A 230,686-nucleotide genomic window follows, 5' to 3' on the forward strand; every position below is an offset into this window, starting at 1 on the left:
TAATGATAAATTTGGAATTAAAAGTACTGAAGCAGATAGCATTTACAAAGAATCATTGCTATTTCTGCAAAATAAAAAGAACAGCGAAATTGATATTCCCGAAGTTAGAAATATAAAGGGACTTATCCGAAAAGGAGAAGCACAGTCTACTTGTTATTTTGTTGGAATTCCGGATAGTCAGATTCATTTTATGGAACTTCCGTTTTATGAAACCGGTACAATAGAGAAAAAACCATTAGGAGAAGAGGATATTCAAATCACTATAGATTTGATTGAGAAAATAAAACCCCATCAAATATATGCTGCAGGAGATTTGGCAGATCCCCACGGGACTCACAAAGTGTGTCTGGATGCCGTTTTTGAAGCTGTAACTCGTTTGAAAACAAAAGATTTTATGAAAGATTGCTGGGTTTGGCTGTACAGAGGCGCATGGCAGGAATGGGGAATCGATGAAATTGAAATGGCTGTACCAATGGGACCGGATCAGGTTATGGAAAAGAGAAAAGGGATTTTTAAACACCAGTCTCAAAAAGACGGAGTCGTTTTTCAGGGTTCAGACAGCAGGGAATTTTGGCAAAGAGCAGAAGATAGAAACAAAGAAACTGCAGATTTGTATCATGAACTTGGATTAGCCCATTATGCAGCAATGGAAGCTTTCGTTAGATGGATTTATTAATAAGACTTTTATTATATATTGTTAAAGAAAAAACCTTCGGAATCCCTTGTTTTACTAGTGTTAACAAAAAAATCCATATTTATGAATAACCTGTCCATTTGTTAACAATTCTTTAAAACTAATTTCGTCTAAACTATTTAACCAATTAACTAAATACTGAGTATGGAAAAATTAAAACTTTTATTGTTAGCCTTCTTTTTAGGTCTTTCAATTAATTCATGGGCACAAAAAACTGAAGTGTCCGGTGTAATATTAGATGATAAGAATTTACCTCTGCCCGCAGCTAATATTCTTGAAAAAGGTACTACTCGTAGTGTAGTAACAGATTTTGATGGTAAATTCAAAATGTCTGTTTCAAATCCTAATGCTGTACTGGTTGTATCCTTTCTTGGATTTACAGATCAGACTGTTAAATTAGACGGAACCAAAACAAACTTAACAATTAAATTAGCTTCGGCTATGAACGCTCTGGAGCAGGTTGTAGTGGTAGGTTACGGAAAAGGATCCCGTAAAAATTTAACCACTTCTGTAACTTCCATTAAAGCAGAAGAACTAAACAAAGGAGCTATTAGTGATGTGGGACAATTACTGCAGGGTAAAGTTTCAGGTCTTAACATCTCTTCCAGTGGCGATCCTACAAGAACTGCTTCTGTGGTTTTGCGTGGAGCGTCTACTTTAAATAGTTCACAAGGGCCATTTTATGTTATTGACGGTGTTCCCGGAGTTGATATTTCGGTTATTTCACCAGATGATATCGCAACTATTGATGTATTAAAAGATGCTGCTGCAACTGCAATTTATGGTAACCGTGCTGCTAATGGGGTTATTATGGTTACGACTAAAAAAGGAAGTAAAGACAGAACTCAAATTGCTTACAACGGGTACGTTGGCTGGGAAGAAGTTTCTAATCAGCTGGATATGATGAATGCAACTCAATTGAGAGCATTTACAACAAAAAATAATTTGAACTTTACTCCTGAAAATGACAAAGGTGCTAATACAAACTGGCAGAAAGAAATTTTGAGAGCTGGAAAAGCAAAGTCAAGCAGTCATAACTTATCTATGAGTGGTGGCGGAAAGAATGGTAGTTATACTGCGAGCTTAACCTCTCTTAATAAAGAAGGTGTTCTTTTAAAAAGTGATTTTTCTCGTGTAATCGCCCGTTTATCTGTTGAGCAATTTGCTTTTGATGATAAAGTTAAATTTGGTTTAAACGTAACGAATTCTAACAGTAAATATGTAAATGTTCCACAGCGAAACACTGTCCTTTTACAATCCATAAGTCATCTTCCTGTTTCTCCGGTAAGAAATGAGGATGGAACTTTTTTCGAAAATTTTGTCAGCACGGGATATTTTAATCCGGTTGCCTTAATTGAGCATGGAACTGATGAAACTGAAACGAATAATCTTGTTGGTAACCTTACAGCAGAAGTAAAACTTCCTTTTGGATTTACCTATAACTTAAACATTGCGCATCAAAAACTAACTACTTCGCATGGGGAGTTTTATGATAGCTATTATTCGAAATACAATAGTGCCAATTTCTACAATAATCCAGATCCGCCTTTAACAAAATCATTAATTAATTTTGGTGTTAACGGTTCAGCATTAAGAAATTCTTATGAAAATACGAATAATATTATTGAGAGTTTCTTAACCTGGGATAAAACTTTGGGTGTTCACAAAATCAAAGCTGTTTTAGGATATTCCTGGCAGGAAAATACATTGGGAGACGGATTTCAGGCTACAGCAACCAATTTCCCTGTAGATAATGTAGGATATAATAACCTTGCTTTGAGTAATTACACTTCTGTAAATGGTTATGTTGTGAATTTTGGAGACAGCAGAGCGTATCAAAAAACGCGTTTAATAGGTGAATTTGCCCGTTTAAATTATAACTATCAGGATAAATACCTTTTACAGGGAACTATCAGAAGAGACGGAGGTTCTGTATTTGGTGCAAATAACCGCTGGGGATATTTCCCTTCTGTAGGAGCAGCATGGAGAGTTGATAAAGAAAATTTTATGAAAAACCAGCAAATTTTCAGTGACTTAAAATTCCGTGGAAGTTACGGAGTTACAGGAAATTCTTCAGGATTTAATGCTTACACAGCACAATTTATTTCAGGAAGTTTAGGTACTTTCTATTACAACGGACAACAAATTGGAGCATACGGACCTAATCAGGCAGCAAACCCGGATTTGAAATGGGAAAAAACTGCTACTGCAAATATTGGTGTTGATTTTGGTTTGTTTAACGGAAAAATTACGGGTTCTGTTGATTTATACGACAAGAAAACAACTGACATGATTTTTAATTATGCTGTAAATCCGGTTCTTGTACCAGTAGGTACAATTGTAGCAAACGGAGGAACAATGTCTAATAAAGGTATTGAGGTGAGTTTAGGAGCAACTCCTGTTAAGACAGCCAATTTTACATGGTCAACTAATTTGAATTTAGCAAGTAATAAAAATGAGATTGTTAAACTGACAAATCCATTCTTTATTGGAGGTGATTCTATCCGTAGAGTACAGCCTGATGGAGGCGGACAAACCGGAAGTACATTACAGATTTTTAAAGAAGGAAAGCCTCTTGGTCAGTTCTTCACTCTTAAATATGCAGGGAAAAATGCTGCAGGTGTTTCTCAATATGTTGCTAAAGACGGTAGTTTAACAACAACTCCTGCAATTGGTACAGATTATCACTATGCAGGAAGTGCACAGCCAAAAGTATTATTAGGCTGGGGAAATAATTTTCAATACAAAAAATTTGATTTGAGTATTTTCTTCAGAGGTGTATTTGGTAATAAAATTTTCAATGCTACCCGTGCCGACTTATTCAGGCCAAGTACCGCAATGACAAATAACATTTTAGTTGATGCAGCAAATGAATCGCCTACCGATCTTAACTCATACAAATATTCGACACGTTTTATAGAAGACGGAAGCTATATTAGATTAGACAATATGACTTTAGGCTATAATTTTGGCAAAGTGAGCAAATTTATCCAAAGTGTGCGTGTGTATCAAACCATAAATAATCTGTTTGTAATCACCAAATATTCAGGAATTGATCCGGAAGTAGAACAGGGAGGAACAGCTCCTGGTGTAGATTCGAATAACTTCTATCCAAAAACCAGAACATTTATGTTTGGCTTAAACGTGATATTCTAAAAATTAAATTGTAAAAATTATGAAAAATATATTCAAATATTTAGGTCTTCCAGTACTTATGGTTGGTTTATTCTGGTCTTGTGAAGATCTGGATGTGCCTATTACCACACAGCTTACGCCAGATGTGTTTCCTCAAAATTCAACACAATATATTCAAACAGCAGGTCCTGTTTATGCAGCTTTTAGAGGTGATTTTGCATTTTCCTGGTGGTGGTCACAGTCTTTGACTACTGATGAAGCTATTTTGCCTGCACGTGGGGGAAACTGGTTTGATAATAGAGGATATGCCTGTCAGCATTATCATGACTGGACACCCGATAACGGAGTTGGGCCTTGGGGCTGGGCAGAAGGTGTTATCGGAACCAGCAATCAGGCCATTTCAATTTTAAATACAGCAATGCCAGCAGGTGCCGAAAAATCAACAATGATTTCTGAATTAAAAACGATGCGTGCTATTAGTTATTTTATGTTAATGGATAGTTATGGAGGTGTACCATTAGATACTGTATATGGAGATTTTAGTTCGAAAGCCAGATCTACCAGAACTGAAGTTTTCAATTTCATCGAAAGCGAATTAAAAAAGGCTATTCCTAATTTGAATGCTGCTTCGGGAATAACAGTTTATGGCAGACCAAACAAGCAAACGGCAAATGCAATGCTTGCTAAATTATATCTGAATGCAGAGGTTTATACAGGAACGCAACGTTACAATGATTGTATTGCGGCCAGTGATCAGGTAATAAGTTCAGGATTATATGCTGTTGAACCAAGAGCGACATATCTTCAGATGTTTTATCCAAATAATGGTCCACAAATGAAAGAATTCATTTTTGCTGTACCTTTCGATCCTGTAGCTACAACAGTCGGTTATAATGGTCAGATGTATCATGCCCGTTATGATGTGCCAAGATCTGAAAGAGCCAAGTTTGGACTTCCTTTTACACCTAGTGCTCCGAGAAGTACATTACCTGAATTTTATGCAAATTTTAATGATGCAAATGACATTCGTAACAAGCAATGGTTAACAGGTTTACAATTTTTAAATGATGGCGTTACTCCGGTAAGAGTTACTACAACAAAAAAAGGATATGATCAATTTTATACTGGTGCAGATGGTGGGGCTGCTTACACCTATCAGGTAGACTTGACACCAAATATTGTGCTGCGTCAGAATCCTGCTTTGTTTGACTGTGGTAATGATGAAATTGCATGGAACATGGGGTACAGAAATATCAAATTTTATCCCGATGCTACTTCAACGAGCCGTAATCAAAACAATGACGTTCCATTTTTACGTTATTCAGATGTGCTTTTGATGAAAGCTGAAGCAATCCTTCGCGGAGGAAATGAAACCATGGGACATACAGCCCTTTCATTAGTTAATATGGTTCGTTCCAATCGTACTACTTCTGCAGCATGGACTAGTGTAACATTAGAACAGCTTTATCAGGAAAGATGTCGTGAATTGGCCTGGGAGGCATGGCATAGAAATGACATGATCCGATATGGTAAATATGAAGGATCATGGGGTTTCAAAACCAATGCGGAAACTTACCGTCGTCTTTTCCCGATTCCAACTTATGCAAGAGTTTTAAATCCGGCTCTAACTCAGAATGACGGATATCCTAATTAAAAAATAATACCAAAAACAATTTTTTTTAATTCCCAAAAGGAGAAGAAGATTAAAAAATTCTTCTCCTTTTTATCAAGAAGACTTTACATGATCATGAAATTAAAAATATCCTGAAGAAAAGGATATGATTTATCATGCGTTCTAAATTTAGGCTTCACCTATTTAATAGTAATGTATTACTTGTTAAAACATTTTTTTTTTAAACTGTTTGATGAACTACAATATCAGATTTGTTCATAATAAACAGACTCCAATACATTTTAATCAATGGTACTTAACAGAATCAATATAACCGGACGCATTGTAACAAGTTTGATACTTATTTTTTTAGTGTCGTGCAAAGTAGAAAAAGACGCTTCTTTAAGAAATAAAGAAGTAACAGATCTGGTTTATCCTTTGCTTGATACCGAAAATTCAAGATGGTTTTTCTTTTCATCTGCAAGCCGTCCATTTGGGATGGTGAATTTAAATCCGGATACCGAAATTAAAGGTGACTGGGGTGGCGGCTACAAATACACTACAGATACTGTAAAAGGTTTTAGTCATGTACACGAATGGCAAATGTCAGGGCTTTCAGTAATGCCTGTAACGATTACAAAGGGAAATAGCGAAAATATCTTTTCAGATTTTTATTCTAAATTTAGTCATGAATCTGAAAAAATATTTCCGGGTTATCATTCCTTGTTACTGGACAGGTATCAAATAAAAGCAGAACTGACCAGTACAAAAAGAGTTGGTTTTCATAAATATACGTTTTCAGATTCTGCTCAAAAAGCAATCCTTTTCAATCTGAACACGATTTTAGGACCGTGTGAAAATACTAACGGGACACTTGAAAAAAATAACGATTACGAACTTTCAGGATCGTTAGTTTTAAGCACCAATTTTAGACGTCCAAAACCCTTAAAAGTATATTTTAAAATAAAATTTAATCAGCCTCTTACTTCAATAAAACGTAATGAAGCAACAGGAAATTATCTGGTTAGTTTTGGCAAAGCCGAAGAAAAAATATTGATGAAAGCCGGTATTTCCTATACTTCGGTTGAAAATGCAGAAAACAATCTGAAGCAGGAATTACCACACTGGGATTTTGATAAAGTGGTTTCCGATTCCAAAGCGGAATGGGATAATCTATTAGGCAGAATTGAAGTTGAAGGCGGAACAGAAAAAGATCAGAGAAGATTCTATACAGATCTCTGGCATGCTTTGCAAGGAAGAAAAATGATTAATGATGCTAATGGGGCTTATCCTGATAACTCTGGAGAAAAATTCAGAATCGGGCAATTACCTTTAGATTCTAACGGAAAACCAAAATTCAATCATTATAATTCAGATGCTTTTTGGGGTGCACAATGGACTATAAATACACTTTGGGGACTTGTATATCCTGAAATTATGGATGAATTTGTACATTCTTTAATGCAATACTATAATGATAGCGGAATGATTCCGCGTGGTCCTTCAGGAGGTAATGATACTTATGTAATGACTGGCGCATCGGCTACACCTTTTATTGTAAGTGCCATTCAGAAAGGATTAGTAAAAGAAAATCTCGAAGAAATTTATACAGCACTCAAGAAAAACCATATGATTAATGGCATCATGGGAAAGGCCGGATATGAACACAATACAGATATAGGTGGCGGTTTAAAATATTATTTAGAAAAAGGATATGTTCCGTATCCACTTCCCGATGGAGATTTTGGAAGTCATCAGGACGGAGCCAGCCAGACTTTAGAATATGCTTACCAGGACTGGACTCTGGCACAATTGGCAAAAAAGTTGTATCACGACGAAGATTATAACTATTTTATTAACCGGTCTAAAAACTATCAAAATGTGTTTGATAAAACGACAGGCTGGATGCGCCCTAAAGATGCTAAAGGAAAATGGCGGGAAAATTATGATCCGTATCAGTATGAAAACGGTTTTATAGAATCAAACGGAGCGCAATCAACCTGGTTTGTACCGCATGATATTGATGGCTTAGCTGAATTGATGGGAGGTAAGGAAAAAGCGGTTGAAAAACTAAATAAGCAATTTGAAACTGCAAAGGATTTGAAATACACTTCAGGAAATTCTCATGATGCCGAACTGCACCCGGAATTCAGCCGTATTCCAATCAATTTTGGAAACCAGCCATCGATGCAGACTTCTAATATTTTCAGCTTATTGGGAAGACCGGATCTGACACAATACTGGACCAGAGATGTAGTAAAAGAAACTTTTAGCGGATTATCTCCCGCTACCGGTTACAATGGAGATGAAGATCAGGGATTAATGGGAAGCCTGAATGTCTTACTTAAAATTGGTTTATTCCAAATGAATGGAGGTACAGATAAAGAGGCCGAATATCAGATAGGAAGTCCAATTTTTACTAAAGTATCCATTCAACTAAATCCTAAATATTATCAGGGTAAAAATTTTATAATTGAAGCCCATAATAACAGTGCCGAAAACATTTATATAAAGGAAATTAAATACAATAATACACCAGTAGAAAATTTTAGTATTCCTCATAGTGCTGTTACAAATGGAGGAAAATTGATTTTAGAAATGTCTAATAAAGCAAAGAAATAATGGCAATGAAAATATCTAAAACTATCATTTTTTTAGGAATATCATTATTCACTTCAGTAAATTATGCCCAGACGGTTTACAATTACGTCGATCCGATGATTGGTTCTGAAGGTGTTGGCCGGGTTTTTATTGGCCCTTCGTGTCCATACGGAATGGTTAAACCAAGTCCGGATTGTACGATAAGTCCGAACAGTGGCTGGCTTCCTTTGCCTAAAGAAGTTACAGGTTTTAGTCAGGTTCATGTGAGCGGAACAGGTGGCGGTCCTAAATACGGGAACATTCAGATTATGCCTTTTTCCGGAACTTTAGATAAATTGGATCAGACTTCCTACAGGGTTCATGAAAATGTAAAATTGGGTTATTATGAAACGGTTTTTAAAGAAAATCAGATTAAAACTGAAATCACAACAGCCGAAAAAGTTTCATTTTACAGAATTACGTATCCAAAAAATGTAACGAAAGATTTAAAGATTGATCCGGGATTTTTTCTGGGTGAACAGCCCGAACCTGACGGAAGAGAAGCCCAGCAATTTGTAGGTTCTCAAATCGAAATTGTTTCAGACACAGAAGTTAGGGGATACAGCAGAATTAGAGGCGGATGGAATAACGGTCGTGCTTACACGGTTTACTTTTGGGCGACTTTTGATCAGCCTATTGCAAAATATGTTACCTGGAAAGACGGTAAATTTTACAGCGATCAAAAAGCTCAGTTTGATTCAGGCAAAAAGACAGCTGCTTTAGTTTCTTTTGGAGCAGCCGGAAAACAGGAACTCAATGTAAAAATTGGGATCTCATTTTTAAGCGAATTAAAAGCAAAAAACAATATCGAAGTCGAAATTCCACATTGGAATTTCAATACAGTTTTAACATCCTTAGAAAATAAATGGGAACAGCTATTAAACCGTATTCAGCTTTCTCCTGACACTTCTGCGGATTATAAAAAAATGTTTTATACCGGTTTGTACCACACGATGATCATGCCTGTTGACCGAACCGGAGAAAACCCTTTGTGGACCAATAACGAACCCTATTATGATGATTTTTATTGTATTTGGGATACTTTCAGAAGTTCGAGTCCATTAATTACGCTTATCGATCCGAAACGCCAGATAGAAATTGTCAATGCGATGCTGAACATTTACAAAAGAGAAGGCTATTTACCGGAAGGCAGAAGCGGTAATGATAATGGCCGTACGCAGGGTGGTTCTAATGCTGAAACAGTCATTGCAGATGCTTTTGTAAAAAACTTAAAAGGAATAGATTATGAATTGGCATTAAAAGCAATGCTTAAAGATGCTACGATACCGCCCGGAGGAAATGAAGAGCGAGAAGGAAGGGGCGGTTTATTGGATTATCTACACTTAGGTTATGTACCATTTGGTACAGATCGTGCCGGAAACCGTACGATGGATTATGCCTACAATGATTATAATATTGCGACAGTTGCGAAAGGTTTAAATCATACCGAAATCTACAATAAGTATATTAAACAGGCTGATAACTGGCAAAATTTATGGCGTTCCGATTATGAAAATAATGGGGCAAAAGGATTTATTATGCCAAAAGATGCTTCCGGAAACTGGCTGGACGAAGTTGTATTTGGGGAATCAAAAATTCAGAAACCAACCTATAAATATACTCCTGTAATTACAGAATCTCCATGGTATGTCTGCCATTGGTGCGTATTTTTTTATGAAGGAACTTCCTGGGAATATTCGTTAAGTGTTCCGCATGATCTTCCTGAAGTTATTCGAAGATCGGGTGGTGAAATGGCTTTTAAAAACAGGCTGGATACTTTTTTTGATACTAAATTATACGATGTTTCGAACGAACCTTCTTTTTTAGCGCCTACAATGTATCACTGGATTGGAAAACCGTATTTGAGCAGTGACAGAATCAGAACGATTATAAAAGAGAATTTCAATACGTCACATGAAGGTCTGCCTGGTAATGACGACTCAGGAGCTATGTCTTCCTGGCTGGCTTTTCACATGATGGGATTGTATCCAAATGCCGGCCAGCCTTATTATTTACTGAATACACCGTTAGTTAAGGAAATCACTTTACAGTTGGAAGAAGGGAAAACCTTTAAAATCTCGGCCAAAAAGATGACCGAAAAAAATAAATACATTAAATCCGCTTTTTTAAATGGCCAACCCTACAACAAAGCCTGGATTTCGCACGAAGATATTGTTAAAGGAGGAGAGTTGATTTTTGAAATGGATTCAAAACCGTCAGTCTGGGGAACAACTATTTTACCACCTAAAAAATAAGCATGATGAAAAATACGATTCTTACCATTCTTTTTTGTGGAATATTTCAGATGATGTCAGCACAAAATTTTGTTCCAACAATTAAAAACAAGACTGAATTACATTATATCTGCAAATTGCACGGTCAGACCAGAACATTAACACTGACTTCTAAAATAACGCCCGATGCGCTTATCTTCAATTTGGATACAAGAGATGTAAACAGCAATATTATAACTAAGTCGGAAGCCTTGAAAAATGGTAATGCTTTAAGTTATAATCAGGGAGAATACGCTCCGGTTTTAAATTTAAAACCGAACGAGACTTTTTTCATGATTTCGCAATCGGCTTATCAGGATTTAATAAAAAACAACAGATTCATTTATAACAATACGACTTATGTTTTAGATCAGAATGCAGATCAAAACAGTATTATAATCGATGGAAAAGCAGTAGATGTGCTGCACGTAATCGCGCGTATTGATGAAACTGAAATGTGGATTGTAAAAAATCCTGAGTTTCCTTTAATCTGTAAAATAAGCAAAAATCCGTTGGGAATAAACTGGACATTGGTGAAAATTGTGCAGAAATAATCCAGCAGAATAATTTTTGAGTACCACAAAAAGGGAGCACGAATCTAATTTATACTATAAAAATGGAAAAAAAATATGCTATCGGAATGGATATAGGAGGAACACATATTACTTCTGCCGTTATTGATGTCACAGATATGAAAGTATTGGATGCTTCTGTCCATAAGGAAAGTTTTAATTCGAATTTACCTGTAAATCAGGTTATGGATTTTTGGGAAAAATCCATTCGACGTTCTTTGCAAAATTCAGCAATAAAAAAGATAAACGGAATTGCTGTCTGCATGCCCGGACCTTTTGATTATGAAAAAGGAATTTCAATGATTAAAGGTCAGGCAAAATATGAAAATTTTTATGGATTAAATGTTAGTAATCTAATCAGGGAAAGACTTAGTCTGCCTGATGATTTCAATGTTTTTTTCGAAAATGATGCAACTTGTTTTGGTAAAGGTGAAGTTTATAAAGAGAAGCAGAATCTTTCTAAAAGGGTAATGGCCGTGACATTAGGAACAGGGTTAGGATCGTGTTTTGTTGATAAAGGAATATCAGTCAGTTCTGGAAATCTGGTGCCTGCAGATGGTGAAATATGGAATTTGCCCTTTAAAAATGGTATAGCAGAAGATTATGTGTCTCTAAGAGGGCTTTTGTCCAAGTATTTTAATTTAAGTAAAGTTCAATTAGATAATGGTTTGGAACTCTATAATCTTGCAATAGCCGGAGAAGAAAAAGCACTGAAAGCTTTTAAAGAACTGGGAGAGGATTTAGCAGAAATAGTGATTCCATTGTTTAAAAATTTTTCGGTGGAACATTTTATAATTGGAGGAAAAATTGCAAATGCAAGTGCCCTGTTCCTGCCGGCTTTTAATGAAAAAATTAAGCAAGCAAATTGTAAAATCAGTATTCAGATTTCTGCTGATAATGAAAATGCCGCATTGTTAGGAGCAGCCAGTAGTATCTATGCATTATGATTAATGTCTAAGTTGAATCAGCAAAATAAGTACTATGAAAAAGCAGATTACCCGTGGAGAATTTCTTAGATTATCAGGTTTAACGTTAGCAGGAGCTTTGGTCACTGATATGGTTTTTGCAAATGATCTGTTTACAAATAATCTGGCTGCCAAAATAGATACTGAATTAATTAAAAAGCTCATTTTAAGCAATGATGCTAAAGTTAAGAGCATATTAAACAAAACTGCGGTTGATTTGAATGCCAAATTAAGTAGTTTTCGCGGTATAGCAGGTTCTATAACTTCAATGACAGCTTCAGTGTGCAATTCCGAATCTGAATTTTATAAATCTAAAATTGTAGCAGAAAAACTGAATGGTGCTATAGATGTTTTACTGAATGAGCAATATGCTGACGGAACATTGGATGCAGGCGGAAACAGACAATCGCCTCCTGATACTGCTTTTATTTTAGAATATATCTGCCCGGCAGCAGCAATTTTAAAAGAAAACAAACAAAAAGATTTAGAAGGACTAAAAGACAAACTGAAAAAGTTTATCCTAAATGCAGGTGAGGCGATGGTTACAGGAGGTGTTCACACCCCAAACCACAGATGGGTGATTTGTGCTGCTTTGGCGAATATAAATTCATTGTATCCGGATACAAAATATGTAAAAAGAATTGATGAATGGCTGGCTGAAGGCATCTATATGAATGAAGACGGACATTATGCGGAACGAAGCGGCATTTATTCTGCAGTGATTGACAAAGCCCTGATTACGATGTCCAGATTGCTAAACAGACCAAAGTTACTTGACATTGTTCATAAAAACTTAACGACTTATTTTTATTATACTGAACCCAACGGTGATCTGGTTACAGTTGATTCAAAAAGACAGGATCAGTTTATGGATTTAAAAGTGACGAACTTCTATCTCCAGTATCGTTACATGGCAATCCGTTCAAAAAATCCAATATTTGTACATATGACAAACCTGATTGAAAATCTTCCAAATTTTGAGACAGATATTTTGTCAGGTTCATTAGGTCATTTTATGGAAAACACAGAACTTCAAAAACAGGTTCCGGCTGATGGAACAGTAGCCAATGATTTTGAGAAGTTTTTTGCAGTTTCAAATCTGGCAAGAATCAGACGGGGCAAAACTTCGATAACCTTATTTGGAGGAAACGACCATCCCGTGATGATTGTTTCAGGAAGGTCTTCGAATCCTAATTTTTTAATGTACAGAAAAGGAGATGCCATATTAAAATACATGCGGTTATCAACATCATTTTTCAGAATGGGTTATTTCAGCAGTGAAGGGATTCTAAAAGAAGGAAATAAATACATTTTAAAAGAAACCAAAGAAGCCGATTATTACCAGCCTCTTGCCAAAGAATTTCAGAAATCCGATGGTGATTATAAATTATCCGAATCACCGGACGGACGTTTTTGGAATAAAATGGATTTTGATTCGCGAACAAAAAGCAACGTAAAAACACAAACGACAGTAATTGAAATCACAGAAAACAATGGCTCACTCAGTTTAGATTTCAAAGTTGATGGTCCGCCAAATGTTGAAGTAACAATTGAAATGTGTTTTAAAGAAGGTAGTAGTATCAGCGGTGCGGTTATGGATGATAAAAAAAACTATTTTCTAAAATCCGGACAGGGAGAATTAACAGCCGGAGCAGATACGATACAATTTGGTCCCGGAAAATGTGAACATTTAAATATAGAAAATCTGGACAGTGAAGAGTATACGTATCATCAGGGAAGTCTGCGTACTGCGGGAGAGCATGTTTATATCACGGGATATACGCCCTTTCGTCATCAAATGATAATTTCTTAATATTATAAAAAATGTAGCGGTATTATTAAAAGGTTGTTTTATTTTTACGGAAATTAAATTAATCTTATAAATAATTGAAATTATGAAATTATCATTTATTGCCACTTTGCTGTTTGGTTTTACTTGTTTGGCACAAAATAATACAGACACCAGTTTGTATATGAAGTCCGATAAAATAACGTATTTGACAGATATAGGTTCAGAATCAGGTGATTTGTATAAAACAATCGGGCATCACGGTCCTGCAATCGAAAACGAGTGGATGGCATTAAGAATCTATTTTAGTGATAAAGTGGCTATTGATGTTTATAATAAAGCAAAAGCAGGTTTAGAGCTAAGAAAAGCAAATTGGTATCCAACTCCGGAACAGCAAAAAGAAGGATGGGGAGCTGATTATTATAAAGTTGCAGCAACAAGCGGTTTAGGTGGTGTAAAGCTTTGGGATGGTGAAAAAGTGGTGCCATTGAATCCTGTTACAAATCGTTTGGCCCGTGTTGGAAAAACAGATACAACTTCATGGATGGAAATGATTTCAAGAGGAGTACCATACAAAGGAAAAAAAGTAGATATTTTAGTTCGCGTTACGGTATTTTCAGGGAAAAGAGAAGCTAAAGTAGAAGCAGTAAGTTTAAACGGAGCAAAGGTGCAGTTTGTTACCGGAGTGAATTATTTTAAAGATTTCCAAACTAAAAAAGGAGCTAACTATATCGCCGTATGGGGAAAACATCCCGAAGATGTAGCAGCAGAGATTGTTGAAGTTGGTGCTGCCATTATGTACAATCCTAAAGATTATGTAAAAACTGATGACGATGGAACGCAATATTTGTTAATTTCTAAACCGACAAAATACTTAGAAACAAAAATTATATCCTCTTGTGCAAGAGAAACAGAATTAAATACTTTGGATAAGTTGGAAGCTTATATCAAATAATATAAATATAACCCGTTGGGTAGTTTTATTCAACGGGTTATTATTTGAAATTTGCTTCGATAGCCGATAGTTTTAGTTGACTGTATTTTGCCTGAACTGTAAATAAGAATAACATGTTAAAAACTAAACTATACATAACGGCTGTATTAATAAGTCTTTTTGCATTGATTTTTGACTGCAATGCGCAAAAGTCAAATCGATTACAAAAAGATTTTCCAATCACCAGCTATGGTGCAATAGCAGATGGAAAAACAATAAATACCATTGCGATCCAAAAAGCAATTGATGCCACTTTTAAAAATAAAGGAGGCCGTGTAGTTTTTTCCAAAGGTACCTTTTTATCAGGAAGCATTATTCTTAAAAGCAATGTTTCCCTATACTTCGAAGAAGGAGCTCTATTGCTGGGAAGCACAAATCCAAAAGATTATCCCAATATGACTTTTGAAGGAAGACCCGATTCTCCCAAAAAAGACGATAACTCCCAAATGGCTTTGATAATCGCTCATAAAGCCAATAACATTTCACTTAAAGGAAAAGGAATTATTGATGGTCAGGGACTAAAACTGGCTTTAAATATTGACAGTCTGCATCATGCAGGTATTGCTGTAGATCCCAAATACAGCCTTCGCCGAAACAGACCAAACGAAACCATGAGACCAAAATTATTTCGTTTTTCACAATGTGAAAATATTGCAATTGAAGGATTAACAGCAGGAGAAGCTTCTTGTTGGGGATTATCTTTCGAATTATGCAACAAACTTGTTTTAGATAATCTCAAAATAGTAAACCGCTCGTACTGGAACAATGATGGAATAGATATTACAGACTGTAAAAATGTAAAAGTAACCAACTGCGATATCAACACTGCCGATGATGGAATCTGTTTAAAATCATACTACCCCGGATTTTATAATGATTCGGTTTATATTGCCAATTGTACCATCAGATCCAGTGCCTCAGCCATAAAATTTGGAACTGCTTCTTTCGGTGGGTTTAAAAATGTGGTTATTAAAGATATAAAGGTGTACGATACTTTTCGTTCAGCCATTGCTATAGAATCTGTTGATGGCGCTTTTATAGAAAACATCGAAGTTTCAAATATAAATGCCGTAAATACAGGCAATGCCATTTTTATCCGTTTAGGAAACCGAAGCGGTGATAAACCCGGAAATATAAAAAATGTTAGCCTGAAAAATATAAAAGTACAAGTGCCTTTTGGCCGGCCTGACAGTAATTATGACCTGAGAGGCCCTGAAGTTGATTTTTTCCACAACCCTTTTCCTTCTTCAATTGTGGGATTAAAAGGGTATGCTGTTGAAAATGTAACTTTAGAAAATATCGAAATCAATTATCCCGGAAGGGCTTCAAAAGGAATGGCCTATATTCCGTTAAACAGACTAAATCAGGTTCCGGAAGCTGCTCAGGATTATCCCGAATTTTCTATGTTTGGCGAACTTCCTGCTTATGGTTTTTATGTGAGGCACGTCAACGGAATAAATTTTAAAAACATCAAATTGACACTTACTGATTCAGACTTTAGACCTGCATTTGTATTTGATGATGTTCAGAATTTAAAGATGGAAACGATAGATTTTCCTAAAGAAAAGGAAAAACAGCTTATCTTTAAGGATGTAAATTCATCAACAATAGATAGCCCATTATTAATAGATAAAACAGAAATTAAGTAAAATTATATGTTACGAATATCTGGGCTCATATTACTATTACTTTTTTTATCTGCCTGTAAGTCAATACAAACTGACAAAAGTAATGCAGTACAAATCGCTTTTATTGCCGATGCTCATTTACAGGATATTTTTGCGAAATTTGAAGACAATAATTACCAGGGAATTCCAAATCCGGTAACCGGTGAATATGCGAACATCAGGACTATGAATTCGCAATTGCATTCAACCCGAATATTCAATGAGAATTATTTTGCCTTTTTAGAAGCTTTAAATGACATTGCGAAAAGAGGGATCAAACAAGTCGTTCTTCCGGGAGATTTTAGCGATGATGGACAGCCTGTTCATGTTCGCGGATTAAGAAAAATATTGGATAAATATTCCAAAGAAAAAGGTATGTCATTTTTCGTAACCACCGGGAATCATGACGCTGTTAAACCTTTTGCACAAGAAGCACTTAAAACTGATTTTTTAGGAAAAGACGGAAAAGAACAGATTATCAGCAGTTCTAAAACCAATTTTAAACTGAAAGAAAACCAATTAGAACCTATTATCACAGCTGATATTAAAAATTGGGGCTACAAAGAAACTTTGCAGGAGATGTCAGGCTTTGGATTCTTTCCACAAAAAAACTATTTATATTGGGAAACACCTTTTTCAGATTACAATTATGAAAATTACAATTTTGAACAAGCCTTAGCAGAATCTGTTTTAGAAAAAAGAACCTATAAAGTTAAAAACACCACTTTATTTCTTCCTGATGCGAGTTATCTCGTTGAACCGATTAAAGGAGTCTGGCTTTTAGCAATAGATGCGAATGCCTATGTTCCGAATGAAAAATTATCAGGTTTACCAAATGATCCGCATGATTTTTCGGGAGCAAGTATTGGCTATAATAATGTACTGATTTACAAAAAACATCTGATAGAGTGGGTTAGGAAAATTTCGGCGGAAGCCAGGCAAAGAGGCAAAATTTTGATTGCTTTTAGCCATTATCCCATGATTGATTTTAACGACGATGCCTCACCGGAATTAAAATCACTTTTTGGAGCGAATAAAATGCAATTGCAAAGAGTTCCCAATGAAGAAGTCGCACAACAATTTGCAGATGCAGGTATTCAGATTCATTTTGGCGGACACATGCACATCAACGATACAGGAGTACGAACAACTTCGAAAGGAAATACGTTATTTAATATTCAGACACCTTCATTAGCTGCCTATATGCCGGCTTATAAAATATTGACTATCCATTCAAACGAGGAACTTGAAGTGGAAACTATTGTAGTTGGAAAGGTTGCAAAATTCAATAGTTTATTTTCTTTTTACAATCAGGAATACGAATATTTAAAAAACAGTAAAAGTCCTGAAATATGGAACAAGGATATTTTAAAATCTACAGATTACAAGTATTTTACAGAATGGCATTTAAAGGAATTAGTGAGATTAAGATTTTTGCCTGAAGATTTTCCTGCTGAATTTTCAACATCACTTTTAAAACTCTCAGGAACAGATTTATCGTATATAAATAAAAATAATGACGAAGTTGATAAAATAATTGCTGTGAATTCTTTAACCAAAAAGGATTTTGAATCCTGGACAGGTTTTAATATGATATTTGATTTTTACCGGTTAAAAAATGCTGATGAATTAGCGATTCCTGAAATTGGTGTCAACCGATTGAAACAATATAAAATAGTTTGTGAGCAATTAGAAAAATCAGATAATGAAAAACTGGCTTTATGGGCTAAAATATTTCTAAAAACAATGAATAGCAGACCTTCAAATCATTTTAAGATTAGCTTAAAAACGAATCAGATCGCGCGAATAAATCCTTAAATTTTCCTAACTTTAATTTAGCCAAAAAACCACAATTACATTTTATGAAACAAAATCCTATTATACTATTCCTTTGCTTAATTACTTTTTACTATTCTCATTCGCAGAATATAAAATTTACGCATTATAATGATAATAATGGTTTATCACACAACTCTGTGAGGCATATAGTTCAGGATAAAAAAGGCTTTCTGTGGTTTGGGACTTTTTTTGGATTGAATCGTTTTGACGGCTATCAGTTCAAAAACTACATGAGTTCGTCACCAGGCAATAATAAATTATATAACGATGATATTACAGCATTAGAATTAGATGAAGCTTCGAACCATTTATGGATAGGAACCAGAAAAGGCCTGACACTATTTAAAATGGATACGCATACTTTTGTGACTTTTTTGCCTAAAAAAAATGATTCAAATAGTTTGCCTGAGGGAGAGATCAGATCAGTATATGTAGATAAATTCAAAAGAGTATGGGTAGGTACTAAAAATCAGGGAGTCTTTATGTTTTTTTTAAAAGAAAACAGATTCGAAAAGATTCCAATTAAAGGTTTTGACTATGTAAAAGAAATTTTTGAAGACAAAAAAGGAAATATATGGGTAGGGAGTTATGATAAAGGGTCTGTTGCCAAAATAACACTGGATAACAAAGGAACAATTGTAAAAATGAATAATTATACACTCTCTGTTCCTTATTCTAATGAAAAAAATCCGTACATCAATTTTATTTATGAAGATGCTAAAGCCGATATTTTTGTGGGAACACGAAGAGGGCTCTACAAATTAGATAAAAAAAACGATCAGTTTGTAAATTTGTATATTGAAAACAAAGACATCAGAGGTAATCTGGGACCTTACTTCTTATCTGTCGCCAAGGCACCTGATGGTAAATACTGGGTAGGAACTTTAGGAGGTTTGCTGGTCTGCAAGCAATTGGAAGATATTCAAAAGGGCGATTATAAGTGGTATTATTCCGTACTCTCAGATGACACTTCTATCGTTGATAATTTAGTTTCGGCTTTGTACTTCGACCGCGCAGGAGTTTTATGGATTGGAACTGAAGACGGTCTGGATAAATTCGATCCTTACGAAAATCAATTTGTGCTCAATAAAGACATTTCACGTTACATTGGCAATCAGGCACCACGTATCAGGGGATTTTCTAAAACATACGACGGAAAAGTAATTGTTGCTACCAGTCATAACGGGCTTTTCATTTCAAATGCAAAAGGGTTTATACCTCTGTACAATAAATCAATCGATATATCCAGTATTTATTCTGAAGACGGTAAAACTTTTTATTGCGGTCTTTGGGATGGCAGAATGCTGGTGTATAACTACGGCACCAATTCATCAAAAGAAATCAATCTGGGGTTTGACACATCCCCAATTTTTGCTTTCAATAAAATAGGAAATCAATCCCTTATGATAGGTTCGTTTGGAGAAGGCGCTGTTATCTTAAACACTCAAACTTTACAAGTACAGACTTCCACAGGTAAACTACTTCCGGGCTTTCAAATTAATGCCATAGAAAAAGATATCCAAAATAATGTCTGGTTTGCTACTGAAACAGGTGTTGTGAAATATAATTCAGCTACAGGTAAAATAGAAACGTACAAATCACTTTCAAAAAAAGAAAACGGCATTCCTAATGAAGACAATGTGAGCGACATTATGATTGACAAAAAGGGTAAGATATGGGCCTCTACACGTTTTGGTTTATGCTTGTACAACCCTAAAAAGAACACTTTTGCAACCATCAAAAACTTCAAAGAAATCTCAGGTACATGGATCACAGATATGTTGTCAGACGTAAACGGAAATTTATGGCTAAATATCAATAATAACAGTATTGCCTGGGTAAAATCTGATTTAAAAGATATCAATATTTATCATGTAAACAGTGGCAACAGGCTGGATGTTTTTAGTTCAAGCGGTTTTTTTAACTTCAATAATTCTACTATTTTTCTGGGAGGTAAAAACGGTATTATTTCTTTTTCTCCACAAACAATGAAGAGAAACAATTGGTCGCCGGAACCTGTTATCAGCGAATTTAAAATTCAGAATGAAGAAGTGTTTCCTGAAATGGAGATTAACGGAGATGTTCCACTTTCAAAAGAGCTTAATTATGGTAAAAAAGTAGAACTCAATTATAAAAACCGAAATTTTTCACTTCAGTTCTCAACACCTTCGTTTGCAAATGAAAAGCTCAATAAATTTCAATATATGCTGGAAGGATTTGACAAACACTGGATTACCGCCAATAGTAACTCCAGAACTGTCCAGTACACCAATCTTTTTCCGGGCAACTATGTTTTTAAAATAAAATCAAGCAACAGCGACGGGCATTGGAGCAAAGTGGTTTCCTACCAGATTAAAATTCTTCCGCCTTTCTGGCTGACCCCAATTTCATTTTTACTTTTTTTTATTGTACTGGTGTTTATTTTCTATTTTATAAGAAAGGAAATTAAAAACCGCATCCGTTTAAAACAGGAATTGCTTACTGAAAAAGTAAACAGGGAACACGATATCAAACTGAACAACGAAAAACTCCGATTTTTCACCAATATTTCACATGAGTTAAGAACACCGCTAACCCTTATTTTAGGTCCTGCAAAACAATTACTGGACGAAAACAGCAACGCCACCGATTATGAAAAAAGCAGATACAACCTTATTTATCAAAATGCCAGCAGACTGTTAAATCTGGTAAATCAGGTTCTTGATTTTAGAAAAGCACAATCGGGGGAATTAAAACTTAAGGTTTCAAAAACAGATATTCTAAGCTATTCGAAAAACATTTTTGATTCATTCAAAGAAATGGCTTTTAATAAAAAAATCAAGCTGAATTTTATTACAGAGGCAGAATCAATCGAGGGTTGGATAGACAATGATAAATATGATAAAATCCTTTATAATTTGTTATCCAATGCTTTAAAATTTACCAATAAATACGGAAATGTAGACTTATTTATCAGGTTAAAAAACAATACAGAGGAAATCCTAATTATTGAAGTGATAGATGATGGTATCGGAATTCCGCCGAAAAGCCAGGAAAAAATCTTCAAACGATTTTATCAGGCTACTAACAGTAAAGCACATAATACAGGATCAGGTATCGGTTTGTCTTTGGTAAAATCATTAGTAGCCCTTCACAAAGGGTTGATAACAGTAGAAAGTGCGCTCGGAAAAGGAAGTACTTTCAGGGTCGAAATTCCAATTGATCGTGTTTCTTATGAAACTAAGGAAGTGTTTGAATATGCTTTGAAAAATGATAATCTAAGTATGCTGATTCCTGAAAAAACAGCTAAAAAAACGATTCAGAATACTGAGTTAAAGCAAAAAATTCTGGTTATTGAAGACAACACAGAACTTAGAAAGTACCTTGTAGATTTTCTCTCTGATTATTATAAAGTTTATGATGCCGAAAACGGAGAAGAAGGTCTTAAAATTTGCCGACAAATTAAACCAATTTTATGTGTTGCAGACGTGATGATGCCTGTAATGGATGGACTCGAATTTTGTAAAGAACTAAAAAATGATGAGTTTATCAGCCACATCCCGGTTGTACTCTTAACGGCATTGGGAGAAAATGTAGACAAAGTTAAAGGATATGAAATTGGCGCAGATGGTTATTTGGTGAAACCTTTCGAACCGACATTATTAAAATCCGTTATTGAAAATGTTATCAAATCACGATTAGATCTGAAAGTAAAATTTTCCGGTGAAGTAGAAAGTAAAGTAAGTCTTTTGACGCATTCTCCTATTGATGAAGAATTCATGGAAAGAATTACAACTCTGATTAACGATAACCTGAGCGAAGAAGATTTGTCAACAGAATTTCTATGTGATAAACTGGGAGTAAGTTCTTCTAAATTGTACAGAAAAATAAAAGAACTGACCGATCTGGCTCCAAATGAATTTATCAGAACCATTCGTTTAAAAAAATCGGCTGAACTTTTAAAAACCAAAAAATACAATGTTTCTGAAGTTACTAACTTAGTCGGATTTAATGATCCGTTGTATTTCAGCAGATGTTTCAAAAAGCAATTTGGTTTTCCACCGAGTAAGCTTATCAACTAGAATAAATTTCACAAATCTCAATATTACAAATCCCAAATTCCAAATCTGTGAGCGATTGGAGTTTGGGATTTGTTTTTAAGCATCCCCAGCATTAGAATTTTGAATTTCAGTATTGAATTTATTTTACATTTTATTGATGTAAATTTCATACAAAATTAAATTCTATCCATGTTTTTGATGTATTAATCCATTTTGATCTCTATATGTAATTCTATTTTTGTCTTATAACTTTTTAATTTAAATCTTATGAAAAAGCATATAGATACTGATAATCCGTTGCATAATTTAGACGAATGGGAAGATGATTTGAAACTACGTTATCCGGATCCGTCCGAACCGGTAAAAGAAAAAGAAGAATTTAGAAATTATGTAGATTCTGAAAGAGTAGAAACAGTTAAAGAATTTTACAGAATAAACCATACCTATCAAACCTACGATTTTGTATGCAGTAAAGAGCAGGAGTTTTTGCAGTTCAATAAAAAACAAATGTCCATTTGGGAAGCAGTTGATTTCCTGAATACCCTTGTAGACGACAGTGACCCGGATATTGACTTAGATCAGACACAGCATTTATTACAAACTTCAGAGGCGATCAGGGCAGATGGCCATCCGGATTGGTTTGTACTAACAGGTTTTATTCACGATTTAGGCAAAATTTTATGTTTGTTTGGAGAACCGCAGTGGGCTGTAGTGGGAGATACTTTCCCGGTTGGTTGTGCATATTCAGATAAAATTGTTTATCCTGAATTTTTCAAAGATAATCCTGATTATACAGATGAGAGATTCAATACTAAATTAGGTGTTTACACTGAAAATTGCGGACTTGAAAAAGTAAAAATGAGCTGGGGACATGATGAATATTTATATCAGATCATGAAGGATTATTTACCGGATCCGGCTTTGTATATGATTCGTTATCACTCATTTTATTCTCAGCACAAAGAGAATGCTTATGATCATTTAATGAATGAAAAAGATATTGAAATGTTTGACTGGGTAAGAAAATTTAATCCGTATGATTTATATACAAAAGCGCCTGTTAAACCAGATGTGAAAGCATTATTGCCATATTATAAAGAATTGGTAGCTAAATATCTGCCTGAAAAATTGAATTTCTAATTGAGATTTATTATTTCTTAAAATTTGTAATTCTTTCCTTTTTCAGGAAGATTTAAAATAGAATAAATGCAAAAAATCAAAACGAAAATATTTTTATTTGGTCTGTTAGTAATTTTTGTTTCAGGTGCTGTAGGACAGGAAAATAAAGACAGGAATGACTGGGAGAATCCGCAGGTATTTCAGATTAACAGAGAAACGGCACGAGCGTCTTTTCTCCCTTATGCAGACGAAGCATCTGCAATAAGCGATCAATATGAAAACTCGCCATGGTACTTTTCTCTGAATGGTAAATGGAAATTTTCCTGGTCCCCAACACCCGATCAAAGACCAAAAGACTTTTATAAAACAGATTTTAGCACTTTGAACTGGAACGAACTTCAGGTGCCTTCCAACTGGGAACTGAACGGCTACGGAATTCCAATCTATACCAATATTACGTATCCATTTGAAAGAAATCCGCCTTTTATCAATCATGCTGATAATCCGGTGGGATCGTACAAAAAAGATTTTATCTTGCCTGAAAACTGGAAAAACAGACATGTTTATCTTCATTTTGAAGCAGGAACTTCTGCCATGTATATTTGGGTAAACGGAGAAAAAGTAGGCTATACAGAAGATACAAAAAGTCCTGCAGAATTTGATATTTCGAAATATCTAAAACCCGGAAAAAATGATTTAGCCGTAGAAGTATACCGCTGGAGCGACGGATCATATCTGGAAGACCAGGATTTTTGGAGGCTTTCGGGCATTGACAGAAATGTTTATTTGTACAGTACTGATAACATTCGAATTTCTGATTTTTTTGCAAAACCTGATTTAGATACCAATTATAAAAACGGAAGTTTAAGTGTTGATGTGAGTTTAAAAAACCTATCCTCTTTAACAGTAAACAATCAAAAATTAATTGCTAAACTGGTAGATGCCTCTGGCAAAACTGTTTTTTCAAAAGAATTAAATGTAAATATTGAAGGAAATAAAACTCAAAAAGTCAATTTGGCTCAAAATGTTTCCAGTCCAAAATTATGGAGCAGTGAGGCACCTAATTTGTACACCTTAGTACTGACGCTGAAAAATGAAAAAGGAAGTATTGTCGAAACAACATCTACACAAATTGGTTTTAGAAAAGTAGAATTAAAAGGAGGACAATTATTGGTAAACGGAGTAAGATTAATGGTTCGCGGTGTCAATATCCATGAGCATAATCCGGTTACAGGGCATTATCAGGATGAAGCTACCATGATGAAAGATATTAAGATGATGAAACAGCTGAACATCAATTCGGTTCGCTGCAGTCATTATCCGAATAACATTTTATGGGTTAAACTCTGTAATAAGTATGGCTTATATCTAGTGGATGAAGCGAATATAGAAAGTCACGGAATGGGTGTAGAGGGACAGCCTCTAATTTGGATGAATCCAAAAACGAATCCGGGTCATCTTCCTGAATGGCATGCCGCTCACATGGACAGAATTTACAATTTGGTCGAAAGAGACAAAAATGCACCTTCGGTAATCATTTGGTCATTAGGTAATGAAAGTGCCAACGGGCCTGTATTTCATGATGCTTACAAATGGATAAAAAACAGAGATAAAACTCGTTTGGTTCAGTTTGAGCAGGCAAAAGAAAACGAAAACACCGATATCGTTTGTCCGATGTACCCAACAATTGAATACATGAAGGAATATGCAGCGCGTAAAGAAGTTGCCCGCCCGTACATTATGTGTGAGTATGCGCATGCAATGGGAAACAGTACCGGTAATTTTCAGGAATATTGGGATATCATTCGCGGAAGCAAAAATATGCAGGGTGGTTTTATCTGGGATTGGGTAGATCAGGGATTTAAAATGAAGGATGAAATCGGACGTGAATATTGGGCTTATGGCGGTGATATGGGCGGTCAAAATTATACAAATGATGAAAATGGCTGCAATGACGGATTACTCTGGCCGGATCGTACACCGCATCCCGGTGCATTTGAGGTCAAAAAAGTCTATCAGGATATTTTGTTTGAAGCCGTTGACATTAAAAACGGAATAATTGAAATTATAAATGATTTCGGATTCACAAATTTGAATAAATACCACTTTGAATATCAAATTTTAGAAAACGGAAAAAGCACCAAAGAAGGTACGATTGATGTTAACCTGAATCCGAAATCAAAAAAACAGTTTAAAATTGATTTGCCTAAGTTACCATCAAAAGAAGGTGTTGAATATTTGCTGAATGTTTTTGCATACACGAAAACCGGTTCTGAATTGCTGCCTCAAAATTTTGAAATTGCAAAAGAACAATTTGTTATAGAAAGTGATAATTATTTCCCGAAAGCAGGTGTAAATTCTTCATCAAAAATTCAGGATGATAAAAATGAATTTGTCTTAACAGCTGCAAATGTTGTAGTTAAAATAAGTAAAACAACCGGATTGATTTCAAATTATACTTTAAACGGAGAAGAATATTTTAAGCAATATCCCGAGCCAAACTTCTGGAGAGCTCCAACGGATAATGATTTTGGAAACAAAATGAATATAAAAGCCAATGTTTGGCAATCAGCTGGAAAAAATACTTCGGTTGGGAATATTCAGATTGAGGAAGGAAACGGAAAAAAATATGTAGTGGCAAAACTGAAATTAAATGACGTTTTTTCAGATTACACAATTAAATACGCTTTGAGCAATGACGGCGCTTTGGAGATTCAGTCTTCTTATAAAAAAGGAAATAATCCGGTGCCCGAAATGCCACGTTTCGGAATGATTTTTACACTTAAAAATAATTTTGATAACCTTACTTATTATGGGAGAGGACCTTTGGAAAATTATTCTGATCGAAATACGGCGTCATTAAAAGGAATTTATCAAAGCAAAGTAGCAGATCAATATGTACCCTACTCACGCCCACAGGAAAACGGATATAAAACAGATGTTCGCTGGTTTGAACTTTTAAATAATGAAGGTAATGGTTTTGAAATAAAAGGATTGCAGCCTTTAGGAATGAGTACATTACACAATTATCCCGCCGATTTTGATCCGGGATTGACTAAGAAGAACATGCATACAACTGATATTACATCGAGAAAAGAGGTTGTAGTTTGTGTTGACTTAACCCAACGGGGATTAGGAGGAGATAATAGTTGGGGATTACCGCCACATGAACAATATCGACTGACGCAAACCGAATATAGCTACGGATTTGTGATAAAACCAATAGAAAGAAATTAAAACTAAAACGGCAAAACCCTGTTGCCGATTTATAATTGAGAACACATTACTAAATTAAAATGTTGATTTTTAAAACGTCAACAGATTAAATACGCCTTAAAATCAATATCAAAATGAGTAAAACAGCTATAAATGGAAGATTAATTTCCTTAGATGCTCTAAGAGGGTTTGTCATGTTTTGGATTATGAGCGGTGAACATATTATTCACGCTCTCGCCAAGGCAGCTCCAATTCCGATTTTCGTCTGGATGTCATCACAATTGCATCATCCGGAATGGGACGGTATTACTTTTTATGATATGATTTTTCCAATATTCCTGTTTGTAGCAGGAGTTTCAATGCCGTATTCTTTTGAAAAGAAAATGTATAACGCAGGCGTAAATACACCAAGGGAATTGCCATCCGAAGAAAAAAGAAAAATATACCGTTCCATGCTCAAAAGAACCTGCATATTAGTAGTGCTGGGATTTATAGTAAACGGATTATTGAAATTTGACGGCTTCGATCAGACTCGTTTTGCAAGTGTATTAGGACGCATTGGGCTTGCCTGGTTTTTTGCCGGTCTGATTTATCTGAATTTTGATTTAAAGAAACAAGTATACTGGTTCGTTGGTATTTTGATTGGTTATTATTTGGTCATGCGGTTTATTCCGGTTCCGGGTTTTGGCGCAGGAATTTTAACTAAAGAAGGTTCATTTGAAGGCTATCTCGATAGATTATTTCTTCCAGGAAGACTTCATAGTAAAGTATATGACCCCGAAGGTTTACTCTCTACAATACCAGCAATTGCTACAGCCTTATTAGGAGTTTTTTTAGGAACCTTTTTAAAGTCAGAACATCCTTATTATTCTATTAAGAACAAATTGATTATAATGACTGGTTCAGCCATTATATTAATTATTGTCGGGCTTTTATGGGATTTTGATTTTCCAATTAATAAACATTTATGGACAAGTTCTTTCGTCTGTTTCGTTGGCGGTTTCAGTATTTTGTTTTTTATCTTTTTTTACGTGCTAATCGATTTATTTGGCTATCAAAAATGGGCATTTCCATTACTGCTGATTGGTTCAAATTCAATCTTAATTTATATGGCATCCGAAGGCCTTGTCAATTTTAAGCATACTGCAGAATATGTGTTTGGTGGACTTATCAAATTTACACCACTTGTCTGGCAGCCAGTATTTACAACTATATCAGTAACATTTGTGCAGCTTATTTTATTATATTTTTTATATAAGAAAAAATGGTTTTTAAAAGTCTAAACCAAGTCATTACCAAAAACTAACAACCACCAACTATCAACCAAAAAAACATTATGAATACATTACAAAGCGCAGATTACATTGTTTTTCTTATTTATTTTGTAATTGTCACTTCTTACGGGATGTACATTTACAGAAGCAAGAAAAACGCAACGACCAGTTCCAATGATTATTTTTTGGCAGAAGGCTCCCTTACCTGGTGGGCCATTGGAGCTTCATTAATTGCCTCTAATATTTCGGCAGAACATTTTATAGGTATGAGCGGTTCCGGATTTGCCATCGGACTGGCGATTGCTTCTTACGAATGGATGTCGGCTGCGACATTGATTGTAGTCGCTATGTTTATTTTGCCGGTTTATCTTAAAAACAAGATATTTACAATGCCGCAGTTTTTGGCAAAACGTTACAACGGAACAGTAAGTACCATAATGGCCATAATCTGGCTGCTAATTTATGTGTTTGTAAATCTGACGTCTATTATTTATTTAGGTGCTTTGGCCATTTCATCAATCGCCCCGGTTAGTTTTCAGTTTTGTGTGATTGGCTTGAGTGTTTTCTCAGTTATTGTAACTTTAGGAGGAATGAAAGTCATAGGCTATACGGATATGTTTCAGGTTATAGTCCTTATTTTGGGAGGTTTGGTCACTACTTATTTATCTTTAACTTTATTATCAGAACAGTTTGGATTTGGAAAAGACATCCTAAAAGGACTTTCCGTTATAGCTGATGAAGCACCGGGACATTTGCATATGATATTGGACAAATCAAATCCACACTATGCTGAATTACCCGGAATGTCGGTATTAGTAGGCGGAATGCTTATCAATAATCTGGCGTATTGGGGTTGTAACCAATATATAGTGCAAAGAGCTCTGGGAGCCGATTTAAAAACAGCCCGCAAAGGAATTTTATTTGCCGCTTTCTTAAAATTATTAGTGCCAATTATTGCCGTTTTACCAGGTATTGCCATGTATGTAATGCATCAAAACGGAATGTTTCAGCAGGAAATGGTAGATGCTGCCGGGGTTTTAAAACCGGATCATGCTTATCCTACTTTGATGAATTTATTGCCAGCAGGGTTAAAAGGAGTAGCTCTTGCAGCACTAACAGCAGCAATTGTAGCTTCACTGGCAGGTAAAGCCAATAGTATTTCGACTATTTTTTCTTTAGATATTTATAAAAAATATTTTAACAGAGACGCAACAGAAAAAAAACTGGTACTTACCGGAAGAGGTTGTGTAATTGTTTGTATGATAATTGCGGCTGTTGTGGCACCACAATTAAAATCATTAGATCAGGCGTATCAGTTTATACAGGAATATGTTGGTTTCTTTTCACCGGGAGTTCTCGCAATTTTTTTATTGGGAATGTTCTGGAAGAAAACAACACCTGCAGCAGGACTTGCCGGAGCATTATTAACAGTGCCCATTGCCGCAGTATTAAAGTTCTTGCCAATGTGGACCAACGGTGCTTTTCCGGATTATCCTTTTTTGGACAGAATGACCATTTCTTTCTTTGCAATAGTAATTTTAATGGTAGCCATCAGTCTTTTAAACCCTTCGACAGAAGAACAACAGCAATCGCACAGCATTGAAGTAGACAAATCAATGTTTAAAGTATCATCAGAGTTTATTATTGGCTCCTTTATCATTAGCGGGATATTAGTGGCATTATATACTGTTTTCTGGTAAAACTGAATTTAAGCTTTAAATGTTTTTAATAAAAAATAAAATGATAAAGAAATCTATAATTACCGTAATCGTTTTTTGTATTTCACTGACTTCAATAGCACAAAAAATATATGATGTGAAAAAATATGGGGCAAAAGGTGATGGAAAAACCAACGATGCTGTTGCCATTCAAAAAGCCATTGATGCCTGTAGTAAAACAGGAGGTCAGGTAGTAATACCGGCTCCGTTTACATTTTTGGCCGGACCTTTTAATGTAAAATCGAATGTAGATTTGCATATTGAAGGAGGTGCTAAAATTTTGGCAAGCCCTGATGAAAAATTATATACAGAAAGTGCTTTTCGCGAAAACAAAGGAGAAGGAACGATTTGGATTGGTGGTAAAAACATCGAAAACTTTACCATTAGCGGAAGCGGTAAAATTGACGGAAACGGAATCTCTTTTATGGGTGCCGAAGAAGAAGATGCTTATATATTGAAGCCTTTTAATGTGTTAGATCCGCGTCCTCATGTTTTGACCATTATTGGAGGAAAGAATATCAGAATAAAAGATGTTCATATCGGAAATTCGGCTTATTGGACAGTTCATTTAGTGGGTTGTAATGACGTAGTTATTAGTGGCATTACGTTATTAAACAGCTTGAAAGTCCGCAACAGCGACGGTATTGATTTAGATCATTCAAAAAATGTCCGAATCAGCGATTGCTACATAGAAAGCGGTGATGATTGTATTTGCCTGAAAAACAGAAGAGAGTTTGAAGAATTCGGAGCCTGCGAAAACATAACGGTTACCAATTGCACGATGACCAGCAGCAGTTGTGCTATCAAAATTGGTTCAGAAAATATGGATGCCATCAGACAGGTCGTTTTTAATAATTGTATTATTAAAAAAAGCAATCGTGGCGTAGGGATTCAAAACAGGGATGAAGGAACGGTGAGTGATGTTATTTTTTCGAATATGATTATCGAAGGCCAGCTAACAACTGATACGTGGTGGGGGAAAGCAGAACCCATTTATGTAACAGCTTACAGTCGTGCAAGCGGAAATCATAAAGATGCCAACTGGCGTTTTCCAAAAGGAGCAGTCGAAGGCAAAGTAGGGGCAATCAGTAATATTTATTTTACCAATATTCAGTGTTTTGGAGAGAATGGAGTGTATGTTAGCGGAGAAACAAAGGACAAAATTCAAAATATCGTTTTTGAAGGTGTAAATGTATCCATTGATAAAACATCGAATTTTCCGGGAGGAATTTATGATCGTCGCCCTTCTAAAATGGATGGTTTTGTAAAAGGCAGTACGTCCGGATTTTATTTTGATACAGCCGAAAATATAAAAGTTCAAAATTGTTCTGTAAACTGGGGTAAAAACAAACCGGATTATTTTAAATATGCAGTTGAAAGCAAAAATGTTGATGTTTTGAAAGTGACCAATTTAGATGGAGAAGCTGCTTTTCCGGATAAATATGAAGCTGTTAAGAAATAAGGATACAAAATTAAAAATAAGTGTTCGGAATAGTTTGGATTAATCAAATAACATAAGTTTTACGCTTAGTTTGTCATTCCGACGAAGGAGGAATCTCCATTAGAAGCTCAACAAAGATTAGAGCTTAAGATTGCAGAGTTACTTGCGGAGATTCCTCCTTCGTCGGAATGACATAACTCTGAAGGCAATACATTATCTAAAAATCAAATCTTTAATTTTTCTGAACAATTGTTTTTTTAAATCGATTAAGTCTAAAATATTATAAAACTTTAAATAAATTAGCAAAACTAAATTATCAACCATCATAGAAATGAAAAACAATATAATTACAAAGATAATTATCGGCAGCTTGCTGTTCAATGGTATCTGTGCACAAGCTCAAAAAACAATTTTAGAAGTTGATGTTGCCAAAACTATTACGAAAATTCAGCCAACGATGTTCGGGTTGTTTTTTGAAGATATCAATTTTGCTGCAGACGGTGGATTGTATGCCGAAATGATTAAAAACAGATCATTTGAATTTGAAAAACCTCTGATGGGATGGGAGCAGCCGAATACCAAAAGGTCTTCTTTAAATATGAATTCGGGTACAGCAACTCCTATAAAAGTATCAGAAAATGAAACAAATCCAATTTTTTGCCGCGTTCTTGTAAATGATGACAAAGGATATGCTATCATAAATGAAGGTTTTAGAGGAATGGGAGTCAAAAAAGGGGCAAAATACAATCTTTCTTTAAAGGCCGCCAATCATAACGGTGCTATCAAAAAAATAATTATTCAGCTTATTGATAAAGACAAAAAAGTAATTGGTGAAACCAGTATTGTTCCAACAACAAATGAATGGGAATACTATTCTGCACAATTTACCGCTACTCAGACTGAGGCTAAAGCCAAACTAAAAATAACTTTTGAAGGAACCGGTACAATTGATCTGGATATGATTTCATTGTTTCCGGATGATACCTGGAAAAACAGAAAGAACGGCTTACGAAAAGATCTTGTACAGCTTTTATATGATATGAAGCCTGGATTTTTGCGTTTTCCGGGTGGCTGTATCGTAGAAGGAAGAACTTTGGCAGATCGCTATCAATGGAAAAAATCGGTTGGAGATGTTGAAGACAGAAGAACAATGATGAACCGCTGGAATGTGGAATTCAGCCACAAACAGACTCCGGATTATTTTCAAAGTTTTGGACTTGGATTTTATGAGTATTTCCAACTTTCAGAGGATATTGGTGCAACTCCATTACCTATCTTAAGTTGTGGAATGGCTTGTCAGTACAACACAGGCGAGTTGGCTCCGATGGAAGAACTGGATCCTTATATTAAGGACGCTTTAGATCTAATTGAGTTTGCCAATGGTTCAGAAGAGACTACCTGGGGAATACTTCGCTCAGATATGGGGCATCCAAAACCGTTTAACCTAAAATACATTGGGGTTGGTAACGAGCAGTGGGGGCCGGATTACATCGAAAGATATAAAGTTTTTGAAAAAGCGATAAAAGCCAAATATCCGGATATCATTATTGTTTCAGGAAGCGGACCTTCTCCGGATGGAGAGCATTTTGATTTTGCTATGCAGGAACTTAAAAGCCTGAATGCCGAACTAATAGACGAGCATTATTATAAAAGTCCACAATGGTTCAGGGAAAATGCAGCCCGCTATGACAATTACGATCGAAAAGGGCCAAAAATATTTGCTGGGGAATATGCTGCACAAAGTGTTTCGGGAGCCAATCCGAATAACAGAAATAACTGGGAATGTGCCTTTTCTGAAGCAGCATTTATGACAGGTTTGGAAAGAAACGCTGAAGTAGTCAACATGACTTCTTATGCTCCGCTAATGGCTCATGAAGAGGCATGGCAGTGGACGCCGGATATGATTTGGTTTAATAATTTAGAAGCCTATGGTTCTGCCAATTATTATGTTCAAAAACTATTTTCTACCAATAAAGGAACAGATCTTCTGGCAATTACCAAAGAAGGAAAACCATTAACTGGGCAGAACAACTTGTATGCATCTGTTGTAAAAGATGTAAATACAAAAGAGGTAATTATAAAACTGGTGAATACAGCAGCAACTCCACAAGAAGTTACAGTGGATTTAAAAGGAAGCAAACTATTATCTAAAGGAACTATCACTACACTTTCAAGTCCAAATTTACAGGATGAAAACACTTTTGGTGACCCAAAAAAGATAAGTCCAACAGAAAAAAAATATAATTTTAAAGGAGATAAAGCATCAGTCAATTTGCCAGCTTATTCGGTAATTGTTCTAAAGTTAAAATTAAAATAATTCATTTTAAAATACTATTTACCAGATATTTATATGTATTTAAATATCTGGTATTTTATTTAATAGAATACTCTTGTTGTTTTAATGGAAGAGTTACTATAAATTCTGTTCCATTATCTATTTTACTTTTGGCAGTTATTGTACCGTTATGTCTTTTTACTATTTTTCTGCAAAGAGCTAAGCCAAGTCCATTTCCTTCATACTGATCTTTAGAGTGTAGTCTTTCAAAAGTATTGAATATTCTTTCTGCAAAGGCTTCGTCAAATCCTATTCCATTATCTTTTATTATAATTTGAACCGAATCTAAACCATCAACTTGTAATAAAGTACTGGAGATTTCTACCCTTGGTGGCTGATTGGGTTTCGAGAATTTGAATGCATTATGAATCAGGTTGTAAAAAAGCTGATTGATTAGAATTGGAGCTCCGTCTATTACAGGTAGCTCATAAGTAATCAGAATTGCATCTTTTTCATTTATAATCAGTTCCAGGTCTGTTTTTATATTTTCTATAACATCATTAAGATTAATCTTTTCAAATGGCTGTTTGTTTTTATCCATAGTTGAATAGGTTAAAATCCCTTCAATTATATTTTGCATTCTTTCAGCAGACTGATTAATTTTATTCTGGTGTTTGATCGTAGTTTCACTAAAATTTGCTTCTTTCTCATTTTTAATAAGACTATTGAAAAATTTAATTTTCCTAACAGGTTCTTTTAAGTCATGGCTGACTACATTTGCAAAATGCAATAAATCATCATTTGAACGACGTAATTCTACAGTATTTTGTTCAACCTGCTTCTTTAATTCTTCCTGAAATTGCTTATGTTCATGAATATCAAGTATACTTCCTATTATCTTTATCGGAACTTCCTTTTCATCACGAATTATTTTTCCGCTTACCTTAATCCATTTTGAGCAATTTTCATTTACTATTCGGGTCTCATACGAGATAAGTCCTGTATTTTTTGATTCATTAATTGCCTTTTCCCGAACCAGTAAATCATCCGGATGAAGTTTTAGTAGTAATTCATCTATCGCTGGTGTATCTTCACTGCACATGATAGTATTAAAATTATCACATGTTTTGATTTCGTTCGTAATCAAATCGATCTCATAAGTTCCTATTCCGGATGATTGAACAGCGATTCGCAGTCTTTCTTCCACAGATTGAATTTGTTGTTTGGCAAGGTACAAATCAGTCACATCAGCGCCAGTATTCATCACACCATAAACTTTTCCTTCCGTATCAAACAAAGGGATGAAGCTGTAATTAAAATAATAAGACTGCATAGCGCCGTTAATGAGCAAATCTACTTTTTTGTTTTCCCCATGAAAGGGCACTCCTGTAGAAAGGACAGTAGCTGCCTGATCAAAAAAATTATCGTTTTTAATTTCAGGAAGAACATCAAGATAGTCCTTACCCAATACATCTTCGCCCTTTCCCCATGTTTTTATCATAGCATTATTCGCTAATACAATTTTTAATTTGCTACCTGTATATACTGCTATTGGCAAAGGTGTATTATCTATTATATCCTTTAAGATTGTGATGTTTGAATACATGACGATATGTTAATTTTTACGAAGTTATTCTTTAAAAAAATGATTCTGTTATATTAAGCTGATAAAGTGTTTCATAATTATTACAACTATAAGTTTATAATTTATTTATAATAATTAAACAATTCTTAAAGCCTTTAATTTATTTATATATTGTAATATAATTAATTAGGTTTATTTATGTAAAAATATTCATATTTATTTTGTTTAATAAAATATTCTTTAAGTTAAACAAAAAAATATATTTAGCAATATATTAATTAACATATTTAGAAGTGTTTGCAAACCAGATATCCTGTCAGAAGTAAAACATTTTTTTTACATTTGTCTGGAGAGGTAATAATGATTTAACTCTTTAAAATAAAAATAATAGTTTCAATTAATGAGTGGAAATTCAACTTCTTTAGTATCTTCAGCTTTTCTTAGTGATTTAAAAAATCAAACTTCAGATTCCCACAGAAAATTAGAAAGCCTGACAATATCAGCATCAATCTTGTCTCCCGACATGAAAATATTAGATTACATTCATTATTTGAGCCTGATGTACGATGTCCATAAAAACACTGAAAGTGTTATTTTTCCATTATTATCAGAAATTATAACTGATTTAGATAAAAGAAGAAAAAGTCATCTCATCGAAGAAGATTTAGATTTTCTTCAATACAATAAAACAGATTCAAATAATGTTTTTAGTACTAAGGAAATTACAATACCTTTTGCACTAGGAATATTATATGTTATAGAAGGTTCCAGCCTTGGAGGAAGATTTATATTGAAAAATGTTTCAAAAATCCCGGGCCTTGACAATGGTCATGGAACTCTCTATTTTCAGGGTTATGGAGATACAACAGGAACTTTTTGGAAAAACTTCCTTGGCTTCTTGTCAGAATATGAAGAGAATCATAATTGTGGAAATGCAATCATAGAAGGAGCAATTTATGCTTTTAATAGTATTTACAATCATTTTAGGAGTATATCAGAGTAATGAAGATTAAAGATATTGTTAATCGTGATCTTGTCACATTAACCAACTGTGAGCACGAACCTATACATATACCAGGTAAAATTCAGCCTCATGGTTTTTTGATTGGTATCACTTCTGAAGGAAAAATAGATTTTTGTACCGCAAATATTTCCTGGTATGTCAGTGTAAATCACACAGAAGCATTGGGAAAAAAAATTACTGATGTTTTTGGAGCAAATGCAGAAAAGCAAATATTTGAGTATATTAATAAAGATGAAAATCAGGATGTTTTTCCTCTTGAAATTGATTTGCTTGGTAAATTTTTTCAAATCAGCATCCACAAAAGCTTTGATATTTATGTTTTAGAAGCAGAATTTCAATTTGCAGGTAAAGAAAAACTGGCAGATGTCTACACACAGACTATTCAGTTTGTGACACAAATGAACAACACGACCTCCCTAAAAGATTTATGTGCTTTGGTTGCAGAAGGAACTCGTAAAATAACAGGTTATGACCGTGTAATGATTTATCGTTTTGATGAGCAATATAATGGTGAAGTTTATGCAGAAAATTGCAGAGAAGATCTCGAAACTTTTTTAGGGCTCCACTATCCACATACGGATATTCCGGCACAGGCGAGGGAGTTATATATGAGGAATCAGCTAAGGCTCATTGTTGATGTAGATTATATGCCGGTTCCAATTTATACAATTGATGATCAGGAAAATAAAACCCTTGATCTTAGTCTGTCCATATTGAGGAGTTCTTCTCCAATTCATGTAGAATATTTGAAAAATATAGGTGTTGGAGCAACACTCACTATTTCACTCATTCATAATGAACGCTTATGGGGGCTAATCGCATGTCATCATTATTCAAGCAAAAATATTTCGCCTGAAATGAGACTCGCTGCAAAGCTTCAGGGGCAATTTATAACTTCGCAGATAGATATAAGACAGTCAAATGATGAAAATGTAAATGCTCAGCAAACGGTTTTGGCACTTGAACAATTATCTGGTATGCAGTTTCCTCTTTTGCAGGAATCAATTCAAACTATAGTTGATGCCCCACAATTATTAAGTATTTGTAATGCAACGGGGGTTTCTGTTGTTGCAAAAGGGAAAATTTATAAAAATGGTTTAGTCCCTACTGATGAGCAAATTGAAAATTTGATAATACAATTTGATGACAAGATATCTGATAAATTATTTACTACCAATAAATTAAGTGATCACTTTAATGGTATAGGAAAATGTTCCAGCTTTGCCGGTATAATTTACCATCCTTTAGGTAATTCTGATTATATAATCTGGTATAGGCCCGAAACAATATCCGAAATCAATTGGGCCGGTAATCCAGAAAAAGCGATAATAAAAGATAGTACAGGGCTTCATCCACGAAACTCTTTTGAAATATGGAAACAGATTATAAAAAATCAAAGCAGCCTTTGGAAACAATATGAAATCAATGGAGCTGTACAATATGCCCATACGCTTCATAATCAGTTAATGATGATCACACTAAGTGAAGAAGAAGAAAAATACCGCAGTCAAAGTGAAATATTAAAGGAGACAAATTCTGAACTTGAAAACCTGAACTGGATTAGTACGCATGATTTGCAGGAACCTCTCCGTAAAATCCAATTATTTATTTCCAAAATGCTGACCGAACCACATGTTGTTGAGATGGATTCGATTTTTAATTCTTTACTAAGAGTATCAAAATCAGCCGACAGAATGAGAACTTTGCTAGATGACATTCTTAAGTTTTCGCGAATAAAATATACAAGGGAAAATTTAGAAAAAATAGATTTAAATCAAACTATAAATACAGTATTAACAGAAATGGAGGAAACTATTTCTGAATACAACGCTATAATTGAATACGAAAGGCTTCCGGAAGTTCATGCAGTCAACTTTTTGATGCAGCAATTATTTTCTAACATTATGCAGAATTCTTTAAAATTTGCTTCCCCGAAAAGAACACCTCATATTAAAATAACGGCATCAAAAGAACCGGAATTAGTAACACATTCACATAAAATATATTGCCACTGGATTTGTTTTTCAGATAATGGAATTGGCTTTGAACAACAATATGCACAAACAATTTTTAAAGTTTTTGGCAGATTACACAATCAGGAAGAATATAAAGGTTCCGGAGTTGGTCTTGCATTATGTAAAAAGATTATGCAGACTGTTGGGGGTACAATTTATGCTACAGGTAAACCAGGAGAGGGGACAGATATAAAAATTTATTTTCCATGTGACCCTCTCGATACACTTTTATAATCATATTAAATTTTATTCAAATAAAGACTCATTTCAAATCAGTATTCTGGTTTCGATATTCCCCAGGAGTTAGACTTACAATTTGTTTAAACGTTTTAGAAAAGTGTGGCAGATTAGCAAAACCTGTATCCATAGCAATTTCTAAAAATGTTTTATTTGTAGTTGCAATAAGATATTGTGCTCTTTCAATCTTTTTTTTGTGGATGTAATTTAAAGGTCTTTCTCCGGTATGAAGCAGGAATTGTTTAGAAAAATAATCCTTATTCTGATTTACTCTTTTAGCTAACTCGACCACTGTAAGATTCTCATCTAAATGCAGCTGTACATAACTCATCGTATCTAATATCTTAGAAGATGTAATCTGTGGATAATTAGATATGAAACTGGCTGAATTCAGGAATTTTGAAATTAACTGAAAAAGGATTCCCTGATTTTCAAACTTCTGATGTATTTTCATTTTGTCATTAAGAGCACGATATTCTTTATAATAAGCTTCTTTTTCATACACTTTAGGATTGTCAGATCGGTTGATTCCTCTTCCGGGATTATTCTGCAGCATTTTTTTTATAAGAGCGACATCTATTTCATCCGCTTCAAGTTTCATGATATTTCTATTGTTGCTAAATAAAGAAATACCATCAGGAGATTCTTCAAAAAACTGAATAAAAAACTGACTCAGGTATTCTTCGCAATTCAGGTTGCATATCGTAAAACTCGGAATCAGATATAGATAACCGGACTCCAAAATTAATTTTCCCCTATTGTCGGATACAGAGCCAACTCCTGCATCTATATAATACAAACGATAATAAGGACTGATAATATTGTTGTAATTCCATTTATTATTAAGTTTTACATAGTCAATATGTAATATCGAGAAATTATATTTTAGAATATTGACAGACATAAAAAGTAAATTTCAATAATAACCGTTTTTGAATAATAGAAAAGCGTTTTTGTGTAAAAAATTAGAATCACTAATCTGTTACTTTTGTAAATGTAATTGTTTTAAATAAAGTACTAAAATTAAGAATAATATAATTTTTATAGTAAATTTTTGTTCAATTAATTTTAAATTATCTATAAGAGTATAGGGTAAGAATTATTATTTTTTAATTTTATAAATACCTTAAAACGGAAATATATAAATATTTATCCAAAACATTTAAGTATGAATAGAAGAAATGCTTTAAAACTTGGTGCCACAGCACTCGCCGGACTTTATTTATCACCTTTATTAGGAAAATCATATATACTTGATTCATCCATATCAAAAGGTCCTTTTGAGCCAAATTGGGATTCTCTTGCAAAATATGTAGTTCCGGATTGGTTCCGGGATGCTAAATTTGGAATGTGGGCGCACTGGGGACCGCAGTGTGAGCCTGAAGCCGGAGACTGGTACGGAAGGGGAATGTATGAAGAAGGTTCACGACAGTATAAGTTTCATATTGAGAAATACGGGCATCCTTCAAAATTTGGATTTAAGGATGTAATCAATGTCTGGAAAGCTGACAACTGGAATCCGGAAGAGTTAGTCAATTTATATAAAACTGCCGGAGCTAAATATTTCATGGCAATGGCAAATCATCATGATAATTTAGATTTGTATGACAGCAAGTATCAGCCAAATTGGAATTCAACTAAAGTTGGTCCCAAAAAAGATATTATTGCCGGTTGGGAAAAAGCTGCCCGTAAAGCGGGATTGCCTTTTGCTGTTAGTGTTCATGCTGCCCATGCCTGGAATTGGTTTGACACTTCGCAGGGAGCTGATAAAAATGGACCTTTGGCAGGAGTCCCTTATGATGGAAAACTGACTAAAGCAGATGGTAAAGGAACCTGGTGGGATGGTTTAGATCCTCAGGAATTATATGCGCAAAATCATCCATTAAGTGCAAAACCCTCGAATAATTCATCTGTGCACAGCCAATGGGACTGGGCAGATGGAGCGTCTGTACCATCCACGGATTATTCAGAAAAATTTCATGACAGAACTATTGATCTAATTGATAAGTACAATCCGGATATGATTTATTTTGATGATACGGCATTACCACTTTGGCCAATTAGCAATGCAGGACTACGTATTGCAGCACATTTATACAATAAAAGTTTAAAGAAAAACAAAAAAGTTCAGGCCGTAATTACTGGTAAAATATTAACAGAATCCCAACGAAAAGCAATAGTTTGGGATATAGAAAAAGGACAGAGCAATAGTATAGAACCTTTGCCATGGCAGACAGATACCTGTATTGGCAATTGGCATTATGACCGCCGGGTTTACAACGACAAGCGTTACAAATCTGCAAAAACGGTTATCCATACTCTTATAGATGTTGTGAGTAAAAACGGAAATTTAATGCTCAATATTCCGGTTCGCGGAGACGGAAGTATTGATGAACTAGAACGAGAAATTGTAAAGGAAATTGGCGTTTGGATGAAACTAAACAGTAAAAGTATTTACGGAACCCGACCATGGAAAATATTTGGAGAAGGCCCACAGCAAGAAAGTGCCGGAGCATTGACTGCCCAGGGTTTCAATGAAGGAAAAGGAAAACCATATACTTCAGAAGATATTCGTTTTGCACAAAAAGACAAAACACTTTATGCTACTGTAATGGGCTGGCCAGAAAATGGTGTTGCTTTAATAAAAAGTTTAGGAAAATCCAGTCCGCATCGTACAGAGAAAATAAAACAGATAAGATTAGTGAGTACAGGAGAAAAACTGAACTTTAAACAAACGGAACATGGCTTGGAAGTGTATTTTCCTAATCAAAAACCACAGGCTTCTTATGCAAATGCTTTAGAAATCATTTAAAATATAAAATATGGTTTCAAAAAAACTATACTATGCCTGCGATTTAGTTGATAACCCAAAACTAATAGAGCAGTACAAAAGATATCATTCAAAAGAAAATGTATGGCCTGAAATTACCAAAAGCATTAAGGATTCGGGCATTTTGGATATGGAAATTTATATAATTTCGAACAGGCTGTTTATGATTATAGAAGTTGACGAAACGTTTTCTTCCGAACGTAAACAAAAGATGGATGCAGAAAATCCGAAAGTTCAGGAATGGGAAAAATTGATGTGGGAATTTCAACAAGCACTTCCAATTGCAAAAAAAGGGGAGAAGTGGTTGCCTATGAAACAAATCTTTAAACTGTAGTTTAATATAATACTAAGATTATTAACCTTCAAAGTCATTTGATTTTGGAGGTTTTTTAGTTTAATGAATGGAATAATCATAATACAGCTTTAGTTAATTTGATACAATTTAGAACAATCAGCTAAAATATTTTGTTATAGAAAATAACTAATTTTGATTGTAGTTAAATTTCAGTTTCAAAAAACAATACAAAAATCAAAATGGTAAACGAGAGAGTGATGGAGAAGTTGGGAATTTTGGCTGATGCTGCAAAATATGATGTATCTTGTTCGTCTGCATTAAGTAAACGTGAGAACAAAAACAAAGGACTCGGCAATGCTAAAGGTTATGGTATTTGTCACGCCTACACTGAAGACGGCCGTTGTGTATCACTGTTGAAAATTTTGCTTACCAATCATTGTATTTTTGACTGTGCCTATTGTGTGAGCAGAAAAAGCAATGATATTAAACGAGCCGCTTTTACTGTGCAGGAAGTGGTTGACCTTACAATAGGTTTTTACCGTAGAAACTATATTGAAGGTTTATTTTTAAGTTCAGGTATTTTTGATAATGCTGATTATACCATGGAACGCTTGGTCAGAATTGCCAAAAAATTACGATTGGAGCATAATTTTAATGGATACATACATTTGAAGGCGATTCCCGGAGCCAGTGATGAATTGCTGAAAGAAGCCGGACTATATGCAGATCGTTTAAGCGTAAATGTCGAAATGCCAACAGAACAAAGTCTTAAATTACTGGCACCTGATAAAAATCATGTCGATGTGATCAACCCAATGAAATATCTTAAAAACGAAATTATTGGCTATAAAGAAGAAAAGAAATTAAATTATAAGGCACCACTTTTTGCTCCGGCAGGACAGAGCACGCAAATGGTAATTGGTGCAACACAAGAAAGTGATCTTGAAATTTTAGGAATGGCTGATTATTTTTATCAGCAGATGAATATGAAACGAGTGTACTATTCAGGTTATGTTCCAATTAGTTATGATAATCGTCTTCCTGCTATTGGTACGCCAGTTCCTATGATACGCGAAAACCGCTTATATCAGGCGGATTGGCTTGTTCGCTACTACGGATTTAATGTAAATGAAATCGTAGGTTTTAATCAGCCCAACCTCGATCTTGATATTGATCCCAAACTTGGATGGGCTTTGCGTAACCTGAACCAATTTCCGGTTGACATCAATACTGCCGATTTAGAACTTATAAAACGTATTCCCGGAATTGGATATTTAAGTGCCACAAAAATTGTTGCCTCAAGAAAGTTTAAAAAATTAATGCCTGATGATTTGCAAAAAATGGGAATTGCTTATTCGCGTGCCAAATATTTTCTGGCTTTTGCAACACCATTTCAACTTCAAAAGGATTTAACTTCGGTACAAATCAAAGATCATATTTTAAATTCTCAAAAAAGTAAATACAAAAACGATTTTTCTAATCAGCTTGCTTTATTTTAATTGAAATGACAGAAGTGATTTATGATGCTACTTATGAAGGCTGGCTTACGGCAGTATTTGAAATTTATGAATATAAATATGCTGATATTGTTTTTGCAAAAAAGGAAACTTCGGGTACTTTACTTTTTGCAAATACTCATTTGGCTGTAACAGATGTTGCAAAAGCAAAACGCGTTTTAGATGGATTAAAGAAACGCCTTTCGGCAGAAGGAATTTCAAATTTGTATAATGCATTTTTATCTGAAGAGCCACAGATAGAAGAAACAATGCTTCAATTCGCCAGGTATGTGTTGGCTAATTCAAAAAATGTAGAAGAAGATTTTAGTAATGATGCTATTCGGAATCTTAGGAAGGCAGCACGTCTAACCGGAAAAGAGTCACATCGTATGGAAGCATTTGTTCGCTTTAAATTGACGAAAGACAAATTGTATTATGCCATCATTGAACCGGACTGTGATGTTTTGCCTCTCATAGAAAACCATTTTAAAAAACGTTATGCAGATCAGTACTGGTTGATCTATGATGTAAAACGCAAATATGGGATTTATTATGACCTCGAAAAAGTTTCAGTAGTAGAGCTACAGTTTAATCCTGAGTCTCTTTCAACCAAACATTTAACCGAAATATGTGATGAGAACGAAGAGTTTTTTCAGAATCTTTGGAGACACTATTTTAAAAGTGTCAATATTGAATCGCGAAAAAATATGAAGCTTCACATACAACACATGCCTAAACGCTATTGGAAACATTTGATAGAAAAAATTCCGAATGCGAACAATTAAAATGAATAACACGAAAAATCTTGTAATTTAAATGCGATTGTTTTTTGTTATTTTATAATAAAAAACAATAAATAATTCTTATTAAAAATGACTTCCATAAACTCAATTAGAGCTTGTTTTTAAAAATAAGCATATTCTGATTCCAATTTCAAAAAATAATTTCTTAAATCAGCTTATTTGCATTTTAGCTATTTTTTTGCCCCAAAAAAAAAAAAAAAACACCATTCATCGAATGGTGTTTTAATTTTAAAGAATCAATTTAAATTCTCTATTTACTTTTCTTTAAAGCATCAATCAATTCAACCATATCAACTACCGCATAAGTAGAAGAATAATCAGAAACTGCATAAGGCAATATAAGACTGTTGTTATGAATAATAGCACCACAGGAATACACAACATTAGGAACATAACCTTCTCGTTCGTCTTCTAATGGCGAAAGCAAAGGCTCTGTAAGTCTTCCAATTTCTTTAGACGGGTCATCAAGATCAAATAAAGAAGCACCAATACAGTAACGTCGCATTGTACCTACACCATGGGTAATGACAAGCCATCCTTCCTCTGTCCAAAGTGGTGATCCACAGTTTCCTATTTGTGTAAATTCCCAAGTATAACGGGGTTCCTGAAGAAGAACAGGGGTATTCCATTGTGTAACTCTGTCAGAATACATGATGTAATTGTTAACACCATCTATTCTCGCAAGCATAGCGTATTTGCCTTTGATTTTTCTTGGAAATAAAGCCAGATTTTTATTTTGAGCACCTGCACCATGTAAAGGCATTACTCTGAAGGTATAAAAATCTTCGGTAGAGATAAGTTTAGGTAATATAGTATGCCCATTATATGCGGTATAAGTAGCCATAACACGAGAAGAACCGTCGTCATCTGTAAAGCGGACAAAACGGGCATCTTCAATTCCGCGGCTTTCAGAATCAGATATTGGAAATATAACACGCTCAGTGAGATCAGAATCATGTTTAAATTCCACATCATAAAATGATTTTGCCAGCCAGATTATTTCGTTCAGTGCTGTTCTTCTTTCTTCACGAATTGATGGATCGCTTAAGGCAGTGTTTACCGTATTTTTTAGAACCGCATATTCAAATTCATCCGGTAAATCCTGCATAATTTGTGTTATGTATTTGTCCTGAGTATGCATTTCGGATAACTTCAATAAAAACCGTTCTTTATTAAAAAAACTTTTGTGTATAATTTCAGCCTTATCAATATTGTGTCCAATTTTCATAACCTGAAGATTATTATCCCTGTCCAGAATTCCTCTTCTGAAAACTATTGATGAAATATGCCCTTCACCTGTTGCACGAAAAGAAATAATAACACGTTTTTCACCAGCTTCTAAGCCAGTCTGATCAAAATCTTCTATAATAGACGGATTAAAAATAGCTGCAGATTCAATAGCATATTCCATTGTGCAATAAGAACCTATTAACATCTTCCGATCAAGTGATAAAGTTTCATAATCAATCTGCAGGGCTTCAATATTATCTCTTACTTTTTCGCAGTGTCGCAAAAATATGGCAGAAATATTTCGATGACGTCTGGCAAATTCACGAAGTGTTTGTTCTAAAGTTTCCAATACTTGTTTATCATTCAGCGTCATTATACGAGTAACCATTTGTTTGGTTCGCTCATCACCATTTATAAAATATCGTGCAACAACTCTTTTTGAATCAGGGGTAAATTTTATACTCTTTCGGATAACAGATACACGCATAGTTTAATTTTTTGAATAGAGAAAATTATTTTTTTACTTTATTGAAGTTAGCGAATATGTTAATAAAAACCCCTTATTTTTTGTTAAAAATTGTTTTTAAATATTTTTTTTAAAAAGAGTTTTATCTAATTATTACGTTAAAAAAAAAGAAAAATACAGTTTAAATACTTGAAAAATAAGCTTTTGAAATCTGTAGAACGAAACATCTTTTGAAATTTTGCTTCCTTGTTATTAGTAATTTAGTATTTACAGTTAAACAAATAGGATATATTATAAATTAAAGTATAGTATAGTATAGTATAGTATAGTATAGTATTATAGTATAGCTAACTTTATTTAGCCCTATCTTTATACAGGGATAAAAAAAATGTATTGATGAAAATTCTCCATCAATACATTTCATAGAATTAATATTTTTTAAATAATAAAGTAAGTTATTTTTCCAGTAATATCGTCTTACCGGTTAGATTGAATCGTCCTTTTTGATTGTCTTCGGATTCGTCTGGTTGTTTACCTCCAACTGAGATAGTGAACCATCCCGGTTCTATTACACGCTGACCTTTTTTATTTATTAAGGAAAGCTGCCTTGGAGTAATTGTAAAACTTACCGTTTTTGTTTCTCCTTTTTTCAGATTAATGCGCTCAAATCCTTCTAATTGTACTATCGGACGTGGAGTAGAGGCTTTTTCATCTTTTAAGTATAACTCGACTACTTCGTCGCCATCACGATCACCAGTATTGGTTACATCAACAGATATTTTAAAATCTTTTTCAGCGTTGATACTATTCGGAATTTGAATATTGTTGTATTTAAATTTGGTATAACTTAAGCCAAATCCAAACGGATACAGTGGTTTTTTATCAAAATAACGATAGGTGCGGCCTTTCATATCATAGCTCTCAAAAGCCGGAAGCTGATCTACAGATTTATAGTAAGTTACAGGAAGTCGACCGGCAGGATTATAATCCCCGAAAAGTACATCGGCAATTGCATTACCGCCTTGCTGGCCGGGATAACCGGCAGTTAAAATGGCAGTGATATTATCATTAGCCCAGTTTATCGAAAGCGCACTACCATTTATTAAAACTAAAACAACTGGTTTTCCGGTTGCCTTCATTGCTTTCATTAATTCCTCTTGATTAGACGGTAAGTTAAGACTGGTACGATCTCCACCTTCAAAACCATCGGCTTCTACTTTCATTTCTTCACCTTCCAGGCGTTCATTTAATCCCAAAACCAACACCACTGCATCGGCCTCATTAGCAACCTGAATAGCTTCTTTTAATGCATCTTCCTGTGGTTCAGACCATAAAAGCTGTGCGATTGCATCCCCATAGAAATTTTGGTATTTAACCTCTATTTTATATTTTTTTCCGGCTTCCAATTCAATTTTCTGAGCACGAATTCGCGGATGATGATTGTTTTTTCCACCAGATGTTTTTCCTGTTTCGATTTCAATGGTCATAAAAGGTTTAGACCATTCAGAAATGTTATAAGTTCCGGTTTTTGGTGCCACAATATAACCAGTCCATCTTACGCTGTAATTCCCCATTTTCATACGGGGATCAGGAGTATTCATATCCCAATGAAAATCGATATTGTCATCAATATGGGTAAAAAGTGGTTTTCCTTCCCATTTACTATTATCAAAATATTCTGCGGTTAAACCTTGCATTCCACTTTCATTTTGTAGATAAACAGAGGGAATAATTTTCATCTCAGGAACGCCTTTAGCCAGATCAGTACCTTTTGCATATGATACTTTAGCATTAGGTTCCAGTTTATTTTGAATACCTTTTAATACTGTAATTGGATTGCTTGGAATACCGCTGTAATTTCCCCATAGCGACTGTATATCATTGGCATTTGGACCTATAACAGCAACCGTTTTAATGTTTTTTGAAAGAGGAAGTGTCTGATTTTGGTTTTTTAAAAGAACAATACTTTTTTGAGAAGCGACACGAGAAAGCCAGTCATGGGCAGGATTATTGTTTACTGAATAAGGAATTTGAGCATAAGGTACAATCTCTTCAGGATCGAACATCCCTAATTTAAAACGGCCTGTAAACAAACGTTTTAATGTTAGATCAATATCAGCTTCAGTAAGCAATTTACGCTCAAGAGCTTCTTTTAATGATTTATAACAACTTCCACACTCCAAATCCAAACCTTGTTTTACTGCTAGTGCTGAAGCAGAAGCGGCATCATTTGTAATTTTATGGTATTTCCAAATATCTGTTACAGCACCACAGTCTGACACAATATAACCTTTAAATCCCCAATCATTTCGAAGAATATTAAAAAGAAACGGACTGGCACTTGCAGATTCTCCTCTAAAACGGTTATAAGCTCCCATTACCGAATAGACATGGCTTTCTTTCACCAAAGTACGAAAAGCAGGAAGATACGTTTCATAAAGATCTATATCACTCGCTTCAGCATTGAATTGATGACGGGAAGGCTCAGGCCCTGAATGAACTGCGAAATGTTTAGCAGTAGCAATTACTTTCAGGTATTTTTCATTAGTGCCCTGAAGGCCGTTCACATATTGAAGTCCTAATTGTCCTGTTAGAAAAGGATCTTCTCCATAAGTTTCATGTCCACGTCCCCAACGCGGATCCCTGAAAATATTAATGTTTGGAGACCAAAAAGTGAGCCCCTGGTACATTCCGTGCTGCCCTCGTCTTAAATATTCATGATGTTTAGCACGAGCTTCATCAGAAATAGCACTCGCAACATCAAAAACTAACTGACGATCCCAGGAGGATGCAATTGAAATAGATTGTGGAAAAACGGTTGCATATCCAGCACGGGCAACACCGTGAAGGGATTCGTTCCACCAATTGTATTCCGGTATGCCCAGACGTTCGACAGCAGGTGAGGAATCCATCAATTGGCTGATTTTTTCATCAATAGTCATTCTGGATACAAGATCATTAACACGTTGTTCTGTGGTTAAATTTGGATTTTTGAACGCGAAATTTTCCTGTGCAAAAGTGTTTAATGCCAGAAAGTTTAGCATAAACACGAGACGATATATTTTTCTCATAGAATTTTCCTGAAAATATTTTGGTTTATAGTTAGTATAGATAATTAAGTTTTTAAAATTCAAAGTTTTGGATAAGTATTATTTATCTTTTCACAAAATTAGATTTTTATATTTTTCGGATTGGGATAAATTACTATTTTAAGTATGTTATAAAGCTTGTCATTCCATTTTTTTAATCTTATCTGATACATGAAACAGGTACAAATCACTATTTAAGGGGTGGTATTTGACTACTGACAGGGGGTATTTTAGGTTCGGAAAAGAATTTTGATATTTTTGTGCTTTAAGTAATAGAATAATAATGTTGAAACGAAACGTAATTGTAGTTTTATTTTGTTTGATAAGCACTCTGTGTTTGTCTCAGCCATCGGGTACTTTAACTCATTTTTCTCATGATCTGAAGTTAAGTCAGTCACGTATTCTTGATATACAGCAGGACAAAAAGGGATTTATCTGGCTGGGTACCTTTAATGGACTGATTCGCTATGATGGAATTACTTTTAAGAAATTTAAAGCAGGACAAAACGATTCGATAAATTTATTTTCTAACAGGGTTTCTAAATTTAAATTCGATAAAAACGGACGCATCTGGATTCAGTCTGAAAAAAAAGATATTTATTATTTTGATACACGTAAACTAACTTTTCATTATCCAGCTAACGGAAAAAATGTTTCGGCTAATGATAATGCCTTTGAAAAATTTAAAGTAATGCCTTCTGGCAGAGTATGGCTGTTTCCTGAAAAGAAAGATCAACTGATTATTTTTGAAACAAACAAGAAGACCCAAAAAATCGCTTTAGACCCTTCTAAACACTGTGGCAAAGTTCATGATGTTTTTGAAGATACTTTAGGAACAACCTGGATTTTGACAGACAAAGGTATTTGCAGGTTAAAAAAAAGGAGCGTAGTACCAGAATATTTTTTTATAAATATGAAAGGGCATTCCGGAAAATCATATTCATTTATTTCTTTCATGGAAACCAAAGAGGATATCTGGTTTGGAGGAGCACGCGGGAAACTTACTCGTTTTACTAAAAAATCAAGTACTTTTTTTGATTTCGAGTTAGGGATTAACGATGATATTGTTGGGGAAGAACTGGTAGATGAAAGCAAAGTATTATTAGTAACCAACGGGAATGGCTTTTATTTTTATGATACAAAAACAGGCAAACTGGATACTTATAACAGCAAAACACTGGCTGGATTTCCTGATAAAAACGTTAACTATCTAGGTTCTACGCGTTCACGACAGTTATGGTTTGAAGGATCCGGAGCAGGTGTGTATCAATTTGATTTGGTTACCCGAAAATTAAAACACATGAAAGCTGAGTCAGTTGATCCTGCTACAGCCGGTATCGAACGAAAAAGTTTTCTGCTTAATTCGCCTGATGGAAGTGTATGGATTCAGTCGCATAGCGAACCATTTGCCTATTGGGATGAGAAAAATAATAGATTATCTTCTGTCATTCGATCTATTAAGGAATCCAAAGAAACAGTGTCCGACGTAATGCATACGGCAATGTTTGACAAATTAGGAAATCTTTGGTTTTGTTCCTTTAAACAGGGGTTGGACCTGATTACTTTTAGCAACAGTAATTTTTCAGCACTAAATCTGGGTGCATCAAACAACGGACATAAACATAACATTCGTAGTTTAATGACGGATAAAAGGGGTAATATCTGGGCTGCCAGCCGTACTGAAAAAATTACAGTTTTTGACTCCAAAAAAAAGAAAATAGGGATTATGGGTTCAGATGGGAGATTGTCTGAATCAGGTCCGGGATGGGGAGCAGACATTTACAGCATGATGCAGGATACCAAAGGCAGAGTGTGGATTGGCACACGTGGAAACGGATTATTTTGCCTAACTCAGACGGGAACTTCTTTTAACTATAAAGTAACACATTATAAATATGATGAAAATAATAAATACAGCATAAGTTCAAATGATATTTATAAAATTTTTCAGGCATCATCCGGTCAGATTTATATAGCTACCTGGGGTGGAGGAATCAGTCTCATCCGCCAATCAAATAATGAATTGCGTTTTATTAGCCATAGAAACGAACTAAAAAATTTCCCCATAACAACTGCTGATAAGGTTCGTTCTATAGTTGAAAATAAAAAGCATGAATTGTTTTTTATTTCATCCCATAAATTATTTTCTTTTTCAGGAGAAAATAAACCGGCAGAGAAATTACAGTTTAAAGAATATCCGCAGGTTTCCGGCAATGATATTTTAGATGTCCTGATAACACATGATAATAAGGTAGCACTTGCAACCAACGGAAATGGCTTAATTTTGATTGAAACAGATAAAGATGAAAAATTAAATGTAAAATCAGTAGGAAACGAGACTATTGCATTTCCTTTGGAAGGAGCGGGAGGGATACAGGAGGATAAATCAGGGAAAATTTGGCTAATGGGTGATAATCAGGTGGTTCGGTTTGATCCAAAAAAGAATACTGCTGAAACATTTCCGGAGTTGAAATCTCTTATTGGATCCGAAATCTTTTCAGAAGCTACAAAATGTCAGCTTCCGAACGGTGAAATCCTGTTGGGTTACTCCAATGGTGTCATTTATTTTAAACCTGAAGGCATTACACCTTTCAAATTCAACCCCTATTTATCAATATCCGAGTTTTTAGTAAATAATAAAGAACTACATGAAATAAATCCGGACACTCCTATAAATCCGGATTTGCTCACAGAAGTTACACTTCAACATGACCAGAATTTTTTCAGGATTCAGTTTTCAGCCTTAGACTATCTTAAAAATGAAGGTATTGTCTATCGCTACAAACTGGAAGGAATTGATAAGGAATGGAACTATCATAAAGGAGGACAGTCAATTAATTATACCAATTTGGGAAGAGGTACTTATACGCTTTTGGTATCTTCTACAAATGGCCACAATTTATGGGCAGATAATCAGAGGAAAATTAAAATTACAATTCGACCTTCTATTTGGGGAACTAATTTGGCTTACATAATTTATCTGCTATTAGCAATTGGGTTGTTTATCCTGATCAACCGAGCGATTTTAACCATCTTAAAATTGCGTAATGATGTAAAGCTGCAAAAGCAAATGGGCGAATTGAAACTGAAATTTTTTACTGATATTTCGCATGAAATCAGGACTCCTCTTACCATGATTACAGCGCCTTTAGAGATGATGCTTTCAGATGATGAAATAAAAGACTCGGTGAAAGGACAACTTCGGGTTATTGAAAAAAACAGTAATAAGCTGTTGAATCTGGTAAATCAAATTTTGGATTTAAGAAGAATTCAGGACAGAAAACTGGTGGTGAGTGAAATAAATTTAGGTGAGTTTGCGACTAAAATGTGTGGGAATTTCAGTGAAATGAGCCTGCAGCGTAATATTGATCTAAAATTAAATGTGAATGCTTTAACTCCATTTGTGTGGGCTGATCCCGATAGTCTTGATAAAATTTTGGTGAACCTGCTTTCAAATGCTTTTAAATATTGTAATAAAGGAGATACGATTGAGGTACTTGTTGAAGAATCTGAAAAACATGTTTGTCTAAAGGTGGCAGATAACGGTCCGGGTATTAATCCACTGCTTCAAAAAAGATTATTTATTCGTTTTTCAAACTATAATGAAAATCCGCATAATCCAAGCACTGGAATTGGTCTTTCTATTGTGAAAGATCTTACAGACAAACATGGTGCAGATATATCAGTTGAAAGTACACCAGGGAAAGGAAGCTGTTTTCAGATTAACTTTTTAAAAGGATATAAACACTTCACAAATGATGTTGATATTTTACTTGAGGAAACCGAGGATACTATATTGAATGACAATGTGATGATTGAAATTGATCCCGATTCAATACAATTTGAAGAAGAAGTTAGAGAAATGCCGGTAGGATTAGTTGTAGAAGATGATCCTGAATTGAGAACATTTATTGTTTCTGTTTTAGAAAAAGAATATACTATTTATACGGCTGAAAACGGATCTGAAGGCTATTTAAAAGCGAAAGAATTATCTCCTGACTTTATTATCAGCGATATTATGATGCCGGAAATGGATGGTATTGAAATGCTTAAATCAATTCGGGAGAGTTTTGCAATCAGTCATGTTCCGGTAATTTTACTTAGTGCAAAATCATCCATAGAAAGTAAACTGGAAGGAATGGAATATGGGGCAGATGATTATATTACCAAACCTTTTAATGTGAGTTTTTTAAAAGCAAGGGTAAAAAATGTTTTGGAACAGCGTATGCGTCTTCAACGTTTGTATTCGACAGGTAATATTGCAGAAATTTCAGAGGAGGAGCCATTACAAATTTCCAATAAGGATAATAAATTCATGGTTCAGGTTATTAATCTCGTAAAAGAAAATATGTCTAATTCAGACTTTTCAGTGGACGAATTAGGAAAATTAATGAACATGTCTCGTGCCAGTTTCTTTAATAAACTTAAAAATATAACCGGCGTTTCACCTGTTGTATTCATTCGTGATATGAGATTAAACGAAGCTGCGGAACTCATTAAAAACGAAGACTTGTTAATAAAGGAGATTTGTTTTGAAGTAGGTTTTAACGACCTGAAATATTTTGGAAAGTGTTTCAGAGCAAAATTTAATCATACACCAGCTGAATATAGACGCCAGTATCGCTAATAAAAATTTCAAAATCGAAGACAACTGTCATCCTGAGCGAAGTCGAAGGCTCGTTTAATTCTATTTTTGTTTGTGCTAACTTATAGGAGCGGAGCTTCGACTCCGCTCAGCCTGACATGAACACAGATTTTGTAACTAATACAACTGTCACCCTGAGCGGAGTCGAAGGCTAGTTTAGTACTATTTTTTCGGAATATAGTTTTCATGAGTTGTTTCATTTAAACATTTTGAAAGTTTTTTCAATTCTTCCCATTTATCATTTATTATAGCTTCTTTCTTTTTTCTACTCCATCCTTTTACTTGTTTTTCAAACGAGATAGCTTGATTTACTTCATTGAATTCAGTACAAAAACACTAATTCTAATGGATGCTTATCAAAAGTTTTATTTAATCCTAAATTATGTTCGTTTAACCTTCGCACTATATTATTTGTCATTCCGGTATAATAGTTATTGTCAGAACATATTAAGATGTATACATAATACTGCTTCATTTAAAAGAGTTTTTTTAAAATTATTGACTTAGTTAAAGTAAGAAAAATAGCTAATTGTATTTCTTTTATTGATCAAAACCTATGTGTGCCAATTTTAATGGGCTTCGACTCCGCTCAGCCTGACAGCGAGACAAACTTTTTTATTTAAATCGAGTATAATTCCTTAGCCGAGTCGAAGGCTTAACAACGCAAAATGGCTTCGAATCCGCTAAGCCTGAAAATAGTATGTAAGCTTTCATTAAATAAATATGTTTTTATTTCTTTCTATTTTTTTACACTCTGTAAAAAATATCTTAATTAATTATCAAATTACCAGTTAAAACCACCTGAATTAGCGATTTCACCCTCCTTGAAAAGCAATATTTACACCTGTTTAAGATTCACTATATCTAGTTTTGCTCCATAAACCAAAAGTTTTTAACTATTTCTTAACTAACTATTAAAACCAAGCTTATGAAACAAACTCACATTTTTAATCTATTATGTATGGCTGTACAAAAAGTCTCTTGTACACACCATAAGGTAAACAGTTTTCATTTTTAAATTATATGAATATGAAAAACCTGAAGAACCTTATACTAGGAACAGGATTACTTCTTTTTCTGATAACTTCCTGCTCCAGTGATGAAATGAAATATGAACCTTCAGTTGTGAAAGATTATGCGCTTCAATTGAATGGAAATCCATGGAATATCAATGTAGGTATTTCAACAAGACCTATTTTTATTTATAAAGAAAACGGTGATTATTTTGGCAACTACAGTTCGCTTTATCGTTTTGCTCTTGAGAAAGGAAGCTACAAATTTATCGCAACTGATATTCCGGCAGAAATGGTTCCGTTACCGGTTAATCTGAATGATTTTGTTGTTCCGCAATCAATTAATGCAGATCAAAAGGTAAATCTATCAGCTCCTGTTCCATATCAGACTCCGTTTGAAGAACAACTTACTCTAAACATTCTTACCAGAACGGGCACATTGCGTTTAAAGTCAAAAGACATTGTAGCGGATCCAAGCTATGCTGTTATAAAAACTACAGTTTCTGTAAAACGCAACGGATATAAAGTTTCTGATGAAACATTTATAAAAGGAGATATGACGGTTTCCAGATCTAAGAAAACGACCACAGGAGGAATTAACTACTTAGACGATTTTATTGTATTTCAGACAGATGAAGCAGCAAATAATGTTACTATTCGTATAGAGTTTATGACTGCCGATCTGGTTGTGGTAAAAACAAAAGAAATTGAAGGCTCTTTTCCAATTTTAGGAAACGGGGTTACTAACATCGATTTTAATCTAAATGATGCGGATACACCAATCATTAAAGATTATGTAGTAACTATTAATGGAGTTGTACAGACAAAATAAAGAAAATCCAATGATGAACAGATTTAAAAGCAAATCTAAATCAAAATAAATATAGTAGTTATGATGATAAAAAAACATATCATGAGCACGTTAATCGTCTTGTTCTTTGCGATTGGCAGTTATGCTCAGGAAACTGTGACGGGAGTGGTGAGAGATAAAATGGGCTCTATTCCCGGCGCAACAATTATTGTAAAGAATGAAAAATCAAATACCACCAGTGATTTTGACGGAAAATTTTCCATCAAAGTAAACAATCCGAAAACAGCTGTTTTGGTTGTTAAGTTTATTGGTATGGAAGATATTAGTGTCCCTTTAAATGGACGTACTTCCGGAGTTAACATCGAGATGAAAGAATCGACCAGTGAATTGAATGAGGTAGTCGTAATTGGTTACGGTACACAAAAACGTGCAAACCTGACAGGTGCTGTTTCCAGTATAAAAGGGACAGTATTAGAAAAAGTTCCAACCAGTTCTGTAGCGGAAGCCTTGGTGGGTAGATTACCGGGTGTTCAGATTACTTCAGCTGATGGTTCTCCGGGTTCTGAAATCATGATACGGGTTCGTGGAGGAGGTTCTATTACTCAGGACAATGCACCTTTAATCCTGGTTGATGGGTTTGAAGTTGCTACATTAAATGATATTCCGCCAACAGATGTAGAATCGGTAGAAGTATTAAAAGATGCAGCATCAACAGCTATATATGGTGCGCGTGGTGCTAACGGGGTTATTTTAGTAACTACCAAAAATCCCAAAGTGGGCAGGGTTTCTGTAAATATAAACAGTTATATACAAATGAAAACCTTAGCAAACCGTCTGGATGTAATGGATCCGTATGAATTTGTTATGATGCAGTATGAGAAAGAAAGAGAGAAAACCTCAAATCCGACGGCTTTTTACAATCGTTACGGGCAGGCCAATGAAATGTATATTTACAAAGGAGATAAAGGAGTAGACTGGCAGGACGAAATTTTTGGTACAAACCCAATTACCAAATACCTTGACTTTAGTATAAATGGAGGGAATGAAAAAACCAAGTTTAAGTTTGCAGTAACCAATCAGGATCAGCCAGGGATATTAGTAGGAAGCGGTTTAAAGCAAACTAATATGAACCTGACACTTAATACAAAACTGTCTGATAAATTTACTTTTGAATTCCAGTCTCGTTTTATAAATCAGGAAATTGATGGAAATGGTACTGAAGGAGTTAATTTGCTTGATGCGTTACGTCAGGCACCAACACTTGGTTTGCAGGATTATATGACATTACCGGAAGATGATACTTATTTTGATCCGGAAGATTATTTACCTGTTACACGTTTCAATCCAATACAGGAAGCTGAAAGAAATTATCGTGATCGTACTAAACGTACATTTAATACAGTTGGGGCATTAACCTGGAATATAATGAAAGGTTTAAGTTTTCGCAGTTCCTTCGGTTTTGAATACCAGTATGAAGAAGACGGTCGTTTTTGGGGGCTTAAAACAAGCAGAGCAAACGAGAATGGAGGGTTGCCTGTAGTGGGGTGGCAAATGACTCAGAGCCCTCGGACACAATTGAATAATGTGCTTAATTATAACTTCAAAATCAATACAGTTCATGATTTTCAGGTTATGGCAGGTCAGGAAATGAAGGATCAGAGAAGTGCTAGTAAGACGTATTACACAGGCTATTTTCCTGAAAATATAACAGCAGAGAAAGCATTAGATAATCTTGCCTTGGGAAAAGGTTTTAATAACTCGTCAAAAGAAGGTTCTCCTAATAAAATTTCATCCTTCTTTGGTCGTGTAAATTATGGTTATGATGACAGGTATCTTGCAACATTTACGATCCGTGCGGATGGTTCGACCAAGTTTGGTCCTGAAAATCGCTGGGGATTCTTTCCGGCAGGAGCATTTGCCTGGAGAATATCAAATGAAAAATTCTTAAAAGAGAGTACAACCGTTTCAAATTTGAAATTACGTTTGAGTTACGGAGTTTCGGGTAATGACCGAATTGATGGCGATTTGTACGCAAAATATTATGGTGTTTCACAAGACAGATCTGTAGGTTGGGATGAGCAAAGTCATTACTACTATAACTTTTATAATCCTACTGGAAAGAATATCACATATTTAAACAATCCTAATGTAAAATGGGAAACAACTTACACAGCCAATATAGGTGTTGATTTCGGATTTTTTAAAGAACGTCTTACCGGTAATATCGAATTTTACCAAAATACGGTAAAAGATTTGTTAGTGCCTTCTGATATTCCGGGGTCTTCAGGTTTTAGTAAAATCATGACCAATGTGGGGCAGACATCTAACAAAGGAGTCGAATTTGCAATTAATGCTAATGTCATTCAGCAAAAAGATTTTCAACTGAATTTAAATTTCAATATTGGATATAACAAGAACAGAATTGACGCGCTTTCAACCGGAGAGAATGAATGGATTCTTAGTTCAGCATGGGCAGGTACGCAATTGTTAAATGATGATGATTACCGTGCTTATGTAGGCGGTACAAAAGGTTTGATTTACGGTTTTGTTAATGATGGCTTTTATACCATGGATGATTTCGAGTCATTTGATGCAGGTACTAAAACATGGAAATTAAAAGAAGGTGTTGCGAATTCAAAAAACTTGTCAGGTGATCCGCGTCCGGGAAATGCTAAATTTAAAAAGCTGACACCTGTTGACCCTTCAGATTCAAATACGTATGTAATTGGTGCAAACGACAGAAAAGTTATTGGTGATACAAACCCAAAATATTCAGGAGGTTTTGGACTAAATGCAGTTTGGAAAAATTTTGATTTCAATACTTTCTTCAATTTTGTATCCGGGTTTGATGTTTTCAACGCAAACAAGGTCATGTTGAGTTCAATGTATCAAAACAACCAAAACAACTTAGGAATGGAAGTAGGACTGGAAAACCGTTGGAGAAACTTTGATGATATGGGGAACGATCTCCGTTATTCACCGGCACTTTTAGCCGATTTCAATAAAAATGCAACGATGTGGAACCCAACATCAATTGGTCGTCCTATTGCTTCGTCTTATGCTGTTGAAGATGGTTCTTTTTTACGATTAAGTACACTTTCTATAGGATATACAATTCCGATAGATATCACAAAGAAATTAATATTTAACAAAGTCCGCTTGTATGTAACTGGTACTAATTTGTACGTGTGGACCAATTATTCAGGCTATGATCCGGAAGTTAATCTGTCAACTGGATTAACACCTAACATTGATAACAATGCGTATCCACGAACAAGGAATTACACTTTTGGAGCTCAGTTATCCTTTTAATTAAATAAAAATTTAAAATCATGAATAAAAAGATATTATTGAGTGCACTATTTAGTTTCGCTCTGTGTTTTACAGCCTGCGATGATTATCTGGACGTACATCCGGCAACCGGATTTACAGAAGCTGAAGTTTTTAGTTCTGAAAGTGAAGTACAATCGGCACTTGCAGGGGTATATACACTTATGCTGACAGACGATGCATATTCTAATCGTCTTGCCTTTGTTTTTAATCCAAATACAGATGTAGAGATGGCAGCGGTGAATACTACTGCGGTTAATGTTAACGGTTCTGACATTGCATGTTATGAGCCTAAACCGTATTGGACAACGCTGAATTCTACATGGAATACCATGTACAAGATTATCAATAACGCTAATGATGTTATTGCAGGAATTGAAGGTTCTGATCTTTATAAAACAGCCAGCAAAACTGAACCTTCAAAAATTACGCAGATGTACGGAGAGGCTAAAACAATCCGTGCCATGATATATTTAGATATGATCCGAATTTGGGGGGATGTTATTTTTCGTACAAAATCATCAACCGGTGATGAGGATTTTAGAGTAGGAGTTACTGACAGAAATAAAATTCTCGAATTTTTAATAGACGATTTAAAATCGGTAGAGCCATTAATGCAATATGCAAGTGTAGTAGAGTATGGTACAGAGCGTGCCACAAGAAGTTTTAACCAGGGTTTGATTGGTTTACTTGCCCTAACCCGTGGGGGATGGACTTTACGCCCGGATAGCGATCCGTCTAGTATTGGACACATGGTCCGTGGAGAAAATCATGAATTGTATTACGATATTGCCATCCAGTATTTAGGAAAAGTAATTAATGAAGGGCAGCATGACCTGAAATTAAGCTACCGTGATTTTTGGATTACCCAGAACAAGCTGGTAACTCCGGATAATGATGATGTAATGTTTTCATTACCATTATTAAAATCTGTTTCAGGTGAATATGGTTATGCTATTGGTATTCCAATTGTAGAAGGAAGTCACAATTATGGAAGCGCTTCCGGAAGTCTTAATTTAGCAGGAACCTATTTGTTCTCGTTTGACAGTAAAGATTTGAGACGTGATATTACCTGTGCACCTTATTCGTATGATGCAACTTTGAAACAGGTAATTCGTCTGGATTTAGCTAAACTGGCTGTTGGAAAATGGTCAAAACTTTATGGAGACCCACAAGGAAGTACAAGTCAGAAAGGAACCGGTGTCAACTATTCATGGATGCGATTTGCAGATGTACTATTGATGTATGCAGAAGCTGTAAACGAACGATTTGGTCCTCGTCAGGATGCTCAGGAAGCTTTAAAAAGAGTACGCCGCAGAGCATTCAGTCCGGCGGACTGGGCCACAAAAGTAGATAGCTATGTTTCTTCAAAATCAAATCCGGATCTGTTTTTTCAGGCAATTATGGATGAACGTGCCTGGGAACTTGGTGGAGAAAGCAAGCGTAAATTTGACTTAGCCCGCTGGAATAAATACAGCGAGGTAATTTATAATCAATACAACAAATTTGTGAACTGGGGTAAAGTAGCCAATGGCGCTTATGTTCCGGGTGTAGACAATGTCCCGGGAAGTGTGTATTGGAAAGAGATTCCGAATCCGGACGCTAATAACCCAAGTAAAACAATTTTAGATATCAAAGGAATTGATCCGGTTTTACAAGCAAAACCTGCAGGTTATACAGAAACGGTTTTTGCAACAAAATGGTATGCCTTAAATAACGATACTCAGGCTTATGAGCCAAACAACGATGTGAAGTGGAGTTTTAGAGGTTTCATAAATTTCAATAACGCTTCAAGTGTGTCTCCTACTGCTCCATTACGTTATTTATGCCCTTATCCGGCTAAAGTGATTTCGGATCATCGCGGGGCTATTCAGAATTATTATGGTTTTAACTATTAAATTGAATTACATATGAAAAATTCAAAAAGAGCTATTTATATTTTATCATTCCTCAGCATGATTTTGCTTGGAGGAATGTTAAACTCCTGCCAGCAGGACGAATTTGCTTACGCAAAGGTCGGAGATTTGTTTCAGCCTAAGTTTGTACTGACTGCACCTGTAGTTAAAAGTAATTCTATTGCAGTAGTATGGTACAAAGTAAACGATGCTGTTTCCTATACGGTAGAATTGCATTTGGATAATTACTACTCCAGTCTGTTCAAGTCGTATACGATTACAGATACACAAATTTTAATGGATGATATTCCGTATAAAACGCAGTTCTATATTAGGGTTCGTGCGAATAGCGATAACCCTCAGTTTAATTCGCAATGGGCCTATACAAATGCTTTAACAGAAGAGCGTCCGACGTATGCCCATATATTACAGCCTGTTGAGAAGGTAAATATTACTGAAACTGAAGTTACTGTAAGCTGGACAGTAGATGCGGCAAACCCAGTAGACAGTATTTCTGTTGCACCGGCACAGTCTAAGGAAATTCCGGCTGTAGGACGTAAATTGACACCGTCAGAAATAAGTCTTGGGCAGGCTAAAATTGAAGGTCTTGAAAAAAGTACAGCCTACAATGTAAATGTTTACGACAATAATAAGCCACGTGTTTATGACAGACCATACAATCAGGTTAGTTTTCGTTCGGCAGGACCATCACCAGGACAGATTTTGGTTATGAAAGGGGATGATTTAGATGCATTGTTGAAAAAAAACAATACTGACGCAACAATTCCGGAAGGAACAGAATACTTCCTGGAAGCAGGTTCGTTATTTAAGATTACGCCATTTACGATTTCAAAAGGTTTTAAACTTACTGGTGGTACACAGGGAGCTAAGCCTCAAATTGAGATGAACGGAAACTGGAATATTACCGAAGGATCATTTTTAACCTCATTAGCGTTTGAAAACATTCGTTTTTATCAGACAATTGATGCCAGTTACTTCTTCAACAGTGGAACTTCATGGACAATTGGAGAAGTTTCAATCTACAACTGTGATTTCAATAATTTTAAACGCGGTTTCTGGAGACATCAGGGAAGCGGAAAATACAAAGAAGTAGGAAATTTTGAAATGACATATTGTACTTTGGATGAAGTAGGAGGTCATTCCGGAACCTATGGTACCTTTGTTCTCGGTTCTGCCGGAGCAGACAATTTTAAAAGAGCAGTTTTCAACAATTGTACTTTCATGAGAGACTATTATGGCACAACCAATAATGCATACAACTTTAAAAATCTGTTCGATTATGGTACGTCTACTTATCCAATTTATTTAGAATACAGCAACATAACGATTTATGATTATGCTTATAATCGTTCCTTAATTAATATGCCGGCAGCCGTAGGATCTACGTTAGTTTTCAAAAATGTATTATTAGCATCTGCTTGTGGTAAAATAATTCAGGCAATTGCCGCAGGTAGTACAGCTACATATAGCAATAATTACACTACTACAAATTATTTGCTGGGACCTGCGAGTATTCAGGGTACCGCATTAGGAATAAGTGCATTAGACTTATTCGTGAATCCAAAAGCAGGTGATTTAACAATTAAAGATGCCAATTCCCCTATCGTTACCAACAAGGTAGGAGATACCAGATGGCTTCCTAAATAAATATTGTTGGTTAATTGTTTAGTTAAAAAAGGAGTATCCTAACCCCGGATACTCCTTTTCCTACCATGTTTTTTCTACCACTGACGCCTCAGACAATTTAGTCTGGAGATAATCAGTACCAATTATTATATGAATGTTTTTAGTAAAAACATGTTGATTAAATACTTTTTAAAATGAAATTAAAACAATTATTGCTGTCCCTAAGTTTGACAGTTTGTACAATGGGAGCGAATGCTCAGGTTTGGAATGCCGATTTAGGAAACGGAAAGTACAAGAACCCAATTTTACATGTTGACTACTCCGATCCGGATGTATGTGCAGGTAAAGATGGGTATTATATGACCGCTTCAAGCTTTAACAGTTCTCCGGGACTTCCAATTCTGCATTCAAATGACCTCGTCAACTGGGAAATAATTGGATATGCATTACAAAATCAGTTTCCTTTAGAACATTATCGAACCGTTAGGCATGGCGATGGGGTTTGGGCTCCTTCAATCCGTTATTATAATGGTGAATATTATATTTATTGGGGCGATCCTGACTTTGGAATCTATATGGTTAAAACCAAAGACCCTGCTGGTACTTGGGACGAGCCAGTATTAGTAAAAGAAGCAAAAGGAATTATTGATACCTGCCCGTTTTGGGATGAAGACGGAAAAGCCTATCTGTCTTATGCTTTTGCAGGCAGTCGCGCCAATGTAAAGACTGTTTTAATGATATCCGAAATGAACCCGGATGGTACTAAACTAATCGGAAATCCGTCAATGGTTTTTGACGGACATAATGGTCACACTACCGTCGAAGGATCCAAAATGTACAAGCGTGACGGTTACTATTGGGTTATGGCTCCTGCCGGGGGTGTAAAACCGGGCTGGCAACTAGCTATGCGTTCTAAAAACGTTTGGGGACCTTATGAATCTAAAATTGTTTTGCATCAGGGTAATACCGCTATGAACGGACCGCATCAGGGAGGATATATTGAAACGCCAAACGGAGACGGATGGTTCATCCATTTTCAGGATCGTTGGGCTTATGGACGTATCGTAAACCTGCAACCTGTTACGTGGAAAAACGGCTGGCCAATTATGGGAAAAGACACCAATAATGATGGTATTGGAGAACCGGTTATGGAATGGACAAAACCTAATGTAGGGAAAAATTATCCTGCAACACCTCAAGTTTGTTCTGATGAATTTAATGGTCACCAATTTGGATTGCAGTGGCAATGGCAGGCAAATCAAAATCCGGCAAAACACTGGGGCTGGTCATCGGCTAATCTTGGGTTTATGCGTTTGAACTGTATTCCTCGTGATGAAAACGTCAAAACGCTGTGGATGATGCCTAATCTCCTATTGCAAAAATTTCCTGCTCCGGATTTCACCGCTACGGCAAAACTTACTTTTGAAGTAAATCCAGAGGCAAAAGAATGCGGAACTGGTCTTGTCATTTTTGGTGAAGATTATGCATACATCGCTATCGAGCAGGATGCTGCAGGTAAACTGAAACTGGTTCAGCGTTTAATAAAAAATGCCCGCACATCAAAAGATGTTGAAACCGAAGCAGCCTCAGTTGCTATCGATCAAAAAGCGGTTTATTTAAGAGCTAAGGTTGAAATGGTACAAAACAAAGAACCTTTTGATTCAAAAGTTACTTTTTATTACAGTACAGATGGAAAAACTTTCAAAGCTTTTGGAAAACCTTTCAAACCTGCTGCCGGACGCTGGGTAGGAGCAAAAATTGGATTGTTTGCAACAGGAACAAAATCCGTTAATGACAGCAGTTATGCAGATTATGATTGGTTTAGAGTAGAAGAAAATAAGTAATATAAAAATAAAAAGTTGTCAGGCTGAGCGGAGTAGAAGCCCTTTCCGTTTAAAACTCTTCGACTTAGTTTATCCTGAGCGAAGCCGAATGGGCTCAGGATGACATTGATTTCTAAAAGTATAAATATACTTTACTCAAATAAAATATGATACGTAAAATCAAATATTGTGTTCTCTCTTTGGTAGTTTTCCATTTGGTTTCATTTGCACAATCAAAACCAAAGGACAATCAAATTTCTCCAATTGAGTGGGCGAAGAAAATGGCAGATTCTGACCAGAAACGGGTTCCAAATCCGGTATTCCTGGATGGGGTAAAATATCCCAAATGGAATTACACCAACGGTCTGGTAGCACTTGCTAATCAGGAATTGTATTATTATACCAAAGAACAAAAATACTGGGAGTACGGCCTGAGTTATGCCGATCAGCTGATTGATAAAGACGGTAAAATTCTGGGTGGTTACGAACTCGAAAAGTACAGTCTGGATTTAATAAACTCCGGAAAAATACTTTTTGAAATTTATAAAAAAACAAAGGAAGAACGATACAAAACAGCCATGGATGTACTCCACAAACAGTTGGAGGGTCATCCAAGAAACTCTGATGGTGGCTATTGGCACAAAAAAAGTTATCCATGGCAGATGTGGCTGGATGGCGTTTATATGGCAGACCCCTTTTCTGCTCAATATGGAGCGGTTTTTAATGTTCCGAAAGCTATTGATGATGCTATTTTGCAGGCAGAACTAATTCAAAAACACACTTTCGATTCAAAAACCGGACTGAATTTTCATGGTTATGACGAAAAGAAGGAACAGTTCTGGGCCAATAAAGAAACAGGACGTTCCTCACATATATGGGGACGTGCGCAAGGCTGGTATTGTATGGCTTTGGTAGATATTTTAGATTTTGTCCCGGCTAATCATCCTAAGCGAAAAGAGTTGATAAAGATTGTCCAAAAAGTATTCACAGCAGTTCTCAAAGCTCAGGAAAAAGATTCAGGAGTCTGGTGGCAGGTAATGGATCAGCCTGAAAGAAAAGGCAATTATCTTGAATCTACCTGCTCGACTATGTTTGTTTATTCTTTTGCGAAAGCCTATAGAAAAGGATATGTAGGAACTAAGTTTCTAAAGTCTGCCAGAATCGGTTTTAACGGAATTCTGAAGCAATTCATAAAAGATAATCCGGATGGAACAATTTCTATTGCAAAATGCTGTGCCGTTGCAGGATTAGGAGGGAAAAATCCCCAGGACCGTGATGGATCATTCGAATATTATATTTCAGAACCTATCAGAGATGATGATGCGAAAGCTGTTGGTCCGTTTATTATGGCGGGTGTCGAATTGCAAATGATTTTGGATAATAAATAGTTTTAAAACAATTAATTATGATAAAAAATAAAATCCTGATTTTAGGAGTTCTGTTCTCTGCTATTTTTAGCAGTAACACTACCATGGCTCAAAATGCTAAAACACAAAGCAATTTATCAGAGAATAATCTTCCTTTCAATATGCCAAAAGTACAGATCCCGGTATTTAAGGCAGATACTTTGAATATTGCAGATTTTGGAGCTGTACCAAATTCTGAAAAATTAGCTACAAAAGCAATTAATGAAGCCATCAAAAAATGTTCCGGGTCGGGCGGGGGAGTAGTCGTTATTCCTTCCGGTATGTGGACAACCGGTCCTATTTATATGAAAAGCAATGTGAATCTGCATGCAAAAAATGGTGCTTATATTTTGTTTACAAGCGATTTAGACCAATACCAATTGATTCAATCCTATTTTGAAGGTAATAAGGTTATGCGATGTGAATCTCCTATTATGGGAGTTGACTTAGAAAATGTCGCTATTACCGGAGAAGGAATATTTGATGGAAATGGCTCAAAATGGAGACCTGTGAAAATCAGTAAGATGAGTGAAGGGCAATGGAAAGAACTCGTGAATTCAGGCGGAGTACTTTCTAAAGACCGTAAAACATGGTACCCTTCAGAAGAGGCTCTTGTCGGAAATGAACAAAAAGAAAAGCTTCCGAAAACACCAACGGTTGAAAACATGAAACCTTACAAACAGGCGCTTCGTCCGGTAATGGTAAGCTTTGTGAATTGCAAAAAACTGCTGCTGGACGGTGTCACTTTTCAGAATTCACCTGCGTGGAATGTGAATCCGCTGATGTGTGAAAACGTGACTTTAAGCAATCTGAACATTCGAAATCCATGGTATTCCCAAAACGGTGACGGACTTGATCTCGAATCCTGCCGAATCGGTACGGTAACCAATTGTCGTTTTGATGTTGGGGATGATGCAATCTGCATAAAATCAGGAAAAGATGAAGAAGGACGCAAACGCGGCAAACCAACAGAATTATTTGTCATTACCAACTGTGTCGTTTATCACGCTCATGGCGGATTTGTAATTGGCAGTGAAATGTCTGGCGGGGTACGAAATTTATTTGTCAAAAATCTAACATTTATTGGCACTGATTGTGGATTGCGTTTCAAATCAACCCGCGGTCGTGGAGGTGTGGTCGAAAATATTTGGGTAGAAGATATCAGAATGACTAATATTCCAACAGAAGCTATTCGTTTCGAGATGTTTTATTTCGATAAATCGGCGACTGAAGACCCTATAACAGGTGAAATGGTGGTGCAAAAGATTCCTGTAGCAGAGACAACACCTGTTTTCAAAAATATGTATTTCAACAATATTTATGTAGACGGAGCTAAACAGGCAGTAAAGATTATGGGAATCCCTGAAATGCCTGTAGAAAACATACAATTCAAAAATATGATTCTCAGATCAGATGCGGGAATTCAGCTAAATTATGCTTCGAATATTCAATTTGATAATGTGGATTTAAAACTCACAAAATCCGGTACCGCAACGAGACTTTTCAGCAGCCAGAATATCAATTTCAAAAAATTTGGCACCACCGGAGAAAATCAGGTGTTTTTAGTGGGCGGAAATTCAACTAAAGATATAAATGTCAATATGTACAACAGAAAATTAAGTGCAAAAGACCTAAAAGTCATGGAATCAATTAAAAATCAGGTTAAAATAATTGATTAATCCTTAGTGATTAGCTCTAAAGTTTAGGAGTATTATAAAATATTAAAGATATCATTTCGAGTGCTTTTGTGTAGAGACAAAAAATGTATCGAAAACTGTTTTGATAGTTTACTGCTTTCGATACAATCCCGTCTTTGGGCGGGATTACTCGAACTGATGAAAATGTATCATCAAATTAATCAAAATCTAATGAATTAAATTACGAATACATCTTTCTCCGAGATTAAAATTGGAGCAGGAAAATAAGTTACTAACTAAAAACCAAACCACAAATGAAAAAACAATACTTTATGTTCTTGTTACTGCTGCTATTTTCAGTAATGGGATTTTCGCAAACAATTCAAAAAATTGAAGCAGAAGCTTTTAATGAAGCTTCGGGAGCAAAAGCAGAAAATAATGCGGCACTTTCCGGAGGCAAAAATGTTGGATATATTAAAAATAATACCTGGATAAAATTCGCCGGACATGTATTTAATCAATACGATACTAGTTTTAATATTTTAGCAGCAGGAGCGACCGGAGGAACGATTGAGTTACGATTGGACTCTGCTGCCGGAACTTTAATAGGAACTGTCACAATAAGCGGATCAACTGGATTTAGCGATTACAAAAAGTTTTCGACTGGAATTACACCAACAACCGGTACACATGATTTATATCTGGTTTTTAAGCATCCAACAAATACTGGTTATCTGTTTAATTTAGATTATTTAGAAAAAGTAACGACTATTCCGGGTGCTATTACTTATACTCTGGCAACTAACGTGAGTCCTGCGGCATCGGGTACAGTTTCTTTGAATCCCGGGGGAGTTAATTTTGTTGATGGAACGGCAATTACAGTAACCGCAAATAAAAACTTTGGTTATAATTTTGTTAGATGGACAGATGGCAACGGAAATCCTGTTTCAACAGCAAATCCATATACTTTTACGATCACTTCAAATGCAACTCTTGTTGCAGAATATGCAGCAGTGAATACGTATACCTTAAACGTAAATGTTGCAGGAGCATTTGGCTTAGGCGAATATACGGTTTCTCCTGCCGGTAAAGATGGTGCATTCTCTGTTTACGAAACAGGAACAAATGTTACCATTACAGCGGTTGAAAATGATATTATTAAATTCAATAACTGGTCAGACGGATCAACAGCTTTAAGTACTTCGGTAACAATGACTGAAAACAAATCTGTTACTGGTACTTATGATAATGCAACATTTATCGCGGGCTGGACATTTAAAAACGATCAGTATGCGAATCCAAGAATTGCCGAATTATATTCGAAAGTTGAAAACAAACCTGAGTTATCTGCTTATAATGTAACAGATAATGTTTTTGCCCCAAATGTGAGATTGCAAAACAGAGGTGGAAAAAATGGTTTCTGTGTTTGGAATACCGTTAGAGGCGATTTTTTCTATTTTATGACCTCTTTTTCAACAGTAGGATATAAAAATATTAATGTTTCATCAGGGCTTATTGGTTACTATTATGGCTGTGACGAATGGACTTTTCAATATTCACTTGATGGTGTAAACTTTCAGAATATCTCCGCTTTAACTACAATAAATACAGGTTCGGTTACGCCAATCGGAGGAATATTGCCGCTTGAAGCAGAAGGAAAAGAAAAAATATATCTGAGATGGTTTCCAAATGTGAACGGACCAAAACACGGAAGTGCAACTGATGTAACAGCAACAGTTTTGTCTAATGTGATGGTCAAAGCAGAAGAAGTTTTAGTTTCGGATGCAATTGCTCCGGTACTTTTGTCTTCGCTTCCTGCAAATGCTTCAACTACGGTTGGCGCCAGCGGAAATATTATTCTTAATTATGATGAAAAAGTGAAGTTAGGTACAGGATTGGCAACACTTAACGGTAAAAATTTAACTGCGGAATTTGTAAATAAAACAGTAAAATTCAGCTATTTCGGATTAGACTATAATACACAATATACTTTCACATTGCCTGCAGGATTCGTGACTGATCTTTCAGGCAATAATGCACCAGCGGTTAACCTTTCTTTCAAAACAATGGAAAAACCAATTCCTGCTAAACGTGCTTTCGATTTAATTGTTGATGCGAATGCAACGTCAGATCAGGTTACTTCAGGTAAATATGTAAAAACAATTGCCGAAGCATTTACGAAAGCACCTTCTAATTCATCAACAAGATTTTTGGTGCTAATTACTAACGGTACTTATAATCTTGGTGGCGATGGTACAAATCCACAGGGAATCGTACTGCAGCTTCCTTCAGGAAAAAATAATGTATCCTTGATTGCCCAGTCAAAAGACAAAGTGATTCTTCAGGGAAATCCGGGTCAGGGAATTAAAAATCCTGTTCTTTCAATTGAAGCCAATGACTTATATATGGAAAACATAATAATTGAGCATAAAGACGGAGTGGTTAATTCTGGTCAGAAACCTGCACTTAACCCTGCCGGAGACAGAAATGTTTATAACGGAATCAAGCTTCGAAGCAAACAGGATACTCAGGTTACAGGCGGAAACAGAAGTTTTTACTACAAATCGACAATCGAAGGTGATGTAGATTTTATTTGTGGAGGAGGAACACACTGGTTTGAAGAGTGCAAACTTGTTTCTGTTGCAAGTGGTTATTTAGTTGCTCCAAATCACACTGCTGATGTTCAGTATGGCTATATTTTCAATAATAATACGATTACAGCTGCTACAAGTTATTATTTAGGACGTCCGTGGCAAAATGCTCCAAGGGCAGTTTATCTGAATACCACAATGGTAAACGAACCGAATACATTAGGCTGGGCAAGCATGGGAACATTACCGGCACTTTTTGCAGAATACAATAGTGTAAATGGAAGTGGAGTAGCGGTTAATACAGCCAACAGAACCAATGTGTTTTCAGTAAGTGGTGTTAATCAGACAGGAAATTATAATCCAATTTTAACCAAAGCACAAGCAGATCAATATACCATAGAGAATGTTTTGAGCGGAACAGACAAATGGGATCCTCGTTTGGTAGTAGAACAAATTGCAGCACCTTCGAATCTTACTTTTACAGGAAACAATACCCTGAAATGGGACAATAACCAGTATGCGATTTGTTATGTTGTGAGCAAAGACGGCAAGATAATCGACATTACAACAAATGCAGCTTATGTGGATAATGCTGCAGCTGCGGGGACTCATGAATACACGGTACAAGCAGTGAATGAATATGGCGGATTGAGTGTTGTGAGTGCTATTAGCGCAACGTTGGGATTAGGAAATGTAAACGAATCTAATGCGATAACTGCTTATCCAATACCAACAAAAGATATTGTAAACCTCACATTACCGGAAGGAATTGGAAGTTTAAATTATGAAGTTTATTCTGTTCAGGGACAAAAAGTCAAAAAAGGCGTGTTGGAAAGCAATACATCCCGTTCCATAGATATAAGCATGTTAAATCCTGGGCTTTACATTATCAGTATGAAAAATGCAGCAGGAGCAGTTTATAAAATAAAAGTGATTAAAAACTAAAACGCTAAAGATGAACAAACAATTATATAGTACGCTATTGCTGATGTTATTTTCGGTAATAGGATTTTCGCAAACCACCCAACGGCTTGAAGCTGAAAATTATAGTACCTCCAGTGGAGTATCTATTGAAACGAATGCTGCTCTCTCCGGAGGTAAAAATATCGGAAATTGTAAAAATGGAAACTGGATTAGATTTGCCGGACATGTCTTTAATCAATATGATACCCGTTTTGATATCGCTGCAGCCAGCAGAACGCAAACCGGATCACCAACTGTTGGAACTTTGGCCGGTACTGTTGAAATAAGAACAGATGCAGTTAATGGGACTTTAATTGGTACAGCCAATATTAACACGACTTCAACTGGGAATTGGACAACCTATCAAATTGTTTCTGTTGCAATAGCGCAGACAACTGGTACACACGATTTGTATTTTGTATTTAAACCTGTCACCGGAAATACGTATGTAGGTAATTTTGATTATTTTGAAAAAGTGACTGATAACTCCAATGTTGCCATCCATACTTTGACAACCGGTACAAACCCAGCCTCTGCCGGAAGTATTTCTTCTGCTCAGCCAGGAACTCAGTTTGTTGATGGAACGTCAATTACACTTACAGCAACTCCTAACTTTGGATATAATTTTGCGCGTTGGGTAGATGGTAATGGAAATCCAATTGCAACGGCTAACCCGGTTACATTTAATATCACTTCAAATACCACTTATGTGGCAGAATTTAAAGTAGCTAATACGCCCACAATATCTTATGTAAACTCAATTGGAGCTACGAGTTTGACAGGCTTAACTCCAATTGCTTATACAGAAGGAACTTCCATAACCTTGCCAGTTCCATCAGTCATTGGTTACACTTTCTACGGATGGTCAACATCGCCAACAGTACCCAACACAATTAAAAAAATTGAATCAACGGCTACTGGTAATCAGATATTTTATGCTTTTTGGGGTGCGGCAGGAACAAACAGTAAAGATACTCCCGCGTTTCCCGGAGCAGAAGGGTATGGTAAATATGTGACTGGTGGCCGTGGCGGAAAATTGATTTATGTAACGAATTTAAACGACTCAGGAGCAGGTTCACTAAGAGATGCCATTAATCAGTCAGGTCCAAGAATTGTTGTTTTTAAAGTATCAGGTACGATTAAGCTCGAAAGTGAATTAAATATCACGGATAATATTACAATTGCAGGACAAACAGCTCCGGGCGGAGGAATCACCCTGAGAGATTATAATGTTAAGGTAAGAGGAAACAATATTATTGTTCGCTATTTACGTTTTAGAATGGGAGATGAAAAAAATGTAGAGAATGATGCATTGGGAGGACGTTTCCAAAAAGATATTATAGTAGATCACTGCTCCATGAGCTGGTCAACAGACGAATGTGTTTCTTTTTATCAGAATGAAAATTTTACGCTTCAGTGGTGTATTATTTCCGAAAGTCTTCGAAATTCTGTTCACGGTAAGGGAGCTCACGGTTACGGTGGAGTATGGGGAGGAAGAAACGCTTCATTCCACCATAATTTATTAGCTCATCATGATAGCCGTAATCCAAGGTTAGGAGAATATGCAAACGATCCTTTTGCTTTAACCGATTTAGTAGATATACGTAATAATGTGATATACAACTGGGGAGGTAATAGCTGTTACGGTGGAGATGCCATGAATGTTAATCTGATAAATAATTACTGGAAACCGGGTCCTGGAAGTTCTAATTCTACAAAAGAACGTATTTTGTCAACAGGAAGAAGCCTTGATACAACATCGCCATTGTATGGGATCTGGGGGAAATATTATGTAGACGGAAATTATGTAAACAACTCGACGAGAGCTACTCAGGACAACTGGACGTTCGGTGTATTTAATCAGTTTCACGGCAGCCAGTTACCGGTAAGTGAAGCTAACAAAGACGAATTAAAAATTGAAACGCCACATGCATCTGGAGAAATCACAACGCATACAGCAGTAAAAGCGTATGAACTGGTGTTAGACCATGCGGGAGCAAATTTGTTCAGGGATGCAGTTGATTTAAGAGCTGTTAATGATACAAGATCCGGTACGGCATCTATCATGAATGGTGGTAACGGAAGCACAAACGGATACATTGATACCCAAATCGCTGCGGGTGGATGGCCAGTACTGCCAACTGAAACAGCGCCCGTTGATACTGACGGAGACGGTATGCCGGATACATGGGAAACAGAAAAAGGCCTAAATCCTTCTGTTGCCACAGATGGTAATCTAAAAACACTTGATGCAGGATATACCAATATTGAAGTTTACATCAATAGTATTGTAAAACAAATAACAGACAGTCAAAATGGAACTTTGGGTGTAAATGAGTATTCGAAAAAAAATGATTTATTTTATGTTTATCCAACCGTTGGTAAAAATAAAATAACCTTGAAATCTATTGTAGATTACGATACTGTAGCAATTATAAATCTTGCCGGACTCGTTGTAAAGAAAGTTGAAACAACCAGTACCGAAACCACTTTTTCAGTTAGTGATCTGACTGATGGAATTTACATTGTTAAAAGCCAAAAGACAGGAATGACAACAAAAATAATTGTCAAATAAATTTTGAAAAGGGGACAAAGTTTCAAACTTCAGTCCCCTTTTTTAAGAATATTTCAAGACCTTTATAGACTTTCAATAGTTATTAAAGTAAAACCTTTTAGCAATAATCGCCCCAATACCTTACCCAATTATACAATTAAGTTTATGAGTAACACCCAAAAAAAGTTGAGATTTCTACCAGCAGTTTTGCTTATTTTTTTCTCTGTCACGACATTATTGGCACAAAAAAGAATGGTACAGGATATATCCAATAATGACTGGCAGCTATGGCTGGATCCAATGGCACAATGGCAAAATGATGTTTTATATGCACCACCCGCTAATATTAGAGCGTTGCCTGTAAATTCGCCAACAGGAGGATGGCAGGCAATTGAAAAAGGAGAACGCAAAACCGTGCATCTTCCGGCCACAGTAGAAGAGTTTCACTGGGGGTGGAATAAAAATCCTTTTGGGGTTTCGGGGAATTATTTAGGAATTTCATGGTTTTCAACTGCAGTTAATGTGCCATCATCCATGAAAGGAAAACGAATTATACTGCATTTCGAAAGTGTCCGTTTCAGGGCAGAGGTATTTGTAAATCAAAAATTAGCAGGTTACGATTTAATTAACGGAACTCCTTTTGACGTTGATATAACCGATTATGTAACAACCGGAAAATCAAATAAAATAGATGTTAGAATTACGGATCCAAACGGGAATTTCGATTGGAGAGACAGTTCAAATTATATGTGGGGCGATTATCGTACCAATCCAACACACGGTTTTGGTGGAATTACCGGAAAAGTAAGTATTGTTGCTACTGACAATGTTTTTGTAAATGATATTTTCATCAAAAATAAGCCGGCAATCAATGAAATTGATGCTGAGATTTCATTAACCAATACTGCTTCAGAAGATTTTAGAGGAAACGTTTTATTACAAGTAAACGAAAGAAAATCAGGTAAATCTGTTTGGGAAAAAAGTTTTTCGATTGAGGCTGTTAAAGGAGATAATGCATCTCAGTCATTTACAATTAAAGTAGATAACGCAAAATTTTGGGATGTTGATAATCCGAATTTGTATGTGCTGAAAGCTTCGCTTAAAAAAGACAAAGAAGTAAAAGATATTGTAGAGAAAAAGTTTGGTTTCCGCTGGTTTGAAGTGAAAGAAATTGACGGCGACAAACAATTTTACCTGAACAACAAACGTATTGTAATAAGAACAGCAATATCCTGGGGTTTTTGGCCAGTAAACGGAATTGCACCAAGCGATGAACTGGCAAAAAAACAAATTACAGATGCTAAAGCCATAGGTTTGAATATGCTTAATTTTCATCGTACTATTGGTCAGACAAATGTTCTGGATTATGCTGATGAAATGGGATTATTATATTTTCAGGAACCAGGGGGAAATCAATTTCCGGCCAATCAATTCAATCCTAAAACAGCATCAGAAAAGGAACAAGCTGATTTCTATTTTGCAGCACGAGATGAAAAGTTCTTCAGAATGATCAAGCGTGACAGAAGTCATCCTTCATTGGTTATCTATAATATGCACAATGAAAGAGGAGCAGAGCCACAGAAAAAAGACAGCTTACAGATGCTGGCCGGACACAAACTGGATCCAACCAGAATAATGACGTACAATTCGAGTAATGGAGCAATAAAAATGGGACCAGATCCGCGTTTTAAACTGCATTTGTTGCCTTATGACAATCAATTTTATAATTATGGATGGTTCGACCAACATCATGCCGGAGGACCTGGTGTGTATCATGATAACTTATACAGCAATCCAAAAAAGTATGCAAAATACACAGACAATAAAGCAGAAATCGTTTATTATGGTGAAGAAGGAGCAATAGGAACGCCTCCAAGATTACAGTTAATCAGAGATGAAATTCTTAAAAAAGGTAAGGAAATAGGCTGGGAAAGTGACGATTATTTGAAATGGTACGATGCTTATGATGACTTCCTGAAGAAAAATGATTTCCAAAAATCGTTTCCTAATGTAGACAGTCTTACCCGAAAAATGGGTAATGTATCTTTTTATTATCAGGGAAGAACGATTGAAAATGTGCGAATCAATAATACGATAGATGGTTATGCTGTAAACGGCTGGGAAAGTATGAAGCTTGAAAACCATTCCGGAATTGTAGACAATTACAGAAACCTCAAAGGAGATCCCGATCTGATTGCCCGTTATAACAAGCCTTTGTACATAGCTGTAAAACTAACCAATAAAGTTTTGTCTGTTAAAGATTCAACTACTGTTGATTTTTTTATCGTGAACGAAAAAGACATTAAAGGAGCATTTGACCTAAAAGTTAAAGCAGTAAACGACAAAAAAGAAACGGTCTGGACAAAAACAATTCCTGTAAAAGTAAGCGGAGGAATTCAATACGGAGAATTACTGTCTTCTAAAAATACTTTTGTACCACAAACAGAAGGTTACACTAAAATTACGGCCGATTTGGTATCCAAAGAAAATGTTGTGATTGCCACAGGTAGTGATGAATTATTTGCCGTAAAACTGAACAAAGCTAAAATAACGTCTAATCTTGTAGTGGCTGACACTACCGGAATCCTTGCAAAATATTTCGATTCTGAAAAGATAGCCTACAAAGACTATAAAAAAGGAGAGCCATCAGGAAATTGTCTTGTTATTGGAGCTTTCAAACCACAGCAGACAGGAAATCCATTGGTAACCGATTTATTGGAATGGGTAAATAACGGAAACACTGTGGTTATCGTCAATGACATAGACATCTGGGCAACTTATTTTGCCAAAAAAGAAGCCGCTGATTACAGAGGTTTTAAGACATTAGGAACATCCTGGTACGGCGGAAATTTTTTTGTAAAAGAAACCAAATGGTTTGAAGGTCTGCCACAATCCTGTGTATTTAACTGGGAATACCAATGTTTTGCTACCTATAACAAAAACAGAATCGGATTGAGAATGTTCAATGGCGAAACCATAGTAGGATGCGTCTCTGATCATAAACAGGAAGTATATTCTGCTTTAACCGTTATGCCTCACGGACGCGGAAAAATCATTTTCTGTGCACTGGATATTTTCAGCTGTATCAAAGAAAATGAAGTAGTCAGAAAAGCAGAAGGAGACGGTGAAAATGCGGCTATGAAAACATTTAACGTGTCGTCCAAAAATAAAGCTAACATCTTAGGGCAGCAGCTTTTACTTAATTTGTTGAAATAAACGGAATATTATTTTTTAGGAGCAGGAATCATAAAGCTTTTTTAGCAGCATGGTTCCTGCTCTTCATTTTATCTTTTCTTTTTTAAAGGAAAAAAGAAAAGGATGACACTACGATCAGGGCTAAAAAATGAAATTATAATTTAAAAATAAAAACTAAGGAATTTGTTTTAATGGCAGAATAATTTTAAAAGTACTGCCTATTCCATATTTGCTCTCAACACAAATTTCGCCCTGGTGTATGCTTATAAATTCAGTACAGAGTAATAATCCGAGACCGCTGCCTGTTTCATTTTCTGTTCCTCTTTGGATAACTTTTCTATTAATTTTAAATAATTTTTCTTTTATACCATCCGGAATCCCAATTCCGTTATCAATTACAGATATTTCTGCATTTTGATCCTTTTTCAATAGCTTTACTTCAATTTTACCATTTTTACCAGTAAACTTAATAGCATTGCTTAATAAATTTCGTAAAACAGTATCAATCATATTTTTATCGGCTTCAACTTCTATAAGATCGGCCGGTTCAAACAAAAGATCTATATTTTTGCTTAATGCTGTATTTTTATTCAGATCAATATTTTCTTCAATCAATACATTCAGCAATATTTTTTTTGGACTGAATGTAATCATTCCGGTTTGCACTCGCGACCATTCCAACAGGTTTTCGAGTAATTTGTAGCTGTTTTTATTGGATTGATACAGCATTTCTGAAATGTCCCTGATTTCTTCCCGACTGTGTTTTTCTATATCTTCAGCCAATAATTCTGAAAGGGAAACAGCTGATCCTAATGGTCCTCTCAAATCATGTGATATAATAGAAAAAAATTGATTTTTGTCGTCCAGAAGTTTCTGAATTTTCTGGTCTTGTTTTTCTTTTACCAATAGCAAAAAACCAACAATCCCAACAAGGGACAATAGAAATAAACCAATACTATAAAAACTATCGAGAGTATTATAAGAAAAAAAGAGATTCTGTGGATCCATGTACCTGTAAATGGCACGTATTACAATCAGAATTTCAAATCCAATATAGCAAACCACATAGAAAGTCCTGAAAAAATTTTGTCCTTTTTCATTAAAATAATGAATTATAGGGGGTAAAAAAATAGCAAATAGCGCTATAGAAGCTATTAAAACCCGGGTATTGATTGTACTTCCAAGTAAAGTTCCTATGTTGAAAACTAATATAGCAACGATAGTTATTCCTATTTGCAGTCTGTAGCTTTTCTTTGGATTTATTTTAAGAACCGATAACATGGCTATTGTTTCGTAACAGCAGGCACAAAAAACAAGCGAATTAGCGATGTTGATTGAAATAAAATCGTCAATGATATTTCTTAAAATGATCAGTATCCATGCAATGGTCAATAGTAGTTTCCCTAAACCAAACCATTTCAATATTTTTCTGTTATCAATCGTAGCATAGGAAAATGAATAACTGAAAATAAGAATGCAGGTAAAAAAATTGCCCCAAAAATAAAGTAAAAAAATTGTTTTTGGATCTACAGGTACAAGTACGGGCATTATTTGATTGGGGCTTATTAAAAATAGAAAGGGCAAATATACAAATTAAGCTAATAATAATTTGTAGAAATCACTGATTATGAAAGCTTTTAAGTCCTCTATGAAAACGAGTATTCAAATAAGGCTCTTAATTATGGAAAATTTGTACTTTTTTAAAAGATTTCTTTTTAGGGATAATTTTTAAACCTAATAACCTCCAAAAACTTTTTTTATTAATCCCCTTTTTATTAAAATAAAAAATATCGGGTATGGGTTGAGTTACTGTCTGGTCCTCACATTCGGCTTTGTATTTTATCATATCATAAAACAGACACTCCTTTTTGTTAGAAAATATTACACGACCATTATCCCATCTCATTTTATCATTCATGGTTCTATGGAAATAAGATTCAAAAAGAACCTTAATTCTCCCTTCTTTCTGAGCTTTACAGACTACATGAGTCATGCTTCTGTGGTTTGGAAAGTCAAAAACTGACACGCCGGGTGTTTGCAATTCATCATATAAAGAATTACACTCATCAAAACCTGTCCATTCCGGGGAAGAAAATACTTTTTGATAATCCGGACTTTCCATAAATAAAGTCCTCATGAAATAATTATTGCGGTACAAGCAAAATGTTCCAGTTATGAAGTTTTTATGTGAATTTATAAGATCGTAATTATTTAAAATATCAGGAGTAATAAACCCTCTTATATTCCCATAAACCATGTCAATGTCTCCATGTCCCCAAAAATCATATTTTTCAAAAATATCCTCATACAAAAATCCATAAGCAGGCTTGAAATCACATAATTTATAAGGTTTATCGAAATTCAATTCAAAACCGAATTTTTTAGCTGCCAAAGTTTTGAATTCATCTAATGGCTGGTGCACTATAATAACATTTGATGGTTTATTTGGAATTTCTTGTGTGTTACCGGTTACAATTATAAAATCTATCGTTGGATTAGCAATACACGATTTGATGAAATAGGGAAAATACCAAGGGTAATCTCCGTGCCAACAGGTAATTAAAGCTATAGAATGCTGTATATTCATTGTGTTAATCTATTTATTTAATTGTAGTATTCAATAAGAGAAATTGTAATAAGCTCTGTAATTATTGCGATTTGGGAGCTAAAGTAAGTTGTATTTTTGGAATTTTCAGTATTAAGATTAATGTTTATTACTAATAATAAATTACCGATAACTTCTATTCGTTTTCTAAAAGTTCCTTTATAAAAATAGATACTCATTCAAAGTCTTTTTTAGAAGATGGCATTTTTTAGATTTAGTTTATTTTTTAACAAAAAATTAACCATTATAATAATGGAACGATCGTTCCGTTATTATACCTTTGTACCATAATAATTAAATAATCAATAATTTAAAACAGAATAAAAATGAAAAACTTAGAAAACAAAGTAGCTATCGTAACAGGTGGAAACAGCGGAATAGGGTATGCAACAGCAGCCGAATTAGCAGCAAAAGGTGCGAAAGTAATTATAACAGGCAGAAATAAAGAAGCTTTACTTAAAGCGGAAACAGAATTAAATGTTGTCGGAATTGTTGCAGATCAATCAGATTTAAAATCAATTGACAACCTGATTGAAGAGGTAAAAACACAATTTGGCAAAATTGATATAGTATTTTTAAATGCAGGAATTGCTTCTTTTGCCCCATTAGAATCAGCTTCAGAAGAGCATTATGACAGCATCATGAATGTGAATGTAAAAGGGGTTTACTTTACTGTTCAAAAATTACTGCCAATTTTAAATGATGGAGGTTCTATTATTTTCAATACGTCGATAAATGCTCACGTTGGTATGCAAAACTCTAGTGTTTATGCCGCAAGTAAAGCTGCTGTTTTGTCTTTAAACCGTGTTTTTGCTTCTGAACTGGCATCTAGAAAGATTAGGGTAAATGCAGTTTCACCAGGTCCTGTTGCAACTCCGCTGTATGGTAAATTAGGTTTAGAAAAAGAAGAAGTAGAAGGTTTTGGAACTGTGCTAGGAGAAAAGATTTTACTGAAACGTTTCGGACAGGCTTCAGAAATTGCAAAAACTGTTGGATTTTTAGCTTCTGATGATGCTTCTTTTATTACAGGAACAGAAATTGTCATTGATGGCGGACTTACAGTAAATCAGGTAGTATAATTTTTTTGACTAATTCAGGAATGATTGTTCCGTATTTTATATCTTTGTATAAGAATTTTTAAATTTTATTATAATGGCCAGAACGAAAGAATTTAATGAAGATCAGGCTTTGGATAAAGCCATAGAGATTTTTTGGCACAAGGGGTATAACGGAACGTCTGCTCAGGATTTAGTAAGCCATTTAAGTCTAAGCCGTTCGAGCCTGTATGATACATTTGGAGACAAGCAAAAGCTATTTGTAAAATCGCTGTTACGTTATCAGAAAAAGGCACAAGACCAAATTATAAAGCTTTTTGAGGAATCCGAAAATATCAGGCAAACTTTAAAGGATATTTTTAAACAGGCAGTATTGGAAAGTTTAGAAGATCGCATTACAAAAGGTTGCTTTATGGTAAACTCGTCTGTTGAATTAGCTATGCATGATGAAGAAATTGCAAAGATTGTAAAAAATAATGGGCAGATTATGGAAGAAGTTTTTACGAAAGCAATCCAAAAAGGGCAGAATTTGAAGCAAATTTCAGATAAAACCGATGCCAGGGCATTGGCCAGATTCATTTTCAATAACTATTCCGGAATTCGTGTTTTGGCGCGATCAGGAGAAAGAGACAAACAAGTTTATGATGATATTGTAAAGTCGATATTTTCAGCATTATAAATAATTTAAGAACATTAAAACAGCCTCAATTATGAAAATAATTGGGGCTGTTGGTTTATAAGCTGTTTCATTCTGAATCGCAATGAGGACAACTAGTATTCAAAAGCGCTTCAAATGATTAAACTTCAGATTAGTAACTACATAAAAGCATTAATTTTAAATTATTTGTAAATATAAAGTGTAGTTAGAAAAAAAATGTCGTTTTTTGTAAGTGTGTTTTATACAATTATAAATAATTTTACTAAAAAACACATAAGAGCGGGGGAATAGCGCTATATCTTGACATCTTAAATTATTTTCATCAATAGACTTAAGGTCAAAATAAAACTATTTCACAATATATCTTTACGACTAACCATAAAACCAACCCAACCATGCGAAAAGTATTAAAGTATTGTATTACTGTTCTTTTGCTCCAATCATTTACAACATCAATTTATGCGCAAAGTCCTGAAATTAAAGTAGACCTTAAGCAGGAAATTGCAGATATGAAACCTGTATGGGCCTGGTTTGGTTATGATGAGCCTAATTATACTTACATGAAAGACGGCAAAAAACTCCTTAGCGAAATTGCTGCACTAAGTAAGGTTCCGGTTTATGTACGTACGCATAGTCTGCTCGTAACTGGTGATGGAGTTGCGGCATTAAAATGGGGTTCTACTAATGCTTATACAGAAGACAGTAATGGAAATCCTATATACAACTGGAGAATTGTGGACAGTATTTTTGATACTTATGTTTCCCGGGGAATGAAACCTTTGGCACAAATAGGGTTCATGCCCGAAGCATTGTCTACACATCCTGTTCCATACAGACATTACTGGAAACCCGGTGATCCTTACACTGATATTATTACCGGATGGGCTTATCCGCCGAAAGATTATGATAAATGGAGAAATCTGGTTTATGAATGGGTTAAACATTCGGTTGAACGTTATGGACAAAAAGAAGTAGAAAGCTGGTATTGGGAAGTTTGGAATGAACCAAACGGACATTACTGGAAAGGTACACGTGAAGAATTTTTTAAGATGTATGATTATGCAGCAGACGGATTAAAAAAAGCACTCCCAACTGCAAAAATTGGAGGTATAAATATTGCAGGCACAAGAGGTAAGGGAGCTCAGGAGTGGACAAATGATTTTATTAAACATTGTATCAGTGGTTTCAATTATGCTACAGGCAAAACAGGTTCACCCATGGATGCCATTCTTTTTCATGCAAAAGGTTCTCCTAAACTAGTTGACGGAGCAGTTCGGATGGATATGGCGCCCCAATTAAATGATATCCAGACCGGATTTAAGCTTACGATGTCATATCCGGAAACAAAAGATCTTCCGATTATCATAGGTGAGTCGGATCCGGAAGGCTGTGCAGCTTGTGGAATGGCTACTAATCCTGAAAATGCTTACCGAAATGGTACCATGTACTCCAGTTATACAGCGGCATCTTTTGCACGAAAATATATTTTAGCAGATCAGACAAAAGCCAATTTTCTGGGAGCAGTATCCTGGTCTTTCGAATTTGAAGATCAGCCATGGTTTTATGGTTTCCGTGATCTTGCAACGAATGGAGTTGACAAGCCTGTATTGAACGTTTTCAGAATGTTTGGAATGATGTCCGGGAAACGTTTAAACGTGACAAGTAATCGTATGTACCCAATAGAAGAAGTCCTAAAATCAAGTATCCGTGGTGATCAGTCAGACATTGGAGCACTGGCAAGCAAAGATGCAAAGTCTGCCGCAGTAATGATATGGAATTATCATGATGCTGATAAAACGGGTCCAATGGAAATCGTAAATGTTGCTATTGAAAATATTCCCTCTAAAAAAGTTACGCTTACTATTTATTTAATTGACAAGGAAAACAGCAATTCATATGAAGTCTGGAAAAAAATGGGCTCACCCAAAAATCCAACACAACAACAGATCGATACTCTTGAAAAATCCGGTAAACTAAAATCTATATCCACCAGGAAAATAAAAATTACAGACGGTAAAACAGCCGTACAAGTACAAATGGAACGTCAGGCTGTAGCTTTAATAAAGCTTGATTTGTAATATAAAACACCTGTTGTTTTATAGAATTATCTTAAAGAAAAAAGTAAGGTAATTTACTTTAAACAATAGAATTAAAACATTTTACAGATTACAAATTACATTTTACAACTTACAAAGAAATAAGCATGAAATTAATTAGAATTTTCGTTTTGGCAATAATGGCTGTAATCAATCCATTTCAAGGCAATTCACAATCCATTACATTTAATAATCCAATTGCAGAACAGAGAGCTGATCCGTGGGTACATAAAACAGATACAGGTGAATATTATTTAATTGCCACAGTTCCCGAATATGACCGAATAGTAATACGAAAAGCCACCAGCATAAACGGTTTAAAAGAAGCAAAAGACAAAGAAGTCTGGCATAAACATGAAAAAGGGGTGATGGGCAGCCATATCTGGGCTCCTGAATTGCACAGGATAGACGGAAAATGGTATATCTATTTCGCTGCAGGTGAGTCTGAAAATATCTGGAATATCAGGATTTGGGTGCTGTCTAATCCTTCAGTGAATCCTATGGAAGGCAAATGGACAGAAGAAGGGCAGTTGAAAACGCAAAAAGAATCATTTTCATTAGACGCTACAACTTTTGAACATAAAGGCAAAAGATATCTTATTTGGGCACAAAATGTAAGAGGAGGAAACCACGGTACAGCTTTGGTTTTATCCGAAATGAAAAATCCGACAACCCTAACAGGTCCTGAAGTGATTTTAACAGAACCTGAATTTAGCTGGGAAAGAGAAAAATATAACGTAAACGAAGGTCCTGCCGTAATAAAAAAGAACGGAAAAATATTTGTAACGTATTCTGCCAGTGCAACAAACCACAATTATTGCATGGGTTTGTTATGGATCAATGAAAATACGGATTTGCTTGACATTGCAAATTGGCAAAAATCTCCCGGTCCTGTTTTTTATACGAATGAAGAACTGAAAAGATACGGCCCCGGTCACAATTCATTTACCACCAGCGAAGACGGAAAATCAACAATAATGATTTATCATGCAAGAGATTATAAAGAAATTCAGGGGCATGAATTATCCGATAAAAATCGCGCAACAAGAGCAAGAGTTGTAGAATTTACAAAAAGTGGTTTTCCTGATTTTATGCAGAATAAAAATGATTAATATTATTTGTACTATAATAATCTAAAAGAATATTCATGAAACGTATTAAACTCTTTTTTTATCTGGCTTTAATTATGCCTGTAACTTTTTTGGCACAAACAAAAGCAACTATAATTATCGAAAATAACTCGAATATAGACCGAAAAAAAACCGTTGTAACAGTAAACTGGAAAAACATTTTAGAGCGTTATCCTAAAATTGATACTTCAAATTTTGTGGTAATCAATTCAAAAACTAAAAAGCAGGTTGCTTATCAATTAGAGCATCAAAATTCTTCTTCTATTCAAAATGTATTGGTTCAGGTTGATGTTAAAGCAAAATCTAAACTGACTCTCTATATACAAGAGGGAAAACCTGAAATATTTACTGTAAAAACCTACGCCAGATATGTTCCGGAACGCAAGGATGATTTTGCATGGGAAAACGATCAGATTGCTTTTCGTACTTACGGCAAAGCGATTGAGGGCTCAAACGAAGATGCCTACGGTTTTGACGTATGGGTAAAACGTACTAATAAAATGATTATTAACGAACGATATAAGTTAGCAGATTACCATACGGATCACGGGGATGGTTTGGATTATTATCAGGTAGGACATACATTAGGTGCAGGAAATATGGCACCCTATGTAAAAGATACCATTCGTTATTCAGCCAATTATCACCAGTGGAAAGTACTCGATAACGGCCCGTTACGCTCCACCTTTCAATTGATTTATGATGAATGGAATGCAGGAGGAATAAAAGTCAATGCTGTAAAAACAATATCATTGGATGCAGGTTCTCAGCTCAGCAGGATAGAAAACATTTATAGTTATGATGACGACAAATCAATGTCGCTGCCTGTTGTGGTAGGAATCAGCAAAAGGCCAGCAGCGGGAAATATTTTACTGAATGAACAACAGGGAATTATGGGGTATTGGGAGCCCACTTTTGAAAAAAACGGTACAACCGCTATAGGTTCTATATTGACAACACCAACAACGAATATGTGGATCGATAAGACCCAGCTATTAGCAAAAACAACAATCAAAAGCACCGAACCTGTTGTTTATTATACCGGAGCAGCCTGGGATAAAGCCGGAAAAATCACTGATGCAAAAAAATGGTTTCAATACCTGGAAAATTTTTCTCTGGAAATAAAAAATCCGCTGCTAGTTAGCATAAAATGATAATATTCAAATCCTGTGAAGATTTTTACACGATTTAAAAAGCACATTTATAAGTTAGGAACAATTGAATTGTATATAATACAAAAACAATATTTTAATATAAAAAACAACTCTTTTAAGAAATCAATTCTCATATTCATCTATTTTTATGGTATAAGATTCTTTTAAGATATATTTGCAACATGAGCTCAAAAAGGATTACCATATACGATTTAGCAAAAGAACTTAAACTTTCTGTATCCTACGTTTCCAAAGCCCTGAACAACAAACCGGGGGTAAAAGAAGAGGTAAGGCAAACTGTTTTAAAAAAAGCTGCCGAACTTAATTTCAAACACAATACACAAGCAGCAAACTTAAGACGTGGTTCATCCCGAACCCTTGGAGTAATTGTGCCTCAGATTAATCAAAATTTCTTTTCAGAAGCCATTTCCGGGATAGAAAAAGCATGTGCCGAAAACAAACATAACCTGATTATTTGCCAGTCACATGAAAAATCTGATGTGGAAGAAAAAGCAATCAATACACTGATTCACCAAAACGTTGACTGCATTTTAATTTCCCTTTCAAAAGAAACACAGTCTGCAAAAGTTTTAGAACAGGTTTCAGAGCATAAAATCAATCTAATTCAATTTGACCGTTGTGATGAAAGTTTCCCTGGTCACAGAGTTATAAATGACAATAAGGAGGCAACTTATAAAGCAGCAAAAAGCATGATTGACGAAGGCTATCAGCGTCTTGCGTTTATTGGCGGCCCTTTGCACATGGATTTATACATGAATCGAAAGGAAGGTTTTATCAAAGCAATTAAAGAAGCTGAAATGCATGTTCCGGATCATTTTATTGTAGACGATAATATTAGTAAAGAAAATGCATTTCAGACAGCTATGAAACTTCTGGAATTACCTGAACCACCGGATGCTTTTCTTGCTATTTCAGATTTACAGGCTTTAGGAATTATATTAGCTATCAACCAGTCAGGATTAAAAATCCCGGAAGATGTTGGTGTTTTTGGATATGCTAATGAGCCTTTTACAGAGATTGTTACACCTTCAGTTTCAACCGTAGATCAAAACAGTGAGAAAGTAGGATACGAGGCAGCAATGCTATACTTTGACCATATTTTAAACAAGGAAAGTAGTGAAATTATCACTAAAATAATTGAATCCGACCTTATTATCAGAACTAGTTCAAGAAGAAACAATCCACATAATCTGCAGTAATTCTATAGTAGCAAATTTAGTTATCTGAGAAAATGCCTATTTGCTGTAAATGTCTTTCTGTTTGGTATTTATTAAAGTTATCCCATTTTGGAGGAAAACTCGTTTTTTGACCATACATCGAATCCAGGCAAACATTTTTCTCTTTGTATTTCTCATGTAAAACAGCCAGAATTTTAAAGAAAAATACATCCAGCATGACAATTGCTTCAAATTCGGATTTTAGCATATCATAATTAGAATCGGATGGATTCAATAATTGCAGTAAATCTAAAACTTCATTCTTTTCCTCTTCATTAATTTCAGTAGCATAGCCCATTTTTAAAGTTTTAAAAACCAAATTATTCCAAACTTTGCTGTCATGTCCCCATTGAACATCAGGCAAATTTAAAGAATGCTCACAGATTAGAATAATTGAAAAAAGAACATCATTTAAGTACTCAGCCGGAAATTCATCAAAACTTCTGAATTCAAAACCGCTTTGGTACATTTTTTCCTGATTAAAATCCAGTCCTACTTCTGAAAGCATTTCATATTCCATGTCAGCTTCGATCTGATCACGCCACCAAATGTTTTCTTCTTTATCAAATTTCAACAGCTTTCTAAATTCATCTACATTATAAGTTAGGATTTTACCTTTTGGCATTGCCTTGTTATAGGTTCCTACCCCTATGTATCGTGACATGGCATTTCGCATAGAACCCAGGGTAAAGTTTTTATCTAAACTATATTTGTCGCTTATCACGCCCATAATATCAGGGCTTCCAAGGGTTGCTATAAAAAAAGATTCAAACCATTGCAGCAAATAAATGGCATTGGCGTGTGTTTTTTCAAATTCATTATAATCTACAATTCTGCTGTCTTCAGTCAATGACGGTAAGGTAATGTGAAAATGATACGTTCCGTTATTAAACAAAACGAGATTCTCCTGATTAGTCATAAACATATTAAGACCATTGTTATAATCAGGAAAGTTTAATTTACCGTTTAGAACAGACGATTCATTAATTTTATCCAGAAATAATTTTTTTGTAGCTTTTAGTTCTTTACAAGAATCAGCTATTGTTCTGTTTTCAAAATATTTCGTTACAAATTCGATAGAATCTCCGTCAAAATGTACAGAGCCCATTGTTTTATTCCTTTGCGTAATCATGCTCTGAATATTGTACGGCTGATCTTCAAGAAAAAGTTCCATAATAGATTTTCCAAGATATTCAGGATTTTCAAGCGGTTGTGCGATCACCTCACCATTTTCTGTATCCAATAACGGTTTTACAGTCGATAGTGTTTTGTGCTGGTAATTAATATCCAGTTTTTCCAGCGAATGACTATTCATCATTCTGCTTACTTTATAGTTTTCATTCAAAACAAAAGCTTTTTTCAAAATAGGAGCGAGGCTTTCCGGTTTATAGCATTTTCTATAATCGATACTATATTTCTCAAAACCAATTTTTTCTTGTATAAATTCACCAGAAACTATTAGGGATTCTTCAAATTGCATGTAGGTTTCGTTTTCTAATCCTATTCCCCAATAATATTTTTTTGTCTGATTGTCTTTCATTTATACTATTTTCTTTTTTATGGTTAATTATAATTTATAAAGTCATTATTTTTTATTAAGAAATACAAACCTAATCTGTTCAAAATTAGAGGCAAAAAATCTTTTAACGGATAAAGCATCATTTTGCATCCATTAAAAAAGTTTCATTTACTTTTAAAATTTTAGGAATGTATTTTAATCTTAGAAAATTTGCACTTATATCGACCGAAAGATTGATAAAAAATAAAATTTTATAATGGGGTTATAAAATTAGTATTTTGCAATTAATTGCTTTTATATCAATAATTTATGATGATGAATAGCCTGATTACAACATTTTGCTATTCCTGTATTTTCCAGACTGCAAAAGTAGATTATTATTATGTTATTTCCTAAGGGTTAACACGCTGAAAATCAATTATTTTTTTAACCATTTAAAGAATCCGGTGAATTACTTTGTTTAGTCATGGTAATAAAACACATAGGAGGAGTACAATTCATCGTTCCACCAGTCTTTTCTAACTTCTGAAAAATAATTATAATTCAGTTTTCCTGCCTGAGATTGTAGTGGATATACTACTATGCCATTCTCGCGATAGGCTTTATGAACATCCGTTTCAGGAACAACAGGAACAATATGACCTGAGAGGCCTTTTATTTTTCTTTTGGCACAAATTATTCCAATTCCGCCATTAATATTCACTTTATTCTGAATTTCATCAGCCGAATGCATTCTTTCCCAGCCAAAACTCGCTCCCCATTCTAAAAACCAATCGTGTATGGCACTTGAGTAAATGCGGTCGACAGTTTGCTCAAAAACAGCTTCTATTTCCTGTCCCTTTAAAACTTTTTCAAGAGATTCAGCTGTCCACCAAACTGTCGGAAGATATACTTGTGAGAAATAGCAATAATCATAAGAGTACACATTACAATAAGTATCTTCTACTGTTCTTTGATACCTGATATTAGCTTCAACATTCAGTTTATCAATAATTTGACCAATACTTTCTTTTTTACTGCCAGCATTCTTCAAATCTCTATATGGGATAGTGGAATCGTCAATTGGTTTTTCCTTCATTTCCGCAGAATCTAAACGAGATTCCGAATCGGGTAATAAATCAGCTTTCCTAATTTTACTATTCGGTATAGGATTATCAACCAAAGTTAATGATGCTGGTGGTACGGTGTGATTTTCCATCTTGACTACTTATAAAATGAATTGACTTGATAATGCATGAATTTCGCATTCACATAACGACTTTGTCAACCAGATGGCAAATATAAGGATTTAAACTTCTTAAGAAGTTTCACAGGAAGTCAAATTAAGAAAACAGCACCGATTAATTGGGAGGTTATACTACAGGATTTAGCTTTGAGAGTTGACATCTATAATTCTTTGCACACTGATGATAAAAGCTTCTGTGTCTTTTATTTCTTGTTTAATTGACATGCTGTAATCAGCTAATTTAAAACGTTCTATCATATCTTTTTTTAGATATTTTATCATAGAATCAATACTTCTGGTATCATTTTCGCGCTGCCTTTTTAGCTCACGCTGCTTGCTTTGCAGATAATCTAAAGTCTTTTTTAATCTTTGAACATTTGCTTTTTCCAATCTTAATTGTTTTAAAATTATTAAACAAGGGTAGTTTGAATTATAACAAATTAGATTCCTTTTACCCTACGACAGCTTAATTAATTAACAGAATTTTTAAACATATCATTTCGCAATATGAGATTTTGATTTTAGCGATATTTCATTTAATTAGAATAATAAATTATATAATTCCCACGACTGTCTTCTTAAAACCTTTTCCTAATAATAGCCTTCCAAATCCCAAACTTTACCTGAATTACATTATGTTAAACATTGATTATAAGTGTTTTGATACATTATTCTGTAATAACTAAAAATAATTATGTAAGTATTTTACTCTGTTAAGACTTAAATTTGATATAGTTTAGTATTAATAAAAATAGGATTTTATGAAAACACTTATCAAAACCAAAATTGCCTTGTTAGTTCTTGTAGCCGGATTGTCATTCTCATGTAAAAAAACAGATACTGTCCCGGCTGATGCAGCTTACGACTCAACCGCAGTAACCGTTGATTCTACAGCAATAGATACGACAAATATCCCACAAGACACCACTACGGTAATAACGGACACGACAACTGTTCCAAAACAGTAAACACATTAAAGAGAATAGATTTAGATCTATTTATTGATTCATTCATTACTTTACACATTAGTTATTGATTCACAAGCCTGCAGTAATTTATTATTGCAGGTTTTTTAAATTAAAATAGTGGAAGAATCTAAGTGTTATTTTATTTTATCAATCTCAATCCATACAGGAGCATGATCACTGGTTTTTTCCCAGCCACGAACATGGCGGTCTACACCACCTGCTTTTAGTTTTTTAGCCACTTGGGAACTCAAAAGAAAATGATCAATCCGAAGACCTGCATTTCTTTCGTAAGCCTTTCTGAAATAATCCCAAAAAGTGTAGATTTTTTCATTTGGATACAATAAACGAATAGCATCTGTCCATCCCTGCGAAACTAAATCTTTAAAAGCTTTGCGGACTTCGATTCTGAATAGGGCATCATTTACCCATTTTTCAGGTTTATATACATCCAGTTCTGTAGGCATGACGTTAAAATCACCTATCAATAGTGCAGGTGTTTTCAAGCTAAGTAAAGTTTCAGCCCGGGCAGAAAGTCTTGCAAACCATTTTAGTTTGTATTCGAATTTAGGTCCCGGTAACGGATTACCATTGGGTAGGTAAAGGCAGGCGATTACAATTCCGTCAATTAAGGCTTCTATATAACGGCTTTGAAGATCATCCTCGTCTCCGGGAAGTGTACGGGTAATTTCCTCAATTTCCATGTTGCGGGCGAGGATTGCAACTCCATTCCATTGTTTTTGCCCGTGCCATATAGCATTATAACCAGCATCCTCGATTGCTTTTTGTGGAAATTTATCCTGTGGCGCTTTCAGTTCCTGGAGGCACACAATATCCGGCGCAGCTTCTTCAAGCCACTTAAGCAGGACATTTAATCGGCCGTTAATTCCGTTTACATTATAGGTAGCTATTTTCATTTGGAACTTTTCTTCTTCCAATTGAATTTGTTTCGGTTTTTATCTCAGAACAATTTAAGCTTGAAGTAGCAGTATCAGGCAGATCATCCCAATGTCCCCAATCTCCTCTGTAGGCTTTACGATATATAAAATCGATATTATCGGCTAAACAAATCTGGCTGTGTAGAGAATCTGTGCTGTAGGCTGTACTGTTGTAAGTGTTTGATTTTTCCATGATTTGAGTTTTTTAGATAAAGCACAAAAATACAGCCTTTGGCTCTTTTTCGAATTATATAAAAATCCGAAAGTGTTATGTAATTTACATGTTTGCAATTAAATAAGCATTGATTATCTATAAACCCTGTATAAAGTCAGCTTCATCAAAAGACATGGATATATTCTTAACAGTAGTCTGTTGGTGTCGTTTATTAAAAACTTTTCCCGGATATTTAGTTGCGTATGTCTTTATAAGCTGCATAATATAATGATTGCTCTTATAAGGCGTTACATATTCTTTTATTTCAGAAGGTTCTGTAAATACAATGTCTGATGCAATATAACCCATACCATAAAAATGTCCGTTTTCAATCCAGATATAGCTTCGTTCATCTGCAGATCTGCCTTTGTCGATAATGGCAAAACTGGATCTGTTGCCTAAAAGAAAATCAATGGCATTTTCAACTCTTTCATTGTGAATCACGACTTCGGGCAAAGCTGTAAAATCATGGGTTGGAAAATTTTCTCCGGCTGTGGTAATGCCATATCTGCAAAACCGGTTATCAATTTCAAACTGTTGCTTAAGACTAATGAGCGTACTTATTCCTTCATGAACCGTATTAAAATATTCGATGCAGGTCTGAAACTTATTTAGCTTTCCGGTTACTAAATATTTATAACCGCTGCGGGCTTCATACTGATACAGTCCATATTTAGGTTCAAAACGTTTTAAAGCCCTGTTATACATTGGCCAGAGTTTTTTTATTTCAGTACATTCCAATAGCAGGGCCATAAGTTCTGTAGCACATATTTCAAAAGATATGGAGTAAATATCCCGTAGAAAATTTTGCCGCTGCGATGTTATTTTATGACCACTGAAATGCGAAGCGACACGCTTTTTTAAGTTGATTGCTTTTCCGACATAAATTACCTTGTTCAACTGATTATAAAAATAATATACTCCAGGTTTTTCCGGCAAAGCATCAAAATCTTCAGGAGGCAGGTTAGGAGGCAAGCGCTGGTCCTGCGCTGTATTTTTGACCATTTTTTGCAGATGACCTCCGGAATCCCATTCTAACAATCGGGAAAATAGTATGGCTGTGGCATCTGCATCGCCACCGGCACGATGCTGGTTTTCTAACGGAATATCCAATGACTGGCAAAGTTTCCCAAGGCTGTACGATGCAAATCCGGGTCTAATTTTTCTGGCGGCACGAACCGTACACAGTTTTCTCGCTGTCCACTTAAATCCTGATTTTTCAAGTTCATGCCGAACAAAAGAATAATCAAAATTGACATTATGGGCAACGAAAATACGATCTGTAAGCATTTCCAAAACTTTTTCCGAAATATCATCAAAGATTGGGGCATCACGTACCATTTCATTGTTAATACCTGTAAGCGCAAAAATAGGAGCAGGGATTTCTTTTTGAGGATTAACCAGTGTCTCAAACCGATCAATCACGCTTTTGCCATCATGGATAATAATCGCAATTTCCGTAATACGGCTGCCGCTGGCATTTCCGCCTGTGGTTTCAATATCTACTATGGCATATTCGGTCTCTTTCATCTTCTATCTTCATTAGAATCTTATTATTACTTCTTTCCGATAAATGCAAAATTAAAAGAGATCAGGATATTTTTGTTCTTGCTATAGTTCTAAATTGTAACAAAAATTATTTTTTATACATTTTAATCTTTGATATTTGAATAGTGTAAGTATTACGACAATTTCTGTAAAATTAAATCAGAGTGTAGGGCTAAATTTGAAAATACTTAAAAATTAATTATTATGAAAACTGCAGAAAAAAATACTACAGCTACAAAAGCTAAGACTACAGCAGCAGATAAAAAAACTACTGCACCAAAAAGCAAAACAGCAACACCTAAAACAAACGCAGCAGGAGTTGTAAAAGCAAAAACATCTGCTGCCGAAGGACTTAGAGAATTGTTTATAGATTCGCTTAAGGATATTTACTGGGCAGAGAAAGCATTGATCAAAGCATTGCCTAAAATGGCAAAAAATGCTACTTCTGAAAACCTGGTTAAGGCAATTAAGGATCATTTAGCCGTAACAGAAGAGCAAAAAGAAAGACTTGAAAAAGTGTTTTCATTAATAGGTGAAAAGGCTGTTGCCAAAAAATGCGATGCCATGGAAGGTCTTATCAAAGAAGGAGAAAGTATTATGGAAGAAACAGAAAAAGGCCCTGTGCGTGACGCCGGAATCATAGCTGCATCTCAAAAAATCGAGCATTATGAAATTGCTTCTTATGGAACATTGGCTGCTTTCGCTGTTACTTTAGGTGAAGATGACGCAGTTCTTTTACTGGAAAAAACACTGGCAGAAGAAAAAGAAGCTGATACGCTACTGACTGACGCTGCTTACAACAGCATCAATTTTGAGGCTGCCGAAGAAGAGGAGGAGTAAGTAAATACGAACTCAAGATTATATTAGTAAACCTGTATTGTTATTATGATACAGGTTTTTTTATCTCTTTATTTAACAGCTCAATGCCTGTTGCTTTTCAAATAATACCCCAAATGGCATCTGAATTAATTGTCTCTCTATGGAAAATCTCTATGATTATTATAAAAAAAAGCCTTCGCCATATAAAATTGGGAAGGCTTTTTTATCGTTTTTAATTAGTCCGAGTTTTAAAAAATTAACGGATTCAATCATAGCAACTAATCTATTTTGTAGCCGTCATCAGCGAAAGTTTCGGGTTCAGTGATTTCTTCCTGATCGTAATTTTCGTCTTCTTCATTCTCTGTTGGATCTTCTTCTTCCGGATTATTTTCTTCAGAATCATCTTCAAATTCGTCAAGATCAAGTGCGTTTGAGAATTCTGTATCCAGATTTTCGTTTTCTGTAGGTTCAGAAGTTTCCTCTTCGCTCAAAAGATTTTCTTCTTCAGTGTTTTCCTTTTGGTACTGATCAACATAGCTTTGATTTTCGGGATTCTCGGGGTTGAAATTATCATCGTCCTGATTGTAATTTCTTTCGTTATCTGTTATCATAATAGTATTTTTAAGAGTTAATTGTTTACGATGCTTGCTTTTCAGTTTATTAGCTTTCTTAAAGTTAAGCACAAGACCCAGGGGCATCATTCATTTTGATGTTAATAATTTGAAATAAATTAGCTGTTGGTAGCAGCACTTCCGGAACTTCCTGCGCCTCCTGAATTATTATTGCCATCTTCTTCTTCATAACGGTTCGGATCGGTCCCATCCTCATCACGCTGGTCGTCCCAGTCTCCGGTGTTGGCTTCTTCACGCTCATCATTGTTTTGTTCCTGAGCAAGCTGTGCGTGATACGGGCATTTTGCTAATTCTTCGCTGGTGTAGTTATTTGAATTTTCCATGATATAAATTTTTAAGTTATTAATATTCTTAAAATTAAGTTTATAGCACGACTCTTTCTTATAACAACTGCTGCATTTCTTATTAAATTATCATATATCATTTAAAGTTTGAGATTCGAAATTTCATATTTTATAACATCAGCGCAGTTACGGTAACCCATAAAGTTTCATAATTCAAATTGATATTTATTTATCTTTATAAAATAAAAGTATAAGCAATGACCATTCAGCAGTTAAAATATATTGTAGCTTTAGACGAAGAACGCCACTTTGCACGGGCAGCAGAAGTGTGTATGGTTACACAGCCCGGGCTTACGATTCAGTTGAAAAATCTCGAAGAAGAAATTGGAATCAAGATTTTTGACCGAAATAAAGTGCCACTAACACCTACAATTTTAGGAACCGAGATTATCAATAAAGCAAAAAAAATCCTGCGCCAAGCCGATGAAATCAGGGATTTTGTGGTAAACGAAAAAAACCTGCTGGAAGGGGAGTTGAAGCTGGGTATTATTTCGACTTTATCACCTTATTTAATTCCGTTGTTTATCAAGGCAATGAAAGAAGCGACGCCAAATGTCCGTTTCATCATTCGCGAATCCAATACGGGACAGCTGATGAAAGATCTGGAAACAGGAACCATTGATGTCGCCATTATGGCAACACCTACCGGAAATGCCAATTTAATCGAACATCCTGTTTTTAAGGAACCTTTTGTAGCTTACCTGAATGAAGGGCATCCCATGGCAAAAGAAGACTTTTATGAATTACAGCCGACTGATAAAACAGAATTGCTCTTGCTGCACCACGAGTTTTGCTACAATGCACAGCTTTTGGATATCTGCGGATTAAAAACCTCAGACAAAATAAAAGAACAGTTTACCTACGACATCAGCTCTATCGAAACCTTAAAAAACCTGGTGCGTGCCCAATTGGGATTTGCTATAATTCCGCAGCTTTCCGTTTTAAACGAAACCGAATCAGGACTTTTTAAACCCTTTAAAGAACCCATTCCGGTACGCGAAATCAGCCTGGTGGTTTCAGATTCGTTCTCAAAAAAATTGTTACTCGAAAAAATGAACGAAGCCATATGGAATTGCCTTCCGGAGTCTCTCAAAAAAAACTTCAGCTACCGAAAAATCCGCTGGAACGATTCGCCTTATTTTGTAAAAGAAGTGAGTAAATATATGTAATACAAATGCCTGACATTACTGTCAGGCATTTTGATTTTTTTTTAAACACATAGAATCATAGCTATAACCCTTTGAACGACAAGGAAAAGTTATGTATTTAGTTTATAATTCATAATTCATAACTCATAATTCATAACTCATAATTCATAACTCATAATTCATAACTCATAATTCATAACTCATAATTCATAATTTATAATTTCTTAGAAGCTTCAATAATCACATTAGCCACTTTTACCGGTTGTGAGATAAAAACCACGTGGCTTCCTTTTATTTCTGTAATTTTTGTATTAGAACGTTTGTACATGTTACGCTGAATATCCGGTGTAATACTTTTATCTTCAGTGGCTACAATTCCGTACGAAGGTTTGTCTCTCCACGCAGCTTTTGTAACAGGTGTTAAAAATCCTTTAGCGTGAAAAGCACCTTGTGAAGCATACATAAAATCAGCTTGTTCTTTACTCAAATCCCCTGCAAAACCAGCGTGAAATTTAGCCTTATCATAATAAGCAATTCCTTTGTCATCCGGAGCCAATACACCATTTTCAGGAGCAGGAGGAGCGGTTTGCAGCCATTGAACAGAATTTTCGCCATTATCAGGTTGTAAAGCCGCTACATAAACCAAAGCCGCTACTTTAGGATGATTTCCGGCTTCTGTAATGACAGTGCCGCCCCAGGAATGTCCCACCAAAATAGTTGGTCCGTCTTGTCTGTCAAGTGCTAAGTTGGTCGCTGCAACATCATCTTCCAAAGAACTTAACGGATTTTGAACGATAGTTACATGATACCCTTTTTTACTCAAAACTTCATAAAGCCCTTTCCACCCCGAACCGTCTGCGAAAGCGCCGTGAACCAATACCACATTTTTAATTTGTACAGCAGCAGCAGCTTTAGCCTGTGCACTGGCATTTACACTTGTAAACAGTAAACTTAAGATCAAAGCGGCGAACACGAAATAAGATTTCAATTGTTCTTTTATAGATAGTGTTTTCATAATTTTAGATTTTTTAAATTAATATTGATATTGATTTTTGAAATTGATATTGACTTTTGATATTGACTTTTGATATTGAAATTTAATTCAACGTAACAGTTAAGCTAATTTCAGTATTAAGCAATTTAGAAATAGGACAAATTTCCTTTGCTTTCTGTGCTGCCTGCTGAAAATCTTCTGCAGAAATCCCGGGTACTTTTCCGGTTAGTTCCAATTGAATCAAAGTGATGGTTCCGTCTTCGAAAGTAACTTTGGCTACCGTATCCAAATCTTCAGGAACAAAACCGGCTTCAGAAAGTAGAAAGCTCAATTGCATCGTAAAACAGCCGGAATGTGCCGCTGCGATTAATTCTTCAGGATTCGTTCCTACACCCTGGTCAAAACGGGTTTTAAAAGATAATTGTGCTTCGTTTAGGGTGGTGCTTTGTGTACTGATAGTTCCTTTTCCGTCCATTCCAGTACCTTTCCAGTTTGCGTTTGCTCTTCTTGTAAATTTCATGATTGCTATTTTTAAAGTTGTTATTTAATTTTCAAATCAGTTGTTTGATTTTGATGAAGCAAAGGTATAGGGAAGGTGCTTATAAATCAAATTAATAATTTTTCAGTGTTATTAAATTATTTTATAATAATTGATTTTCAAGAGCTTAATAAGGATATTAACCGTTACAAATATTTAATTCTTTTCTAATAACTCAAAAAATAGAGGCAATCGACTTAGTGATAAATGCTTTATTTTTGCAGTAAACAGATTAAATAATCACCGCTTATTCGCAGTAACACCTCTTACTATGCACGAAAAATTAAGGCAACATATAGAAAAAATAGTACCACTTACAGATGATGAGTTTGCGTTTATAAGTGCACATTTTACCACTAAAAAATTTAAGAAACACCAATTTATGATACAGGAAGGCGATACAGTCAGGTATTGTTATTTTGTAATTTCCGGGCTTTTAAAACTCGTTCATACCGATAAGGGAGGAAAACCACACATTGTTTCTTTTGCCATGGAAGATTGGTGGGAAAGTGATTATTACGCCTTTTTTACGCAGACCGAAGCCACATTGTCCTTAGAATGTTTAGAAGACACGGAAGTGTTGTGCTGTACCCTCGAAGATTATAATAAACTTTGCAACGGCCTCCAAAAAATGCAGCGCTTCTTTCTCGAAAAAGCCAATTTTGGTTTCCTGGGTTCACAACGCCGAATCATTTCATGGCTTACTTCCAACTCCAAAGAGCGTTACGAACAGCTGATCAAACAATATCCATCCCTAATGCAGCGCGTTCCCAAAAGTTTAATTGCTTCTTATCTGGGTGTGTCGCGCGAAACGTTAAGCCGTTTATCCGCTTAGTGTGATATAGCTCACTTTATATTCGTGATGTATGTCAAGTCCGGATTTAGGGATAATCAGGAACTTTGCTTTGCAAATTTAAAATAGCAGTTATGAAAAAAATCACGACGATTTTAGCTGTCATAGTATTCACAATAGTGTCTGGAACGGCACAAAATAAAAACGCAAAGCAAATGGAAAAACACATCACAAATCCGTGGAAATGGCAGGACGAACGCAGTTATGTTCAGGCTGTCGAAGTAAAACAGCCGGCAGGAACCTTATATGTTTCGGGTCAGGCTGCTGTCAACGCTGACGGAACATCAAGCACCGAAGACATGAAATCTCAAATCATTTTAGCGCTCCAAAATCTGGAAACGGTCGTTACCCAGGCAGGTTACGAACCCAATGGAATTGTCAGACTCACTATTTATACAACTTCTTCAGCGGAGTTTTGGCCTCATTTTTCGCTTTTTCAGGATTGGATTGCCAAACACGGCATTAAACAAGCCACCACTTTAATGGAAGTTAAAAGTCTTTTTGAAACGCTAAAAATCGAATTTGAAGCTACCGTTGTAAAGTGATTTAATTTAGCAGCAATAGTATTGGGGGATATCTTAAAACAGAAGTTTTGGATATCCCTTTTTTTGTTGTCGTGAAAAAAACTGTTTGTCTTATCATATTTTAATTAAAACTTAGTTTAAAGTCGGAGACGTTTGCCAGCGGTAAGAAAGTAACTTGATGGAGCAGGGGAGTATCAACGATAAACTTTCATAAAAAATTTTACAAGCCATGCCAATACCAACTTCTTTTCACCTAAACAAAAAATTGATTTATCTGTTTACACTTTGTACTTTTGCCGTTATGAATGACAATTTTGTAAATGAATACTTTGGTATCGGCATCCACAATGGTAAAACGCCTGAAAATTTGGGTGTTTTGTGGCGATCGGCTCAAAATTTAGGCGCTACTTTTATATTTACCATAGGCAATCGATATGCCAAACAAGCCTGTGATACCCATAATGCGGTAAAAGCAATTCCGTATTTTCACTATGATACTTTTGAAGCTTTTTTCGAAAACTTACCCAAAGGAGCCCGATTGGTGGGTGTTGAATTAAATGAAAAGGCCTCCGATTTAGAAACCTTTGAACATCCAAGACGCTGTGTGTACTTATTAGGTGCAGAAGATCATGGTTTGCCTTTGAAAACAATGAAAAAATGCCATCATTTAGTGAAATTCAAATCTATAAAAAGCTTAAACGTAGCGGTGGCAGGAACGATTGTGATGTATGACAGGAATTTGGCTAAGCCGAGGTCTTAAAATACAAGCTTTGAGATTGCTATTTTTTTATTTGCTGAATATTTTTTTCAATATATTTCAAATAGATTGCGTCGTCACTTTTACTACTCCAATCTTCATTTATTAAATCCCAATCATTTTGAAAAATCTCTTGGATTAATGGTGAAATTTGAAAATATTTTATTTCCTTTTTCCCCCCCCAAGACATCATGATATGATATTTGGATAAAACTTCTTACGTTAACACCTCCATAATCTATAAGATTTTGACGAGTTATAAATTCATCTTGAAAGCTATTGACGTTGTCGAATTCATATATTAGACCTTCGTTTTCACCACTCAATTTACCGTTTGGATTAAGATACTCTATCACTGGAATACTTAGTTCTTCACGATTTTTTTTAGTTATGCTAAGAAATGAAATCTGTTTTTCAATTTCAAAATCTGATATTTTACTATTGTTATTAAAAACAAGCCATTTGGTTACTTGATTGGATTTTGTTGAATCAATAAATAATTGTGTCCTTTGAATCTCTATTCTTGGAGTATTTTCAGATTCCATTATTTCCATTTGTCTTTTGGAAATGTTATTTGCTTGAAAGGAAACAAAAATACTTGTTATAGTTAATACAGTAGCCGCTAAAACTTCAAAAAATATTTTGTTTCGTTTTAGGAAACCACGCAGTTTGATTATTTTACTTTTCATAGTTTGATTTAGAAATTGTATAAATGACATTTTTGACTTCAATCATTTAAAATTCGATCAAAATCTTTGTATTTTTTTTACTATTATTTTAATAATGATATCGAGTTATTATAACCTTTTACAAAACACATTCAAAAACCCCAATAACTTTCAAATACTCTAATTCATCATCTTTTAATTCAATTTCATAATATTCGGAATTAAAAGATAAAGGTTTTAAAGTAATTGTTTGATGATTCCATTGGTCGTTCTCAGTATTTTTTGTACTGTGATATTCTTTTACAGTATAGCCAGCACCAAAATCAGCATCTTGAATATTCATACTTTCTACTAATACGATCTTTCCATTTCTTGAGCCACCAGAATCTTTTTTAAACAAACAATATGAACCGTTTGGGATTATTTTATTCATGGATTCACCTTCAATTTTGCATACAAAATATCCTTCTTTTACCGCAATATTAAAAGGTAATTCAATCCATTCAAAATCAGAGTGTATTTGTAAATCACTGAAATTACCTGCGGCAGCAGTAATGTCAACTAACGGAACAGAATTTACATAAGGTTTTACTTCTTCAAATGGTATCATTCTAAAAGGAATTTCAGGTTGAAAAGTTTCAATATTTCCCTTTAAATAATTTCTTAGACCTTCATTGCAAGCATAAATAAACGTTCCTTTGATTCCTCTATACATTATTGTTTTATAGATATTGATAATATAAAGTCTTAAATCTTCTATATCATCTATTCCATTTTTTCCGTATTGATCGAAATACATACCTCGATCAATAACTATTTTTCCAGTATTTTTATCGTAATCAATTTCTCTACCAAATATAACTCCTGTATAATTCAAATCATATCCCTGAATAGTATGAATAGAACCTACTTCCTTAAAAGCATTAGGCGAATTAACCCAATCTTTTTCAGTCTTGTTCCATTGAAATTTTAAACCATTAATTTCAATATCAATAGCTTTTTTATTTTTTTTCGAAACCCATGGCCATGAATATCCAGCTATCAATCTGCTTAGACCATACAGAGTCTCCCTTTTACCGAGTTCGTCATATAAATCATTTAATGAATCAAAATTCATTAATTCGTAATCTCCGATTTTAAAAAATTCATTGGTTTTTCTTTTTGTATGAAGCAATTCATCTACGAAAGAAATGTAATTATTTCCTCCTTTAACTCTCATTTGCGAAGTCAATTCAAGTTTTAGAGTTCTTTCATCATTCAAAAGACTGTCAAAGTGACTTTGATCAATGTCGGACGGTTTTACGGATTGCGCCGAATCATAGAAGAAAATTTGGTTTTTACTATTAGCGAATATCCAATCTAATTCATTCCCGCTATCATCTAATCCTAATTTTTGATTGTTCTTTCTAAAAGTCCCTAGCCAGCCAATATTTTTGTATTGTCTCAATCTATGAGCTTCGTCTACAATCAATAAATCATACTTTTCTTTTAGATTAAATGTTTGAGATGGACTAATAATCATTTTTTGATTCAAACCAGGGATTTTTTTGAAAACATTTCTCAAAGATACTCTCAACGAAGTCATTGCAATGACTAATCCGATTTTAGCATTTGGATATTTTGATTGAAAAGCCCTTATGTAGTTTATTTCCCTTAATTCATCATCATTGTATTCTTCCAGACCTGATTCTGAAACATCAGAATGCAACAATTTTATTAAGTAAGTAGCAAGTATAGTTTTACCCGTTCCAGCACTTCCTTTGATAAAAATTCGATTAGATTCCTTTACGCATAAACCATTTAGAATTTCAAGTACTGAATTGTACTGGTCTTCATTTAAAGCTTTGTATGGTGAATATTTAAAAAGTTCAGAATTTTCAATTTCTGCAAGAGATTTGCTTACAATTTTCTTTTCAATAAGTTTATTCCATATTTCTTTGAAAAGATCTTTGTATAAATCTTGTTGGTAGTAGTTGTGGTTGATTAATCCATAATTTCCATTTTGAAGTTGATAAGTACCTTCAGAAGTTATGTATTGTATCAAATTAGATTCAATATCTAAAGTAGCAGATTTATTGAATTTGTCACTTCCAATAATCGAAATTTTATTTAGAACACTAGACTTATTTGGATTACTAAGATGATTTTTAATTCTACTGTATGCGTTTGTAGATTCACCCACATAAGCAATACGTTGTGTCTCATTTTGAATAAAATAAACTAATGGCCATTGGTTTTTTACCCAAGGATTTTGTTCTATTTTAGATAAGGAATTTTTATTAAAATCATATTGCTCAGAAACTTCAATAGACAGTCCAAATGATAAACTCATAGTTCGTTATATTTCTTAGCTGTTCCTTTTGCCTTATCAATAGGATATTTTAAAGCATTCTTTTTAATCTTCTCTGAGAGAATATCAAAAACATCTAAGTTATGTTTTTCAGCGAGCAAAAAAGTAAAGGAAAGGATGTCAGCAATTTCTTCTTTTAAACGGTCTTTATTGATGTTTTCAACTTCATCATCTTTTTTCCATAAAAAAAGCTCATTTAATTCAGATGCTTCAAGTGAAATAGCCAAAGCTAAATTTTTTGAGTCATGAAATTGTTCCCAATCCCTATCATTTCTAAATTGAATTAATTCTTGAATGATTTTATTGTACTTATCCATAACATTTGTTTTGTATCAAATTAATTAAAAAACATTCATTAATCAAAGGATTACCAATTGTTATTTTTTCTAAAACTTCTAAGGATCTGCGTTTAAAACTATTAAATTATTCAGAGATTATTTTTAAAACAAAAAATCATTCGTTTTAGCTTATAGTTATTTCTCTAATTCTGTCAGTTAAGAATTTCTCTGTGAATCCTGTATTCCAATTATCATAATTTTGTAACAGTTGAATAATATCATTGTCTACAAGAGGGATAATTAAGCCTCTATCATCTCGATAAGTATCTTTACATCTATCCATAAATAACTGGAAATCATCAATATGTCGACAAATAATAAATCCAACTTTTCCTCTATTTACCGAAAAACGACCGCTAATTTGATCTAATTCAGGATTTACTATATCTCGACTGTAATTTTTACATTCAATAAATATAAATGGACATGATATTTTAAAGTTTTCCGATAATCGATAAAAAATTCCACTTTCTGCTGCATTGTCAAAAGTAATATCTATTCGTTTTCTTCCGTTGTGAATTTCTTTTTCTTTTATTGGATTTATTAAATGAGGATAAAAGATTAATTCCAAAATCCCAATAATGATATTATGAAAATCTGAAGCACACTTATTTCCAGAAGGAATTGATTGAAGTTTAATTATTAAATCTTGTCTAATTTTGGTAATATCAATATCGGTGATTTCAATATTTGTTAGAGAATTAATGTTAGTTTTATCTTTGAATTGCTCTAAAACCTCTGGATGCTCAAGGGTAAAACGTCGTAGAAAATTTTTTGATTGAGGATTGAATTCTTTAATGCTTTTTTTTGTAACAAAATGAGCTCCGCTATTTTTTCTTTGAACCAAGGCAGTATTTAATCTTAAGTTCTCATTTTGAAGATATTCTAAAACAAAATGATTGTAATATTTATCAGGAGTATAGCCTTTGCAAAATGACACTATTCCTTTTGGTACTAGCAAAATTTTATGCTCCTCTATTACAAGCATTTCTGTATGTTCAATTTCCCATTCATTTGATCTTCTATTCCAGAAATATCCAGATGAAACGCTTGGCAATAATGGAATATTATGAAGTTTGCATTGGTTTTGGGTATAGATAATTAAATGATTAGTAATTATATTAGTGGTCATATCTGATAATTTATCTTTTCCAAAATTATCGACGAATAAAATATTATCTTCAATATCTTGAATTAATCCTGTTTGAATAGCTCTACTTTTTAACAAGCTATCATAAATTTTATCAGTATCTTGATTCCCGACCCCGCGCCCTCTTGGATTGCCAATAGACATTCCTAAACAAGTCGAGTTTGGCTCATGGAGATGGTCGAATAGTTCTTTAGCTTCATCTTCATTTCCGCCTCTAATTAGGTCAATTACTCTTTGAAAAAAACTTCTTAATGTTAGGGTAGCGTCAATTGACCAATTATCTTGTTTTTTACCTAAAAAGAATGGATCTAAAAAGAGAGGTAGATCTTCATTAGTATCTATATCAACAAAATCAAGTTCAGCTTGAGATTTATTTAGGTTGTAAATTTTGCTTATTTTCATAATTTAGGATGCTTTTTTATCTTTTTTCAATCAAAGCCTGATACATTATAAAACGTAAATATTCAGTTGTTTCAATGTCTTCATTAGCTAATAATTCAATCTTTTTAAAGACATTCAAAAGTTCGATTATATTTGAAACAGTATTATTCGTTAATTCCCTTAAGATTTCCGTTTTATATCTTTTTATTTCTTCACTTTTTGCTTTTTCAACTTTTCTTTTTATTAAAAATTTTATTTGTTCAGGATTTTTTATCTCTGATATTTTTGAAATATCATCGAACAATTCTTTATGAACTTTTTCAGAATTTTTGATATTATCTAATTCTTCAATAGCCGTTTTTGGAACTTGATTGTGTTTAATAGATAAAATTTTTGATTTTATTTCATGAGGTTTTATAAATAATTCTTTTTCGAGGTTTTTATAGGTAAAAATTATTGAGCACACTCCTGAAAACTTTAATGCTTCCCTTTTTATTTCATCATTGGATATTTCGATAATATTTTTTACTGACCCAACTTTTTTTAAGATAGTCACTTCTGAGCTTTCAAAAAACATTCTAATAAAAGATTCATTATACTCACATAGTTTTAAATCATATGTAACTTCTCCCTTCTTCATTTCATTGTGAAGAGTAACCAAGCCAACGAGGATAGCAATATTATTATCATAATTATGATAATTACTTAATGAAATTATAGCACGCAAATAAAAAACATCTTCTGTCCTATCATGTAATATTCTGTACCTCTTAGTTGTTTGATGTATGCTTTTTAGCAAGTTAAGATTAGTAGTTACAATATCTTTATAACCTTTACTAATTAATTTTGATGCATACTTATCCATTTGGAAAAGACCAGAAAAAAAATCTCTTTGTGCGGAATAAATTGGTGTTGTGGAAATTTCGTTTAATTTCAAGTGTCTTGTCCTGAAATAGCTATACACAATTCACGAGTGTATGGAACACAAGAAACAGGAAGTTTATGCTCCCCGGGATCGTAAGCAAAGTCATTATGACAAAAGATTGATTTTAAGAGTTGTAAAGGAAGTGGAAGCAGGTCTTCCGCGCAATGAAGCCAACCGTATTTACGAATTAGGCAAAAGTTGCCTTTATAATTGGATGCGTAAATATGGTTCTATGGACTATCAGCAAAACGTTAAACGAAAAAGCTATACTAACCTGCAAAAGCGTACTATTGTAACAGCCATAGAGCAAGGCCGGATGAGTATAAAAGAGGCGCAAACTGCCTATGGTGTAAAAAATGAAAAAATAATCCGGAACTGGCTGGCTCAATACAAAGCGGAAAAAGTCGAACTTTGTATTATAACCGAACCAGTAATGGCTAAAAAAACCAAACCATTCATCACTGCACAAGCTGAAGCTCTACAAAAAGCATTAGAAGAAGCAGAACTGAAAATCAAGGCACTCAACACGCTAATTGATGTAGCCGAGGAGCAGCTTAAAATTGACATCAGAAAAAAGTCTGGTGCCAGGCAGTCCTGAAAATGAAACATGACTATTCCAGATTAGGGATAGGTGTGTTATGCAGACTGTTTGGCAAAACAAGACATGCGTACTATGACGCTTTATGGCGAAAAGAAAACAGCCTGGTCAGGGAAGATATAATTCTTCAGCAAGTCATTGCAGTGCGTAATGATCTGCCAAGGATTGGCACCCGCAAACTGCACTATCTTCTACAATCCTCATTGGAATCACACAAGATAAAAATAGGCAGGGATTATCTTTTTGATCTGCTTTCAGAGCATAAATTATTGGTGAGACAACGTAAAAGGAAGGCAGTCACAACCAACTCAAGACATTGGATGCGTAAGTACAGCAATTTAATAAGGGACATGTCTGTAATAAGGCCTGAACAGGTTTGGGTAAGTGATATCACTTATATAAGACTAATAAACCAATGGGGTTATTTAAGTTTAATTACCGATGCTTATTCCCGAAAGATTATAGGATATTGTTTTCGTAATGACCTGATGGCAGAAGGATGTATTGAAGCATTAGAAATGGCTTTAAAGAATAGGATGTATCATGAACCAATTATTCACCATTCAGATAGAGGTTCTCAATATTGCTCTCACCAGTATGTGAATCTGTTGCATAAAAATGCTATTGGAATCAGCATGACTGAAAATGGGGATCCTTATGAAAATGCTTTGGCGGAACGCGTAAACGGAATCATCAAGACTGAGTTCAATCTTCATGGTAGCCAGTTGGGTTTTGAACAAACCTATAATCAAATAAAGAAAAGTATTAAAGTTTATAATGAAATCAGACCACATTCAAGTTGTGATTACCTAACCCCAAATCAAGCTCATTTGCAATCAGAGAACTTGAAGAAGCGATGGAAGAATTATAATAAAAAATTTAGCCATGAAAAAACAGCTGTATAGTAAGTTTAGGATTAAGAATTATATTTGTATAGCTATAACAGGATTTATTTAATAATCTGTATAGTTATTTTAGGACGACACAGTATAGTTATTTTAGGACGGCACACATGTTAGGCAAAGGCATAGATAAAGCATGGATAGTGTATGAATAGTGCATGAAATAAAACACCAAAAATTTTAAAAGATATCGTAAGAAGTAAGGGAATGATTTTAAAAAATATTAAATACATCTTATAAAAAAATTGCCCATAGCCCCGATAAAGGCGGTATCTCCCGATTTAGAAAAACAAGGCTTTTTGCCGTAGTTTTTTCTTGATCGGGAATATAGCGGACAGCAGGAACAGCTTCTAATAAAAAACAGTCATGTCTTTTGCAATGTTTTTAGAATTTCTTTGTAAATGTCGATGCTTACATGCTATGTTTTAGTATGATGTATTTTTCATTTTTAAAGTATTCTCACCGATATTGTAAGCATATAATGCTGATGGTACAAAAGAGAAACGTAAATCACCAATTTCTTTGACTCCCTCTTTATCTATAGAGGTAACCAGTGTGCTTTTAAAATCATTAGCCTTACAAAATTGGATAAGGCTGTTTAACTCTTGCGGTTTGTCAAAATATCGATTACTCCATTTAATTTCGATTGCCCATAGCGGCTTAAATTTTCTATCGTCCAACAACACTAAATCCACTTCTCCTTCTTTTTTATCTTTCCATCTTGCATAGGTTAGATCTAGATTCTCTCTATGCATCCATTGAGATAAAATAGCCGTTTCTACCATATTTCCCATTTCGCTGTCTGTTTCAGAAATTGGCGAGAACAAAGCTGTTATTAGTGAAGGATTGGTTAAATATACTTTAAAACTTGTTACTCTCTTTAATCGTTTTGCATTAATATCTACTTTGTTCAATACTTTAATTAAAAAGGCTGACTCTAAATATTCCAGGTATTTCTTTAAGGTATCCTTAATAATTCCACTTTCCTTAGACATTGTTTCATATGAAAATTCATTACCTGTATTATAGGCTATGTAAGTGAAGAAGCGATTCAGTTCCTGAACATCTTTAATGCCGTAAAGACTTGGTAAATCTCTTAAAAGCACCTTGTCAACTATATCATTTTTGACATATCTTCCCATATCGCTTTGTATTTTTTCAGACAAAACAACCTCAGGGTAACCTCCAAAATTAAGGTAATTAATGAATTCTCTATTTAATGCTTTTATGTCATGTGTTACTGCATATGGTATTTTGAGATTTGCATAATCTATTTCACCTTTCAGTATCAAATGATTCATGTTTTTTAAATGAATATATTCCTGAAAAGTAAGTGGTGGTAACATAAAGTCAGTAAATCTTCCTGCTCCACTTTCTGTACTGTGCCACCTTAAGGCAGCTGCGGCAGAGCCGGAGACTATAAATTTTGTATCAGGATATGAATCTACTAATACTTTTAAATGCCTTTCCCAATCTTTTAAGTACTGTACTTCATCAAAAAAAACATAACAACCTTCTAAGTTTTGTAATTTAACAGCATCTTTACATAACAGTAATATATCTTCTAAACTTAAATTAAGATAAAGAGGATTGTCTATACCAACAAAAAATATTTTTTGCGGATTAACTTCGTCTTTAATTAATTGATCTATAGAATGAAACATCATTACAGTTTTACCAACACGTCGGGGTCCCATTAAGACAACAGCTCTACGTATATCTTTTTCTTTGACAAAAGGATAAAACAAGTCAAAATAAAGCCTTTTCTGCATATCCTGATAAGCTGAATGGACTTCTTTAGACACCCACCACGGATTTTCGTAATGTAGCCTTTCGATAATTTTCTCAGTCGGAATAATACTTGAAATTTTCATAAATACTCTTATTTCTGTAAAAATAGCAAAAATAAGCATAATTAAAACTATCTATTTTCTATTTTTTGCCTTAAATAAGAAAAAAAGATCAGCTTTGAAGTCTTATTAGATGTATAAACATTCTCATGTTATTAAAAAAGATGGCTATTTTAATACTCAATCTGCCGTTGAGTAAGCTGTTCGGAAATCCCGAATAACCACATTTTTGATTAATTCTCCCTAATTCAAAATGTTTTTGAACCCAGACTTCACAGCCCTGATCAAAGCGGCATCTCCCGATTTAGAAAAACAAGGCTTTTGCCGTAGTTTTTTCTTGATCGGGAATATAACGGACAGCAGGACACGAGCGATAGCGACTGACGAAGTAAACAGCTCCTAATAAAAAAACGAGACTCTCTCTAAAAGAAAAAATCTCGTTCACCTATTATTATTTTTTAATCTGAAATAATACTCAGAATCGTGTTTGGGATTTCGGCGAAAGCTTCGAAAGAGTAGGGCTTTATGAGATACCCTTTTACGCCCAGTACATCGCATTTTTGTTTGTATGACGGGTTTATGCTCGTGGAATAGACAAAGCAGGGGATACTTTTAAGTTTGTTGTGCTTTAAAATTTCCTGTAGCGCCTCAATGCCGTTGAGTATGGGCATGTTGATATCTGTCAGGATTACATCGGGGGTTTCGTTTGCAGTATCTTTTAGGAAATTCAGCAGTTCTTCGCCATTGGCTACGAGGCTTACTTTTCCAAACTCCGGATTGTTGTTGAAAGTTTCGAAGATTACGTCTGCATCATCATTATCGTCTTCGGCAATTATGATATGTAGCTTTTTTTGAGGCATTCTTAAATTGGAAAATAAATAGTAAATGTTGTCCCTTCATTCAGTTTACTTTCGACTGTGATATTTCCGGAATGGTTTTCCATAATCTTTTTGCAGATCGCCAGGCCTATGCCGTTTCCTGAATATTCGTTCCGGGCATGCAGGCGCTGAAAGATTGTAAAAATTTTGAGAAGATGGCTCGTCTCCATTCCAATACCGTTGTCTTTGATCTGAATCTTTACAAATTTACTATTTTGATTCGGTATTTCAACATCTAAATTATCAGTCTGATCAATTTCAATAACCGGAGGGCAATTTGGCTTACAATATTTAATGGCGTTTGATATCAGATTAGAGAAAAGCTGGCGCATCTGAACCCTGGAAGCTTTTATAACAGGCAGGTCTCCAACTCTTATATCGGCTTTTTTGTCGTTGATAATTACTTCAAGGTCTTCTTTAACTTCAGAAATGACCGTTGTTAAATCAATTTCTGTATGTTCTTCTTTCACGGTATGCGAAGAATATTTAACCAAATCATCTACAAGGGAATTAAGGCGTAAAACCGATAATTTAATCACACCCATTGATTTAGCATCAATTTCTGTTAAGTTACTTCCGTCTATTTTACTGTTGTGCATGAGGATTTTTCGCAGCGGTTCTTTTAAATCGTGCGATATAACGTGTATGAATTCCTCGAGGTTGCTGTTGATTCTGTTAAGTTCTTTAATTTTTACTTCCAGTTCCTCCTGATGTTTTATTAAAGCTTCTTCGTATTTTTTCTTTTCGGTCAGGTCGACAACCACAATACCAATAGCATCAACAGAGGGTTCAAGATCTGTGAGAGAGATATAGGCCGGAAATGTAGCAGGGGTGTCATTGGTTTTAAAAAGAATTTCATGTGTGCTAAGACCATATTTTAAGGCATCAATGAGTGTCGTAAATTGGGATGAATTGTCAAAATACCCTTGTATGTAGTTGCCAATTATTTTTTCTGATGGGATGTTGACCAATTTCGAAAAATACTCATTACAATAAAGGATAAGTCCATTTTTAGAAATACTCAGGGCACCCTGCCTGAATTTTTCAATAAGCAGCCTATAAGTGTAATCTGCTGTTTCAAGAGAATAAAGCTGTGAAATTCCATCTTTGTTGACCACAAGGGCATCAACGTCTCCTTCTCTTATAGCTTCAATAATACTGTTTGATTCATCAAGTTTTTCCTTTAATGATTCAATTTCTGCTAATAAGGAGTCTATATTTTTATCGTCTACTATCAAATTCTATTCACTTAAATTAAGTATTTTCAATACCTTTTCCTGATCTGATAAATCACCGATAATGATTCGTCTTGGGGCAGGATATGTTTTTATTAAAGTGGGTATCGCTACAATCTGGTGTGCAACAGCCTGTTCTGTATCCCGGCTAATATCTATGATGTCCAGTTCATAGTTACCCTGAAGATGTTTGTCGCATATTCTGCGTAAATTTTCAATTGCATGTCCTGATTTAACAGACATACCCGAAACAAAAAGTATGAACTTATGTTTGGCTGTACTATTTTCATCAGCTGAATTATCCATTTTTTAAGCTTTTAAGGGTTTGATATTAAGCCCTACAAGTACTCTTTCCTCATTAGAAAGATCGCCAATGATCTTGCGAATGGGTTCTGGAAATTTTCTTACCAATGTAGGCACCGCCAAAATTTGATCACCCTCAGCCAATTGTGGATTCTTAAGCAAATCGATAATTTCGATGCTGTATTTCCCGGCCAGATATTCTTCGGCATACTTTTTTATATTTTCAAGCGCCTTAATTGATTTTGGTGTCTGACCCGCTATATATAGTAATAACTGCCATTCGGCTACAACTTCTTTTTTCATAGTATTCCTATTTTTTCTTAGAAATCAGTTTTTCCTGTAATTCTTCTGTAGCTTTCAGAATACTTAATTCTTCTTGCGCCGATTCAAATTCATTTCTAAGAGCTTCAATATTAGCTTCCAAAACTTTGCGTTTACGCTCAATTTCTCTGTCTTTTCTGTTAATTTCATTCTGAAGCTTAATATCAGACATTGTTTTCTTGAATTTGTGTGACTGTCTTGCAGCACCTGTAAGGATTCCATTCGGACCTAATTCAACATCCAGCAATTCTATCCCGTTATTGGTAATAACAAATTCCCTAACCTGATTGGAATGTCCCATTCCTCTGGCTTTGATAATAAATATACCGCGGTTTCTTTCACCAATGCCTTCCATATCACGAACCGTAATCCACGTATCAACTAATGAAGATACAGATTCTTCCGCAAGATCCGGCCTGAAATTATCGGTTTGTTTATTTAAAGACGTAAAAAGTGCCGTAATATTGTGTGCCTTGAGCATATCGATAAGCCTTACAAGCATCGAACGTACTTCATGTTCGCTTCCTACCGTTATCAGATTGCTTATTGGGTCAATAATAATGGTAGTGGGCTCAAATTCCCTGATTAATTTTCTAAGTGTAAGCAGATGCAGTTCCAGACCGTTTAACGAAGGACGGGAAGAATGAATTTGCAATGTTCCTTTCTTAATATGTTTTTGAAGGTCAATGCCAATAGATCTCATATTTCGAACCAGCTGTTGTGGCGATTCTTCAAACGCAAAATAGATTGTTTTTTCGTTCTTTTCGCATTGTTCATTGGCAAAATAACAGGCTACAGTTGTTTTTGCCGTTCCTGCCGTTCCGGATATTAAGATATTGCTGCCACGATAAAAACCGCCGCCCTCAAACATTTCGTTTAACCCTGGAACTCCTGTAGAAACCACCTCAGAACTCACTTCATTATCGAGTTTTAGAGAAGTAATAGGAAGCACTGAAATTCCATCTTCATCAATCAGAAACGGATATTCATTGGTACCGTGCGTAGAACCTCTGTATTTTACTATTCGGAGCCTTCTGGTCGAAACCTGTTCTATAACACGATGATCCAGAACAATAACACAGTCTGAAACATATTCTTCGAGTCCCTGACGGGTAAGTGTGGCTTCACCACGTTCTCCTGTAATAATAGCAGTTACTCCTTTGGCTTTAAGCCAATGAAATAAACGACGCAGTTCTGCGCGAAGAATTGCCTGATTATCTAAACCTGCAAATAAAGATTCTATTGTGTCTAAAACCACTCTGGTTGCTTTTACGGAGTCAATTGCATAACCTAATCTGATGAACAAGCCATCAAGGTCATATTCTCCTGCTTCTTCAATTTCCGACCTTTCGACACGAACATGATCGACTACGAGTTTTTTGTCTGCTTTAAGTTTTTCAATGTCGAAGCCCAATGACTTAACATTTAAAGTAAGATCATCCGATGGCTCTTCAAAAGACATGAAAACGCCGGTTTCGTTATGTTCGGTAATTCCCTTAATTAGGAATTGCATTGATAATAATGTTTTTCCACAGCCGGCACCGCCACAGATCAGGGTAGGCCGTCCTTTAGGAAAGCCTCCGTTCGTAATCTCGTCCAGTCCGTCAACTCCGGTTGGAGTTTTAGGGAATATAAATTGCTGTACTTTTGATTTTTTGTATGCCATGCTAATATCGTATTTACTCAAATATACGTTTTCTTACAGAATTGACAATCAATAATTATTAAAGATTTAACACCCGTTTAAAGAAATTATGAACAAATTTTAGCTTTTACATACCTAAGCGGGCCTAATATACATTATTTGGTAATATAACCTTGTTTTTATGAAAATGTAAATCACTGCTTTGTAATACATTCAATATTCTTTTTGCTTTCCCGGAAGCTACAATTAAAGTACAGAATATGATTTTATTATAGTATAAAAACTGAACTCAGACAGAAATTACAATTAACTTAAATAAAATGATATTTATTTATCTTGATAAATTAAGACTATAATTATGACGATTCAGCAATTAAATATATTGCAGCTTTAGACGAAGAACACTTTTACATGGGCTGCCAAAGTCTGCATACTTAAACAGCCCCGACTTAGCTGCTTCCGGTCTATTTAAACCTTTCAAAGAGCCTCTTCCGGTAAGGGAAATCAGTTTGGTGGTTTCAGATTCGTTTTCGAAGAAATTAGTGCTCAAAAAAATAAATGAAGCCATTTTAAACTGCCTTCCGAAATCGCTCAAAAAAGATTTCGCATATCCAAAAATCCGCTGTAACGATTCGCTTATCTTGTAAAAGCGGTGAGCAGGTTTATGTAAGTAAGAACTGTAAATAAGTAAGACAGTTAATGATTATTTTAAATTTAGAATAATGTATATCGTCAGTATTATTAAGCCTTATTTCTGATTTAATACTTCTTTTCCTTAATTACGAATTAATGTTCTATATTTGTTAGGAATCTCAAATTTAAAATCCAAATGCAGAACAATTTACTAAGTGGCTTAAAGGAGCATGAAAACAAATTATTAACAATATGGTCTCAAATTCTGCAGGAAACAGGAGGGGGTGACGGAGCAATGGAAGAAGAAGAATCAAAGGAATTTGCTTCTCTGTTTACAAGTGCATTAGCTAAATCTGATGTTAGTTATGAAAACTCTGAAGAGTTTGAAAAAGTAGAAGATCTTATTGTCGGAATCGCATCTTCGAGAGGAAAACGCGGATTTTCTCCAAGGGAAAATGCACAATACCTTATCTCTTTTAAACAAGCAGCTTCACAGATTCTTTCGGAAATAATTAAAAATCCGTCTGAATTTTATGATGCCAGTCTGAAATTGAATGAAATTTTAGACAATATGACGATCATGACGTTTGAAGCCTACATGAAAGGCAGAGAAGATATAATCTCAAGACAGGTAGATGAAATCAGCGAAATTTCAACTCCGGTAATTACAGTTTGGGATGGAATTGTAGCCTTGCCGATTATTGGAACTCTGGATAGTTCAAGAACACAAATTGTGATGGAAAACCTTTTGCAACAGATTGTTGATACAGGAAGTTCAATTGCTATTCTGGATATTTCAGGCGTTCCGGCTGTTGACTCACTTGTGGCACAGCATTTAATAAAAACAGTAAGTGCAACCCGTTTAATGGGAGCAGAATGTATTATCAGCGGTATTCGTCCTGAAATCGCACAAACCGTTGTGCATTTAGGAATCGATCTTACCGGAATCCTAACAAAAGCATCATTAGCAAGTGCACTTCGAACGGCATTCGATATGCTGCAGCTTCAGGTAGTTAAAAGAAAAGTAATAGGATAAGAGTTTAGAAATATGGAAAGAATTCCTATATTAAAGATGGGAGATTTTCTACTGGTTACGATACAAGTAGATTTGTATGATCAGTTAGCAGAAAATTTGGAATCAGATTTAATTAATACGATTAGTAAATATAGTTCAAAAGGTGTACTGATTGATATTTCAGCCGTTTCTATAATTGATTCCTTTATGGGACGAATTTTAGGAAACATTGCTGTCATGTCAAAAATAATGGACGCGCAAACTGTTGTTGTAGGGATGCAGCCTGCAGTTGCGATTACACTTGTAGAATTAGGACTGTCCCTGAATGGAGTCATAAGTGCCCTGAATGTAGAGAAGGGTATGGAATTGCTACGCTCAAAAATGCACACTAGTGATAATGAAGAGCAGGATTATGACGACGATAACGAACAATAGAGAAGAAGCCCTTATTATAAAAGAACAAGATGTTGTACCGCTTCGTAATCGTGTAAAAGAGTACGGTGTGAAAATTGGTATGAGTATTTTAAATCAGACCAAATTGATTACAGCAACCAGCGAGCTTGTTCGAAATCTCCTGAAATACGGTGGAGGAGGCAAGGTAATCATTGAATCAGTCAGTAATGGACGTGACAATGGTGTGCGTGTTACCTTTATAGATAATGGCCCGGGAATAGCAGATATAACTTTAGCAATGAAAGACGGATACAGCACAGGAAAAAGTTTAGGATTGGGATTACCAGGAACCAAAAGACTGGTCAATGAATTTGACATTAAAAGTGAATTAGGAAACGGTACAACAGTTACTATAACAAAATGGAAAAATGGATAATACTTTTTCTAGTTATAAAATTGATGACCGCAGCCTTATTCCGTTTATAAAAAGAGAAATACATAATATGGCAATTCAATTAGGTTTTAGTACCCACAGGGCAGCGGAGACTGATATTATTGTTTCCGAATTAACTTCAAACCTTATAAAATTTGCCAAACATGGTGAGCTGCTGTACAGAGCTCATCTTTTAGGAGAACAAAACGCAATCGAAATTTATTGCCTGGACAATGGGGCAGGTTTTGATAATGCAGCCAAAATTATGAATGATGGCTATTCTACTTCCAATACGCTTGGTCATGGTTTAGGTTCAATTAAAAGACTGAGCAATGAATTTCAGATTTATTCAATAAAAAACTGGGGATGTGTTCAATATGTCAGGATTTGCGAAAAAATTGATATGTGCTTCCCTGAGATTAAAAATCAATTGAAATATAGTGCTATTGCACTTAATTATCCGGGAGAAAAAGTTTGTGGTGATGGTTATCACATCAAGTATCTAAAAAACGGATTCCAGATATTTGTTGGTGATGGCCTTGGGCATGGTGAACACGCTTATGAAGCAGTGCAGACAGGAATTAAGGCTTTTAAACAATCGATAGAGTCTGATCCTTCGGAGATACTGAGAGATATACACACCAAAACAAAAAAAACAAGAGGATTAGTAGCCACGATAATCGTTGTAGACTATAAATTAGAAGTATGGAATATGTGTGGTATCGGAAACATCAATACCCGTATTTACAACGGACTCGAAAATAAGACTTACACGCCTTACAATGGCATCATAGGACATAATATTCCGCGTACTTTAAACAATACCATTCTCCCGTATAAAAAGCATCAAATCATCATCATGCACAGCGATGGACTGCGTACTAGATGGAACCTGAACGATATGAGTTCTATTTTCAAGCAGAGTCCCGGTATAATTGCCGCTTCTTTACTGAAAGAAAATATAAGAGGCAATGATGATGCAACCATTCTGGCAGCTAAAATAACATAAGCCATGAAAGAGATCATAAAAATAAATCTTGACAATGAAATGGACTTAATAATGGCCCATAAACGGTGTATAAAAATTGCCGAAATGTGTGGTATGCCATCTTCTTTTCAAACAAGATTTTCTACTGCTGTTTCTGAAGTGGCAAGATGTTCCATCGCAAAAGGCAGTAATTCATTGCTCGTTTTGGGTGTCAACATTATAAAAGCGACGCAAAAAGAAATTGTGGCAATCATAACGGATGCTGTAGATTTAAAAAACTGCAGTCCCGAAGCTTTTAATTACGCCTCAAAAATTGCTGCAAATATTGAATACAGTTTTTATAACAATCAGTCAACAACCCGAATCAGCCAACCGGTTTTATCTCCTGGATTGATGTCTGAAACCAAGATTAAAGGTCTGATTGATTATTTTAAATATGAGCCTCCTTTGTCTCCATATGATGAAATCAGGAAGAAAAATATTGAACTGATAGCGCTTTCAGAAAAACTGGTCGAAAGTGAAAATAAGTACAGACAGCTCGCCAATACAATTCCGATTTTAATCTGTGTTATTGGTGAACGCAATAATGTTATCCTTGCCAATGAGTCATTAGAGAACTATCTTCAGTTTCCTTTATTGAATTTCGACAGAAAAACTCTGAGCAATTTTGTTCATCCTGAAGATATTGACAGAATTTTAGAAGGCTGGAGCAGAGCGAGGTCAAACCGGTCTGACTTCTTAGGTGAAATCAGAATTAAATATGACAATAGCAGTTACATATGGCATTTGGTTTCCATTATTCCGAATAAATCAGAAGACGGTTCTTTTAACAGCTGGCTTATTCATTTTGTAGATATCAATGCACAGAAAATGGTGGTGGAGACACTTAAGGACAACTCCGAATTAAAAATAATTCAGCGTGAACTCGAAAGTGCCAATTCAAAACTATTGTTTAAAAATAAAGAACTGGAGCAGTTTGCCTATATTGCCAGCCACGATTTGCAGGAACCACTGCGAAAAATTATGATTATGCTTTCACGGGCAGGTCAGCATTTATCAGAAGATCAGAAAAAGGAATATTATTTTGACCGAATTACTTTAGCAGCCGGACGATTATCGCATCTCATTACAGATGTGCTTAATTATTCGAGAGTTGACATTAAGAAACAGCAATTTGAAGAGGTTGATCTTAATGAAGTAATGTCTGAAATTCTGGGTGATCTTAGCATGGTAATCGAAGAAAAAAGCGCAGTGATTCATGTCAATGAACTTCCGATAGTTTCAGGATTGCATACACAGCTTCGCCAGTTGCTTTATAACCTGGTTAATAATGCATTGAAATTCACCTCTGCAGATCCAATTGTAACCATTTCTGCAACGAATTTGCCCGATGAAAAGAATGAGCTTGCGTTGTCAGGCAACTATCATCTGATCTCCGTCTCTGATAATGGAATCGGGATGGACAGTCAATATTCAGGACGGATCTTTGATATGTTCCAGCGCCTGCATGAAAGAGATCAATATGGAGGAAATGGAATCGGACTGGCTTTATGCCGCCGAATCATAGAAAATCATAACGGCAGTATTGATTTTACCAGTCAACCCGGAAAAGGAACTACTTTTTGGATTTACCTACCAAAGCAGCAATAACAAAAAGACAATCTATATGGATTGTCTTTTTGTTTTAAGAAGCAGCAATTATCTTCTCTGAAGGTGTTACATATATACAAAGCTCTTTTATGGAATCTAAAATCTTTAGCTCTGGAAACGACATCCTTTTGTGTCCGTCCCGATAGCTATCGGGAGGTGCAAAAGATCTAGTGTACAAAAGGAATAGCTTCTAAACAAAAAACGAGACCACTTCATTAAAGAAGCAATCTCGTTCATCAACTCAAGTAAGGGAAATTATCCGTGAGCGGCTACAGAAACGTCAGCCCATTCTTCCCAGGTGGCTAATTTTTGTTCATAGTTTTGTTTGGCAAATGGCAAAGCAACTTTTCCTAAGAATAGACGTAGAGGAGGATTCTCAGCTTCGACTAGTTTAATGATAGCCGGAACCGTAGCACTTGTTTTTCCAAAGGTATCAGGATCATGCCCTTCTGCAATGGCTTTTTTGAGTCCGTCATAAGCGTCGATGCTTTCGCTATTGAATCCGTTACCCCAAATATCAGTAACATATCCGTTTGGCTCCACCAATGTAACATTGATTCCGAATTGTTTTACTTCTGAAGCCAGTGTTTCAGTAAGACCTTCAACGGCAAATTTAGATGCATTGTAAAGTCCCACGATTGGTAAAGTAGCAATACCCAAAATAGAGGAAACCTGAATAATGTGACCACTTTGTTGATTTCTCATAATTGGCAGGACGGCTTGTGTTAACCAAAGCGTTCCAAAGAAATTGGTTTCGAATTGTGCTCTGGCTTCCTGTTCGCTGGCTTCTTCTACAGCACCATGGAGGGCATAACCCGCATTGTTGATCAGTATATCAATTTTCCCGAAATGCTGTCTTACTTTTTCTACTACGGCAAACGATTCCTCACGATTGTTTACATCGAGTTTCAAAGGCAAAATGGCATCGCCGTATTTTGCTTTTAAGTCGGTTAGGGAATCGATATTTCGGGCTGTTGCAGCAACCTGATAACCTTTTTCTAAAAATGCTTCTGTCCAGGCTTTTCCAAATCCTTTTGATGCCCCTGAAATTAAAATTGTTTTTGACATGTTTTCTAATTGTTAATTGTTAATGATGAGTTGTAAATTGTAAATGGGTTATGAATTATGAGTTAGTTTTACGATTCTTTTTATGATTTTATTGTTTTTTCTAAGTATTGATATTGATTTTTGCTATTGTTATTTCAATTTAAAAATGACCAATCGGTCATTTTTTTGACAAAAAAAATTAGAGGCTGTTTTCGGCTATTATATTTTTGAGGGTTTTAGCAATGATTTTCATTTTATCGTTTTTGCCTGACATTCTTGAAATGAGATGACCACCTTCCATCATGGCAAACATGATTAGCGCAAATTCTTCAGCATTCCAGTTTGGCTTAAATTCTCCGTTGGCAATTCCTTTGTTGACGATGCTGGTCAACAATTGTTGATTATCGTTACAGCCTTTATTAATTTTCTCTTTTACAATAGGGTTGGTGTCGTCAGCTTCGGTTCCGAAATTCAATAACGGACACCCGCCAGTTAAAGGCGGATTCACGGCATTACTAAAGAAATCAATATAAGCAAACAATTCTTCTTTTGCTGTTTTGCCTTTACTGATTTCAGAAACCAGTTTGTCTCCCAACATTTTCATATTATAATCAACCGCAGCAAAAGCGAGAACTTCTTTATTTTCGAAATGAACATACATGCTGCCTTTTGACAATTTGGTAGCTTCCATAATATCACTCATGGCCGTTGCTGCTATCCCTTTTGTATTAAAAATAGGTGCTGCTTTTTCTATGATGAATTGTCTGGTTTCTTCCCCCTTTGCCATGGTAACTATTCTTTAGTTTAATATTCTAAAAGAATTATAATGCAAATATATGACCGATTGGTCATATATTTGCATTTGTTAAGATTTTTTTAAGAATATATTTTTTAATATGAATGGAATTTCAATACCCAAATATGAACTTAACCCATATGAATACTGCGATTTACAGCAATTTGTTCAAGAAAAGTTTCATCATGAGAAACCACAATTAATGTACCCTGATACTCATTTAAAGCGTTAGTAAGTATTTGTATATTTTGTAAATCAAGATTATTAGTTGGTTCATCTAAAATAATAATATCAGGAGCTTCATTGGTTATTGTTAAACCGCAAAGCATTAAACGCATTCTTTCCCCACCGCTTAAATAACGGCAAGGCTTATCCCAATGAGACTGGGTAAACAAAAACCGATTCAGCCTCATCTTTATATCGTGCTCTTCTAAACCTGAGTTGTTGCTTTGCTGCGCTTGTTGGTAAACCGTTATGTCATTATTGAGCAATGAATAATCCTGATCAATATAAATCATTTCGCAATCCGTTATTTTAAGTCTTCCTTTTTTTGGTTTTAACTCTTCTAAAATTAGTTTTATAAAAGTCGTTTTTCCGGAGCCGTTATTTCCTTTTACAGCAATTCTTTCTCCACTTATAATCTGAAAGTTAACATCAGTCTTCCAAAGCGATACTTCATTATGATTATAGTTAATTGATTCGGCTGTCACAAGAATTTTTCCTTTGTACAATTTGGAATCGCTCAGGCCAAATTTCATTTTCTCCAGACTTGAAACTTCGTTACGCAATTCACGCAATTCCTGTGAGATACCGCCAATTTTTTCAGCGTGTACGCTTTTTGTTTTTGAAGTACTGTTTTCGGCCTTATTCTTCAAAGTATTCATCATGATACGGGCGACTCCGGCTTTTTCCTGCTTCTTTTTTCCTTTTGCATCAGACTTTTGCTGTCTTTCTAAGGTTTCCCGTTGTTTTTCTTTGGCTTTTTGAAGCAATTTTTCCTTCGAATGAATATCTTGTGCTAATGCCTCTCTTTCAATATTCTTTTGTTCCCGGTAAAAATCATAATTACCTCCGTACGTTTTGATTCCGCCTGAATTTAATTCACAGGTAACAGGAAGTAAATTTAATAGTTTTCGGTCGTGACTTACAATGAGTAGTGTACCTGACGAAGCTTTTATAAAGTCATATAATAATTTTCTTCCCTGAACATCCAAATGATTGCTTGGTTCATCGAGCAATATAAGCTTTGGCTGATGAATCAGGATGCCAGCCAGAAAAACTTTTGTTTTTTCACCGCCACTTAAAGATTCCAGCTTTTGAGTTAATTTTAAATCATTTAAACCCCAATATTTCAAGGCTTCATTGCAGCGTTCCTCAATAGTCCAGTCGTCATTGAGCAGATTCAGGTTTGTTTCATTGACGTTACCTTCCAGAATTTCATGCAGTGCAGTAAGTTTTACATCAATCTGTAAAGCTTCTGAGATTGTCAAATTATTGTATTGCCCAAAAATCTGTGGAATATAATAGGGCTGAGTATCGATTTCGAGCATTCCGCCTGACGGAAATAATTCTTTTGCAATAATTTTTAGCAATGTAGATTTTCCGGAACCGTTATGACCAACTAAGGCTATTTTGTTTCCGGTATTTATAGTTAAATTGATGTCGCTAAACAACAATTCTTTATTAGAATGTGTATATGAAATGTTTTGCAGAATAAGCATAATCCCTTTCTTAAGCATTAATAAAATAGCAAAAACCAAAGTCTGGCTTGCTGTCTTTATATCTGAAAGAAATTATTTATTCACATTTACGGAGTATTTTTTTTGAAAGTACAAATATAGGAATGTTTTCATATTATGCCAAAATCAAAAAATGAAGCCTGAGAAAATTATTTTTTCATCAATACTGATTTTCTCGTTTCTATGCTAGATTTTTCATTAGTCCTTGAAGAAGTTGATCTGGTATCACTTTTTTTCGAAGATGTTCTGGCACTTACTTCGACGTTAGCTTTATGATTTGAAATATTCATAGTTGCTTATTTAAATTTCACTTTACAAATCTAAAGCCAATGAAAAACAATTAGTTATACCTTTATTAATTTTAGTTACATTATTATTACATATTAAATAATGTGCGTTTCATTATTGTTACGAAACAGTTTCTAAGATGCTTTTTAGAACGATATCAAATAACAATCCGCATTTTAGTGGCCTGTAATTTTTTTGTAAATTAGGAAGCCGAAATTTCGGCTTAAAAACCGGATGGCTATTTAATCTAAAAAATCAGACTTTAATATGATACAACTAACTGTAAACGGCAAAACCGAAAATCTTGATGTAAGTCCGGAAATGCCACTTCTTTGGGCAATCCGTGATACTTTGGGGCTTACCGGAACAAAATTCGGCTGCGGCGTCGCACAATGTGGAGCCTGTGTAGTTCATCTGGATGGGGAAGCAGTTCGATCCTGTGTTACAAAAATGAGCCGTGCAAAAGGTAAAAATGTAGTCACTATAGAAGGATTATCTGAAAACAACGATCATCCGGCCCAAAAAGCATGGCAGGAAATCGACGTTCCCCAATGCGGATATTGTCATTCAGGACAAATCATGTCTGCAGCAGTACTTCTTCGGGAAAACACAAATCCGACAGATCAGGATATAGACAATGCCATGGCCGGAAATATCTGCAGATGTGGTACTTATCCGCGAATTCGTAAAGCCATACATCTGGCTTCAGAAATACAAAAGAAAAACAAAATCTGACAGATAAAGCAGCAAATAAAAAACTATGTCAACAAAAATTAAATTTACATTCATAGCTCTGGTACTTTTCTCAGGTATTGGACTCGCATTTGCCGTTTCGTTTCATCAGACAACGGAAAAAGAATATGTTACTATTACTCCGATAAAAAAAGATAGTGTAGCATCTGTTGCGGCATTTAAACAGGTTTATAAAGTATTGATGAGTCCGCGTTGTGTTAATTGTCATCCAAAAGGAGATATTCCGCTTCAGGGCGATAACAGTGTTGTACACAGCATGCAGCCTAAACGAGGCAAAGACGGGAAAGGTGTTTATGCTATGAAATGTGCTAATTGCCATCAGCCATCAAACAGCCCCGGACTGCATACACCGCCAGGAAACCCCGAATGGCATTTACCGCCTGCTGATATGAAAATGGTATTTGAGGGAAAAACTGCTCACGAATTAGCCAAACAATTGGTAAACCCAAAACTTAACGGCCATAAAGACCTGCAACAACTTATAGCGCATGCAGATGACGGCCTGGTTAAAGCAGGCTGGAACATGGGAAAAGGAAGAACCGCCCCGCCTTTAACTCATGCTCAATTTAAAAAAGCATGGATTACATGGCTGAAAACGGGTGCTTATGCTCCTGCAAAATAACATTATCTTAATTTAATGATTATCCAATGACTCAAAATAACAACATAGATAATACAAGACGAAATTTCCTGAAACTTACCGGATTAGGAGGTGCTGCTTTGTGTCTTGGTATTTACTTTCCTGCAAATGGCTCACCAGTACTGGTTCGTCCTTCTGAACTAAGCGACTCAGAAATCGAATTATGTCCCTGGATTATTATCAATCCTTCTGGAAAAGTAACCATTGTAAACCACAGGGCAGAAATGGGGCAGGGCTCTTTTCAGTCGGTACCGCAAATTGTAGCTGAAGAACTTGAAGTTGACATGAAAGATATCAACGTAATTTTTGCCATTGGTAACGAAAAAAAATATGGCGGACAAATTACGGGGGGAAGCTCAACGATTCGTTCCGCTTATAAAAAACTGCTAAAATTAAGTGCGAGCGCCCGTGAAATGCTTATTTCAGCTGCAGCGACAAAATGGAATGCTCCCATTACTGACTGCTATGCAGAATCGGGACAGGTAATTCACAAACCATCAGGAAAAAAATTACATTATGGTAAACTTGCTGAAGCAGCTTCAAAACTGGAAGCCCCAAAAGAACCAAAATTAAAGAAAATCTCTGAATACAAACTAATTAGAAAACCGCTCAAAAGAATTGATACACCGCTTAAAACCAATGGTGAATTAATTTTTGGACTTGACAAGAGAATCCCCGGAATGTTAGTTGCCTCGGTAGAGCGCGATCCTCGTTATCTTGGAAAAGTCAAAAGTTTTGATGCAGCCGGTGCTTTAAAAATTCCAGGAGTAAAGAAGGTTTTTAAAGTTAAAATGGGATATTATGAATATATGCGCGAAGGTGTTGCTGTAGTTGCAGATTCAACCTGGGCGGCCCTTGAGGGCAGAAAACAATTAAAAGTAGAGTGGGATAGCAGTGGTTTCAAACACTGGAGCACGCCGGAGATATTCGAAACCCAGAATAATCTTCTCAAAACAGAAGAAGGCATGATACTCAAAACGCAGGGAAATCCAACCGAAGTATTATCCAAAACAGATAAGAAATTAGACGTTGTTTATCAAACTCCCTATCAGTCACACGTTGCGATGGAGCCTGTAAATTGTATTGCACATCACAAGGGAGATTCGATTGAAATCTGGGGCCCTATACAAGCTCCGGGATGGGTTCAGGATTATGTTAGTAAACAATTTAAAATAGACAAAGAAAAAGTTATTGTTAATATGACTTTTCTTGGTGGTGGTTTTGGACGCAAAGCCATGAATGATTATCCGTATGAGGCTGTAGCAGTTTCAAAAGAATTAGGCGGACCCGTTCAGGTTGTCTGGACACGTGAGGATGACGCTACTTTAGGGCCATTTCGCCCGGGAATTTCCTATCGATGTGAAGGAACTATTTCTAATGGAAAAATGGATGCATTAAAATTCAGAATGGCGGGTCAAAATAATGGTCACTGGAGCGGAGCCCCAAAGGATAAACCCAATGGAAGCACCAGTGAAGGATTTTTAAAACCATACTATGAAAGTGTCAAAAACGTAAGCTTTTCAGATGTTCTTTTTGAAACTACTATTCCTACGAGTTTCTGGAGATCAGTTTACGCTTCTACAAACGGATTTGCATATGAAAGCTTTATTGATGAAATGGCGCACGAAGCAGGAAAAGATCCTTTAGAATTCCGTCGTGAACATTTAAAGGAAGAGCGCTGCCAAAAAGTAATTGATAAAATGGAAGAAGTTTCCGGCTGGAAAAAACGTGGGAAAAATGAAGGATATGGCGTGGCTATTACAGAATGTTTCAACTCAACGGTAGGGCAGGTTGTAAAAGTTTCTAAAAATCCGGATGGCGGAGTTAAAATTGATAAAGTCTGGGCTGTCATGGATTGTGGCTGGTATGTAAATCCGGATATAATTGAGGCACAGATTGAAGGTTCTATTATTATGGGGTTAGGCGCTGCAACAACACATCAAATTACATTTAAGAACAACATTGTTGAACAGCATAATTTTTATGATTATCCGATGCCCCGTATTAATGAAATTCCTTCGATAGAAGTACACATCATAGAGAATGAAGAAGATGCAGGAGGAGTGGGTGAACCCGCACTGCCGCCTTTTGCGCCGGCACTAACCAATGCTATATTTGACTTGACAGGAAAACGAATCAGAACTTTACCTTTTAGTCTTGGAACTGTTTAATCAAACCAGTAAACATCCACATGCTTAGCGAAAAATTATTTCAAAAGATGATTAAACGATGATGCACGAATTATTAAAATTAAAAGAATCGTACATTTTAGCTCAGAAAGTCGGTCTTAAAGCTGTCATGGCAACAGTTGTCGCCATTGAAGGTTCCTCTTACAGAAGACCGGGCGTTCGTATGCTGATTTTTGAAAACAATACAATGGTTGGGGCTGTAAGCGGAGGCTGTGTTGAAAATGAAATCCTCAAACAATCCCAGTCTGTGTTTTTAAATAATAAAACAAAGATGATGGTTTATGATGGAAGGTACCGGCTCGGATGCGAAGGTGTCCTTTATATTCTTTTGGAACCTTTTTCTCCAGACATAGCTGCTCTGAATGCTTTTGAGACTGTTGTAAAGAAGAGACAAACTCTGAAAATTGAATCTTTTTATACCAAAACTGAGGGAATTCAGCCAGGTATGGGTTCCGAATTTCATTTCGAAGGAAGAAACTTTGCTTTTTCCAATATCCAATTAGATAAAACCTTGCCTGTTTACACACAAATATTGAAACCCCGTTTTCATTTAATTATTATAGGGTCAGAACATGATGCTGTTCAGTTAGGTCATTTCGCCTTTTTAACAGGCTGGGAAGTTACAATTGTAGCATCCGTAAAAGATCCCAAGACAATAGCTAATTTTCCGGGAGCAAACCAGGTTTTACATTTGCTGCCTGAAGAAATTGGCTCACTTTCCATTGACAGCGAAACGGCAGTTATTTTAATGACACATAGTTATTCAACCGATTTAAAGTTTCTTATCGGATTAAAAAATAAAAATCCTGCATATCTTGGACTTCTTGGCCCGGTTAAGAGAAGAAATCAATTATTAAACGAATTTTTTGAATACGCTGATACTTATAATGAAGAACTGATTGATGTTATTCATGGACCATCAGGTATTAGCATTGGAGCAGAAACCCCTCAGGAAATCGCAATTAGTATTATTGCCGAAATACTTTCAGTAGTGCGAAAAGAGGAGCCAATATCCCTAAAGTATAAAGTTAATGCTATTCATTCGTAAATTACAACAGGAAAGTAGTGAATCAAATTGCCATAGTAATATTAGCGGCAGGCAATGCCAAAAGAATGGGAGAATCCAAGCAGTTACTTCCCTGGAGAGATTCGACGTTATTAGGCAGTGTAATTGAAAATGCTTTTTCTGCTGCTGCAGATGAAATTTTCGTAGTTTTGGGTGCGTACAGAAATGAAATTCAGGAAAAAATAGACTTGTCACAAACCATTATACTTGTTAATAAAAACTGGCAAAAGGGACTGGGTAGTTCTATAGCGTTGGCAACTGCAGTAATAGATGAAAAATATCAGGATATCGATGCTGTTTTGTTTGTATTGGCAGATCAGCCTTTTATTAGTCATTCTCATTTAAATGCAATAATAGAACTTTATAATAAAGAGAAAGAAGCCATTATTATAACCCGAAAAGATGATTACAGGGGAGTTCCTGTTCTGTTTCCAAGAAAATTCTTTTCAGAACTTATATTATTATCCAATGATGAAGGAGCTAAACAAATCATCAACAGCAATAAAAATCAGATCAGGGAAGTTGTAACTCATGATGACATAACCGATATAGACACGTTGGAGTCGTATATTGCATTATCCCATAAAACTAAGTGACACAATTGAAAGACTTAAAGCGTTAATTTTAAACAAACGTAAAAAGTATTAGACTTCTAAATATATCGCAATTTCTCTTCTTCAATATCTAAATAATGCATCTGTCTTCTAATAATTGATTCGTCTAAAGTTTGGTCCTCTTTGTTTCTATTTACCAGCCATTGTCTTTGCTTGTGCAATAAATCAAGATAAATAACTTTAAGATCGGTGCCAATGGATTCATCATCAATTCCATTGCTGTGTTGTTCCCATTTCAGAATAAGATGCTGCAACTGAGCATGATTTTCTACCTGATCGTTATAATTAGTTTTTAAATAATGTATAGCATATTGCGCTAATTCTTGTCTTAACTGATTATAAGCTTCATCACGCGGTATTGGATCGTAGATATCAGTAAGCTTAATTTTTTTAATAAAATAAGGTAATGTTAAACCCTGAATCAACAAAGTCAAAAGAATGACAATAAAAGTGATAAACAAAATAAGGTTTCGTTGCGGAAAACCATTTCCGTTGTTCAGGTAAACGGGTATTGATAACGCAGCTGCCAGGGAAACAACACCTCTCATTCCGGTCCATCCCAGTATAAATGGGGTTTTTATACCTGGATTCCTTCTATCAGCAACAGTAATAAAGTTGCGTGCTATTAATGTTACAACGACAGCCCCATATGAGGAAAGCATCCGACTCACAATCAAAACCAGTGTTATCACAACACCATAACCAATTGCTGATGGAAGGCTGACTTCTTCAAGACCTTTGGTAATTTGAGGCAAATCTAATCCGATGAGCATAAAAACGAATCCGTTTAGTATAAAGCAGAAACTTTCCCAAACATTTAAGCCTTGCAGACGGGATTTACTGCTAAGAAAATGGTGCCTGTTATTAGACAAAAGCAAACCTCCGCTTACAACCGCTAAAACACCCGAAGAATGTACTTCTTCAGCTGCCAGATATATGATGTAAGGTGTAAGTAAAGATAAAACGATATCAACATTAGCATCAGTAGGCAAATATTTATGAGCCTTCATAAAAAGCCATCCAATCAACAGACCAATTGATACGCCGCCAATAATCATCCAGCTAAAATTGGCAGCAGCTTTAGAAAATATAAATTGTTCCGTTGCCACAGCAATCATAGCGAATCTAAAAATTATCAGGGATGAGGCATCATTCAATAAACTTTCTCCTTCTAAAATAGATGAAATAGCTTTTGGCACTTTAACGAATTTCAAGATTGCTCCAGCACTAACAGCATCTGGAGGAGATACAATTCCGCCCAAAACAAAACCTAATGCCAATGAAAATCCCGGAATAATATAATTGGCAACTAAAGCAACTGAAAGTGCAGACAGAAATACAACTACAAAAGCAAAACTTGTAATAATTCTCCTCCATCTCCACATTTCTTTCCAGGAAACAGTCCAGGCGGCTTCATATAATAACGGTGGTAAAAAAATAAAGAATATCAGTTCAGGTTCGATGTTTATAACAGGCACACCGGGAATAAAACTAATTACCAATCCGGCTAATACCAATAAGACAGGGTAGGCCACTTTAATTTTATTTGCCAACATAATCAGCAATAAAATAATGATTAATATGCCTAAATAAAAAGGGAAATTTTCAAGCATTTTCTTTTTTAGTTTATGAGAGGAAATTTAATGAATTATTGATTTATCATCAAAAAAAAAAAAACATTCTTTAGCAAAATTAATCAATTTTGACAGAAAGTGCTATTAGAAGTTCGTCTGCTACTCTTTTGATTAAAATCATTTGAAGAAATACAAACAAAGTAGTTATTAATTGACCATAAGAAAACTTCTACCACATTTGTCGTCAATCAAATAAGCAGATTGAAAATTTCATTACATCAAATTATTCTAAATGCGTTTTGATGCTTATTCTTGGTTACAATTGGTTTTTCTTTTTTGTGTTTTAAATCAGCAATACTTTTCTTAGAATTTTCAGGGATAGGAATATAGATATTAAACGCAACTCCTTTGTTTAGAATACCTTCAGCAACTATAATTCCATTGTGGTTCTCTACAATCTTCTTTACTATTGCCAGACCAATTCCTGTTCCGGAATATTCTTCAGTGTGATGGAGTCTTTGAAATATCACGAAGATATTTTGATTGTATTGGGCATCAAAACCAATTCCATTATCTGTAAAGCTAAGATTCCAATAATCACATATTTGCGGACTGTTTGGTAGATTTAGCAGTCTAAATTCATCATTTTTAAGTATAACGGATTGTATGGTAATATTTGGTGGAACATCAGGAGTGGAGAATTTTAATGAATTGCTTATTAGGTTGTAAATAAGTTGGCGAAATTGAAAAGGTATTATGTTTACAGCTACTAATTCATTTATTTTAAAAATGGCTTTTTTTTGAATAATTGTATCTATAAGTTCTGATTTTACATCTTCAATAATATCCTGTAAATCGCTCACTTCATATTGGTGATCAATAGCACTGACTCTTGAAAAATTCATTAAGTCTTCAATAAGCTGTCTCATTCTTGTCGCTGCAACATGTATACGTTTCAAATTATTCTTTCCGGCTTCAGTCATGGTTTTCATTTCTTTTTCCATAATAATTGAAATGAAAACCTGAATTTTCCGGAGTGGTTCCTGAAGATCATGACTTGATATAAAATTAAACGCAAGCAATTCTTTATTTGCATTTAACAGTTCAATGGCTCTTTTTTCTTTTTCAGCATTTTGAAATTCCAGCTCCTGATTTGCTGTTAGCAGTGCTTTAGTTTGTATTTTTAATTTTTCGAGCAAATCTTCTTTTTCATGCAGTTCTTCGGCTTCTTTCATTGCACGACTTATTTTTTGCAGTAAGGATGAAAAATTGTTTTTAGAAACATAATCTGTTACTCCTTCTTTGATAAGCATTACTGCATTTTCTTCGCCAATTGTGCCGGAAATTATTATAAAAGGTATGTTAAGATTTCTGTCTTTTATTATTTTAAATGCGGAAACGGCATCAAATGAGGGTAGGGAGTAGTCTGACAAAATAATATCCGGTAAAAAATTATCAAGAGATTCTTCAAATATTTTTTTTGATTCAACTATTTTTGAAACAAAAGATAACCCTGATTTTATTAAATGACGAACTAATAAATCCGCATCAGCAGTATTGTCTTCTAATATCAATATTTTAATATCTTTTTTTATTTGATATGGTACCATAACTTTAATATTAAAATAATTATTTATTTAAAATCCTACAGAGCTGGTTGACTAAGGATCATCCAATACATTCCTATTTCTTTTATAGAATTGAAAAAATTATTACTGTCAACTGGTTTCACTATATAGCTATTAGCGCCAAGACTGTAACATTTTTCTATATCCGGATCTTCCTGTGAAGAGGTAAGTATAACCACTGGAATCGACTTGAGTTCATCATCACTTTTAACTTTTTCAAGTACTTGTATTCCGGACATCTTTGGCATTTTTAAATCTAAAAGAATAAGTTTTGGATGTGATTTTGGATTTCTGTCTGAATAAATTCCCCGGCAGTATATAAAATCAAGAGCTTCAGCTCCATCTTTTACATGTAAAAGTTTATTTGTAAAGCCGCTTTTGTTTAATGCCCTAATGGTAAGCATAGCATCTTCCATACTGTCTTCTGCAAATAAAATTTCAATATCGTCGTAATTCATTTTTTATATTTAATTGTTAATATTCGGCAGGCTGAAATAAAATTTTGCACCTGCATCTAATGTTGATTCTGCCCACACTGTTCCGTAATGACGGTTTACTATTTTTTGTACAATAGCCAAACCAATACCCGTTCCCGCAAATTCTTCCTGAGAATGCAGACGCTGGAAAACGCCAAACAACTTATCGTAATAAGCCATATCAAATCCTGAACCCCAGTCTTTTATACTATAGATTATTTTATCGTTTTGGGATGTGGAAGTGATTTTAATTCGGGTTTCAGATTTATATTTTGAGTATTTTATCGCATTCGAAATTAAATTAACCCAAACTTGTTTGATTAATGATGCATCACCATTTGCCTGAGCAAGCTCCTCAATTTCAAATATTGGAATATTTTCGTCCTTTTCGATAATTACTTCGTTGATGACTCCCTGTATTAATGCTTCCATATTAATATTCGCAGAAGATACTTGTTTACGTCCTAATTTACTGAAAGCAAGTAAATCATCTATAAGGACTCCCATTTTGTTTGAATTTCGTATGATTGCCTGAAGTATTGTTTTTCCATCATCATCAATTGAGTATGTATAATCTTCTGTCAGAATTTGAGCATATCCATTGATTGCCCGAATTGGGGCACGCAGATCATGAGATACAGAGTAGGAGAATGATTCAAGTTCTTCCTGGGCCTTTTTTAATTCATCATTAGCTAAAGTCAGTTCCGTACTTCGTTTTTCCTGATAAGCCAATTCCCGATTCTTAACTATTAACTCGGCGGCTCGTTGTTGCTTCTCAATTTTTCTTTTTTCTTTTAGAATGTTTTCAGCAGCCAATTTTTTATTTGCGATAATTAATTCGGCAGCACGTTTTTCTTTTTCTTTACTCTGAAAGGCTAATTCTTTATTGGCTATAATTAGTTCCTTTGCCCTTTGTTCTTTTTGTTCATTTTGAAATTTAAGTTCTTTGTTGGCTATAATTAATTCAGCTGCACGTTTTTCTTTTTGCTCATTCTGAAATTTTAATTCTTTATTGGCTATAACTAATTCCGCAGCACGTTTTTCTTTTTCTTTATTCTGAAAGGCCAGTTCTTTATTAGCGACAATTAACTCAGATGCCCGTTTTTCTTTTTCCTGTGCCTGTACTGCCAACTGCAAAAATTGTGTTTTTGCAAGCGTAATATCTGTAGCTATTTTTAAAATTTTGAAGGGTTTGCCTGAGACATCCAAAATTGGATTATAGGTCCCAAAAAGCCATATGAATTTACCACTTTTGGATACACGTATAAATTCATCTTTTTGATAGATACCTTTTCTTAAATTATCCCAAAACAATTGATAGGCAGTAGATTCTGAATATGAAGTGTCAACTAAAATGTGATGATGTTTTCCAATCAAATCCATCTCATTGTACCCCATAATATCAAGAAAATTTTTATTAGCATTTAAGATATTGCCTTCAAGATCGAACTCAATTGATGCATTTGAAGTATTAATGGCATTAGCATGATTGCTTATTTGTTGTTCTTTAGCTTTTAGCTGCTGTTTGAGGCTTTGGATTTCTGCTGTTTGAATTTCATTATTCTTAATTGCAGACGGGTTATTTACCAGAAGAATTTCGGAATTGAAATTTTCTTTTTCAGTGAGCTGAGTTTCTACTGAGGAAAGGTTAGTTTCCTTACATACATTTTTTTCTTTAATTTTCATATAAAACGAAGGTATATTTAGAAAAATAATGGCAGTAATTTGCTGGAAAAGCACCTATATTTTAGTAATTATTAGAACGATTGCCTAAATTGATTTAACAATATTAGGATTCCGAACGAATATAGTGTTATTAATTGGTTTAACACTTACTTATTCGCACTATTATGATTATGAAGAAATCATAATTACTATATTTTATTTCTTCTTAATTTAAAAACAATTAATCAGATTGTTTAGTGATATTAACTAACGATATCATTTAATGCCTGAAATAAATTCAAAGGATATTCGGCAATTCTGTTGCACAAGTATAAATACCATTCTTTTCCGTATACAAAGTACAATTTTGTTGGATAACCTTGTTCTTTTAGTTTTATCAACTGTTCAGTCTGAATTCCGTACAAACTTTCAAATTCATATAAATCCTTATTGGTTTTATAATTCTGAAGCATCGAAACAACCTCTTTCTGAATTAAGTCATGGTGCGTAGCAATAGAGCATCTGTGATTTCTGGACAGTAGTTGGTCTATATAATATAAATATCTTTCGTCAAGCTCTTTGCCTCTTGGAATTGAAAGATGTTTTGGAGTTTCAAATGCCCCTTTTACAATTCTGATTCTTCCATTTTCCTGAATTAAATCCTCAAAATCATCTTTTGATCTGTGTAAGTAAGCCTGAAGCGTAATAGATACATTTTTATATGTTTTAGAAGCCGTTTTGTATATGTCAATAATGGCATCTGTAATTTCAACATTTTCAGCACTAATTGTTACCTCAATATTATTTTTCTCAGCTTCCTGACATATTGAAGCTAAATTATTCAAACATAAATCCCTCGATATAGATAAACCAATATGTGATAGATCAAGAGAAAAAGTGGAATTTAGTTTTTGAGAAGTGATTTCCTGTGCTATTCTGATAAATTCATTTGCAGCTTCAACAGCTTCGCTTTCAGTCAGCACATTTTCACCCATGAATTCAATTGAAGTTTTTAGTCCTTGCTTGTTTTGGTCTTTAACTTTAGTAATTGTTTCTTCAAGCGTTTCACCCCCAATATATCTGTCTGCGGCTTTTTTGATTGTTTTAAAAAGAATTTCATTTGAAAGAATGTATTGTTTTGCCAGTTCATTCATAGCCGCTTTTCTTAAAGCGTTAGCACCAATAAGTAGTAAATCTTTTTCCATGTTTTATTTATTATTTAAAATGAAAACAGTTAAAATAGTAAGAGGTTTTAGCAAAATGCAAATCAGAGTTCATTTGACAATGTTTGGATGTATTTTAAGATTTCGCTTTCGTTTCTTCTGTAATAAGTCCATTTTCCGTGTCGGGTAGCAATTAAAAGATCTACTTTTTGCATCATATTTAAATAATGCGAAACAGTCGATTGCGACAAACCCGATTTATCCTGAATATGACATACACAGACTCCGTCACTAAAATCCGGAACGTAGATTTGTTTCGGAAAGTTATCTTCCGGTTTTTTGAGCCAGTTGAGTATATCTATTCGTATCTGATTTGATAAAACCTTGTTTATTTCTACAATATCCATTTTACAAATATACAATTACATATCGAGATATATAGATATGTTTTAGCATTTTTTTTAAATTCATTTCATCAAAATAAAAATAAATGGCTGAAGGTTTTTAAATGAAAGTTACTATTTTTTCAAATCTTCCATGATTACTAACTGACACATCTTTAGTTATTTTAGCATAATCACTTAAATAAGGAATTCCATACTCATCTTTAAAAATTCCGGTCTTTTCAATTTCAACTACACTGTTTAAATCACTTAAATTATTAACCGCTATAGTATGTATGCTATCATCTAAAATAGTGGTTTTGGTATAATAAATATTTTCGCCACAAATTACCTCACCTGTAATATAGCTGTTACTTGAAACAATTTTACAAATGAGTTTTTTGGGAATGTATTCTCTTTGTTTTGTCTGTCGGTTGTAGATTTTATAGGCTGATTCTTTCATGCTCCAGAACAACCATACCAAAACTTCAGGATTCGAACTCTGTTTTATAAAAAGCTGTTCTTCAACAGTGAACAGTTTTTCCAGAAAACCTTTACGCCGCCAATTACTTTCCTGACGTGATTGTAATATATCTACCACGTCATTTCCGATCATTTTTCAGCAAGTTTGGTTTCTATTATTTCGACTGCTGTTTTCACATCCAGCATTCTTTCCATATCCGTATTATCAATGACTATATCAAAATTCTCTTCGATATCCAGTACTATATCCACAAGATTAGCAGAATTGATTTCAAGATCCTTTATAAAATCGGTATTCTCGGTAAGATTATCATGTGCTTCAGTATTTGACGTATAAGGCTTGATAATGACTTTTAATTTTGCAATAAGTTCTTCTTTATTCATATTAATTTTTATATTTTTTAAATAATACACAGGCATTTACATCACCAAAACCAAAGCTGGCTTTAGCAATAATATTCAAATCGGTATTGAATGTTTTAAAAAGCACTTTTGAAGAATCAATAAGTGTCGTAATTTCCGGATGAAGATCTTCGCAGTTTGTATTTCCAAATAAAAAGCCTTCATAAAGCTGTAATACTGCTGCCACACTTTCAATACTTCCGGCAGCACTAAGGCAATGACCAGTCATGCTTTTTAACGAATTTATATATGGAAAATTATTTCCGTTTCTGTTTAATGCTTTTGTCCAGTTTTCTATCTCAAGACTGTCTTTTGTTGTAGCGGTTAGGTGACCGTTTACAGCATCAATTTCTTCTGATGAAATCCCGGAATTCTTTATTGCATCCGTAATACATCGCTGTACTGCAGTGCTGTTAGGGGCAGTCATACTTCCGGTTCCGCGTTGACCTCCGGAGTTTACATTTCCGCCTAAAATTTCGGCATAAATATTCGCGCCACGTTCTAAAGCAGTATCCAGATCTTCAATAAGTAAAGCTCCGGCACCGCTTCCTGGAACGAATCCGGCAGCAGTTGCACTCATAGGGCGGGAACCAAGTTCAGGATTATCATTGTATTTTGAACTACATACCCGAAGCGCATCAAACCCTGCCCAAATATACGGACCGCTATCTCCTGTGCTTCCTGCTAATATACGTTTTGCCTGTCCTGATTTTATTCGGTCATAAGCCATAATAATAGCTTCAGTTCCAGTTGAACAGGCTGATGAATTTGTCGTCACCTGATTCCCTAAACCGAGTTTACCTCCAAGATAAGCACTTATACCGCTGTTCATAGTCTGAGCAACAACAGTACTTCCTAATTTACGGGTTTGCAATTCGTCTATTTTATAAATGCTTTCGCGAAATTTATCAATTCCGGAAGTTCCGGATCCAAAAACAGTTCCGCTGTCCCAATCCGGTTCGTCATTAATTTCTACTGGTAATCCCGCATTTTTCCATGCTTCCATACCTGCAATAACGCCATATAAAATACCGGTACTATTAAACCCGCGCAGTTCAAGATCGGTAAAATATTGTGATTTGAGTTCATCAGTAATTTCAGGTTTACCTGCAATCTGACAGGAAAATTGAAGTTCCTGCAATTGCGCATCGTGCCTTATTCCTGAAATACCATTTTTTATGGCATTTGTAAACGCAGGAATTCCAACCCCGTTAGGAGCGGCTACACCAAGACCTGTTATTACAACCCGTTTACTCATAATTTTGTGGTTATCATTCCTGCTAAAATCCCTTTACAAACTTCCAGTCCGGCTTCATTTTTCATTACCGCTTCACATTTTAATTTTCCAAACCTGAAAAATGTTTTTTGGGCCGTTACCGTAATTTTTTCATTAGGATAAACCGCTTTTAAAAACTGCATATCCGCAGAGGTAAAAGCTATAACTGTTTCTTTTTTAAAGGCATCACCTAATAGATAGATTCCAAGACAAACCATACCTATCTGAGCCATGGTTTCGGTTAAAATTACACCTGGCGTTACAGGGTTTCCTTTAAAGTGACCTTTATAAAAATTAAGGTCTTCTTTAAAAGTATAAGTTCCTGAAATACTGTTTTCATCTACATGAAGCAGTTCATCTACAAACAAAAAAGGTTCGGTATAAGGTAATTTTTCTATAATTTCGTTCAGGTTCATATTTTTGTTTTTATCTAATTTACCATTGAAGCAATACCCTTTGTGCTGAAAATCCCGGTCCAAAGCTAAGCATGAGTCCTTTTTCTCCCGACTTTGGATTGCTGTCCATAATTCTTTCTAAAACATAAAGTACGGTAGCGCTGGACATATTTCCGTATTGTTTCAAAACTTCTTTTGTATCATTAATATTTTTATCCAAATCTGCAAAAAGAGATTCGACTGTCGTAACAATCTTTTTGCCTCCCGGATGAAATATCATATGATCAATATCTTTTATTTCTAAATTATTTTTTTTCAGAAACGGATGAATAATATCGCCAAAATTAGAAGCAATCGTATCCGGAACTTCAATATCCAATACCATTTGCAAACCACCGTTGGTGAGCTTAAAACCCATCATGTGTTCCGCATCATAAAAATGATACATTTGCTCATCGAGTATTTCTGGGCCATTATCTTCTTTGCACGATGATAAAAGACAGCACGCAGCTCCATCCCCAAAAATAGCAGCACTCACAATATTAGGCATCGAAAAATCATCAAGCTGAAAAGTTGCTGTAGGCGATTCTACCGCTATGACCACAGCACGTTTTCCCGGATTTGCCTTCAGAAAGTTTTTAGCATATATAATACCTGAAATTCCTGCAGCACAGCCCATTTCTGTAACAGGTAAACGTACAATATCCTGTCTGAGATTCATTTTATTGATCAGATAAGCATCTAAAGACGGAATCATAATACCGGTACAGCTTACCGTAATTATATAGTCAATACTTTGCGGATCCCAGTTTGCCTTTGCGAGCGCTTTTTCTAAAACTTTTTCGCCCAATACGATCATTTCACGACTGTAAATATCATTTTTATCCTCAAATGAGGTTGCAGTAAAAACTTCAAGTGGTTCCATAATTGAATAGCGTTTGTTTACGGCTGCGCCTTCAAATATTTTTTTTACTTTTTTTATAAAACGTTCATCCTGACCATTCAGCCAGCCATCCAAAAGTGGAAGTATCTCTTCTGTAGTTCTTGAATATTGCGGGAGTTGCTTGGCAACGGTTATTATTTTAACACTCATATTTTTTTAATTATCCATTGGTAACGGAAAGCCCATTTCCAATTTATCGTATAGTTTTTTAAATTCAGCTTTTTGGAGAATTCCTCCAGCTCATTTTTTCTAAATCCTCTTAAAATCGACACCAAACCATCTTCACGGGACATTTTGCTCAGATTAAAAAGGATACAAATCAATTTGAAAAGTCTGTAAGCCAATTTACTGCGATGCAGATCATTAATAACAATACCAATGCTTGCGTTTCTATTAAAGATAGTAATTATATTTAATATTTGTTCATTCGTAAAATGGTGCAGAGTAAGGGTACAAAGCATAATATCATAGTTAATCCTTGAAAATTCTTCACTGAAAATATCCATGCACAAATACTCAATATTGGAGTAATCGTTTGATAATGTTTTGGCATAATTTACAGTAAAAGCATTGGCATCTATGCCTATTAGTTTAAAATTCAGGTTGTTTTTTAATCCATAATCAGCAAGCATACGCAATATATCTCCATTGCCGCAGCCTACATCAGCAATCACTATTATTTTAGAAGTATTTACTTTTCCTAACACTTCTTTTATTCCCTGAAGTGTTACCTTGTTACCTCCCAGTAACTGATTAATACGGGCAATCTGATCAAGAGCAGCACGAAGTTCTCTTCCCTGAAGAGAAAAATCATCCATTATCTCTGCTTCTTCTGTTCTGTATTTTGTATTTATTGCCATTTAACTGTTATTGGTTTTCCGTGTGTCTGTTTGATTATTTGGGACAACAATGCTGGCATAGAAGCAACAACTGACACAAATATATTTGTTATTGTTTTATTGGTTAAGGCACGTGCCAAAAGTCTGCCCATTATTATTCTTTTGCCAAAATGTTTCTTCCATTGAATTGTATATTGTTTTTCTAACAAGCTTCTTGTGATTATAGTTCCCGAATAATATTCGAGTACTAATTCTGATGCTATTTTTGCGCTGTGAATTGCCATCGCCATACCATTACCACACATTGGATGGATCAGACCGGCAGTGTCGCCAATCATTAATATATGATTTTCTACAGGCAATTTTTTTTCGAAAGAGATTTGACTGATCGTAAGCGGCTTATCAAATAAGAGTGTACTGTTTTCAAAAACAGATTTAAGCTGTTTATTTTTATAAAGTACATTTTTTTGATACTCTTCTATATTTTTGTATTTTTTGAAAGTAGCATAATCCGCCAGATAGCAGATATTTATAATGTCATTTTCTACTTTCGAAATACCACAATAACCTCCCTTAAAATTATGAAGTGCTACCTGGTCATTAGGAACATTACCCGAATAGTGTGCTTTAACAGCCAGCCAGGGTGATTTTTTGGTTATAAAATCACGTGCTAAAAACTGATCGATATTAGATCGTTTTCCAAAGGCCCCTAATACCAATTTTGAATGTATTATTTGATTTGGTGTTGAAACTGAAAATTCATCATTTTTAAAAGAAATATCAGTAACCGTTTCTTTTAGAACAATGCAGCCATTTGACAATGCCTTTTCATATAAGATATTATCCAGCCTATATCTGCTAATGCCAAAGCCACCCAGAGGAAGTTTTGTTCTGGCAATTTTGCCGTTTTGAGTTGTAAATTTAAAAGTGGATATCTGTACGGAATTTGATTTTAAAATATCTAAATCAAGCCAAACAAGATAGGGCAGGACTTCATTAGAAATATATTCTCCACAAACTTTATGGCGCGGATATTCTGATTTTTCAATCAGGATTACTTTTAATCCTTTTTTGGAAAGATGTATTGCTGCTGTCAAACCTGCAAGACCGCCGCCAATAATTATTACATCTTTTTTTGTTTCCATATTCTAATTTACCAAAAAAAGCCCATATAAACTAAGAACTTTTGAATCATAAAAATCGCGATTAATAAAAAAACGTCTCAAAACATTGTTTTTGAGACGTTTTAATGCTTTATTTTTTTTCTTCATTATTCAGTTTATCATCAAACTCAGGCTCTTTGCCTTTGAATTTATGAGTATCAACATCATAATTTTCATCGTTTGTTAAAACTTCATCATGATCTTTGTACTGATGTTTTCTGGTATCAACCCGATCCCGATTACCAGAACCATCATTTTTAGTACTTTTCGGATTTTGATTATTTGTGTTCATATCTCGTGAATTTTAAATTTAATTAAAATTACCTGAAATCAGATATTTACACTTATATAATCATTTTAAAAAGTTACAAAATACCTCGTCAAAATCTTATTGGAATAATGTATTAGGCATAGGTTCGACTTTTTAATTGCTGAATAATTTCTATATATCTATTTTCAAAAATGGACTGATCAATTGGCACTACAACAGATTCAAATAATTTCATTAAATCATCCGAATGACTTGCTGCTTTTTTTGTCTGAACATTATATGGAATAAATTTTATCCATAAAATGGCTTTTAATTCTGTTTCATTTTCATTCCACATTTTCATTTCAACCAGAAGAAGATTTTCTGAATATTGAATCAGCTGAGATTCTATTGAGACTGTTTCCATCGTAAATGCCGGTCTAACATAACTGATCTGATTGGATGCTACCACCCAGCTAAGTCCTGTTGTTCTCATATACTCAAATATATCAAGATCATAATGTTCTGCTATTTGATCTTCTCTGACATTAATAAAGTATTCCAGATATTTTGAATTGTTTAAATGATTAAAAGGATCACAATCCTGAAACCTGACTTTTCTTTTTGTTTTTAATATTTTGGTCATTTTTAAAATAAATTACACAGATACCAATCGGTATTTGCAGGGTTAAAAAATTTTTATTGTTTCTTGATGCTTTGTATGAATGTGTTATCGATATAATCCATAGCATTTATTATATAGGTCTGATCATCATGAATAAATGCGAGAAGCGAACTGCCTTCAATTAAGGATAAAACAACTTTGGCAAATTCAGCAGGTTCTGTATCTTCCTTTATTTCATTATTCGCAATGCCCTCCTGAATGATATTTATCAGGCCATTAGTAAATCTTTGAGATAATTTTTGAGCTTCTTCAAATAATAGGGGATTGATAAACTTTGTGTCAACACCTACCCGCAGCAAAGGACATCCGCCTCTGTCTTTAACTAAATCATAATAGCTACGTTGATAATGGGTTATAGCCTGTAATTTATTAATACTGCCTTCCGTATTGGTTATTAGCCTAAATAATGGTTTTATTGCCAGATTTATATTTAATTGAAATGATTTTAATGCTAAATCTTCCTTATTTGAAAAATTACAATAAATTGCTCCTTTTGTGAGTCCGGTAGCATTCGTTATATCTGATAGACTAGTTCCAACATAACCCTGTTTATTAAAAATGGGTGCTACTTTTTCTAATATAAATTCAGACGTATTCATTGGTTAAATTAAAAGTTCATAACAAATATAACTATAAATACCGATCGGTATCTACAGGATAGCAATTTTTTTTAAATTTATTTTTATAATTGCAAAAAGCATTAAACGCCTCTGGGATCTCCTTTCAAATAAGTACCGCTATATTTAAAATATTCAGTAGAAGTTCTTTCACCTGCTTTACCATCAACTCTCAATATACTGCCGGCTCTGTTTAGGAGTGTTTGTAATTCTTTGGCTTCATTGGTAACAGTACCGGAGTAGTACTTTGTTTTATTTCCTAATGCAAGTATTTGCTCAACTAAATTGCCATTTGAAAGTGCTATCAGCTTTTGCTCACTCATACGCCGTAACAGTACCGCGGCACCGCATTGTTTAGAAATGGCATTGGGGTCATAACGTCCATCCTGAACATATTTGCCTTTGATGTAATGATTGGAATAACTCCATAAATACGGAGAATTAATACCTTGTCTGTAATAGCCTAATCCGTTATATAATTCCAGTTTATACAGGATTCCGGCAATGCTCCAGTCTGTCCAGGTGTTGAGTTTGTCATATACTACAGCATCTTTGGCACTTTCTTCCCATGTAAATGGCGGGTTTCCTAGCTTTGGACGTCCTGCAGGAACTTGTACTGTACGCTCTTTGAGAGAGTCGCCATTGTGTAAATGAGTATCAAATCTCAAACTGGCCTCCATATTGTGTATAATTGCAATAACATACCAGGGGATGTTTAATCGGTCACCCACAGATTCGTATCTGGCTTTATTCGAAACCATTTTTGCTGTTATTTTGTCAATTTCAGGATATTTAGCTTCTTTTATGATACAGGAAGCAAATAATTTTTCGTAGTTAGTCTTTTTGTCCGAAGGTACTGTTGCCATGGCAGTTGATTTAAATTAATATCTTTTTTTTATCGTTTGAAACAAGCAGAAGCGAAAATCAAACATGATTGAAGAAATAAAAGTAGTAGTAGGTATACTATTTTGGCTGATACAGTAGGGGGAATGAATCAAACTCTATTGAAAAATAAACAACAAAACATTGATTTTCAATATTTTAAATTTACAAATGCGAAAGAAATGAAAAAAGAGTATTTATACGTGTTTTCAAGACTGAAAGTTATTTATCAGAATCATTGTATCAAAAAGAAAGCCCTGTCAGTTTGCGACAGGGCCTTTTGTTATCTAATTTGCATAGGTTTATTTTAATCTTTAATAAACTTAAGTATTTTTATTTCTTTATTTTGAGTAAAAACCTGAATCAGATAGACTCCTTCAGCCAAAGACTGAACATTTATTTCATGATCGCCATTCAATGCTTTTTCAAGCAATTTCCTTCCATTTATGTCAAAAACAAAAATCTTATCGATTTCAGCTTCAGTACTTAAATACAAAATATCTTTTACCGGATTTGGATACAGCATTAATGCTATATCAGATTTTATATTATCATCAAGAGACAAAAGAGGATTATAAGCCTTGATAGCCAAAGGAATTGGAGATTCACAACTTCCAAGCGTTTGCGTAACATAGTATATTGTATTGTTTACAATTGGAGTAGTTAATGGCAACTCATCAACATGACTGGCTGCATTTTCTGCAGTGGCATACCATTTAATACTTTGACCATTCACAACTAATACACTCAGATTGTCTCCAGCATTAAAGCTCTGAACAAGACCCCCTGTTGGAGAATCTACTTCATTTTGGATTGTTAATGTTGCAATGTTGGAAATGGCTGTAGGAACACACGTCCCTGAGGCCACTAACCGATATTTATAATTGTTTAACAATGTTGTCGCTCCATTGATATTTAAGGTTGTTGTCGTTGCACCTGAGTACGGTTCAATATCTGATACATCGATAAAACCTGAACCCGGGTTTACCTGCCATTGATAACCTGATGCATTGCTTGCGGCAGCAGTAAAAGTGGTACTTGCTCCATTACATATTGTTTTGGATACTGGCTGAGCCGTAATTTTTGGTGTTGGATTTACAGTAATGGTAAATGTTTTTGAAGTACCTGAGCAAGTGCCACCATTAGTATATTTAGGTGTAACTGTTATAGTAGAGATAACAGGCAAATTCGTGGAATTAGTGGCTACAAAAGATGGTATATTACCTGTACCGGAAGAAGGTAGCCCAATTGATGTATTGCTATTAGTCCAGGTATAAGTGATCGGAGTGTTATAATTTAACTGTACTTTTAGTTTTTTTGGAGTGCCGTTACAAGGATCTCCAAAATTATCATTGGTAGCAGCAAGACTAAATGAATTTTTCCCTAAAGCAGCAGCTGATACTACACCAACACTATTAGAAGAATTGCAGGAACCTAAAACAAAATTGCCACAACTGCCTGTAGCATTTCCATAACTGGCAAAAGGTACACTAGTAAATACAGCACCTGGAGGTGCAGTAAGGTTTAAGGTACTACCTTCGTTAACATCCCCACATATTGTTCCTGTGAAAGCAGTACTGCTAAAATTAACTGCATTTACTGAAGCACCATTGCAAAGCGTTTGGTTATTTATACCATTAACAGTAGGTATGGGATTTACATAAACATTTTGAGTCTGTGAAGCTGTTACAGTTCCATTACTTGCTGTTACGGTATAAAGACCTGAATTAGCTGCTGAGGCATTATTTATACTGGGATTGTTAAGTGATGAAGTGAAACCGTTAGGGCCTGTCCAGTTATAGGTAACACCGCTGGTTAATCCTCCAAAATCTGAGGCCAGGTTTAGGGTGCTGCCTGTACAAGGAGTGTTTGTTGCAGTAACAAGAGGTAGAATTTCGACGACAAATATCCAATAATCACCACCATTATTTTGTAACTCGAGAGATGTAATTCCAGGTTGTGTAATGGTAATCATACCATTGCCACCAACTAAAGCTCCGTTTGATAACGCACCTTGTGTATTATAACCACAAGCGCTAAAGGATGAAATGTTTGAAGAATTCAAAGCATATGATGTTCCGTTTATTTTTATGGCGATATTGGTATTGGTGCTAAATGTCTGGCGGATTCCTCTTATTCTTATTCCCGCAACAGGAACATTAAAGCCAAAAGTAAAATAACCACCATTAGTGAAATTGTACCCCAAAACACTCGGACAGCTATGATCAATATATACCTGACCTCCATTAAGATTGTAATTGAATCCAACATTTATACCACCAACTGAATAAGTTCCCGGCGAAGAGGTATGAGTAAAGTCATAGTAAGGCTGAGCAAATGATTTGCCTCCTAAAAAGACAAAAAATAAAATTATTAAAATAGAAGTGTACTGTTTTTTCATACAAGTATTGGTCTTAGTTTTATTTGTAGGTTTAAAACTAATAACTTCCTTCTTTAATCCATAAAAGATGTTCTGAAACACCTTTTTTTTGTTCTAAAACACCATCAAAATTTTTTAGAAATTTTAAAAACCCGATCTTCTATAAATAACTTATCGTTTACAATTTTTGAGATATGATAAGGGTTTATGCCAACACTGCGGTTAATTCTTTTAAAATGTTTGGAAGGGAAAACCTCTTCAAGGTGCGTCATCGTTGTCCTGAGAATCTGATTTTTACCCGATTTTAAATGTATTTCAACATAAACATGATCAGCCTCGGCAAAAAGGAAATCTTTCGATTGGAAATAATAGATTTGCTTTCCAGTCTCAATTTTAAAAATTGTGTCTTCATTTGCCAAAGCGAGTTTTATCGCAGTAATCAGATTAACACTTTCTACTGGTTTAGAAAGATAGGCTGAAGGTTTCAAATTTGTTATTTTTTCCAGAGTAGCCGGATCAGTAAAAGCAGTGGTAAAAATGAAAGGAAGAGAAATATTTGTATTGATAAAATTAGCCAAATCAAGACCTGTTTTGTGTCCGGAAAGAGAAATATCAATCAGAACAAGATCAAACAGTTTATGCGACAGGAGAATTTTGGCTTCTTCATAGTCATGAGCAATTTCAGACACGAAAACTTTATCCAGCATTTTCTTTAATGACAATGCGATTAAAACTTCGTCTTCTACAATTAAAATTCTGCTGTTATGTTCTCTCATTAGGAAATATTATTTTATAGTTTGCTTTTTCTCTTGTATAATTTCCTTTTAACTGTCTGATCATTCCTTCAATAATTACAAGACCCAAAGAATTATTATTACTCTCAAAATTAGAAACCGTTCCGTTATCTGAATAATTTAATTCTACTTCGTTATTTGTTTTACTAAGCTCAAGATTTATAACAAGCTGATCATTTTCTGTTTTAGCATGCTTTATAGAATTTGTAACCAATTCATTTACAAGTAGTCCAAGAGAAAGAATTTTATCAACATTAAAATAAACCGATTCACTATCATTTATATATCTGAACGTTCTTAATGCACTATTTTGATGGGATTCAATGATTTTGTTGATGTAATTCGAAGCTTCAATTAAATCATTGTCATTATAATTCACACTATACGAATAAAATTCGTGAGCTATGGTTATTGTTTTAATACGCTGATGCAGATCGTCAAATATACTTTTGTAATTTTTATTCTTTGCCTGGTCTTTTTGAAAATCGATCAGACTTAAAATTACAGCCAGATTGTTTTTAACCCGGTGATTCAACTCCTGAACAAGGAACTGTTTCTCTTCTACATTTGTTTTTAGGGTAATATTGTTTTCAGATATTTTTTGCTTTTGGATTTCGATTTTTCTTTTGTTTTTCCTGATTTGCCATGTAAAAAAAGCTAAGATTAGAACCAAAACAAAAAGCGTTGTATTTAGTATTCTTGTGGTTTTTATATCTTTTTTAAGCAATTGCTTTTCAGATCTTTCTTTGTCAAAATTATATTCAATCTCCAGTTCCTTAACTTTAAGATCCCGTTGTTCGCCATTGTATTGTCTGTATAATTCTGAAGCAATTTTATAATAATACAAAGCAGAATCAGCATTGTTTTCTTTTTCTAAAATTTCGCTCTTGGTCTGAAAAACATCGGCCTTATAATTCAAAACATTTGATTTTGACGAAATAGCTATAGCCGAATCAACATATGTGTTAGCCATTTTATAATTATTTCTTGAAAAATAATAATAACTCAAATTGCTATACATTGAAATAATCGCTTCATAATGATTCAGTTGTTTGTATAAATAAAGTGCGCGATTGTAATGCCGTAATTCTAATTCAGGATTTACTTTTCGGTTGCCAAGTCCTAAAATCAGTTCTACAACAGGCATGTTCACTTTATCCTTAACAGATCCTGCATACTTTTTTGCCTGAAGGGCAAGCTCGTATGCCTTTTTTGAAAAGCCATTCACTCTGTAATAGGAAGATTTTCGGATAAGGAAATTAGTGTAATTTTTAAATTTAAATTCCGGATGCCTAACAAGTATTGCTTCGGCTTTCTTTAATTCTGATAAACACGATTTATCAGCATCGTTAATTTCATAAATAAGAGCCCTTTCAACATGAATTTTCAGTTTTTGCTCTTCTGTAATTAGAGGATTGTCTATCAGATTTTGAGAGAGTTTAAAAGCTTCGTCATAAAGCCCAAATTCAGTTAGAATTTTAATCTTTATAACATCCAGGTCGTTTTTTTGTGTATCATTATAAAGTTCCCTGTTTTTGTTAATAATGGCTAAGGCAGTTTTGAAATCAGAGTACACTATTTTCTGTTCAAGATCCTGCTTCAATGATTGAAAAGAATTTTGACCAAAACAAAAAAAATGTATACAAACCAGAAAAAAGCTAAAATAAATTTTCACCATTAAACAAGGATTGGATAAAATTCATATTTAATCCATTAAATAACTATTTATTTACAAATCAAATATAGGATTTTCGTCTAATCCTTAAACCAGAAATGTTCTGAATTATTTATTGTTTGTTCTGAATTTAGGTTTCAAATTAAAATAACATTATCAACGAAGATATTTTAATTTGGTTTAAATGAGATGGAGGAAGAGTTAGTACATATAGTGTTTCATGTATATCATTAGGTATAATTTGGTCAGTTTCTGGATTTAGTAATTATTTATTAAAAAATAAACAATAAAGAATTAATCTGCTAACAGTTTCATAAAAATACCATTAGAATTATAGTTTTGATTTTAATTAATAAAACGTTTTAGTAAGTTTGTCATTCTTTAAAAATGATTACAAAATAATACGGATATGAATAAACGAAAAAGATTTTTGGTACTTATCGCATTGGGAGCAGGATTGTTCTCAGGTTTTTCACAGGCTAAAAAAATTGCTGCTTCAGAAAATGATTTCTATAAGACTGAAATGAATAATCTTCATTCGGCTATTGAAAGTAATTTTCACGATAATGCTTCCGGTTATTATTTTGTGGATTTAGATCCTGCAAAAAGAGAAACGAAATTTGGACATAAAAGAGAGTATAGCTGGTTATGGGCGCTTTGTGCCATGTTTGAAGCTACAAATGAAATTGAAAAAGTAGATAAGAAATCTCATTTAGTGGATAATATTTTTAAAAGCATGCAGCCTTATTACGATCCGGCTCCACCAAAACCCGGTTATGGCGAATATATAGTAAAATTAAGCAAAGGGCAGCGATATTATGATGACAATCAATGGATCGGGATAACTGCTTTAGATATTTATGAAAGGAATGGGAAAAAATCGTATTTAGATTTAGGAAAATCGATGTATGATTTTATGATGACAGCATCAGATAATGCTCTGGGAGGCGGACTTTACTGGAGAGAAAATGATTTTGAAACGAAAAACACCTGTTCAAACGGACCTGGGATTCTTGTCGCCCTTAAAATGTACAAAGCTTTAAAGGATAAAAAGTATCTGGACAACGCACTGAGGATATACAACTGGACAAATGAAAAACTGCAGACACCTGCAGGACTGTTCTATGATAACATCAAAGTTAAAGATGGAACTATCGGAGAAGCAATATTTTCATATAATACAGGTACAATGCTTCAGTCTAATGTTTATCTGTATGAAATAACAGGCGATAAAAAATATCTGGAAAGAGCAGTTAAAATAGCAGACAGTTCCCTTTCTTATTTTTATGGAGGAGATAAGTTCAGAGACGGTTATTGGTTTAATGCTGTTTTACTACGCGGGTATCAACATCTTTTAAAACATAATAAAGATTTAAAATACATTTCCGGATTTAAAAAATGTCTGGATCATGCCTTGAAAGAAAACAAAAACGAAAAGGGATTATTTGCTGCACATGACGGTGTTTATAATTTGGTGGAACATGGCGGAATGCTTGAAATACTGGCAAGATTCGCTTATCTTGAAGACCACTATAAACTGGCAAAATAAAAATATTTAAGTATTAATCGGTTCCTGGAACAGTAAAGCTGTAAGAATTTAGAAAACGCTGTCCATTTACATTTACTAATAAAAAATCATGAATAAACTTCGAATCACAATTTGCATATCATTTTTGTCTTTTTTTTCATTACTGACTCAAAATGCATTTTCTCAGCATCTTGTCGGGGCTAAAAAATCTTTTATTACTAAGAAGTTAATGGGTAAGGTTCAGGAACAAGATGTTTTTCAATATACCCTGCAGAATAAAACCGGAATGCAGGTTCAACTCCTTACTTACGGTGCCGCAATTACCAATATTGTAACACCAGATAAATATAGCAAAATGAGTAGTGTAGTGCTGGGTTTTGATTCTCTTTCCCAATATGCAGGAAGTGAAAATCAGTTGTTAGGATCAACCGTCGGCAGAGTTGCTAATAGGATTTCAGACAAGAAATTCACACTTGACGGAAAGGAATACACACTTTCATCTGATATTCATGGCGGTGTAAATGGTTTTGATAAACGCATATGGAAAGCAAAGGAAATATTAAAAAAGAATGAGCCTGCCGTTGAAATGACTTATTTTAGCCCGGACGGGGAGGAAGGTTTTCCCGGAAATTTACAGATTACAGTTACCTTTACACTTAAAAATAATAATGAATTAGTTATTGATTACAAAGCGTCTACAGATAAAGCAACTCCTCTGGTGCTTACCAATCATACTTATTTTAATCTTTCTGGAGGGAAAGATCCTAAAGCATTAAGTACACAATTAACCGTACTCGCAGACCAGTTTTTAGAATTCGGAGATGGCAGCATGCCGACCGGAAATATCCTGAATGTAAAAGAAACCCCATTTGATTTTACCACATCCAAAACTATCGGAAAAGACATCGAAAAAGTCCAGCAACATACAAACGGCTATGATGTAACTTTTGTTCTTAGAAACCAGACCGGAAAATTAGCTTTGGCAGCAAAAGCTTACGAACCAATAAGCGGCAGGGAAATGGAAGTTTACACCACCGAGCCAGGTGTTGTATTTTATTCCGGAAACTGGCTGAGTGAAAAACTAAAAGGACGCGGTGGTCAGTCCTATACGAAAAATGGGGCATTCTGTTTAGAAACCCAACATTACCCAAACGCTATCAACACACCTCAATTTCCTAACACTGTCCTGCGCCCGGGTCAGAACTTTTCTTCTCAAACAATTTATAAATTTCTTGTTCGTAAGTAAATTAAAAGAAAAAACAGTTAATTTCTATTGGACAAGTTAAGAAAACTTTCGTCTGTAAGCTCGTTTAAAGTAATCAAATTGAGATCAGAAAGGAAGATCAAAGACATCATTACCTGAGTTTTATACTCAATTTCAGTGGAAAAGAAATGAACTACATTATTGGATGGATAAAGAAGGACACATAGTTCTTCAAATGCGAGAGGCCTGCCTTGATTTTCAGAAAGGCAGCTGTATATTTTTGCAGGCAGACGTAATGAATTGGCAGTCATGATATTGGTATTTTATAACTATATACGGAATCTCCCGGAGTACGGTTTTAAAACAGTCTGATTCCAAAAGTTTAAAGCTGTAAAAATGCCGGAACTAACTACTATTGCATATTTTTGTACCGAAGTAACTAATCTCTTAATGTTATACAATGAGCAATACATTTTCTGACAGCGGCCAAATTGGAATAGTATCTACTTTTTCTGAGCTTTTACATACCGATTTCAAGGGAGAAATGAATGCGCTATGTTTGTACAGAAATTTAGATGGAGATTTTAACGAGATTGTAACCAAACTATCTATTAAAGAAAATATAACGGAAGTTTATCCTGAAGATCTAGTTGCACTCCAACTATCAGAAAAGGGGAATATAGCACGGGGAATAATTTTAAATGATTTACAATTATTAGCTGATTTTGGAGCTTCGCCTTCCCTTAATTTACTGAAGTGTTATGAGCGTGATGATGAATTTGATTTCATATCCACTGATGTATATTCGTTTCATGTTGATCGTTCGCCCATTGCAACAGATACTTTTTTATGTACCTATCACGGAGCTGCAAGTGATATTATTTCTAATTCGCAGGCAGAACAAAAAATTTTAATTCCAGAAATCCGTGCAAAACTTAAAGAGCTGTATAATGGAGGAGAGGAAGAATTCGATTTTTTTTTGAAGGAAAATTATTTTGATTTGCATTATCAGTTACATGCAGATGTAGAGCCTGTTAATTTAGGAGTAGGGCATCTTTGGCGGCTGGCAGTAGACCATCCAAAACAACAGGTGCTGCCTTGTATTCACAGAGCACCAATCGAAAGGGAAGGAGAATATCGGTTGTTGTTGATTTGTTAATTTTTTTTTGTGGGGAGAGCAAGACTCTAACTTAAGGTCAGGGGCAACTTCCTGTTTGAACGATTTTTGGCAGCATAAATACTGATAATATCGGTATTAGAACCAAACTCATGAAAAGAATTTAAAAAATCTATCGGAAATTAATTGTTGTAGTGAATGTGTTTTTCAGGTTTCAGCCAATATAGTTTCTGGTAGTAGCTTATGAAATGGACTTCAGCTATTATTCATTTTGAAGCGTTTTTAAAAGGAAATGTGGTATCACAAATGAGTAAGCATTAAAATTTAAACTTCAAACTTCAAAAAATAAATAGCTTATTTTTACCAACAAACTTTTAATAGCGCCATTTATATGCTCGACAAATTGTACATACAAAAATTTCACGAAGATAAGATTGAAAAATACGGTTCGGAAAGTGCCCAAAGTCTGGCTTGGTTCTCTGAAGAAGACCAACTGAAACGTTTTGAAATTTTAGCACAAATAGGCGATTTAAATGATTGTTCTGTATTGGATATTGGTTGTGGGAACGGAGATTTATGCTATTATTTATCACAACATTTTACAAATGTTTCGTATCATGGTATCGATATGATTCCTGCTTTTTTAGACAATGCCATTGAAAAAACCAAAGATTTTCCAGATACCACATTTTATCTAGGTGATTTCATGCAAGGTCAATTAACTGTAGTTGATTATGTATTCGTTTCTGGTTCACTCAACTATAAAAACAGTGACCCTGATTTTATTTTTAAAGTTATAGCTCATTTATATGCCCATTGCAATATTGCTTTAGGGTTTAATTTGTTAAGCAAAACGGTAAACCCAGATGGAATTTTAATGGCTTATTCGCCTAAAACGATTACCGATTTTTGTATAACACTATCCAATACTGTTGTTGTAAAGGAAAATTATGTTGAAGGGGATTTTACAGTGATGGTGTATAAGTAACTTTTTAATCAATTAGGATTCCTCGGGGCTCTACATTAGCGTATTTTATTATTTGCATAAAGGTAAAGCCTATCTGAATCAAACTAGGACTATGAGATTGAGAGGCTGAGAACTTGAGCTAATGGTGAAGGTTTGGACCAATCTCAACAATAACTACTTTTTAATTTTCAATAAAGCAATAACTTTAGGCAACTGGTAGGCATAGATTGTTATGTCTAAACCTGCACTGGTGTCTACTTTGGGATTTAAAGTATTACCAAATATCTACTCCGTCGGGTTACAAAATAAGCTTCTTCAATTGTTTTTCCTTGTATTTTGTTGACATGACTTTTAATTTTAAAAAATAAAAATCACAACTTTTTACAATTGTAGTTTTTGTTTCTTCTCTTTGTGTTTCTTCTCTTGTCTTTGTGAGCACGGAAAGCATTTCCGCTATCCTGTTTAAATTCATCTGGCAACATTTTAGAAAAGTATAAAAAAGTAAAAGCCTAAACATTTTAATATGTCTAGGCTTTTTTATGTCCTAAAGATCTTTCTCCAAATCTCTTAGTTTAGCGGAAGGATCACCTCTTCTTATTTCAGTTACATGTAGTCTTTTATTCGGATGTATTTGTGGCATTTGCACTTTTTGAGGATCTTGATATGTGTCTTGTCTGGCACCAATATAAACTTTGTTATGTTCATATAAACCTACTTTTGGCTTAGTGTCCATCTGATGATAACTCCCTTTAGGAATAATCAAATGCTCCAAAATAATTTTGAGTATCGCTATTGCCAATCTTACTTCAGCTATGAAATGAGCCCAATGTACAGCTGTAGTAGTATGATTATTGTCCTGAAGGTAGGCGTCAATATTCGCAGGAAGTGTAAAACCTGAAACATTAGACGCTTTTAAAGCAACAAGAAGTTTAGGACAATAAAGAGGAACTAACATCCCCTTTGCCAGACTGAGTATATGATCCTTGATCCATGCTGGAGTCATAACTTTCACAAAACTCATCATTCCTGCATGCATATTAAATTCTCTTCGTGAAGCAGTGGTTGGCAGTCCCAGATTTCTATCTGCAGTCATAGGGATAGCTTTGGCAACTAAGTCTGCATGAAGCACTGCCTGTGCATTTCTTACATGGTCTTGTGAATATACAGAAAATAGTCCTGAAAGTCTAGCTATCAGTAATGGGTAAAAAGCAGCAAGTCCGGGGCTAACTGCAGCAGGCTGGGGAATGTGTGCTTTCAATCCCTCATTTATTCGTTTAAAAACAACCTCATCATTAAATATTCGGTTGTCTCCAGGATCGGGTCCTAATTGCTGTAGTTTGCTTGCTGTGGCGATATCGGTTGCAAAAAAATATAAGTTGTGTTAGCGATTGAAGGATTATACCCTTGAGAAAAAGGCGCATAACAGATTCCGTTGAAATTTGTGTTCATAGTTTAAGTGTTTTTAAGTTATTAATAATTATAGATTTAATGTTATTTCAAGATTATCGGCGACCGATTATTTCTTCCAGATGTGCTTTGATTAATGCTGCCCGGTCAGTCTGTTCCTGATTATCAAAAGGACCAGCAAATTTTTGATCAAAAAAGGTCCAAAATTGACCAGACATAGGACTTTGCAGGAAGTACCTGTCAATCATGTCAAGTGCCTGAGCATCGTTTATAATATCATCAACATAATTTGCAAATTTCCCCATGGCAGAAAGCCCAAGATCAGACCGCAATGAATCAATGCGGATCGAATTGAGTAAATTACCACCACTTGGAGTGGCAAGACCATTCACCAGATTTCTAAAAGCTGCAGATTGAAGATAGTTTACTTTTACCCATGGATAAGTAGTTGAATTAACCATATGCCAGAATATATTTTCCTGTCTTTGATTGGCAAAATTTGTAGGTTGTGCTTTCCAATTGAATATCCACCATTTTTCTATTACATTTCGGCTGTTTGAAGCGGGTAATGTCGGATTTCCAAAACCAGCTCCGGGCTTATTACCCAGCCAGTATGCTCTAAACTCTGAGCGATAGGCATTTCCGACATCACCTTCCTTACCGTTAATATCATTAATAATTGCTTCCTGAAAATCTCCATCGTGACGGTCAGCAACATGCTGTATTTCATGCATAAGTATGATACTAAGTATTTCATGATTTAAAGGGTTGTTCATAAAGACTCTAATATTCATTCCTTCTGCATGTGCTGTTTCGTGAGAACTACGAATTATTACTCCTGGATCTGTAGCTCGCAGGCCTTCTGCTGCTTTTCTTGAAGATCCTATGTTAGGATAAGCAACATTATCATCAAAGAACAGTTCTCCTTTTAAAGCCTCCTGCGGAACCTGTGGCCAGAATTTTTTCATTTCGGCAGGAGGTTTTAATATGGTACTAACTGTTGGAGTCATAGCAAAAACTACTAATCGCTGACTTAAGAATTCTTTTGTATTGGTCAGAATTGCTTCAACGGGTAGTCCAATATGTGGGATTTGAGCAAGATTAAGCAAATCTCCGGGACTATTAATTATGGCATATAGAGTTTGTTGGTTTTGTACATGAAGCTGTTGTATTTCCTGAACTTTTTGATTCCATTCTGCTACATTTTTTGCCCTTCCTTCTTCTTCATGGTCTATCAGTAAGTAAAGTGAGGGATCTGTTTGTGCACCTGGAAGTGCTTCTCCAATTCTTTGTACAGTAGTATTTTCCAGAGATGATTGATTTTTAGATTCTTTATTTTTAACCTGATGGATTCCTGTACCGGCTTTTCCCCCCATAACATCAGCTTCTTTTTCCAGTCCCTTATCATCGTTGATATTCACTTTGCCTTTCATTTGCAAAGTAGGTTTTACTCTTCCTTGCTTTTGTTGGACTACATGCCAGGCTTCATGTGGTAAATGTTTTTCCTGACCTGAAGCCAGATGTATTTCTGAACCTTGTGCGTAAGCATGAGCATTAAGTTTGGCGGGTTTGTCTGAATTGTAATGTACTTTCACATCATCCATAGCATGACCAGACAGGTTTTCTATTCCTGATTTTAAGTTATCAGGTAAGCCTGTGTTATTTGCTTTTTTTTGTAAAATGGATGAAGGACGGTTATCTTGAAGGTATACTGCTTTGGTTTGAAATGTTTTTGGCGTCAAACCATTGTTTTTATTTATCCTATCGTGTGTGTGTTCCATAATACTTTTTTAATCTTTATAGTTATTTTGGAGGATACAATTACAAAATTGTCGTCTAATCTTCAATAAGAAATCGATCGTTGCCTGTGCGTAGTTTGAAAACGGCATCTTTTAATTTTTCTGAAAATATGAGTACCAAATTATTGAATACTTCTTCTCCTTGTTCATGGGTTTCTATGGGAGCATCGATGCTTTTTCCATGAACTAATTCCATGAATTCGATGTCAACTCCGGAGTCGTTTAATGCCATTAGATTCACTATTTGGGATGCATTTATTTTTTGTTTTCCTACTTTGCCTAATCCTGCATAGTCTTTTTTCTCGACGTCTTTAGGCAAATCGGTACCTTTCATACCAGTTACTAAAAGAAAAGTACTTTTATTTATTGCGGCGGCTATTACTTGTCTTGGTGTTGTTTCTCCTAGCTTTATGCTGACAGTACGATTTAATGATTTAGCGATGAATAAATCGACATTTTGAATAAATTGTTCGATGATCTCATCTGATATTGTACCAATGCCCATTAAAGGGTATGCTAAACGAGGCCCTGTACTTCCAATTGGGTTAAGCGGAACCGCATCTCCACCTACTGTTCCGTGTGTTTTTTCGTTTATTGCGTCTGCTTTTGAATCATGGTGTCGCAATCCCATCTTGTTGGCATACATGAATTTTATATCATCTGCCGAAAAAAGTTGCACGGGTTTTACGGTGCTAAAATTTGTGGTGACCTCTTGTTCTTTTTTTTGTAAAATAGAGGTTGGTCGGTTGTCTTGGAGTGCAATGACTTTATTTTGAATTGTTTTTTTTTCTAAATTATGAGAAACGGGTTGGAATTTTTGTTCGCTTTTTATATTGCGTGAGTGTTCCATAATGTTTTTGTTTTGTTTTTTCTTATTTTTTTTAGTAATTCCTTCGATTAGCTGTCTGATTCTGATTGTTCTGACTCTGATTCTTTACTTTTATTTCTTTTCTTTTTTCTTTTCTTTTTGGGAGGTTTTTTGCTTACGTTTTCTGATACTGATGCTAATCCTGGCTCTGATCCGGAATCTGATTCTGATTCTGTAATTTTTTTTCTTTTCTTTTTAGGTTTCTTTTTAGGCGATTTTTTGGTTACATTTTCTGATCCTGATTCTGACTCTGATACTTTAAATTCTTTTCTTTCTCTTTTTTCCAAATATGATTTCTTTTCTTTTCCAGGTTCTATTTCGCCCTCTTCTCTTTCTTGAAAATGACGATTTTGATGGTTAACAATAATCGTGTTGGGACCAGCCACTCTGTCGTCTGGGTGTCTGGAATTTTGATAAACAACCCTCACCCCACGATTGATTCCTAGTGCATTAAGTATTATTCGTATAATGGCGGGTGAGGCAACGAGCATTTCACCTATTGCAAATCCACGTTGTTTCATTTGGAGACGAATAGCCACAAGCTCTCCAATATTGGCATTGCGTCCTAATCCTGGCCGTGCAATGGCATTAATCAGACAATTATTGACCCTCAACAAATTAGATAAATAAAGTTGTTCTTTTCTACCCAATGACTCTTCTTTTTCTTCTATGATTTCTTTTTTACTTTCTTTCCCCCTTTTTTTATAGGAACTAGAACTGCTTTCCTCTTTTTCATCGTCTTCACTTTCGCTGGCAGGATCGAGTAGTTTGTTAAAATAGGGAGGATCGTCTGTAGAGCTAAAGGAAGTGACTAATATACCTGCTTTTTGTAATTTTTTGATGGATTCATCCATTAGCTCTGGTGAACCATAGGTGTTTTGAAAATAAACATGGAAACGAGCGAATTTATATTTTTTCTGTAATTCAATGATTTCATGTAGACAATTTTGGCTTTTGTTTTTCTTTTTGGTGCTGTGTCTAGCGCAGAAAAAATTATTGATAGTCAAATTGATTCTAACTTGGTTTGTTTTGATTTCATTTTTTTCAATATAGGCTTCTAGTTGTTCCAACAAACCGTCTTCTGCATGGAAGTTGGCATCAATTTGACGGTCTTGAAAATGTATTTTTTCTGAATTTCCTATTAAAGTTAGTTTACCTAGTGTAACACTTGAAAAATTGAATGTTTTTAATGCCTCTTCAGAATCGGAATCGGCATCACGATTTACTTTGCTAGGAATGAGGGGACCGTGATTGGAATCTGAGGTACTTGAAGTTTTGCCAAATGTGGGTTGAAATCCTTCCCCTTTAAGGTAACCTATAATGTAGTTATATACTGTACTGGCATATTGTGCCCGACCTTTGCTTTTTTCGTATTGATTGACCCAATATGTTATGCGTTCATGAGCGGCTTCTTCAAAAATTGCTTCAAGAGCTTCTATGAGCGCTTCACGGTTTTCATATCGCCCTGCATTGTATGAAATTTTTCTCTGAATGGTGGCTAATTTTGTATTTAGGGTATTGTTTTTTTGTAAAATGGAAGATGGCCGATTGTCTTGTAGATATACTCCTTTGGTTTGAACGGTTTTTGGCGTCAGACTAGGTTGTTTGTTTTTATTTATTTTATTGTGGTGCTCCATTGTGTTTCTTATTCTTCTTGTTTCACCATGTGATCTTCAACTAAAATGGGTAACTCTTTGTATTCATGGTTAAATTCGTCCCGATTAATAAGTACATAATTTTTAGTGTCGCTTTGTTGCATTTCTTCTTCAATATGTTCTACATGGTCAAATCCTATTTTCCAAACGCCTATTCTATCATGAGCAAAACTGGCTGCATTGTCCATTTCATAAGACCTTAATTTACTGGTGTCCGTTCTACTTGCACCGCCAATTTTTGCGGCATACATATTTAGAACGTCAATATTAGAACCAAACACATGGAAAGAATTTAAAAATCTATCGAAAATTAATTGTTGTAGTGAATGTTTTTTCCAGGTTTCAACCAATATAAGAAACAACTTTTCAGTTTCTGGTAGCAACTTATGAATTTGTATGATTTGGGCTGTAACGAATTTTGGGAGGGTTTTAAACTCTTCATTATGCATATAGGCTTCAGCTAATCTGTTTGCTTCCAGTGTGTGGGTTTTGCAGGTTACCAACAAAGTTTGTAATTCAGCTTTTAAATCTATCAACTGTTCTCCAGACAGTTTTTGTGAAGTCCATTGGGTCCAGCCTTGTTCAAACTCATTTTTAGCATCATCAACATATTGAATGCTTTCTGCTATTCTTAAATACAAAGCATCCCCTAGGATTCTTTGATCTTGAGCAGTGTCTTTTACAGCATTTTCTTTGGATGATTTTGTTTCTCTAATTCGAAATTTATCTTCTGTCCAATAGCCTCCGCCAACTTCTCTTGCTGCTATATCCTTTTCTTGAGAACGTCTATTATTACTTTCTGTATGATGCTCTCCAACAACATTGAGTTTTCCTGCCTCTAGTTTTTGGAGCTGAAACACAGATGGAGTAGGAGTAATCAAGTCTTTTTTTGGTAATTGTGCAATCTGTTTAGGTCTGTTGTCCACTAACTGAAAAGTAGATACGCCATTGCCTTGCTTTTTTGAAATAGCATTTGCAGCGGATTGGCTTTTATTATCTTGCCTAATATCAGCGTGTGTATTCATACTTTTTTTAGGTTTTGGTTTATTGCCTACTGCATTTAAGTCCCGCGTTTTCAGAGCCGCACTTTGTTTAGTTTTCGACTGATCGTGTTATCCCACCAATAATTGCGTGGGGAAGCTGATTCCTTAAAGAATTTCTGACAGTACTGACTGGTAGCGTATGCATAGCATAAATAACCACGTCAAATCCAGCGTTACCATTTCTCTGGGCAGAGCCTCCATTTCCTCCGGGAATATTGTCAATTGCATCATCTATCTCTTCTCTGCTTACACCATTTACTACAAGACGAAATGTATTTGATCTGGCTCCAATACGTTGTATCGATTTCTCTTGATAATTGTCGACTTTTCTTTGAAGAGTAATGTTAGTATTATCGATTAGTTTTTTTTGAACTGCTGTTTTAGCTCTATTGTCCACAAACTGAAATGTAGATTTGCCGTTACTCTTTTTCTGAGCGACCACAGATGCTGGCTGGCTTTTTTTTTCTTGTGTTTTGTCTGTATAAGCTTTCATTTTTTTTTAGATTTATTCTCATTTTCTTTTGAAAAAGAAGCCTCTTACTACTTAGGTGTCAAAAAAAGCTAGTGTTAACACTTAATGATTTTTTATCAAATTTTTTATTTAGCAGCTTTTACTGCCTCTTCTGCAGCTCTTTTTTCTTGTAATCGCTCACGTTCTGCAGCTTGTTTTGCACCTCTTTTTCCATCTTTTTTTGCCCGAGCGGCTGCATGCTGTTTACTTTTTACATTTCCATGACCTGGGTCTTTTCTAGCCATTCCTGTGCCTGAAGCTTTTTTAGGATGTAATTGTGCTACATTTTTTTCACTATTAGATGTTGCATCTCCTATTTTTCTTTACAAAACAGATTTTGGACGATTATCCACAATTACCTTTGAATCCGTACCATTATTTTTGTTTTGAATAACAGAGTTAGTAACTGTAGTACTTTTATTTTCTTTTGATTTGTCTATTTGTTCATACATATTTGGAATCTTTTTAGTCGTTATTTTCCTTTTTTTGTAATTAATCGAATTAATTTTGCTCTAGCTTTTATTCATGTCTTAGCAATCGGTTTTCTTTAGAACCTATTTTAAGGTTACTTTTAGAGAGTCATTAAATTTCGCTAATAGCTTTTCAAACTCAACTTGTTCAGCTTGTCTTTTATGCTCATTTATTGCCCGTTCAATTTTTAGTTCGACAATTCCTACAACGGCTTTTTTGACTGTTTCTCCCAAACTGGAAATACTATGAAATTCACGTAATGCTTTTTCAATTTCTTTTGGGGCTTGAGCCACTTTAGGTGTAGCTACAGCTTTAGCAGGTACTGTTATATTATAGTTATTTTCAAATACTGTGCGGCTGCCTACTTTTCCTGTAGTTGGATCAATAACGACAGATTTACCACCAAAAAAATCTTCATGTGGTTCAACTACCAGCCAAGCATGTCCTTCACCATCGTCTTTATCATATCCTCCTTCCATTGTGGTCGAGATTCCCAATTCCGCTAATACCAGATGAAAAAATGCCGCTTTTTCCCAACAAGTTGCTGCATTACCATGTAACATAACACCCAATCCTCTTTCTCGACGTACCGTACCATCAGCAACAGGTTGTCTGTGTTCATTAAGCGCATCTATTTTTCCTTGACGATTATAAGGAATTCCCTTATGCACATGTTCCATAGCATGTGTAAATTTTTCTCCCAGACTGACATTTGCATGTTTGGCTGCAGAACCTTTTTCAAATTGCCCTTCTAGATAAGCATCAGCATCCGGATTAACTCTTAGACGGGTTTTGCCAGAGGGCGTTTCAAAGTGCCTTTCGTCTTCAGCTACCATATTTACATTTGTACCAAGACGCTGTATTACGGGAACAGATACATTGCTGCTTTTTGCCTGGACAACTTGTTCAACTTCTGAATTATTAGTCAGGATTTCTTGATGCGCTTTCAACTGCATCTCCTGAGGAGAGTAGTTTGTTGGTGTTTGTTGTTTATTTTGTGTCAGATCTTCCAATGGCTTACTTGTAAATTGATAAGCTTTCGCCCCCATAACATCAGCTTCTTTCTCCAATCCTGCATCATCATTCACATTGACTTTTCCTTTCATTTGCATAGTAGGTTTCACGCGCCCCTGTTTTTGTTGCACTACATGCCAGGCTTCATGTGGTAAATGTTTTTCCTGACCTGAAGCCAGATGTATTTCTGAACCTTGTGCGTAAGCATGGGCATTGAATTGTGAGGGTTTATCAGAATTGTAATGTACTTTCACATCATCCATAGCATGACCAGAAAGATTTTCTATTCCCGATTTTAAGTTATCAGGTAAACCAGTGTTATTGGCTTTTTTTTGTATTAAAGGACGATTATCACTAAATACTTTTCCTTTATTTCCTACAACATTGGCTGCTGCTTGTCCACTGTCATCTTTTTTTTGCTGAGTAGTATCTTTTATTGATTCATTCATAATTGAAAGAGTAAAAAGTTAGTTTACAGGTTTATTTTTAGCGATAGAGTTCCTTATAAATTTTCTCAATTCCAGTAGGTTACCATTAAAAACATCATAATCAAAATTGGTGTCCTGGTAAGAGTAACTATCGGAACGCTGCCATATCATCCATTTATTATCCCATGCTGAAGGAATATTACTGGTTGTAAGATCCTTTGTATACGCAGCTATCCATAATGCGTATTTTGTAAACTCTGGAGTGTTTAAATATTTGTCTCCTGTAGATTTATCAGTATAAATCATAGGAATGCGACCTGTTATTTTTTCTACTTCCTTTAGAAAGAGCAGTATGTTGTGCTGAGCGGTTTTTAAATCACCACAATTGGTATCCATACTACTATTTTCAATATCCATAACAGGTGGTAAATGACTAATATTTAGAAATTGGTCATCCATAACAACTTTTGCAAAATGTTGGGCCTGGTCTATGGGGTCAAACTCACAGAGATAAAAATGATAAGCACCTCTTATTACCTTTTCATCTTTGAGTATGTTACAATTGCTTTCAAATGTAGGGTCTATGTAACTTTCACCTTCAGTGGCTTTGCAAATGACAAAATAAAGGGAGTCTTTTTTATTATCTAATGCAGTTATGAGGTCACCCTGATAGTGTGAAATATCTAATCCATAAGTAACAGAATCTTTTAGCGATAAATTTTTAACTAAACTCAATGGCTTCATTTTTAATGTATCTTTTGCAGGTTGGGAAATTTCTATTTTTATTTCTGCTTTTGATTCTGTTTTTGATTCCGTTTCTAATTCTGTCTTTAAGAAAGGTTTTATTTTTTCATTATAAGCCCAATCTACTAAAAACCATATTGCTAAAGCTAATGTTATATTTTTTAACATGGTTTACTGTTTTAGAATTAGGGTTTTGTTTTCTTTGCCAAACTCACGTTTTATTCCTTTTAATAACTCGTTTTTAGTTACAACGGAATCATTTCGGCCTATAGCAGCCAAAGCGCAGTATCGCAATACATTAATAATAGCTCCACCAGCCAACTCATAATCTTCGGCAATTTGATATAAATCTATTTCTTCTGATAAGGTACAAATACCTGAGAATGCATTCTGCCACAATTGATAACGTTCTTCTGTAGATGGCATATTAAAATGTATAATAGCCTGAAAACGTCTGGTAAATGCTTCGTCCATATTGGCTCTTAAATTAGAGGCCAGAATAACTACCCCGGGAAAATCTTCAATGAGTTGTAAAAGATGAGCGGTTTGTTGGTTAGCATGTCGGTCATTAGAGGAATTAGCAGCAGTTCGTTTACCAAATAAGGCATCGGCCTCATCAAAAAACAAAATCCACTCTTTATCCCGGGCAATATCAAATACTTTGGATAAATTTTTCTCGGTTTCTCCAATGTATTTGGAAACAATCATCGATAAATCAATTCGATAAACTTCTTTGTTCGTTGCTTTTCCTAAAAGGGTAGCGGTTAATGATTTTCCTGTTCCCGGGGGACCATAAAACAAAGCGCGATAACCAGGCTTTATTTTGCGGGACAAACCCCATTCGTTGAGTAAAGTTTCACTATGTTCCAGCCAGTTAAGGATTTCGTTTACCTGTTCCATAACTATAACATCGAGTACAACCTCTTCCCAGTTCAAAGAGCTGGTTATTTTTTGTGCCGGGAAAGAAGCACTTTGTGCTACACTAATTTTTTCATTGGTTATAAAATAATGAAACCAATTGTGATGCAGACTAAGGATGCCATTTAATTTTGGAATGAAAGCATCTGTTTCTGCTAATTGCAGTACATCTTCTTTGATGAGTTTGTTTTCTTTGCTTACTATTTTATGGACTTCATCCAGTAATTCTTTATGTGTAGCTGTAATTAGGAAAGCTAATGTTTGTCCAGTAGGTATAAACCCGCTATGCCCTTTGTCTATTACCCCTCCAAATTCGGTAAAACCCCGATCATACATAGCATTTTTACCAAAGAAGGTGTCTAAAATTTCAGGTCTTAGATGTGGAGCCAGGCATAATGCAATCCCTAAACGTTCGTAGATATTTATTTGCCAATCGTTTACAAAGGAAGCAAAAGGACCATTTTCTGCAGATAAATCAGACATAGGAATATCGTGCCAATCGTTTTCATGACCTTCTTGCAACAAATAACTACAAATGACTTGTTGTATGACTTTTTCAAGCCAATCCAGTTCCTCATGCAGAATTGTTATGTTGGTTTTAGATCCCATGGTTTACAAAAAGTTTTTCAATATCATCTAATGAAGCATCGGTCCATTTAAAATAGAGTAGTGCAGTGTTGGGATTGAGTTGATTACCAGATAAAAGATCCAAAATGCTTATTTGAGCATTGTTCAAGTTGGTATTATCTTGTTCTTGATTCGTATCCAGATTGTATTTATAAAAATCTTTTCCCCATAAATTTAATAAGGTGCGCTGGTATATAAGATTGTCTATAAATGTTGGCAAGCTTTCATTTTGTTCCGCTAATTTCTTAGCTTTAAAAAAACCAGGCCTTCTTTCGGATTGCCTGTTATAATATTCAATATCTTTTGACTGAATTGTTTTTGAAGATGAATGCCCAAAAATATCTACCAGACCGAAATTTTCAGTTTCCATAGCAATTTCTAATTCTCCATTTTTTGCTCCGGCAATAGCTAATGTCCAATCGGAAGCACTTGCTGTTTCGGTAATTAAATAGAGCTCTCTGAAAGAAAAATAAGTTTGAGTTAGTTTTATAATTAATTCATTCTGTAGTTCAGTCCAATTTTTAATTTTAACTGCTTCAGGCTTATTACTTTTAAAAATAAAACTGCCGCTAGTTTCAAAAGCTAAGATTTGTTTGCTAAATTCAAAAACTCCATCTAAGGCGCTATTGCCTGTTCCTCTCCCTGAATAAGGTTTTGAAACACCGTCGCTAAATTGCCAGGAATCAGCATTTAATTTGATATTATGCTCAAAAACTACATTTTTCATATCCACGATATTGGAACTAAAAATGTTTCCCAAAACAATCATTTCTCCATTAATAATATGGAAAAAGTCACCAGGATATAGCGTTTTGTTTAAAGGTTTTGAAGGGATATAATTAGTTTTAGTGTAGAAAGCACTATAAAATTTTTTGTAAATACGATTCATGGCTTGCTTTTTTAGTAAAAGTTCCTGTTTTTAGTCACAGTTTTTAAAATAGCAATAAAAACTGTGATTAAAAACCAAATGATTTGTATTATTTATCTTAACCGGCAAGCGCTGCGGCATTTGCAGCTGCTAAACCAGCTTGTAAAGATTTTAAATTAATCTGTGCTTTATTTAACTCAGCTGTTTTTATATTTAACTGATTTAAAGTTTCATTATAAGCACTTTGCATCTTATTGAATTCTATTACGGCAACATTGTAAGCATTGTTCAATAAAGTATTTAATGATAAACTAGTAGTATTAGTCTTTTTATCATTAGTTAGCTTATCGTATAGTTTGATTGATTGTAAACTTTCTAAAGCAGCCGTGTTTTGAACTTGCTTATTTGTTGATTGAGCTGTGAATGTTGAATTTAAAGCTACCAGAGATAGAGCAACTGCATTGTTTGCATTATTGCCTGCTGCTGTAATCATTTTTATTAATTGATCTGAAATAAGAGGATTCTGTGCTTTTTTTCTAATGATTAGATTAGCCAACTTATTTATCATCTCAGCGGTATAAATCAGTTTATTTGTAACACTTGTGGTTTTCTGTGCTACATTTTCTGTCTTGGAGTTTGCTAAAATTATTTCACCTAAGGCAATCTCTGAATTATCTTTTAAATTCTGAGCATTTTTAACCACAGTATTCATTAAACCAATATTATTAAAAGCTTGAGTTTTATTAGCATCTGCTTGTGTTAAAAAACCTTGATAAGTAGTTGATTTGTCTGTTAGAGAACTTACTATTGCTTGTAATTGAGATACTTCATCTGTTGCATTTAAAACTTGAATAGTTAAAGAGTCTAAAGTTCTTTTTTTATTTTCGGTAACCCCATATTTTGATGGTTTTATTATTGCCATATCCATTATTGCCATATTTTTTATTGCTTCCATATTTTCTATTTTTTTAAATTGTTAATTATTTTTTTCTGTTATGGGTTTTATTGTATGATAGCGGAATGTGTCTGTATTTACAAAATCAGAGATTGAGCTTGAAAATTGAACAGCTACTTTTTTAGGTCCAGAAGCTACCGACAATACAACAGGAATGTATTCATTCCCTTCAATAAGTGGGTTCCCAAAATTATCGGTGGTGTTTTCAAGTATTGGAAGAGTTACTGATTTTATATTTGTTTTTGAGTCAATTTTGATTTGATCACCAGTGGGAACCGTATAATTTCCATCTGTAACATTTTCAGCAATTAATTTATTAAAAAAGAAACCAGGTTTTGGAGTTTTATTAGAACTATTTGTTTCTACACTGCTATCAGAAGGTGTCGAACTTTTAAGTTTTGACTCTAAAGTGCTAATATTTGTTTTAATCTCCTCTATTAGTGATGTATTTTGTACAGCATCATTTTCTGTATCAGCGTCAGCGTCATTTTTAGTTGAATCAGCTGCTGCTTTTGGTGTGTTTTCAGTAGTAAGTTTCTCTAATTCTTCTTTTAGAATTTCTAATAAGTTATTAATCTCCGACTCATCGTCAACAGCTTTGTATTTTTCTATTTCTTCACTTACTTCTTTTACAAATTGCTCTTCTATACTTTGTAAGTCTTGAGTTTTAAACATTCCATTTACAAATGCTGAATTATCAGGTATAAACATGCATCTGTACTCAACTGTGTTATTCTTTTCGTTTAAATCAAATTGTAATACCTGTGATGTTATATTATTAGAATTTTCTTTTTCATCTAAAAAAACAACTTTTATTGCTTCAGGATTTGGACTTTTTAGTTGAGTAGTTAATATGAATGGAGAGGATGAAGCGGTTAAATAATCTTCAAAATTATTTAATGATTTTTTATAATCTACTGTAAATTGTGCCAAAACAAATACAACATAATTTTCTCCTAATGTTATAGCTTCATTATTTATGTCTTTTATGCCAGTTATTGAAATCTTTTTTTCTATAGTAGCTTGATTCTTTTTATTGTTTACTGGTATAGCTATATTAGGAGAGTTAATTAATCCTTCTGCAATAGTCATTGAAAAAATGGTTCTTTCACTTTCTTTTACTACGAAAATGTAATAATTTTCTACAGGACTAACATTGTACGGATAAGTAATTATGCCATTTACTAAATTTTCTATATCGTTATAGAAAGGATTTAGATAAGCATCAAATTGAACAGTAAAGTCTATATTACTTTTGCTTTTAATTTGTAAGTTTAAATTTAATTCGTTGATACTAGATAAGTAGGTAGATTTTGTAGCGTCAAAATCTACTTTAGCGTCTATTAATTCACCTTCTGCTTTTTTCTGAGCAGTTGCAGCAGAAGCATAATTAGCATTTTCAGTTGTTTGTAATGCTGAAGTAGCTTCTAATTGACTGTTTAGAATACTTAATAAGTTGGTAATTGATCCGGCAGTAGAAGTTGCCATATCTGAAACGGTACTTGCAGTTACTTCCGCAGTTAAGGATGAGGCTTCCATTGCCAATTGAGAGGTTACTTCAGCATTATATGCCGTGTCATTCATTAATTTGTTTACAGCAAGTGCTTGTTCGTAAATTTGGCTACCATAATCAGCGGCATTTAAAATACTTACTATGCTTCCCATATCGCTTGCTAAATTGACTATAGCATTTGTAGCAATTTGAACATTTGCAGCAGAAACCGCAGTATTAGAAACGGATTGTAAGTTAAACTGTTTTTCCTGATTAGCAGTAGCAACTACATTGTTGATAAGGTTATTATCTCCCACAGCTTCTTCTTTTATTATTTCCTGATCAGAATATTTCTGTTCTGTTCTTTTTAACTTTTCCTGAGCTGTTATTTTTGCGTCTTCTGCATAATAGAGTGTAAACATACCGGCATTTAATTGTGCTTGAGTATTGCTTAATTTTAGTTCTTGTGCTTGCAAGGATGACACTACACTTGCATTTAGATTTTCATTGTAGGAACTCATAATTATTTAATTTTAAGGGTTATATTATTGGTTTTATTCTTTCATTAATTGAGAGGGTAGTGCTTTTAACTACTATCGATTATTTTTGGTTTTGGTTTTATTTTCATTTTTAATTAATAAGGCCATATTACATGTAAAGGTTTTTTCATCCAGGGATATTTAATTATAGAAAATGAAAATGGTGATTTGTGAATCAATAAGTCATAGACTCTTTTTTCAACAGTTAATTCCCAGCGTTCTTCTTTTTCAATAAGTAATCCATCTCTTACCAGCCAGTTTCCTCTAAAACCTAATATAGAGGTGTCTCCTACATTTGGCCAATGGGAAATGGCAGCATTAATAAGTCCATTGATTAATTTTTTTTGATCTTCTGTAATAGCAATACTTTCCATCACAGGCGCTGTTATTGGTAATCCACACAATACTTTATTTAGAGGTAATAAGGTTTCTTCTGTCTTGGTTAATCCGGTAACAACATATTGTAAATAATGAACAGCATTTAATTGTGAACTACTATCTTTAAATTGTTTTTCTTCTAATAATTCCAGTCTGTCTATTAACATTTCTATGTAATTATTCAATAGCACAATACCTGCATTTTTAACCGTAATGGTATTCATCTCTTTTTGCGATGAAAGTATATTTGAGTCTGTTTTCTGCTGAAATTTTGTTTGTGTATTTTGCATTGTAGTTTCAGCATCTGATTTTATTAACTGGCTCAGACTAATTTGCAAAGCAGGGGGGAAGCTATATTTTATTTTGTCTAAGGCGGGCAGTATCTCTTTGGTTGAAATATTTTTCTTCTGACGAAGTTCCCATAGTAATTCCTGCCAGATATTGGCAACTGAAAGAATAGACCAATTGTTTTCTGTCCATGCAACGATTACTTTTTTAAATAAAATAGTTTGTATTTCTTTTGAAGTAAGGCCTTTAATCGACAATTGACCCAAAACAGCATACAGGCGTTCAATAGAATCTAATTGTTGTTTATTTTTGTCAGTATTTTTAATAACGGCCATTGTTTTGCTAAAATCCATCCAGTCATATAGTTGTTGTTTCTGTAACTGAGGAATTTTATTTTGTTTATAAACCACAATAAAGGATGTTGGATTGTAGGCTAAAACTTCATGAAATAAATCCAACACAGAAGTGTTTTTAGTATTGTTGTACCAAACAGGTATTTTCTTTTCTACAATTAGAGAAACATATAGTACTTCAAGTAAGCCTTGTTTCTCGCAAAACTCTATATCCTCATTTAAAACGGCTGCGGTTTCGCTAATCAGATTTGTAAAAGAAGTGTTGTATTGCATTAAAATATTTTTTAACATTTGACTAATATTTATTCCATTGGTGATTACAGCATTTATAATCTCATTAGAGCTTATTGATTCCTGTTTTATCATTTGATTGATCCAATATTCGATAAATGATTTTACCAGATTTTCGGTCGTTTTATTATGTTGAATAATTTCCCATGTTATTTTCCAAAAAGAGCTATCAATATTTGTCTTTTTATTTGAACCCATAAATAATAGTACAAAATCATAAAACGATTTAAGGGTTTCCATAGCTTCTTTGAGCAAAGCGGAGCTATCATTTGTAATCCATAAACTAAGGGTCGACCAATCTAAACTGGTTCTTAGTATTTTAATACGTTTCTCGGTTATGCTACAGTTTGAAAGTATTTTTCGCACTTCCGACGGATTGATTTCAAGGGACATTTGTAACAAATCTTTCAATAGGAATTCCTGATTGTTTGCCACAAATTTTAAAGTTTCGTTTTGAATGCTTTTTTTCAGCCACTCAAATAAATTCTCAGTAGTTATCATTTGTCCGTTAATGAGGACGCTTTCTGTACGAAACAGATTTGACTGTTCTGAAGTTGCTATTGGGTACTTTACAAGTTTTTTTTCTATCGTTGTTTTTGTTTTGTTCTGAAATAATTTCAGTTTTATTTTCTCCAGGTTATTTTCAGAATCACTGATATTCTGTATTTTTTCATGTTTAAGAAGAAAAGCTACAAAGACATCAAAATTGTTTTTTTGAGAAGGTGTTATCAATTTTAAAAGTTTTTCTAATACTGCTTCTAAAAACCGGATTGAAGTGTAATCAGCATGTAACAGAATTAGTTTTACGCTTATCAGAAACAGATTTTCTAAAAGGAGTGAACTAAAGTTTCCAGAAAAAATATTCTGGTTCACTTCTTTTATTATCTTTTCAAGTGTCTGCACTAAATAAACCTTTGTATTGTTGCATTTTTTTATAAATAGATGGGCATTTTTTTTGTTTAAAATATAGGGCAATAACTGTTTTATAATTCCTTTATCCTTGTAACCTGATAAAGTATCAAAGGATTGAACAGGATATAAACGAATGTGTTCATTAATTAATTTTTGAACAGCCATAGAGCGTATTGTACCAGTAGTATACGATTTTATTTGTTGCACTAATTCGGCTACTAAATCATTAAAACCAACTAAACGCGAAGAGGCGTTTTTTTCTGAAACTTCATCAATTAGAATGGAAGTCAGATTCGTATATATTTCTAAAGTAGCAATAGTTTTTGATGATGAAGGAACACTTACATTGGTTAGCCTGTTTACTATGGTTTCTTTGAGTTCATTATTTTTTTTACTTAACTCATTTAATGTAAAATTTAAAAATATTTTATTGTCAAAAGGTGTGGTTTTGTACTGTATAAGGAATTGTAGGCCAATCTCCCACAATAAGGAAAACTCCAGCTTTTCATTCATTTCTTTGTAAAGCCTCTCAATAAAATAGATGCTTTCTATCAGCATTTGAGATTTGACAGGAATAACGGCATGAAAAATATGCTCTAAAGCTTCATTTTTTAAATCCGGAACAACAGCAGTCCAAAAAAGAGTAGCATTTCCTAAAGATGAAAAAAGCGCGCTGAATTTCGTTTTGTTTTCTTTCGAAAGAACAATAATTAACTCATTAAGTTCATTTTTCTTAGTACTGTTTTTTCGAAGTGAAGCTGAACTAAAAAGTTCTGTGAGCAGTGTCCAATAATCAGGTTTTGCAATTGTTGCTAATTCTTTTTTGTTTTTAATAAGTTCATTTTCTTTGGTTAGAAGATCTAGGATTAATATAAAATTGGCTTTTGTACTTGTAGAAACATAAATATGCTGTATGGCCAATTCAATCATATTTAGCAATTCAGAATAAGATATATTATAATGATTTGACATTTGCTGAATGCTACTTTTCATAAAAGCAACTTTATTGAAAATAGTTCCTCTGTCTGTAAATAAATAATTAAGTATCCAAAACCAAAGATTTCTTTTGAATTCATTTTCATTAGCAGGCACAAGTGTTTCCTGCTGTTGAATTTTGGTTAATTCTTCAGAAAATTTAATAATCTGATTGTGATTACTGGTTTCTAAACCTTCAATGATTTTTAAAATAATAGATTCCTGTAATTGCCATGCCATTCTTTTTCTAACATTCTCATCTGTTTTTCCAACTTCAGTCAGCATTTTTAGAACAGCTTCTTTATTGTTTTTGATCTGAAAAGCCATCATTTTATTCAAAGAACTGTTGTTTTTATAGTTCCAGGGCATATTTCCGGTTAGAAAATAATGACCAAGCATGCTTATTTGAGAAGTGTTGGTGTTTGAAATTTCAATACGATCAGTTCGTTTTTCGGCATTCAGAACCATCGCAAATAGTTGCTCGCTTAATTGATTACATAGTTTTAAAGACAAATCTTCTTCTAAAGTATCATAATCTATAAGTCCAAAATCCAATGTTAATGACGGAATGCTCCAGGTTTGACTTTCAGGACACATCTTATCAAAAAGAGCTGTTATCTCATTTTGCATTTTTGTCTTGCTCCAAACACTGATGCGTTGCTGCAATTCATGAGCTTTTTCTTTCTTGTCAAAAGAATTTTCCCATTTAAGTTTTGATATGATATGATTTCCGCTACTTGTCATAAAATTACATTTTTGGTATATTATTTATAATGTTAAACAATGTAGTAGCGGTGTCGGTAGTCTTTTTATAGGCTAAATTGTTATATATTAAATTGTTGTACCAATCCATATAGGCTGGAATGAAACTGTTTAAGGTTTCCTGATTTATAAAGTGATAGTTGTAGGAAACTTCAATAGGCAAGGTGTTTTCCAAAAATGTATCCAATCGATTCTTAAAATAATCGGTGTTGAAATAAGGAATATAATCAGGAAAAAGTAACGTTATAGTTGCTATCGATTCTGAGTTTTCAGAGCTGTTTTCCAAATTAATTCCAAAAAAACAATCAGATGCAATAGTAACAGCCTGTTTCCAGTTTATACTTGTTGTTTGCGTTATTTCAAGAAGTTCATAAGTAACAGTATTTATAGTAAGAACAATTTTCCCAGTGTTTGAATCAGTGTCTATGGCAATTGTATTAGCATTTTCCAGAAAAGTATACAAAGCTATGGTTTCAGTATAACTCAGGGCATCCTTCATTTTATAGTAAGGACCATTTTCAATAGATTGAGTGATTGCTATGGTGTGATCAAATGGATATAATAAGCAATTTTCAATACAGACTAATCCTTTGCGTTCTTTTAAAAACCATAAACATTGTTGAATTTGTTCTAACTGTTTCTTGCAATCCGGGCATTTTTCAGTTTGCTGCTGCGTGTTTTCACAAGGAGCACATTTTTTTTCTTCTAAATTATTTAATGCGTTTTCCAGGTAATTAATATAAGGTGTTTTCAGGCTCAATAAAATATTGAGTTGTAATTCCAGCGCAGCATAATTAATAAAATCCTGTTTTCTTATTTTTTCAATTTGATCGACTTTATTGGTGTTAAAAATGAAATCATTCTCAAACTTTTCATTTTTTGAAATAGTGATATCTTTTTCAGATTCTAAATAAAAACGAACAGAAGCAACATCTATTAATAATTGCTCTATATCTAAAGGTAATTCCAGTTTTATTTCTTCAATTTTTTTCGCACCCAGATAATTATATCCTTTAAATCTATAATAAGAAAGCAATCCTAAATTTTGAAGGTACAAGCTTTTAATAATGATTTTATCTTTGGCACTATTTCCTGTATACACAGAACCTTCAATAACAGTATTTATAAATAATGGAGATTCTCCATGTCTTGCTAACAAATGATCCAACATTTCATTTCTCCTGTCCAGATTGATGGTTTCGTCTACAATAAGATTTTGTAAGCCTCTTATGTAAGAATTGTAAGGGTCATCTTTGAATTTTTTCCAGCTTATTTCTTCCGCTACAATTTTAGTTCTTGGTTCTAAACTGAAATTGAAAGCTTCATTATTTTTAAGCAATGGTTTTATATTGGGAATAGTATATAAAGACTGATAAAAATAAGTAGGGGAGAAACTCAAATAAGGTACAGGATATTTAAGATGCTCTTTTTCATCTGGTGTTTTAGAAACATAAAAGTTCTTTAATTCAGAAGGTGTACCGGTTATACCATTTTTGAACGAGAATAGTTGAGGTACATTGGCTAATTGTGAAAACTGATTTGCTAATACCTGATCAAATAAAGTGAGATACCCTTTTAATTGTCGGGATTGTGCAATTTGAAAATCACTTGCATTGGAATTTATCGCATTTTCGCCCACAGCATATATTTCCGGAAAGGTATTTTGTATCGAATAATAAGAATTAATATCCCTGAATTTTCCTTTTGGAAATTTAGATACTCCGGTCGTCATATTAGCATACGGAATATCAGTTCCTGAAAGGGATTCGTTTGAAGTAATGGAATTATTGTTTTTAATATTAGTATAAATAATTTCTAACGTACTCAAATCGAAAGTGATTAATTCACTCGTTGTGGAGGTTACAAAATCACTATTTATGCCATTAATCTGAAGATTCTGAATATTAATTACACCATTAACAGAGAGCATAATAGTAAGGAGATTTCGAGTAGTAATGGTATCTTTCTTTTCACCTAAATTAGAGTCACTAATGTATCCGTGTTTCATTTCCGGACCATTATAGATTATATTAATATCTTCTCCATCAAGAACTAATTGGTTGTCATCTTCCTGAATTACTTTTGGGAAAATGTAATTGTTTATTTGCCCTTCCATTAATGAAAGTATTTTAGAAAGAGAAACTTCATTACTAATTTCAAGCTTTCCGCTTAAAGTGTAAACTGTTTTTTTTAATGGCAATGGTATTAGAAACAATTCGCCGATATTTCTTCGTTTATTTAATCTGTAGAATACCGTATTGCATATAGCTGCGATAGAAACTGGATTATCTGCTCTTGTGTCGATTGATAAATACACCCTGTAAACACCTTTTACATATGACAGATTACTTTGTACAGGCACTATCAACGCATTTACGACATCATTCACTTCGTCTACAATATATCTGATATAATCCTTTGTCGTAATTGGAGAAGTGGTTAATATTTCTTCCGGTAAATAAAACTGATCTTTTACTATTAGTTTATCGTCAGAATTGGTTAGAATATCTTGTATCGGAAAATCATTGCAATACCCTAATTCAGTTAATGCATAACATAGTTGATCGAGTATAGTAACGCCGGGATCACTTGGATTTAAGTTGGTCCATTCTTTGCCGTTTACTTTTTGAATATGAGCAAGACCTTCCTCTTTCAAAGATTTAAAATCCTGTGTAATAGGAAGTGGTTGGTCTATTATATAATTAATCTCTTTCATTAATAATATGATTAGCATTAGAAGCTATTATTAATTCTGGATTTTTATCTAATGATAGTAAGGTCAGGTCAGTTTGTGTTATGAAATCTCCATTTGGCGATAATCTGGTGGTGTTAAACGTTAGTTTTTCAACATTGCTGACACCTTCTATAGTTCTGATAAAATGAATCACATCATCAGCACTTACATTTTCATCTATTGTAATTTGTGGACTATTTGTTGAAATCCAAGGGGATAAAAACAGCTTTAAAGCAGTTTCTACAGTTTTTTGAATACCCTGAAATTCATAACCATTAGCAACTGTTATAGTGGTGTTTACAGTAACAGTTAAGAATGAAAAATTAGCAACAGTAATTGTTGTAAATGCAGCAGTACGTGTTTCCAGATATTGCTGTATTTTTTCTTCAGCGCAAATGGTAATCATAGGCGCAAAAGCATTATAATCGTTTACATTATTGCTTCTTTTTACAACATAAACTGTAATTTCTTTGTTGTTGTAAGTTGCTTTGGAATAATAAATATCATTAAATTCTTGTTGTACAACACTATAATAATCAGTCAGACTAACAATCCTGTCCTTTGTTTTTAATCTATTACTGACCCTTTTGTTTTTGATACTATCATTTTCCATTGCTTTTCCATCAAAAGAAGGGAAAGGTTGCATAATATTGGCGATTTCGGGAATAGCAATGTGAGATTTGGCAATGGTATCACTATTTATTTTGGGTTCGGTTGTGTCAAATAAGTATTCATTTCCGGAACGAGTTAATAATACACCATTTGTTTTTAAAAAAGTAATTTCCGGATAATTTGAGATGTCACTTTTTGTAGCTAAGCAAATCCAATAGTTCTTGCTATTCATTAATGAGGTTTGATTGCTTATATCCTGTGGTAAATTAAAAGTAATAATCCCCGAACAACTCAGGTTGTTTGTTCCATCAGAAAGAATAGGCAAGAGCTGCCAGCCATAAGCACTCAAATAATAATAATCAGGCTTTGTATCCGTGGGTATATTGCCTTCTTTTCTGCCCAGTTCTACATAGAAATTGATTACATTAGGTGCAATAACGTCTTCTAATTCAATATATAAAAAGCCTTTGTAATTATACAAAGCAGGGATTACAGGAATCCCTTTTACTGCTTGGGAATTGCTTATGTTGTTATCGCCAACGTTGTAATTGAAAACAGGAGCTGCGGCTGCCGCGTCATAAGTTAAGTAATTAATAAATGAAGAATACGTATAGCATTGTAACGGAAAAGCATTTGTCTGAGTTAAATCATACTTTTGTAAAGCACAATAATTAGCAGTTATTGTTTTTAGTTTTGGCGCAAAAGGGAGCTTGGGTTGTGCGGCTAATTTTTTTGAATTACTAAATGTTTTTGAAATTTCAAGCGCATTTTCTAAGGCCGTATTTGCTACAATTTCAGGATATATTTCAAATCCGAAACCATAAGGATCTGGACCTGATAATGCCATTTTTAAGAATCCTGAATCGCTTTTTTCTGTAAAAAATAATTCTGAATTTTGAATATTTGGATCAATAACGGTAGTAGAAGCTGCTGTTTTAGAAAGAGGGATGAATTCAATTGACTGAGAGCTATTTGGGGTTGATGAATCTTGAGTTTTAGAAGCATTAGATGTATAACTAAAAAAACTTTTAGTAGTCAGCTCGCACTTTTTTGCAGCACTGTCCGTACTAAACAATAAATTAGAAGTAATATCTGCTTGTGGCACACAATATTCGTTTACGCAATAAGGAACAGGTGTTATATTACCTTCTTTATCAACAGCTATTCCTTGCTTGATCATGTTAAAATTTTTCCATATCGAATTGTTCAGTATTTCAAAATCAACAGTAAAACATGTATTGTTAAAAGGAGTTGTAGGATTTGGATCTACAATACCCAAAATATCTTTTAACAACTGTATTATCTCTTTCAATAGTTTAATGATGATATTCAAAAGCTTTTTTATCATCCCTATGGGAACTTTCGCTGCTTTTTTTACTAAATTTTTGATTTTATTAATGAAGCCTTTCGATTTACCAGTGTCTGTAACCAATTGATTTTGAGTAACAATAGTATCAGAAAGATAAATATTGTATTCCTGGTAATAGGTTTGAAAACTTTTAGGCAAAGTATCCCAGGTCATATCAATTTCAAGCGATTGCAAAGGCTTACTAAATATTTCGTTATTGCCAATTATAAAACTGCTGTTAATCGTTGGCGTTGGTCCAAACAATTCAAAAGGTTTTTTAGGATCTAAAGCACCAAAATCATTATAGAATTGGAAAGAACTACTATTTTGAACCGTTACCTGAAATTCAACCGAATTGATAATAGGGATTGGAGTATTATTGATATAATTATCGAATACAATTTTTAACAAAGGCCATTTTGAGTCATAACCATCAGGATTTTTTGTAAATGCTTCAATAGAGGGTTGTGTGTTGTCTAATGTGATATTTAAAATTATTGATGAATTTGATGTATTGGACTCCTGAACAGAAGCTGGGACCGCAATCCAGATTTCTTTAGAGCTTAGATAAAAGCTGGCGGTATTCAAAAATTGAAAATCAGTTGCTGCATTAAAAGTGAGCGTTACCTGAATTGTTCTGTTACCTTCTTTTAAATAGAGCATTGGCGAAGCAAAAGCAATACCCGGAAAAACATTCGTAGCATCAGGAGACTGGCTGTTGCCAAAAATCGACCAGCCTTCTGTTTTTCCGGTTTCGTCTTTTTGTAATACAGAGGGAGTAGCAATATTTTGCAAATAAAGCTTTGTGCCGTTTGTTTCTACAGCTGCTAGAGCTAATGTTTTTGCACTTACTATTGTGGCAGGATTTAAAGAAACATTCTCATTAGAAGAGAAAATAACAGCATTTTTTTGAGCATCAATACCCGCATCAAACAGGCTGTTTTTGGGCAATAGGAAAGCACTGCTTTTTGTACTTAAATTAATGGCTATAAAAACGCTGTCAGGGAGCGCATTTTTTATATTTTGTTTTAGTATTTTGGTATAATAAAAATCTAAATGCTTTTGAGATATTTCATTTAACTGTTGGCGATGATGCATCAGCAACTGAATAAAAGTCCGTATCAAAATAGTATCAGGAAAAGGACTTCTTGTTTCTTTTAATTTTTCAAAAGCAGCTTTGGCATACTGTGTAATTGAAGTTACGAATGTAAATAACTGATTGCCGGTTTTTTTTAAAGCATTGATAAAATCGGTAATTTTATTTTTAAAAAAAGTGGCTTCTAAACCGAGTATTTCCCAATAAGGTTTTTTGTCTTTGTTTAGCAACCAAATTGCAGCATTGGCATTTTGAAAAACAGAAAAGTCAACACTTTCAACTTTTGCTATAATTTTATTTAAAATTAATTGGCTGCGAAGTGATAATAAAGCCCACAATTGAGCACTATAAATGTGTTCTACCTGATAAAGTATATACATTTTGAGACTAAATTCCTGATTGGATTTTAATAAAAACCGTATCCAATATTCTAGTTTTAGAAATAATTCAAATATTTGATCAAAAAGGGAATTGATTAGTTGACTTATCTTAGTGTTATTTTTATCTTCTTTAGACAATGTTTCTATATGCAAACAGCTATTAAGGAAAATAGAATGCTGTTTTGTTACATTCGTCTTTGAAATAGAAGCCACCATAATGATAGGGTCTTTTAATAAAAAAGGAGTCCAGTTTCCGTTTATTTGATTGTTGGCATCATAAAAATTAATAAGTGAAGCAAAATCTGCTATAAAACTTAGCCAGTCGCTCTCTGTTCTCCCATCAATTAAATTTGATGGCGGAACCAATGCGGCCTCTACCGAAGTTAAAATAGTATTTTGATTCAATGTATTCATTTATCTGCTTCCTAAATTGGTTCCTTCTTTTATGTAAAAAGGAAAAACATAATTGTGTCTTGTATTGGTTTGATTGAAAACATATACAATTCGTATTTCTATAAGCCCGGCTAAAATATCAGTATAAGCAACTGTGATTTCTTGTAAACTTATTCTGGGTTCATTGTGTAATAAAGAAAATCTAACTACATCTGCAATTTCTCCCTTCAGTGTTTCATCCATTTTTCTAAAGAAAAACTGTTGGAGTCCTGAACCAAATCTTGAGTTTAAATTGCGTTCACCTGTATGTGTAAGCAGAATAATTCGTAAAGATTCATTCACATTTTGTTCATAACCAGAGAGGTTTAGCTGATGATTTCCTACTGAAAAAGTAACAGGAAAAGACCATCCGGAACCTAAAAAATGATTTTCTTCTTTAGTTATCAAATTACTGTTATCCACCTATTATTACATTTAAAGCTCCTAATACAATACTTCCTCCATGTGCAGTCGAGTCTCCCATTCTTGCAGCAGGCATACCACCAATCATTACAGTTGATGAACCTTTTACAATAGAATCCGGAGGACCAACACACATTAGCAAATCTCCAACTCTTGCTGCGGGTAATTTGCAAATTAAAACAGTAGGTTCCCCTGGGCCTGTTATGGGGCCTCCAACATGCGGAATAGGAGCTGGAAATGCAGGTGTCTGCATAGGGCATTGGTGAAAATCGGTTATTCGTGCTGCTGGTGGCATATTATTTTTATTTGGATTATAAAACTGTTAAGTCAACTTCTAATTTATCATTACCATAGCTCCTTTTAGAACTAATTGTGCACCACCTTGTACTTCGGCATTTAAATTTCCTTTTGCACTATACTGGCTTTGTGCTGTTTCTTTTACATTTATGCCGCTAATAGCAACATCACCCCCTGATGATGCTATTTTAACACCTTGATTTCCCTTGATGTTAACATTTTGATTGGCTTCAATATTTATGTCTTTTGCGCTTTTAATGGTAATCCCGCTGCTAGACATAATGACACTATTATCATTTTGATCTTTAATGGTAATTTGTTTGTCTTTATCACTTACAATTATGGTATTTTTATTAGGAGTGCTCAGCGTCCAGACTACATTTTCATCGTCAAATTCAATGGCAATTTTAGATTTTGAAACAATGGCCTTAATACTGTTCTTTTCATTTGGAGTTAAGCCTTCGTAAGGTTTTAATTTGGAACTGCTATAGAGACTACCTAAGATAACAGGGTATCGGGGGTCTTCGTTTAAAAAACCAATGATAACTTCATCACCTACTTCGGGTAAAAAGAAAACACCGGCACCATTTGTAGAATAAAAATTAGTCAGGCGTGCCCAAATTCCTTCTCCATTAGTATCAAATAAAGGAACAGTTACTAATATTCGGTATTGTGAATCAGGATCGCTGTCTATTTTTTTTACTGTTCCGTTAAAAATGCCTCTTGCACCAGGCAATAATCCAGCCGCAGAAGGAGCCATGACATCAGGTTCTTCTGTAAACCAAAGTGGAGAAAGACCGATACTTATTTCAGTTATCCAGTTTCCCTCGGATAAATCATGAGTAACACTAGAAATAAAATGATCTCCGTTAAAGCGATCACCAATTCCGGCTAAAGTGATATAATTGCCTGGATTCACTAAATTGGTACCTTGAAATTTTGCTTCCCCCTGAATTTTAGAATACTCACTTTTTATGAGTTGTGCTTTTGCCCAATTTGTCAAATCGGCATTTTCAAGTGGGGCAGTGGTTTGTATTTGATAGTCTGCCAAGCCCACTACTTCAGAAAGTTTTTTAGATGAGATATTTCCTGGTCCGGCTACATTATTAGTAGATTGCATAGAAGCTATAGCCTGATTTTTATAATCCCAGGTGTTCGCTTTTACAGTATTTAGTTGTGTAATTGCATTCATTGTGGCATTAAATTGCATCAAACCGTTTCCATAGGATACATTCAAAACAGAAGTTGTATTTGCGTCTGGCGGTGCTACTGTAACAGTTCCGTTAAGGGTAGTAATTAACATTCCGTTGCTTTCAGCACGAGCCATGATATAGTCCCAATCGCTCACATAATATTGCACTTGTTCAGGCCAGCTGGTAGTAGTCGCAGTGACTTTTGCCGTTAACCCTGAATAAGTACCTATGATTGAAGACATTATATCGCTATCTTTCTGTTTACTAAAGGATAAACTTTTTCTGCCTACAATCATTTTTATTGCTTCATCCCTACATTCTACCTCCAGGGCAGAGCCTACAATCTCATCAATACGAATGGACTGGCTTGTAATGATTCCTTGAAAAACAATTTCATTTTTAGAATCATAGCCGCACTCAATGCTTATTTTTGCGCCTGGGATAAAAGTTGACGACGAACTAGCATCGAACTTTCCTGTATTTGCTTCTCCATCAAGGATAGTTATGTTTGCAATTGCAATTCTATTTACAGCTTTATTTATATGTACAGACAGCACATTCAATTCACTAGGAATTGAGGTACCATTAATTTTTATAGTAAATGTTGCTGTGTTTCCAGACGCAATTTCTGTTTGAGTTGCCATTTTATACAGGTTGAATTATTGGAGGAAATATTAATTTTTGTCCTCCTTTTAAGTTTCTAAATTTATTTAGCTCATTATATTGTGCTACTTGTATGTAATAGGAATCATCATTCCAGGTTTCTTCACATAGCTGCGGGAGTGTGTTTCCTTCTACTACACTTATCAGGTGGGTAATGTCTGGCGATTTTTTAGCATCTAATTCCTCTACACTTTGTGGTGAAATATACTCTGAAAAGCCTAATGATAACTTCGCTCTTAAGGGACTTCCGTCGGGTTTAAACAAGGTATATGAGGTATCCATAGACTTTAAAACACCTTTAAAAACAAGACTTTTGCCCCACTGCACTTTGACAAAATTAGGTCGGTGAATCTTACCATTATAAGTATAGATAATACTCTCTAAAGAACTGATTTCCTGATTCATATCGACTCGTTTAGAATCTACTATTCCTGTACAGTCTATTACGATATCAAAGTTTAATTTTTCTACCGGAGTGCTTTTGTATTTTTGAGAAGGAGCGCTGGTATTGGGTGCTTGTTGTTCATTATATTCAATGCCTCTCTGCCATTTAATAGTTTCTGGATTAATCATAACAGTATAGGGTTGTCCTGCGAAAGCTTGTTGAAAATTTTCGTCGGTATATCCTGTTATTTTCATTAATTCTAAACTCGCCCCCATAGTGTTTGTATTTATCTTTTATAGCTATTTTTTTTCGTTCGTTCTGCAATCATTCTTTTACATTCTTCAAGTAATTGTTTTTTTAGCAGTTGAATTTCTGCTTCATTAGCATTGCTGTCTTTGAAACTATCTTTTGATATTATTTCAGTTTTTATAATTAATTCTCTAATTTCTATTGGCATATGCTAAGCAAATAAGTCGGCAATTGAGGTGTCGGGTGTTATGACAAAATAAGTATAGGCTAATTCGATGGATTCTAATACAAGTTCATTTTCTTGGGACTTTAAATCAGAGACAGAATATTTTACGGGATACGCATTGTAAAACGTCCACATTACCGAAACGGTTCCATCAGGATTAAATAAACTTACCGAAACATCGTGTGTTGTTATGGCATTAGCCAGACCTTCGTCCAATGTACTTGCACACCAGTCAATTAATTTAGAACCGTCTGGTATTAGTGCTCTTTTGAGTACAAGGTTTTGACTGGTGGTAATAGTAGGGAGACGATATTTAAATCGATTCTCCCCACCGCATGCTACCTCTTCCATACTCAATTCTTTTGAGATGCCTGATACTTCTTTGAATGCAGCATCTTGACCCTTAAAAGACAGTTCGAAGTAAAATCCTACTGGATAATTATTTGCCATTAGTAATTATTAATTGTTCGTGCGCAATTTCTATTGTATCTACTGCCACTTCATTACCATCTGATTTTAAATCGGTACTTGTAATTTTGGTAGGCCATGCATTGTTCAATTGCCATTGCATAGTTGTTCCTCCTTTTTCATCTAATAGACGAATAATAACAGTTCGTCTTTTGATAGTATTCATAGTTACTTGTGCATGCCAATTCCAAAAACTATTATCGTTTACAAAAACGCCTCGTTTCATAGTAACGTTTCCATATTTTGTAATGCCTGGCATTTTTTCTGTTGAAAAAAGAGGGCTATTACTTTTTCGATATTCAATGATTTGGTTTTCAACATCCATTCCGGATACTTCCTGGAATGCTACTTTTGTTAATTCAGTTCCTAAATCTACTTCAAATCGGAACTTTGGCATGGGCCATGTTGCGCCTTCTACGCTTCCGTCATCTGCTGCCATAATATTTTATTTTTTAAATTGATTATAATTTTGTTTATGTGTTTTTTCTGTCTAGCTAGAAGTAGCCATTTGTTGTTGAAAAGTCAGTACTATAAATTCAGCTGGACGAACTATAGCTACTTTGATAGTAACTTTCATAAATCCATTTAAAATATCTTCTGATGTCATGGTAGTTCCTAATCCACAAGCAACAGAAAAAGCATCTGAAGCCGATGCCCCCTGGAGTCCGCCTTCTTTCCAAATAGTGGTCAAAAAACTTCCAATCATTGCTTTTACAGCTTCCCATGTATTTTTATCATTTGGTTCAAAAACATAAGCATTAGCCGCTAGTTTACATGACTGCTCTAAAAATGTCATCGTTCTTCTAACCGGAAGATATCTCCAGTCCTGACTATTTCCATCTAAAGTTCTTGCTCCCCAAATTAAAATTCCAAGGCCATTGAAAAAGCGAATAGCATTAATCGATTTTCCAGAAACAGCATCTACATTTAGACTACCTTGTTGCGTTTCCGATAAACGAATAGGTAAAGAAGATACTCCCACTATAGAAGTGTTTGCCGGAGCCTGCCAAACTCCCTCTTGGTTATCTGTTGTAGCAATAACTCCAGCCATTCCACCGCTTGGAGGTAAAATATTAGCATCAAACAAGATATGCTTAATCATAAGACTGTACGTTTTGCTGGCATTTATTAAAGCATTGTTATTTTGCGTAACACTTAGCCCTGAAGAAGGATTATTGATGTTAGTCATAATACTTGCCACACTTGGATTTGGATTATCTGCAGGATTCAATAATGCTTCAAGCTGTTTTGTATCACCACCAAATAAATTAGTATAGTCTATATCCTGATTTTGCATTATTGTCGTTCCTATAAAAGGATAATACGCTGTTCCAAAATTTAAACCTTGTGAACCTGTATTGTTTCTAAAAGTTTCAATATCATTTGGATACATGATAGGGTCAGGATTGCGTCCTCCTATAATGTCAAAAATAGCAACAGCTGTTTGCATTTGAGTACATTGCAATAACATTTGTTGCATCAGCGTACCGTTGTTGTCTATAGAAAGTAGTGTTGCTTCCGGGCATATGTACATGGTAGGTTCTTGCTCATTTAAGAGTAAGGATAAACCATTTTGCAAATCAGCTAATTGTACATTTGGATTTACAATTTGATCTCCTGGAGTCATTGGGTTTTTTGAAGGCGCACCATAAGAACCTACAGATACAATGTAGGCATCACCACCGCCATTTTCATAAAACAATTTGATACTATTGTACAAATAATATATAGTATTAGGGTCAGGAACAATAGAGTAATATGCATTATCAATTAGCATATAATCTCCTTTGGTTGGCTGACTTTTTTGTTTTACCATATAATATTCCGGAGTATATTGTTTGGCAGGACTTGCAGGAGGAGCAGGGTCTGGGAAACAATAAATAGCCTGAAATTCGGCAAAAGAAGTGATCTTTTGCGCCACATTTGTGTATGATTTTCCTTCATACGATGCTGTGGGAGTATAGCCAATAAAGGCCGGTACTGCGGTTGCAACAGGGACTACTGAATTAGGAAAGGCATTTAATTCATTAATGTAGACACCTGGTGATTTAATGTTAGACTCAATCATGGTTTTTCATATTTGTTTTTATTAATTAATTATATATACACATACATGGATGACGTAACTATTTTTTCTTTGTTTTCTTCCTCAAGACCTATGTTGTTTGGTCTGGGATTTGGTAAACCTTTAAAAATTGTTTTTCCTTTTTGATTACTGATAGTTGATTTATCTACTAAATCAAATTTGTATTTTGGTATTTCACTCATTTTCATAAAGTTTTCTCCAGATGAAAAAAGTAGTGCTCTATTGCCATTTTGAAGTGTCACAGTTATTGCTTGCTCAAAACCAACAGGAATTTTACTTACTATTTCAGGATTATTAAGCAGAATTTCACTTTTATTGATAATGTAATACCGCCATTGTGTAGCTCTTGATTCGTATTTAATGGCATAATTGCATTCATTATTTGTACTTATCAGCGCTATTATATCTTTAAAATAAATTTTTACAGAACCAATGCTGACCGAACCACTATTAGGGATGCTCGCAGCGGTTAAAACTATTTTTTGATTTTCATAGACCGTATTGGAACTTGTATAAATAAAACTATTTGTCCAATTTGTTGGCAGTTCTGTATATAATGTAAAGTTGGAATCCGATGAGGTGAGATCAAATTCAAAACAATCCTGTTCGCTATTGGCTTGTATATAATTCAAATAGTCTGATATGTTTTTAGGAACATTGCTATAAAACTCAAAGGCATTTTCATTTCGATTTATTTTAAACCCATATCGATTAATAGTATTTGCTGTAGCCTTATTGGGTTGGATTTCAATACATTTACATGTTCCTTTTTCAAAATATTCATGAAAAACCTGTATTGAAAAAACGATATTGTATTGGCTATTCATGATGCTTTAGTATTAATTATTTTCAGTTTTATTAATGGCAGGAGTAAAGCTTTCGTTGTCAAAAGATTGAATAGTTATCAAACGTGCTTTATATACTATAGAGGGTTGGTATTTAGCCCCCATAGCTGTCCACAAACTGTGCATCTGATTATAATTTAACTTTTCAATTTCAAATTCGAGTTTGTTTAAATTCTTTGGTATATTCGAAAAAGATGTCGCATCTAACACTACATGAGATTGAAAAAATTGAATGACTGCATTCAAAAATTTTAATGACTCATTATAATCATCAAAATTGGATGTTATTAACAGATCTAAATTAAATCGTTGGGAAGGATTTAAATCACCATAACTGCCATTGACCAATTTTTGATTGCGAACATAAAATGGCTGTAATGTTTCCTGTTCTATATTGATTAAGCTTACCACTATTTTGTTTTCATTCTTTGGAGGTATTGAACCATTAGAATCTATAATATTGTTAAGAATAACTTTGCTTTCATCCAATTGAAATTTATTCCTGAAATATTGATCAAGAACATTAATAGTAAATTGAAGAGATTGCATTAACATAGAGTTCTGTTTTATCTTTATTAAATCAAAAAAATACAGGTATTGGCTTAATTATTAATAAAGTAAAATTAAACTTGTTCTTTCGATTTGTGAAAAATCAAGCATATACTTTTTGTGTACATGCTATAAAAAAAGAGTGTTTTTTTGTAGACAAAATGTAGACAGTTTTTGTTAATGCAAATGAAACATAGCATTTATTCCATTTTTTTTCTTTGTTTAAAAAATGAAATATAAGCTAGTTGCTATTTCTTTTGGAGATTAGATAAAATCAGGAGATAAAAGTTTCATCCAACTTTAATGATTAGCAAAGTAGTTGAATGATTTTTTAGATTTTTTTGAAATTTGATTACTCAGGGAGTCATCTCTCAGTCAAGGAGAAAAAAATGAAGTAAATTTTAATTTTCAGCCATACTCTGAATTTTTTCTAAGCTTAATTCAGAATCTAATAGCTGCTTTTTGAATAGTTTAGGATACTGTTCTTAAATAGGTGATAATGTCTTCTTCTTTTTTAAGTGTCAATTTTTTCTTTAGACGATATTTATGAGTTCTCACACTATTTTGGTTGATTCCAAGAAGATTAGTTATATCATTATTACTCATATTCATTTTGATATAACAACAATACTTTAAATCTTTTGAACTCAAAGAAGGGTGTTTTTGCGCTAGTTTTACTAAAAAATTCGGATTTGCCTGTTCAAAGTAAATTTTAAAATCATCCCATATTTTAGTGTCATTTGCAACTGTTTTTATAGAATTTACAATTGAGATTAATTCTTTCCGGGTAGAATCATTCACATTAGGATAAAGGTAGGAGATACGGCTTTTTACTTTTTGTAATACTTCTACTTTTTGATCAAGCTCCATAACATAATGGCTTAATGTTCTAGTATGATTTACAATGTTGTTTTGCAATGCTGTCTCTGTAAAGGTATTCGCTGTGTTTGTTTGTACCTGATTTTTTTTTATTTTAAAAAGAGAGTTTATCCTGTATTTCAAAAAATTAGGATTATTTATAAGTTTAAATGGATACGAGAAAATAGTGCAGTTTTCGGACCAGCAGTTAGATTCACATTCATAATTTTGAGTAAGACATAAAATAGGAATTTCTATTTTATTTAAATTAAATAGACTATCTTTTATGATAAGTTGATTTCTTCTAAAGCACAAAATAATTAAGTCAGGATTTAATGATTTTATAGTGTTAAATAAATCAAAAGCTTTTAAAGCAGAAACAGTAGAAACAGTAGAATCAGTGATGGTAGATACTGTGCATAATACTTGAGTTAAAATCATTGTATCATCACATCCAATCAATATTGATTTCTTTTCATGCATTTCTTTAGATAGTATTTGTATTAAATGACTTATATCCGTTTTTTAGTTTGATTTTTATGATCAAACACATAAAAATCTAATGCTCATTGTAAATTTAGTTTTCAAGTGTATTACTTTTAATTTAAATGTCATTAACAAGAGTTTTTATGTCATGAAAGTAATTTAGTTTTTGTCAAATTTTATGATCCATCAGGCTTTTCCATAAGTTTAGAAATTCCTCTATTGTCAGATTACCAAGTCATCTTACTATATTATAAAAATTTTCAATATAGTCTTGAATTGATTTTTCGGCTTGTTTTCTGTTTTTATATTTGATTATAACATACCAGTTCAGTTTTCAGCGTTTTTGATAAAACGCTCAGCCACTGGCAGTAACCAAAACTGCACCGATTCTGCACCTTTTACTTTGGGTACTTTTAAAAAGAATGCAAAAAGGTCTTAAAAGAAAAAAACCAGTAAATCGTTGGATTTACTGGTTTAAATTAATTTTTTTTAGTCTTTTTAAATAAATGAAAAAGATTAGTTTTTCATTCTTTTGGACTTTCCGTGGGGAGAGCAGGATTCGAACCTGCGAAGTTCACACAGCAGATTTACAGTCTGCCCTCGTTGGCCGCTTGAGTATCTCCCCGATCTCAGCATTGTTGCGCTTTGTTGTTCTAAGCGGTTGCAAATATAGCAACGTTTTTGGTGTTTGCAAACAAAAAATGAACTTAATTTTAAGTTATTTTTTAATTCATTGGTAGTGAATAAAATAATAAATGAGATTTTTGAAAATTTTATATTTTTAAGATGCTCTTTAGGTAATTCTTTGTCATTTTTGCCGCAATAGTTGAGGTCAAAAATAAAATTAAGCGTTTGATCTTGTATTTTTCCTGATTAGATATTAAGTTTTTTTTGCAGAAAATATCTGTTAATAATTAAAGTAAGGTATATAGATCTTAAATAGGAGGAGTTTTTAGCTATTCACAGAAAGCTTTTTTATAAAAAAAACTTTTGAATTTAAACAAAAGTTAATTTATTGAATTAACCGTATTTATACGTAAGAATAGTGCTTTTTATTTTAAAAAAATCAAATTTTCAATAAATATAATAAGAAAAAAACGAAAACAAGATTATCTAACCCGTTCTTTTCCTGTATTTGATCGGTTTTTTTATGTCATTTATCGAGTAAATTTCCTTTAGAATTGGTTTAAACATATTTTAGTAATATTAAAATGATTAATATTTTAATATAGAACATCATGAAAAAAATATTACTTACATTAATAATAGTTATATCAGCAGATATATACGCCCAGATACCAATTCAGGAATTCAATTTTAACGGAACATTACATAATACAGAAAATACAATATCTTTTACAGGAACAGAAAATTATGTAGCAGATAGAATGGGAAATGAAAAAAGTGCACAAAGATTAACAAATAAGGCCTTAGAAGCTGTAATTGATAATCTTCCGCAAAATGACGCTCCAAGAACTGTGACTATTTGGGTAAAAATGAATGACATATCATCTCCAAATTATATTTGGGGATATGGTTCAGCTTATAACGCTCAATATTTTGGACTTCTACAGCAAGCCACAACAACTCCAAATTCTGATTTAAGTTTAGCGGGATGGGGCGCTTCAAATGACCTTATAGTTAATATTCCTTTAAGCAAAGACAAATGGTATCAATATAGCGTTGTTTTTGATGGCAGTATTTCAAAAACATACAGAAATGGTGAATTATTAAAATATATAAAGGGTATGTCGCGTGATACGCAAGGAACAATATTCCGTTTAGGGGAAATTAATACAACAATAGGAATCAATGCTGATTTTGATGATTTGAAAATTTATAATGTCGCCCTGTCTGATCAGGAAATATCTGAATTATATAATGCTTCAAAACAACCTGTTAATGTTGCAGATTCAAAAGAAAACACTGTTACTAAAAAGGAAACTGAAAAAACAAATTCAGAGACAGTAGCTTCAATTACAAAGTCCACCGCCTTAAATCCAAAAAAAGTAGAAATATTCTCTCAGGGTCAAAAAGTATTAAGTAATAATACGCAGGAAATAAATATAAATCAGCTTCCAGAAGGTACATATTTATTAAAAATCACCAATTTACCAACTAAAAAAATTACATCAAAATAAAGTTTTTACCAGTAAACTTTTTTTTCGGTATGTATGTTGAGAGAACAAGAAAGGCTATTCTTTACGAATAGCCTTCCTCTTTTTTATTCTAGTTTTAAAAAATTGTAATTAAAAAAAAACAGAAATAAAATAATCTTTAATTTAATGTATTTTAAAAAGTAAAAATTTTACGAATTTTAAGATTTACTTTTTCAACGTATGTCTTTTAAATAATCAACTCAATTATTTCAAAAACAATCAATCAATTTCACGGCTGACCCTTTGGTTTAGTACTATATTTATAGAAAGTTTTCAATTTTAATTCTCATTTTCGTAATCTTCTTTAATAAACTGAATAAACAATTCTACTATTTAACCCTCGGTGTTACTATCTTTTTCTTGTAATTGAAACATATGAATAAATCATTTGCCCATTGTTTTTTGTTTTATAATTAAAAACCATAAAAAAATGAGCGACAAGTTTTTTAATTTTTCTCAAAAAAAGTCATTTTTTAGGTTAATAAATCAGTGAAAGAAAATCAATCTTCAAACCAATAAATAAAATGTATCTTATTGATTTGCAGTATGTAAAATTACTTATTTTTTTTCAAACCCAAGTGTTAAAAAGTGTTATTTTTTATTTTTACCATCCAAATGTTTCCTGAATCCGGTTCAGAAAAAAGACTTACAAAGAATTGAGTAGGTAAAAATGTAAAAATGGTTTATTTTTACACTATAATTATTTAAAACAAAATAAATAGAAATATGGATTGGATAACGGCCCGAGAATTTGAAGATATAACCTACAAAAAATGTAACGGAGTAGCAAGAATTGCTTTTAACAGACCTAATGTTAGAAATGCTTTTCGCCCAAAAACAACCTCCGAATTATATCAGGCTTTTTACGATGCTCAGGAAGACACTTCAATAGGAGTAGTTTTGCTTTCAGCAGAAGGTCCTTCGACAAAAGACGGAATATATTCTTTTTGCAGTGGAGGCGATCAAAATGCACGTGGGAATCAGGGTTATGTTGGAGATGACGGCCAGCATCGATTAAATATACTTGAAGTACAACGATTGATCCGCTTTATGCCAAAAGTAGTAATTGCTGTTGTCCCGGGCTGGGCAGTTGGCGGTGGACATAGTTTACATGTGGTTTGTGATATGACACTTGCCAGTAAGGAACATGCTATTTTTAAACAAACTGATGCTGATGTAACCAGTTTTGACGGTGGTTACGGATCTGCTTACCTGGCTAAAATGGTAGGACAGAAAAAAGCACGTGAAATTTTCTTTTTAGGAAGAAATTATTCTGCTCAGGAGGCTTTCGAAATGGGAATGGTCAATGCCGTAATTCCGCATGACGAGTTAGAAACCACTGCATACGAATGGGCTCAGGAAATCCTTCAAAAATCCCCGACTTCTATAAAAATGCTAAAATTTGCCATGAACTTAACTGATGACGGAATGGTTGGCCAACAGGTTTTTGCCGGTGAAGCAACCCGTCTTGCCTATATGACAGAAGAAGCAAAAGAAGGAAGAAATGCCTTTTTAGAAAAAAGAAAGCCTAATTTTGGCGAGAATAAATGGTTGCCATAAATTAATAAAATTGTTTAAGGTTTTAAGTTTAAGGTCATACGCCGTTATGTAAAAACCTGAAACTTTAAACCTGAAACCAAAAATAAACAAAAAACAGAATGAAACATTGGATTGAAGCCGCCAGATTGCGCACATTACCCTTATCAGTTTCCGGAATCATCGTAGGAAGTATTTACGCTTTATCAAACCCGACAGAAACCATCAATACCCCAACAGAAGTATTTAGCTGGAAGATTTTTGGATTTGCACTTTTAACAACGCTTGGTTTACAGGTTTTATCCAATTTTGCGAATGATTACGGAGACGGAGTCAAAGGTACTGATAATGCTGATAGGGTAGGGCCTCTAAGAGCTATTCAGAGTGGTGTAATTACGCCGCAGGCTATGAAAAAGGCCATTATAATCACTGCATTATTAACACTTTTATCTGCCATTATACTAATCTATTTTGCTTTTGGAGAAAATAATTTTGGATATTCAATCTTCTTTTTATTACTCGGAATTGCAGCAATTGCTTCAGCTATTCGTTATACAGTTGGTAATTCAGCTTATGGATACAGAGGTTTTGGAGATGCTTTTGTTTTTGTATTCTTCGGATTGGTAAGTACTTTGGGGGTTAATTTTTTATATTCAAAAGAAGTTGATCCGCTTTTGATTTTACCGGCCATTTCAATTGGGTTATTAAGTGTTGGCGTTTTAAACCTTAACAATATGCGTGATGAGGAATCAGACAGAAAATCAGGAAAAAACACCATTGTAGTTCAGATTGGCGGGCCAAAAGCAAAAATTTACCATTTTTCTATAATTATTACAGCCATGCTTTTGGTGATTGTTTTTGCAATTTTAAGCAATTATAATTTCGATCAATATTTGTTTTTGCTGGCTTACATACCTTTAACCAAACATTTAATTACGGTTTCTAAAAATCAAAACCCTAAGCTTTTAGACCCTGAATTAAAAAAACTGGCACTTAGTACTTTTTTACTTTCTGTATTATTAACCATTTGTATGATATCCTTGATTTCTGATATTATTGTAAATCTATTTTTAGGAGGAAGATAATTGTTTCACTTTAAAATTTTATAAAATGAAAATTACATTTTACGGTCATGCATCTTTAGGAATTGAAGTAGGAGGAAAGCATATTATTGTCGATCCTTTTATTACAGGAAATCCGTTAGCTTCGGCTATTGATATAAACACATTAAAAGCCGATTATATTTTGCTCACCCATGCACATGGCGACCACGTCCTGGATGTTGAGGCAATTGCAAATCGCACAGAAGCCACTATAGTTTCAAATGCCGAAATTGCCAGCTATTATGCCAAATTAGGTTTAAAAGCACATCCGATGAACCATGGCGGAAGCTGGAATTTTGACTTCGGAAAAGTAAAATATGTTAACGCAGTTCATTCCAGTTCATTTCCTGATGGCAGCAATGGAGGAAACCCGGGAGGTTTTGTTATCGAAGGCGAACATAAAAACATCTATATTGCAGGCGACACAGCCTTAACAATGGATATGAAACTAATTCCGATGCGTACGAAATTAGATTTGGCAATTTTACCAATCGGAAGCAATTTTACAATGGATGTTGAAGATGCCATTATCGCTTCTGATTTCATAGAATGTGATAAAATATTAGGGTATCATTTTGATACTTTCGGGTATATCGAAATCAATCATGAAGAATCTATCCGTAAATTTTTCGACAAAGGAAAAGATTTGATGCTTCTCGAAATCGGGGAATCAATCGAACTATAAAAGCATAATAAAAATAAGGAGCTATTTCCTGCTGTACACTATATCTTTTATGCCTCCCGATAGCTATCGGGACCGGCATAAAAGGATGCCGTTCCCATCAGGGCTAAGGCTTTAGTTTTCATAAGAAATTCCATATTTTTTTTGATCTCTATAATCAGTGACAAAATCCAAAATAAAACAAAAACAATGTCTAAACAATTCGAATCATTAGGAATTTCAGCACCAATTTTAAAAGCATTAAACGAATTAAACATTGCTGAGCCAACAGAAATTCAGCAAAAAACAATTCCGCTGCTTTTATCTGAAGCCCACGATCTGGTAGGTTTAGCAAAAACAGGAACAGGAAAAACAGCTGCTTTCGGATTGCCATTACTACAATTGATTGACACAAGATCTCCCATTGTTCAGGCTGTTATATTAGCACCTACAAGAGAACTTGGACAGCAGATTTTTAAGAATCTGCAAAATTTCTCAAAACATATTTCAAACATTTCAATTGCAGCAACATGTGGCGGCATCCCGATAAAACCTCAAATTGAAAGACTCACAAGTCCAACACATATTGTTGTCGCAACACCCGGACGCTTAATTGATCTGATTCAGCGAAAAGCAATTGATTTAAAAGAAACCCAATATTTGGTTTTAGATGAAGCGGACGAAATGGTTTCAATTCTAAAAGAAAGTTTAGATGAAATCATTGCTGAACTTCCTAAAAAACATCGTACTATTTTGTTTTCCGCTACATTGCCAGGAACCATTAAACAGCTAATTCAAAACTACTTAAGCAAAAATGTAGTTCAGATAAGTGCAAACATGGAAACGGTTGGAAACCAGGGAATAGATCATGAATATATTGTAGTGGATCCAATTGAAAAATTAGATATTTTAATGCACTTTTTAAACTCAAAAGAGGGAGAACGCGGAATTATTTTCTGCAAAACCAAAGCTGCAGTTAATAAATTAGCTAAAAACCTCGCTATAAATCGTTTTTCATCAGGAGCACTTCATGGTAGTTTATCACAGGGCATTCGTGACAGAATTATGGAACAATTTCGTGAAGGACATATCAATATTTTAGTAGCAACCGATTTGGCCGCCAGAGGAATAGATGTAAAAGAAATCTCCTATGTAGTAAATTATCATTTGCCTGATACTTACGAAAACTATGTTCACCGAAGCGGAAGAACGGCAAGGGCAGGAGCAAAGGGACTTTCTTTAACTGTTTTACAGCAAGAAGAAGTGATTGAAATTCCTGAATTTGAAAGAGAATTAGGTTTGAAATTTACTGAATTCAAAAAACCTTCTGTTGTAAGTTTAGAAGAAAATAATACACTTTTATGGGCGAAACAAATCTTCAAAACCAAACCAAATCACGATATCTCAAATGAATTAAAGACAAAAGTCAAAACTGTTTTTCATCACCTGACAAAAGACGAATTAATTGAAAAATTAATGGCAAATTACGTTTTACAAAATAAAGTTGAAATAACTGAAAAACCTGCTAAAAAGTTTAAAAAGTAGATTTATGCTAATGGTAGTGTAATTCTAATTTAATCAAAACATCTTAGTATTTAGAGATACAAAAACATTGAAAATGATTAATAATATAGACATAAAGAAGATTTCGATTAAAGAAATTGATCAATTGCAGAAAATTGGAAGGCAGACTTTTCAGGAAACATTTTCAGAATCAAATTCTGAGGACAATATGAAAAGCTATCTTGAAACAGGATTTTCCAACGAAAAACTAACAGCCGAGCTTACAGATGAAAATTCTGAATTCTACTTTGCAATTTTGGAAAACAAGGTAATTGGTTATTTAAAAATAAATTTTGGAGTATCACAAACCGAATTAAAAGATAATAAGGCTCTTGAAATAGAACGTATTTATGTATCAAAAGAGTTTCACGGAAAAAGTGTGGGACAATTACTTTATAATAAAGCGATAGAAATAGCAAACCATAAAAAATCAGAATATGTATGGTTAGGTGTTTGGGAAGAAAATCAAAGGGCAATAAAATTTTATGAGAAAAATGGTTTCGTCGAATTTGACAAACACATTTTCAAATTAGGAAATGACGAGCAAACAGATATTATGATGAAGCTACAATTGACCAAATAATGCTAAATTCATAGAAAGAAATTCAATTCATATTAGTTTTATAATTTTAAAAATAAATCTCAAAGATGAGTTTGTACTTGAAATTATTAGTGTTAAATTTATAAAGTAATGTAAACAGAATATTTTTTGCACAAAAGTCTTAAATACAATATATTATGAATATAGTCATCATTGGAGGTGGTTTCGCAGGGTTAAATCTCGCAAAAGAACTTCTCAATCATCCTGAAATACAAGTAACCCTTGTAGATAAAAACAATTACAATTTTTTTCCACCACTTATATATCAGGTTGCTACGGCTTTTTTAGAGCCTTCAAGTATCAGCTATCCTTTTAGGAAGTTTTTTGCAGGTAAAAAAAACCTTCAGTTTCGTTTAGGCGAACTATTATCTGTTGTTCCCGCAGAAAATAAAGTGATTTTAAGTAATGGTGAATTATCATATGACCATTTGGTTTTTGCAACAGGCGCAGAAACAAGTTATTTTGGTATGGAAAATGTAATGAAAAATGCCATTCCGATGAAAACCTTAAATGATGCCATCGTAATGCGAAATACATTGCTTAAAAATCTGGAAAAAGCAGCAATTTGCAAAGAAATCCGTAAACGCCGTAAATTATTAACGATTGTGGTAGCAGGTGGAGGACCGACAGGAGTAGAGGTTTCAGGTATGTTTGCAGAAATGCGAAAAAACATTCTATTAAAAGAATATCCAGAATTAGATACTACCGCAAGTAATGTTTATTTAGTTGATGGAGGAGATGCGTTGTTAGCACCAATGAGCGAAGCTTCTCAAAAAGATACTTTGGAAGCGCTTACAAAATTAGGTGTTGTTGTTAAATTGAACAGCAAAGTAACTGATTATGTAGATGACACCGTATATTTTGAAAATGGAGAAACAATTAAAACCAAAAACTTAATATGGGCTGCCGGCGTTACTGCTAAAATTTTTGAAGGAATGCCAACTGAAAGTTATGGCCGTGGAAGAAGAATGGCTACTGATGCTTTCAATAAAGTGAATGCTACAGAAAACATATACGCTATTGGTGATACTGCTATATTAACCGCTGATAAAAATTTTCCTGACGGCCATCCGCAGGTAGCACAGGTTGCAATTCAGCAAGGTGTAAATCTGGCAAAAAACTTTAAAGCTTCAATTCAAAATAAACCACTTAAACCTTTTATATACAATGACAAAGGATCAATGGCTATTATCGGTAAAAATAAAGCCGTAGTAGATTTACCGAGTCCTAAATGGCACTTCAAAGGATTCTTCGCCTGGATCATCTGGTTATTTATTCATTTAATTTCGCTTATCACCTACAGAAATAGATTAAAAACCTTTTACAATTGGATGATAGCCTATTTCGCAAGAGATCAATCACTTAGAATGATAATCAGACCAGACAAAAAGCAAGCATAACTCGAAACCGGATTTCAAAATCCGGTTTTTTTATATCTAAAATTGTTTTTGTTACTCAGAAACCACAGGCTTTTTATTTATATTTGAACAAAACTATTTATGAAAAATCTTTTTTTGCTACTCGTATTAATTTCATTAAAATCATATTCACAGCATAATCAATTTACAGGAACCTGGAGTAATGAAAATTGTAAAGATTGTAAAAAAGAGTACATTTTTACCATTAAAATTGCACAGTCATATTATCAGATTTTTGGAATTGCAGAAGTTATTAGCGATAATAAAGAATTAAATTCCGGAACTATGGATATTTCAGGATACGTCTACAGACTTGGCGATAAAGCTCAAATAAAATTCAAAACCAAAGACGGGCATTCTGCAAGTGGCGTTTTATATGTAAATGAAGGAGCTTTGCAATTTTCAAAAAGAAGTGGCAATGATTTAATTCCTAAAGAAATTATTTTAGATAAATTATATTGAAACATGTTATCCAGAGTTTAATTTGATTTGTATTTTATTAAAATAATTAATGACCAGCTAAACCATCATTTCCAGAACCAGAAGACACTTCGATTTTTTCTTTGATAAAACTTTTTCCTATATTCAAAATAATAAATGCCAAAATGGTTGTTGCAGTCATGATAGCCACCATTGGAGCTACTGAATTTTTAACAAAAATTCCGACAGCAAAAGATGCCAAAGCCCCTAAACCAAGCTGAATAGCACCCATTAATGCAGAAGCACTTCCTGCATTTTTAGCAAAAGGAGCCAATGTAAGTCCTGCAGTATTTGGATTTGAGATACCTAAACATCCTAAAAATAAAAACAGCATTCCAATTGTTTCATTCAATCCCAAAAGATTATTCAAAGAAAGAATTAAAAAAACAATACTTATTACTGATTGAGCTATCAAAGCACTGAATATCATTTGTTCACTGGTAAACTTCTTTAATAAAACTGAATTTAATTGACTTGATCCAATAAAACTTACAGACATAAAAGCAAAAATCCATCCATATGTTTTGGCGTCTACATGATAAATATCCATAAAAATGATAGGAGAGGCCGCTACATATGAAAATAATCCAGAAAAAGCTACAGCACCGGTAAATGCATAAGTAAAAAATTGAGGTTCTTTCAACACTTTTAAAAAGTTAGAAATGATTGGTTTAGGTTTCAGCGAAATTGAAGTATCAGGCTTATAAGTGTTTGGCAAACCTATTTGTGACGCCGCCAGAATCGCAATTCCCATGCACATTAATATCAAAAATACGACATGCCATCCATAATCTTCAGTTACATAACCACCAATTGTTGGTGCCAGCATTGGAGAAAGACCAAGTACAAGCATTAATAAAGAAAAAACTTTAGGAATATCTTTTACAGGAAATAAATCTCTTACCATTGCAACTGAAGCCACGGTTGCAGCACAACTTCCAACAGCCTGAATAAAACGCAAGAATATAAAAGCATCAATACTTGTAACATACACACATCCTAAAGACGCTAAAATATAAACCAGCAAACCAGCAAACAAAGGTTTTTTTCGCCCAAACCGATCTAATAAAGGCCCATAAAGCAATTGTCCAGCAGAAATTCCAATAAAATAACTTGATAAACTCATGGAAACTTTTGCAACAGTCGTGTTTAAATCTGCCGCAATTCCCGAAAACCCTGGCAAATACATATCAATTGAAAAAGGACCAAGTGCTGTTAAAGAACCTAAAATCAGAATAAGTTTAATGTATTTTTTTGTTGTCATTTTATTAAAATATTGCTTAAAATTTCGTTTAAAGATAATAATTCACTACCTTGTTTGGAGTAATAATTTTTTTTATGCAAAAAATGGTTATTATATAAGTTTTCAAAAATGTTTTGAAACTTTAATTTTTAAAATTTAAATTATGAAAAAATTCACTTTACTATTAGCTCTTATTTTTACAACAATTTCATTTGCTCAAACAATCACTTCAAAACAAGAAGATGCAAATGTAGCGCAATACGCTTTGCTTACAAAAGTAAATGAGTATTATCCAGACATTACTTTAAACAAAACAATCACGAATTTTTATGCTGATGGCAAAATAATTGATTCACAACAGCAGTTTAACTTAAAAGGAACGAAATTTTCCAGTTATAAATTAGGTATTGAACCAGATAATAAAAAATTATTATTTGAATACATATCTGCTGAAGCAGGAAAAGTTTATGGAGATATTACAATTTTTAAAGGAAATGCATTACGAACAACCTTTTACGAAGAAAAAGGCGAAATTGAAGTTTCCCTAAATGGTAAGGCTGTGTATTCTAAAAAGCTTTAAAAAACTCAGTTCATTAAAAAGCATCAAAATATGATGCTTTTTTTTATTGACTCCATTTGAACTATAATTTATATTATGTAAAATAGAAAATTTAATTATTTCAATAGTCCTCATTATTAATCTTCACCGGACAAATAAATATACACTAATAGAAATTTTATCAAATAAAAAACATTAAAGACAAGATAATGAACAAAATAGAAAAAATTAATCCTTACATTGATCAAAATTTTAAGAGAAAATTAAGAATTGCATAAAACAATTGTTTTACCATTAGAATATGAGATAGTGATTTATTATTTTATTATTTTTACATTTGACTATATTAAATTTACTATGAATACAATTGCTGAACATATTGCGGATTTTTTAAAAGAATATCCGCCATTTGATAATTTGACATTTCAGGAACTCTTTAATATTGCAACTAATATCCGTGTAATAAATTTAGAAAAACATGCCGTGTTGTTTCAAAATAACGATGTACTTCATGATAGTTTCTATGTGGTATCCTCAGGAATCATTAATCTTACAACGATTGCAGATGCTGAAGAAACAATTATAAACAAATGTCATGAAGGCGATATTTTTGGTTTACGTCCATTTTTTGCAAAAAACAATTATATGATGACAGCAAAAGCACGTGAAGAAAGTATTGTTTATGCAATTCCTATTGCTGTTTTTAGACCATTTGTGGCAAATAATTCAGACGTTTTAAATTTTTTACTGGAGAGTTTTGCGATTAATTCACGTCATACGAAAGACAATGTAAACTCTTCTAATAAATTGATTCCTGATAACGGATTTTATTCGGATACACAATCAGAAATGCAATATATCCAGTCCCTCAGCTATAATAATTCACCACTAACAACTACAGCAGATAAAATTGTAAAAGATATTGCCATTTTAATGACGGATTCTATGGTTGATAATATTGTTGTTTGTGAAAATAACAATCCAATAGGTATTTTAACGGATGCTGATTTATCTTCAAAAATTGCTACAGGCCGTTACCCAATTACAGAAACAATAGATAAAATTATGTCGTCTCCTGTCGTTACTGTTATTGAAAATGTTTCTTTGGCAGAAGCACAATTATTAATGTTAAAACACAACGTGACGCATTTATGTGTTACTAAAGACGGTACAAATAAATCCGTTGTTAAGGGAATTATTTCTGAACATGATTTAATTGTAGCTCAAGCCAGTAACCCTGGTGTTTTAATCAAAGAAATTAAGAGGTCGCAATTACCAAAAGATTTAAAACAGATTCGGGATCGATTATCTGATTTAATTCAGAACTCAATTCAAAAAAACATTACGATTTCACACGTATGCAATATTGCCAACGAAATTAATCTCGCACTGATAAAAAGGGCTGTTGAATTAACTATTTTAGATCTGGGCTCCCCTCCTGCCCGTTTTGCATGGCTAAGTATCGGAAGTCAGGGAAGAAAAGAACAACTTTTACTTACCGATCAGGATAGTATATTGATTTTTGAAGATGTAACACCCGAAAAATACAGAGAAGTAAAAGATTATTTTTTAAGATTAGCCAAAAGAACTACATCTCTACTAGAAAAGGTAGGTTATGAATATTGTCCAAATGGACATATGGGAAGTAACATGTTGTGGTGTAAATCGCTGACTGACTGGATAAAACAATACAACAGCTGGATGAATACTCCAGGTGAAAATAGTAATGATTTAAGCAGTATTTTCTTTGATTATGAAATTGTTTTTGGTGAACCAAAAATTGAAGAAGCTATTGAAAATGTCATCTTTCAAAATGCAATTAATAACCCATTATTTTTTGACTTTTTAGGAAATGATGCTTTAAAAAAGAATTCTCCTTTAAGTTTTTTCAAAAAATTCATTTTAGAGGAAGAAGGTCCTCATAAAATGAAATTTGATATTAAAACAAGAGCATTAATGCCTCTTATTGACGCTGCGAGATTATTAATACTAAGTTCAAATATTAAAGGAATAAAAAACACTTATTTAAGATTTAAACAGTTAGCTATTTCAGATTCTAAAAATGCTGAGATATACCTAAGTTGCGCGGAAGCTTTTTTGACCTTATTAAAATTCAGGACAGTTGAAGGATTGAAAAATGACGATTCCGGCCAATACATAAATATAAAAGAATTATCTAAAACAGATAAAGAGAAATTAAAAAATGCATTAACTCCAATGCGCGATTTGGAAGAGTTAATCAAGAGTAAATTTCAACTTACACAATTTTCGTAATATGCTCGACTGGCTTAAAAATATCAATAAAGAATATCCTGATTTTTGGAAAAACTACCTTAGTAAATTTGAAACTAAACCAAATAGATATGTAGTAATATCAACAGAGACTTCAGGGCTAAACCCGATAAAAGATGTTATTTTATCTTTGGGCTCTTTTGCAATTGTTGATGACAGCATTATAATTCAGGATAATTTCGAGGCAGTTTTATTACAATATAAATATCTACATGATAACGGCTTATCTAACGAATTTATAATTGAAAGCAAAATGAAAAAGCTTAAGGAAAATGATGCTCTTCAAACTTTTATAGATTATTTAGGAAATGCAGTTCTAGTTGGCCATCATATTAATTTTGATATCGAAATGATAAATGCTGCATTAGAAAGACAAGACTGTGGCCGATTAAAGAATGAAGCGTTGGATATTGATGTTATGTATAGGAAATTAAATGATATTAATGACAAGCAATTTTCTTTGGATGATTTATGCGAAATATATAAGATTCCAAAAAGCGACAGAAATTCATCTGCAGAAGAAGCCTATAAAATTGCTCTGTTATTTTTAAAACTAAAATCCCGATTAGGAATTAAATAAGTTAGGTTTTAAAAAGTGTTCTAATTTATTTTAAATTAGTAAGTAATTACAGTAAATATAGAATGTTCTTTTATCTTCTCTCTTCCATTTAGAAAAGAAAGTTCCATTAAAAAATTAAACTGAACAATTTCTCCTCCAAGTTCATGAACTAAATCAGCAAGTGCTCTGGCCGTTCCACCAGTCGCTAATACATCGTCGTGGATTAAAACTTTTTCTCCTTTTTTAATGGCATCTACATGCATCTCTAAGGAATCGGTCCCATATTCCAGATTGTAAGATCTCGAAATAGTTTTGAAAGGTAATTTGTTTGGTTTCCGAACAGGAACAAAACCTGCATTGAGCCGGTCAGCTAATAACATTCCGAAGAAAAAACCTCTACTTTCAGCTCCTACTACTTTATCAATTTTTAGACCGTTTAGAGAACTAAGTAAAATTTCAAGACAATATTCTCTTGCAATTGGATCATTTAGTAGTGGAGTAATATCTTTAAATAAAATTCCTTCTTTAGGAAACCCCTGAATATCACGTATATAATTTTTTAAGTTCATTTTTTTTTATTTTTATGTATTTTTTTGCTTGTTTATCTCACATTTCTTCCTATCTTTGCACCCGCAAACAACACTCATCAAAGCTACTAAAAATAAGCTTACTGAGAACATAAGGCCTCGTGGCGCAACTGAATAGCGCATCTGATTACGGCTCAGAAGGTTACTGGTTTGAATCCAGTCGAGGTCACCACAGCCGAATGGCGTCAATTGAACACAATTGACGCCATTTTTTTATATATTAACAAATGAGTTAAATCCTTTTTTGTTTTTTATCTCCTTTTTTAGAATCACATTAAAAAAAGAAGATAAATTACAAAAATAAATATTCACATGAAAAATAAGCAAATTTAAAATTTAGCATGTTATAAACTAACAGGATGAAAGCACCAATATTGGAACAATCTAGAGTACATATTTGCTTGTTTAATTAGTTGACTTCCGATTTTGCTGAGCCCAGAAATATTGAGCTATCGCGAAGAAAAGCCGTAATCCAGATTAAGACCATAGGAATTCCAGGATTCAGCATTGAGGCATCTTTTGCAAGCTCGGTAGCCATTGCTCCTGCAAAATAGCAGCAAAGCAGAATGAATCCGATTTTCATTGTTTTAGGTATAGCGAAAAATACTACAAATATCATCTCCATTAATCCTAAAACACTTGGATTGTATTTTTCTAAACCTGCTACCGACCAAGGGAGATGAATAAATTTCATCAGACCGCTTATAAATATTATTGCAGTTGTCAATGATGTCAGTAAAATCGCAGTGATTTTTTTTAATTTCATGTTTTTTTTAAAATTAATTTTTTAATTCTCTCGCCTCAACAATTACAAAATACCCAATGCGTTCTTTTATCAGCCATTTCCCCTCCTGGAAAACATATTTGTCGTCATATTTAACGCTGTAATCCGAAAGAACATCCTTTCCTCCTGTTTCCCTAATCATTTTAATTTGTGTGAATGAAATACCAGTAGCCATATTACCATTGATCTTTACCGAATGCTGACCATTTAATGTAAAATAAGTTTTAACATGAGAAGCGTGTACATTGAACTCTTTTTCCATGTTTTCTCTTCCTGAAACATTTCCTGCTAAAAAATCACCCATATAAGCTTTATAAACAACATCCGGTGTAAATAAATTAACTACCTCGGAGATCTTTTTTTCATCACTTAAGTAGGCATAGTCATCAATTAAATTTCTTAATTGTTCTTTTGTGTTTAAAATTTCTAGTGTCATAATTTTATAATTAATAGTGTAAATAATTCATGCTTTAAAAAATAGATGTCGTAATTGTTTTTAATTTTTTCGTTTTAGATGATCAAAATGCTTTATCCCCCCAGCATTCTATAGCACGCAGCAAGCTTCTAAGTATTTTTCCGTGGGCAGTTAAGTCATATTCTATGGCAATACAATTTTGTTTTAATTCACTTCGAAAAACGATGTCATTGATCTGTAGTTCCTGAAGTGACTTTGATAGGATCTTGGGAGATTTCATCAGAACCTTTTGTGTTTTCTTGTAATTCCATTTATTATCCTTTTTTAGTATCAGGCTGTTAACTTTATACAATCATTAATTTTTATTATCACGTCTATTCGAGGTCAATAACTTCAAATAGCTTGTATGGCTGCAGCATTTTTGCGTCAAACTCTATATGGAAATCCAGGTCATAAAGCAACGTTCTGAGAGTCTTTAGTTCAAGTCTGTGCTGTCGGGTTAATTGAAAAATCAATCCAATGCCCATACTGGTAATATTGTCAGTCCACTGATTAATTTCCTGTGTATTATCAAATTTGTTTACAAAGCTCTCCACAAAAGCCTGTTTGTAGGCAGTTGGGACAACCCCGTACTCCTTTGAGTCTTTGGCATAATCGGATATATCTTCTATGTCAAAGTCCGTTCTTTTAAGAACAAGCACCAGGCACTCTGATACTGATGAGGTTTCAATAGGCAGGCCGCTAATCTGCATGCGGTCTATACGCATTATTGTAAAAGGCCATTCACCGGTTGAAGGCATTAACTGATATAAATTCAGGATTGAAGAGTCTATTTTTCGTTCTATTTCCATATTGATCTTTCAATTTTTCAGGACGGGCCACTCAACTTAGAAAAGCTTTTAATCCGTGTTTATTTTTTTATTCTGTTTTATTTTTTATTCTGGACAAAATTAATTTATATTTGCTTACAATTTATTATCTATTACCTAAAGGTTAGTAGGTAATTAAAAAGAATCTCGATATGAAAGAGCAAAAAGAATCAGAAGAAGTTGTTGTAAATAAAGAATTTACAGACGAATGCCACAGAGTGATGGCAGCGGTAAGTGACGCCCTCTACGCCATTGGTGGAAAGTGGAAATTAATGATCATCATCGCTATGGCCAGAGGCAATAACAGGTTTACAGAACTCCAAAGACAGGTTACCGGAATTTCTGCCAGAGTACTCTCAAGTGAATTGAAAGAACTTGAACTGAACGGTTTCATCATCAAAAAAGTTGCTGTGGGATATCCCGTAACAATCGAATATCAGCTTTTACCCTACAGCCATACTCTTGAAGAAGTTGTTGCTGCCATGACTAAGTGGGGAATGCAGCATCGTGAAAAGATCAAAAAAGACAGATCTTAGTATAAAAAATGATGTTAGTCTTAGACATATAATTTAGACCGTCCTAATTTATAGGACGGCTTTATAAATATCACTCTTCAAAGCGCTTAAAATCAAAACTAAATAACAGTATTGCTGCCTTCATCACCAAGACAGTATTAGTCACACAAATTACAATACCACTATTTGAGGTTTTTCTATTTTATCTATTTTTCCTCCTGTCAATACCATTCTGTTTTCCAGAGCGTTATTAAAATCATGAGGATAACCTTTAGATACTTTACTGGCTTCGTCCAGTTTTTTAATCTGAATTGTATTTAAATTCAGATCAGCGGCTTTTAGATTGTTTTGAATCTGCTCATATGTTCTGGCGCCAAGAATTGGAATAACACCTTTTGACTTCAGCCAGGCAAGAGCTACCAATTCCGGCTCACTCTCAATTTCACCAGCAATTGAAAACAATTCATCCAGCACAGTTTCTGCAGTAGGATCACCTTCATAAGGAATACTGCCTTTAAACGCAGTAGCCCTGCCACTTTCTCCTTTTCGGTATTTACCAGTTAGAAGACCGCCTGCCAAAGGTGACCAAGCCATAACTCCAAGGCCAAAAGCCTCCGCCATTGGTAAAATATCACGTTCTGTAGTGCGCTGTAGAAGACTGTATTCTACCTCTATAGCGCTCACAGCCGACCATCCTCTAAGATCAGCAAGTATTGCAGCTGCAGAAACCCGCCATGCCGGAAAATTAGAAATGCCACCGTAAAAAATCTTTCCTGCACGTACAAGATCATCAAGGCCTCGTACAATTTCTTCAATAGGAGTAAAAAAATCATCCTGATGAACAAAATAGATGTCAATCCTGTCAGTATTAAGTCTTTTAAGACTGGCCTCTACAGACTGAACCATATTTTTACGATGGTTACCAAGCGTTCCTAAAGCTTGCTGCGGGACTATTCCCCTGGTATATTTGGTAGTGATTACCAGATCATTTCGTTTTGAAGCTATTGCTTTTCCAAGAATTTCTTCTGATTCGCCGCATTGATAGGTATCCGATGTATCTATAAGGTTTCCTCCATGTTCAGCATACAAAGAAACTATTCTATCCGCTTCTTTTGAGTCCGTGCCATACCCCCATGCCTGCCCAAAATTTCCGGCACCTAATGCAAATTCACTAACCGGTAAGCCTGTTCTCTTTCCTAAAAGTTTGTAATTCATCTTTTTAGTTTTTAAATTAAAATACAAAAGTATTTACTAAAGTGTTACTTTATATTAGTGCTATACAAAAGGTTAGTGATTATTATTTAGTTATCATTTAGCTTATTTTTAAATGTTTATGATAGTTTCTAAAATAAAGTGAGGGTAAAAGTATTTGTTTTTAGAAAAAGATTATAAATGAGCCTTAGAGTAAAGTAAACTAACGTCCAAAACTCTAAATTTGCATATAATTCTACAACATGAACCAAAAACAGGAAGAAAAATTAAAAACCCTCAGCTATTCAGGAATTTTCCTGTCCTGTTTTGCTGATTATAGCGAGAAGTGCATCCATGCTACACCAGAACATGTTTTGGTTTATATATATTCCGGAGAGCAGGTAATTGAAGATCGTGACAAAAAAATTACATTGCAAGAAGGTGATTGCGCTTTTATAAGAAGAGATCATCGTTTGAAAATGTATAAGAACAGTAAAGACGAAGATTTATACAAAGGCATTTCCCTTACCTTTAAAAGAAACCTACTACGTGAGTTTTACAGTAAAATAGATAAATCACAATTACCAAAATACATACCTGTTTCAGATGATAATGTTTTTAAGCTAAAAGCTACACCAGCTATAGGAAGTTTGTTTCAATCACTTACACCCTATTTTGACAGCAATATAAAACCAACAGAAGAAATAACTCATTTAAAATTACAGGAAGGCATTTATGCTTTATTAAACAGTAGCGAACTTCTTTATCCTGTACTATTTGATTTTGCAGAACCTTGGAAAGTCGATATTTTGGAGTTCCTAAATGAAAACTATATGGATGAATTGTCTATGGAACAAATAGCATCCTTTACAGGCCGCAGTCTGGCAACCTTTAAAAGAGATTTTAAAAAAATAAGCAATCTTACACCACAAAAATGGCTGATTAAAAAGAGACTTGAAGTAGCCTATATTAAACTTAAGGAAGAGGGCAAAAAAGTGCATGATGTGTATGTAGCTGTTGGGTTTAAAAATCCTTCGCACTTCTCGACAGCATTTAAAAAGCAGTATGGAATGCCACCAACAGAAGTTTAGATTTATTATAAACTGAGCTTCTCAGAAAAGACATTTGAGCCTCGCAGTAAAGTTACTGCGAGGCTTTGTTTTTAATTTTGTATTGTAAAGAGATATTAAAAAAAGGTAAAAATGAAAGTAAGAGCTGCAGATATATTTGAAAGATTGCGAAATGGCGAGACCATTACCCCAAACGCCCCTCAGGCTCATGAGCTTAGGGAAGCCTCATATGCTACTCAAGAATTACTGTTTCAAATGAATAGTTCTTCTAATCCTTATGAAATCCGAATGATATTGAGCCAAATTACAAATACTCAAATTGATGAAAATACAACTGTATTTACACCACTGTATATCAATTATGGAAAGCATCTAAGTATTGGTAAAAATGTATTTATCAACTTCGATTGTACATTTTTGGCATTAGGAGGCATAACAATAGAAGATAATGTGCTTATCGCGCCTAAAGTCAGCCTACTATCCGAAGGGCATCCCATCGCTATTAATCAAAGACACTCACTAATTCCCGGTCATATTCATATTAAAAAAAATGCCTGGATAGGTGCAAATGCGACTATTCTTCCCGGAGTTACTATTGGGGAAAATGCAATTGTAGCAGCAGGAGCTGTAGTATCTAAAAATGTTCCTGACAATACTATTGTGGGAGGTGTTCCTGCAAAATTTATTAAAACAATAAGTGACAACTAACAAAATAACATGATGAAAATTAAAATTTTAGCAATCGCCAGTCTAATGATATTGGGTCAGGCCTGTACCCAAAAAAAAGAAAAGAATCAATCCGAAAAAACGAAAGAAATGAAACAAATATCATCAAAAGAATATACAACTTTTAAAGTCAGTGATAATGTTACAATGTATCGCGTTGCTTTTAAAAACCAATATAATATGGATGTAGTAGGACATTTATTTATTCCAAATAATTTAGATCAGGACGCAAAACATCCAGCTATTGTTGTTGGGCATCCCATGGGAGCTGTAAAGGAACAAAGTGCTGATGTCTATGCTTCAAAAATGGCAGACTGTGGCTTTATAACTTTAGCGATTGATTTATCTTTTTGGGGAGAAAGCGCAGGTGAACCCCGAAATGTGGTAGCTCCTGAAATTTACGCTGAAGATTTTAGTGCTGCTGTAGACTTTTTGGGAACACGCCCATTTGTGGATAGAAATGATATTGGAGCGATTGGAGTTTGCGGAAGCGGAAGCTTTGTTATTAGTGCGGCAAAGATTGACCCAAGAATGAAGGCTATTGCAACGGTTAGCATGTATGATATGGGTTCTGCAAGTCGTAATGCATTAAACCATTCTCAGACAGTCGATCAAAGAAAGAAAAATCAACTTGAAGCTGCAGAACAGCGCTATGTCGAATTCACAGGTGGCGAAACCAAATATACCAGCGGAACTGTTCATCAATTGGATGACAAAACAGATCCTATACAGCGTGAATTTTATGAATTCTATCGCACTCCACGTGGCGAATATACTCCTAAAGGCGGATCTTCGGAAACTACAACCCATCCAACACTCAGCAGTAATACAAAATTCAATAATTTCTATCCGTTTAATGATATAGAAACTATTTCACCACGTCCGCTGCTTTTTATAACTGGCGACAAAGCTCATTCAAAAGAATTTAGTGAAGATGCTTATAAACGTGCTGCAGAGCCTAAAGAATTATATTATGTTAAAGATGCAGGACACGTAGATTTGTACGACAAAATTGAATTAATTCCATTCGATAAGTTAGAGTCATTTTTTAAAAAATATTTACATTAAGAAATTTTAAGTTTTTAAAAATCATTATCGAAGTAGCTTCTAATACAATTAAATCTTCCTAACAAATCTAAAGGATAGAAGTGAAATCCTTTGCGGCGGGGTTTGCCGCAAAGATTGCTTCGCCAATTCGCTTGCGCTCGGGTGGAACGTATAGTGGGAAAAGCTCCTAAAAAGACATTAAATAAAGAATAAAGAGCATACCTGAAGAAAAGCAGCCAACTTCGGGTATGAATTCCTTATTAGTCCCGCTGCGATATATTCTTTTCCGAAACAAAAAATAAACTTATAACTGGTCTCAATAAAGCTTTGGCCCAGTGCAGAAGAAAGACTTTCTTTAGCAAAAGCACAAAGCCGGCAAAAGAATTTGGTTTCTGGACATAAAGGTTCGCTCCCTTATCAAAGGTATCTTCAATATCTGCAGGATGGTCCCAGGTGGAGAGCATAACGGCAGGAATGTCCCGAAGGTCTTTATCACCCTTTATTTCTTCTAACGCCTGCTTCCCTCCTTTAACGGGCATATTGATATCTATAAAAATAATATCGGGATCGGGCTGGGATTTATCTTTTAAGGCATCCACGAGCTGCTGCCCGTTTTCAACCGTAGTTACATCAGAGGGAATATCAGCCTCATCCAGGGCATCGATGAATAATTCCTGGTCGTCCTTATCATCCTCGGCCAGTATAATTTTTACCGGCTCTTTTTCATTTAAGTTTTCGGCAGACGGGTTTTCAGAGCTTATCATCTTGAAGCGTTTTTATAATTCCCAAAAGTACTAAAAATGCTTAAATGAAATGATAACCTGCAAAATTTAAGACCTCAGGTTTAAGGATTCTGCCTGAAATCCATCCTGTGAAGTCTTAGCGGCATCTGTGACCTGAATTTGAACTCTAGTGCCGTAATTATTTGACCTGTGCATTATCCCCTTTGGCGGGACCAATTGTAGGTCCCATTGCACTAGGGTAGTTATGATTTTGAGTTTTTAAAAAATATCATTTGTGAGCCTTGCCGTATCCACTTTTATAATTGTCATGGGAATTATAAAAAAATAAAACTTATTCATGTAAAACCACAACCATTAAGTTGCACCTTTGAAGTATAAATCAACCTGGTTTTACCTTAGTAAATTTTCAAGCGCAAAATCATATCATATAAATAGTTCTGCAGTGTTCATTCCAAGGACTACTATTCTGTGTTTATTTATCTTTAATTCAGTCAGATCTCTGAGAAGAATTTGTAAGTAGACATAAAATGGAAGATTATGTTTATTATGGACGCCCGTCTAATACGCAAGTATCTGACGGGTTTTCCATTTATAATAAAAAGTTTCAAGGCTGATTTACTTCATAGTAAAATAACTTCTTTCTATTAATGTTAATAAAAACATAATTAAAAGCTATGTTTTGATTTGCTGTTTTTTAATAGCCTACATTTGGATAAATTAAATATTTAAGATGCAAGAAGGTACAGTAAAATTTTTCAATGAAGAAAAAGGATTCGGATTTATAACACCCAATAATGGTGGTAACGAAGTTTTTGTTCATGTTTCAGGTCTATCAGAAAACATTCGTGAAAGCGACTCAGTTCGATATGACATCGAAGAAGGCCGAAGAGGTCCAAACGCAGTAAACGTAATCATAGCGTAACATAGTTATAGAACTAGTTTATAAAAGCATCTGTCTTAAACAGGTGCTTTTTATTTTAGCAAATTTAGGAAATGCTCTTCTCATTGATTTGCTAAATTAGTTTTAAGCATTCTATCAGAAATAAAACCATGAAACGGCAGACCCAATATTAGTATTAAAAGTCTTAAGCTAAAATGAGTTTCATGTTTTTAGACTCCGTTCAAAAAATCAAAGCATCAACACTTTCAATTTCAGGTAATACCTCTGGTTTATAGTTGCCCTAAAAATGATTTCAATGTTGATAAATACGATTATGAGCTGTTCAGCTGATACTTTAAACCTGGTAATTTTCGACTCTTGTTTTAAAAAAGTAATACTGATTGCTTACTACCTCAAAAAAGTCGCCATACTATTGATTTTTAAATTAAGTTATGACCTGCTTATTTTTTTTTTTAAATAGATATTTTTTCTCGACACTCACATAGTCTTTACGAAACTTTACAACAATTGAAGTTCATTTCAAAGAGAATACTGAAATATTACAGATCGCAATTGTTTAATTATTTTAATAAAACATTAAACAAAACAATGTTTATTTTATTTAACTTAGCTATTCACTTTGAGTTTTATTTGAATATGCAGAAGCAATTAAAGAAATAACCGATATAAGAGTAAACTGCAGCAGGCAATTTTTAAATAACAAAATAACAAGCAGAAATAATCAAAGGTTAACTATTGAAATTATGATACACTATATTAAATACCTGTAACAGAAATATTTTAAAGCACTAGCGTGGCTATAATAACCTCCACCAATTAAACCTAAACATCTCATGTATCAAAACTCATCCCTTTTACAAAATATAATTGACTCTATTCCCCTACCCATTGGGGTGTATGTGGGAGATAATCTAAAAATTGAATTAGCCAATGCCGCAATGATCAAAACTTACGGAAAAGGAAATGATGTAATTGGAAAAACCTATCTTGACATTGTTCCCGAAATTGAAAAACAACAAATTTTGGATCAGGCATTAGGTGTACTTAAAACCGGAATAGCTTTTCATGCTATAGGTAAAAAAGTAGATCTGGTAATAGAGGGAATGATGAAGGAACATTATTTTAATTATAGTTTTATACCCCTTTTTGATAATTACGGAAATGTCTATGGTGTAGTTAATACCGGCACTGATGTAACCGATTTTCAACTGGCAAAAGAAGAAGTACAAAACTCGAATGAAAGACTTAAAATGGCTATTGACAGTTCTGGAATAGGAAGTTATGAAATAGACCTTATTACAAAAAAAATTAAAACATCCGGAAACTTTGATGCTATGTGCTCAATTGAGAACGAAGTAACCAATGAAGATTTAATTGCAAAACTTCATCCTGATGACCTGCCTGCACGTGAAAAAGCACATCAGGAAGCTAAAACAAGCGGAAGAATAAGCTATGAGGCCCGAATTATCAATAATGATAATTCTGCCCGCTGGACTAAAATTGAAGGCAAGATTTTAAAAGATAAAGATGGCAATCCAAAAATTATAATTGGAATTATCCAGGATATCCATGAGCAGAGAGAGTTTGAAGAAGAATTAAAAAAACAGGTTGCCAGCCGTACAGATGAAGTAACACGGTCAAATAATGATCTCATGCAATTTGCCGGTGCAGTCAGCCATGATCTTAGAGAGCCACTGCGAAAAATTAAAATTTTCAATAATCTTTTAAGAAATGATATAGAAGGGTATGTTAACGAAAAATCTAAAAAATACCTTCACAAAGTAAGCCAGTCTGCCCAGAGAATGGAAAATATTATCGAGGGAATCCTAACCTACTCTACATTGGATAAAACATTACAAGTTATTGAAACCGTAGATCTCAATGAAGTTATTGAAAATATAAAAATAGACCTAGAACTGGTCATAAGAGAAAAAGATGCCATTTTAGTTACCAGTGACCTTCCAAAAATACAGGGTGCGCCAATTCTAATTAACCAGCTTTTCTATAACCTGATACAAAATGCTTTAAAATTTTCAAAAACAAATCAGCCGCCCAGGGTTATAATAACCAATACTATTATAAATAGAGATGCTCAGGATTTGGTACAAATTACAATCAAGGATAATGGCATAGGCCTCGATGCAGCATTTGCAGAGAAAATTTTTACGGCATTTGAAAGACTGCATTCTAAAGATGAGTACGAAGGTAATGGCCTTGGTCTGGCACTCTGCAGAAAAATCGTTAAAAGACACAATGGAAAAATCACTGCAACAGGTGAAAAAGACAACGGGGCGGAATTTACAGTTACACTTCCCTTAAGACAAAAAATGGATACTATATAAAAGCTATACTTTTTACACTTTTATGAAATCACGCTAGGAATTTATCCAGTATTTATCAGTACGAATAACTGATTATTGAATAACTATCAGATGAATTTCAAGGGCAGTATTGATTTTAAATCAAACATGAAGCATTGATTAACAAATCAATACTGCATATAATCATCATAGAAGATGACCTGGATGATCAGGAACTTCTAAACGATGTATTTTTATCACTCAAGTATCCCAATGAAATTATCTTTTTTTCAGATGGAGAATATGGTTAAAATGCGTATCTCCAAACTACGTAAAATGATATATTAATTGAAAGAGGTTGTGAATTGCCTCTTTTTTATTTTTTTAAAATAGCATTTTTATTTAAAATCCATATTATTTGTCCGCAGAAAGTCAACGCTGTTTACCTCAGGCACGAAGAGAAAGTAGAAAAATTCAGTCAACAGTAATTCGGTCAAGAAACTCTTTGGTAATTGGCTTAACGTGAAAAGCAACCACATTCTTATCGCTAAGTGATCGGGCAATATCTTCATTATCAATTGTTGAAGATAGAATATAGGTCCTGCAATAATTTTTTAAAGTGAGAGACAGTTTGTCATAGGCTTCCATAAAATCAAACCCTGACATAACGGGCATATATATATCGACAAATATTACCTGTGGCAAAACATCAATATTTTCCTGATTTTCCTGGAGGTATTTAAGAGCCTCTGCTGCATCTGAATATTCTAAAACATTTTTCCCAAAATTATTTTTAATGATCATACGTGACGGAATATAAAGATCTATAATATTGTCATCAATAATCATTACGTTTTCAAATTTTGCTTGTGATCCTGTTATCATGGTTTCAAATTTTTTAGTTTGATAATAAATGTGGTTCCTTGCCCCTTCTCTGACTTTAATTCTATGGAACCCTGCAAAATTTCTATAGTATCTTTTACGATATATAAGCCGATACCCGAGCCGTCCTTATTGCCGGATATTCGAAAAAACATCTCAAATATTTTTTGATGATATTCTGGCGCAATTCCAATCCCGTTATCAGCAATAATAATATTAAGATTTTCTTTATCTGAACATCCTGTTATTCTTATATATTTATCACATTCCTCTCTTTTGTGATATTTTATAGCATTTGAAATAAGGTTTTCTAAGATGGTATTCAATCGCAGCCTGTCTGTGTAAAAGGGATACAGTTCTTTTATATCAATTTCATAATTAATTCCTTTCGCTTCGCTCACACTTTGAAGCGAATCCAATATACCATATACTGTTTCCTGAATCGAAATCTTTTCGACTTCAAGTCCTGTGCGGTTGTTTCGGGAGTAATTTAAAATATTTTTAATGAACTCATCCAAACGGTTGATACTATTGCGTATCATTTTAGCATGTTCAAGAGTATCTTCCTCCTCACTTTCATCTTCTATAAAAGAAAGCAGCCCAAGAATTGAGGTAAGAGGAGAACGTAAATCATGGGATACGCTATAAACAAAACGATCCAGTTCTGAATTAGTTTTGATAAGTTCCTTATTTCGTCTTTCTAAATTTAGTTCTGCTTTTTTTCGATCTGTAATGTCGTTAGAAAGGATGAAACGTGCAGGAATTCCTTCATAAATTATTTCATGCGCAATGATTTCTACCGGAATAATGGTGCCGTCTTTCTTCTGATGATTCCACACTCCCCTATTAAAACTTGTTGCATTAATTTCTGAAGAATTAAGTGATTTTATGAAATTATCTTTATCGTGGTCTGGTCTTATGTCCAGAACATTCATCGAAAGGAATTCCTCACGGCTATATCCATATTGCAGCACTGCCATTTTATTGACATCTAAAAATTTTAAAGTAACTAAATCAATAACCCACATTGCCATTGGATTATGGTCAAAGAGGTAACGGTATTTTTTTTCATTTTCTTTAAGGGTGTTCTGCGCTTTTTTATGTTCACTAATATCACGGACAAAGAGAAGCGTGTTTCCATCTTTAAGTTTTTTTGCAGACAATTCTACATCAAGCAAAATTCCGTCCTTTCTTTTAACCCTTCGTTCATCCCTTATTGTTTTTCCCCGTTTTAATGCGTCTGTTCTTAAAGGACTTACCTTAAGATCTTCCTCCAAAAAGAAGTCTTCTATAGAAAGCTGTAAAATCTCTTTTTTCGAATAGCCTAATTTATCACAGGCATAGTGATTTGCCTCAATGATTTTCATTGACTCATCCATAAAACAAATGGCATCGCTTGCCTGTTCGATAAGAGAATTATAACGAAGTAAGCTGTCTTCTATCTTTTTGCGGGATAAAACTTGTTCTGTTACATCATTGGCAAAGAATAGAATACCGTCAATAGTTCCGTCAATACCTCTATGTGCCTGATAAATAAAATTTAAATAAGTATCATGCAGTTTTCCATCTCCATGATAATCAAATTTAATCAGCATTTCATTGGCTGAAAAGGTTTCTCCGGTTTTATAAACCGTATCTAAAAATTCAAAAATCCCTTGTGCTTCAAGCTCAGGCAAAACTTCTTTTACTGTTTTGCCAATGATATCTTTTTTATCAATTAATTTCAGGTATAAATTGTTTGCCAGTTCATAAACATGATTAGGTCCTTTTAAAATCCCCATACAGGAGGGAGCCTGCAAATACAAATCATCGAACCGCTGTCTTTCAATTTCAAAGGCTTTTTCTAATTTTTTTTTATCGGTGATATCTTTGGCTATTCCATAACTAATTTTATAAACATCATCCCAGGCTGCAGACCAAAGTAAGTAAACAATATTTCCGTTTTTATGGATATATCGATTTTCAAACATAGTTAACTGTACGCCATTTTGAACATTATTAACCGCATCTATGGTAATTTCAATATCATCATGAAATATTAAGTCCATATACTTTTTGCCTATCAATTCTTCAGGCTTATATCCTAAAATAATTTCTGAGGCTTTATTCACATTTACAAACAGCCCCTTTTCATCATAGGAACAAATCAAATCCACTGAGAAATTTAAAATTTTATTATTATCATTTAAGGACTTCTGGAGTGCTTTAGTCGTCCCGGAAAGTTCTATTTCTGCTATTTTACGTTCAGATATATCATGATGTTCAATCAACGCCATGTTTTCAGAGCTTTCAAATCTACTCACCCTCATATTAAACCACATGTCTTTTTGAGGAGAATGACAGGGATATTCTAAATAAAATTCATTTACGATACCGTTAAGAACGTTTTTAATTCCTTTCAATGCTTTAAAAGCAAATTCTTCTGTACCTATATTTTGAATATTACATGCCTCAAAATAGTTTGCTCCTTCGCCATATTTTTCCTGAGGATACCCGCCATTATTTTGGGCAAATGTATTCCATGATTTATTTACTTTAAGAATGGTTCCTTTTGCATTTATAACAGCAATATGAGAAGCTAATGAATCAAGGATTCCTGTACTGAAAGATTCGCTCATTTTAAAAGCATCATCAGCCTTTTTTTGCTCGGATAGATTATCAATAACCTCAAAACTCTGTTTTTCTTTATATGATTTTGAAATTGATTTCTCGAAAAAAGTATTATTGTTGCTGCTGTTAAAAAAAATAAAATCCTTGTTAATCCATTCAACAACATCCTCTTGACCAATAATTTTAGAAACAAAAATAAATGGAATTTGTGGCGCCAGCTTTTCCTTTATTTCAAATGCAGTAATCCCATCAAAAAATGAAAGGGAATAATTGGAAATTATCAGATCTGGTTTAAACTGATTGAGAGCCAGTACAAATTCCTTCATAGATTGCACAACATTTGTTATGCAAATGATATTATTTAATTCCAACTCGCGTTGAATCAACTTAATAACGGAAGAGTCCTGCTCAATTATTAATATTTTAGTTTCCATAGACAACATTATATAGCCGAAATGTTTTTGATATTAATCTTTAAGTTTATGAACTTATTAAAATCCTCCTGTCTCCTTTTTGCAACCGGTAGAATTGTTCCGTTTGAAAGTTCACAGAAATAGCCATCCTTCTTTGATATTTTAACGACATGACGAATATTAATTATATAGGAATGATGTATTCTAAAAAAATAGTTATTGTCCAGAATAGCGGTGTATTCTCCTAAATTCCTGCTTGACATGATTTTACTGCCATTTACGAGAAAAAAATTAGTGTATTTCCCATCAGCCTGGCACAAGATAATTTCTGCCATGGCAATTAATTCTATTTTATCCAAAGAAGCAATAGCAACATATTCATTTGACTGCTTAATTGAGTTTAAAATATTAATATTATCAATGTTTTGATTTTGGTAGGAACGCTCCATTTCAATTCTTTTGATTACTTTATAAACCGCTAAAATCATAGCGTTAAAATCAATTGGCTTTAAGATAAAATCAATCGCATTGTGTTTAAATGCCTTCACGGCAATATTTTCATTAGTAGAGATAAAAACCAATTTAGGAATACTAAATTCTAATTGTTCAAGCATTTCAAAAAAGGTATTGTCCTGCAGTTGAATATCTAAAAACACGACATCAGGTTTGTTGTTTTTTATCATAGATATGCCTTCAATTACGGAAAAAGCTTCACCGATTATTTTTATAATCATAAAGTTCTCTTCTTCAAATTTTTTTAAAATAAGTAAAGTGTCTGTTTGTTCCGTTATGATTATAGCCTTAATAGATGTCATGGATTTGGTATGTTGAATGGATTTTATCTTTATTAATTTAATGTTCAAAATAAATTAGTCTTCTGATTTTTATAGTTTTAATTATAAAAAACAATGAATAAGTAACGGATTTAAATTAAAGCAATAATAGAGCGCAGCATGTATATTTACATTTTTTTGAAACATAAAGTAATAAGCGAGCATATATAGGAATAAGCGATGGAAAATTGCTATCATGAGATGATTCTCAGCAACTGCATTCTTTAAGTAGGTTAGTGAGTAATAACTAATCATTTTTGTGTTGAATGCTTTTTTAATAACAACTACTTTGTCATTAATTAACATTTCGTAAATTAATTATTTGATTACTAATTAATTACAATTTCAAATTTACAATTAATTTTCTGCATAAGAGTTATAACAAATAAAGTTTGATATAGGCTTCTAAAATAATTTCGCTAAAGAAGTTATTTGCTATGGATTTCGTGGTTTTATATCTGTTTCAGGCATTCATTTCCTTTCTTCCTGGTATATTTCCTTTACTTCACGCTCCAAAATGTCTGGAATAAATGCTCTTTTTTAATTATAATTAGGATAATCATAACGATTATACATTGTAAATTACTTATCATTTTTACTTGAAAGTCATTCTTTTTTATTTGTACACGAAATCTATTTACTATCCGAAGTAGTTTAAACGATACAGGTTGATAACGAAATTATCAACTGATAAAGGATATGATAGTATTTTAATACGTTTTACATTTCTCCAAAGACAAGATTACGTCCGCTGCGGCCATAGCCCCGATAGCAGTGAAATCCTTTTGTGCCGGTGTTCGGCACAAAAGATTGGAAAGTATAGCGGAAAGAGCTCCTGAAAAAAATTAATATGTCTTTTCAAATCACTTACCCCAATACTCTATTAGCAAACTTTTGCCGGACGATACCGATACCAGTTTCAGTAATCCATTAGTGAAAAAATCAGTCATAGGAGAGAAATTTACAGGTATAAATCCCATGTAAAGATTTATTTCCGCATTTTAATTTTTAAGGTTTATAATCTGCTGTGTCCATGTGGGAGGATTAATGTAGAACCGGCCATTGGCATATTGTACAGGCTCAATTCCCATCTGAGGAAACTTCTCCCACTTCTCAAAGCTCTGGCTGTAGGGATAAGGCCTTTTTTCATCCATAAAATAATGGCATGAAGTCCATAAACTGCCATCGGGTCCTTCAAACAGGGCATTGTGTCCAGTTTCCTGATATGGATCCTGGGTATCTGTAAATTGCAGGTGATCGTAACCTCCGCTTACAGCGAGCTCAGGGCGGTACCCTTTTTTTCGGGTGCCAAATATAGGTTCCTTGGAAACTAATTCCCAAGGTCCCATTGGTGATTTTGATTTTAATAATCCTACTTCATATCCTCGTGTCCAGCTAGAAAAAAACATAAAATAGGTTCCTTCTTTTTTAATCACATAAGGTCCTTCAATTCCGCCAATCATCCACTCAGGATAACCCGGCTGTTTTTTATCCAGAAACTTCTCAATGGGTGTGGTCAACTTGCCTGATTTTAAATCAATTTTTGCCTGAAAAAGTCCGTTGCCGCTACAGTACAGATAAGTATCTCCATTATCATCTTCAAATAACGTAGAATCATTGTTATATTGGCTGGTCAGCGGTCCGTTGACCAACTTATAGGGACCTGTAATCTTATCCGATGAGAAAAGCCAGATACTGTGTGTGCTCATCCCTTTGGGATCTTCCTTGGTCACCTTGCCGCTGTTTATAGTGAGATAGTATTTATTCTGGATCAAATGGATTTCAGGTGCCCAGAAACGGCCATTATAAGGACAGTCCTTGGGCAATTTAGCGGCATCAATAAGATAGGAATGAAATTTCCAATTTACCAAATCATCCGAAACCAAAAGCTTTACACCAGGATTAGGTCCTGTCCATACAGGATTCGAAGTACCTGTTGCATACCACTTGCTATCTGATTTTACAATCATATAATCACGCATGGAAAGAACAGAATCACGGGTCATAGGATTGGTATACTTAAATACTTTTGATGCTGTATCTGTTTTAGTTTCCTTACCGGCAGTAACTTTTTGGGCAAAACTGGCAGTAGAAAAAATGAAAATAAATAAAAAAAGGGGATTTCTCATAATGTTTTTATTACTCTTAAATACTTTTTAATTGATAGCACAATTTTCACAAATAACTGTACTATTTTAAATTATGCTGGATTGGGACTGCGCCAAAATAACTGGTATGGCTGTTATCAGGATTCACTACAATTTTCTCCAGCACAATTTCGGGATCAATCATAAAAACCTTTAAGGTATGAATGCCCGACTGCTCTGCATCAAGCTCTATATCCAGCCATCTCAGGTTATCAAAAACCTCATTGCGACGCAGTTTTCCATTGCCGATAAAATCAATATCCATGCTTAGGGCAGGAAGTGGTTTTAAAACTTTTGAATGCGCTAAATTAGAAGGTGTATATTCACCAAAAGTATCCACCAGACCTTTGCGAGCGTCCAGGATTTGAGGGGTTTGATTGTCTAATGCCACTGCCATTCTAAGTCCCCTTTCAGGATTGATATCCTGAACAGGGAGAATGCCCAGACAGAATTTAGCTTTACCCATTTTGGGAAGGAATATTTTATACTCTAGTCTTGGAGCAGATTCAATAGCAGCGCTTGGTGCTGTTACAGGATCAATTCCAATAGAGGCATCAGATCTGCCTAAATCTGAAAGAATTACCCATTTAGCGTTATCACCTGGTATATTGGCATTGTATTTATTCGAAGGTATGGAAAACTCACCTGTTAGGCTTCCAAAATAGGGCTCATTAATTTTTGGCATCGCAGCTTTTACAGCCGTAATATGCACTGGCAGTATTTTTTTCCCCTGCCTGATTTCAATTAGAGCTTCTGATGTTCCATCAGGTAAAATATCCCAATCTATATTTACTTCAATACGGCTTTCTTTTTCAACAAGTCCTTTATTCTGGCTTAATTTGACCCATGGCTTATCTGCTTTAGCTTCAAATTCAAAAGTTCCCATACCGCGGTTGAACACATCAATATAATAACTTGATTTAGCTAGCCCGTCAAATAAGGGCAGCGCTGCTTTTTGGACTGGATCCGGCCATGACAATTCACTTCCTTCCAGGGCTACTCCCATTGAAGGCTCCTGTAATGGCTTGATTTGTTTCATCTCAGGTAGCGTATTGGCTTTGGGCATTGACCACATTTTATAGCCTATATGAATATCACTCATCATGTTTTTCCACTTCCCTCCTGCTATGGAGTCGTTATAAAAAGCGCTCAGTTTCTGATCCTCTTCAAAGAGCTCATGAGCCCTTTTATAATAATCATTTGCACTTAGCCTGCCTTGTTTTACATAAAGCATGTTTTTATCGGCTGCCAAATAAATTTCAGCCACTCCGGCAGAAGCCTTTACAGGATATAAAACCAGTTGATAGTAGGCATCGCGAGCCTGAACAGGTATTTTTGACTGAAGCGATTCTGCTTTTTCCACCAAATCTTTCCATAGTTTCAATACACGGTCCGACTCGTAGTGATTCACAATACTGAAAATATTTGGTACCTGTGCTTCTGGCTTGCGCCAAAGGTTGTATTTCGTATATTTTGACACAATATCTGCAACCTCCTCTGCATGCTCTTTCCCAAATATCCTTCCTGCCCAATCAACCGTATAATCCATTGTTTTGTCAGCCGGAATTACATCGGGGTTCCATGCAAACCGCATAATAAAATCAATGGGAAGCTCTTTGGGCTTAAGATCCCCTACATTTACAATCCATATTCTATCCAAACCAGACTCGTATGCTAAATGAAACTGCTGCTGCAATTTCGGGATCGTGGTGGTGTTGATCCAGCGATCGTTCCAGGGACCGCCGTTCATATCAATGTGATAATAGAGCCCTGCCCCGCCTTTTCTATTTTTTTCCTTCTCGGGCATCGTGCGGCGGATATATCCCCAGTTGTTATCACAAAACAAAAGCGTCACATCATTAGGCACTGTTAATCCCGCATCGTAATAGCGCTGCACTTCAGTGAATATGGCCCATAGCTGGGGATGATTTGCCGGATTGTCCTTATATACTTTCTCCATAATTTCCCGCTGTCCCTTAACAACATCCTGCAGTGTTTTGATATTTTCCAGATCATTGCCTTCTCCCATTGCCACATCACCCTCACCTCGCATCCCTATGGTGATGAGGTTGTCAAAATTTTTATTACGCTGCAGTCCTTCCAGGAAAAACTGATCGATATTTTTTTTATTGGTAGCGTAATTCCATTCCCCTATCTGTTCTTTCCTGTTGGTATATTCTTTTTGTGAACGCATCATGGGCTCATGGTGTGATGTTCCCATCACTATTCCATATTCATCTGCCACTACAGGGTTAAGAGGATCGTCCTCGTTAAAGGATTTTCCCCACATGGCAGGCCATAAATAATTGGCCTTTAGGCGCAGCAATAATTCAAAAATAGTAGCATACATTTTTGAATTGATTCCGCCATAAGCATTTCTTGCCCACTGACCGAAGGAAGGTTCCTCATCATTAATAAATATACCACGATATTTTACTTTTGGAGGGTCCTGAATGTATCTACCTTGTTTAACATAAAGCGCTGTTGCCTTTTTTATGGGAACATCAGCCCAGAAATACCAAGGCGATACCCCGATTTTTTCCGAAATATCATATATACCATAAATAGTGCCCCGTTTATCACTGCCTGCAACTATAAGCTGTCCGTCTATTGTCTGGATTAAAAAGGATTCCCACTTTCCCCTGACAGAAGAGACATCTAATTTTTTAGAGGCAATTAATTGATCAATTATGCGACTTTTTCCTATGGTTCCTATAACGATGCTGTTCTTTGCCGGCTTAGTATTTTCAAAAACCCTGGAAGCTGTTCCGGTGACCTTTCGAATATCATCGGCTAAATTTTTAGCTGCATGATTGACTCCTTTCCAATCATTTGGGTCTATGTAAATTGCAGCTGAACTGCCATTTGAGGCTATTGTAAAAGCCTTAGGCTGGAATTCATTTATAACATAAGCTTGTGGTGTCTCCCATTTCTTTTTTTGAATGGACTGACCATTGGTATTTATCGTCAATACTAAAAACAGTAGTGATACTTTATAATACTTCAATTGGAATTGCATCATAATGTAATTTTTTTTCTTTTTAAATTAGTCTTCTTTTTTCTTTTTCGCTTATACTATATTTTGGGCTCTGGAAAACTACGGGAATAGTATCAAAAATCAGCACAAGCAAAAATGATAGTATGCAAATAATAAGTGTATTTTTTACAAATATAAAAAAATAAAAGCTAACACAATCGGTTGCATGATAATTTTGATTACTTTAAATCACTAAAATTGAAACAATAAGAACATATAAAAACCGATACACAACCGATTGTTACGTAATAATAATTATATTTGCTTATCAAAAGTGTTGAATCTACACTTTAAATCCTATAACCAAGGTGCTGGTAGTTTAAATAATGATTTTCAAATTTTTACAAAAAAAATACAAGGTCAAGTAAAACAATACACTAATGAAAAAATACAACCATTTAATTCTGATTTTAGTATCACTATCTTTTCTAAATTTAACTCAGGCTCAAGATACTTCATTGTCTCCAATTCCTCCAGAAATTGATAACCCCGAATTACTAGGCATAAACAAAGAACCCTATCATGCCACATTAATGCCTTATGCCAACATTACAGAAGCGTTGAAAGGCAATCGCCATGCCTCATCATTTTGCACAAGCCTTAATGGACAATGGAAATTTAACTGGGTGCCAACTCCGGAAAAACGCCCTGCTGATTTCTATAAGCCTGATTACGATGTCTCTGGCTGGAAAGAAATCACTGTACCTTCCAACTGGGAAATTCATGGTTATGGAACCCCATTTTACAGAAACTTAGGATATACCATCAAAAAAGATTATCCGCATGTAATGAGTGAACCAGAGAAATGGTATACATCTTACACTGAAAGAAATCCAGTAGGAAGCTATCGTAGAGAATTTTCTGTTCCTGCTGAATGGATAGGCCGACGTACTTTTATAACTTTTGACGGCGTTGATAGTGCCTTCTTTTTGTGGGTAAACGGTCAAAAAGTGGGTTTTAGTGTAAATAGTCGAAATGCTGCCGAATTTGATCTCACCAAATATCTGAAACCCGGCAAGAATACAATTGCTGTAGAGGTTTACCAATACAGCTCTGGCACATGGCTGGAAGATCAGGATATGTGGCGTCTGCACGGAATTTTTAGGAATGTAACGCTCTGGAGTGCTCCACAAGTACATATCCGTGACTTTTTTGTGAAAACAGATTTGGACAAGGAATACAAGGATGCAACATTGGATGTATCAGCAAAAATTAAAAATTATAGTGATAAAACTGCCAAACCACAAACATTCACAGCTACACTTTATGATAAAGAAGGAAAGGAAATAGCCAAAGGAAATGTAGTGGGCACTGCACTTAAAGCTAATAAAGAAGAATCACTTAACGTAAAAATCAAAGTGGTAAATCCATTAAAATGGACAGCAGAAACGCCTCACCTGTATACTGTTGTATTGACAAATTCTGAAGGCGAAATAGTTTCATCAAAAATAGGGTTTCGTAAAGTAGAAATTAAAGGACGTGTTTTTATGGCAAATGGTGTACCTATAAAACTGAAAGGTGTAAACCGTCATGAACACTGGTCTGATGTTGGGCATGCCGTTACGGAAGAACAAATGATTCGTGATCTTGAAGTCATTAAACAAGGAAATTGTAATCATATCCGTACTAGTCATTACTCAAATGATCCGCGTTGGTATGAGTTATGTGACAAATGGGGAATCTGGTTAGTTGCTGAAGCGAATATGGAATACCATGGTTATGATACACGATTTGATGAAGAACCAACCATAAAAGCTGCTATTATTGACCGTAATGTGGCGAATGTTGAAAATTTTAAAAATCATCCATCCGTCATTATATGGTCACTTGGAAATGAAGGTGGTGGTGTCAGCACAAATCTTAAAGCTGCCATGGCTGAAGTTAAGGCAATTGATTCTACACGTTTTGTTCATTATGAACGTTTTGGAGCGGGTAAAAACAATCCTGCAGACTTAGACGGCCGTATGTATGGCACTGCAGCTGAATACGTTGATATGGTTAAGAACTGGGGGCTTACCAAACCATTTTATGTTTGTGAGTTTATTCATGCTATGTTCAACTCAATGGGATCTCTTGATGAATATTCTAAAGCATTTGACGATAACCCTGAAATTTTGGGAGGCGCAATTTGGGAATTCCAGGATCAGGCATTGTGGAACAGGCGTGATCCTAATCATCCAATTTTAGCTTACGGAGGCGGTTTTGGTGAAAAGCCAAATGACCACTATTTTATCCATAAAGGAGTAATTTCATATGACCGCGCCACAGAAGGAAATAATGTAAAGCCACATTATCCTGAAATGAAAAAAGCCTTTCAATGGATTGATACCGAACTTACTGATCCCGTTAACGGAAGTATCAGAATTAAGAATAAATACCAGTTTATTTCTCTGGATGGTTTTGATGCCATCTGGAGCCTGACAGAAAACGGACAGGAAATTGGCAGCGGAAAAATTAAAATACGCCCTACCTGGGGGAAAGGAATTTTTACGGCCAATATTCCTTATAAAATAGAGCATCCTAAAGCAGGTTCGGAATATTATTTAAGAATTTCATATAAGCAAAAAGAAAAAACGCTTTGGGCAGATAAGGATTTTGAAGTAGCAACAGAACAGTTTAAAGTTCCGGTCAATACGCTGCCTCAAAAAGAAATAAAAACTACTCAGACAGTTAAACTCGTTCAAAATCCTGAATCGACTATTATTTCAGGAAAGGATTTTTCTGTAAGTTTTGATAAGAAAACTGGCTTCATGAATCAGTTAAATAAAAATGGAATCAATCTTCTAACCCCTAATGGTTCACCTAAATTACATTTGTGGCGTGCCTCACACCGTAATGATGATGATTGGGCTTACCAGCAATGGGAAAAATACGGAGTAACTACGCTTCAATACAAAGTGGTCGATTTTAAAGTTGAAACTATTGATAAATACTCCGTTAGGGTTACTTCTACAACAAAAGCAGATGGTAAAGAAGGTTTTGGCGTTTATCATACGGCAACGTATTTAATTAAAGGTGATGGATCGATAAAAGTGGATAACGATGTTCAGTTTATTGGTTTCCGTATTAATTTGGCCCGAATTGGGGTACGAATGTTACTGGATAAAAAACTGGATCGCATGTCATTTTTTGGTAGGGGGCCATTCGAAAACTATTCTGATCGAAAAAGTTCAGCCGAAGTTGGCATTTATGAATTGGGAGTAAATGAGCAATACGAATATGAAAAACCAATGGAGCGAGGCAATCATGAAGAGGTTAGTTGGGCAAAATTAAGTGGTAAAGAAATGCCATCTCTTATGATAAAAGCAGATGAAAAACTGATGCAGGTAGCAGCACTTCCTCATACTGACGAGCAAATGCATCCAGTAGAATATAAAATTGATTTACCCCCAAGTACTGCAACAGTTTTCTGCATTTCAACCAAAACATTAGGTGTTGGATCTGCCAGTTGTGGTCCAAGGCCTCTTGAAAAATATCAGGTTTTTGCAGTGCCAACAGAATTCACTTATACCATTAATTTATTTTGACCTGAATTGGTATATGAAATCGTTTTAATACGTCAAGGAAATTGGCTTTAAAATAGAAGTCAAGTGGGGTCCACTTATTAAAACAACTTTAATAATCATTTATGATGAAATGTATTTGTAAAACGATGAAAAAATATACTTTATTTTTTAGTACGCTATTTTTTATATCGGTGTCCTTTTTGTGCAAAGCTCAAAATCCCATTATTCAAACTAAATATACTGCCGATCCGGCTCCATTTGTCTATAAGGATACGGTTTTCTTATATGTTAGTCATGATGAGGAAGATGCCGGCCCGGGCATGGGTAAATTCCTGATGAAAGACTGGCTGCTTTACACCTCTGTAGACATGGTCAACTGGACCGATCACGGAGTGGTAGCTTCATTAAAAGATTTTAACTGGGGAAAGCAGGACAACGGCGCCTGGGCTCCGCAGTGTATTGAACGCAACGGGAAGTTTTATCTCTACTGCCCTATCCATATGATTGGTATAGGGGTTCTGGTAGCGGACAGCCCGTACGGGCCATTTAAGGACCCGCTTGGAAAACCCCTGATTAAAAACAGTATGGATGATATAGATCCTTCAGTTTATATCGATGATGACAAACAGGCTTATTTATACTGGGGAAATCCTAAAGTATATCATGTTAAGCTAAGCGAATATATGATTTCCTTTAAAGGAGACATAGTGGCTGAACAAATGACCATAGCGGAATTTGGTAAACGGGACGGACATCAAAAAAGGGCAACACAATATGAAGAGGGTCCCTGGTTTTATAAAAGGAATAATCTGTATTATATGGCTTTTGCCTCTACCTGCTGTCCTGAGGGAATAGGATATTCCATGAGTAAATCGCCAACAGGTCCTTGGGAATATAAGGGAAGTATAATGGACGGGGACAGCAGATCAAGCGGGAATCATCCGGGAATTATAGATTATAAAGGAAAATCCTATCTTTTTGGCTTCAATTTCCGTTTAAATTTCATGATTACCGATAAGCACCACGAAAGGCGCTCTGTCTGTGTAGAAGAATTTCAGTACAATACTGACGGAACTATACCTAAATTGCTCTGGTGGTCTGAAACCGGCGTGAAACCAGCGGGCGTATTAAATCCTTTTATACGTACAGAGGCTGAAACGATTGCCTGGAGCCAGGGACTCAAAACCATCAAAGGTGTAAATGGGATGTATGTTACAGATATTGATAACGGTGATTACATAAAAATTCAGGCAGTGGATTTTGGCAAAGGCGCAAGAAAATTTGAGGCCAGTATTGCCAGTGTGTCACCGGATGCTGCAATTGAAATCCATCTTGACAGCCCCACGGGCGCCTTATTAGGTGTCTTAAAAATCAAAACTACCGGAGGCAAATGGGTAAGCCAGTCTTGTACCGTAAAAAAACACGTAGGCATACATGATCTATACTTTGTTTTTAAGAGAGCGAGCAAAGGCCTTTTTGATTACGACTGGTGGAAGTTCACCAAATAAGTTACGATGAATTTCTCGGTTTTGCTTCTGGGATAAAAAACGTGGATTTATGGATAGTTGCTCTCAAAACCTGGATAGGTGCAAACTGGGAATGCAAACTTATCGCATAATTTGGGTTTAAATAACTATTTTTACCGGCTTGCATTGGATTTGTATCGATGGTAGTTAGTAAAATGAGATGATTAACTTTCTCCCAATTTATATATCCGCATCTAAATAATGCAAAAATACGTTAACAATGAAGACATTTAAATTCTTAAAAAATAAGTATAATGTTGAGCTCCTAATAGATATAGGCACTTATAAAGACATTCCATTTTATTTTTTTGAAAGTGAACTTCATCATACGGATTTTTATGAACTTATATTTTTTTCTAAAGGAAACGGTTATTTAGAACTTGATCAGCAAAGAATAGAAATTTCAGATAATACAGTCGTTTTTATTTCTCCATTTCAAAAAAGAAGATGGTTTTTGGACAAGACTAAGATCGAATGTTATTTCCTCTTTTTCCAGGACAGCTTTCTGTCTAATTTCTTCTCAGATAAACTCTTCTCTTTCAGGCTGCAGTTTTTCTACAACAAAACCAAACCGCTCTATCTAAAGGTTAATGATGACTTCTTTAAACAGTTAACGGATATAATTCAGGAGCTGCTTAGTGAGATCAAAACATTTAGATCAGATAGCGAACATATTATAAGAGCATTGTTATACTTTATATTGATCAAACTCAATCGAGCCTATGCAGAGCATTACCTTTTGTCTTCAGAAACAGAAAATAATAGCATTGCATTTATGTTTAAAGAGATTCTGCAAAATGAAGTCCGTAAAATAAGAAATATCGACTATTATGCGCAACAGTTAGGTATCAGCAGAGTAACACTAAATAAATGCATCAAAAAGCAGTTCGGGGTTACCGTTTCTGAAATGGTAAATGAATTTATTCTCTTTGAGATAAAGTCTCTGCTGTCTTATACGAAGCTGAATATAAATGAAATTTCATATCTATTGCAATTCTCCCAGGCAAATCATTTAACGCGTTTCTTCAAGGCGCAAACAGGAATCTCACCAAAAGAATTCAGAAATGCTTATCAAAATGGTAGTTCTGTTATCTAACTGGTAACTATTCTATTTTACATGTATGATATATTTGTACATGAAAATATTATAAAAAAGACAGCAAGCATCCTTATCGAAATCACTAGTAAATATGGTCTATTCTCAGTAGAACACTTAAACTAGCAGACAATTAAAATAGCATCTCAATGAAAAAGCAAATCAAATTTAGCTCTATTTTCACTTTGATATTACTCCCCTGCTTTTTATTCGGCCAACGACAACAAACCCTCGAACTCGCGAGCCTGTACAAAAAAGGAAAGCTAAAATCAGTAAATAGAGAAATCAAAATCGTTTCGAGTGATAGTGGAGCTTATCTAAAAATATTGGAAAGTAAAAAGGAAGGTATTGTATGGCTGCCTGATCGGGACTTTAAAAATGGTACAATTGAAATTGAAATGCGTGGAAAAGACGTTTTTCAACGAAGTTTTATTGGGATTGCCTTTCATGGTGTCGATGATATTAATTATGATGCTGTTTATTGTCGTCCTTTCAATTTTTTTGCTAAAGATTCTGTTCGGAGAATTCATGCTGTGCAATACATCTCGCATCCCGATTTTACCTGGGAAAAATTAAGAAAGGAAAGGAATGCGGTTTTTGAGAAAGAAATCATCAATCCACCAAACGCTAATGATTGGTTTATCATGAAATTAGTAATTGACAGAACAACTGTTAAAGCATATATAAACAATGCAACCGACCCTTCGCTGATGGTTGAAAAACTAAACAATCGAACATCGGGAAAAATAGGGCTATTTACAGCAGATAGCAGCGGAGGAGACTTTAAGATCATTAAGATAAATTATAAAAAATAAAACCATTACTAAACCTGTATCTCTTGGTAAATCCATCTGCTAATTTTGTGTTCTAATCTATAAATAAATTTATACTTATGAGAAAATCAATCATGAACAATGTTTTATTGCAGGAATCAGAAACTGCTCGAGAAAGTTTAAAAATCGTTTATACTATACTATTGCTGGCACTGATTGCTTTGATTTTTTCTGCCTGTTCCAATTACGAAGGGGGCGGCAATACATCTGACTATTATTTTAAGGCTACCGTTGATGGCCGTGAAATAAATTACCATTCCGCAAAATTTCAAGGCGATGGCGGTACTGATAACATATGGGAACATGTCGTAGTTGGAGCTGATGAAACTTCATATACTTTTAATGGACCATTGCCTCCTTCTCTTGATTTTGAAATATGGTATAACGGTGGGAATATCGAACCCGGCGATTATATTAGTCCCACAGATGGGCGCTTGATAGTACGCTATGCTATCCAGACTTCCGAGGGAACGAATGTATATAATACATCCTGGCATGACTCGCCATTTAAGGTAACTATAGAAGCGATCAGCAAAGAAGGCATTAAAGGAACAATGGCGGGAACCCTTCAAAACCAGCAAGGAGAAACCAGGATAATCACTAATGGTTCATTCAATCTTCCTTATGATCAGCTGGTAAATCCATAAAAGTGCCATAGAGTGCAGTCAAACAATTCATAGAAACAATGCTAAAAAATCGGGATCGAATTGAAGAATTGTTGAAGTAGGATATCGCGAGATTGTTAAAGTAGAGTCACACTAATAATTTCTGCCTCACAATTTATTTACTAAGATCAAACCTATAATCATGCTAAAATATAAATCGCTTATAAAACTTCTTATTGTAATTATCTTATTGGCCGGAAGTTCTGCCAGCGCCCAGCTAGATGGCCTGCTTCAAAAAGTAAAGGATAAAGCTGGGGAAGTAATTGAAAAAGAGACAGATAATAAAAGGTCCACAAAAAGCCATAAAAATTCTGGACGGACTGTCATTGCTTCTGGGGATTTTCATAAAGGAGATACGCTGATTTTTGATGAAGATTTTTCGAAATATAAAGCAGGTGCCTCCGCCGGGAGTTTTAAGACAAACGGTGCTGCGATTGTGGCCATTGTAGCCGGACAGAAAGGAAAATGGATGGTTTTGCAGGATAAAGCAACCTTCAAGCTTTCAAAGGGGCTCAAGTATCCAAAGCGATTTACTGTAGAATTTGACATACTGGCATCGGGAGATAAGATTACCGATATTTCGCCCATGTCCTTTGGTTTTGCAACAGATAATAGTGCCCGTGAGTATACCAGCAATGTGGGGTCATATGTAGAACTGCACTATTATGACGCCAATCAGGTCAATATCGGTAGCAGCAATCCACAAAAATTTGTCAATACTACGTATGATCTTGCTCAGGACCTTAACCAGCCTTTGCATGTTGCCTTAACTATTGATGGAGACACGATGGCTGTATATCTGAATAATACAAAGCTTGCCGATACCGTTTTATTTAGTCTTGGCGCAGCTAAAAACTTCTTTATAACCGCTCCATGGGAATATAAAAATGACGCTAAGGTCTTGGTTTCTAATTTTAAAATCTCAGCATTCAGAAATTGAGAAAGCAGAATAGCACAATGGCAGAAAGCAAGTGAGATTTAGTTTTTTTCCTCAAGCTAATTTTGTACTTGCAATATGTGGCGGACAGAGTTTCACTCTCTTATAAAACTCTTTATTAACAGCTTTAGTCCCTATACTATTATGATGAAAAGAATACTTTTAATTATTTTGCTTTCTAGTCACCTTTTTGCTACTCCATCACTGAAGGAAAATTTTACCATCTGGGGAAGGATTGTAGATAATGGCTTTAGCCCTATTGAATCGTTTTCGATTAAGGTTTTCGAACTTAATGTTTTTACAAAGCAAAAAAAATTAATTCATGATTTTAAATTCAGAGATGATAATGGAGAGTTTTTAATAAAAAACCTTAATTCAGAAACTTATCTTATTGAAATTACAGTTGAAAATTATACCAGGTACAGCATCATAAAAACAGTTGGAAATAAAAACGAATCAGTTGGAGAAATCGTTTTGCAAAACACTTGGTAAATGAAAAATGGTTTCTTTCTATTTCTAGTTATCTTTTTTACCATAATTATTTTCTCAAAAAAAATAATCTTAAAGTTATTTTTTGTATTAAAATATCTGATTGCACAATGGAATGCCTCTATTTCCACAAAACCTTAAGGCTGTCTATAAAAGATCTAATAATTTTTTCCTTAAGCTTGATTTGTGAAATCATAAAGATTTTTCAATCTATCCCCAACAGGACATCCAAACCAAATTCATAAAGCAAATGAAAGACAGCGTCTACACATAGTAAGCCAATATCTTCAAATCTTCCATAAAATTTATAGAAATTTGTCCCGTGGAGGTCACTACTCGGGACAAAAGAAAAATATCATCTTTTGTCCCGTTTTTTTTCAGTAATATATTGTTTACCAAATAGATGCAGTTAACCATTTCATTGATTCGGGCGGTGCGGATTTTCTTTTCTTTAAATGTGAAATTTTCGGGAAAAATTAAACCAATTAATTCTATACAATCAGCTAAAGTCGCACTATCAAAGGCTTCGCCTAGCTTTATAAGGTTTTCCTGAACACTCAAGTCAAGTGGCTGTTCTATTAAGCTTTTAATTTTAAAATTACAGCAAAACAGTACAAATAACACTGCCCTTTCAGCCCCGATAGAAGCGGAAATCCTTTTTTGCCGTGGTTCGGCGCAAAAGATTGCA

Annotated in this window: 185 protein-coding genes and 2 tRNA genes (1 of these 187 only partly in view); 89 read left to right on the forward strand and 98 right to left on the reverse strand. The window is 34.4% G+C overall.

Annotation, left to right across the window (positions count from 1 at the left end; genetic code table 11):
* From nagB to DMB68_RS06020, 18 genes are all read left to right on the forward strand, one after another.
* Positions 1–676, forward strand: the end of a protein-coding gene (nagB, locus tag DMB68_RS05935; RefSeq protein ID WP_110345708.1) for a glucosamine-6-phosphate deaminase. Its footprint begins 1,253 nt before the window's first position; only the last 676 of its 1,929 coding nucleotides appear in the window; its start codon lies off the left edge, out of view; it ends in the stop codon at positions 674–676.
* 162 nt (positions 677–838) lie between these two features.
* Positions 839–3,850 carry a SusC/RagA family TonB-linked outer membrane protein gene (locus DMB68_RS05940; RefSeq protein WP_110345709.1) on the forward strand — a complete coding sequence of 1,004 codons (3,012 nt, stop codon included), beginning with the start codon at positions 839–841 and terminating at the stop codon, positions 3,848–3,850.
* A gap of 19 nt (positions 3,851–3,869) precedes the next feature.
* Positions 3,870–5,483 (forward strand): RagB/SusD family nutrient uptake outer membrane protein, encoded by a 1,614-nt coding sequence (locus DMB68_RS05945; RefSeq protein ID WP_110345710.1) that lies wholly within the window; start codon positions 3,870–3,872, stop codon positions 5,481–5,483.
* A gap of 267 nt (positions 5,484–5,750) precedes the next feature.
* Positions 5,751–8,063: a GH92 family glycosyl hydrolase gene (locus tag DMB68_RS05950; protein WP_110345711.1), complete on the forward strand. Its 2,313-nt coding sequence runs from the start codon at positions 5,751–5,753 to the stop codon at positions 8,061–8,063.
* A gap of 5 nt (positions 8,064–8,068) precedes the next feature.
* A complete protein-coding gene (locus DMB68_RS05955; RefSeq protein ID WP_110346366.1) occupies positions 8,069–10,336 on the forward strand; it encodes a GH92 family glycosyl hydrolase in 2,268 nt (755 codons plus the stop codon).
* Positions 10,337–10,341: 5 nt separating this feature from the next.
* Entirely contained in the window at positions 10,342–10,908 is a 567-nt protein-coding gene (locus tag DMB68_RS05960; RefSeq protein WP_110346367.1) for a hypothetical protein, read from the forward strand.
* A gap of 62 nt (positions 10,909–10,970) precedes the next feature.
* A complete protein-coding gene (locus DMB68_RS05965) occupies positions 10,971–11,873 on the forward strand; it encodes an ROK family protein (RefSeq protein ID WP_110345712.1) in 903 nt (300 codons plus the stop codon).
* Positions 11,874–11,907: 34 nt separating this feature from the next.
* Positions 11,908–13,704, forward strand: coding sequence for a hypothetical protein (locus tag DMB68_RS05970; RefSeq protein ID WP_110345713.1), 1,797 nt, complete (start codon positions 11,908–11,910; stop codon positions 13,702–13,704).
* 82 nt (positions 13,705–13,786) lie between these two features.
* Positions 13,787–14,635, forward strand: coding sequence for a DUF4861 family protein (locus DMB68_RS05975; protein WP_110345714.1), 849 nt, complete (start codon positions 13,787–13,789; stop codon positions 14,633–14,635).
* Positions 14,636–14,748: 113 nt separating this feature from the next.
* On the forward strand, positions 14,749–16,323 hold the full coding sequence (locus DMB68_RS05980; RefSeq protein ID WP_110345715.1) for a glycoside hydrolase family 28 protein: 1,575 nt from the start codon (positions 14,749–14,751) through the stop codon (positions 16,321–16,323).
* A gap of 6 nt (positions 16,324–16,329) precedes the next feature.
* On the forward strand, positions 16,330–18,159 hold the full coding sequence (locus tag DMB68_RS05985; protein ID WP_110345716.1) for a metallophosphoesterase family protein: 1,830 nt from the start codon (positions 16,330–16,332) through the stop codon (positions 18,157–18,159).
* A gap of 44 nt (positions 18,160–18,203) precedes the next feature.
* Positions 18,204–22,241, forward strand: a complete 4,038-nt coding sequence (locus DMB68_RS05990) for a hybrid sensor histidine kinase/response regulator transcription factor (protein WP_110345717.1) — start codon at positions 18,204–18,206, stop codon at positions 22,239–22,241.
* A gap of 246 nt (positions 22,242–22,487) precedes the next feature.
* Positions 22,488–23,360 (forward strand): inositol oxygenase family protein, encoded by an 873-nt coding sequence (locus DMB68_RS05995; RefSeq protein ID WP_110345718.1) that lies wholly within the window; start codon positions 22,488–22,490, stop codon positions 23,358–23,360.
* A 66-nt stretch (positions 23,361–23,426) separates the two neighbouring features.
* Complete coding sequence (locus tag DMB68_RS06000) at positions 23,427–26,576, forward strand: glycoside hydrolase family 2 TIM barrel-domain containing protein (RefSeq protein WP_110345719.1); 3,150 nt, start codon at positions 23,427–23,429, stop codon at positions 26,574–26,576.
* 113 nt (positions 26,577–26,689) lie between these two features.
* Positions 26,690–27,838 (forward strand): acyltransferase family protein, encoded by a 1,149-nt coding sequence (locus DMB68_RS06005; RefSeq protein ID WP_110345720.1) that lies wholly within the window; start codon positions 26,690–26,692, stop codon positions 27,836–27,838.
* Between the two features lie 53 nt (positions 27,839–27,891).
* Positions 27,892–29,529: a sodium/sugar symporter gene (locus DMB68_RS06010; RefSeq protein WP_110345721.1), complete on the forward strand. Its 1,638-nt coding sequence runs from the start codon at positions 27,892–27,894 to the stop codon at positions 29,527–29,529.
* A gap of 40 nt (positions 29,530–29,569) precedes the next feature.
* Positions 29,570–31,009 carry a glycoside hydrolase family 28 protein gene (locus DMB68_RS06015; RefSeq protein ID WP_110346368.1) on the forward strand — a complete coding sequence of 480 codons (1,440 nt, stop codon included), beginning with the start codon at positions 29,570–29,572 and terminating at the stop codon, positions 31,007–31,009.
* A gap of 310 nt (positions 31,010–31,319) precedes the next feature.
* Entirely contained in the window at positions 31,320–33,305 is a 1,986-nt protein-coding gene (locus DMB68_RS06020; protein ID WP_110345722.1) for an alpha-L-arabinofuranosidase C-terminal domain-containing protein, read from the forward strand.
* Between the two features lie 55 nt (positions 33,306–33,360).
* Here DMB68_RS06020 and DMB68_RS06025 read toward each other — a convergent pair whose 3' ends face one another.
* On the reverse strand, positions 33,361–34,869 hold the full coding sequence (locus DMB68_RS06025; protein ID WP_110345723.1) for an ATP-binding protein: 1,509 nt from the start codon (positions 34,867–34,869) through the stop codon (positions 33,361–33,363).
* A gap of 379 nt (positions 34,870–35,248) precedes the next feature.
* On the opposite strand from DMB68_RS06025, the gene DMB68_RS06030 reads away from it, so the two are divergent.
* Both DMB68_RS06030 and DMB68_RS06035 read left to right on the forward strand, forming a co-directional pair.
* Positions 35,249–35,851, forward strand: coding sequence for a biliverdin-producing heme oxygenase (locus DMB68_RS06030; protein WP_110345724.1), 603 nt, complete (start codon positions 35,249–35,251; stop codon positions 35,849–35,851).
* A complete protein-coding gene (locus DMB68_RS06035; RefSeq protein WP_110345725.1) occupies positions 35,851–38,121 on the forward strand; it encodes an ATP-binding protein in 2,271 nt (756 codons plus the stop codon). The genes DMB68_RS06030 and DMB68_RS06035 overlap by 1 nt, the downstream gene beginning before the upstream one ends.
* Before the next feature lie 28 nt (positions 38,122–38,149).
* On the opposite strand, the gene DMB68_RS06040 is transcribed toward DMB68_RS06035, so the two are convergent.
* Positions 38,150–39,028, reverse strand: coding sequence for a helix-turn-helix domain-containing protein (locus DMB68_RS06040; RefSeq protein ID WP_110345726.1), 879 nt, complete (start codon positions 39,026–39,028; stop codon positions 38,150–38,152).
* A 264-nt stretch (positions 39,029–39,292) separates the two neighbouring features.
* On the opposite strand from DMB68_RS06040, the gene DMB68_RS06045 reads away from it, so the two are divergent.
* The 4 genes from DMB68_RS06045 (at position 39,293) to DMB68_RS06060 (ending at position 43,530) form a co-directional block, all read left to right on the forward strand.
* Positions 39,293–40,936 (forward strand): alpha-L-fucosidase, encoded by a 1,644-nt coding sequence (locus DMB68_RS06045; RefSeq protein ID WP_110345727.1) that lies wholly within the window; start codon positions 39,293–39,295, stop codon positions 40,934–40,936.
* Between the two features lie 10 nt (positions 40,937–40,946).
* Complete coding sequence (locus tag DMB68_RS06050; RefSeq protein ID WP_110345728.1) at positions 40,947–41,288, forward strand: L-rhamnose mutarotase; 342 nt, start codon at positions 40,947–40,949, stop codon at positions 41,286–41,288.
* A 200-nt stretch (positions 41,289–41,488) separates the two neighbouring features.
* Complete coding sequence (locus tag DMB68_RS06055; protein ID WP_110345729.1) at positions 41,489–42,748, forward strand: putative DNA modification/repair radical SAM protein; 1,260 nt, start codon at positions 41,489–41,491, stop codon at positions 42,746–42,748.
* Positions 42,749–42,753: 5 nt separating this feature from the next.
* Complete coding sequence (locus tag DMB68_RS06060) at positions 42,754–43,530, forward strand: TIGR03915 family putative DNA repair protein (protein WP_110345730.1); 777 nt, start codon at positions 42,754–42,756, stop codon at positions 43,528–43,530.
* A 268-nt stretch (positions 43,531–43,798) separates the two neighbouring features.
* Here DMB68_RS06060 and DMB68_RS06065 read toward each other — a convergent pair whose 3' ends face one another.
* The gene (locus tag DMB68_RS06065; protein ID WP_110345731.1) at positions 43,799–45,265 is read right to left on the reverse strand and encodes a glycoside hydrolase family 130 protein; all 1,467 of its coding nucleotides are present in this window, start codon (positions 45,263–45,265) and stop codon (positions 43,799–43,801) included.
* Positions 45,266–45,699: 434 nt separating this feature from the next.
* Entirely contained in the window at positions 45,700–48,315 is a 2,616-nt protein-coding gene (locus tag DMB68_RS06070) for a beta-glucosidase (RefSeq protein ID WP_110346369.1), read from the reverse strand.
* Positions 48,316–48,616: 301 nt separating this feature from the next.
* Between DMB68_RS06070 and DMB68_RS06075 the strand changes: the two genes are divergently transcribed.
* Positions 48,617–52,960, forward strand: a complete 4,344-nt coding sequence (locus DMB68_RS06075; RefSeq protein WP_110345732.1) for a hybrid sensor histidine kinase/response regulator transcription factor — start codon at positions 48,617–48,619, stop codon at positions 52,958–52,960.
* A 340-nt stretch (positions 52,961–53,300) separates the two neighbouring features.
* Here the strand turns inward: DMB68_RS06075 and DMB68_RS23785 are convergent, their stop codons facing one another.
* Positions 53,301–53,453 carry a GIY-YIG nuclease family protein gene (locus DMB68_RS23785; protein WP_394335917.1) on the reverse strand — a complete coding sequence of 51 codons (153 nt, stop codon included), beginning with the start codon at positions 53,451–53,453 and terminating at the stop codon, positions 53,301–53,303.
* A gap of 554 nt (positions 53,454–54,007) precedes the next feature.
* Here DMB68_RS23785 and DMB68_RS06085 point away from each other — a divergent pair.
* The 10 genes from DMB68_RS06085 to DMB68_RS06130 all read left to right on the forward strand — a co-directional run bounded on the left by DMB68_RS06085 (position 54,008) and on the right by DMB68_RS06130 (position 75,864).
* Positions 54,008–54,823 (forward strand): hypothetical protein, encoded by an 816-nt coding sequence (locus DMB68_RS06085; RefSeq protein WP_110345733.1) that lies wholly within the window; start codon positions 54,008–54,010, stop codon positions 54,821–54,823.
* A gap of 81 nt (positions 54,824–54,904) precedes the next feature.
* Positions 54,905–58,114: a SusC/RagA family TonB-linked outer membrane protein gene (locus DMB68_RS06090; protein ID WP_231131589.1), complete on the forward strand. Its 3,210-nt coding sequence runs from the start codon at positions 54,905–54,907 to the stop codon at positions 58,112–58,114.
* 20 nt (positions 58,115–58,134) lie between these two features.
* A complete protein-coding gene (locus tag DMB68_RS06095) occupies positions 58,135–60,030 on the forward strand; it encodes a RagB/SusD family nutrient uptake outer membrane protein (protein ID WP_110345734.1) in 1,896 nt (631 codons plus the stop codon).
* Between the two features lie 12 nt (positions 60,031–60,042).
* Entirely contained in the window at positions 60,043–61,695 is a 1,653-nt protein-coding gene (locus DMB68_RS06100; RefSeq protein WP_110345735.1) for a DUF5123 domain-containing protein, read from the forward strand.
* Between the two features lie 173 nt (positions 61,696–61,868).
* A complete protein-coding gene (locus DMB68_RS06105; protein ID WP_110345736.1) occupies positions 61,869–63,518 on the forward strand; it encodes a glycoside hydrolase family 43 protein in 1,650 nt (549 codons plus the stop codon).
* A gap of 146 nt (positions 63,519–63,664) precedes the next feature.
* On the forward strand, positions 63,665–64,885 hold the full coding sequence (locus DMB68_RS06110) for a glycoside hydrolase family 88/105 protein (protein ID WP_196783683.1): 1,221 nt from the start codon (positions 63,665–63,667) through the stop codon (positions 64,883–64,885).
* Positions 64,886–64,902: 17 nt separating this feature from the next.
* A complete protein-coding gene (locus tag DMB68_RS06115) occupies positions 64,903–66,582 on the forward strand; it encodes a glycoside hydrolase family 28 protein (RefSeq protein WP_110345737.1) in 1,680 nt (559 codons plus the stop codon).
* Positions 66,583–66,854: 272 nt separating this feature from the next.
* Entirely contained in the window at positions 66,855–70,076 is a 3,222-nt protein-coding gene (locus tag DMB68_RS06120; RefSeq protein ID WP_110345738.1) for a pectinesterase family protein, read from the forward strand.
* 10 nt (positions 70,077–70,086) lie between these two features.
* Positions 70,087–72,669: a carbohydrate-binding protein gene (locus DMB68_RS06125; RefSeq protein ID WP_110345739.1), complete on the forward strand. Its 2,583-nt coding sequence runs from the start codon at positions 70,087–70,089 to the stop codon at positions 72,667–72,669.
* 144 nt (positions 72,670–72,813) lie between these two features.
* Positions 72,814–75,864: a glycoside hydrolase family 2 protein gene (locus tag DMB68_RS06130; protein WP_110345740.1), complete on the forward strand. Its 3,051-nt coding sequence runs from the start codon at positions 72,814–72,816 to the stop codon at positions 75,862–75,864.
* 153 nt (positions 75,865–76,017) lie between these two features.
* On the opposite strand, the gene DMB68_RS06135 is transcribed toward DMB68_RS06130, so the two are convergent.
* From DMB68_RS06135 to DMB68_RS23230, 3 genes are all read right to left on the reverse strand, one after another.
* Entirely contained in the window at positions 76,018–77,391 is a 1,374-nt protein-coding gene (locus DMB68_RS06135; RefSeq protein WP_110345741.1) for a sensor histidine kinase, read from the reverse strand.
* Between the two features lie 127 nt (positions 77,392–77,518).
* Positions 77,519–78,430, reverse strand: a complete 912-nt coding sequence (locus tag DMB68_RS06140) for a DUF6625 family protein (RefSeq protein WP_110345742.1) — start codon at positions 78,428–78,430, stop codon at positions 77,519–77,521.
* Positions 78,431–78,447: 17 nt separating this feature from the next.
* On the reverse strand, positions 78,448–78,627 hold the full coding sequence (locus tag DMB68_RS23230; RefSeq protein WP_124019391.1) for a hypothetical protein: 180 nt from the start codon (positions 78,625–78,627) through the stop codon (positions 78,448–78,450).
* Positions 78,628–78,774: 147 nt separating this feature from the next.
* Between DMB68_RS23230 and DMB68_RS06145 the strand changes: the two genes are divergently transcribed.
* The 6 genes from DMB68_RS06145 (at position 78,775) to DMB68_RS06170 (ending at position 85,761) form a co-directional block, all read left to right on the forward strand.
* A complete protein-coding gene (locus DMB68_RS06145) occupies positions 78,775–79,527 on the forward strand; it encodes a glucose 1-dehydrogenase (protein WP_110345743.1) in 753 nt (250 codons plus the stop codon).
* Positions 79,528–79,600: 73 nt separating this feature from the next.
* Entirely contained in the window at positions 79,601–80,182 is a 582-nt protein-coding gene (locus DMB68_RS06150; RefSeq protein WP_110345744.1) for a TetR/AcrR family transcriptional regulator, read from the forward strand.
* A 374-nt stretch (positions 80,183–80,556) separates the two neighbouring features.
* The gene (locus DMB68_RS06155; RefSeq protein ID WP_110345745.1) at positions 80,557–82,239 is read left to right on the forward strand and encodes a GH39 family glycosyl hydrolase; all 1,683 of its coding nucleotides are present in this window, start codon (positions 80,557–80,559) and stop codon (positions 82,237–82,239) included.
* A 125-nt stretch (positions 82,240–82,364) separates the two neighbouring features.
* Entirely contained in the window at positions 82,365–83,369 is a 1,005-nt protein-coding gene (locus DMB68_RS06160) for a glycoside hydrolase family 43 protein (protein ID WP_110345746.1), read from the forward strand.
* Positions 83,370–83,404: 35 nt separating this feature from the next.
* Positions 83,405–84,541: a DUF4861 family protein gene (locus tag DMB68_RS06165; RefSeq protein ID WP_231131590.1), complete on the forward strand. Its 1,137-nt coding sequence runs from the start codon at positions 83,405–83,407 to the stop codon at positions 84,539–84,541.
* Positions 84,542–84,723: 182 nt separating this feature from the next.
* Positions 84,724–85,761: a LacI family DNA-binding transcriptional regulator gene (locus DMB68_RS06170; RefSeq protein WP_110345747.1), complete on the forward strand. Its 1,038-nt coding sequence runs from the start codon at positions 84,724–84,726 to the stop codon at positions 85,759–85,761.
* A 16-nt stretch (positions 85,762–85,777) separates the two neighbouring features.
* On the opposite strand, the gene DMB68_RS06175 is transcribed toward DMB68_RS06170, so the two are convergent.
* The 3 genes from DMB68_RS06175 to DMB68_RS06185 all read right to left on the reverse strand — a co-directional run bounded on the left by DMB68_RS06175 (position 85,778) and on the right by DMB68_RS06185 (position 88,913).
* The gene (locus DMB68_RS06175; RefSeq protein ID WP_110345748.1) at positions 85,778–87,319 is read right to left on the reverse strand and encodes a hypothetical protein; all 1,542 of its coding nucleotides are present in this window, start codon (positions 87,317–87,319) and stop codon (positions 85,778–85,780) included.
* Positions 87,320–87,758: 439 nt separating this feature from the next.
* The gene (locus DMB68_RS06180; RefSeq protein ID WP_110345749.1) at positions 87,759–88,496 is read right to left on the reverse strand and encodes a hypothetical protein; all 738 of its coding nucleotides are present in this window, start codon (positions 88,494–88,496) and stop codon (positions 87,759–87,761) included.
* Positions 88,497–88,664: 168 nt separating this feature from the next.
* Positions 88,665–88,913 (reverse strand): hypothetical protein, encoded by a 249-nt coding sequence (locus DMB68_RS06185; RefSeq protein ID WP_110345750.1) that lies wholly within the window; start codon positions 88,911–88,913, stop codon positions 88,665–88,667.
* A 371-nt stretch (positions 88,914–89,284) separates the two neighbouring features.
* Here DMB68_RS06185 and DMB68_RS06190 point away from each other — a divergent pair, with 371 nt between their 5' ends.
* Positions 89,285–89,491, forward strand: a complete 207-nt coding sequence (locus DMB68_RS06190) for a hypothetical protein (RefSeq protein WP_110345751.1) — start codon at positions 89,285–89,287, stop codon at positions 89,489–89,491.
* A gap of 134 nt (positions 89,492–89,625) precedes the next feature.
* Here the strand turns inward: DMB68_RS06190 and xth are convergent, their stop codons facing one another.
* The 3 genes from xth to DMB68_RS06205 all read right to left on the reverse strand — a co-directional run bounded on the left by xth (position 89,626) and on the right by DMB68_RS06205 (position 92,170).
* A complete protein-coding gene (gene xth / locus DMB68_RS06195) occupies positions 89,626–90,405 on the reverse strand; it encodes an exodeoxyribonuclease III (RefSeq protein WP_110345752.1) in 780 nt (259 codons plus the stop codon).
* Entirely contained in the window at positions 90,386–90,619 is a 234-nt protein-coding gene (locus DMB68_RS06200; protein WP_110345753.1) for a hypothetical protein, read from the reverse strand. Before DMB68_RS06200 ends, xth begins: the two co-directional genes overlap by 20 nt.
* A gap of 117 nt (positions 90,620–90,736) precedes the next feature.
* Positions 90,737–92,170: an exonuclease domain-containing protein gene (locus tag DMB68_RS06205; RefSeq protein WP_110345754.1), complete on the reverse strand. Its 1,434-nt coding sequence runs from the start codon at positions 92,168–92,170 to the stop codon at positions 90,737–90,739.
* 222 nt (positions 92,171–92,392) lie between these two features.
* Between DMB68_RS06205 and DMB68_RS06210 the strand changes: the two genes are divergently transcribed.
* Positions 92,393–93,028 carry a YciE/YciF ferroxidase family protein gene (locus DMB68_RS06210; RefSeq protein WP_110345755.1) on the forward strand — a complete coding sequence of 212 codons (636 nt, stop codon included), beginning with the start codon at positions 92,393–92,395 and terminating at the stop codon, positions 93,026–93,028.
* 257 nt (positions 93,029–93,285) lie between these two features.
* Here the strand turns inward: DMB68_RS06210 and DMB68_RS06215 are convergent, their stop codons facing one another.
* Positions 93,286–93,618 (reverse strand): hypothetical protein, encoded by a 333-nt coding sequence (locus DMB68_RS06215; RefSeq protein ID WP_124019392.1) that lies wholly within the window; start codon positions 93,616–93,618, stop codon positions 93,286–93,288.
* Between the two features lie 119 nt (positions 93,619–93,737).
* Positions 93,738–93,962: a hypothetical protein gene (locus DMB68_RS06220; RefSeq protein ID WP_110345757.1), complete on the reverse strand. Its 225-nt coding sequence runs from the start codon at positions 93,960–93,962 to the stop codon at positions 93,738–93,740.
* Positions 93,963–94,180: 218 nt separating this feature from the next.
* Here DMB68_RS06220 and DMB68_RS06225 point away from each other — a divergent pair, with 218 nt between their 5' ends.
* Positions 94,181–95,152, forward strand: a complete 972-nt coding sequence (locus tag DMB68_RS06225) for a hydrogen peroxide-inducible genes activator (protein WP_110345758.1) — start codon at positions 94,181–94,183, stop codon at positions 95,150–95,152.
* 193 nt (positions 95,153–95,345) lie between these two features.
* Here the strand turns inward: DMB68_RS06225 and DMB68_RS06230 are convergent, their stop codons facing one another.
* Together DMB68_RS06230 and DMB68_RS06235 are read right to left on the reverse strand one after the other, a co-directional pair.
* Positions 95,346–96,146, reverse strand: coding sequence for an alpha/beta hydrolase (locus DMB68_RS06230; RefSeq protein WP_110345759.1), 801 nt, complete (start codon positions 96,144–96,146; stop codon positions 95,346–95,348).
* Between the two features lie 82 nt (positions 96,147–96,228).
* A complete protein-coding gene (locus DMB68_RS06235) occupies positions 96,229–96,645 on the reverse strand; it encodes an OsmC family protein (protein ID WP_110345760.1) in 417 nt (138 codons plus the stop codon).
* A 289-nt stretch (positions 96,646–96,934) separates the two neighbouring features.
* On the opposite strand from DMB68_RS06235, the gene DMB68_RS06240 reads away from it, so the two are divergent.
* The 3 genes from DMB68_RS06240 (at position 96,935) to DMB68_RS06250 (ending at position 98,800) form a co-directional block, all read left to right on the forward strand.
* Entirely contained in the window at positions 96,935–97,498 is a 564-nt protein-coding gene (locus DMB68_RS06240) for a Crp/Fnr family transcriptional regulator (RefSeq protein ID WP_110345761.1), read from the forward strand.
* Between the two features lie 173 nt (positions 97,499–97,671).
* Complete coding sequence (locus DMB68_RS06245) at positions 97,672–98,061, forward strand: RidA family protein (protein ID WP_110346373.1); 390 nt, start codon at positions 97,672–97,674, stop codon at positions 98,059–98,061.
* A 280-nt stretch (positions 98,062–98,341) separates the two neighbouring features.
* The gene (locus DMB68_RS06250; protein WP_110346374.1) at positions 98,342–98,800 is read left to right on the forward strand and encodes an RNA methyltransferase; all 459 of its coding nucleotides are present in this window, start codon (positions 98,342–98,344) and stop codon (positions 98,798–98,800) included.
* A 113-nt stretch (positions 98,801–98,913) separates the two neighbouring features.
* Here the strand turns inward: DMB68_RS06250 and DMB68_RS06255 are convergent, their stop codons facing one another.
* The 5 genes from DMB68_RS06255 to DMB68_RS06275 all read right to left on the reverse strand — a co-directional run bounded on the left by DMB68_RS06255 (position 98,914) and on the right by DMB68_RS06275 (position 104,621).
* Positions 98,914–99,486 carry a hypothetical protein gene (locus DMB68_RS06255; RefSeq protein WP_124019393.1) on the reverse strand — a complete coding sequence of 191 codons (573 nt, stop codon included), beginning with the start codon at positions 99,484–99,486 and terminating at the stop codon, positions 98,914–98,916.
* Positions 99,487–99,604: 118 nt separating this feature from the next.
* On the reverse strand, positions 99,605–101,797 hold the full coding sequence (locus DMB68_RS06260; protein WP_110345763.1) for a DNA/RNA helicase domain-containing protein: 2,193 nt from the start codon (positions 101,795–101,797) through the stop codon (positions 99,605–99,607).
* Entirely contained in the window at positions 101,794–102,132 is a 339-nt protein-coding gene (locus DMB68_RS06265; RefSeq protein WP_110345764.1) for a nucleotide pyrophosphohydrolase, read from the reverse strand. Before DMB68_RS06265 ends, DMB68_RS06260 begins: the two co-directional genes overlap by 4 nt.
* Positions 102,133–102,277: 145 nt before the next feature.
* Entirely contained in the window at positions 102,278–103,705 is a 1,428-nt protein-coding gene (locus DMB68_RS06270) for a hypothetical protein (protein WP_110345765.1), read from the reverse strand.
* Between the two features lie 16 nt (positions 103,706–103,721).
* Entirely contained in the window at positions 103,722–104,621 is a 900-nt protein-coding gene (locus DMB68_RS06275) for a hypothetical protein (RefSeq protein ID WP_110345766.1), read from the reverse strand.
* 40 nt (positions 104,622–104,661) lie between these two features.
* Here DMB68_RS06275 and DMB68_RS06280 point away from each other — a divergent pair, with 40 nt between their 5' ends.
* Together DMB68_RS06280 and DMB68_RS06285 are read left to right on the forward strand one after the other, a co-directional pair.
* Positions 104,662–105,207 carry an IS630 transposase-related protein gene (locus tag DMB68_RS06280; RefSeq protein WP_110345767.1) on the forward strand — a complete coding sequence of 182 codons (546 nt, stop codon included), beginning with the start codon at positions 104,662–104,664 and terminating at the stop codon, positions 105,205–105,207.
* Between the two features lie 2 nt (positions 105,208–105,209).
* On the forward strand, positions 105,210–106,112 hold the full coding sequence (locus DMB68_RS06285; RefSeq protein WP_110345768.1) for an IS3 family transposase: 903 nt from the start codon (positions 105,210–105,212) through the stop codon (positions 106,110–106,112).
* A gap of 422 nt (positions 106,113–106,534) precedes the next feature.
* Here the strand turns inward: DMB68_RS06285 and DMB68_RS06290 are convergent, their stop codons facing one another.
* The 7 genes from DMB68_RS06290 to DMB68_RS23335 form a co-directional block, all read right to left on the reverse strand.
* Complete coding sequence (locus DMB68_RS06290) at positions 106,535–107,983, reverse strand: ATP-binding protein (protein ID WP_110346375.1); 1,449 nt, start codon at positions 107,981–107,983, stop codon at positions 106,535–106,537.
* 434 nt (positions 107,984–108,417) lie between these two features.
* The gene (locus DMB68_RS06295) at positions 108,418–108,819 is read right to left on the reverse strand and encodes a response regulator (protein WP_110345769.1); all 402 of its coding nucleotides are present in this window, start codon (positions 108,817–108,819) and stop codon (positions 108,418–108,420) included.
* Between the two features lie 2 nt (positions 108,820–108,821).
* Positions 108,822–110,075 (reverse strand): sensor histidine kinase, encoded by a 1,254-nt coding sequence (locus DMB68_RS06300; RefSeq protein ID WP_110345770.1) that lies wholly within the window; start codon positions 110,073–110,075, stop codon positions 108,822–108,824.
* A gap of 3 nt (positions 110,076–110,078) precedes the next feature.
* On the reverse strand, positions 110,079–110,378 hold the full coding sequence (locus DMB68_RS06305; protein WP_110345771.1) for a circadian clock KaiB family protein: 300 nt from the start codon (positions 110,376–110,378) through the stop codon (positions 110,079–110,081).
* A gap of 3 nt (positions 110,379–110,381) precedes the next feature.
* Positions 110,382–110,678, reverse strand: a complete 297-nt coding sequence (locus DMB68_RS06310) for a circadian clock KaiB family protein (protein WP_110345772.1) — start codon at positions 110,676–110,678, stop codon at positions 110,382–110,384.
* A 7-nt stretch (positions 110,679–110,685) separates the two neighbouring features.
* On the reverse strand, positions 110,686–112,362 hold the full coding sequence (kaiC, locus tag DMB68_RS06315; RefSeq protein ID WP_110345773.1) for a circadian clock protein KaiC: 1,677 nt from the start codon (positions 112,360–112,362) through the stop codon (positions 110,686–110,688).
* 352 nt (positions 112,363–112,714) lie between these two features.
* Positions 112,715–112,909, reverse strand: a complete 195-nt coding sequence (locus tag DMB68_RS23335; RefSeq protein WP_165830100.1) for a hypothetical protein — start codon at positions 112,907–112,909, stop codon at positions 112,715–112,717.
* Between the two features lie 261 nt (positions 112,910–113,170).
* On the opposite strand from DMB68_RS23335, the gene DMB68_RS06325 reads away from it, so the two are divergent.
* The 5 genes from DMB68_RS06325 to DMB68_RS06345 are packed head-to-tail and all read left to right on the forward strand — an operon-like array spanning position 113,171 to position 117,453.
* A complete protein-coding gene (locus DMB68_RS06325; RefSeq protein WP_110345774.1) occupies positions 113,171–114,010 on the forward strand; it encodes an STAS domain-containing protein in 840 nt (279 codons plus the stop codon).
* Positions 114,011–114,022: 12 nt separating this feature from the next.
* Complete coding sequence (locus DMB68_RS06330) at positions 114,023–114,424, forward strand: STAS domain-containing protein (protein WP_110345775.1); 402 nt, start codon at positions 114,023–114,025, stop codon at positions 114,422–114,424.
* The gene (locus DMB68_RS06335) at positions 114,402–114,818 is read left to right on the forward strand and encodes an anti-sigma regulatory factor (RefSeq protein WP_110345776.1); all 417 of its coding nucleotides are present in this window, start codon (positions 114,402–114,404) and stop codon (positions 114,816–114,818) included. The genes DMB68_RS06330 and DMB68_RS06335 overlap by 23 nt, the downstream gene beginning before the upstream one ends.
* Entirely contained in the window at positions 114,811–115,824 is a 1,014-nt protein-coding gene (locus DMB68_RS06340; protein ID WP_110345777.1) for a SpoIIE family protein phosphatase, read from the forward strand. Before DMB68_RS06335 ends, DMB68_RS06340 begins: the two co-directional genes overlap by 8 nt.
* Before the next feature lie 3 nt (positions 115,825–115,827).
* Positions 115,828–117,453, forward strand: a complete 1,626-nt coding sequence (locus tag DMB68_RS06345) for a sensor histidine kinase (RefSeq protein ID WP_110345778.1) — start codon at positions 115,828–115,830, stop codon at positions 117,451–117,453.
* 255 nt (positions 117,454–117,708) lie between these two features.
* Here DMB68_RS06345 and DMB68_RS06350 read toward each other — a convergent pair whose 3' ends face one another.
* From DMB68_RS06350 to abc-f, 3 genes are all read right to left on the reverse strand, one after another.
* A complete protein-coding gene (locus DMB68_RS06350) occupies positions 117,709–118,521 on the reverse strand; it encodes an SDR family NAD(P)-dependent oxidoreductase (RefSeq protein ID WP_110345779.1) in 813 nt (270 codons plus the stop codon).
* A gap of 178 nt (positions 118,522–118,699) precedes the next feature.
* Positions 118,700–119,287, reverse strand: a complete 588-nt coding sequence (locus tag DMB68_RS06355) for a TetR/AcrR family transcriptional regulator (protein ID WP_110345780.1) — start codon at positions 119,285–119,287, stop codon at positions 118,700–118,702.
* A 140-nt stretch (positions 119,288–119,427) separates the two neighbouring features.
* Complete coding sequence (abc-f, locus tag DMB68_RS06360; RefSeq protein WP_110345781.1) at positions 119,428–121,017, reverse strand: ribosomal protection-like ABC-F family protein; 1,590 nt, start codon at positions 121,015–121,017, stop codon at positions 119,428–119,430.
* 573 nt (positions 121,018–121,590) lie between these two features.
* Here abc-f and DMB68_RS06365 point away from each other — a divergent pair.
* The 5 genes from DMB68_RS06365 to DMB68_RS06385 are packed head-to-tail and all read left to right on the forward strand — an operon-like array spanning position 121,591 to position 126,567.
* Positions 121,591–122,058: a (2Fe-2S)-binding protein gene (locus DMB68_RS06365; protein ID WP_110345782.1), complete on the forward strand. Its 468-nt coding sequence runs from the start codon at positions 121,591–121,593 to the stop codon at positions 122,056–122,058.
* Positions 122,059–122,083: 25 nt separating this feature from the next.
* On the forward strand, positions 122,084–122,698 hold the full coding sequence (locus DMB68_RS06370; protein WP_110345783.1) for a hypothetical protein: 615 nt from the start codon (positions 122,084–122,086) through the stop codon (positions 122,696–122,698).
* Positions 122,699–122,724: 26 nt separating this feature from the next.
* Positions 122,725–124,887, forward strand: coding sequence for a xanthine dehydrogenase family protein molybdopterin-binding subunit (locus DMB68_RS06375; RefSeq protein WP_110345784.1), 2,163 nt, complete (start codon positions 122,725–122,727; stop codon positions 124,885–124,887).
* 58 nt (positions 124,888–124,945) lie between these two features.
* The gene (locus DMB68_RS06380; RefSeq protein ID WP_110345785.1) at positions 124,946–125,953 is read left to right on the forward strand and encodes an XdhC family protein; all 1,008 of its coding nucleotides are present in this window, start codon (positions 124,946–124,948) and stop codon (positions 125,951–125,953) included.
* Positions 125,954–125,970: 17 nt separating this feature from the next.
* Entirely contained in the window at positions 125,971–126,567 is a 597-nt protein-coding gene (locus DMB68_RS06385) for a nucleotidyltransferase family protein (RefSeq protein ID WP_124019394.1), read from the forward strand.
* Between the two features lie 56 nt (positions 126,568–126,623).
* Here the strand turns inward: DMB68_RS06385 and DMB68_RS06390 are convergent, their stop codons facing one another.
* The 20 genes from DMB68_RS06390 to DMB68_RS06490 all read right to left on the reverse strand — a co-directional run bounded on the left by DMB68_RS06390 (position 126,624) and on the right by DMB68_RS06490 (position 146,186).
* Complete coding sequence (locus tag DMB68_RS06390; RefSeq protein WP_110345787.1) at positions 126,624–128,198, reverse strand: Na+/H+ antiporter; 1,575 nt, start codon at positions 128,196–128,198, stop codon at positions 126,624–126,626.
* Positions 128,199–128,437: 239 nt separating this feature from the next.
* A complete protein-coding gene (locus tag DMB68_RS06395) occupies positions 128,438–129,769 on the reverse strand; it encodes a hybrid sensor histidine kinase/response regulator (RefSeq protein ID WP_110345788.1) in 1,332 nt (443 codons plus the stop codon).
* A 35-nt stretch (positions 129,770–129,804) separates the two neighbouring features.
* Entirely contained in the window at positions 129,805–130,245 is a 441-nt protein-coding gene (locus tag DMB68_RS06400; protein ID WP_110345789.1) for a response regulator, read from the reverse strand.
* Positions 130,246–130,254: 9 nt separating this feature from the next.
* A complete protein-coding gene (locus DMB68_RS06405; RefSeq protein WP_110345790.1) occupies positions 130,255–131,949 on the reverse strand; it encodes a PAS domain-containing sensor histidine kinase in 1,695 nt (564 codons plus the stop codon).
* Positions 131,950–132,191: 242 nt separating this feature from the next.
* Positions 132,192–133,133 (reverse strand): proline dehydrogenase family protein, encoded by a 942-nt coding sequence (locus tag DMB68_RS06410; RefSeq protein WP_110345791.1) that lies wholly within the window; start codon positions 133,131–133,133, stop codon positions 132,192–132,194.
* 62 nt (positions 133,134–133,195) lie between these two features.
* Positions 133,196–133,498 carry an ArsR/SmtB family transcription factor gene (locus DMB68_RS06415; protein ID WP_110345792.1) on the reverse strand — a complete coding sequence of 101 codons (303 nt, stop codon included), beginning with the start codon at positions 133,496–133,498 and terminating at the stop codon, positions 133,196–133,198.
* A gap of 97 nt (positions 133,499–133,595) precedes the next feature.
* Positions 133,596–134,090 carry a 4'-phosphopantetheinyl transferase family protein gene (locus tag DMB68_RS06420; protein WP_110345793.1) on the reverse strand — a complete coding sequence of 165 codons (495 nt, stop codon included), beginning with the start codon at positions 134,088–134,090 and terminating at the stop codon, positions 133,596–133,598.
* Entirely contained in the window at positions 134,087–134,341 is a 255-nt protein-coding gene (locus tag DMB68_RS06425) for an acyl carrier protein (RefSeq protein ID WP_110346376.1), read from the reverse strand. The genes DMB68_RS06420 and DMB68_RS06425 overlap by 4 nt, the downstream gene beginning before the upstream one ends.
* 1 nt (position 134,342) lies before the next feature.
* Positions 134,343–135,617 carry a beta-ketoacyl-[acyl-carrier-protein] synthase family protein gene (locus DMB68_RS06430; RefSeq protein WP_110345794.1) on the reverse strand — a complete coding sequence of 425 codons (1,275 nt, stop codon included), beginning with the start codon at positions 135,615–135,617 and terminating at the stop codon, positions 134,343–134,345.
* Positions 135,614–136,051, reverse strand: coding sequence for a 3-hydroxyacyl-ACP dehydratase FabZ family protein (locus tag DMB68_RS06435; protein ID WP_110345795.1), 438 nt, complete (start codon positions 136,049–136,051; stop codon positions 135,614–135,616). The genes DMB68_RS06430 and DMB68_RS06435 overlap by 4 nt, the downstream gene beginning before the upstream one ends.
* Before the next feature lie 19 nt (positions 136,052–136,070).
* Complete coding sequence (locus tag DMB68_RS06440) at positions 136,071–137,123, reverse strand: type III polyketide synthase (RefSeq protein ID WP_110345796.1); 1,053 nt, start codon at positions 137,121–137,123, stop codon at positions 136,071–136,073.
* On the reverse strand, positions 137,120–137,833 hold the full coding sequence (locus tag DMB68_RS06445) for a methyltransferase domain-containing protein (RefSeq protein ID WP_110345797.1): 714 nt from the start codon (positions 137,831–137,833) through the stop codon (positions 137,120–137,122). The genes DMB68_RS06440 and DMB68_RS06445 overlap by 4 nt, the downstream gene beginning before the upstream one ends.
* Positions 137,824–138,957 carry an NAD(P)/FAD-dependent oxidoreductase gene (locus DMB68_RS06450; RefSeq protein ID WP_110345798.1) on the reverse strand — a complete coding sequence of 378 codons (1,134 nt, stop codon included), beginning with the start codon at positions 138,955–138,957 and terminating at the stop codon, positions 137,824–137,826. Before DMB68_RS06450 ends, DMB68_RS06445 begins: the two co-directional genes overlap by 10 nt.
* A gap of 109 nt (positions 138,958–139,066) precedes the next feature.
* On the reverse strand, positions 139,067–139,267 hold the full coding sequence (locus tag DMB68_RS06455; RefSeq protein ID WP_110345799.1) for a hypothetical protein: 201 nt from the start codon (positions 139,265–139,267) through the stop codon (positions 139,067–139,069).
* 112 nt (positions 139,268–139,379) lie between these two features.
* The gene (locus tag DMB68_RS06460) at positions 139,380–139,871 is read right to left on the reverse strand and encodes an acyl-CoA thioesterase (RefSeq protein WP_110345800.1); all 492 of its coding nucleotides are present in this window, start codon (positions 139,869–139,871) and stop codon (positions 139,380–139,382) included.
* Positions 139,872–139,924: 53 nt separating this feature from the next.
* A complete protein-coding gene (locus DMB68_RS06465; protein ID WP_110345801.1) occupies positions 139,925–140,509 on the reverse strand; it encodes a TetR/AcrR family transcriptional regulator in 585 nt (194 codons plus the stop codon).
* 101 nt (positions 140,510–140,610) lie between these two features.
* On the reverse strand, positions 140,611–141,393 hold the full coding sequence (locus DMB68_RS06470) for a hypothetical protein (protein ID WP_110345802.1): 783 nt from the start codon (positions 141,391–141,393) through the stop codon (positions 140,611–140,613).
* Positions 141,394–141,716: 323 nt separating this feature from the next.
* On the reverse strand, positions 141,717–143,810 hold the full coding sequence (locus DMB68_RS06480) for a T9SS type A sorting domain-containing protein (RefSeq protein ID WP_110345804.1): 2,094 nt from the start codon (positions 143,808–143,810) through the stop codon (positions 141,717–141,719).
* Between the two features lie 104 nt (positions 143,811–143,914).
* The gene (locus DMB68_RS06485) at positions 143,915–144,565 is read right to left on the reverse strand and encodes a response regulator transcription factor (RefSeq protein ID WP_110345805.1); all 651 of its coding nucleotides are present in this window, start codon (positions 144,563–144,565) and stop codon (positions 143,915–143,917) included.
* Positions 144,552–146,186 carry a sensor histidine kinase gene (locus DMB68_RS06490; RefSeq protein WP_165830101.1) on the reverse strand — a complete coding sequence of 545 codons (1,635 nt, stop codon included), beginning with the start codon at positions 146,184–146,186 and terminating at the stop codon, positions 144,552–144,554. The genes DMB68_RS06485 and DMB68_RS06490 overlap by 14 nt, the downstream gene beginning before the upstream one ends.
* A gap of 481 nt (positions 146,187–146,667) precedes the next feature.
* Here DMB68_RS06490 and DMB68_RS06495 point away from each other — a divergent pair, with 481 nt between their 5' ends.
* Together DMB68_RS06495 and DMB68_RS06500 are read left to right on the forward strand one after the other, a co-directional pair.
* Positions 146,668–147,807: a glycoside hydrolase family 76 protein gene (locus DMB68_RS06495; RefSeq protein WP_110345807.1), complete on the forward strand. Its 1,140-nt coding sequence runs from the start codon at positions 146,668–146,670 to the stop codon at positions 147,805–147,807.
* An 88-nt stretch (positions 147,808–147,895) separates the two neighbouring features.
* Positions 147,896–149,032, forward strand: coding sequence for an aldose epimerase family protein (locus DMB68_RS06500; protein ID WP_110345808.1), 1,137 nt, complete (start codon positions 147,896–147,898; stop codon positions 149,030–149,032).
* A gap of 17 nt (positions 149,033–149,049) precedes the next feature.
* Here the strand turns inward: DMB68_RS06500 and DMB68_RS23235 are convergent, their stop codons facing one another.
* Positions 149,050–149,301: a hypothetical protein gene (locus DMB68_RS23235; protein ID WP_124019395.1), complete on the reverse strand. Its 252-nt coding sequence runs from the start codon at positions 149,299–149,301 to the stop codon at positions 149,050–149,052.
* Positions 149,302–149,450: 149 nt separating this feature from the next.
* On the opposite strand from DMB68_RS23235, the gene DMB68_RS06505 reads away from it, so the two are divergent.
* Positions 149,451–150,149, forward strand: a complete 699-nt coding sequence (locus tag DMB68_RS06505) for a DUF1826 domain-containing protein (RefSeq protein ID WP_110345809.1) — start codon at positions 149,451–149,453, stop codon at positions 150,147–150,149.
* Positions 150,150–150,498: 349 nt separating this feature from the next.
* On the forward strand, positions 150,499–151,095 hold the full coding sequence (locus tag DMB68_RS06510) for a class I SAM-dependent methyltransferase (RefSeq protein WP_110345810.1): 597 nt from the start codon (positions 150,499–150,501) through the stop codon (positions 151,093–151,095).
* A gap of 523 nt (positions 151,096–151,618) precedes the next feature.
* Here the strand turns inward: DMB68_RS06510 and DMB68_RS06515 are convergent.
* From DMB68_RS06515 to DMB68_RS06640, 30 genes are all read right to left on the reverse strand, one after another.
* On the reverse strand, positions 151,619–152,167 hold the full coding sequence (locus tag DMB68_RS06515) for a hypothetical protein (protein ID WP_124019396.1): 549 nt from the start codon (positions 152,165–152,167) through the stop codon (positions 151,619–151,621).
* A 230-nt stretch (positions 152,168–152,397) separates the two neighbouring features.
* Positions 152,398–152,523, reverse strand: coding sequence for a hypothetical protein (locus tag DMB68_RS23715; protein WP_262510109.1), 126 nt, complete (start codon positions 152,521–152,523; stop codon positions 152,398–152,400).
* A 53-nt stretch (positions 152,524–152,576) separates the two neighbouring features.
* Complete coding sequence (locus tag DMB68_RS06520; protein WP_110345812.1) at positions 152,577–154,262, reverse strand: eCIS core domain-containing protein; 1,686 nt, start codon at positions 154,260–154,262, stop codon at positions 152,577–152,579.
* 55 nt (positions 154,263–154,317) lie between these two features.
* The gene (locus DMB68_RS06525) at positions 154,318–155,130 is read right to left on the reverse strand and encodes a hypothetical protein (protein ID WP_110345813.1); all 813 of its coding nucleotides are present in this window, start codon (positions 155,128–155,130) and stop codon (positions 154,318–154,320) included.
* A 47-nt stretch (positions 155,131–155,177) separates the two neighbouring features.
* The gene (locus DMB68_RS06530) at positions 155,178–156,785 is read right to left on the reverse strand and encodes a hypothetical protein (RefSeq protein WP_110345814.1); all 1,608 of its coding nucleotides are present in this window, start codon (positions 156,783–156,785) and stop codon (positions 155,178–155,180) included.
* A gap of 8 nt (positions 156,786–156,793) precedes the next feature.
* Complete coding sequence (locus DMB68_RS06535) at positions 156,794–157,828, reverse strand: hypothetical protein (protein ID WP_110345815.1); 1,035 nt, start codon at positions 157,826–157,828, stop codon at positions 156,794–156,796.
* Positions 157,829–157,895: 67 nt separating this feature from the next.
* Positions 157,896–158,243 carry a hypothetical protein gene (locus DMB68_RS06540; protein WP_124019397.1) on the reverse strand — a complete coding sequence of 116 codons (348 nt, stop codon included), beginning with the start codon at positions 158,241–158,243 and terminating at the stop codon, positions 157,896–157,898.
* Between the two features lie 200 nt (positions 158,244–158,443).
* Positions 158,444–158,602, reverse strand: a complete 159-nt coding sequence (locus tag DMB68_RS23340) for a hypothetical protein (protein ID WP_165830102.1) — start codon at positions 158,600–158,602, stop codon at positions 158,444–158,446.
* A gap of 78 nt (positions 158,603–158,680) precedes the next feature.
* Entirely contained in the window at positions 158,681–158,809 is a 129-nt protein-coding gene (locus tag DMB68_RS23720) for a hypothetical protein (RefSeq protein WP_262510110.1), read from the reverse strand.
* A gap of 102 nt (positions 158,810–158,911) precedes the next feature.
* A complete protein-coding gene (locus DMB68_RS06545; RefSeq protein WP_110345817.1) occupies positions 158,912–160,291 on the reverse strand; it encodes an eCIS core domain-containing protein in 1,380 nt (459 codons plus the stop codon).
* 18 nt (positions 160,292–160,309) lie between these two features.
* Positions 160,310–161,182, reverse strand: a complete 873-nt coding sequence (locus DMB68_RS06550) for a glycoside hydrolase family 25 protein (RefSeq protein WP_110345818.1) — start codon at positions 161,180–161,182, stop codon at positions 160,310–160,312.
* Between the two features lie 3 nt (positions 161,183–161,185).
* Positions 161,186–162,541 (reverse strand): ATP-binding protein, encoded by a 1,356-nt coding sequence (locus DMB68_RS06555; RefSeq protein WP_110345819.1) that lies wholly within the window; start codon positions 162,539–162,541, stop codon positions 161,186–161,188.
* Complete coding sequence (locus tag DMB68_RS06560) at positions 162,531–163,448, reverse strand: hypothetical protein (RefSeq protein ID WP_110345820.1); 918 nt, start codon at positions 163,446–163,448, stop codon at positions 162,531–162,533. Before DMB68_RS06560 ends, DMB68_RS06555 begins: the two co-directional genes overlap by 11 nt.
* A gap of 97 nt (positions 163,449–163,545) precedes the next feature.
* Complete coding sequence (locus DMB68_RS06565) at positions 163,546–164,382, reverse strand: hypothetical protein (protein WP_110345821.1); 837 nt, start codon at positions 164,380–164,382, stop codon at positions 163,546–163,548.
* A gap of 21 nt (positions 164,383–164,403) precedes the next feature.
* On the reverse strand, positions 164,404–166,395 hold the full coding sequence (locus DMB68_RS06570) for a hypothetical protein (protein ID WP_110345822.1): 1,992 nt from the start codon (positions 166,393–166,395) through the stop codon (positions 164,404–164,406).
* Between the two features lie 113 nt (positions 166,396–166,508).
* Positions 166,509–170,354, reverse strand: a complete 3,846-nt coding sequence (locus tag DMB68_RS06575) for a contractile injection system tape measure protein (RefSeq protein ID WP_110345823.1) — start codon at positions 170,352–170,354, stop codon at positions 166,509–166,511.
* 4 nt (positions 170,355–170,358) lie between these two features.
* A complete protein-coding gene (locus tag DMB68_RS06580) occupies positions 170,359–173,088 on the reverse strand; it encodes a hypothetical protein (protein WP_124019398.1) in 2,730 nt (909 codons plus the stop codon).
* The gene (locus DMB68_RS06585) at positions 173,075–176,956 is read right to left on the reverse strand and encodes a hypothetical protein (protein WP_110345825.1); all 3,882 of its coding nucleotides are present in this window, start codon (positions 176,954–176,956) and stop codon (positions 173,075–173,077) included. The genes DMB68_RS06580 and DMB68_RS06585 overlap by 14 nt, the downstream gene beginning before the upstream one ends.
* Positions 176,957–177,397 carry a GPW/gp25 family protein gene (locus DMB68_RS06590; RefSeq protein WP_110345826.1) on the reverse strand — a complete coding sequence of 147 codons (441 nt, stop codon included), beginning with the start codon at positions 177,395–177,397 and terminating at the stop codon, positions 176,957–176,959.
* On the reverse strand, positions 177,390–177,692 hold the full coding sequence (locus tag DMB68_RS06595) for a PAAR domain-containing protein (RefSeq protein WP_110345827.1): 303 nt from the start codon (positions 177,690–177,692) through the stop codon (positions 177,390–177,392). The genes DMB68_RS06590 and DMB68_RS06595 overlap by 8 nt, the downstream gene beginning before the upstream one ends.
* Before the next feature lie 39 nt (positions 177,693–177,731).
* Entirely contained in the window at positions 177,732–179,531 is a 1,800-nt protein-coding gene (gene vgrG, locus DMB68_RS06600) for a type VI secretion system tip protein VgrG (protein ID WP_110345828.1), read from the reverse strand.
* Between the two features lies 1 nt (position 179,532).
* A complete protein-coding gene (locus DMB68_RS06605; protein ID WP_196783684.1) occupies positions 179,533–180,210 on the reverse strand; it encodes a CIS tube protein in 678 nt (225 codons plus the stop codon).
* 11 nt (positions 180,211–180,221) lie between these two features.
* The gene (locus DMB68_RS23345; protein WP_165830103.1) at positions 180,222–180,392 is read right to left on the reverse strand and encodes a DUF5908 family protein; all 171 of its coding nucleotides are present in this window, start codon (positions 180,390–180,392) and stop codon (positions 180,222–180,224) included.
* 3 nt (positions 180,393–180,395) lie between these two features.
* A complete protein-coding gene (locus DMB68_RS06610; RefSeq protein WP_110345829.1) occupies positions 180,396–180,860 on the reverse strand; it encodes a phage tail protein in 465 nt (154 codons plus the stop codon).
* Positions 180,850–181,317: a phage tail protein gene (locus tag DMB68_RS06615; RefSeq protein WP_110345830.1), complete on the reverse strand. Its 468-nt coding sequence runs from the start codon at positions 181,315–181,317 to the stop codon at positions 180,850–180,852. The genes DMB68_RS06610 and DMB68_RS06615 overlap by 11 nt, the downstream gene beginning before the upstream one ends.
* 51 nt (positions 181,318–181,368) lie before the next feature.
* Positions 181,369–182,946: a phage tail sheath family protein gene (locus tag DMB68_RS06620; protein ID WP_196783685.1), complete on the reverse strand. Its 1,578-nt coding sequence runs from the start codon at positions 182,944–182,946 to the stop codon at positions 181,369–181,371.
* 29 nt (positions 182,947–182,975) lie between these two features.
* A complete protein-coding gene (locus DMB68_RS06625) occupies positions 182,976–183,791 on the reverse strand; it encodes a hypothetical protein (protein WP_110345831.1) in 816 nt (271 codons plus the stop codon).
* 12 nt (positions 183,792–183,803) lie between these two features.
* Positions 183,804–184,364, reverse strand: a complete 561-nt coding sequence (locus DMB68_RS06630) for a DUF4255 domain-containing protein (protein ID WP_110345832.1) — start codon at positions 184,362–184,364, stop codon at positions 183,804–183,806.
* Between the two features lie 465 nt (positions 184,365–184,829).
* Positions 184,830–185,699, reverse strand: a complete 870-nt coding sequence (locus tag DMB68_RS06635; protein WP_110345833.1) for a helix-turn-helix transcriptional regulator — start codon at positions 185,697–185,699, stop codon at positions 184,830–184,832.
* Between the two features lie 547 nt (positions 185,700–186,246).
* A tRNA-Tyr gene (locus tag DMB68_RS06640) sits at positions 186,247–186,327 on the reverse strand.
* A 613-nt stretch (positions 186,328–186,940) separates the two neighbouring features.
* On the opposite strand from DMB68_RS06640, the gene DMB68_RS06645 reads away from it, so the two are divergent.
* The 8 genes from DMB68_RS06645 to DMB68_RS06680 all read left to right on the forward strand — a co-directional run bounded on the left by DMB68_RS06645 (position 186,941) and on the right by DMB68_RS06680 (position 195,205).
* Positions 186,941–187,843 carry a LamG domain-containing protein gene (locus DMB68_RS06645; RefSeq protein WP_110345834.1) on the forward strand — a complete coding sequence of 301 codons (903 nt, stop codon included), beginning with the start codon at positions 186,941–186,943 and terminating at the stop codon, positions 187,841–187,843.
* 744 nt (positions 187,844–188,587) lie between these two features.
* Entirely contained in the window at positions 188,588–189,421 is an 834-nt protein-coding gene (locus DMB68_RS06650; RefSeq protein ID WP_110345835.1) for a 1,4-dihydroxy-2-naphthoyl-CoA synthase, read from the forward strand.
* A 98-nt stretch (positions 189,422–189,519) separates the two neighbouring features.
* The gene (gene menA / locus DMB68_RS06655) at positions 189,520–190,482 is read left to right on the forward strand and encodes a 1,4-dihydroxy-2-naphthoate octaprenyltransferase (RefSeq protein ID WP_110345836.1); all 963 of its coding nucleotides are present in this window, start codon (positions 189,520–189,522) and stop codon (positions 190,480–190,482) included.
* Between the two features lie 25 nt (positions 190,483–190,507).
* A complete protein-coding gene (locus DMB68_RS06660; RefSeq protein ID WP_110345837.1) occupies positions 190,508–191,185 on the forward strand; it encodes a metal-dependent hydrolase in 678 nt (225 codons plus the stop codon).
* Between the two features lie 186 nt (positions 191,186–191,371).
* Positions 191,372–192,706: a DEAD/DEAH box helicase gene (locus DMB68_RS06665; RefSeq protein WP_110346379.1), complete on the forward strand. Its 1,335-nt coding sequence runs from the start codon at positions 191,372–191,374 to the stop codon at positions 192,704–192,706.
* 76 nt (positions 192,707–192,782) lie between these two features.
* Positions 192,783–193,307: a GNAT family N-acetyltransferase gene (locus DMB68_RS06670; protein ID WP_110346380.1), complete on the forward strand. Its 525-nt coding sequence runs from the start codon at positions 192,783–192,785 to the stop codon at positions 193,305–193,307.
* A 155-nt stretch (positions 193,308–193,462) separates the two neighbouring features.
* Positions 193,463–194,725 carry an NAD(P)/FAD-dependent oxidoreductase gene (locus DMB68_RS06675; protein ID WP_110345838.1) on the forward strand — a complete coding sequence of 421 codons (1,263 nt, stop codon included), beginning with the start codon at positions 193,463–193,465 and terminating at the stop codon, positions 194,723–194,725.
* Between the two features lie 99 nt (positions 194,726–194,824).
* On the forward strand, positions 194,825–195,205 hold the full coding sequence (locus DMB68_RS06680) for a hypothetical protein (RefSeq protein WP_110345839.1): 381 nt from the start codon (positions 194,825–194,827) through the stop codon (positions 195,203–195,205).
* Between the two features lie 46 nt (positions 195,206–195,251).
* Here the strand turns inward: DMB68_RS06680 and DMB68_RS06685 are convergent, their stop codons facing one another.
* Positions 195,252–196,487 (reverse strand): multidrug effflux MFS transporter, encoded by a 1,236-nt coding sequence (locus tag DMB68_RS06685; protein ID WP_110345840.1) that lies wholly within the window; start codon positions 196,485–196,487, stop codon positions 195,252–195,254.
* A 142-nt stretch (positions 196,488–196,629) separates the two neighbouring features.
* On the opposite strand from DMB68_RS06685, the gene DMB68_RS06690 reads away from it, so the two are divergent.
* From DMB68_RS06690 to DMB68_RS06700, 3 genes are all read left to right on the forward strand, one after another.
* A complete protein-coding gene (locus DMB68_RS06690) occupies positions 196,630–197,046 on the forward strand; it encodes a hypothetical protein (protein ID WP_110345841.1) in 417 nt (138 codons plus the stop codon).
* A gap of 336 nt (positions 197,047–197,382) precedes the next feature.
* Positions 197,383–199,299: a DUF294 nucleotidyltransferase-like domain-containing protein gene (locus DMB68_RS06695; protein WP_110345842.1), complete on the forward strand. Its 1,917-nt coding sequence runs from the start codon at positions 197,383–197,385 to the stop codon at positions 199,297–199,299.
* A gap of 1 nt (position 199,300) precedes the next feature.
* Positions 199,301–199,897: a 3'-5' exonuclease gene (locus DMB68_RS06700; protein WP_110345843.1), complete on the forward strand. Its 597-nt coding sequence runs from the start codon at positions 199,301–199,303 to the stop codon at positions 199,895–199,897.
* Between the two features lie 35 nt (positions 199,898–199,932).
* Here the strand turns inward: DMB68_RS06700 and DMB68_RS06705 are convergent, their stop codons facing one another.
* Positions 199,933–200,445: an adenine phosphoribosyltransferase gene (locus DMB68_RS06705; protein ID WP_110345844.1), complete on the reverse strand. Its 513-nt coding sequence runs from the start codon at positions 200,443–200,445 to the stop codon at positions 199,933–199,935.
* Positions 200,446–200,558: 113 nt separating this feature from the next.
* Here DMB68_RS06705 and DMB68_RS06710 point away from each other — a divergent pair.
* Positions 200,559–200,635 (forward strand) — tRNA-Arg (locus DMB68_RS06710).
* Between the two features lie 237 nt (positions 200,636–200,872).
* On the opposite strand, the gene DMB68_RS06715 is transcribed toward DMB68_RS06710, so the two are convergent.
* The 4 genes from DMB68_RS06715 to DMB68_RS06730 all read right to left on the reverse strand — a co-directional run bounded on the left by DMB68_RS06715 (position 200,873) and on the right by DMB68_RS06730 (position 202,513).
* Entirely contained in the window at positions 200,873–201,157 is a 285-nt protein-coding gene (locus DMB68_RS06715) for a hypothetical protein (protein WP_231131591.1), read from the reverse strand.
* Positions 201,158–201,242: 85 nt separating this feature from the next.
* Positions 201,243–201,683, reverse strand: coding sequence for a nuclear transport factor 2 family protein (locus tag DMB68_RS06720; protein WP_110345846.1), 441 nt, complete (start codon positions 201,681–201,683; stop codon positions 201,243–201,245).
* Between the two features lie 82 nt (positions 201,684–201,765).
* Entirely contained in the window at positions 201,766–201,942 is a 177-nt protein-coding gene (locus DMB68_RS23790; RefSeq protein WP_124019399.1) for a winged helix-turn-helix transcriptional regulator, read from the reverse strand.
* Positions 201,943–202,036: 94 nt separating this feature from the next.
* Positions 202,037–202,513 carry a hypothetical protein gene (locus tag DMB68_RS06730; RefSeq protein WP_110345848.1) on the reverse strand — a complete coding sequence of 159 codons (477 nt, stop codon included), beginning with the start codon at positions 202,511–202,513 and terminating at the stop codon, positions 202,037–202,039.
* Positions 202,514–202,683: 170 nt separating this feature from the next.
* Between DMB68_RS06730 and DMB68_RS06735 the strand changes: the two genes are divergently transcribed.
* Complete coding sequence (locus DMB68_RS06735) at positions 202,684–203,067, forward strand: winged helix-turn-helix transcriptional regulator (RefSeq protein ID WP_110345849.1); 384 nt, start codon at positions 202,684–202,686, stop codon at positions 203,065–203,067.
* A 150-nt stretch (positions 203,068–203,217) separates the two neighbouring features.
* Here DMB68_RS06735 and DMB68_RS06740 read toward each other — a convergent pair whose 3' ends face one another.
* Positions 203,218–204,261 carry an aldo/keto reductase gene (locus DMB68_RS06740; protein WP_110345850.1) on the reverse strand — a complete coding sequence of 348 codons (1,044 nt, stop codon included), beginning with the start codon at positions 204,259–204,261 and terminating at the stop codon, positions 203,218–203,220.
* A gap of 239 nt (positions 204,262–204,500) precedes the next feature.
* Between DMB68_RS06740 and DMB68_RS06745 the strand changes: the two genes are divergently transcribed.
* From DMB68_RS06745 to DMB68_RS06755, 3 genes are all read left to right on the forward strand, one after another.
* Positions 204,501–205,328 (forward strand): AraC family transcriptional regulator, encoded by an 828-nt coding sequence (locus DMB68_RS06745; protein ID WP_110345851.1) that lies wholly within the window; start codon positions 204,501–204,503, stop codon positions 205,326–205,328.
* A 111-nt stretch (positions 205,329–205,439) separates the two neighbouring features.
* Complete coding sequence (locus tag DMB68_RS06750) at positions 205,440–206,015, forward strand: DapH/DapD/GlmU-related protein (RefSeq protein ID WP_110345852.1); 576 nt, start codon at positions 205,440–205,442, stop codon at positions 206,013–206,015.
* 12 nt (positions 206,016–206,027) lie between these two features.
* On the forward strand, positions 206,028–207,101 hold the full coding sequence (locus tag DMB68_RS06755) for an alpha/beta hydrolase (RefSeq protein WP_165830104.1): 1,074 nt from the start codon (positions 206,028–206,030) through the stop codon (positions 207,099–207,101).
* Positions 207,102–207,340: 239 nt separating this feature from the next.
* On the opposite strand, the gene DMB68_RS06760 is transcribed toward DMB68_RS06755, so the two are convergent.
* A complete protein-coding gene (locus DMB68_RS06760) occupies positions 207,341–207,844 on the reverse strand; it encodes a response regulator (protein WP_110345853.1) in 504 nt (167 codons plus the stop codon).
* Positions 207,845–208,553: 709 nt separating this feature from the next.
* Between DMB68_RS06760 and DMB68_RS06765 the strand changes: the two genes are divergently transcribed.
* From DMB68_RS06765 to DMB68_RS23725, 3 genes are all read left to right on the forward strand, one after another.
* A complete protein-coding gene (locus DMB68_RS06765; RefSeq protein ID WP_110345854.1) occupies positions 208,554–208,745 on the forward strand; it encodes a cold-shock protein in 192 nt (63 codons plus the stop codon).
* A gap of 812 nt (positions 208,746–209,557) precedes the next feature.
* Entirely contained in the window at positions 209,558–211,066 is a 1,509-nt protein-coding gene (locus DMB68_RS06770) for a PAS domain-containing sensor histidine kinase (RefSeq protein ID WP_110345855.1), read from the forward strand.
* Between the two features lie 134 nt (positions 211,067–211,200).
* Entirely contained in the window at positions 211,201–211,335 is a 135-nt protein-coding gene (locus DMB68_RS23725; RefSeq protein ID WP_262510111.1) for a hypothetical protein, read from the forward strand.
* Positions 211,336–211,498: 163 nt separating this feature from the next.
* On the opposite strand, the gene DMB68_RS06780 is transcribed toward DMB68_RS23725, so the two are convergent.
* The 5 genes from DMB68_RS06780 to DMB68_RS06800 form a co-directional block, all read right to left on the reverse strand.
* Complete coding sequence (locus DMB68_RS06780) at positions 211,499–211,909, reverse strand: response regulator (protein ID WP_110345856.1); 411 nt, start codon at positions 211,907–211,909, stop codon at positions 211,499–211,501.
* Positions 211,906–214,950 (reverse strand): PAS domain S-box protein, encoded by a 3,045-nt coding sequence (locus tag DMB68_RS06785; RefSeq protein ID WP_165830105.1) that lies wholly within the window; start codon positions 214,948–214,950, stop codon positions 211,906–211,908. The genes DMB68_RS06780 and DMB68_RS06785 overlap by 4 nt, the downstream gene beginning before the upstream one ends.
* An 8-nt stretch (positions 214,951–214,958) precedes the next feature.
* Positions 214,959–215,744, reverse strand: coding sequence for a LytR/AlgR family response regulator transcription factor (locus DMB68_RS06790; protein WP_110345858.1), 786 nt, complete (start codon positions 215,742–215,744; stop codon positions 214,959–214,961).
* A gap of 1,019 nt (positions 215,745–216,763) precedes the next feature.
* Positions 216,764–217,891 carry a glycoside hydrolase family 43 protein gene (locus DMB68_RS06795; RefSeq protein ID WP_110345859.1) on the reverse strand — a complete coding sequence of 376 codons (1,128 nt, stop codon included), beginning with the start codon at positions 217,889–217,891 and terminating at the stop codon, positions 216,764–216,766.
* Between the two features lie 61 nt (positions 217,892–217,952).
* A complete protein-coding gene (locus DMB68_RS06800) occupies positions 217,953–220,931 on the reverse strand; it encodes a glycosyl hydrolase 115 family protein (RefSeq protein ID WP_196783687.1) in 2,979 nt (992 codons plus the stop codon).
* 395 nt (positions 220,932–221,326) lie between these two features.
* On the opposite strand from DMB68_RS06800, the gene DMB68_RS06805 reads away from it, so the two are divergent.
* The 7 genes from DMB68_RS06805 to DMB68_RS06835 all read left to right on the forward strand — a co-directional run bounded on the left by DMB68_RS06805 (position 221,327) and on the right by DMB68_RS06835 (position 230,001).
* Positions 221,327–224,473: a glycoside hydrolase family 2 TIM barrel-domain containing protein gene (locus DMB68_RS06805; RefSeq protein ID WP_110345860.1), complete on the forward strand. Its 3,147-nt coding sequence runs from the start codon at positions 221,327–221,329 to the stop codon at positions 224,471–224,473.
* Between the two features lie 125 nt (positions 224,474–224,598).
* The gene (locus DMB68_RS06810) at positions 224,599–225,960 is read left to right on the forward strand and encodes a glycoside hydrolase family 43 protein (RefSeq protein WP_110345861.1); all 1,362 of its coding nucleotides are present in this window, start codon (positions 224,599–224,601) and stop codon (positions 225,958–225,960) included.
* A gap of 238 nt (positions 225,961–226,198) precedes the next feature.
* Positions 226,199–227,074: a helix-turn-helix domain-containing protein gene (locus DMB68_RS06815; protein ID WP_110345862.1), complete on the forward strand. Its 876-nt coding sequence runs from the start codon at positions 226,199–226,201 to the stop codon at positions 227,072–227,074.
* A 149-nt stretch (positions 227,075–227,223) separates the two neighbouring features.
* Entirely contained in the window at positions 227,224–227,889 is a 666-nt protein-coding gene (locus DMB68_RS06820; protein ID WP_110345863.1) for a hypothetical protein, read from the forward strand.
* A 77-nt stretch (positions 227,890–227,966) separates the two neighbouring features.
* Positions 227,967–228,554, forward strand: coding sequence for a hypothetical protein (locus tag DMB68_RS06825; RefSeq protein ID WP_110345864.1), 588 nt, complete (start codon positions 227,967–227,969; stop codon positions 228,552–228,554).
* A 160-nt stretch (positions 228,555–228,714) separates the two neighbouring features.
* Positions 228,715–229,512, forward strand: a complete 798-nt coding sequence (locus DMB68_RS06830) for a hypothetical protein (protein WP_110345865.1) — start codon at positions 228,715–228,717, stop codon at positions 229,510–229,512.
* Between the two features lie 144 nt (positions 229,513–229,656).
* A complete protein-coding gene (locus DMB68_RS06835) occupies positions 229,657–230,001 on the forward strand; it encodes a hypothetical protein (RefSeq protein WP_110345866.1) in 345 nt (114 codons plus the stop codon).
* A gap of 261 nt (positions 230,002–230,262) precedes the next feature.
* Here DMB68_RS06835 and DMB68_RS06840 read toward each other — a convergent pair whose 3' ends face one another.
* On the reverse strand, positions 230,263–230,559 hold the full coding sequence (locus DMB68_RS06840; protein WP_231131593.1) for a hypothetical protein: 297 nt from the start codon (positions 230,557–230,559) through the stop codon (positions 230,263–230,265).
* Positions 230,560–230,686: the final 127 nt, after the last annotated feature.

This window comes from Flavobacterium hydrophilum, assembly GCF_003202405.1.
In the GTDB taxonomy this organism is placed as follows: Bacteria; Bacteroidota; Bacteroidia; order Flavobacteriales; family Flavobacteriaceae; genus Flavobacterium; species Flavobacterium hydrophilum.

What these genes read in the sequence shown, in the direction of transcription:
- DMB68_RS05940 (WP_110345709.1), top strand. Translation starts at nt 839, where the DNA reads ATGGAAAAATTAAAACTTTTATTGTTAGCCTTCTTTTTAGGTCTTTCA.
- DMB68_RS05945 (WP_110345710.1), top strand. Translation starts at nt 3,870, where the DNA reads ATGAAAAATATATTCAAATATTTAGGTCTTCCAGTACTTATGGTTGGT.
- DMB68_RS05950 (WP_110345711.1), top strand. Translation starts at nt 5,751, where the DNA reads ATGGTACTTAACAGAATCAATATAACCGGACGCATTGTAACAAGTTTG.
- DMB68_RS05955 (WP_110346366.1), top strand. Translation starts at nt 8,069, where the DNA reads ATGAAAATATCTAAAACTATCATTTTTTTAGGAATATCATTATTCACT.
- DMB68_RS05960 (WP_110346367.1), top strand. Translation starts at nt 10,342, where the DNA reads ATGAAAAATACGATTCTTACCATTCTTTTTTGTGGAATATTTCAGATG.
- DMB68_RS05965 (WP_110345712.1), top strand. Translation starts at nt 10,971, where the DNA reads ATGGAAAAAAAATATGCTATCGGAATGGATATAGGAGGAACACATATT.
- DMB68_RS05970 (WP_110345713.1), top strand. Translation starts at nt 11,908, where the DNA reads ATGAAAAAGCAGATTACCCGTGGAGAATTTCTTAGATTATCAGGTTTA.
- DMB68_RS05975 (WP_110345714.1), top strand. Translation starts at nt 13,787, where the DNA reads ATGAAATTATCATTTATTGCCACTTTGCTGTTTGGTTTTACTTGTTTG.
- DMB68_RS05980 (WP_110345715.1), top strand. Translation starts at nt 14,749, where the DNA reads ATGTTAAAAACTAAACTATACATAACGGCTGTATTAATAAGTCTTTTT.
- DMB68_RS05985 (WP_110345716.1), top strand. Translation starts at nt 16,330, where the DNA reads ATGTTACGAATATCTGGGCTCATATTACTATTACTTTTTTTATCTGCC.
- DMB68_RS05990 (WP_110345717.1), top strand. Translation starts at nt 18,204, where the DNA reads ATGAAACAAAATCCTATTATACTATTCCTTTGCTTAATTACTTTTTAC.
- DMB68_RS05995 (WP_110345718.1), top strand. Translation starts at nt 22,488, where the DNA reads ATGAAAAAGCATATAGATACTGATAATCCGTTGCATAATTTAGACGAA.
- DMB68_RS06000 (WP_110345719.1), top strand. Translation starts at nt 23,427, where the DNA reads ATGCAAAAAATCAAAACGAAAATATTTTTATTTGGTCTGTTAGTAATT.
- DMB68_RS06005 (WP_110345720.1), top strand. Translation starts at nt 26,690, where the DNA reads ATGAGTAAAACAGCTATAAATGGAAGATTAATTTCCTTAGATGCTCTA.
- DMB68_RS06010 (WP_110345721.1), top strand. Translation starts at nt 27,892, where the DNA reads ATGAATACATTACAAAGCGCAGATTACATTGTTTTTCTTATTTATTTT.
- DMB68_RS06015 (WP_110346368.1), top strand. Translation starts at nt 29,570, where the DNA reads ATGATAAAGAAATCTATAATTACCGTAATCGTTTTTTGTATTTCACTG.
- DMB68_RS06020 (WP_110345722.1), top strand. Translation starts at nt 31,320, where the DNA reads ATGAAAAACAATATAATTACAAAGATAATTATCGGCAGCTTGCTGTTC.
- DMB68_RS06025 (WP_110345723.1), bottom strand. Translation starts at nt 34,869, where the DNA reads ATGTATTCAAACATCACAATCTTAAAGGATATAATAGATAATACACCT.
- DMB68_RS06030 (WP_110345724.1), top strand. Translation starts at nt 35,249, where the DNA reads ATGAGTGGAAATTCAACTTCTTTAGTATCTTCAGCTTTTCTTAGTGAT.
- DMB68_RS06035 (WP_110345725.1), top strand. Translation starts at nt 35,851, where the DNA reads ATGAAGATTAAAGATATTGTTAATCGTGATCTTGTCACATTAACCAAC.
- DMB68_RS06040 (WP_110345726.1), bottom strand. Translation starts at nt 39,028, where the DNA reads ATGTCTGTCAATATTCTAAAATATAATTTCTCGATATTACATATTGAC.
- DMB68_RS06045 (WP_110345727.1), top strand. Translation starts at nt 39,293, where the DNA reads ATGAATAGAAGAAATGCTTTAAAACTTGGTGCCACAGCACTCGCCGGA.
- DMB68_RS06050 (WP_110345728.1), top strand. Translation starts at nt 40,947, where the DNA reads ATGGTTTCAAAAAAACTATACTATGCCTGCGATTTAGTTGATAACCCA.
- DMB68_RS06055 (WP_110345729.1), top strand. Translation starts at nt 41,489, where the DNA reads ATGGTAAACGAGAGAGTGATGGAGAAGTTGGGAATTTTGGCTGATGCT.
- DMB68_RS06060 (WP_110345730.1), top strand. Translation starts at nt 42,754, where the DNA reads ATGACAGAAGTGATTTATGATGCTACTTATGAAGGCTGGCTTACGGCA.
- DMB68_RS06065 (WP_110345731.1), bottom strand. Translation starts at nt 45,265, where the DNA reads ATGCGTGTATCTGTTATCCGAAAGAGTATAAAATTTACCCCTGATTCA.
- DMB68_RS06070 (WP_110346369.1), bottom strand. Translation starts at nt 48,315, where the DNA reads ATGAGAAAAATATATCGTCTCGTGTTTATGCTAAACTTTCTGGCATTA.
- DMB68_RS06075 (WP_110345732.1), top strand. Translation starts at nt 48,617, where the DNA reads ATGTTGAAACGAAACGTAATTGTAGTTTTATTTTGTTTGATAAGCACT.
- DMB68_RS23785 (WP_394335917.1), bottom strand. Translation starts at nt 53,453, where the DNA reads ATGAAGCAGTATTATGTATACATCTTAATATGTTCTGACAATAACTAT.
- DMB68_RS06085 (WP_110345733.1), top strand. Translation starts at nt 54,008, where the DNA reads ATGAAAAACCTGAAGAACCTTATACTAGGAACAGGATTACTTCTTTTT.
- DMB68_RS06090 (WP_231131589.1), top strand. Translation starts at nt 54,905, where the DNA reads ATGAGCACGTTAATCGTCTTGTTCTTTGCGATTGGCAGTTATGCTCAG.
- DMB68_RS06095 (WP_110345734.1), top strand. Translation starts at nt 58,135, where the DNA reads ATGAATAAAAAGATATTATTGAGTGCACTATTTAGTTTCGCTCTGTGT.
- DMB68_RS06100 (WP_110345735.1), top strand. Translation starts at nt 60,043, where the DNA reads ATGAAAAATTCAAAAAGAGCTATTTATATTTTATCATTCCTCAGCATG.
- DMB68_RS06105 (WP_110345736.1), top strand. Translation starts at nt 61,869, where the DNA reads ATGAAATTAAAACAATTATTGCTGTCCCTAAGTTTGACAGTTTGTACA.
- DMB68_RS06110 (WP_196783683.1), top strand. Translation starts at nt 63,665, where the DNA reads ATGATACGTAAAATCAAATATTGTGTTCTCTCTTTGGTAGTTTTCCAT.
- DMB68_RS06115 (WP_110345737.1), top strand. Translation starts at nt 64,903, where the DNA reads ATGATAAAAAATAAAATCCTGATTTTAGGAGTTCTGTTCTCTGCTATT.
- DMB68_RS06120 (WP_110345738.1), top strand. Translation starts at nt 66,855, where the DNA reads ATGAAAAAACAATACTTTATGTTCTTGTTACTGCTGCTATTTTCAGTA.
- DMB68_RS06125 (WP_110345739.1), top strand. Translation starts at nt 70,087, where the DNA reads ATGAACAAACAATTATATAGTACGCTATTGCTGATGTTATTTTCGGTA.
- DMB68_RS06130 (WP_110345740.1), top strand. Translation starts at nt 72,814, where the DNA reads ATGAGTAACACCCAAAAAAAGTTGAGATTTCTACCAGCAGTTTTGCTT.
- DMB68_RS06135 (WP_110345741.1), bottom strand. Translation starts at nt 77,391, where the DNA reads ATGCCCGTACTTGTACCTGTAGATCCAAAAACAATTTTTTTACTTTAT.
- DMB68_RS06140 (WP_110345742.1), bottom strand. Translation starts at nt 78,430, where the DNA reads ATGAATATACAGCATTCTATAGCTTTAATTACCTGTTGGCACGGAGAT.
- DMB68_RS23230 (WP_124019391.1), bottom strand. Translation starts at nt 78,627, where the DNA reads ATGAGTATCTATTTTTATAAAGGAACTTTTAGAAAACGAATAGAAGTT.
- DMB68_RS06145 (WP_110345743.1), top strand. Translation starts at nt 78,775, where the DNA reads ATGAAAAACTTAGAAAACAAAGTAGCTATCGTAACAGGTGGAAACAGC.
- DMB68_RS06150 (WP_110345744.1), top strand. Translation starts at nt 79,601, where the DNA reads ATGGCCAGAACGAAAGAATTTAATGAAGATCAGGCTTTGGATAAAGCC.
- DMB68_RS06155 (WP_110345745.1), top strand. Translation starts at nt 80,557, where the DNA reads ATGCGAAAAGTATTAAAGTATTGTATTACTGTTCTTTTGCTCCAATCA.
- DMB68_RS06160 (WP_110345746.1), top strand. Translation starts at nt 82,365, where the DNA reads ATGAAATTAATTAGAATTTTCGTTTTGGCAATAATGGCTGTAATCAAT.
- DMB68_RS06165 (WP_231131590.1), top strand. Translation starts at nt 83,405, where the DNA reads ATGAAACGTATTAAACTCTTTTTTTATCTGGCTTTAATTATGCCTGTA.
- DMB68_RS06170 (WP_110345747.1), top strand. Translation starts at nt 84,724, where the DNA reads ATGAGCTCAAAAAGGATTACCATATACGATTTAGCAAAAGAACTTAAA.
- DMB68_RS06175 (WP_110345748.1), bottom strand. Translation starts at nt 87,319, where the DNA reads ATGAAAGACAATCAGACAAAAAAATATTATTGGGGAATAGGATTAGAA.
- DMB68_RS06180 (WP_110345749.1), bottom strand. Translation starts at nt 88,496, where the DNA reads ATGGAAAATCACACCGTACCACCAGCATCATTAACTTTGGTTGATAAT.
- DMB68_RS06190 (WP_110345751.1), top strand. Translation starts at nt 89,285, where the DNA reads ATGAAAACACTTATCAAAACCAAAATTGCCTTGTTAGTTCTTGTAGCC.
- xth (WP_110345752.1), bottom strand. Translation starts at nt 90,405, where the DNA reads ATGAAAATAGCTACCTATAATGTAAACGGAATTAACGGCCGATTAAAT.
- DMB68_RS06200 (WP_110345753.1), bottom strand. Translation starts at nt 90,619, where the DNA reads ATGGAAAAATCAAACACTTACAACAGTACAGCCTACAGCACAGATTCT.
- DMB68_RS06205 (WP_110345754.1), bottom strand. Translation starts at nt 92,170, where the DNA reads ATGAAAGAGACCGAATATGCCATAGTAGATATTGAAACCACAGGCGGA.
- DMB68_RS06210 (WP_110345755.1), top strand. Translation starts at nt 92,393, where the DNA reads ATGAAAACTGCAGAAAAAAATACTACAGCTACAAAAGCTAAGACTACA.
- DMB68_RS06215 (WP_124019392.1), bottom strand. Translation starts at nt 93,618, where the DNA reads ATGATAACAGATAACGAAAGAAATTACAATCAGGACGATGATAATTTC.
- DMB68_RS06220 (WP_110345757.1), bottom strand. Translation starts at nt 93,962, where the DNA reads ATGGAAAATTCAAATAACTACACCAGCGAAGAATTAGCAAAATGCCCG.
- DMB68_RS06225 (WP_110345758.1), top strand. Translation starts at nt 94,181, where the DNA reads ATGACCATTCAGCAGTTAAAATATATTGTAGCTTTAGACGAAGAACGC.
- DMB68_RS06230 (WP_110345759.1), bottom strand. Translation starts at nt 96,146, where the DNA reads ATGAAAACACTATCTATAAAAGAACAATTGAAATCTTATTTCGTGTTC.
- DMB68_RS06235 (WP_110345760.1), bottom strand. Translation starts at nt 96,645, where the DNA reads ATGAAATTTACAAGAAGAGCAAACGCAAACTGGAAAGGTACTGGAATG.
- DMB68_RS06240 (WP_110345761.1), top strand. Translation starts at nt 96,935, where the DNA reads ATGCACGAAAAATTAAGGCAACATATAGAAAAAATAGTACCACTTACA.
- DMB68_RS06245 (WP_110346373.1), top strand. Translation starts at nt 97,672, where the DNA reads ATGGAAAAACACATCACAAATCCGTGGAAATGGCAGGACGAACGCAGT.
- DMB68_RS06250 (WP_110346374.1), top strand. Translation starts at nt 98,342, where the DNA reads ATGAATGACAATTTTGTAAATGAATACTTTGGTATCGGCATCCACAAT.
- DMB68_RS06255 (WP_124019393.1), bottom strand. Translation starts at nt 99,486, where the DNA reads ATGAAAAGTAAAATAATCAAACTGCGTGGTTTCCTAAAACGAAACAAA.
- DMB68_RS06260 (WP_110345763.1), bottom strand. Translation starts at nt 101,797, where the DNA reads ATGAGTTTATCATTTGGACTGTCTATTGAAGTTTCTGAGCAATATGAT.
- DMB68_RS06265 (WP_110345764.1), bottom strand. Translation starts at nt 102,132, where the DNA reads ATGGATAAGTACAATAAAATCATTCAAGAATTAATTCAATTTAGAAAT.
- DMB68_RS06270 (WP_110345765.1), bottom strand. Translation starts at nt 103,705, where the DNA reads ATGAAAATAAGCAAAATTTACAACCTAAATAAATCTCAAGCTGAACTT.
- DMB68_RS06280 (WP_110345767.1), top strand. Translation starts at nt 104,662, where the DNA reads ATGGAACACAAGAAACAGGAAGTTTATGCTCCCCGGGATCGTAAGCAA.
- DMB68_RS06285 (WP_110345768.1), top strand. Translation starts at nt 105,210, where the DNA reads ATGAAACATGACTATTCCAGATTAGGGATAGGTGTGTTATGCAGACTG.
- DMB68_RS06290 (WP_110346375.1), bottom strand. Translation starts at nt 107,983, where the DNA reads ATGAAAATTTCAAGTATTATTCCGACTGAGAAAATTATCGAAAGGCTA.
- DMB68_RS06295 (WP_110345769.1), bottom strand. Translation starts at nt 108,819, where the DNA reads ATGCCTCAAAAAAAGCTACATATCATAATTGCCGAAGACGATAATGAT.
- DMB68_RS06305 (WP_110345771.1), bottom strand. Translation starts at nt 110,378, where the DNA reads ATGGATAATTCAGCTGATGAAAATAGTACAGCCAAACATAAGTTCATA.
- DMB68_RS06310 (WP_110345772.1), bottom strand. Translation starts at nt 110,678, where the DNA reads ATGAAAAAAGAAGTTGTAGCCGAATGGCAGTTATTACTATATATAGCG.
- kaiC (WP_110345773.1), bottom strand. Translation starts at nt 112,362, where the DNA reads ATGGCATACAAAAAATCAAAAGTACAGCAATTTATATTCCCTAAAACT.
- DMB68_RS23335 (WP_165830100.1), bottom strand. Translation starts at nt 112,909, where the DNA reads ATGGCTTCATTTATTTTTTTGAGCACTAATTTCTTCGAAAACGAATCT.
- DMB68_RS06325 (WP_110345774.1), top strand. Translation starts at nt 113,171, where the DNA reads ATGCAGAACAATTTACTAAGTGGCTTAAAGGAGCATGAAAACAAATTA.
- DMB68_RS06330 (WP_110345775.1), top strand. Translation starts at nt 114,023, where the DNA reads ATGGAAAGAATTCCTATATTAAAGATGGGAGATTTTCTACTGGTTACG.
- DMB68_RS06335 (WP_110345776.1), top strand. Translation starts at nt 114,402, where the DNA reads ATGACGACGATAACGAACAATAGAGAAGAAGCCCTTATTATAAAAGAA.
- DMB68_RS06340 (WP_110345777.1), top strand. Translation starts at nt 114,811, where the DNA reads ATGGATAATACTTTTTCTAGTTATAAAATTGATGACCGCAGCCTTATT.
- DMB68_RS06345 (WP_110345778.1), top strand. Translation starts at nt 115,828, where the DNA reads ATGAAAGAGATCATAAAAATAAATCTTGACAATGAAATGGACTTAATA.
- DMB68_RS06350 (WP_110345779.1), bottom strand. Translation starts at nt 118,521, where the DNA reads ATGTCAAAAACAATTTTAATTTCAGGGGCATCAAAAGGATTTGGAAAA.
- DMB68_RS06355 (WP_110345780.1), bottom strand. Translation starts at nt 119,287, where the DNA reads ATGGCAAAGGGGGAAGAAACCAGACAATTCATCATAGAAAAAGCAGCA.
- abc-f (WP_110345781.1), bottom strand. Translation starts at nt 121,017, where the DNA reads ATGCTTATTCTGCAAAACATTTCATATACACATTCTAATAAAGAATTG.
- DMB68_RS06365 (WP_110345782.1), top strand. Translation starts at nt 121,591, where the DNA reads ATGATACAACTAACTGTAAACGGCAAAACCGAAAATCTTGATGTAAGT.
- DMB68_RS06370 (WP_110345783.1), top strand. Translation starts at nt 122,084, where the DNA reads ATGTCAACAAAAATTAAATTTACATTCATAGCTCTGGTACTTTTCTCA.
- DMB68_RS06375 (WP_110345784.1), top strand. Translation starts at nt 122,725, where the DNA reads ATGACTCAAAATAACAACATAGATAATACAAGACGAAATTTCCTGAAA.
- DMB68_RS06380 (WP_110345785.1), top strand. Translation starts at nt 124,946, where the DNA reads ATGATGCACGAATTATTAAAATTAAAAGAATCGTACATTTTAGCTCAG.
- DMB68_RS06390 (WP_110345787.1), bottom strand. Translation starts at nt 128,198, where the DNA reads ATGCTTGAAAATTTCCCTTTTTATTTAGGCATATTAATCATTATTTTA.
- DMB68_RS06395 (WP_110345788.1), bottom strand. Translation starts at nt 129,769, where the DNA reads ATGGTACCATATCAAATAAAAAAAGATATTAAAATATTGATATTAGAA.
- DMB68_RS06400 (WP_110345789.1), bottom strand. Translation starts at nt 130,245, where the DNA reads ATGAATTACGACGATATTGAAATTTTATTTGCAGAAGACAGTATGGAA.
- DMB68_RS06405 (WP_110345790.1), bottom strand. Translation starts at nt 131,949, where the DNA reads ATGAAAATTAAAGAAAAAAATGTATGTAAGGAAACTAACCTTTCCTCA.
- DMB68_RS06410 (WP_110345791.1), bottom strand. Translation starts at nt 133,133, where the DNA reads ATGGAAAAAGATTTACTACTTATTGGTGCTAACGCTTTAAGAAAAGCG.
- DMB68_RS06415 (WP_110345792.1), bottom strand. Translation starts at nt 133,498, where the DNA reads ATGGATATTGTAGAAATAAACAAGGTTTTATCAAATCAGATACGAATA.
- DMB68_RS06420 (WP_110345793.1), bottom strand. Translation starts at nt 134,090, where the DNA reads ATGATCGGAAATGACGTGGTAGATATATTACAATCACGTCAGGAAAGT.
- DMB68_RS06425 (WP_110346376.1), bottom strand. Translation starts at nt 134,341, where the DNA reads ATGAATAAAGAAGAACTTATTGCAAAATTAAAAGTCATTATCAAGCCT.
- DMB68_RS06430 (WP_110345794.1), bottom strand. Translation starts at nt 135,617, where the DNA reads ATGAGTAAACGGGTTGTAATAACAGGTCTTGGTGTAGCCGCTCCTAAC.
- DMB68_RS06435 (WP_110345795.1), bottom strand. Translation starts at nt 136,051, where the DNA reads ATGAACCTGAACGAAATTATAGAAAAATTACCTTATACCGAACCTTTT.
- DMB68_RS06440 (WP_110345796.1), bottom strand. Translation starts at nt 137,123, where the DNA reads ATGAGTGTTAAAATAATAACCGTTGCCAAGCAACTCCCGCAATATTCA.
- DMB68_RS06445 (WP_110345797.1), bottom strand. Translation starts at nt 137,833, where the DNA reads ATGGCAATAAATACAAAATACAGAACAGAAGAAGCAGAGATAATGGAT.
- DMB68_RS06450 (WP_110345798.1), bottom strand. Translation starts at nt 138,957, where the DNA reads ATGGAAACAAAAAAAGATGTAATAATTATTGGCGGCGGTCTTGCAGGT.
- DMB68_RS06455 (WP_110345799.1), bottom strand. Translation starts at nt 139,267, where the DNA reads ATGAACACAAATAATCAAAATCCGAAAAGTACTAAAAATGATGGTTCT.
- DMB68_RS06460 (WP_110345800.1), bottom strand. Translation starts at nt 139,871, where the DNA reads ATGACCAAAATATTAAAAACAAAAAGAAAAGTCAGGTTTCAGGATTGT.
- DMB68_RS06465 (WP_110345801.1), bottom strand. Translation starts at nt 140,509, where the DNA reads ATGAATACGTCTGAATTTATATTAGAAAAAGTAGCACCCATTTTTAAT.
- DMB68_RS06470 (WP_110345802.1), bottom strand. Translation starts at nt 141,393, where the DNA reads ATGGCAACAGTACCTTCGGACAAAAAGACTAACTACGAAAAATTATTT.
- DMB68_RS06480 (WP_110345804.1), bottom strand. Translation starts at nt 143,810, where the DNA reads ATGAAAAAACAGTACACTTCTATTTTAATAATTTTATTTTTTGTCTTT.
- DMB68_RS06485 (WP_110345805.1), bottom strand. Translation starts at nt 144,565, where the DNA reads ATGAGAGAACATAACAGCAGAATTTTAATTGTAGAAGACGAAGTTTTA.
- DMB68_RS06495 (WP_110345807.1), top strand. Translation starts at nt 146,668, where the DNA reads ATGAATAAACGAAAAAGATTTTTGGTACTTATCGCATTGGGAGCAGGA.
- DMB68_RS06500 (WP_110345808.1), top strand. Translation starts at nt 147,896, where the DNA reads ATGAATAAACTTCGAATCACAATTTGCATATCATTTTTGTCTTTTTTT.
- DMB68_RS23235 (WP_124019395.1), bottom strand. Translation starts at nt 149,301, where the DNA reads ATGACTGCCAATTCATTACGTCTGCCTGCAAAAATATACAGCTGCCTT.
- DMB68_RS06505 (WP_110345809.1), top strand. Translation starts at nt 149,451, where the DNA reads ATGAGCAATACATTTTCTGACAGCGGCCAAATTGGAATAGTATCTACT.
- DMB68_RS06510 (WP_110345810.1), top strand. Translation starts at nt 150,499, where the DNA reads ATGCTCGACAAATTGTACATACAAAAATTTCACGAAGATAAGATTGAA.
- DMB68_RS06515 (WP_124019396.1), bottom strand. Translation starts at nt 152,167, where the DNA reads ATGACTGCAGATAGAAATCTGGGACTGCCAACCACTGCTTCACGAAGA.
- DMB68_RS23715 (WP_262510109.1), bottom strand. Translation starts at nt 152,523, where the DNA reads ATGAACACAAATTTCAACGGAATCTGTTATGCGCCTTTTTCTCAAGGG.
- DMB68_RS06520 (WP_110345812.1), bottom strand. Translation starts at nt 154,262, where the DNA reads ATGGAACACACACACGATAGGATAAATAAAAACAATGGTTTGACGCCA.
- DMB68_RS06525 (WP_110345813.1), bottom strand. Translation starts at nt 155,130, where the DNA reads ATGGAACACTCACGCAATATAAAAAGCGAACAAAAATTCCAACCCGTT.
- DMB68_RS06530 (WP_110345814.1), bottom strand. Translation starts at nt 156,785, where the DNA reads ATGGAGCACCACAATAAAATAAATAAAAACAAACAACCTAGTCTGACG.
- DMB68_RS06535 (WP_110345815.1), bottom strand. Translation starts at nt 157,828, where the DNA reads ATGAATACACACGCTGATATTAGGCAAGATAATAAAAGCCAATCCGCT.
- DMB68_RS23340 (WP_165830102.1), bottom strand. Translation starts at nt 158,602, where the DNA reads ATGGCTAGAAAAGACCCAGGTCATGGAAATGTAAAAAGTAAACAGCAT.
- DMB68_RS23720 (WP_262510110.1), bottom strand. Translation starts at nt 158,809, where the DNA reads ATGTATGAACAAATAGACAAATCAAAAGAAAATAAAAGTACTACAGTT.
- DMB68_RS06545 (WP_110345817.1), bottom strand. Translation starts at nt 160,291, where the DNA reads ATGAATGAATCAATAAAAGATACTACTCAGCAAAAAAAAGATGACAGT.
- DMB68_RS06550 (WP_110345818.1), bottom strand. Translation starts at nt 161,182, where the DNA reads ATGTTAAAAAATATAACATTAGCTTTAGCAATATGGTTTTTAGTAGAT.
- DMB68_RS06555 (WP_110345819.1), bottom strand. Translation starts at nt 162,541, where the DNA reads ATGGGATCTAAAACCAACATAACAATTCTGCATGAGGAACTGGATTGG.
- DMB68_RS06560 (WP_110345820.1), bottom strand. Translation starts at nt 163,448, where the DNA reads ATGAATCGTATTTACAAAAAATTTTATAGTGCTTTCTACACTAAAACT.
- DMB68_RS06565 (WP_110345821.1), bottom strand. Translation starts at nt 164,382, where the DNA reads ATGGAAGCAATAAAAAATATGGCAATAATGGATATGGCAATAATAAAA.
- DMB68_RS06570 (WP_110345822.1), bottom strand. Translation starts at nt 166,395, where the DNA reads ATGAGTTCCTACAATGAAAATCTAAATGCAAGTGTAGTGTCATCCTTG.
- DMB68_RS06575 (WP_110345823.1), bottom strand. Translation starts at nt 170,354, where the DNA reads ATGACAAGTAGCGGAAATCATATCATATCAAAACTTAAATGGGAAAAT.
- DMB68_RS06580 (WP_124019398.1), bottom strand. Translation starts at nt 173,088, where the DNA reads ATGAAAGAGATTAATTATATAATAGACCAACCACTTCCTATTACACAG.
- DMB68_RS06585 (WP_110345825.1), bottom strand. Translation starts at nt 176,956, where the DNA reads ATGAATACATTGAATCAAAATACTATTTTAACTTCGGTAGAGGCCGCA.
- DMB68_RS06595 (WP_110345827.1), bottom strand. Translation starts at nt 177,692, where the DNA reads ATGCCACCAGCAGCACGAATAACCGATTTTCACCAATGCCCTATGCAG.
- vgrG (WP_110345828.1), bottom strand. Translation starts at nt 179,531, where the DNA reads ATGGCAACTCAAACAGAAATTGCGTCTGGAAACACAGCAACATTTACT.
- DMB68_RS06605 (WP_196783684.1), bottom strand. Translation starts at nt 180,210, where the DNA reads ATGGGGGCGAGTTTAGAATTAATGAAAATAACAGGATATACCGACGAA.
- DMB68_RS23345 (WP_165830103.1), bottom strand. Translation starts at nt 180,392, where the DNA reads ATGCCAATAGAAATTAGAGAATTAATTATAAAAACTGAAATAATATCA.
- DMB68_RS06610 (WP_110345829.1), bottom strand. Translation starts at nt 180,860, where the DNA reads ATGGCAAATAATTATCCAGTAGGATTTTACTTCGAACTGTCTTTTAAG.
- DMB68_RS06615 (WP_110345830.1), bottom strand. Translation starts at nt 181,317, where the DNA reads ATGGCAGCAGATGACGGAAGCGTAGAAGGCGCAACATGGCCCATGCCA.
- DMB68_RS06620 (WP_196783685.1), bottom strand. Translation starts at nt 182,946, where the DNA reads ATGATTGAGTCTAACATTAAATCACCAGGTGTCTACATTAATGAATTA.
- DMB68_RS06625 (WP_110345831.1), bottom strand. Translation starts at nt 183,791, where the DNA reads ATGAATAGCCAATACAATATCGTTTTTTCAATACAGGTTTTTCATGAA.
- DMB68_RS06630 (WP_110345832.1), bottom strand. Translation starts at nt 184,364, where the DNA reads ATGTTAATGCAATCTCTTCAATTTACTATTAATGTTCTTGATCAATAT.
- DMB68_RS06635 (WP_110345833.1), bottom strand. Translation starts at nt 185,699, where the DNA reads ATGCATGAAAAGAAATCAATATTGATTGGATGTGATGATACAATGATT.
- DMB68_RS06645 (WP_110345834.1), top strand. Translation starts at nt 186,941, where the DNA reads ATGAAAAAAATATTACTTACATTAATAATAGTTATATCAGCAGATATA.
- DMB68_RS06650 (WP_110345835.1), top strand. Translation starts at nt 188,588, where the DNA reads ATGGATTGGATAACGGCCCGAGAATTTGAAGATATAACCTACAAAAAA.
- menA (WP_110345836.1), top strand. Translation starts at nt 189,520, where the DNA reads ATGAAACATTGGATTGAAGCCGCCAGATTGCGCACATTACCCTTATCA.
- DMB68_RS06660 (WP_110345837.1), top strand. Translation starts at nt 190,508, where the DNA reads ATGAAAATTACATTTTACGGTCATGCATCTTTAGGAATTGAAGTAGGA.
- DMB68_RS06665 (WP_110346379.1), top strand. Translation starts at nt 191,372, where the DNA reads ATGTCTAAACAATTCGAATCATTAGGAATTTCAGCACCAATTTTAAAA.
- DMB68_RS06675 (WP_110345838.1), top strand. Translation starts at nt 193,463, where the DNA reads ATGAATATAGTCATCATTGGAGGTGGTTTCGCAGGGTTAAATCTCGCA.
- DMB68_RS06680 (WP_110345839.1), top strand. Translation starts at nt 194,825, where the DNA reads ATGAAAAATCTTTTTTTGCTACTCGTATTAATTTCATTAAAATCATAT.
- DMB68_RS06685 (WP_110345840.1), bottom strand. Translation starts at nt 196,487, where the DNA reads ATGACAACAAAAAAATACATTAAACTTATTCTGATTTTAGGTTCTTTA.
- DMB68_RS06690 (WP_110345841.1), top strand. Translation starts at nt 196,630, where the DNA reads ATGAAAAAATTCACTTTACTATTAGCTCTTATTTTTACAACAATTTCA.
- DMB68_RS06695 (WP_110345842.1), top strand. Translation starts at nt 197,383, where the DNA reads ATGAATACAATTGCTGAACATATTGCGGATTTTTTAAAAGAATATCCG.
- DMB68_RS06700 (WP_110345843.1), top strand. Translation starts at nt 199,301, where the DNA reads ATGCTCGACTGGCTTAAAAATATCAATAAAGAATATCCTGATTTTTGG.
- DMB68_RS06705 (WP_110345844.1), bottom strand. Translation starts at nt 200,445, where the DNA reads ATGAACTTAAAAAATTATATACGTGATATTCAGGGGTTTCCTAAAGAA.
- DMB68_RS06715 (WP_231131591.1), bottom strand. Translation starts at nt 201,157, where the DNA reads ATGAAATTTATTCATCTCCCTTGGTCGGTAGCAGGTTTAGAAAAATAC.
- DMB68_RS06720 (WP_110345846.1), bottom strand. Translation starts at nt 201,683, where the DNA reads ATGACACTAGAAATTTTAAACACAAAAGAACAATTAAGAAATTTAATT.
- DMB68_RS23790 (WP_124019399.1), bottom strand. Translation starts at nt 201,942, where the DNA reads ATGAAATCTCCCAAGATCCTATCAAAGTCACTTCAGGAACTACAGATC.
- DMB68_RS06730 (WP_110345848.1), bottom strand. Translation starts at nt 202,513, where the DNA reads ATGGAAATAGAACGAAAAATAGACTCTTCAATCCTGAATTTATATCAG.
- DMB68_RS06735 (WP_110345849.1), top strand. Translation starts at nt 202,684, where the DNA reads ATGAAAGAGCAAAAAGAATCAGAAGAAGTTGTTGTAAATAAAGAATTT.
- DMB68_RS06740 (WP_110345850.1), bottom strand. Translation starts at nt 204,261, where the DNA reads ATGAATTACAAACTTTTAGGAAAGAGAACAGGCTTACCGGTTAGTGAA.
- DMB68_RS06745 (WP_110345851.1), top strand. Translation starts at nt 204,501, where the DNA reads ATGAACCAAAAACAGGAAGAAAAATTAAAAACCCTCAGCTATTCAGGA.
- DMB68_RS06750 (WP_110345852.1), top strand. Translation starts at nt 205,440, where the DNA reads ATGAAAGTAAGAGCTGCAGATATATTTGAAAGATTGCGAAATGGCGAG.
- DMB68_RS06755 (WP_165830104.1), top strand. Translation starts at nt 206,028, where the DNA reads ATGAAAATTAAAATTTTAGCAATCGCCAGTCTAATGATATTGGGTCAG.
- DMB68_RS06760 (WP_110345853.1), bottom strand. Translation starts at nt 207,844, where the DNA reads ATGATAAGCTCTGAAAACCCGTCTGCCGAAAACTTAAATGAAAAAGAG.
- DMB68_RS06765 (WP_110345854.1), top strand. Translation starts at nt 208,554, where the DNA reads ATGCAAGAAGGTACAGTAAAATTTTTCAATGAAGAAAAAGGATTCGGA.
- DMB68_RS06770 (WP_110345855.1), top strand. Translation starts at nt 209,558, where the DNA reads ATGTATCAAAACTCATCCCTTTTACAAAATATAATTGACTCTATTCCC.
- DMB68_RS06780 (WP_110345856.1), bottom strand. Translation starts at nt 211,909, where the DNA reads ATGATAACAGGATCACAAGCAAAATTTGAAAACGTAATGATTATTGAT.
- DMB68_RS06785 (WP_165830105.1), bottom strand. Translation starts at nt 214,950, where the DNA reads ATGGAAACTAAAATATTAATAATTGAGCAGGACTCTTCCGTTATTAAG.
- DMB68_RS06790 (WP_110345858.1), bottom strand. Translation starts at nt 215,744, where the DNA reads ATGACATCTATTAAGGCTATAATCATAACGGAACAAACAGACACTTTA.
- DMB68_RS06795 (WP_110345859.1), bottom strand. Translation starts at nt 217,891, where the DNA reads ATGAGAAATCCCCTTTTTTTATTTATTTTCATTTTTTCTACTGCCAGT.
- DMB68_RS06800 (WP_196783687.1), bottom strand. Translation starts at nt 220,931, where the DNA reads ATGATGCAATTCCAATTGAAGTATTATAAAGTATCACTACTGTTTTTA.
- DMB68_RS06805 (WP_110345860.1), top strand. Translation starts at nt 221,327, where the DNA reads ATGAAAAAATACAACCATTTAATTCTGATTTTAGTATCACTATCTTTT.
- DMB68_RS06810 (WP_110345861.1), top strand. Translation starts at nt 224,599, where the DNA reads ATGAAAAAATATACTTTATTTTTTAGTACGCTATTTTTTATATCGGTG.
- DMB68_RS06815 (WP_110345862.1), top strand. Translation starts at nt 226,199, where the DNA reads ATGAAGACATTTAAATTCTTAAAAAATAAGTATAATGTTGAGCTCCTA.
- DMB68_RS06820 (WP_110345863.1), top strand. Translation starts at nt 227,224, where the DNA reads ATGAAAAAGCAAATCAAATTTAGCTCTATTTTCACTTTGATATTACTC.
- DMB68_RS06825 (WP_110345864.1), top strand. Translation starts at nt 227,967, where the DNA reads ATGAGAAAATCAATCATGAACAATGTTTTATTGCAGGAATCAGAAACT.
- DMB68_RS06830 (WP_110345865.1), top strand. Translation starts at nt 228,715, where the DNA reads ATGCTAAAATATAAATCGCTTATAAAACTTCTTATTGTAATTATCTTA.
- DMB68_RS06835 (WP_110345866.1), top strand. Translation starts at nt 229,657, where the DNA reads ATGAAAAGAATACTTTTAATTATTTTGCTTTCTAGTCACCTTTTTGCT.